The following is a 230686-nucleotide window of genomic DNA, read 5'->3' on the forward strand; positions in this document are numbered from 1 at the left end:
TACATCGTCTGCGTCGCCCGCAGCGCGAAGGGCACGTCGCCGCCGACGAACTTCACGATCGCCGGCGCCGCCGCCATCGCGAAACCGCCGATGCCGGCCGTCTCGGTGATCGCCGAGTCGCCGATGTCGGGGTTGGCGTCGTCGGGGCCGTAGGACCCGAGGAAGAGCCCTTCGGGGGTGTTGGCAGGGCCCGTGAACCACGCGTCACCCGTGCCCGAGACGCGGATGCCGAAGTCGGTTCCGTTGCGCGCCATTGTCGTCACGACGCTGGATCCCGGAATGCCATGGGCTGCAAGCGTGCTCAGCTTGCAGGCCGGCATACCGAGGTTGAGGAAGAAGTGCTCGTTGGCACCCGAGAAGCGCACAGCCTCAGCGATGTCTGTCGAGCTCGCGTCAGCGGTGATCATCGTCGGCAGCAGCTCGCGCAGGAGCATGAGCGAGCCGGCCCGGTTGCGGTTGTGGCCCTCGTCGCCCATCTGGAGCATCTGCGCGATGATCGCCTTGACGTCGACCGGTCCGGACGCGTCGACGCGGGCTCGCACCGCCTGCTGGAGGATCGGGCCGAGCACGGCGTTCATCCAGCGCAGCCGCTCGATGACCTCCGGCCCGTAGGCGCCGTAGCGCAGCACCTTGCCCAGCCCCTCGTTGAGCGAGCACCACGACGTGTTGTCGTGCACCTCGTCGCGCAGCTCGTAAACCCACATCGACGGCGAGATGACGCCGGCCATCGGGCCAACCGCGTCACGGTGGTGGCACGGCTCGAGGGTGATGCCGTCGCCCTTCTCGAGCTTCGCCTCCGCCTCCTCGGCCGTGTCGGCGAGCCCCTCGAGCAGCATGGCGCCCATGAGGGCACCCTTGAGCGGCCCTGAGGCGCGGGCGAATTCGATCGGCGGGCCGGCGTGCAGGAAGGTCCCGACCTCGAGGCCGAGCGCGTCGCGAGCGGGCCGCACGTCGACGAGGTCGGCTCCGGCAGCGGTCATGCGGCGCAGCGCCTCCGCGTTGGCGGCGGCACGCCGATCGTCGGCGAGGACGACGGCGAGGTCGCGCTCGGTGCCGGGCATCGGCGGCTGCCAGTCGACCTCGCTCACTGAGACCGCTTGGGCGCGAAGCGAATCCGCGAAGAGTCCCGCGCCCGCCGTTGCGACGACGATCTCGCTCGACAGCAACGTCTGGACGCCGACGAACTGCTCTCTCGATTGGGGTGGAGGTTGAGGATGCGATCGGGGTGCGGCGTCCGTGCCGACCGCGGTCCGCGCGTCACCGCTGCCGTATGCCGTCCCGCCCGTCCCCGACTCCAGTGGCCACGTGCGCCTGCCGAGGAGGTGGATCGCGTGGCGGGTGGCGTCGGCGTTGGAGAGCAGCACGGTGGCGCCGGCGTCGGCGAGCGTCTCAGCGCTGCGCTCGAGCCCCGGCGGGTCACCGGACGTGCCGGTGAGCGACACGACGACGGGGAGGTCACGGCCCGCCGCCGCGGCCGTCTCGCGCGCCGCCGTGATGGCGGCGGCGAGCTCCGGGGCGGGGTCGGGGTGGGCACCGTGACCGAGCACGAGGTCGAGCAGGAGAACCCCGCAGGTCGGGTCGGCCGCCTCGACGGCGATGCGTTCGAGCCGCAGTGACGGGTCGATCATCGGGTGCGCACGGCCCTGGGTCATGGAGTCGTCGCCGAAGTCGATGACGACGTGCCCGCTGTCGCGCAAACCCGGTCCGAGCGCGAGGTTAGGTCGCAGCGGGATGTTGGAGCGGACGTCGCCGAGGTACTCCGCCGCGATGAGCATGGCCTCGTCGGCCAGGGTGCCGCCGCAGAAGAGCCCGCGCAGCGACCCCTCGCCGATCTCGTCGCTGGAGGCTCCCGCCCACTCCGGCCACACGCGCTGCGCGCCCGGCCCGTCGCCCGCACCGTCGTCGGCGCCGACACCCGTTCCCGCCGCTGCGAGCAGCGCCTCGACTGCGGCGGTGAGGTCGGGGCGACCCGCCCCGAGCGTCGCCCACTGGACCGGCTTGCCGAGCCCCGCGGCATACGACTCGAGCTCGGCGAGCACCTCGGGGGCCGGAGGCTTGGAGACGACGACGATGCGCTCGGTGACCGGGTCGGCGGCCAGCGCGCCCAGCGCCTGGCGCGTCGAGCGGCCACCCACCGCGGAAGAGAGGTCGCGGCCGCCGACGCCGAGACAGTGGCTGACGCCGACGCCTGCGGCGTCGAGCAGGGCCATGACCTGCTGCGCGCCGGTGCCCGACGCCGCGACGATGCCGACGGAGCCGGGCTGCACGACGTTCGCGAAGCCGAGCGCGACACCGCCGACGACCGCCGTGCCGCAGTCCGGGCCCATGACGAGCACGCCGGCGCGCGCGGCGGCGTCCTTGAGGGCCACCTCGTCCTCGACCGGGACGTTGTCGGAGAAGACCATGACGCTGACCCCGGCCGTGATGGCGTCGAGCGCCTCGGCGACGGCGTGCGCGCCGGGCACCGAGACGAGGGCGAGGTCGGCCCCGACGGCCGTGATGGCCGCCGCCGTCGTGCGCGGGGCGGGCGCGGCGCCGAGGCCTGCCCCGAGCCCCCCGGTCGCCCCTCTGCGTCGGGTCAGCTCCTCGGCGACGACGGCGAGGGCCGCCGCGATGCCCTCGTCGCTGCCGCGGACGGCGACGAGCAGGTCGTTGGGCGATCCCTCGGGCACGTCGAAGCCCATGCCCCGGATGACGTCGAGATTGAGCTCGGTCGCCATGGCCACCTGTGCCGCATCGACTCCGGGCGCACCCGCCGCGGCACGCGAGACCTGCATGAGGCTCACGGAGTCGACGTAGCTGCCGGTGCGGCGCTCGACGTGGTCAGGCACGGTGGGCTCCCTCGGGTGGGGTGGTCGGGTGGGGTTCGAGCACGGCAAGGGCGCGCAGCGCGCCGGAGACGCCCGCGAGCAGGTCTCGCCCGGAGGAGTGTCCGATGGCGAGCACCCGCTCCAACACCGGGCCGTATGCCGTCCGGTCGGCTCTTGCCGTCAGGTCGGCTCTTGCCGTCTGGTGGGCTCCCGGGTGGACGGTGAGGGTGACGAGGCGCACGACGTCGGGGACGGCATACCCCGATGCAGCCGCGAGGACGAGCGCGGCCGAGAGGCTCGTCGTGCGACCGAGCGCCGGCAGCACCTGGGCACGCAGCGCGGCGAGCGCCCTTGCGGCGTCAGGGTGCCCGACCGAGGCGAGAGCGAGGAGCACTCCGCAGAGCGCGTCGTCACCGCTCGGGGTGAGACCGCGGCCGGCGCCGACGAGACCGAGCACGGCGTCGGCGAGCGGCCGCCCGGCTAGCGCTGTCACGGTGAGGTGGAAGGTGAGCTCGCCGAGCACTCCGGGGTCCGGGAGGAGCTCGGCATCGGCCACGGTGGGCACGCGCGGCGCGGCGTGCACGCGCGACGGTCGGGCGAGGCGTGACGCGACGACCTCGAGCGACGGCAGCACGAGGCGGCCGGCTCCGACGACGATGTCATCGCCCGGCTCGACCCCCCAGCGGAGCGCCGACGACGGTCGTGCGAGCCGCAGGCCGATGGGCAGGTGCAGCGCGTCGGCGGCGAGAAGGGCCAGCACCCGGTCGTGGGCGCCGAGCTCGACATAGACACACGTGTCGAAGACTCCGAGCACGCGGCGGGCCGTGGGGGCGCCGGCGACGGCACCCGCGACGAGCGGCGACACCGCAGCGCCGACCAGCTCGCTCCCGTGCACCCCACCCATCGTGCGCCGCCCTTCTACCGTCCTCTGCCGACGTGTCAACCGTCGCGGCCGTGCGCCGGCATGCGACCAGCCTCCACCCGGTCGGGTGGCGTGTCGTGACGCTATCCACGCTGGGTAGGGTGCGCTCATGGTGAAAGTTGCCAACGATGGGCGCCTCCGCGATGGTGACTTGCCAGCCGCGCCGTCGACGCGTCGCGAGTGGCGGTCCGAGGTCGACGTCTCGGGGATCTCGCTGCGCCTCATCGCGGGGCTCGCCGCCACGGCACAGGGCTCCGTGCAGGCCTCCGCCCAGCGGCTCGACGCCACGGTGGACAGCACGCTGCCCCTGCGTCAGGCGCTCACGCGGAGCCAGGCTGCTGACCGGGCCACGGACTCGGTGCGCAGCCACGGCTCCGTCGGCGTGCTCGCGCACTGCCTCGTGCTGACCGATGCGGCCGAGCTCACCGCCATCTCGGGCGGCGACGGCGACGCCATCGAGGCCCCGGGTGTCGTCGAGGCGCTGCACCGGGCCGGCGCGGCGGGGCTCGTGGCGTCAGGACTCGGCCGGACGGCATACCGCGTGGTCGCGGCAGCAGCGGAGCGCAGCGGACTCCCCCTCATCGAGGTGCCCGAGGGTCACATCGGCGCGTTCACGACCGAGGTGCTGAGCGCCATCCTCGAGCACCAGACGGCGATGCTGCGCCGCCTCGAGGACGCCGACCGCGCGCTCGTGCAGATCGTGCTCGCCGGCGGGTCGCTCGACGAGCTGTGCGAGCAGGTCGTCGGCTTCCTCGACGGGGCCGCGATGGTGACGACCACGGACGGGCGGGTCATCGCGCGGGCGGGGTCGGCGCGGGAGCTCAGCCACGCCGAGGGCCTCGACTGCTTCGACCGGACCGGGCGGCTGCTCACGGAGAGCGAGCCGATGGGCCTCGCCCGCGACGAACGCACGGGCGCGACGCGAGGGTCGGGGCGGGCGGCCGTGCGGATCGTCGCAGGTCACCTCGACCACGGCGTGCTCATGGCGTTCTGCAGCCACCGCGACCTCACCGCCGACGACGTGCGCCTGCTCGAGCGGGCCGCCACGGTCGCGGCCCTCGCGATCACCAAGGACCAGGCCGTCGCGGCTGTCGAGAGCAAGTACCGGGCGGAGTTCCTCCGCGACGCCCTCGCCGGGCGGGCCGGGTCAGCCGCCGACGCAGCGGCGCACGCGGCGTCCCTCGGGTGGGACATCGACCGACCGATGGTCGTCGTCGTCGCCGAGACCGACGAGGACGACGACCGGACGAACCGCGACCCCGAGGAGGTGCGCTTCCTCCAGCAGCGCTTCGCCAGGGCGTGGACCCACGCGATGGCGGTGCGCGACCCGCGCGGGCCCGTCATGGGCTTCAGCCGCGAGGTCGTCGCGCTCGTCGGGGTGCCCGCTGACGCCGACACCGAGCGGCTCATGCGCTCGGTGACCGAGCTCGTGCGCGTCGTGCGCGGTGACGGTGGGGGCGGTCGGCGGAGCTTCTCCGCCGGCGTGTCGCGGCCGATCACGTCGGTCGAGGCCCTCCCCCAGGCCTACGACGAGGCACTGTCGGCGGTCACGGTGGGGCGCCAGATGCACGGCGACGGGGCGCTGACCCACGTCGATGGCCTCGGCATCTACCGCCTGCTCGCGCTCATCCCGGAGGGCGCCGACCTGCGCCGCTTCGTCCAGGACTCGCTGCGTGAGCTCGCCACCGACGACTCGCCGGAGTATGCCGGGCTGCGCGAGACGCTCGCCATCCTGCTCGACACGAACATGAACGTCGCCGAGACGGCACGACGGCTCTTCTTCCACTACAACACGCTGCGCTATCGCATCGGCAGGCTCGAGAAGATGCTCGGCCCCTTCTCGACCGACCCCGAGCTGCGGCTGACCCTCGCGCTCGCGCTCAAGATCCACGCCATGCGCGGCCTCTGATCGACAGAGCACTCCGTCGGCAATCGAAAGAGCAGTTCGTCGCCTCAGTGGATCCGCGCGGTCACGCAGCCCACGATCGAGAGAGCAAACCGTCAAGCACAGCGCGGAGCCGACGGAGTGCTCTTTCGATTGGCGGGGGGCCGACGGAGTGCTCTTTCGATGGGGTGGTCTGTCGGGTCAGGGGCGTGTCGAGCGACCCAGGAAGAGGGTGTCGCCGACGGCATGAAGCTCGGTGAAGCCGAGGTGGCGGTAGAAGCCCACCGCCCTCGGGTTGCCCACCCCCACGCCGAGGTGGACGCCCGGCGAGCCGGCTGCGGCGAGGCGCTCGAGCAGGGCCTCGATGAGCCGCCGACCCCAGCCGCCGCCCTGCCACCGCGGCAGGAGGTCGATGTGCAGATGTGACGGGTGGTCGGCGACCACGACGTCGGGGGCACGTGCCGGCCGGTGGATGAGCGCCACGACACCGGCGTCTGCCGAGCCCGGCGTGTGCCTGGCGAGTGGGTGGCGCTCACGCAGCGGCGGCCACCACTCACGCTCGCAGCGGTCCTCGAACGCCCGGGTGTCGAGGGCGCCGAGCGTGTAGCCCCCCGCCCCCATGCCGTCGTCGAGCACCAGCGCGAGCCCCGGCTCGAACGCGAGGTAGGGGCCGACGTAGACCTCGCCGAGCAGGGCCGGCTCGGCATAGCTCCCGGTAGCGTCGGCGCCGGAGTCCCCGGTGCGCAGGCAGATGTCATAGAGCGCCCCTCGGTCGCGAGGCTCGTAGGGCCGCAGGGGAGAAGACACGGATACATCATGACCTGCCAGCAGACTCGCCCCGGCGTGTATCAACCTTTGACGAACGCGATCCCGGGTTGCGGGAGTAGTTTTCGCCCATCCCGCAGTGGGAGCAGGGGACCGGATCCGCGTGACGCGCGGCGACCATAGGAGTCGGAATGGCTTTGGGCTGGAAACTTCACGGCGACGGCAGGACCTTGGGGCCCGACGACGTCGTGGCCCCCGACGAGCGGCTCACGTGGGGCAGGACCGCCGGGCTCGGCGCCCAGCACGTCGTGGCGATGTTCGGGGCGACCTTCGTCTTCCCGCTCGTCATGGGGCTCAACCCGCAGCTCGCGATCATGATGAGCGGTGTCGCGACGATCTGCTTCCTGCTCATCGTCAAGGGCAAGGTCCCGAGCTACCTCGGCACGTCGGCGAGCTTCGTCGGCGCCGTCGTCGCGATCCGGGCCCAGGGCGGCACCTCCCAGGACGTCACGGGCGCCATCCTCGTGGCCGGTCTCGTGCTGGCCCTCGTCGGTGTCGGCATCCACTTCGCCGGCTCCGCCGTGCTGCACAAGGTGCTGCCGCCGGTCGTCACCGGCGCCGTCGTCATGCTCATCGGCTTCAACCTCGCCCCCGTCGTCGCCAACATCTACTGGCCGCAGGACCAGTGGGTGGCGCTGCTCGTCATGCTCTTCACCATCGTCTGCGCCGTCGCCTTCAAGGGATTCGTCTCGCGCATCGCGGTCTTCCTCGCGCTGATCTTCGGCTACGTCATCTCGTGGCTCTTCGACCAGATCTTCGGCCAGATCACCTCCTACGACGCGGGCGCCGGCAAGGTGACGACGCACTTCCGCACGAACTTCGACAACATCGCCTCGCAGCCGTGGTTCGGCCTGCCGCCGTCGACGACGATGGGAGCCGACGGCAAGGAGATCGTCGGCATCCACGCCCCGTCGTTCTCGGTCGCCGCGATCCTCCTCGTCCTGCCCGCCGTGGTCGCGCTCATCGCCGAGAACACCGGCCACGTCAAGGCCGTCGCCGAGATGACGAAGACCAACCTCGACCCCTCCATGGGCCGCGCCATCGCCGCAGACGGCGTCGGCACGATGATCGCCTCCTCTGTCGGCGGCTCTCCGACGACGACGTATGCGGAGAACATCGGTGTCATGGCCGCGACGCGCGTCTACTCCACCGCGGCCTACTACGTCGCGGCCGCGGTCGCGATCATCTTCGGGCTCTCGCCGAAGTTCGGAGCGCTCGTGGCCTCGGTGCCCGGCGGGGTGCTCGGCGGCATCACGGTCGTGCTCTACGGCATGATCGGCCTGCTCGGCGCGAAGATCTGGAAGGAGAACGGCGTCGACTTCGGCAACCCGATCAACCTCGTGCCGGTGGCCGCCGGCATCGTCATCGGCATCGGCAACGTGACGCTCGTCTTCTCCGACAGCTTCTCGCTCGGCGGCATCGCCCTCGGCACCATCGTGGCCGTCGGCGCCTACCACCTCGCCCGGGCCATCGCCCCGTCCGAGCTGCGTGACCGGGCCGACGCCGCCGGAGGCACGATGATCTCCCTCGGCGAGAGGGAGGGAGACTACGGCGACGCCGACGGCATCGACGACCTCTACCAGGACGCACCCGGCGGACCGGACCGGCGGCGCTGACCCCGGCTGAGCCGGACGGCATACCGCACCCGTGGGCCCCCGATGCGTCATCGGGGGCCCACGGTGTTGACGGCACAACCTGACAAGAGCGCGGGCCCAGGGATGCGACCAGCCCCCTAGTGCCCGCGCCGATCGGAAGGCAGGATCGATTCGGTGAAGCCAGCCCCCTTCGTGCACCACGCGCCGCGCACCGTCGGCGAGGCCGCCGCCGTGCTCGGGCAGGTCGGCCACGACGGCAAGGTGCTCGCCGGCGGGCAGAGCCTCGTGCCGATCCTCAACATGCGCCTCGCCGCGCCGGCCCACCTCGTCGACATCAACGGCGTCGAAGGGCTCGACGGCATCGTCGTGGGCGACGAGGCCGTCCGCGTCGGCGCGCTCGTGCGGCACGCGGCGCTCGCCCGCTCCGAGGAGGCGTATGCCGCCCTCCCCCTCCTGCGCCAGGCGACCCTCAACGTCGCCCACCCCGCCATCCGCAACCGCGGCACGACGGTGGGATCGATCGCGCACGCCGACCCCGCAGGCGAGATGCCTGCCGTGCTGGCGCTCTGCGACGGCGTCGTCGAGGCCGTGAGCACCCGAGGGACTCGAGAGATCGGCTGGCAGGACTTTTTCGCCGGGCCCCTCGAGACCACCCTCTCCATCGACGAGCTCGCTGTCGCAGTGCGATTCGGCCGCTTCCCCGCGGGCACGCACACCGCCTTCAGGGAGTCTGCTCGGCGCCACGGCGACTACGCGCTGGCTGGCGTGGGCGTCAGGGTGACGGTCGCCGACGGCGTCGTCACCGAGGCCCGCGCGTCGTTCGTCTCCGTCACCGACGTGCCCTCAGTGCTCGATCTCGGTCCCGTGCTCGCGGGCACCGAGCCCGGGTCCACGGCCTGGGGCGTGGCGGTGGACGCCGCCGCCCAGGCAGTTCGCGACCACGTGCAGCCGGAGAGCGACATCCACGCGACGAGCGACTACCGGCGGATGCTCGTCGGCGAGCTCACCCGGCGCGTGCTCGACGAGAGTGCCCTTGCGGCAGAAGGAGATCGGTGATGACGGACGTTGAGACGCTTCATGACGTGACGGTGACCGTCAACGGGGTGCGGCGGACGGCCGCCGTGCCGGCCCGGCGCCTGCTCTCGGACTTCCTCCGTCACGACCTGCGCCTCACCGGCACCCATGTCGGCTGCGAGCACGGGGTGTGCGGCGCGTGCACGGTGCTCGTCGACGGCGCGCCGATGCGCTCGTGCCTGATGTTCGCCGTGTCGGCGCAGCAGCACGAGATCACGACGGTCGAGGGGCTCGGCTCCTCGACCGACGCACGAGTGGCCCCCACGGGTGAGTCGTTGAGCCCGGTGCAGCAGGCCTTCGCCGAGTGCCACGGGCTCCAGTGCGGCTTCTGCACCCCGGGCTTCCTCACGACGGTCACCGCCTACCTCGAGGAGAACCCGACGCCGACGAACGAGGAGGCGCGCGAGGCGATCTCGGGCAACCTCTGCCGGTGCACCGGCTACCAGAACATCGTCAAGAGCGTCCTGCGCGCGGCTGAGATCACGGCCGAGCGGCGTGGCGAGGCGGCTGCCTCCGGCGGCGGGGAGCCCGCATGACGACGCAGATGTTCGGTGCACCGATTCGGCGCAAGGAGGATCCTCGACTCGTCAGCGGCGGCGGTCGCTACCTCGACGACCTCGGGCACGACGCCCTCGCTGCCGCCTTCGTGCGCAGCCCGCACGCGCACGCCCGCATCGTCGAGATCGATGCTGCCGACGCGGTCGACGTCGAGGGAGTCGTCGGCATCTACGTCCACGAGGACCTGCCCGGTCGCGTCGGCGAGCCGCTGCCGCTGCTCATCCCGCACCCGACGCTCACGCACGGGCGCACGGGCCATGCCCTCGCCCGCGACGAGGTCAACCACGTCGGCGAGGCGGTCGTCATGGTCGTCGCGACCGACCGCTACGTCGCCGAGGACGCCTGTCAGCGCATCCGCGTCACCTACGAGCAGCTGCCGCCGGTCGTCGGCATCGAGGCCGCCCGCGACGGCGTCCGGCTCGTGCACGACGACGTGCCGGGCAACGTCGCCGCCCACATGCTCCAGGAGGTCGGCGACGTCGACGCTGCCCTCGCCGCTTCACCGCACACCCTCACCCTCGAACTCGACATCGAGCGCAGCGCCTGCACCCCGATGGAGGGGCGCGGGGTCTACGCCCGCTGGGACGACGAGCGCGGCGAGCTGCGCCTCTGGTCCTCGACGCAGACCTCGACGGGCGTGCGCGCCGCCGTCGCCGCCAAGCTCGACCTGCCGCTCGCCAAGGTCGAGTGCATCGCCCCCGACGTCGGTGGCGGCTTCGGCGTCAAGATCGTGCACCCCTGGCCCGAGGAGGTGCTCGTGCCCTGGGCGGCCCGGCTGCTCGGCCAACCGGTCAAGTTCACCGAGGACCGCCGCGAGCACTTCGTCTCCGCCGCCCACGAGCGCGGTCAGCTGCAGACGGTGACCATTGGATTCGACGACGACGGAAGGCTGCTCGCGCTCGACGTCAAGCTCTGGCACGACAACGGCGCCTACACGCCCTACGGGATCATCGTGCCGATCATCACCTCCACCCAGCTGCTCGGCCCCTACAAGCCGGGCGCGTACCGCTGCGAGTTCTGGTCGCTCTACACGAACACCGTTCTCGTCACGCCCTATCGCGGCGCCGGCCGCCCCCAGGGCTGTTTCGCGATGGAGCGGGCGATGGACGCCATCGCCGACGAGCTCGCCCTCGACCGCACCGAGGTGCGTTCGCGCAACTTCATCCTCCCGAGCGAGATGCCCTACGACCACGGGCTGCTCTTCCAGGACGGCCGGCCGCTCAAGTACGACTCCGGGGACTTCCCGGCGAGCCTCGCCAAGATCAAGGCGCTCGTGGGCTGGGACGACTTCGCGGCATACCGTGCGACGGCGGAGGCCGAAGGGCGCCGCGTCGGGCTCGGGATCGGGTGCTACGTCGAGGGCACCGGCGTCGGACCCTACGAGGGCGGCCACATCCAGATCGAGACGAGCGGCCGCGTCAACGTCTCGACGGGACTGACGTCGCAGGGCCAGGGCCACGAGACCGTCTTCGCGCAGATCGTCGCCGACGAGCTCGGCGTGCGCCTCGAGGACGTCCACGTGACGACGGGCGACAGCCGCAAGATGGCGTACGCCGTGGGCACCTTCGCGTCGCGCGCCGCGGTCATGAGCGGCAGCGCGATCGCCCTCGCGGCCCGCAAGGTGCGGACCAAGGCGCTGCGCATCGCTGCCGACGCGCTCGAGGTGTCACCGCAGGACCTCGAGATCGTCGAGGGCACCGTGCGCGTCAAGGGCGCACCCGCGACGTCGATGTCGCTCGGCACGGTGTCGGTGCTGTCGAACCCGCTGAGATATGCGTTCGACGAGGCCGCCCAGGCCGCAACGCAGTTCGCGGGCACCTTCGACCCCGACAAGCCTCCGGTCGCCGATGACGACGAGCCCGGCCTCGAGGGGCGCGACTTCTACTCCCCCACCCAGGCGACCTTCGCCAACGGCATGCACGCGGCGATCGTCGAGACCGACCCCGTCACCGCCGAGATCCGCATCCTGCGCTACTGCGTCGTGCACGACTGCGGCACGATGATCAACCCGATGATCGTCGAGGGCCAGGTGCACGGCGGGGTCGCCCAGGGCGTCGGCGGCGCCCTCTACGAGCGGATGGCCTACGACGAGTCGGGCCAGCTGCTCAACGCCTCGTTCATGGACTTCCTCGTGCCCTACGCGTCCGAGGTGCCGACGATCGAGACCGACCACCTCGAGACGCCGTCGCCACTGAATCCCCTGGGCATCAAGGGCGCCGGCGAGGCGGGCTGCATCCCCGTGTCGGCCGTCATCGCCTCCGCGATCGAGGACGCCGAGGGATTCCCGATCACCCGGATGCCGATCTCACCCAACGACCTCTGGGAGCTGCGCCGCCGTCACGCCGCCGGCGAGATCCCGTCCCTGCACCGCGCGACCCGCACCGCACCCAAGGAGACGACGGCATGAAGATCACCGGCACCTCGAGGCTCGCGGCGCCGCCCCACCAGGTGTGGGACGCCGTCCACGACCCGGCGGTCCTCGCCCGCTGCCTGCCCGGGTGCGAGCGCCTCACGGAGCTCGCCGACCACCACTACGCGATGACCGTCACTGCGGGGGTGGCCGCCATCAAGGGCACCTACGACGGTGAGGTGGCCCTGCTCGAGCCCCAGCCGCCGACCTCCTTCGCGATGCGCGCCTCGGGAGTCGGCGCACCCGGCACGGTCGACGCGCTCGTCGTCGTTCGACTCGCCGAGACCCCGCTCGGAGGCACCGAGCTCACCTACGACGCCGACGCCTCCGTGGGTGGTGCCATCGGTGGCGTCGGGCAGCGGATGCTGTCGGGCGTCACGCGCAAGATGGCAGGTGAGTTCTTCGCCGCCCTCGACGCCGACATCGCCGGCCTCAACGGCGCGGGCACGGGGGTGGCCACCCCGCCGCTCGCGGGTGGCCCCGAGGCCGTCGGCGCTGCGCCGGCCCCCATGGCGGGCGCAGGGAGCGCACCGCGGTCCTACCCCGGGCGAGCCTCGCAGCCGTCCGGGTCGGCACTCGAGGGGCCGCGAGGCTTCGCCCTCGGGGTCGTCGCCGGCGGCGTCATCGCCCTGCTCGGGGTCGCGCTCGGCGCACGGCTCGGACGGAGGCGCTGACGTGCGCGCGTTCACCGCGGCCGCTGTCCAGATCGCCCCAGTGGCAGCCCCGCTCACCGCCGAGACCATCACGACCAACGTCGAGCACTGCGTGGAGAGGACGCGGCGCTGTGTCGCCGCGACCGGGGCCGAGCTCGTCGTGCTCCCCGAGACGGCCACCACCGGCTTCACCCCCGGCTGCTCGAAGGAGGAGCTCTGGGACCTCGTCACCGAGCTGCCCGGCCCGATGACCGAGCCCCTGCAGGAGGTGGCCCGTGAGCTCGGCGTGCACCTGTGCGTCGGCACCTACGAGCGCGGCCCCGAGCGCGGGGTCGTCTACAACTCGTCGGTGCTCATCGCGCCCTCGGGCGAGGTGCTCGGCGTCTATCGCAAGACGCATCCCTTCTGCTCCGAGATCGTCACGGGCGGCGGGTGGGTGACGCCCGGCGACACCGTCACCGTGTGCGACACCGACCTCGGCCGCATCGGCATGATCATCTGCTTCGACGGCGACTACCCCGAGCTGTCACGCATCCAGGCCGTCCAGGGCGCCGAGGTCATCTGCCGCCCGTCGGCCCTGCTGCGCTCGGCCGACATCTGGGACCTCACGTCCCGCGCCCGCGCCTACGACAACCACGTCTACGTCATCGGCGCGAACGCCGTCGGGACTGACCCCGCCGGAGTGCTCTACTTCGGCAACTCGCACATCGTCACTCCCATCGGCCACGTCGTCGCCCGCGCCGCCACCCACGAGGGGTGGGTCACCGCCCGCCTCGACCCTGCCGAGGCCCTTGCCTCCCTGACACCCGGCTCCAACATCGGGCAGTCCTTCGACCACCTGCGCGACCGCAACCTCGATCTCATCCGCAACCACCGCGACGACCTCGAGCGGCCCGCCGAGACACCGTTCGCGCACGCCCCCATCCACCGCGGCGAGGCCGGCTGATCGAGAGAGCAGCTCGTCGCCTCGACGACTCAGGCACCAGCCCGTATGCCGGCCGCTGATGTCACGAGGCCGCAGCCACCCTGGGGGCGGGCGACCTAGGAGGACGCCCAGTCGTAGATCACGGAGGTGCGCAGGAGCATGTCTGCGGCAGAACGGTTCTCGCGGCTGATGACGACCCAGAAGAGAACGATGGGGACGAAGACGCAGAGCAGGGCGCGCCACAGGGCGATGAGCGGCCGCACCCGGTCACCGCGCGAGTTGACGACGCGCAGCCCCAGCAGGCGCGCGCCGTAGGTGCGACCCGTCGTCGCCCAGGCGAGGGTGAAGTAACAGACGAGGAAGCCGAGGAAGCAGGCGAAGAGGAGGCCGAAGCCGGGGTCCGGGAAGCTGAACCCTCGGGGACTCAGCACGAAGTAGGCAGCGACGACACCGGCATACCCCAGCGCGACAGCGGCCACGCCGACGGCGGCGTCGACGCACGCTGCGAGCGTCCTCGTGACGATGCCGGCGCGGTGGCCCTGCACGGACCGGGCCGCGGTCGGCACCGTGACGCGCGCAGCGCCGTTCTGGGGGAGGTCCTCAGGCAGCTCCATCGTGCCCGCCTCAGTGGTCGGATCCGTTGGGTGCTGCCGGCACGGGGGCGCCGCCACGGTCTCGGGGCGTCGGCTGGCCCGGTGAACGCTCCTGCCTGCGCAGGATCCGATCGACGACGTGCGACACCCGCTCGTCGGCGCCGATGCCCTGGCGGCGGACCTCGCGCAGACCCTCGGAGGCCATCGAGCCGGTCGAGCTGCGGATGATGCCCGGAAGGTCGATGCCCTCGACGACGAACTCCGCCAGCTCGATGAGGTCGAGCTTGGCGATGACCTTGTCGAAGTCGGCACGGGCGACGACGGCGTCGACGTCGATGCGGTCGATGATCCGCTCGAGGTCCACCCCGGCGACCACCTCGTCGATGTCGACCCGGTCGATCGCCTTCTGCAGGTCGGCCTTGGCCACCACCGAGTCGACGTCCACGCGGTCGATGACCGCCTGGATGTCGGCGCGGGCGACGATCGCGTCGACGTCGATGCGGTCGATGATGCGCTGGAGGTCCACCCCGGCGACGATGCCGTCGATGTCGACCCGGTCGATCGCCTTCTCGAGGTCAGCCCGAGCCACGACCGCGTCGACGTCGAGCTCGGCTGCGAGCGCGTCGAGGTCGACGTGCTTGCGCACGAGCTCGTTGACGTCGACGTAGCCGAGCACGGAGTCGACGAGCCCCGGAGCGACTCGTCGGGCCAGCGCGTCTGCCCGCTCGAGCGCCTCGCGACGCTCGCGATCGCCCAACCTCAGCAGCTCGCGGACCCAGGATTGCCGACGCGCCACCCGTGCGGCCTCGACGGGGAGCTTGACGGCAGCCCGCAGCGGAGCGCCGACGAGGGGGAGGGCGCCGGCACGCCGCGCCGCCTCGAGCGCGACGACGGCGAGGCCGAGCACCGCGTCGGCGGCATCGGCGCCCGTCCAACCGGCACCTCCCTCGGGGATGCGCGGCGCAGAGGGCGACGCAGACACGGGGGCATCCGGCGGTCCGAGGTGCACGGCAGCCTCCTGACGACGATGTGGTGGGCCAACACCACCATCATCCGCTTCGCAGCGACGTCGCGCGTCATCTCCATCGGGTGACCCGAGAGGCGCAGGGGCACTGCTCCCCGGAGGACGAACCACCCCTTTCCCCCACCTCCACCCCAATCGAAAGAGCAGTTCGTCGGGAGGCCGCCCGCGGCCGAGCCGACGAACTGCTCTTTCGATCGGGTGGCCGGCTGCGCGTTCGACGGTGTGGTCAGGGGGTGCCCGTATGCCGGAGGCGGGCCACCTGGGCCAGCAGGTGTCGCTGCTCGGCGACGTTCACCGCCACGGAGGCCGCGCGCTCGAGGTGGTCCGCCGCCGCGTCGGTGTCACCCACCATCTCGAGGAGGTGCCCACGCACGCCGAGCCACCGTTGCGTGTCTCCCAGACGGTCCGCGACGGAGTCGACGAGTCGCAGCCCCTGCTCCGGCCCGTCAGCCATCGCGACCGCGACGGCACGGTTGAGCGTGACGACGGGGTTGCCCGTGACCGACTCGAGCAGCCCGTAGAGCTCAGAGATCTCGCTCCAGTCCGTCGCCTCGGCCGAACGCGCCCGGTCGTGGGCAGCCGCGATGGCGGCCTGGAGCTGGTACTCCCCCACATCGCGGTGCGCCATCGCTCGTCCGAGCAGGTCGACTCCCTCCGCCGCCAGCCCGCGATCCCACAGCGAGCGATCCTGCTCGGGCAGCGGCACGAGCCGACCGCTGACGTCGGTGCGCGCCGGCCGGCGGGCGTCGAGCAGCAGCATGAGGGCGAGCAGGCCCAGGGCCTCGGGATCGCTGGGTGAGCCCGCCACGAGGAGCCGGGTCATCCGGATCGCCTCACCGCAGAGGTCGACCCGTTGCAGCTGCTCCCCGCGCGTGCTCGTGTAGCCCTCGTTGAAGACGAGGTAGAGGACGTGGAGCACCGACCGGAGCCGTTGGTCGCGATCGGCACCGGACGGCATACGGAAGCGCTCGCCCGACTGGCGGATCTGCGTCTTGGCGCGGCTGATCCGCTGCGCCATCGTCGCCTCCGGCACGAGGAAGGCTCGCGCGATCTCAGCCGTGGTGAGGCCACCCACGGCGCGCAGCGTGAGCGCGATGGCCGACGCCGGCGTCAGCGCGGGGTGGCAGCAGAGGAAGAGCACCGTGAGGCTGTCGTCCCGGTCGGGTGCGTCCGTCGCGGGCACGTCCCACGCGACGACCCGGGCCTCGCGCTCGCGGCGCGCGGAGTCGCTGCGCCAGGTGTCGACGAGGCGCCGCGACGCCACGCGGACGAGCCATGCGCGAGGCTGGTCCGGCACGCCCTCCCCCGGCCACCGTCGCGCCGCGGCGATGAGGGCCTCCTGGGTGGCGTCCTCGGCACCGTTGAAGTCGCCGAACCTCCGGCTGACGATGCCGACGACCTGCGGCGCCAAGGTGCGCAGCAGGTCGTCGACCGCGTGGGTTGGGCTCAGCGGACGCCCTCGGCAGTGCGCAGGAAGTCATCCATGGAGTCGGCGTCGGACGGCACGTCGTCGTCGTCCATCACCTGCCGCACGTGGATCGGCTGGGCGAGGGGCACGCCGCCGGGTCCGGGGACCGCCGACAGGCGCGCGGCGATCTCGATCGCGCGCTCCTCGGAGTCGACCTCGACGATCTGGAAGCCGGCAAGCCACTCCTTGAACTCCTGGAACGGGCCGTCCGTGACGACGGGCGCGCCGCCGGAGGAGCGGACGATCTTGGCGAGGTCTGGCCCCGTCAGGATGGTCGACCCGACGAGCTCGCCGCGTGCGACGAGCTCGTCCATGAGGGCGCCGTAGTAGTCGAGGTGCGCCTGCACCTCTTCGGGCGCCCACTCGGACATCGGGGTGTCGGCGTTCCCGGGCTGGAAGTCGACACCGATGAGGTACTTCGCCATGACTGCTCTCCTTCGTGACGGCGTGCCCAGCGTGGCACGCTCATCCCTCAGACGGAGCCGAGGTGCGGTTCTCGACATTGGCAGGTTGTGCCAACGCCACCGCCCTGAGGGCTGGGTTGGATTCTTCCCATGACGCGACGAATCCGCATCGGCATCGACACCGGGGGCACGTTCACCGACGTCGTCGCGCTCGACGAGGACTCCGGCGACGTCGTGACGACGAAGACCCCGTCGACCCCCGGCAACCCCGCCGACGGCTTCCTCACCGGCGTCCGCAAGGTCCTCGACCGCATGGGCGCGAGCGGCGACGACATCACGTCGGTCTCTCACGGCACGACCGTCGCGACGAACAAGCTGCTCGAGGGCAAGGTCGAGGCCCTGGGCTTCATCACGACCGAAGGCTACGAGTTCGTCCTCGAGATCGCGCGCCAGGCCGTGCCCGACGGCTACGGCAACTCCTACTTCTGGGTCAAGCCCCCGCGCATCGTCCCGGCCGACCACGTCAAGACGGTGGGTGGGCGAGTCGACTTCGAGGGCAAAGAGATCCGCCCCTTCGACGAAGAACGCGCTGGGGCGGTCGCCCGGTGGTTCAAGGATCGCGGCATCACGACGATCGGCGTCTGCTTCCTGCACTCCTACGCCGACGACAGCCACGAGCTCGCCATGCGCGACGTCCTGCGCCGCGAGCATCCCGACGCCGTCGTCTCGATCAGCTCGGAGGTGCTGCGCGAGTACCGCGAGTACGAACGCTCGATGACGACCCTCGTCGACGCCGCGGTCAAGCCGAACGTGTCACGCTACGTCGCGAACATCCGCGCCCGGCTCGACGACTTCCTCGCACCGCCGGTCGATGTATCGACGCCTGCCCTGGCCCGCGCGGATACATCGGCCCGGCTGCCGTTCTGGGTGATGAAGAGCAACGGCGGCGTGCTGTCGGCCGACGAGGTCGTCAACCAGCCGATCACGACGGTGCTCTCGGGACCTGCTGCAGGCGCTCTCGGCGCCGGCCTCATCGCGAGCCGCGCCGGCTTCGACAAGGTGCTGACCTGCGACGGGGGCGGCACGTCGACCGACGTCTCCGTCGTGCTCTCCGGCGAGCCGACCCTGACGACCGAGGGGTCGGTCGGCGCCTACCCGAGCAAGATCCCGATGATCGACGTCGTCACCGTGGGCGCCGGCGGAGGCTCGATCGCGTGGATCTCACCCGAGGGCTCGCTCAAGGTCGGCCCCCAGTCGGCCGGCGCGGACCCCGGCCCACTCTGCTACGCCAGGGGCGGCACCGCGCCGACCATCACCGACGCTCACGTGATGCTCGGACGCATCCCCCCGCACCTGCTCGGCGGCGAGATCCCCCTCGCGGTCGAGGCCGCGCGTGCCGGCATCACCGAGCTGGCCGAACGCGTCGGTCTCGACATCGACCGTTGTGCCACAGGGATTCTCGAGATCTCCGCCTGGAACCAGGCCAACGCCCTGCGCCAGGTCAGCGTCAAGCGTGGTCTCGACGTGCGCGACTTCATGCTGACGACCTTCGGCGGCTCGGGCTCGCTGCTCGCCTGCCGCCTCGTCGACATCCTCGGCCTCGCCGGCGTCGTCGTGCCGCAGAACCCCGGCAACGTCTCTGCCTTCGGGCTGCTGACCGTCGACGTGAAGAACGACTACGTGCAGACGTCGGTGGCGCGGCACTCGACCCTCGACCATGCGGCGGTGCAGCGCACCTTCGACGAGCTCACCACCAATGCCGCCAACGCCCTTGATGCACAAGGGTTCTCGAGAGATGCCCACCGCTACACGCGGACCGTCGACCTGCGCTACTTCGGCCAGGCCTACGAGGTCCGTGTCCCCGCGCCCGACGGCGCCGTCGACGAGGGGTATGCCGCCGCCCTCGCCTCGCGCTTCCACGACGAGCACCGCGCGCTCTACGGCTACGACTTCCGCGACGACCCGCGCCAGCAGGTCGAGTGGGTCAACCTGCGCGTCACCGGAATCGGTCCGATCACCCGCCCGGTCCTGCGCGAGCTCGACCCGGCGGAGTCGTCCACGGAGAGCATGCGGGCGCGCGCCCATCGCGGCACCCGCCCGGTCTGCTTCGACCCCGACACCGGCTATGTCGACACCGACCTCTGGTGGCGCCTCGACCTGCTCGCCGGCGACGTCATCACCGGGCCCGCCGTCATCGAGGAGTTCGGCTCGACCGTCCCCGTGCACCCGGGATTCGGGGTGCGCGTCGACGCACTCGGCAACCTCGTCATCACCAAGGAGGCCTGACATGTGCTTCTCCTGCCAGACCGCCGCCGTGCGGCTCGCCCCCGCTGACCGCGCCGGGCACGGAGGAACCAGCCCCGCGAGCCGGCCGGACGGCATACCCGCGGGGAGGGACGACGCCCCCGTCAACCCGGCGGGCCTGCCGACCGCCTATGAGCACGGCAACCGCCTGACGCCAGAGGGCACCACGGTCGACCCCATCCTCGTCGAGATCGTCGAGGGCACGCTCGCGAGCGTCGAGATGGAGGTCGAGACCGCGATCGCCCGGACGTCACGCTCCCCCATGATCCGCGACGCGCACGACTTCCGCGCCGGCATCCACGACCGCCAGCTGCGCAAGCTCACCGGCCGCTCCTACAGCGCCCTCGTGCATCCCGTCGTGCGCGACTTCCCGCTGGCGGAGATGGAGGAGGGCGACGTCTACTTCCACAACGACGTCTACGAGTCCGAGGGCGGCATCGGCCACCTGCCCGACCTCTGCGTCACCGTGCCCGTCTTCGCGGACGGCGAGGTCGTCGCCTTCGTGCAGGCCTTCGGGCACCACGACGACATCGGCGGTGGCGTGCCGGGGTCGATGCCGAGCCACGCGCGTTCGGTGTTCGAGGAAGGGCTCTCCGTACCGCCGATCAAACTGTGGGACAAGGGAGTTCCCAACGAGGCAGCACTGCGCATCATGACGCGCAACAGCCGTATGCCTGACAGCCTCGCTGCCGACCTCGACGCCGAGTGCTCCGCCTGCCTCATGGGCGCGCGGCGCCTCGCCGAGCTGTTCGAACGCTACGGCCGCGACACGATCGAGGCGGCCTTCGACACCATCCTCGACCGGACCACCGAGACCTACCGCCGCGAGATCCTCAGCAAGATCCCCGACGGCACCTACGTCTGGGAGGACTACGCCGAGCACGACGGCGTCGACGAGCCGAGGCTGCACACCCAGCGGATCACGCTGACGAAGCAGTCGACCGGCGGGCCGGGGCGCTCCGACCAGTACCCCGAGGGCGGCCCGAAGCTCGTCATCGACTTCACCGGCACGGCGCCGCAGGCGAAGGGCCCGATCAACCACTGCGGCGACTACGTCGGCGGCAACTTCCTCAAGAAGTGGCTGGCGCCGATCCTGCGCAACCTCGCCGACACCCCCGAGCGGATGGCCGAGCTCGACGTCAACGAGGGCATCGTGCCGCTCATCGAGATGCGCTTCCCCGAGAAGGGCACCCTGCTCACCCCGATCTATCCCGCACCGACCAACGCCCGCACCTTCGTCATCCTGCGCCTGCTCGGTGTCCTCGCCGGCGTCGTCGCCAAGGCCGTCGACGGCAGGATGCCGGCCGACCAGGAGACGATCCGCTACACCGGGGTCTACGGCAAGGACCGCGACGGCAACGACTACCTCATGCGCGAGGTGCTCGGTGGCGGGTCGGGCGGGCGCTACTACGCCGACGGCGAGGACACCATCCACGTCGTCCCCGACAGCCGCAACCTGCCGACCGAGTTCACCGAGAGCCGCTTCCCGTTCATCGTCGAGCGCCTCGGCCTCGCCGTTGACTCAGGCGGTGCGGGGCTGCACCGCGGCGGTCTCGGCTACGAGAAGCACCTCCGCATGCTCCAGGACGCGCGCTTCATGTCGATCGCGGACCGGTCCATCCTCGCCTGCTGGGGAGTCAAGGGTGGCAAGGCCGGCGCTTCCTTCGAGGTGACGATCGACCTCGGCGGCCCCGACGAGCGGGTGGTCGACGCCCTCGCGGACGCCGAGCCCGTGCGCGCCGGCCAGGTCATCCGCATCCGCACGACCGGTGGCGGCGGCTGGGGCGACCCCCTCGACCGGCCGCTCGCCGACGTCGAGCGCGACCTGCGCTGGGGCAAGGTGTCGTTCGCGGGCGCGCGTCGCGACTACGGCGTCGTCGCCACCGGCACCATCGACGAGCCGGTCATCGACGCCGAGGCGTCGGAGCAGCTGCGGGCGCAGCTGCGCTCCGAGCGGTTCGGTGAGCAGCCCTTCTTCGACCGGGGGCCTGGGTATGCCGCCCTGGCCGAGGGTCGCACGACCGCCGAGGTCGACTGGCTCTGACCTCTCACCCCCGGTGGCCCTGCACGTCAGGGGCGCCGGAGTCAGGGGGCGCGGCCCGTCAGTCGATGTCGCGTTCCTCGATCGTCTGACGCACCGTGTGCGTCGGCGTCGCAGAGCCCGCCGGGCGCTCCTCCCGCGTGACGATGCGCTGGCGACGGCTGCCCTTGCGCGCGTGCCAGATCATGCCGCCTCCGGCGACCATGAGGATGATGCCGACGATGGTCAGGTTGATCACCGAGGTGTTGGCCCGCACCGCGAAGGTGAGGATCGCCCCCAGCACCGCGAGCACGACTCCGGGTCCCACAGTCCACCTCCGTGACGACGGCAGCACACGCCGCTTGCTCTCTCTCCGAAGAGATTACATCCGCTTCCCTACCCGTGGCGCCCCAGCACCCACCGTCGTCAGGGCCGGAAAGCGCTTCCCGGTGCGGGTCGCGCCCAGGCAGGCCCCGACGCAGGCCACGACGCAGGCCACGACGCAGCCCACTCTGCATCCGGGAGGCACCCACGCATCAGCCCTGCCGGGACAATGTGCCAACGGGAGCGCCCGGGTTGGGCAGGACGTGACAACGCGACCCCGGGGGTCCGCTGCCTAGGCTCACCGCATGACGAGCGCCTTCCCCCTGCGAGGCACGCCGTGAGGGCAGTCGTGGCGCTGGGCGGCAACGCGATGATCGCGCCCGACGGCACGGCCAGCCCGGAAGCGCAGCGCGCCGCCATCGCCGTGGCGATGGGGCCGGTCGCCGACCTCGTGGCAGCCGGACACGACATCGTCGTCACCCACGGCAACGGACCGCAGGTGGGCAACCTGCTCGTCAAGAACGCCCTGGCCGCGCAGGTCGTGCCGCCGGTGCCGCTCGACTGGTGCGGCGCCCAGACCCAGGGCACCATCGGCTTCACCATCCTCGACGAGCTCGAGGCCGCCCTCGCAGCGCGTGGAGCGACCCGCCCCGTCGCGGCTCTCGTGTCGCGCACTCGGGTCGACGCCGACGACCCGGGATTCGACCGACCGACGAAGCCCGTCGGCCGCTACCTCCCGCGAGACCAGGCCCAGGTGCTCGTCGAACACGGCGAACGATGGGAGGACCGGGGGTCCAAGGGGTGGCGTCGCGTCGTCGCCTCTCCCGAGCCGCTCGAGGTGCTCGAGACGCCGACGGTGCTGACGCTGCTCGCCGCCGGTCACGTCGTCATCGCGGCCGGCGGCGGCGGCATACCCGTGGTGCGGCAGGCCGACGGCACCCTGCGCGGGGTCGAGGCGGTCATCGACAAGGACCTCACGGCGGCGCTGCTCGCCACGGCTGTCAGAGCCGACGTCCTCGTCATCGCCACGGACGTCGAGCACGTCGCCGTGGGCTGGGGCACTCCGCACGAGCGAGCGCTCGGCGCCGTCTCCCCCGAGGAGCTCGAGCGGTATGCCGCCCAAGGCGAGTTCGCCTCTGGCTCAATGGGTCCCAAGGTCGAGGCCGCGCTGCGCTTCGTGCGCTCCGGTGGGGCTCGCTCGGTCATCACCGATCTGCACCGCATCGCCGACGCCCTGGCCGGAGACTCCGGCGCGGCCGGTCGGGTCGGCACCATCATCGAAAACCCTGAAAGAGAAAGGTGATCCACGTGCCCGATGCCATCGAGGTCCGCAAGGTCCCCATCCACTCCGTCGCGGACGCCTCCGAGCTCGCCCGGCTGATCGACGACGGCGTCATGGCGGCCGACCGAGTCATCGCCATCATCGGCAAGACGGAGGGCAACGGCGGCGTCAACGACTACACCCGCATCATCGCCGACAAGGCGTTCCGCGAGGTGCTCGTCGAGAAGGGTGCCCCGGCCGACCAGGTGCGCCAGGTGCCCATCGTCTGGTCCGGCGGCACCGACGGCGTCATCAGCCCTCACGCCACCATCTTCGCGACGGTGCCGCCCGAGCAGGTCGAGCCCTCCGACGAGCCGCGACTCACCGTGGGCTTCGCGATGAGCGAGCCCCTCCTGCCCGAGGAGATCGGGTATGTCGCGATGGTCACCAAGGTGGCCGACGCCGTCAAGGTCGCGATGGAGCGGGCCGGCATCACCGACCCGGCCGACGTGCACTACGTGCAGACGAAGACGCCGCTCCTGACGATCCACACGATCCGCGACGCCAAGTCGCGCGGCCACGAGGTCTGGACCGAGCACACCCACGAGTCGATGGACCTGTCCAACGGCACCACCGCACTCGGCATCGCCGTGGCCCTCGGCGAGATCGAGATGCCGACGGACGCCGACATCATGCGCGACCGCTCGCTCTTCTCCTCCGTCGCGTCCTGCAGCTCCGGCGTCGAGCTCGACCAGGCGCAGGTGGTCGTCGTCGGCAACGCCCGGGGCATCGGTGGCCGCTACCGCATCGGGCACTCGGTGATGCGCGACGCCCTCGACGCCGATGGCATCTGGGAGGCCATCAAGGACGCCGGGCTCGACCTGCCGGACCGCCCGCACTGGACCGATCTGCAGGGCCGCCTCGTCAACGTCTTCCTCAAGTGCGAGGTGAGCCAGGACGGTCAGGTGCACGGTCGGCGCAACGCGATGCTCGACGACTCCGACGTGCACTGGCACCGCCAGATCAAGTCGGCGGTCGGCGGCGTCACGGCGTCGGTGACGGGTGACCCCGCGGTCTTCGTCTCGGTGTCCGCTGCCCACCAGGGTCCCGACGGGGGTGGCCCGGTCGCGGCCATCATCGACGTGGGGCAGGGCGAGCCCACTGGTTACACCTGGTCGCGCTGACCGCACCCCGATCGAGATAGCAATCCGTCGCGCCCGGGGCCAATCGAAAGAGCACTTCGTCGGCCCAGCCCCGCGGTCGACGCGCTCTCTCGACCGGGGGGCGGCAGCTCTTCCGATCAGCGCTCGGTGACGACGAGGGCCTCCTCGGCGCGGTCGGGAACGGCGACCGAAGGCTGCTCCGAGCGGTGCTCGTGCACCGCGAGCCCGACGACCGAGGCGAGCACCACGACGAAGCCGAGCCACTGCGAGCCCGTCAGGGTGGCATCGAGTGCCACGACGCCGACGAGGGCCGCCGTCAGCGGGAACGCCAGCTCGGCGAGCGTCGCCCGTGATGCCGGCGTGCGACCGAGGGCGCGGTAGTAGAGCAGGAGCGCCAGCAGTCCCGGGAAGATCGCGAGCAGCAGGATGTTGGGCACGGCCTCCGTGCCGATGGCGAGCGAGGTCGAGGTGAGGCCGCTCAGCGCGAGCAGCGAGAGCAGGCCGACGCCGAAGCGCAGGGCGGTGAGGTGCGAGAAGCTCAGTTCGGCGCTGGCTGCGCGGCCGAGCACCGTGCCCGCCGCCCAGAGCGTCGCGGCCCCCACGGCGAGAGCGGCCGCCGTCGCGCTCGACACGCTGACACCCAGCGGGTCCGCGAAGGCGAGCAGCCACGCCCCCACGACAGCCGGGACCGCGAAGAACGCGAAGCTGCGCTTCAGCCGCTCCCCGAGCAGCAGAGCTGCGAGAGCCAGGGCGATGAGGGGCTGGAGCTTCTGGAGCACTTGCGGCGTGATCGGGTCACCCATGCGGAAGGCCGCCGTGAAGAGCGTCGTCGCGAGCGCCGAGGAACCGGCCCCGATGACGAGCACGCTCACCTTGGTCCGCGTGCTGGAGGCCAGCAGCTGACGCACGGCCGGGACCAGCCACGGGCTGACGAGCACGACGAGGACGAGGTGCTCCCAGAAGACGACTGCGAGCGCTGGGTACTCCTTGGCCAGCGGTCCGCGCCACAGCGCGGACAGGCCCCAGAACGAAGCGGCCAGGGCGACGAGCCAGGTGAGGTCACTGCGGCCGGCGCCGCGCCGGGCGAGGTCGGTGTCGGTCATGCAGGTCAGCCTGCCACCCGACGCCAGCCATCCGCACGCCCCACCCCGATCGAAAGAGCAGTCCGTCGGCCCCTCGGGGACCCCGCGCTCGCGCGCCCCGGCGACGAACTGCTCTTTCGATGAGGGGGTCAGTGGGCGAAGTGACGGGTGCCGGTGAAGTACATCGTGACGCCGGCCGCCTGAGCCGCTGCGATGACCTCCTCGTCGCGGATCGAGCCGCCGGGCGCGACGACGGCACGCACCCCCGCGTCGAGCAGGATCTGGAGTCCGTCGGCGAAGGGGAAGAACGCGTCGGAGGCCGCCACCGAGCCGCGCGCCCGCTCCTCGGCTCGTCGCACCGCGAGGTAGCAGGAGTCGACCCGGTTGACCTGACCCATGCCGACACCGACCGCCGCACCGTCGTGGGCGAGCAGGATCGCGTTGGACTTCACGGCGCGGATCGCACGCCAGGCGAACTGCAGGTCGGCGAACGTCGCGTCGTCAGCAGCCTCGCCGGCCACGAGACGCCAGGCCGACGCGTCGTCGCCGCCCGTCACCGCTCCGTCCTCGCCGCGCACGACGGCGTCGACCCGATCGACCGTCTGCACGAGCAGGCCCCCGCTGATCGGCCGGGTCTCGACGCGGTCCGCGTTCTCGGCCAGGCCGGCAGGCAGGCGCAGGATCCGGAGGTTCTTCTTCGCGGTGAGGATCTCGAGCGCCTCGGGCTCGTAGTCGGGCGCGATGATGACCTCGGTGAAGACCGGCTTCGCGGCGGCCGCCATCGCCACCGTCACCGTGCGGTTCGCGGCGATGATGCCGCCGTAGGCACTGACCGGGTCGGTCGCGTGCGCCCGCTCGTAGGCCTCCTCGATCGTGCCTCCGACCGCGATGCCGCACGGGTTGGCGTGCTTGATGATGGCGACCGTCGGCTGGTCGCCGTGGTCGTGGGCAGCCCGCACGGCGGCGTCGGTGTCGACGTAGTTGTTGTAGGACATCTCCTTGCCGTGCAGCTGCTCGGCAGAGGCGACACCAGGACGCCAGTGGCGGTAGAGGGCAGCCTGCTGGTGCGGGTTCTCGCCGTAGCGCAGGGCCGCCGTGCGGTCGAAGCTCGCGCCCGTCCACGCCGGGAAGCCGGTGCCATCGGTCGTGTCGGCGTACGCGTTGCCCATCCAGCTGGCCACCGCGACGTCGTAGGACGCCGTGTGCACGAACGCCTCGGCCGCGAGTCGCTGGCGCTGGGTCAGGGTGAAGCCACCGGCTCCGAGGGCCTCGACGACCTCGCCGTATGCCGTCGGGCTCGTCACGATCGCGACGCTCGGGTGGTTCTTGGCCGCGGCACGCACCATCGACGGGCCGCCGATGTCGATCTGCTCGATGCACTCGTCGGGCGTCGCGCCCGAGGCGACGGTCTCGCGGAACGGGTAGAGGTTGACGACGACGAGCTCGAACGGCTCGACCCCGAGATCGGCGAGCTGCTGGACGTGGTCGTCCTTGCGGGTGTCGGCGAGGATGCCTGCGTGCACCTTGGGGTGCAGGGTCTTGACGCGGCCCTCGAGGCACTCCGGGAAGCCGGTCAGCTGCTCGACGGGAGTGACCTCGATGCCGAGGGCGGCGATCGTCCTCGCGGTCGAGCCGGTCGACACGATGCCGACGCCTGCGGCATCGAGCGCGCGGGCGAGGTCCTCGAGACCGGTCTTGTCGTAGACGGAGACGAGCGCGCGCCTGATCGGACGGCGGCCGTCGGTGGCACCTGTTGCGGTGGTCATGACTGCACTCCTGGGTCGTGTGACGTCGGTCGGTCCGTGGCCCCCAGAGGGGTTCGCACGGTATCGATCTCGCGAGGCACCCAGGCGTTCGATGCTCCCGACGTCACTCCCCGGTGGTCACCCACCTGCGCCAGTCGTGTGCGACCAGCCTACCGTCGATCGAGAGCAGCTCGTCACGGCCGACGGACTGCTCTCTCGATCGACGTGGTGCCGACGGACTGCTCTCTCGATCAGCCGATGCGAACTCGTCGACCCTCGACGGCGAAGCCCTCCCGGGCGAGCCGGGCCACCATCTCGACGAGCAGGTCGCGCTCCTGCACCTTGATCCGCTCGTGGAGGCTCTCCTCGGTGTCGTCGTCGTCGACGGTGACGACGCGCTGCTCGATGATCGGCCCGGTGTCGACGCCGGCATCGACGACGTGGCACGTCGTGCCGGTCACCTTGACCCCGTAGGCGAGGGCGTCGCGCACGCCGTGCGCGCCGGGGAAGCTCGGCAGCAGGGCCGGATGCGTGTTGATGACCGGCTGCGCGCCCAGCGTGGCCGGCCCGAGGATCCGCATGAAGCCCGCGGTCACGACGAAACGGGGGCCCGCAGCCGAGACGTGCTCGGCGAGGGCGACGTCCCATGCGCCGCGGTCCGCGAAGTCTCCCGGAGGGCACACGAACGTCGGTATGCCGGCCCGCGCGGCACGCTCGATGCCCTCGCACGGGCGGTCGGCCCCCACTGCGGCGATGCGCACGGGGTAGTCGGAGCCCGACGCGGCGTCGATGAGCGCCTGCAGCAGGGTGCCCGAGCCCGACACGAGCACGACGACCGGCACGTCGCCGCCGCGGCCCTGATCGACGACGGTGGTCGGATCGCTGGCGGCGGCGTTCGTCACGGCCCGAGTCTAGCCACGCGGACCAGCTCCGCTAGGCCGTCGACGGACGGGGCCCTGCCGACCGACCGCCCGCGCCCGTGGGCGAGGATGGGGCCATGACCGAGCCGAGCCGCGAGCAGGAGATCGTCCTCGCCCGAGAGCGCGCGAAGCGGTCCCTGCCGCTCATCGGCTTCGTGCTGCTCGGACTCCTCGCGATCTCGCTGCCGCTCCCGAAGCGCTTCGTGGCCGCCCTGCCACTGCTCGTCGCCGCCTACCTCAGCGTGCAGCTCCTCCGCTTCCTCAAGGACCGTCCGACGAGCGAGAAGCTCTGGACGGCCCTCAGCCTCGGCATCATCGTCGCGATGCTGCTGACGCTCGTCGTGCAGGTCGTCTTCTACGGACCGGTCAGCGACTACGAGCAGTGCTACGACCAGGCGCAGACCGCCACGGCGCGCGCCTCGTGCGAGCAGCTCCAGCGCTCCGGACTGCTCGGCACCCTGCTCAACTGACGAGCCGGCTCACCTGACCCGTGCTGCTCAGCTGACGACCGGCGCGTTGCTGTCCTTCGGGGTCTGTGGGGTCGACTCCGTCGAGCCCGCCGCGTCCGCCGCGTCGACCGCGCCCGCCGCGTCCGCCGCGTCCGCCGCGTCCGCCGCGTCGACGGCCTCCACCGCCGCGACCGTCGCTACAGCAGCGCCGGCTCCCTCGGTCTTGTCGGTCTCGCCGGTCTGCGCCCTCACGCCGACCGGCTCATCCTGCTCCGGGTCCCCGGTCGCCACGGCCGCGCTCTGCCTGCCCGCGAGCCGCTCCCGCACGATCGCGACGCCCACGAAGGCCAGCGCGCCGAGCAGGACCTCGGCCGCCAAAGCGCCGAGGAGCGGCAGCAGCGGCACCCCGACGGATCGGAGACGGTCGACCCCGACCGCGCCGTTGCCAAGCGCCGTCACCGCGACGACGGCGACGACCGCGATGAGGCCGGCCACCACGGTGGCGCTGACGCGGGCGCGGAGGTTGCCGAAGAACTCGAGCTCGCGGTCGACACCCCACCCGATGAGCACCCCGGCGGCGACGGGAAGGAGGAGCACGGCATACAGCAGCGTCGGGTAGTCGGCCGCCTCGGGGACGGCGCCGAGCACGGGCACGAACGGCAGCAGTCCGGGGGCCGCGGCGGCGGGCGAGACCGTCGAACCGAGGGCGAGCGAGAAGCCGGGGCCCGCGACGAAGCCGAGGGCCCACGTCACGGCGTTGCCGAGGAGCGCGAGCTGCGCGAGCCCGACGATGACCGCTCCGCCGACGTTGACGCCGTAGTCGGACTGGATCGAGGCGACCGCCGGGAAGGTCAGGACGAGACGGAGCACGACGGCGCCGGCGCCGATCGCGAGCAGCAGGCCGGCGCCGAGCCAGCCCACCCGCCAGACGGCCGGCAACCACGTCGGCCCGCGGCGGAAGAGCGTGCGCACGAAGGCGGGCGACTCCTCGTCGTCGGGGCGCAGCAGCACGAAGCCCAGGGCGACCGCCGGCACGAGCAGCGCGCCCGGGACGGCGGCGAAGCCCGGCGCGGCCACCCCACCGAGGGTGAGCAGCGCGAAGACCCCCGCCATCAGCAGGTAGCCGCCGAGAAAACCGGGCACGACCCCCCGCAGCGCGGTGTCGCTCCAGGCCGCGGCGCCGACCGCCGCCCGCTGGGTCACGGCGAGGCGGCGGGCCCAGCGGTAGGCGATGTAGACGTTGACGGCGAAGAGCAGCAGCGGCGTCAACGACACGGCGACGCCGCCCGCACCGATCGACTGACCGTGGCCGAGGAACCAGATGCCGCTGCCGACGGAGACGGCCGAGAACCAGCCGACCGAGCTCTCGGGGGCAGCCACCCAGCCGACGAGCGCCGGGAGGACGACGACCACCCAGGTGCCGATCGCCGCCAGGGCGCCAGCGCGCAGGGACGCCGGGATCGCGGACGGCGGACGGGCGGGCGTGGCCAGTGGTCTCACTCCTGAGGTCGTGCGGTGACGGGTGCAGGGCTTCGGTCCATGGTCACAACTGACGGCGTTCGGAGCGAGCACCCACGCCGAGCGGGGGCGTCCCGAACTGTGAGGCACGGAACGCCTCCGTTTCGAGATCCTTTGTCGCTTTGCGGGCACACACTGGAGGTGAAGGGGATGGAACGCCATGCACATCAAGCACCTCGGACGACTGGCCGCACTCGTCACGGCCCTTGCACTCACCAGCACTCTCACCTCACCGGCGCCGCCGCCCACGGCCGCCGCACCCCCGGCGACCGTCACGACGGTGGCCGCCGCCCCGGTCGCCTACGCCGGCACCGTCTACTTCACCTTCGACGACGGGCCGCACGCGACGTGGACGCCGAAGATGCTCGCGGTCCTGCGGAAGTACGGCGCGAAGGCCGTCTTCTTCGAGGTCGGTCAGAACGTCTCGTGGTACCCGTCGATCACCCGCTCGCTGCGCTACTACGGGATGAAGATCGGCAACCACACGTGGAGCCACCCCAACCTGACGCTCTTGTCGACCGCCTCCGTGACGTGGCAGCTCAACAAGATGGAGTCGGCGCTCGGGTACCGGCCGCGCTGCGTGCGCCCGCCCTACGGCGCGACGAACAGCCGCATCGCGACGATCATCGCCAACCGGGGTCAGCGGCAGATCCTCTGGACCGTCGACCCGCGTGACTGGGCGCGCCCCGGCACGTGGACCATCGTCAACCGGGTTCTTGCCAACGTGCGCCCCGGCTCCCGGATCCTCATGCACGACGGCGGTGGTGACCGCTCGCAGAGCGTTGCCGCCCTCGACATCCTCATCCCGAAGCTGCGCGCACGCGGCTACGTCATCGGCCTGATGGCCTGCTGACGACTCCCGCGCCGGGCGGCCACCCGTGAGGGAGGCCGCCCGTCGACAGCGTGGGAGCGGGGTGCTCAGCCGGCGAGGCCCTGCATGATCTCGCGCATGAGCTGGGCCGTCTCGGACGGCGTCTTGCCGACCTTGACGCCCGCGGCCTCGAGGGCCTCCTTCTTGGCCTGGGCGGTGCCCGAGCTGCCCGACACGATGGCGCCGGCGTGGCCCATCGTCTTGCCCTCGGGGGCGGTGAAGCCCGCGACGTAGCCGACGACCGGCTTCGTCACGTGCTCCTTGATGTAGGCCGCGGCGCGCTCCTCGGCGTCGCCGCCGATCTCGCCGATCATGACGATCGCGTCGGTGTCGGGGTCGTTCTGGAACGCCTCGAGGCAGTCGATGTGCGTCGTGCCGATGATCGGGTCGCCGCCGATGCCGACGGCCGAGCTGAAGCCGAAGTCACGCAGCTCGTACATCATCTGGTAGGTCAGCGTGCCCGACTTCGACACGAGGCCGATGCGGCCGCCGCCCGAGATGTCAGCGGGGATGATGCCGGCGTTGGAGACGCCGGGAGTGATGAGGCCGGGGCAGTTGGGGCCGACGATGCGCGTCGTGCCCTTGTCCTTGGCGTAGTTGTAGAACTCGGCGGTGTCCTTGACGGCGACGCCCTCGGTGATGACGACGGCGAGCGGGATGCCCGCGTCGATCGCCTCGAGCGCGGCGGCCTTGGTGAAGGCGGCCGGCACGAAGATGACGGACACGTTGGCCCCGGTCGCGTCGATGGCGTCCTGCACGGTGCCGAAGACGGGGACGGTGACGCCGCCCTCGAAGTCGACGGTCGTGCCCGCCTTGCGCGGGTTGACGCCTCCGACGATGGTCGTGCCCGACTTGAGCATGCGCTGCGTGTGCTTCATGCCCTCGGAGCCGGTCATGCCCTGGACGATGACCTTCGAGTCAGCATTCAAAAAGATCGACATGGCAGATGTGCCTCAGTTCCTTCTCTAACGACTCGGGGTCAGTTCGCGGCCAGCTCGGCGGCCTTGCGGGCCGCGCCGTCCATGGTCTCTTCGATGATGACGCGGGGGTGGTTGCGCTCCGCGAGGATGCGCCGGCCCTCCTCGACGTTGTTGCCGTCGAGGCGCACGACGAGCGGGCGGTCCTCCTCGTCACCGAGCGCGTCGAGCGCGCCGACGATGCCGTTGGCCACGGCGTCGCACGAGGTGATGCCGCCGAAGACGTTGACGAAGACGCTCTTGACCTGCGGGTCCGAGAGGATGATGTGCAGCCCGTTGGCCATCACCTCGGCGCTCGCGCCGCCGCCGATGTCGAGGAAGTTCGCGGGCTTCTGGCCGCCGAACTCCTCACCGGCGTAGGCGACGACGTCGAGGGTGCTCATGACGAGCCCGGCCCCGTTGCCGATGATGCCGACGGAGCCGTCGAGCTTGACGTAGTTGAGGTCCTTCTCCTTGGCCGCGGCCTCGAGCGGGTCCGTGTGGGCCGTGTCCTCGAGCGCCTCGTGGTCGGCGTGGCGGAAGCCGGCGTTCTCGTCGAGGGTCACCTTGCCGTCGAGCGCGACGATGTCGCCGTCCTCGGTCTTGACGAGCGGGTTGACCTCGACGAGGGTCGCGTCCTCCTCGCGGTAGACGGTCCACAGCTTCTGGATGACGTCGGCGATCGCGGCCTTGTCGGCCTCGTCGAAGCCGGCCGCGTCGACGATCTCCTGCGCCTTGGCGGCGTCGATGCCGGTGTTGGGGTCGACGGCGATGCGGGCCAGGGCCTCGGGCCGCTCGACGGCGAGCTGCTCGATCTCCATGCCGCCCTCCTTGGAGCACATGGCGAGGTAGCTGCGGTTGGCCCGGTCGAGCAGCACGGAGAAGTAGTACTCCTCGGCGATGCGTGCGCCCTGGGCGATCATCACCGTGCCGACGGTGTGGCCCTTGATGTCCATGCCGAGGATCGCCTCGGCAGCGGCCTGCGCCTCGTCGGGGCTCTTCGTCACCTTGACGCCGCCGGCCTTGCCGCGGCCGCCGGTCTTCACCTGCGCCTTGACGACGGTCACGCCGCCGGACTTCGGGCCGATCCGCTCCGCCGCCGCTCGTGCTTCCTCCGGGGTGGTGGCGATGGCGCCGGCCAGCACGGGCACCCCGTGCTTCTCGAACATGTCTCGGGCTTGGTACTCGAAGAGATCCACGGGTGGGGTCCGTCCTCGTCGTCGATTCGTATCGTCGTCGACTGAACCGCTCTGGCGTCCCGGGGCCCCCGCGCTGGTGCTCGGTCGGTCCCTGCGCGCGCGGCGCAACCGAATCAGGCTGTCTCCCGGACTCTAGTGCCCGCGAGCAGGGACGACCGAACCGGGCCGCTCAGGATCGGACGAAGATCACACCCGCGTCTCAGATCGGGCACCCGCAGGTGTATGCCGTGTGGGCGGCGCCCAGCGACGCCACCACTCGTGGCACCCCACCCCGAGGAGGCCGACGGCGACGATCACGAGTGCCAGGCCCAGCGAGCCCGTCGGGGACGCCTCCCCGCCCTCTCCATCGAGGCCCACCGCCGGGACGACCACGGCGACGAGGGCGGCGAGGAGAAGGAGCACCCTGGCAGCCCTCGAGCGGACCGCCAGCGCCAGGGCGACGAGGGCCGCACCCGGCACCAGGGTCATGCCGGGGCCCATGAAGAGGACGAGCCCGGGGACCGGTGCGAGGCGCCACCACCGCGAGCGGCCGCCCAGACGAGCACCGACGACGAGGCCCAGCCCCGTGCCGAGCAGCGTGCTGAGGCCGAGGATCGCCAGGGTGCCGCCCCAGGTGAACTCGGGCGTCGTCGCGATGAGGCGCATGAAGAGCCGGGCCAGCAGCCCCCACGCGAGGCCGGCGAGGGCGCCGCGGCCGGCCGCGCGCAGCATCACCACTCCACCGGGACGCAGGCGAGGCGAGCGCCGGCGAGCCCGGTGGCGGGGTCGGTGGGGGCGGCGTGCACGACGACGGACCTCGTGCCCGGCAGCACGGGGAAGTCCACGGCGGCGCTCGAGTCGCCCGCACCGCTCGCGTCGACCGTGAAGTCGAGCCAGACCTCCGTCGCGCTCGACACGACGACGGGCGTGTGGCCTGCGTGCGCGTCGGCGTTGTAGTGCCCGCCTGCAGCAGCGGGGCCGTCCGTGTCGCAGGGGCCGTTGTGCAGGTGGGCGCCGAAGGTGCGGCCGGCGACGGACGGGTCGATCCCGCGGACGTGCAGGACGGCGGTCGTCCCGGACGGCCGGTCCACCAGCTGCAGCCGGGCCGCGGCCTCGTCGAACGGCCCCGCGCTGGCTGTGTTGAAGTCCCTCAGCTCGTCCGCGAAGCGCCAGACGGCTGCCCCTGCAACCGCGGTGGCCGCGACGGCTACCGATGCCGACAGCCCGACCAGCACTGCTGCTCCTCCACGAAATCCCTTGCGTTCCATGGCTTTCGCCCCCTCCAGAAATGAATGAACCTACAATTGGGAGACGCTCGCGGCGGGGGCTCGGGCGACACGTCCAGCAAGAAAAGACTCGTTGAATCCTCCTGTCACCCAAACGCATTCATCGCTCGTCTGTCGAAGTGATGGACGGGCTGACGGTAGGGGTCGCGACGACGCGCGAGCAGATCCCCGACGACTTCGAGAGACAGGCCGCCGCACTCTTCAATGCGGAGGCTCCCTCGCTGCTGCACCTCGCCAGGTTCTACGTCGACGACAAGACGGCGGCCGAGGACCTCGTGCAGGAGGCGTTCATCCGGCTGAGCCGCACCATGGCCCGGGTGCGCGACCCGGGCCGGGGGGCGGCTTACCTGCGGTCGATCGTCATCAACCTCGCGCGCGACCACAACCGCCGGGGCCTCGTCTCGCTGCACCACCGCCCACCCCCAGCGGACGACGAGCCCTCGGCCGAGGAGGCCGCCCTCGGTCGCAGTGCCCGCCAGGAGGTCATCGAGGCATTGCGGGCCCTCCCGGGCCGTCAACGGGACTGCCTCACCCTGCGCTACTACTACGACATGTCGCCGGCGGACATCGCTGACGGACTGGGGATGTCGGTCAACTCCGTCAAGACTCACCTGCAGCGCGGACTGCGCGCCCTGTCCGTGGCCCTCCGGGAGGAACCATGAGCGACCTCGAGCACCTCATCGAGGAGGCCCTGCGACCCACGGGGCCGGCACCACCCCCTCCGACGCGCGACCTCTTCGCACGCGTCCTGGACTCGGTCGCCGACGACCGCGCCCGGCGCCGTCACCGCCGTCGCGTCGCGGCCCTCTGGGTCGCCGCCATGGCAGCCGCCACCATCCTCGTGCTCACCCTGACGCCCCAGTCGAACGGAGACCTGCTCATGCCCTGGTGGATCCTCGAGCTCGCGACGACCATCGGCCTCGTCGCCATCGCCGTCTGGCTCGGCCCCTTCATCAAGCGGTTCGGCCGTGCCTACGCCGCCGACGTCTTCCACGACAACCCGTCGACCGGCAAGAGCTACATCGTGCTGACCGACATCGTCTACTACCTGATCTTCACGGCCTACATCTGCTTCACGGTGAAGTTCGCCCCCGACGAGGGCTGGCAGAACCTCTTCACCGGGGTCGTGACGCCGCAGCAGCTGCAGGCCGAGGTCGTCCGGCTCGGGGGGATCCTGCTCATCATCGGCGTGCTGCACGGACTCAACATCGTCCTGATGCCCGTCCTCGGCCGCCTCTTCTCCCTCAACCGGCGGGTCGACCACCACTGACGGCGCGCGCGACGGACTGCTCTCTCGATGGGTGAGGGGACCGGGCGGCATACGGAGTCGGGGGCCGGACGGCATACCGAGTCGAGGTGATCGCGCCACCCACGTGGGGTGCGGCACCACCTCGAGCCGGGGGCTGCGGGTCAGTCGGTGTGGACGTTGGTGCGCACCCAGTCGACGATCTCGTTCGTCGTCGCCCCGGGGGTGAAGATCTTGGCCACGCCGAGCGCCTCGAGCTCAGGGATGTCGTCGGCGGGGATGATGCCGCCGCCGAAGACGATGATGTCGGCGGCGTCGCGCTCGCGCAGCAGCTCGACGACCCGGGCGAAGAGCGTCAGGTGGGCGCCGGAGAGCACCGAGAGCCCGACGACGTCGGCGTCCTCCTGGATGGCGGCCTCGACGATCTGTTCCGGCGTCTGGTGCAGGCCGGTGTAGACGACCTCCATGCCGGCGTCGCGCAGCGCCCGCGCCACGACCTTCGCGCCGCGGTCGTGACCGTCGAGACCGGGCTTGGCGACGACGACTCGGATCACGCTCGCGGTGGTCTCACTCATGCGGCGCACTCTAGCCAGCCTCGTGAGACGCGTCGCGCAATAGTGACGCATCCGGCACCGACGGGGGTACGGTCGGCTCGTGGCAGTGGCAGCACGAGCGGCAGAGACGCCGCGCGCGGTCGGTGCCGCGGGTGAGGAGTCCCGCGGCCATCGCGGGGTGCTCGACGCCGCCCGTGACGTCGTCGGAGCGCTGCTCACCCCCACGGGTCTCGCGGGCGCGGCCCTCGAGGCCACCTGGATGGGCCTGCACCTCGGCCTCTACCCCCTCGGCCTGCTCGGCTCCCGGGCGAGCGACCGCCGGCAGGGCTACCGGCTCGAGCACCTGCCGCCGAGCCAGCGGGGCCTCGCCATCCACGACGTCGAGGCCGCCGAGACGCCGATCCTGCTCGTGCACGGCATGGTCGACAACCGCTCGATCTTCACCGTGCTGCGTCGCGGCCTCGTGCGCCGGGGCTTCGGGCAGATCGAGACGATGAACTACTCCATCCTCACCGGCGACATCCGCGCCGCGGCTGCGCGCCTCGGCGCCGAGGTCGAGCGGATCGTCGAGGAGACCGGCTACGAGCGCATCCACGTCATCGGCCACTCGATGGGCGGGCTCATCGCGCGCTACTACGTCACCCGCCTCGGCGGCGACGCCCACGTGCACACCCTCGTCACTCTCGGCACCCCCCACGCCGGCAGCATCTGGGCCTACGGCTGGAACAACGGGCTCACCCGCCAGCTGCGCCCCGGCAGCGCGCTCATGGAGGAGCTGGCCGGCCCGGTGAGCGACTGCCAGACCCGCTTCATCGTCTACTGGTCGGACCTCGACCAGGTCGTCGTGCCGCAGCGCAACGCCGCCCTGCACCACGAGGACCTCAACGTGCACAACATCGCGCTGCACGGAGTCGGGCACATGAGCCTGCCGATCACCGCCACGGTCGTCCACGGCATCTCGGCAGCCCTGGCCCACCTCGACTCCTCGGGTGCCACGGTCACCCCGGGGGTCAGCGCCCTGCGCACCCGGCGCCACTGAGCACCCGCCTGTCGGGGCCCTTCCGAGGCGACCTCGGCGACCCCACACTCCTGGCTGGGAGGGCTGTGAAAATTCGGTTGAAACTTCGTGGGGACAAAGGCTGTCGGCGCCCGCATGGATGCCCTAGTGTCATGCCCAGTCGCGGTCCCCCTCCAGCGCGACGGCAGCCCCTCCGCGTTTCTACCCGATTTTGCGTAACGAATCGGTCACGTTACCGTTGAGGCTCGCAGTCGGTAACGTTAGGTAATTTCTTGGTGTCCTCAAGCTATGTCGGCCGGCATCGGCCAGCTCTGAAGCCTTCACGGGGTCGACAGTTCGTCGTCCCCGTTGCGTTGCTCGGAACGACCGTGGCCGGCGGGCTCGTCATCCGCGACGCCGGTGCGAGCGAGCTGAGCCCCGAGGCAGCAGCGATGAAGAACGTCTCCAACACGGTCGCCGGCCTCGGCCTCGCGGCAGACCCGTCCGCGGTCGCCGCTGCCACCGCCAACCGCTCGGGAGCCCGCTCCTCGCGTGACCTGGCTCGCGACGCCAAGACCCTCATCGTCAGCGCCTCCATCGCCGGCAACGACACGGCTGCCGAGGCGAAGGCCAAGGCCGACCAGGCCGCCGCCGAGAAGGCCGCGCAGGCCAAGGCGAAGGCGGAGGCCGCGGCCAAGGCGAAGGCTGAGGCCAAGCGGCGCGCCATCGCCCTTGCCCACCGCTGGGTGATGCCCCTCTCGGGCTACACGCTCACCTCCGGCTTCGGCTTCCGCTGGGGCAAGATGCACCCGGCCCAGGACCTCGCGTGCCCCGTCGGCACCCCGGTCCACGCCCTGTCGAGCGGCAAGGTGATCTTCGCCGGCTGGTCCAACGAGGGCTACGGCTACATGGTCAAGATCCAGTACTGGGACGGCACCGTCTCGTGGATGGCCCACAACAGCCGCCTGCTCGTCTCGCTCGGTGACAGGGTCGTTCCCGGCCAGACCGTCTCCTACAGCGGCAGCACCGGCAACTCGACCGGCCCCCACGTTCACCTCGAGATCCACCCCGGCGACGGCAGCGCGGTCGCCCCGCGCACGTGGCTCGCCAAGCGCGGCGTCCAGCTCTGAGCCGACACGCACCACACGGCATACCGACGCACAGGCCCGCTCCCGACCAGGGAGCGGGCCTGCGTTCGTCCCAGCCCCCGGCGGTGTGCCGCCCGGTGACCTCTGCGGTATGCCGCCCGGTGACCTCTGCGGTATGCCCGCCCGGTGACTTCGGCAGGGTACGTCAGAGCTTGACGAGGGGTGCGTAGCGCAGCAGGAGGCGCTTGGTGCCGGTCTCCTCGCCGAAGTCGACGTGCGCCATCGACTTGTCGCCCTCGCCCTCGACGCGCACGACGGTGCCGAGGCCGAACGAGTCGTGGCTGACCCGGTCGCCGGAGTGCAGCGAGATGACGGGGCGCTTGCCGGCGCTGCGCACCCCGGGCCGGGCGGCCAGGGTGGCGACGGCGGGCCGGTCAGAGCCCCTCGCGCCGCTGAACGACGGGCCGAGCCGCTGCCAGTCGAGCAGGTCGCCCGGGATCTCGTCGAGGAAGCGCGACGGGGGGTTGTACTGCGGGGCGCCCCACGCGGACCGCACCGCGGCGCGGCTGAGGTAGAGGCGCTCGCGGGCCCGGGTGATGCCGACGTAGGCGAGGCGACGCTCCTCCTCGAGCTCCTTGGGGTCGGCGAGGGCGCGCATGTGCGGGAACGTGCCGTCCTCCATGCCGGTGAGGAAGACGACGGGGAACTCGAGGCCCTTGGCCGTGTGCAGCGTCATCAGGGTGACGACTCCGAGGTCTGCCGCGGTGCTCCCCTCGGGTGAGTCGGGGATCTCGTCGGCGTCGGCGACGAGCGAGACCTGCTCGAGGAACTCCTCGAGCGCGCCGGCCGGCCCGACGTCCTCGGGCTCGACGCCGGGTGGGAGCTCGCCACCGGACTCCTCGAGCTCGGTGGCCCGGCGCTCGTCGTACTCCTGTGCGACGGCGACGAGCTCGGCGAGGTTCTCGATGCGGGTCTCGTCTTGAGGGTCGTGGCTCGCGCGGAGCTCGGCGAGGTAGCCGCTCTCCTCGAGGACCATCTCGAGCAGGCCGGCCACGCTGTCGTCGGAGTCGTAGGCAGTGCGCAGCCGCTCGAGCAGCGCCGTGAAGCCCTTGATGGCGGCGACGGAGCGGGTGGCGATGCCGGGGGCGTCCTCGGCGCGTCCGAGGGCGGCCACGAAGGGGATGCGCTCGCGCTCGGCGAGGGCGGCGACGCAGGCCTCGGCCCGGTCGCCGATGCCGCGCTTGGGGGTGTTGAGGATGCGGCGGAGGTTGACGGTGTCGGTGGGGTTGGAGATGACGCGCAGGTAGGCCAGCGCGTCCTTCACCTCGCGCCGCTCGTAGAAGCGCGTGCCGCCGACCACCTTGTAGGGCAGGCCAACCCGCACGAGCACCTCCTCGACGGCACGGCTCTGCGCGTTGGTGCGGTAGAAGACGGCGACGTCACCGGGCTTGACGCCGTGAGCCGCGAGGTCGTCGATCTCCTTCGCGACGAAGGCCGCCTCGTCGTGCTCGTTGTCGCCGACGTAGCCGGTGATCATGGCGCCGTCGCCGGAGTCGGTCCAGAGGTTCTTGGCGCGGCGCCCCTCGTTGCGGGCGATGACGGAGTTGGCCGCCCGCAGGATCCGCTGCGTCGAGCGGTAGTTCTGCTCGAGCAGGATCGTACGGGCGTCGGGGTAGTCCTGCTCGAACTCGAGGATGTTGCGGATGCTCGCGCCGCGGAAGGCGTAGATCGACTGGTCGGAGTCACCGACGACGCACAGCTCGGCAGGCGGCACGGCATAGGCGCCCTCGGGGCCCTTGACCTCCCCGACGAGCTCCTTGATGAGCTGGTACTGCGCCTGGTTGGTGTCCTGGTACTCGTCGACGAGGACGTGCCGGAAGCGGCGACGGTAGTACTCCGCGACATCGGGGAAGGCCTGCAGGATGTTGACGGTCATCATGATGATGTCGTCGAAGTCGAGGGCGTTGGCCTGGCGCAGGCGGCGTTGGTACTGCGTGTAGGCCGAGGCGACCGTGCGGTCGTAGTGGTTGCCCTCGGCGACCTGCGCGGCGTAGGTCTCCTCGTCGATGAGCTCGTTCTTGAGGTTGCTCACCTGGTGCGAGAAGCCCCGCGCCGGGTAGCGCTTGGGGTCGAGGTCGAGGTCGCGCAGCACGAGGCTCATGAGGCGCTGGCTGTCGGCGGCGTCGTAGATCGAGAAGGTCGACTTCATGCCGACCTTCGCCGCCTCGCGTCGCAGGATGCGCACGCACGCGGAGTGGAAGGTCATCACCCACATCGCCCGGGCGCGGGGGCCCACGAGCGACTCGACCCGCTCGCGCATCTCGGCAGCGGCCTTGTTGGTGAAGGTGATCGCGAGGATCTGCCCCGGCTGGGCCCCCCGCTCGCCGAGCAGCCACGCGATGCGGTGGGTCAGCACGCGCGTCTTGCCCGAGCCCGCGCCGGCGACGATGAGCAGCGGGGTTCCCTCGTGCACGACGGCCTCGCGCTGGTGCGGGTTGAGGCCCGCGAGCAGCGCCTCCGGGTCGAGGTCCGTATGCCGTGTGGCCGGGGCGGCGACGCCGCCGCGGGCCGCCGCCTCCGCCCACGTGGGCACACCCTGCTCGGTCACCCCCGTGACGGGCCCCACCCCTCCGGGACTCGTCGACCCACCGGTGGCGGCTGCCCCCTGCTCTCGGTCGAAGCCGGGGAAGGAGAGGTCGTCGAAGAGCGTGCTCATGATGGGCACCAGCCTACGTCGCAGCGCCCACAGCGACGCCCCGCCACCCACACCGGCGAGAATGGGGCGGTGACCGACTTCGAGATCCGCGAGGCCACGCCCGCCGACGTGCCCGACCTCATCCGCCTCGTGCGCGAGCTGGCCGCCTACGAGCGCGAGCCCGAGGCGGCGACAGCGACCCCGGCCCAGTTCGCGACGGCACTCTTCCCCGACGACGGCGACCCGACGGCATACGCCCTCGTGGCCGTGCGGGAGGGCGCTGTCGTCGGCATGGCGCTGTGGTTCCGCAGCTTCTCCACCTGGACGGGGGAGGCCGGGATCTGGCTCGAGGACCTCTTCGTCGAGCCGGAGCAACGTGGGAGCGGCATCGGGGCGGCCCTGCTCTCGCGCCTCGCCGCGATCTGCGTCGAGCGCGGCTGGACCCGGCTCGAGTGGACCGTGCTCGACTGGAACACGCCCTCGATCGAGTTCTATCGCTCCCGGGGCGCGACGGCGCTCGAGGAGTGGACGACCCACCGCGTCGACGGCGCCGCCCTGCGCCGTCTCGCGCGGGCGTGACCCGCCATGACCCACCGGGACCATCGTCCCTAGCGAGCCCACCGCCCACCGCGCGATGCTGTGCGTAGCCCCCGAGACCGGAGTCACCATGCCCCCATCCCTCCGACGACGCATCGGCCCCGTCGACACGATCTGGCTCAACATGGACCGCCCCAACAACCTCATGGTCATCGAGTCGCTGATGTTTCTCGGGGGCGTGCCGGACTGGGACGAGGTCACCGAGCTGATCCGTCGCCGGGTCGTCGAGCCGTTCCCCGTGTTCCACCAGCGACCCGAGACCGCGGGGGTCTCCGGGGTCCTCGGGCAGCCGTACTGGGTGGACGACGAGGACTTCCGTCTCGAGCGCCACATCCGGCGCTTCACGCTGCCCTCGCCGGGAGACGACCGGACGCTCCAGCGCCACATCGAGGGCTACCTCGACCGGCCGCTCGACCACGGCCACCCGCTCTGGGAGCTCCACCTCATCGACGGCCACGGGCCGGGCTCCGCGATGTTCCTGCGCATCCACCACTCGCTCGCCGACGGCATCGCCCTGACGAGGGTGCTGATGTCGCTGACCGAGGGCGATCCGGCCGACGCGGCGGGGCCGATCCCGACGACCCGGGTGGCGCCCGAGGCCACACTGGCGGGGGCGATGGACAGCCCCGAGGTCGTCGCGGCCGTCGAGGCGGCCGTCGGGACGTTCGAGGCCGTCGGGCAGCTCGAGCACCTCGAGCTGCCGGCGGGCGCGGAGTGCGGGCCGGGCGACGAGCTGCCGCCTGCCGACGAGCGCGGGATCGTCGACGACGAGCGCGGGCAGGTCGACGAGCGCGGGAGCGCCCTGCGACTGCCCACCCCGCCCCTCGTGGGCGCGGGCCTGCGGCTCGCGCGTGACGGCATCGGGCAGCTGCTCCGGCTGAGCACGCCGGGCGGCCTGCGGGACACCGCGGACCTCGCCGTGCGCACGACCCGCGTCGTCGCGCAGCTGCTCCTCACCCACAACCCGCCGAACCCCCTCGACGGCGCCCCGGGCGGCACGAAGCGCGTCGTGTGGAGCGAGCCGCTCCCCCTCGTCGGGCCCAAGCAGCTCGGCCGCCTGGCCGGGGCCACGCTCAACGACGTGCTGATGAGCGCCGTGGCTGCGGCCCTGCACCGCTACCAGCTCGACAAGGGGGCCGACCCCGTCGACCTCGTGACGATGGTGCCGGTCAACGTGCGCCCCCTCGACGAGCCGCTCCCGCCGGAGCTCGGCAACCGCTTCGCACTCGTCTTCTTCCGCTACCCGAGCGCCCTCTCTGCGCCGCTGGCGCGACTGGCGGAGACCAAGCGCCGGATGGACTGGCTCAAGCACTCCCCCGAGGCCGTTCTCACCTTCGCGCTCATCACCGCGATCGGCCGGACGACGGCGGGCATCGAGCGCTACATCGTCGACTTCTTCGCCAACAAGGCGATCGGGGTGACGACCAACGTCGCCGGGCCCCGGTCGACGCGCAGGCTCGCCGGCGTGCCGGTCACGGGAGTCATGGGCTGGGTACCGGGGTCGGGCAGGCAGGTCGTCGGCGTCTGCATCTTCACGTATGCCGGCACCGTGCGGGTCGGGTTCATGGCCGACGCGGCCGTCGTGCCCGACCCCGAGCTCCTCCTCGCCGCCTTCGAGGACGAGCTCGACCACCTCGTCCACATCGGCCGGCCACGTCCGGGCAGGGGAAAGGCCGCGAAGGCGGCGAAGGCCGGCGGCAAGAAACAGCGGAAGGGCCCGAAGGCGGGCGCCGGAAAGGGGCACGATGCCGACCGACCACGCACGGCGTGACGTCGAGGTCCACGCCCCGCTCGACGCGGTGCTCGCCACGATCCGCGACCTCGCGAGCCAGCCGGAGTGGATCCCGACGATCCAGGAGGCCGAGGTCCTCGAGACCGATGACGCGGGCCTGCCCCTGACGGCTCGCTTCGCCGCGTCGACCGCGGTCGGCACGGATCGCTACACCCTCGCCTACGAGCACGCCCCCGACGGCATGAGCTGGTCGATGGTCGAGGGCCGTCTCCAGACCGGCCAGGAGGGCGTCTACACGGTGGAGCCGCTGGGCGCAGACCGTGCGCGTGTCACCTACGACCTCACGATCCACCACAACCTGCCACTGCCCGGCTTCATCCGCTCGCGGATCATCAAGGGGCTCGTCGACGAGACGCTCACCGGCCTGCGGACCCGGCTCGACCCGGTGTCGTGAGCGGGGCGGGTGAGGCGGTCGTAGGGTGGCTGGCATGACCACTGCGACCAGCGTCTTCGTGTCAGAGCCCGGCGAGCGCGACGTTCTCGAGGTGCGAGAGCACGATGTGCCGGCGCCCGGCAGGGGCGAGGTGCAGGTCGAGCTCGCCGCCGCCGGCGTCAACTTCATCGACGTCTACAAGCGGCAGGGCATCTACCCCGTGCCCACCCCCTTCGTCCTCGGGGAGGAGGGCGCCGGCACGGTGGTCGCGGTCGGTGCCGACGTCTCCGGTCTCGCCGTCGGTGACCGGGTGGCGTGGTGCCAGGCACCGGCCAGCATGTCGACCATCACCAACAAGCCGGCCGACAAGGTCGTGCCGGTGCCCGACGGGGTCGACCTCGAGGTCGCCGCAGCCGCCATGCTCCAGGGCCTCACCGCCCACTACCTCGTGACGAGCACGTATGCCGTCCGCGAGGGCGAGGTGGCCCTCGTGCACGCCGCGGCCGGTGGGGTCGGACAGCTCCTCGTGCAGCTCATCACGCAGCGTGGCGCGAGCGTGGTGGCGACCGCCGGCACCGACGAGAAGCTCGACATCGCAAGGGCGCTCGGTGCACATCACCTCATCAACTACTCGACGTTCTCGTCGTCCGACGACCTGGCGGCCGCGGTGCGCTCGGCCGCCGGCCGGGGCGTCGACGTCGCCTACGACGGTGTGGGCAAGGCGACGTTCGACGCGTCCCTCGCCTCCCTGCGCCCGAGGGGAATGATGGTCCTCTTCGGTGGCGCCAGCGGCCAGGTGCCGCCCTTCGACATCCAGCGTCTCAACGCCGGAGGGTCGCTCTTCCTGACGCGACCGTCCCTCGGCCACTACGTCGCCGATCGCGACGAGCTCGAGTGGCGCGCGCGCGAGGTGCTCGGTGCGATCGCGGACGGTTCACTCGCCATCGACATCGGGGGCCGCTACCCCCTCACCGAGGCCGCAGCGGCCTATGCCGCCCTCGAGGGCAGGCAGACGACGGGCAAGCTCATCCTGGTGCCCAGCGCATGAGCCGCACGCTGCTGCGCCACGACCGCATCTGGACCGGCGACGTCGAGCACCCTTGGACCACAGCGCTGCTCGTCGAGGACGGCCACATCACCTCGGTCGGCTCGCCCGCCCTCGAGGCGGAGGCCGATGTCGTCGTCGACCTGCCCGGCGCCCTCGTGATGCCCGGCCTGCACGACGCCCACATCCACACCGAGTGGGTGGCCCGGAGCCTCTCCTCGGTGGACCTGCACGAGGCACGCTCTCTCGAGGAGACCCTCGAGCTCGTCCGGGCCCACGCCGAGGGCCTCGCGCCCGGCGAGTGGCTGCACAGCGGCCGGTGGAACCACAACGTCTGGGAGGTCCCGGTCCAGCCTGACCGCCACTCTCTCGACACCGTCTCCGGCGACCGCGTCGCGGCCCTGTCGAGCGTCGACGGCCACACGATCTGGGCGAACTCCGTTGCGCTTCAACGCGCCGGCATCACCCGCGACACGCCCGACCCGGTCGGTGGAGAGATCGTGCGCGACGCCGACGGCGAGCCGACGGGCATCCTGCGCGAGTCGGCACAGGAGCTGCTCGACGTCATCGAGCAGGACCAGGCGCCGCTGCGGCCCTGGCTCGAGAAGGCGCAGGACCTGCTCCTCTCGGTCGGCCTGACGAGCGTCACCGACATCGACGGGGAGGAGACCCGCGCGGCATACGCCGAGATGCACGCGGAGGGAGCCCTCCGGCTCCGGGTCACGAAGTGCACCCGCGACCCCGACCTCGAGCTCGCGATCGCGCAGGGGCGCCGGTCGGGCCAGGGCGACGACCGCTTCCGGGTCGGGCCCGTCAAGTTCTTCAGCGACGGCGCCCTCGGCTCGCACACGGCCCACATGACCGAGCCGTTCATCGGCCACGAGGGCTGCGGCATCGCGGCGATGCCCTACGAGGTGCTCCTCGAGCGCACCCTGCTCGCGGTGCAGTCGGGGCTCGACGTCTGCACGCACGCCATCGGCGACGAGGCCAACCGGCTCGTGCTCGACACGTTCGAGGCGGTGCGCGCTGCCGGGCACGATGCGGTGCTGCGAGTCGAGCACGCCCAGCACGTACGGCCGATCGACCTGCCTCGCTTCCGCACGCTCGACGTCATCGCCTCGATGCAGCCGAGCCACTGCACGGCCGACCTCGAGCTGGCAGACCAGATCATCGGTCCGCGCCGGCTGGCGTCGTACGCGTGGCGCAGCTTCCTCGACGCCGGGGTGCGCCTCGCTTTCGGGTCGGACGCGCCGGTCGAGGACCCCAACCCCTTCTACGGGCTGCATGCCGCCGTCACCCGGCAGCGTGCCGACGGCTCGCCCATGGGCGGCTGGCGGCCCGAGGAGCGGATCACCCTCGACGAGGCCGTGCGCGCCCACACCGTGGGGGCGCACGAGGCGGTCGGACGCACCGACGTCGGGCGTCTCGCGCCGGGCCAGCTCGCCGACCTCATCGCGGTCGACCGCGACCTGTGGACGCTCGAGCAGTCGGCCCCGGCCGGCATCCGCGACACCGTCGTGCTCCAGGCCTGGATCGGCGGCGAGCTCGCCCACGAGCGCGCCTGAGCCACCCGGCATACCCCCGCGGGTAGCCCACCACCTCGCCCACCCCAGCCTGCCTGCCGGACCCAGCCGGGCGGCATGCCCCGCGCCGACGGACGACCATTGGTCGCCTGAAGCGGGGCGACGTGGGGTGGGTGAGCCTACGGCCGAGGGCCGGTGCGACCAATGGTGGTCGGTCGGCGCCCACACCCCCGGATCCTGACGTAGTCGGTGCCGTGGAGGCCGTCCTGCCTGAGGGCTGCCCGCGCCAAGACGGACTGCACCCAAGCCGACTTGAACATCGCCTGAGGCCAGGACACCCGGATGACAAGCCAGCCATCGAGCACGAGCTCGTCGTAGCGCCAGCAGTCTCCGTCGATCACTGACGGTGACGTGTGGAACTCGTGGCTGTCACCCTCGACGACGATCCGCAGCTCGGGGTCCACGAGGTCGGGGCGAATGCGCCGGCCCGCCACCCGGATACGGCGCTGCGGGTCCAGGCGGAGGCCGGGCACCTCGGTCGAGATCGCTCTGATGACGGATTCGAAGGCATTGGCAGGCCGTTCGCTCGCGAACCACGCGACGTCGAAGGCGGCATCACGCCCGCGGCCGGGGAGCGCGTTCGCGGCGCGCATGAGCTCGGCAGACGTCACGAGCCCCGACCTCAAGGCCGAGTCGGCGACCGCGAGTGCCTCGTCGAACGGCAACGTCGTGGCACAGTCCAGCACGGTGCGGAGCGGGGTCGTGCGCCAACCGTCGACGTCACCCGGAGCGAGCCGTTGCCAACGGATGCGGGCGGATGACCGAGCGTCCTCCGGCACCTTGCGTCCCCGTGGCACGATCAGCTCTGGCACGGTTGGCTGCCACTTGAGCGACCACTCGTACGACGCCGCTGCGCTCCGCAGTCCGGCAACAGCCGTGAGCCGGTGCGCCGCCACCCGGGCCGCCTCAGCCGTGGGGAGGACATACCTGCCACGCGCCACCCTGTGGATGCGAGCCGCCTGGAGCGCGTCATCGAGGCGACGACGACCCACGGCGGCCTTGAGCTGACCGTGGGTGGCAACCCCACCCATGCGCTGCATGACCTCGGCGATGTCCACCTCGCCAGCGTCGCGGAGACGTCGTCACGGCCTCTCCGGTTATCCACAGCCGACGGACGACCCTTGGTACACGGAGCTGCAGCGACACGCCACTGTGGGCGCAGGACGTAGGTGCACCGCTGACCAACGGTCGTCGGTCGGCCTCGTTGGGTCTGAGCAGCGCTGCCGCGGTGGGCGGACGGTCAGGACTCGCCGGGAACGACGGCGAGCAGGAGGGTGGCGAACCACGTCAGCGCGCCGACGACCGTGAGGAAGACTCCGATGATCCCGACCCCACCGGCGCCCCCAGCCGTCGACGAGCGCCTGCGGCTGCGACCGACGAGCACGAGCACGACGCCCGCCACGAGCCAGACCAGACCGATGAGCAGACCGGCGAGCACCCCTGCGTTCCACCGCACCTCAGCCACACATCCCAGACCTCGGTGACCGACGCAGGGTCACCAGAGGGCGGCGACGAGAACGTTGGCCACGGCCCCGCCACCGGCGACGTCGAGCAGCGTGCCGGCGTCCTGGCCACGCTTGGTGCGGGCCCGGCCGATCTCGGCCGCCGCGACGACGACGAGGGCGATGACGAGCTTGACCGCGATCTTCGTGTTGTCGACCTCGTGGGAGTCGTCCTTGATCGCCGACGCGATGCCGACGAGGGCGAGGCCGGTCACGAGCTGGGCGCGTGCCCCCCAGACGATGGGCGCGATGAGCGTGCGCCCGCTCCGGACGGCGATCCACCCGCCGACGACAGCGGCCATGCCGAGCAGGTGGAGGGCGACGAGCACGTTGTAGACGAAGTCCATGGCCGTCATCCTACGGAGCGTCGTATCCCCGGTGCCGCCGCCCCTGCCACGTCAGGAGCCGTGGCCCCGCGTGAGGTCGTGGAGCGCCGCGAGCCGACGCCACGACGACGTCAGCGGGTAGTCGGCGATCCGGTCGAGGGGCACCCAGCGCGCATCGGAGGTCGTGCCACCGATGTCGTGGATGACGACCTCGGTCGGCTCGGGACACGTTGCGGCATAGACGATCCGGACGGCGTGGAAGTCCTCGAGCGCCCCCGACGGGGCCCTCCCCAACCAGTGCTGCGACTGGACGGTGAGCAGGCAGCCGAGCTCGATCCGCTGGCCCGTCTCCTCCCACACCTCGCGGTGCACGCCGGCCACCGGTGACTCACCGTCGTCGAGCCCACCCCCGGGCAGCCCCCAGTCACCGGCGACATTCGTCTGCGAGTTGAACTGCGTCAGCAGCACTCCCCGCTCGCTCGTCACGACGGCGTAGGCCGCGACGCGCTGGTAGGGCTCCCCCACCTCGTCGGGTGCCACGTCGAGGTCGCGCGGCACCTCAGGCGTCCCTGGCGGTATGCCGTCCAGCGGGCTCACGACGTAGGTGAGCTCGAGCGCCCCGTCCTCGCGCACCGTGGCGGAGTGTGCGGACCGGGCGCCCCACCCCGACAGGGCGAGCACGTGCACCGGGTCGGCGCCGTGGTCGAGACGCGCGCGGGCCACGGCGCCGCCGGTGTCGACCACCCCGACGACGTGCACGCCGCCGGGCACGTTAGTGCGCACCGGACGGGTCATGCCGACACCGCCCGCACGAGCGAGATCGCGCGGTGGTACTCACCCACGGCCAGACGGGCCACCTGCGACCACTCCTGCTCCGGAGGGTGGGCGACGTTCCACGCACGCATCTCTGCGACACGGTCGAGATCGGTTGCCAGAGAAGCGATTGCAGAAGCCATCTCCGAGTCGCTCGAGACGACAAGGCCGTTCACTCCGTCATGCACGAACTCCCCCACCCCAGAGCCGGTTCGGCCGATCACCGGCAGGCCGACGGTGCGCGCCTCGAGGGCGGCGATCCCGAACGACTCGAGGCGTGCAGGTGACAGGTAGACGTCGGAGGCGGCATACCTCTCTCTCAGCTCCTCGCGCGAGACGCGTCCGGGCAGGCGGACCCAGCCGAGGTCGTGCTCACGCACGTGGCGCTCGACCCGCGACCGCTCGGGCCCCTCTCCGAGGATGGTCAGCGTGATGGCGCCCGCTCCGGCGAGAGCCTCGGCCTGTGCCACGACGCCGACGAGTGCGGCAGGTCGCTTGCGCTTCGCGAGGCGCATCGCCGTGACGAGGCGCAGCGGACCCGGCGGCCGGGCGACCGGTCCGGCTGCCCACCGGCTGACGTCGATGCCGTTCGGCAGCACCGAAACGGTGCTCCCCGGCTCGACGAGGCGGCGCAGCGGCTCGGCCGCCACGTCGGAGACGGCCGACATCGCGACCCCCCGGGCGGCCCAGCGGCGCACGAAACGGCCGGCGTCGAAGACCGGGGCGAGGTCGGCGAGCATGCAGTGCCATGTCATGGCCGTGGGCAGTCCGAGCCGCAGCGTCACCCGGGTCGCGTCCCACGCGAAGGGCGACACGACGCCCGTCTGCACGTGCGCGACGTCGAAGCCACCGCCGACGAGGCGCCGGCGCAGCTCCGGCGGAGCCCACGGGTTGATCGGGAGCTGCCATGGAAGGCGAGCCGCCAGCCGGTGGACCGGGATCCCGTCGACGACCGTGATCTCACCGCGCCGCTCGCCGTCGGCACCCTGGGTCGCGGTGAAGACCTCGACCTCGTGGCCGAGCGCGACGAGCGCCCGCGCGAGGTCGTGCGTCTGCACCTCGATGCCGCCGAGCCGCGGCAGATAGCAGTCGGACAGGAGGGCCACCTTCACAGGCTTCACTCTGTCATGCGAAAAGATGGGTCGATGCCACGCACCCTGCTCGCCTTCCACGCCCACCCCGACGACGAGGCCCTCCTCACCTCGGGCACGATGGCGCGCGCCGCGGCGGAGGGCCACCGGGTCGTGCTCGTGGTCGCGACCGACGGGGAGCTGGGTCTCGCGTCGCAGGAGTTCGCGGCCGACGGTGCCCTCGCCGGGCGTCGGATGGCCGAGCTGCGGCGCAGCGCCGCCGCGCTCGGGGTGAGCCGCGTGGAGCACCTCGGCTACGCCGACAGCGGGCTCGGCCCGGAGGTCGCGCCCGACCCGCCGGGGGCGACGCGGTTCGTCCGCGCCGACGTGGAGGAGGCGGCCGCCCGGCTCGCGGCGATCCTCACCGAGGAGGACGTCGACGTCCTGCTCTCCTACGAGCCCAACGGCGGCTACGGCCACCCCGACCACAAGCAGGTGCACGTCGTCGGCCGGCGGGCCGCCGCGCTCGCCGGCACGCCGCGGGTCCTCGAGGCCACGGTGCCGCGCGACACGATCTGCCGGGCCATCGACGTCGCGGCCAAGGTCTACCGCTTCCCTCCGGAGTTCGACCGCTCGAGCTTCGACCGCGCCTTCTCGGCTCGCAGCGAGATCACGCACCGGATCGACGTCCGGCGCCACATCGCGGCCAAGCGCGCCTCGATGCGGGCGCACGCGTCGCAGGCAAGCGCCGACGGGGGCGCCGACCGCACCCTCGCCGCCTTCCTGCGCATCCCCCGGCCGCTCTACGACCTCGTCTTCGGGCGCGAGTGGTTCGTCGACCCCGCCGCCCGGCCGGGCGACCCGCTGCGCCGCGACGTCTTCGAAGGGCTCCCCTGACCCGAGGGCCGTATGCCGTCCGCCCCGTCGTGTGACTCCGCGTGTGACTCCGCGTGTGACTCCGCGTGTGACTCCGCTCCCCATCGTCGTCCGCCGTGTCGCGGGAGGCGGATGATCGAAGGGTGAGCTGGTGGCGGGACCGTTGGCCGACGGTGTTCTTCCTCGGCTCCGCCGGCCTGCTCGGCGGCGGGGCGGTCGCCACGCTGCTCGGCGCCGACGAGACCGCGCGGTGGCTCTGGATCGCGGCGACGGCGTTCGGCCTCGTGGTCTCCCTCGTCTCGACGGCCCGGGCCGTGCAGCGCCGGTCGCCGACGGTCGACATCATCGCCGTGCTGGCCCTCGCAGGAGCGCTGTGGGTCGACGAGCCCTTCGCCGGAGCGATGATCGCCGTCATGCTCTCGACCGGTCAGCTGCTCGAGTCCAGGGCCGCGGCGCGCGCCAGCCGTGAGCTGCGCCTCCTCGTCGAACGCACGCCGCGGACCGCTCGGCGGGTCACCTCCGAGGGCGTCACCGAGGTGCCGGTCGAGGACGTCGTGCCGGGCGACCACCTCGTCGTCGGCAGCGGTGAGGTGGTGCCGGTCGACGGGCGGCTCGAGGCCGCCGGCACCCTCGACGAGTCGGCTCTCACCGGTGAGGCCCGCCCGGTCGAGCGAACCGCCGGAGACGACGTGCGCAGCGGAGTCGTCAACGCCGGCCCCCCGATGGACCTCCTCGCCACCGCCCCCGCCGCGGAGTCGACGTATGCCGGTCTCGTCCGTCTCGTCGAGCAGGCACAGGCCTCCTCGGCTCCCTTCGTGCGCACGGCCGACCGCTTCGCCATGCTCTTCGTGCCGCTGACGCTCGTGCTCGCGGGTGCGGCCTGGGCCGTTGCGGGCTCGCCGTTGCGCGCGGTGGCGGTCCTCGTCGTCGCGACCCCGTGCCCGCTGCTGCTCGCCGCCCCGGTGGCGATCATGTCGGGGCTCTCCCGGGCCGCGCGGATCGGCGTCGTCGTCAAGGGCGGCGCGGCCCTCGAGGCCCTGGCCGCGGGCCAGGTCATGCTCTTCGACAAGACGGGAACGCTGACGCGCGGGCGCCCCGAGCTCGCGTCGGTCGTGACAGCCGGCGGCGAGGGCGACGGCACCGACGCGCTGCGGCTCGCAGCCTCGCTCGACCAGGTCTCGCCGCACCCCCTCGCGAGTGCGCTCGTCAGCGCAGCTCTGGGCAGGGGTCTCGAGCTCTCGATGCCGACCGACGTCCACGAGGTGCACGGTTACGGGCTCGAAGGTGTCGTCGACGGGCACGTCGTGCGGCTCGGCAAGGCCTCCTGGATCGTCGGCAACGCCCGACCGCCCTGGCTCCAGCGCGTGCGACGGCGGGCTGCCCTCGACGGCTCGCTCACGGTCTTCGTCGCCGTCGACGGGGTTGCCGCCGGGGCCTTCCTCCTCGAGGACCCGATCCGCTCCGACGCACCGCGGATGCTCGCGATGCTGCGCTCCTCGGGCATCACCCGCACGGTGTTGCTCACCGGGGACCGGGCCGACGTCGCCGAGGCAGTGGGCCGGATCGTCGGTGTCGACGCCGTGCTCGCCGACTGCGACCCCGCCGACAAGCTGGCCGTCATCCGGGCCGAGTCCGGCACGGCACGCACCATCATGGTCGGCGACGGGGTCAACGACGCCCCCGCCCTGGCGGCGGCGGGAGTGGGCGTCGCGCTCGCCGCTCGCGGGGCGACTGCGTCGTCGGAGGCCGCCGACGTCGTGCTCACCGTCGACCGGGTCGACGCGCTCGCAGACGCCATCCTCATCGCCCGCAGGTCACGGCGCATCGCCCTCGAGGCGGTCGTCACCGGCATGGGTCTCTCGTTCGTGGCGATGGTGGCAGCCGCCGTCGGGCTGCTCCCCCCGGCCGCCGGAGCCGTGCTCCAGGAGGGCATCGACGTGCTCGCCATCGCGATCGCGCTGCGGGCCCTGCTGCCCGGGCGCCTGCACACCATCGCGATGTCGGAGGCGGACGTCGCGACCGCGCACCGGCTGCGCGCCGAGCACGACCTCACGCTCGGGACCGTCGAGCAGATCCGCAGCGTCGCCGACGACCTCACGGGTGACGACCTCGACCTGGCCCCCGTCGCGTCGCTGCTCGACCGCCTCGAGCACCAGCTCATCCCGCACGAGCGCGCCGACGAGGACCTCCTCATGCCGCTCGTCGACCGAGCCCTCGGCACGGACGCCACCGCGACGATGCGACGCACCCACGCCGAGATCGAGCACCAGGTCGGCCGGCTCAGGAGACTCGTCGCCGAGCTCGACGGCACGGCTGGCGGGTCCGCTCCCCCACCCATCTCGCCGGAGGACGTCGTGGAGCTGAGACGCATCCTCTACGGCCTCTATGCGGTGTGTCGCCTGCACAACAGCCAGGAGGAGGAGGGCGCCTTCGCCCTCGTGCCGGCGACCGCGACACCGCAGCACCCGAGCCACCTGCCGGCCCACCTCCCGGCGATGCGGCGCCGCACCCGTTCGTGACGAGGGATCGCCCGGGTCTGCCGGCGGGCCGACCCGGCCGGACGGCATACTGGCGCGTGCTGCTCCTCAGCAGGAACCTCGACGACGATGAAGGCGGCGCGCTCGTGACCGACGGCATGGAACGCACCTGGCTCGCCCACTACGCCGAGGGCGTGCCGGCCGATGTCGAGGTGGGCGACGCGTCCCTCGTCGACCTGCTCGACACGTCGGTGAAGCGCTTCGGCCCACTGGTGGCTCTCGAGTTCTTCGGAGCCGAGACGACCTTCGCGGAGCTCGGCCAGCAGGTCCGTGCTGCTGCGGAGGGGTTGCGCCAGCTCGGCGTCGGCGCGGGCGACCGGGTGGCGATCGTCCTGCCCAACTGCCCACAGCACATCGTCGTCTTCCACGCCATCCTGCGACTGGGCGCCGTTGTCGTGGAACACAATCCGCTCTACACGCCGAGCGAGATGGAGCACCAGCTGAGTGACCACGGCGCCACCGTGGCTGTCGTGTGGGACAAGGCTGCCGGACTGGTCATCGGCGCCGGGAGCGTCACGAAGGTCGTTGCCGTCGATCTCACGACGGCCATGCCGCTGCGGACGCGTCTCGCCCTGCGGCTGCCGGTCGCCAAGGCTCGTGCCTCGCGGGCCGCCCTCACGGCGCCTGCCGAAGGGACGATCCCCTGGCGGCTCCTGCTGTCCCACGGAGACCTGGCGGCCGACTACCCCCGGCCGCGCGCCACCGACCTCGCGGCGATCCAGTACACCAGCGGCACGACCGGCGTGCCCAAGGGCGCGATGCTGACCCACCGCAACCTGCGCACCAATGCCGCTCAGGGCCGGGCCTGGGTGCCCGGGCTCGTCGACGGCAAGGAGGTCATCTATGCCGTGCTGCCGATGTTCCATGCCTACGGCCTGACTCTGTGCCTCACCTTCGCGCTCAGCATCGGCGCACGCCTCGTGCTCTTCCCGCGGTTCGACGTCGACCTCGTGCTCGCCGCCGCGGCCAAGCACCCGCCGACCTTCCTGCCAGCCGTGCCGCCGATCTACGAGCGCCTCGCGAAGGCCGCCGAGGAGCGCGGGGTCGACCTGACGTCGGTCCGCTTCGCCATCTCGGGGGCCATGTCGCTCCCGGCCTCGACGCTCGAGCTGTGGGAACGCGTCACCGGTGGGCTGCTCATCGAGGGCTACGGCCTCACCGAGACCTCACCCGTGGCGGTGGGCAACCCTCTCGGGCGTGAGCGGCGGCCGGGCGCCATCGGAGTTCCCTTCCCCAACACGGAGATTCGTGTCGTCGACCCCGAGAGCCCATGGACCGACAGGGCGCCCGGTGAGCGCGGGGAGCTGCTCATCCGAGGTCCGCAGGTCTTCGGTGGCTACTGGCAGAAGCCCGACGAGACGCGCGAAGCCCTCATCGACGACGGCTGGTTCCGCACGGGCGACATCGTCGAGGTCGACCCCGACGGCTTCGTCTCGATCGTCGACCGCATCAAGGAGATCATCATCACCGGCGGCTTCAACGTCATGCCCTCGGAGGTGGAGGCAGCACTGCGCGAGCACCCTGACGTCGCCGACGCTGCCGTCGTCGGGATCCCGCGGGCCGACGGGAGCGAGGACGTCGTCGCCGCGGTGCAGCTGGTGCCCGGAGCCACCCTCGACGAGGCGGGCCTACGCCACCACTGCCGCTCGTGCCTCGCCGCCTACAAGGTGCCCCGCCGCGTCGTCGCCGTCGACGACCTCCCGCGGTCACAGATCGGCAAGGTGCTCTGCAAGCAGGTGCGGGCCTCCCTCATCAACCCCTGAACATCGAGCGAGCACTTCGTCGGCTCCCCAGGGCAATCGAAAGAGCAGTTTGTCGATTCCCGAATGCGCTTAGGGTGCCGATTGGCTGAGCGCGCCCGCGCCCTCTGCGCACCCGACGAAGTGCTCTTTCGATTGGGGTGGAGGGGAATGGCTCAGACAGAGGGCTTTTCGAAGACGATGGCCATGGGGGTCTGCTCGGAGCCCTGGCCGAGGGGGTTGTCGGCGAACATCGCCCCGTAGCGCTCCTTGGGACCGGGGGCATCCTTGCCGAGCACGTTGCGGCCGATGTCGTTGGCGTCCATGACGACGGTGCCGCCGAAGGTCTCGCGATAGGCCTCGGGCACGCGCTCACGGATCGCCGCGCTGAGCCGGGCCGCCACGTCGTCGGGGTCCTTGGGACCGAGCTTGGCCGAGACGTTGGCGGGGTAGACGGAGTACTCGGTCGGACCGTCGATGGCGCGGATGTCACCACCGACGAGGTCGTAGAAGAGCCCGCGCTTGCCGACCAGCTTGCCGACGAAGCCGCCGGCAGAGGCGTAGAGCACGCGGGGCAGCCCCGCCTCCTCTATCGCCAGCTGCATCGTGAAGGGTGACCCGAGCCCGATGCCTGCCGGTGTGCGCGTCACGTAGCGGCTCAGCACGCGCGCCGGCCGGCCGACCTTGATGTCCCAGATGAAGAAGGACCGGCCCTGGGTGATGGCGACGATCTTCTCGGAGATGAAGAAGAACCACTGCCCAGTGGTCGCGGCGGCATGATCCGCCCCGGCCTCCGGCAGCCCCGCGAAGAACCGCTCGATGTAGCCGAGCGTCTTGGCCTCGAGGTCGTCCTCGCGGGCGTAGAGGTCCGTGCGCAGTGGGTAGCGACGAACGACCGTCCCACTGTCGAGGGTGAGGTCGAGCTGCTTGCGGGCGTTGGGCTCGTAGTCCGTCTTGACTCGCTCGGGCTCGTCGGCAGCCGGGTCGTGCTCGTCGAAGAACTCCTGCAGCCACAGCTCCAGGTTGAGCATGCGCCAGACCGTCATCGAGTCGATCGAGTTGGTGCCCTTGATCCACCCCTCGAAGGCGTGGAGCACGGCGCTCTGGTCGACGTACGGCCGCTCGGCGAAGGACTCGGAGAGGAACACGCCGTAGATGTGGTTCTTGAGCCGCATGAACCACTCACCCTGCGGCGTCGTCGCGCCGACCTTGTCGCGGCGGCGGCGCACCGACTCGGGCACCCGGCCCTGCATCGCGTCGCGCAGCACCCGCTTGCTCCACCCCTCGTGGATCAGCGCCTCGTCGGGCAGCGCGAAGACGAACCGCACGAGGTCGCGGTCGAGGAAGGGCAGGCGCACCCGCAGCCCGAAGTGGCGGGCGTTCTTGTCGGCATAGCGCAGCCGAGCCGGCAGCGACCCGGCGACGACGTCGTCGACGAGGCGCCGGTGCAGCGACCCCCGCTCCACGGCATACGACTCGTCGGCGAACCGGGCGGCGAACTGCGCCCCGAGCAGGCTGCGCACCGGCACGTCACGCCGGCCGCGCACCCGGTCGGCGACGACCGGTCCACCGCGCCGGGCGAGCACGTCGAGGGAGCGGCCGAGCTCGGCAGCGGCCTTGGCCGCCCCGGCCGCTCCACCCGAGCGGGTGAGCGCGCGCAGGTGCACGAGGTGGTGCGGTCCGAAGCCGCCGAGGGTCTCGTCGCCCCCGTGCCCGTCGAGCAGGGCGGTGGGCGGCCCCTCGCTCGCGGCGGCCTCGCGCATGACGCGGAACTGCGTGTAGGCGCCCGTCGAGACGAGCGGCTCCTCCTGGAGGCGCACGAAGTCGCGCAGGTCGAGCTTGAAGTCGGTCGGCGTGGGCTCGACCCGGTGGGCCTCGACACGGTCGCCGAGGGCCGCGACGACGTCGTCGACGTAACGCACCTCATCGGCTCGCGTGTCGGGGAAGAGCACCGACCAGGTCTGCTGCACGGTGTGGGACGCGGGGGCGTCCGCGCGCGCGAGGCTGTCGACGACCGAGGCGATGGCCGCCGCGTCGATGCCGCCCGAGAGCGACGTCGCGACCCGCCCCGCCGTACGCCGTCGCACGGCCGCGGTGAGCAGGTGCCGGAAGTCCTCGATGACCCGTGCGCCGTAGGGGTGCGGCTCGGGCGCCGCCTCGAGCTCGTCGCGCAGGCTGCTCCAGACGTGCCGCTCGGCCCGCGCCGCCGACAGCGTCAGCGTCTCGCCCGCCCCCACCCGCTCGATGCCGTCGAAGAAGGTCTCGGGACCGTCGTCGTGCACGCGGAAGCAGAGGTAGCGGTAGATCGTGCGGTCGTTGGGTCGGCGCTCGTGGTGCCCGCTCTCGAGGATCGGGCGGATCGTGCTCGAGAAGAGCCACCCGCCGGCGTCCGGCACCTGCGCGACGTAGAGCTGCCGCGTGCCGAAGGGGTCTCGCGAGAGGGTCACCGCGTCGGTCTCTCGGTCGTGCACGGCGAGCGCGAAGGAGCCCTCGAGCCGGTCCAGCCCTTCGGCTCCCCACTCGCCGTAGGCGGCCAGCGCGACGGAGGCGTCGCCGCCCGTGATGTCGTGGCCCAGCGTCGTCAGCTCCTCGCGGAGCACGTCAGCCTCGTAGAGCTCGCCGTCGAGCACGAGGGTATGCCGTCCGGAGACGCTCGTGACCAACGCGCGGCCCGCCGCATCCCCCCTCGCCGTCGCCGCCAGGACGGCCGACCCGACGCGTGCGACAGCCGGTGCGGACGCCTCGTCGTGGTCGCACCGCGAGAGCCGTTCGATCAGCCCCGGGTCGGTCGTGACGCCCAGGTGGCCGCTGATTCCGCACATGGCTCAACCCTAGTGACGTGGGCTGGGTGGTTCGGCCGAGGGCCGGGGACCGGAGGCCGGGGCGGCCCGGGGCGGCCCGTGGCGGCCCCGGCAGCCCGTGGCGGACCGGAGTGGCCAGACCGGAGGAGCGGTTCTGAACCCTGCGGCGCATCAGGTCGTCCTTGGACTGTGGGAGATTCCCGCATCCACGAGAAAGAAGAAGACATGCCCGTCATCTCCAGGCCCGCCGCGTTCGTCGCGGGCGCGCTCCTCGCGGCCAGCGCCCTCGTCGCCACCTCGGCCTCGGCCTCAGACGCCCCGAACGGCTCCGGCAACGGCTCGGGCAACGGCTCGGGCAACGGACCGCGCAGCGACATCCTCCGCGCACCCCTGCAGGGCAGCATCCTCTCGGACCCGCCCCTCTTCGGCCTGACACGGGGTGGAGCGCCGTGGGTGATCTCCGACGGCACCGCGCGGCTGCGCGCCAACGGCGACCTCAGCGTGGAGGTTCAGGGGCTCATCATCCCGACCCGGGGCGACAACCCCCTGGCCACGCTCTCAGCCACTGTCGTCTGCAACGGCAAGGACCTCGTCATGACGGCGCCCGTGCCGTTCAGCGCGGCTGGCGACGCCGAGATCGACGCGCACGTGAGCCTGCCCGATCGCTGCCTGGCCCCGGTGGTCCTCCTCAACCCCCTGAGCAACGCGGGCACGTACATCGCGGCGACCGGACGCTGAGCCCTCCTCGGCGTATGCCGTGAGGCCAGCCACACGGCATACGCCCCTGCGCTGACGGCGGACGAAAGGCCACCTGTGCTCGCCTCTCGACCGACGCGAGCACGAGTGGCCTCTCGACGGGTCAGGTCACTCCCACTCGATGGTGCCGGGCGGCTTGCTCGTGACGTCGAGGACGACGCGGTTGACCTCTTCGACCTCGTTGGTGATGCGAGTCGAGATCGTCGCGAGCACCTCGTAGGGCACGCGCGCCCAGTCGGCGGTCATGGCGTCCTCGGACGCGACCGGGCGAAGCACGACGGGGTGGCCGTAGGTGCGTCCGTCACCCTGCACCCCGACGGAGCGCACGTCGGCGAGGAGCACGACGGGGCACTGCCAGATGTCGCGGTCGAGCCCGGCCCTGGTCAGCTCCTCGCGGGCGATCGCGTCGGCGCGGCGCAGGATCGCGAGCCGCTCGGCGTCGACCGCGCCGATGATGCGGATGCCGAGCCCGGGGCCCGGGAAGGGCTGGCGCCAGACGATGACCTCCGGCACGCCGAGCTCGAGGCCCACCTGGCGCACCTCGTCCTTGAAGAGGGTGCGCAGCGGCTCGACGAGCTGGAACTGCAGGTCGTCGGGCAGCCCACCGACGTTGTGGTGGCTCTTGATGTTGGCCGCTCCCTCGCCGCCGCCGGACTCGACGACGTCGGGGTAGAGGGTGCCCTGGACGAGCCACTTGACGGGGTGGTGCTCGTCGCCCCGGTCGTGGACGATGTCGCGGGCTGCCTGCTCGAAGACCCGGATGAACTGCTCGCCGATGATCTTGCGCTTGGTCTCGGGGTCGGTGACGCCGGCCAGGGCGTCGAGGAAGCGCTCGCGTGCGTCGACGACGACGAGGTCGACGCCCGTCGCGTCGACGAAGTCCTGCTCGACCTGCTCGGCCTCGCCCTCGCGCAGCAGCCCGTGGTCGACGAAGACACAGGTCAGCTGGTCACCCACGGCCTTCTGCACGAGCGCAGCGGCCACGGAGGAGTCGACACCACCGGAGAGCGCGCAGAGCACGCGGTCCTCGCCCACCTGCTCGCGGATCGAGGTGACGAGGTCGTCGACGACGTTGGAGGGCGTCCAGTCGGGGGCGATGCCGGCGCCCTTCCAGAGGAAGTTCTCGAGGACGCGCTGGCCCTGCTCGCTGTGCAGCACCTCGGGGTGCCACTGGACGCCGTAGAGCCGACGCTCGTCGTCCTCGATCGCGGCGACGGGCGTGCCCGCGGTCGTCGCCGTGACCCTCGCGCCGGCCGGCGCCTCGGTGACCGAGTCACCGTGCGACATCCAGACCACCTGGCTCATCGGCTGCCCGGCGAAGAGCGTGGAGTCGGCGGTGTCGACCGACGCCGTCGTCTTGCCGTACTCGCGGGCGCCGGTGCGCGCGACGGTGCCGCCGAGCGCTCGCGACATGGCCTGGAAGCCGTAGCACATGCCGAAGACCGGCACCCCGGCCTCGAGCAGCGCCGGGTCGAGGGCCGGGGCGCCGTCGGCGTAGACCGAACTCGGCCCACCGGAGAGGATGATCGCGGCGGGCCGCTTGGCGAGCAGGTCGGCGACCGGCATCGAGTGCGGCACGACCTCGCTGTAGACCTGCGCCTCGCGCACGCGGCGGGCGATGAGCTGGGCGTACTGCGCGCCGTAGTCGACGACGAGCACCGGGTGGCTCTGCAGGTGGGCGCCGTGGTCGGGCGTGGGCTCCGTCGTGGGCTCCGTCGTGGACGCCGAGGTGGGCTCTGACGTGGGCGCGCTCGTGGGCTCGTCGGTCACCCGCCCAGCCTATCGGGGGCGCGAGACCCCGCCGCGCCGCCGTGTGCCGTGTGCCGTATGCCGGGTGGCGCGGGTCAGCGCGGGCCGTCGCCTCCGCGCTCGCTGGCCACGCTGCTCGGACCGCCGGCGACGTAGGCCCGCTGGCGCATCGCCTCGACCTCGGCGTGGTTGCGACGCTCGGCGATCCAGGGCACGACCGGCACGAAGCCGGCGAGCAGGTTGAGCACGATGCGCTTCGCGCCCCAGGCGCACTTGATGCCGAGGTTGGCGACGGACGCGGCATACCCCATGTAGATGAGGCCGTGGATGGGGCTCCAGTACTCCGTCAGCACGTTGGTCTGCTTGAGGAGGTACTTCATCACCATCTCGATGATGAGGATGACGAGCGCGATGCCGGCCGTGATCGCCATGACGCGGTAGAACGACAGGGCACTGCGGATCTGCTTCGGCTTGGCGAGGGACTGGGGGTAGGTCGTCACGCGGGGATCTCTTCTCTCTCTGCGGCCGGCACGGCATCCGCCTGCTGCTCGGCTCGGAACATCTTCCACCACATCCAGATCGCGAAGAGCCCGAAGACCCACCACTGCACGGCGTAGGCGGCGTTGCGCAGGTTGAGCGGGGTGTCGATGTCGGGCGGCGGCACGCGGGTCAACCCGCCGGCCCGCGAGGCGGTCGCGGTGTCCGTCGCGGCGGCGCCGCCGCTGCCGGACGACGCCGGCGCGGCGGAGGTCTCGCTCGACGCGAGGACGAGGACGTTGTAGAGGTCGCCGGGCCACTCGTTGACGAGAGCGGCGAGGTCGACGGAGCGTCGCTGGGGCGCGGGCAGCGGCGCCCCCGGCCGCGGCGACTCGGTCGGGCCGAGCGAGCCCTCGACGGTGACGACCCCTGTGGGGGTCGCGGGCGCAGTGGCGGGCACGCCGTCGACGAAGCCGCGCAGCACGGCGACCGTGCCGCCCTCGGTGACGAGGGGGGTGACGACCCAGGACCCGGCGCGGTCACCCAGACGCCGGTCGACGACGAGGATCGTGCGCGTGTCGTCGTAGGTGCCGGTCACGCTGACGGGACGGTTGGAGAACTCGGCCTCGAAGGCGGAGTGCGCGCGCGTCACCTGCTGGAGCGGTGCCCGCTGGAGCTGCGAGGCCGCGGCGACGGCCTGCTTGTGGCCTTCGTCGCGCGCGACGCCGAGCTGCCAGAGGCCGAGGAGCGTGCACGCGGCCACGATGACGAGGACGAGGGCGAACAGCCCCACCCACTTGGGGCTGAGCAGTCCACGGAGCACCCATCCAGAGTAGGTCACGCCCCGGACACTTCCCGGCCCGGTCACCCCGCCCGGGCCGTGATCGGAGGCGGGTCGTGATCCGACGCTCGATCCGTGCCAGACTTCAGCGCCATGCTGGAGGTCACCCGTCCGAGCCTCGCCGGTGAGCCGACTCGACCCGGCGAGGGGCTGCGTGCCCGGCGCGGCCGGACCACACGTCGCGCTCTCGGGGCCGTATGCGTCGGGTCAGCAGTCGTGCTCGCCCTGGCGGCGTGCGGGATGACCGACATGCCGACGCCGCGGCGCACCGTGACGGTGACCGTCGACGCGCCGGTCGCCACGGCGGGTACCTCACCCACGTCGGTGCCGACGGTGTCGGCGACCCCCACGACGCCCGCCACGACCACCGCCGTGCCCACCTCGCTCGCCGTGGGCAAGCAGCGAGGCGCCCCGCACTCCTACGACGAGGCGAAGCAGCGCATCGACCGCGCCACGTCGGCCGACGTCGGCTCCGTCTTCCAGAGCCCCTCCGGCAACATCACCTGCAGCACCGCCGGCGGCCAGGGTGTGGTCGTGACCTGCGACGTCTCGAAGGGCCGCAGCGACGCCCCGGCATCCGCCCCCTGCCCGCCGGGAGGGCCCTCAGACATCGGCCGGATCGAGCTGACTGCGGCTGGCGCACGACCGGTCTGCAACTCCGACACGATCCGCCAGGGCGCCGCGGCCACCCTCGCCTACGGCGTGCGGACCGGCCCGTCGCTCGGGTCGGTGGCCTGCCTCAGCGAGGAGTTCGGCATGACCTGCGTCGACGACGCGAGCCGACACGGGTTCTTCCTCGCGCGCGACACCTTCGTCACCTTCTGACGGCGCTCCGCCGCACGCACGGGGGCCTGTGGCGGCCCTGAACCCAAGATCTCGATTCCATAACAGTTGCATGACAGATCGTGTCTTTCGAGCGGTATGCCCTTGAGTGGCCGAGTCGCCTCGGGGAGGACGGGCAACCGACTTCGTCGTGCGACCCCATCACAACTCACACAACAGGGATGGAACTCGTGAGGCAATCACTGCACTCCCGGCGACGTGGGCTCATCGGCCTGCTCGCCACGGGGGCCCTGCTGGCCGGCGCCGTCGCAGCGTCGCCCGCCCAGGCTGCCCCGGCCGCGCCCGCCGCTCCCGTCGCCAAGAACGACACGGGCCAGGCCGGGGGCCGTACCCACAACGACAACCTGCGATCGCCGCTCGCCGTCAAGCAGGACGCCAAGCGCGCGAAGGCGCTCGAGAAGCGGCTCAAGGGCGACCAGAGCGCCCAGGGCAAGGTCGCCAAGCTCGGCAAGGGACAGTACGTCGAGCTCGAACGCGAGGGCACCGACCGCATCTTCGCCGTCATCGTCGAGTTCGGCGACAAGCAGTACACCGGTGGCGCAGGCGCCACCGCCCCTCCCGGCACCTTCACGGGTCCGCCGAAGGACAACAGCACGACCGACGTCACCGGTCCGCTCCACAACCAGATCCCGGCCCCCGACCGCTCGGTCGACAACTCGACCCTGTGGCAGGCGGACTACAACCGCGAGCACTACGAGGACATGTACTTCAACCGCATGGCGAAGTACTACGAGGCCCAGTCCTCGGGGCGCTACTCCGTCGACGGCGACGTCACCGAGTGGGTCAAGGTGCCCTTCAACGAGGCGCTCTACGGTCGCAACTACTGCGGCGGCATCGTGTGCGCGACGAGCAAGGCGCTCGTGCGCGACGCGCTCGCCGTCTGGGTGGACGCCCAGCTCAAGTCGGGCAAGACGATGGCCGAGGTGACGGCATACCTCAAGACGTTCGACATCCAGGACCGCTACGACATCGACGGCGACGGCAACTTCAACGAGCCCGACGGCGTCATCGACCACTTCCAGATCGTGCACGCCGGCGGCGACGAGGCCGCGGGCGACCCGAACCAGGGCACGGATGCCATCTGGAGCCACCGCTGGTCGGCCAACCTCCAGCCCAACAGCCCCTACGGCGCCAACGTGGGCGCCGTCAACATCGGCAGCAACGCCGGCCTCGTGTCGAGCCCCGACGTTCCCAACAACCCGACGGGCGTGTGGGTCTACGACTACACCGTCCAGCCGGAGAACGGCGGACTCGGGGTCTTCGCCCACGAGTTCGGCCACGACCTCGGCCTGCCCGACCTCTACGACACCTCCGGCAACACCGGCGGCGCGGAGAACAACACGGCCTTCTGGACGCTCATGTCCTCGGGCGCCAACATCGGTGACGGCGGTCCCGACGGCATCGGCGACTCGCCCACCGACCTCGGCGCCTACGAGCTCTTCCAGCTCGGCTGGCTGCAGCCGCAGGGCAAGCAGGGCCCGTTCTACGACGTCGCGTATGCCGGCAAGCGCTCGTCCCACACGATCGGCTCCAACGTGCCGGCGACGAAGAAGGCCCAGGCGCTCTTCACCGTCCTGCCGGACAAGCAGGTGCCGCTCGACCTCGGCGCGCCGTTCGCCGGTTCGAAGATGTACTGGAGCACGCAGGGCGATGAGATCAACACGACGATGACCCACGCAGCGGCGCCGGGGGCGCTGACGGCCAAGGTCAACTACCAGATCGAGACCGGCTGGGACTACGCCTACCTCGAGGCCAACGTCGGTGGCACGTGGACGCCCGTCGCGACCAACCGGTCGACGACGAGCAACCCCAACGGCCAGAACGAGGGCCAGGGCATCACCGGCTCTACGGCTGGCCAGTGGGTCGACCTCACCGCCACGCTGCCCGCCGGCACGACGCAGGTCCGCTTCCGCTACTGGACCGACGTCGCCGAGACGCAGCCCGGCATCCGGATCGACAACATCGCCCTGAACGGCACGCTCATCGGAACGGCCGAGTCCGACGAGGGCTGGACCTTCAACGGCTTCGTCACGACCACGGGCCAGGAGGTGCAGGAGTTCTTCAACGCCTACATCGCCGAGAACCGCCAGTACGACGGCTACGACGCGTCGCTCAAGACGGCCTACAACTTCGGGTTCCCGACGAAGCCGGACTGGGTCGAGAGCTACCCGTACCAGAACGGCCTGCTCATCAGCTACTGGGACGGCTCGCAGACCGACAACAACGTCGGCGACCACCCGGGCAAGGGCCTCGTCCTTCCCGTCGACGCCCACCCGGAGTTCACCCACTGGTCCGACGGCACGCTGATGCGCAACCGGATCCTGTCCTACGACTCGACCTTCGGGCTCGAGCGCACCGACGCGATCACGCTGCACAACCCGGCCGACGGCACCACGGGCACCGTGGCCTCGAAGCCGGCGCAGCCGGTCTTCGACGACACGAAGACGTGGTGGTTCGGCTCCGACCAGCACGGCGCGACCGGCTCGCACAAGGGCCGCTACCAGCCGGGCTGGTACAGCGTCGACGTGCCCAAGACGGGCACGACGATCCGCGTCGTCAGCAGCTCCATGCAGGGCAACTCGCTGAACGTGCTCGTCGCTCCGAAGTGACCCCCAGGGTGACTCAGGAGTGATGCAGGACCGCACACCGCAGGGCACGGCCGGCTGACCCCCGACCGCCCCGCTGGGAGGAGGGCCCCGTCGACCAGTGGTCGGCGGGGCCCTTCGCAGCACATAGGATCGGGCACACGACCTGACGGGTCCCGCGCCGGTGGGGCCAGACCATCACCCGACGACCGAGGGGCCGCCGTGGCGCAACTGTTGCTTCTGCACCTGCTTGCCGCCGCCCTTGCGCCGTGGTTGGCAAAGTCGTTGCGCACCAAGGCTTTTCCTCTACTCGCACTCGTACCCGCCACGGCCTTCGTCTGGCTCCTCGTCGTTGCGACCGAGGTGCGCGACGGCAACCTCCCGACCCAGCAGATCCCGTGGGTGCCCGGCCTCGAGCTCGACCTCGACTTCCGCCTCACGACCCTCTCGTGGGTGGTCGCGCTGCTCGTCACGGGCGTCGGGGCACTCGTCCTGCTCTACTGCACGTGGTACTTCCACGACGACGACCCGACGCTGTGGCGCTTCACGAGCGTCTTCACGGCCTTCGCCGGAGCGATGCTCGGCCTCGTCCTCACCGACAACTTCCTCATGCTCTACGTCTTCTGGGAGCTGACGACGGTCCTGTCCTACCTGCTCATCGGGCACAACCCGGGCAGCTCGACGAACCGACGTGCCGCGATGCAGGCGCTGCTCGTCACGACCTTCGGCGGTCTCGCGATGCTCGTCGGCATCATCGCGATCGGCGTCCACCACACGTACTCCATCAGCGGCCTGCTCGCCGATCCCCCGCCGCTCGACGCCGTCACCGTGGCCGCCGTCGTGCTGCTGCTCGTCGGTGCGCTGTCGAAGTCGGCGCTCGTCCCGTTCCACTTCTGGCTGCCGGGCGCGATGGCCGCGCCGACCCCGGTCAGCGCCTACCTGCACGCCGCAGCCATGGTCAAGGCGGGCATCTACCTCGTCGCCCTCCTCGCGCCGATCTTCTCCGGCGCTCCTGCCTGGCACGCGCTCACCCTCGGCCTCGGCCTGCTGACGATGGTCGTCGGCGGCTGGCGGGCGCTGCGGCAGCACGACATCAAGCTGCTCCTCGCCTACGGCACCGTGAGCCAGCTCGGCTTCATCGTCGCCATCGCCGGCCTCGGCACGAAGACCGCCGCCCTCGCTGCGCTCGCCCTCGTGCTCGCCCACGGCCTCTTCAAGTCGACGCTCTTCCTCGTCGTCGGCGTCGTCGACCACGCGACGGGCACGCGCGACCTGCGCCGCCTCTCCGGCCTCGGGCGCCGGATGCTCCCGGTGAGCGTGCCGGCCGCCTTCGCCGGCCTCTCCATGGCGGGCGTCATCCCCATGGCGGGCTTCGTGTCGAAGGAGAGCGCCCTCGAGTCGCTCTGGGAGGAAGCCCAGGAGGCGGCCCCCTTCCCGTCCGTCTACGGCTATGTGGCCCTCGCGGCCGTCGTCGTCGGCTCGGCCCTGACGGTCGCGTACACGTGCCGCTTCCTCTGGGGTGCGTTCGCGACGAAGCCGGGCGTGCCGCCGACCCCGATCACCGTGCCGCACCCCGGCTTCGTCCTCTCGTCCCTGCTGCTCGGGGTCGGCTGCCTCGCGCTCGGGCTGCTCGCGCCGCTCGAGTCGCCGTGGCTCATGCCGTATGCCGTCACCCTCCCCACCGGGTCCACCCCCGAGCCGCTCGCGCTGTGGCACGGGGTGACCGTGCCGCTGCTGCTCTCCGTCGTCTCGCTCGGCGTCGGCGTCGCCCTCTTCGTGCAGCGGGAGGCCTTCGCGCGCGCCCAGTCCCGGGTGCCCGCGCTCGTCGACGGCGAGCGCGGCTTCGCCCGCACCCTGCGAGCGGTCGACCGCGGCGCGGTGGAGACGACGGCAGTCACGCAGCGGGGCTCGCTGCCGATCTACCTCGCCTCCATCCTGCTCGTCTTCGTCGCGCTGCCGGGCATGGCGGCGGTGACCCAGGGCCGACTGCCCGAGGTGCGGCTCTGGGACAACCCGGCACAGGCGGTCGTCGGCGCCCTGATGATCGCCGCCGCGGTGCTCGTCCTCGTCACCCGCCGGCGGCTCACCGCGGTCATGCTCGTCGGGGCCACGGGGTACGGCGTGGCGATGCTCTTCGTCCTGCACGGAGCTCCCGACCTCGCCATCACCCAGATGCTCGTCGAGACGGTCTCGCTCGTCGTCTTCGTCCTCGCCCTGCGCCGGATGCCGACGAAGTTCACCCGACACCCCCACTCCCCCTCGCGCACCTGGCGCCTCGGTCTCGGTGCGGCGGTCGGCGCAGCCGTCGGCGTCATCGCCCTCGTGGCCTCCGGAGGGCGCACGACGACGCCGGTCTCGGTCGACTTCCCGACCGAGGCCTACACCTTCGGGCACGGCAAGAACATCGTCAACGTGACCCTCGTCGACATCCGCGCCTGGGACACCCTCGGCGAGGTGTCGGTGCTCGTCGCGGCCGCGACCGGCATCGCCAGCCTCATCTTCGTGCGCACCCGCAACACACGGCTCTCGCGCGCGACGGCCAAGGCCCTGCCCTCGAGCAACGCCGCTCGAGGCACCTGGCTCCTCGGGGGCCGCACGATGCGCAAGGAGAAGCGCTCGGTCATCTTCGAGGTGGTGACCCGGCTCGTCTTCCACATCATGCTCGCGACCTCGCTCTACCTGCTCTTCGCAGGCCACAACCAGCCGGGCGGCGGCTTCGCCGGCGGCCTCGTGGCCGGCCTCGCCCTCGTCGTGCGGTACCTCGCCGGCGGTCGCTACGAGCTCGACGAGGCGGCGCCCTTCGATGCCGGCCTGCTCGTCGGGCTCGGCCTGCTCGTCGCCGTCGGCTCCGCCCTCGCGCCGCTCGCCTTCGGCGGGACGATCCTCGAGACGACCGCCGTCGACGTCACCCTGTGGCCGTGGGGCGAGGTGCACCTCGTGACGTCGATCTTCTTCGACATCGGGGTCTACCTCATCGTCGTCGGCATGATGCTCGACATCGTGCGCAGCCTCGGCACCGGCATCGACCGCCAGATCGCGGAGGAGCAGCAGAGCGAGCAGGAGAGCGAGCGCGAGGACGAGCCCGACGAGCTGCAGCGAGAGGTGGCCCGCCCGTGACCGCGCTCGCCCGCGCCGGCTTCGAGTCGACCCTGACCCCCAACCTCACGCTCGTGCTCGTCGTCGTCGGCCTCGTCGCCGTCGGCACGGCCCTGGCCCTCGACCGCAGCCTCGTGCGCGTCCTGCTCGGCATGGTGCTCATCGGCAACGGCGTCGCCGTGCTCTACCTCGTCGTGTCGGGCCGGGCCGGCCGGGCCCCCTTCGTCGGCGAGGACCCTGCCACCATGAGCGACCCCCTGCCGCAGGCGATGGTGCTCACCGCCATCGTCATCTCCCTCGCGACGATCGGCTTCCTGCTCGCGCTGTCCTACCGGCTGTGGCAGATCTCGGGCACCGACGACGTGCCCGACGACGCCGAGGACGCCCGCATCCAGCGCCTCGCCCGCGACGACGAGACGTCCGAGACCTACGACCGCTCCGAGGAGTCGACGACGACCTCCGACGAGCGCGCCGAGGCGGGTGAGAGCCGTGGGTGACGTCCCGGTGCCCAACCTGCTGCCGCTGCCAGTGCTGCTCCCGCTCCTCGGCGCCGCGCTGGCCCTCGCCTTCCGCCGCTCCGACCGCCTCCAACGCATCGTCAGCATCGCCGCCCTCGCCGGGGTCGTCGTCGTCGCTGCCGTGCTCGTGTGGCAGACCGACGTGAGCGGACCCCAGGTGCTGTGGCTCGGAGCGTGGCAGGAGCCCCTCGGCATCTCGCTCGTCGCCGACCGCCTGAGCGCGCTCATGCTCCTCGTCTCGAGCGTCGTGACGTTGCTCGTGCTCCTCTTCGCCATCGGGCAGGGCCATGCCGACAGCGACGACGAGGTGGCCCGCGAGACGCCCCTGTCGATCTTCCACCCGACCTACCTCGTCCTCACGGCGGGCGTGGCCAACGCCTTCCTCGCCGGCGACCTCTTCAACCTCTTCGTCGGCTTCGAGATCCTGCTGTTCAGCTCCTACGTGCTCATCACCCTCGGCGGGTCGGCCTCTCGCATCCACGCGGGCACCACCTACGTCGTCGTCAGCCTGCTGAGCTCGGCGCTCTTCCTCATCGGCATCGCCGCGACGTATGCCGCCACGGGCACCGTCAACCTCGCGCAGCTCGCCATCCGCATCGGCGGGCTCGACCCCGGCGTCGCGCTCGTGCTCCAGCTCTGCCTGCTCACCGCCTTCGCCATCAAGGCGGCGGTCTTCCCGATGTCGGCCTGGCTGCCCGACAGCTACCCGACCGCGCCGGCACCCGTCACCGCGGTCTTCGCCGGCCTGCTCACCAAGGTCGGCGTCTACGCGATCATCCGCACCCAGACGCTGCTCTTCCCCGCGTCACCGCTCACCGACCTGCTGCTCTGGGCCGCCCTGCTGACGATGGTCATCGGCATCCTCGGCGCCGTCTCGCAGTCGGGGCTGAAGAGGATCCTGTCCTTCACTCTCGTCAGCCACATCGGCTACATGATCTTCGGCATCGCCCTGTCCACCCAGGCCGGCACGGCCGGAGCGATCTTCTACGTCGTGCACCACATCATCATCCAGACCTCGCTCTTCCTCATCACGGGCCTCGTCGAGCGCATCGGGGGCTCGACGTCGCTGCACCGTCTCGGTGGGCTGGCGCTCGCCTCGCCGCTGCTCGCCACCCTCTTCTTCGTCTCGGCGATGAACCTGTCCGGCGTGCCACCGCTCTCCGGCTTCCTCGCCAAGATCGGGCTCGTCGACGCCGGCATCGCCGTGGGCACCCCGCTCGCGTGGGTCGTCGTCGCCGGTGGCATCGTGACGAGCCTGCTCACGCTCTACGCGCTCTCGAAGGTGTGGAGCCAGGCGTTCTGGCGCCCGCTCTCGGAGGCGCGCGAGGTCGCCGAGCTGGCCGCGGAGGAGGCGGCCGACGAGGCCGAGCAGTTCGAGCAGGCTGAGCTCGACGCCGGCCGCCGTCCCGGCGGCGCGGCCACGATCACGGCCGCCCCGACCGGGGTCGCCCTCGCGGTCGACACGTCGCCGCGAGCGCTGCCCCGCATGATGCTGGGGGCGACCGCCGCGATGACCGCCGTCGGGCTGCTCATCACGCTCGTCGCCGGCCCGCTGCAGGCCTTCACCGAGCGCGCCGCGGCCGACCTCCGCCAGCGCGACCCCTACATCACCTCGGTGCTCCCCGAGGAGGTGCGGCGATGAGCGCGGCCTCCCGCCGGAGCCGGGCCCGGCTCACTGCCACGGCAGACGAGACGACGACGACCGACGAGTCACGGGCCTTTGCGGGCCCCGACGCTCCGAGGCGTCGCCGTCGCACGCTCCAGCCCCGTGCCATCGCGACGATCGCGCTGGCCTGGATGCTGCTCTGGGACCGCGTGAGCTGGGGCAACCTCGTCAACGGGGTGCTCGTCGGGCTCTTCGTGACGCTGGCCTTCCCGCTGCCCTCGATCGAGTTCCAGGGTCGGTTGCGGCCGCACCGCGTCGTCTGGCTCATCGTCCTCTTCCTCGCCGACCTCGTCGCTGCGTCCTGGCAGGTCCTGCGCCTGGCGCTCGGCCGGCGTCGCCCACGCAACGCCGTCATCGAGGTGCAGCTGCGCTCGCGGTCCGACTTCTACCTCACCCTGACGGCCGAGCTCGTCGCCCTCGTGCCCGGCTCGGTGGTCGTCGACGCCCGACGCTCGACGTCGGTGCTCTACCTCCACCTGCTCGACATCGAGCGTCAAGGGGCCATCGAGCACCAGCGCCGACATGTCCTCGCCGTCGAGGAACGCGTCGTGCGCGCCTTCGGCTCGCGCGAGGAGATCGCCCACCTCGAGCAGGCCAAGGGGGCCACGCCATGACCATCGTCGCCCTCATCGCACTGGCCCTGCTCGGAGCGGCCGCCCTGATCGTGCTCCTGCGACTCTTCCGCGGGCCGACCAACCTCGACCGGATCGTCGCCTCCGAGATCCTCATGGTCATCGTCATCGCCGGCGTCGCGACCGAGTCGGCGTGGCAGCGCACCGCGACGAACCTGCCGCTGCTGCTCATCCTCGGGCTCGTCGGCTTCGTCGGCGGGGTGGCGGTCACCCGCTTCATGTCCCGCGACGCCGACGACCTCGACGTCGAGCAGACCCCGGCCCGACCGGTCCATCCGACGGCGCCGGTCGACGAGTCGACGGACCCGACCCGGCAGTCCGACGACCCCACCGACGACCCCACCGACGAGCCGACCGAGCGGAAGTCCCACCGATGAGCTGGACGACCGTGCTCGACGTCATCGGCGGCATCTGCCTGCTCCTCGGCGCGTTCCTCTGCCTCGCCGGGGCGATCGGTCTCGTGCGCTTCCCCGACACCCTCTCGCGCCTGCACGCTGCGACGAAGCCGCAGACCCTCGGCCTCATCCTCATCCTCTCCGGCCTCGCCGCGACCCTGCGCACGTGGTCGGCCGTCACGACGCTCGTCCTGCTCGCCGCGACGCAGTTCTTCACCTCTCCGGTCACGGCCCACCTCGTCGGGCGCGCGGCCTACCGCAACGGCAACGTCGACGAGAGCACGCTCGAGGTCGACGAGCTCTCCGACGCACTCGAGCGCTCCGGGTGGGACCCGACGAAATGAGCTGGGCCGCATACGTGCTCGTGGGTTGACCTCAAGCGGGCTTGAATTCTTACGGTCTGGGCATGACCCCAGCGGAAAATGGTGTGAGGCACGCCGCGCGGCGGCCTAAAATGAGGCAAGTGATCTCACTGCCCCACGCCGATCCCGGCACTCCCGACCTCGCCGGACCCACGGCATACCTGCGGTGGGTGGGCAAGGGGCAGTGGCGCACCCTCGTCGTCGCGATCACCTTCGGCATCGTGTGGCTCGTCAGCCAGGCACTCTTCCCCGCAGCGATGGGCAAGGCCATCGACGACGGCATCATCGGCGCCGACCCCGGCTCGCTACTCCTCTGGTGCGGCGTCCTCGTCGGTCTCGTCGTCGTCAGCGCCGTCTCTGGAGCGTTCCGCCACAAGTACGCCGTCGCCAACTGGCTGCAGGGCGCCTTCCGCTCGGCCCAGCTCATCGGCCACCACGCCGCCGACACCGGCGAGGCGCTGCCGCGAACGGTGCCGACCGGTGACGTCGTCGCCACCGTGAGCTCGGACGCGATGCGCATCGGCGGCCTCTACGACGTCACGGCGCGCTTCGTCGGCTCGATCGTCTCCTACGTCGTCGTCGCCCTCATCCTCCTGCACGCCTCGACGACGCTCGGGCTCGTCGTGCTCATCGGTGTGCCGGTGCTCGTCGCCTGCCTCAGCCTCATCGTGCGACCCCTCCAGCGGCGTCAGCTCGCGCAGCGCGAGGAGGCCGGTCGCCTCATCGGGCTGGGCGCCGACACCGTCGCCGGGCTGCGCGTGCTGCGCGGCATCGGCGGCGAGCACACCTTCCTTCAGCGGTATGCCGTGCAGTCCCAGTCCGTGCGCACCGTCGGCAACCGAGTCGCCGGCTACCAGGCGGCGCTCGACGCGGCGCAGGTGCTGCTGCCCGGCGTCTTCGTGCTCATCGTCGTCTGGCTCGGGGCCCGCTTCGCGATCGAAGGCGAGATCACGGCCGGCCAGCTCGTCGCCTTCTACGGCTACACCGCCTTCCTCGTCATCCCGCTACGCACGGCGACCGAGATGGTCGACCGGGCGACGCGAGCGCACATCGGGGCCGGGAAGCTCCTGCGCGTCCTGCGGGTGCAGCCCGACCAGGTCGAGTCGGCGCAGACGCGCCCCCTGCCGACGGTGCCGTCGCGCCTCGTGGAGCCGCACAGCGGCGTCAGCATCGAGCCCGGCCGCTTCACCGTCGTCGTGTCGGCACGCCCGGAGGACTCGGCGGCGCTGGCCGACCGGCTCGGGCGCTTCGGCTCGGAGGAGGACGGGGCGACCGAGGCTCGCCTGGGCGGCACCCGCCTGGCCGACGCGCCCCTGGCGGAGCTGCGGCGCCGGGTCGTCGTCTCGGAGACCGACCCGCGCCTCTTCACCGGCACCCTGCGCGACGAGCTCGACCCGTGGGGCGTGCACGACGACGCGACGATCCTCGCCGCACTGTCCGTCGCGAGCGGCGACGATGTGCTCGAAGCGCTGCCCGGCGGGCTCGACAACGAGGTCGAGGAGCGCGGCCGGGCGTTCTCCGGAGGCCAGCGCCAGCGCCTCGCCCTCACCCGCGCCCTGCTGACCGACGCCGAGACGCTCGTGCTCGTCGAGCCGACGAGCGCCGTCGACGCCCACACCGAGGCGCGCATCGCGGCCAGGCTGACGCAGGCCCGGGCCGGGCGCACGACCGTCGTCATGTCGGCGAGCCCGCTCATCCTCGACCGCGCCGACGACGTCGTCTTCCTCCGTGACGGCCGAGCGGTCGCCACGGGCACCCACCAGCAGCTCATGACCGAGCGTCCCGACTACCGACGCACCGTCGTCCGAGGGGAGGAGGACTGATGACGACCACGGCGACACCAGCCACCCGCGCCCTGCCCGTCGCCGACACCGCGTCGGTCCGGGCACACACCCGCGGGCTGCTCCGCCGGCACCGGGGCAGCCTCCTGCGGGTCATCGGCCTGCACTCGATCGCGGCGGTCGCGGCTCTCGTCGCGCCACGCGTCATCGGCCTGCTCGTCGACGAGATCAGCAGCGGGCGCTCGCTCGAGGTCGTCAACACGCTGGCCCTGTGGATCGCCGGTGCGGTGGTCGTGCAGACGGTCGTCACGTGGTTCGCGCGGCGGGCCTCCTTCGTCATGGGCGAGACCGTCTTCGCCGAGCTGCGCGAGCAGTTCATGGGCCGCGTCGTGGAGCTGCCGCTGTCGACGGTCGAGCGCGCGGGCACGGGCGACCTCGTCTCGCGCACGACGAACGACGTCGAGGCGCTCTCGCACGTCATCCGCTTCGGGGTGCCCTCGATCTTCGTCGGTGCCGTGACGACGGCGATCACCGTCATCGCCGCCTTCGTCACCGGCTGGCAGGTCGCCCTCGCCGTCATCGTCGGCGTGCCGATCCTCGTGCTGTCGACGCGTCGCTACCTGCGCCACGCGCCGGAGGGGTACCTGCGCGAGCGGGCGACCTATGCCGTCCTCAACGGGGTCGTCACCGAGTCGGCCGACGGGGCGCGCACCGTCGACGCCCTCCGCCTCTCGGCGCGGCGCCGACGGCGCATGGACGAGGCGCTCGGCGACTGCTACGACGCCGAGATCTACACCCTCCGTCTGCGCATGCGGTGGTTCCCGTCCGTGGAGTTCGCCTTCTTCATGCCGGTCGCCGTCACCCTGCTCTGGGGTGGGTGGCTCATCTCCCGGGACGTCGCGACGATCGGCACGGTGACCGCGGTCGCGCTCTACGTGCAGCAGATGGCCGGCCCGCTCGACGAGCTCATCTCGTGGCTCGACGAGATCCAGGTCGGTGCGACCTCGCTGGCGCGTGTCATCGGCATCGCCGACGTCCCGCCCGACCGCGCCGCCACCGGGGAGGAGCCGGCCGACGACCACCTCGAGGTCGACGACGTGCACTACTCCTACCGTGCCGGCCGCGACGTCCTGCGCGGCGTGTCGCTCGACCTGCGACCCGGCGAACGGCTCGCGATCGTCGGGCCCTCCGGAGCGGGGAAGTCGACGCTCGGCCGACTCATGGCAGGCATCGACGGGCCGCGGACCGGGCGCGTCGACGTCGGCGGGGTGCGACTCGTCGACCTCGAGCTCGCGCAGCTGCGCGGCCAGGTCGCGCTCGTCACGCAGGAGCACCACGTCTTCGTCGGCACCCTCGAGGACAACCTGCGTCTGGCCAGGCCCGAGGCGAGCAGGGAGCAGCTGCTCGACGCCCTCGCTGCGGTCGATGCGCAGGAATGGGCAGAGGGGCTGCCGCAGGGGCTCGACACCCTCGTCGGGTCCGGCGGCGTGCGACTGACCGAGCCACAGGCCCAGCAGCTGGCCCTAGCCCGGCTCGTCCTCGCCGACCCGCACACCCTCGTGCTCGACGAGGCGACGTCGCTGCTCGACCCGCGTGCCGCGCGGCACCTCGAGCGGTCGCTCGCGGCCGTCGTCGAGGGCCGCACCGTCGTCGCCATCGCGCACCGGCTCATGACGGCTCACGACGCCGACCGGGTCTGCGTCGTCGAGGACGGGCTCATCAGCGAGATCGGCTCACACGAAGAGCTGCTCGCCGCCGACGGACCGTATGCCGCTCTCTGGCGCTCCTGGCGCGACGAGCCCCAACCCGTCCGCTGACCCCCACTCCCCGATTCGAGGTGATCCTGGGCCCCACGTGGGCGTCGGCATCACCTCGAATCAGGGAGAGAACAGGAGCGAATCGGGCGTAACCCTCGCCGCGGTGGCTCGTTGTCAGGGTGGCGCGGTCGGCCCGGACCCCTTGTGGTCGGCCTGCGCCCGGGTGGGGTCGTCTCTGAGGGGTGACGGCCCCGCCCACCCTGGTTCGTGGCCGACGCAGGCCGCGGCTCAGGCGACGGGTCGCTCCTCCTCGAAGGGACGCCCCGCTTCGACGCCGCGATCCCCCTCGAGGCGGACATACGGCTCACCCTGCCCCGGCCGCAGGTCCTGCTCGCCCCGCGCCGGCCACAGCGACATCGCCCGCTCGGCCTGTGCCGTGATCGTGAGGCTGGGGTTGACGCCGAGGTTGGCCGACACGGCAGCTCCGTCGACGACGTGCAGGCCCGGGTAGCCCCACACGCGGTGGTACGGGTCGATGACCCCCTGCTCGGGCGAGTCCGAGATGACCGCGCCCCCGAGGAAGTGCGCCGTCATCGGGATGTCGAGCACCTCACCGACCGACGACCCGGGGAAGGCCCGCTCCCCCGTCGTCCGCTCGAGGCCCGCAGCGAGCTCGCGCACCGCCTCGTTGCCCTGGGGGATGTAGGTCGGGTTCGGCGCCCCGTGACCCTGCCTCGACGTGAGGTGCCAGCCGAACAGCCCGCGCGCCCGCGACACCGTGATCGAGTTGTCCGACGTCTGCATGACGAGGGCGATGACCGATCGCTCGCTCCAGCGCCGGTTCGACAGCGACCGCGCGAGCAGAACGGGGTGGCGGGCCGCCTTGCCCGCGAAGCGTGCCCACCGGGGTATGCCGCCCCCGCCGTCGACCTGCATCACCGCGAGAGCGCCCATGAGGTTCGACCCCTTGCCGTAGCGGACGTTCTCGAGATGGGTCGTCTCGTCGACGTGGAAGCTCGACGTGATCGCCACGCCACGGGTGAGGTCGACCTCCCGGGGCACCCGCTTGGTCATCGCCCCACCCAGCGCCTCGGAGTTCGTCCGGGTCAGCTCGCCGAGCCGGTCCGAGACACGCGGGAGCCCCCGCCCCTCCGGCTGCGCCTTCATCGCCTGGAGCAGCTGCGCGGTTCCCCACGCCCCCGCGGCGACGACGACCTGGCCCGCGGTCACGGTGCGCTCCCCCGCCCGGCGGCGACCCCACGCTCCGCTGCGGACGGTCGTCACGGCATACCCCTGCTCGGGCGACGCCGGGTCGAGCGGACGCACCCGCGTCACCGTGCGCAACGGTTCGATGGTCACGCCGCGACGCTCGGCGAGGGCGAGGTAGTTCTTGACGAGGGTGTTCTTGGCGCCGACGCGGCAGCCGACCATGCAGTTGCCGCACTCCGTGCACCCCGTGCGTGCCGGGCCCTCGCCGCCGAAGTAGGGGTCGGGCACGCGGCGCCCGGGCTCGCCGAAGAAGACGCCGACGGGGGTCTTGCGGAAGGTGTCGCCGACGCCGAGTGCTGTCGCCGTGTCGCGCATGAGCTGCTCGACCGGCCCGTCGCACGGGTTCTGCACGACACCGAGCATGCGCTGGGCCGTCGCGTAGTGCGGCGCGAGCTCGGCCTGCCAGTCGGTGATGTGCCCCCACTGCCGGTCGCGGAAGAACGGCGCGGGCGGCACGTAGAGGGTGTTGGCGTAGTTGAGCGAGCCGCCACCCACGCCGGCCCCCGCGAGGACGACGACGTCGGGGAGGCGGTGGATCCGCTGCACGCCGAAGAGCCCGAGCCGCGGTGCCCAGACGTAGCGGCGGACGTCCCAGCTCGTGCGGGCGAAGTCCTCGTCCTCGAAGCGGCGACCCGCCTCGTAGACGTGGACGCCGTAGCCCTTCTCGGCGAGACGGAGTGCCGCGACCGAGCCACCGAAGCCCGAGCCGATGACGACGACGTCGTGGTCAAAGCTCATGCCCGCAGCCTACGGACGGCAGGCCACCTGTGGCTACCGATCGGTAATAACGGTTGGCTCAGGCGCCGAGATAGGGCGACACGACAACCTCGACGCGCTGGAACTCCTTGACGTCGGAGTAGCCCGTCGTCGCCATCGCGCGGCGCAGGGCCCCGATGATGTTCGTCGTGCCGTCGGCCTGCCGGCCCGGCCCGAAGAGGATCTCCTCGAGCGAGGCGTGCGCGCCCAGCTCGATGCGCTCGCCGCGGGGCAGCTCCGGGTGGTGCGCCTCGGGGCCCCAGTGGTAGCCGGCGCCGGGGGCATCGCTCGCCCGGGCGAGGGCGGCTCCGAGCATCACCGCGTCGGCGCCGCAGGCGACCGCCTTGACGATGTCACCCGACGTGCCGACACCGCCGTCGGCGATGACGTGGACGTAGCGGCCGCCTGACTCGTCGAGGTAGTCGCGACGGGCCGCGGCGACGTCGGCGACCGCCGACGCCATGGGCGCGTGGATCCCGAGGGTCGTGCGCGTCGTGTGCGCGGCCCCGCCGCCGAAGCCGACGAGGACGCCGGCCGCGCCCGTGCGCATGAGGTGCAGGGCCGCCGTGTAGGAGGCCGCGCCGCCGACGATGACCGGGACGTCGAGCTCGTAGATGAAGCGCTTGAGGTTGAGCGGCTCGGCCCGGCCCGACACGTGCTCCGCCGAGACCGTCGTGCCACGGATGACGAAGAGGTCGACCCCGGCGTCGACGACGGTCTTCCAGTGCTGCTGGGTGCGCTGCGGCGACAGGGCGCCGGCGACGGTGACCCCCGCCTCACGCAGCTCGCGCAACCGCTCGGTGATGAGCTCGGGCTTGATCGGCTCGGCGTAGATCTGCTGCATGCGCGACGTCGCGGCCCCGGGCTCGAGCGCGGCGATCTCGGCGAGCTGCGTCGCCGGGTCCTCGTAGCGCGTCCACAGACCCTCGAGGTCGAGCACCGGCAGCACGCCGAGCTGGCCGAGTGCGATGGCGGTCTCGGGCGAGACGACCGAGTCCATCGGGGCCGCCATGACCGGGATGTCGAAGTGGTAGGCGTCGATCTGCCACGACACCGAGACCTCCTCGGGGTCGCGGGTGCGCCGGGAGGGCACGACAGCGATGTCGTCGAAGGAGTAGGCGCGCCGTCCGCGCTTGCCTCGGCCAATCTCGATCTCGGTCACCGGGCCAGCCTATCGACCCACCCCGACGACGGCGTATGCCGTCCGGCGGGCTCAGCCGGACGGCATACGCCGCCCGTCGGCTGCGCCCCGTGCCGTCGAGTGCCCACTTTCCGACGTCGAGAACTGAGCACTCGACCTCAACCCCGGGATCCCGGATGGTCGAGTGCCCACTCTCCGACGTCGAGAACTGAGCACTCGACCGGGTGGTCAGCCGATCGAGTAGTTGGGCGCCTCGACGATGCCCTGGATGTCGTGCGGGTGGCTCTCCTTGAGCGAGGCCGACGTGATGCGCACGAACTGCCCCTTCTCCTGGAGCTCGCCGATGGTGCGGGCGCCGACGTAGAACATCGACTGGCGCAGCCCGCCGAGCATCTGGTGGGCGACCTGCGAGAGCGGCCCGCGGTAGGCGACGCGGCCCTCGATGCCCTCGGGCACGATCTTGTCGTCGGAGTCGACCTCGGCCTGGAAGTAGCGGTCCTTCGAGTAGGACTTCTTGCCGCGGCTGCTCATCGCACCGAGGGAGCCCATGCCGCGGTAGGCCTTGAACTGCTTGCCGTTGACGAAGATGAGCTCGCCCGGGCTCTCCTCGCAGCCCGCGAGGAGCGAACCGATCATGACCGAGTCGGCGCCCGCGACGATCGCCTTGGCGATGTCGCCGGAGTACTGCAGGCCGCCGTCGGCGATGACGGGCACGCCTGCCGGCTTGCAGGCCTGGGCGGCTGCGTGCACGGCGGTGATCTGCGGCGCGCCGACACCGGTGACGATGCGGGTCGTGCAGATCGAACCCGGGCCGACCCCGACCTTGACGGCGTCGGCGCCGGCGTCGACGAAGGCCTGGGCGCCCTCGCGGGTCGCGACGTTGCCGCCGATGACCTGCACGTGGCGGGTGGCGGGGTCGCTCTTGAGGCGGTCGACCATCTCGATGAGCAGGCGGACGTGGCCGTGGGCGGTGTCGGCGACGAGCACGTCGACGCCGGCCTCGATGAGGGTCGTCGCCCGCTCCCACGCGTCACCGAAGTAGCCGATCGCCGCGCCGACCATGAGGCGGCCGTCGGCGTCGTTGCTCGCGTCGGGGAACTGCTCGCCCTTGACGAAGTCCTTGACGGTGATGAGCCCGGCGAGGTGGCCCTCGGAGTCGACGATGGGCAGGCGCTCGCGCTTGTGCTGGCGCAGCAGTGCCGTCGCCTCGTCGCGGTCGATGCCGACGGGCCCGGTGATGAGCGGCATCGGGGTCATGACGTCGCGCACGAGCGTTGTCGCCCACTCGGCAACCGGCGTGAAGCGCAGGTCGCGGTTGGTCACCATGCCGATGAGCTTCTTGTCCTCGCCGATGACCGGCAGGCCCGAGACGCGGTACTCGCCGCAGATCGCGTCGAGCTCCTCGAGCGTGCGGTCGGGCCCGATGGTGATCGGGTTCGAGATCATGCCCGTCTGGGTCCGCTTGACGAGGTCGACCTGGTAGGCCTGGTCCTGGATCGAGAGGTTGCGGTGCAGCACGCCGAGGCCACCCTGGCGGGCCATCGCGATGGCCATCCTGGCCTCGGTGACGGTGTCCATCGCCGCGGAGACGAGCGGCACCCGGAGCGTCAGCTCACGGGTGAGCCGCGTCGAGGTGTCGATGTCGGTGGGGGCGAGGTCGCTGTAGCCCGGCAGGAGGAGCACGTCGTCGTACGTCAGCCCCATCGAGGCGAAAGCAGCGGGGACGTCAGACGATCCGAGGCTCATTGCTCGATTCTACGTGCCTCGTGCCGAGGCCCTGACCACGGCCGGCGGGGGTGGATCAGGGCCGTGCGGCCGGCGGCGTTTGCGCGTCGGGCGCCGACCCGCGGGGTGACGCGGAGCCGTTCGATGCCGCGGAGGCGTTCGATGACGTCGGCGCATTCGATGCAGCGGGCGCGTTCGCTGCCGCGGAATCCTCGTACGACGACGACGCCGACGACCCCGTGCCGTCGGGCTTGGACGGGGAGGCGCCCTGGCCCGCCTGGTCCTCTTGACCCGGCTGTCCCGCCTGACCCGGCTGTCCCGCCTGACCCGGCTGGCCCGACGTAGCCGCCTGACCCGACGTAGCCGCCTGACCCGACTCGTCGGTCGAGGACGACGCGCCGGCGACCACGCTGGACGATGCCTCCGAGGTGGCGCTCGTCGCCGCGCGGGACGCCTTCCTGGACGACGATCCGCTGGCGCCCGAGCCGCTCTTGCTCGAGTCGGACGTCGTGAGCGCCTGCGTCGTCGTGGGGGTCTCCGACGGAGTGGCCGCCGGGGTCGGGGCGAGCGCCAGGCTCTCGGTGGGCGTAGGCGCGGGCGTCACTGCGGTGGGCTTGGGCTTGTTCTGTCCCTTGCCCGCCTTGCCGGTGTTGCCCGAGTCCGGCTTCTTGCCGCCGTTGGCGCCGGCCGCCGCGCCACCGTCGCCGGCGCTGTCGCCGGAGCCGTCACCGGTGCTGACGGCCGCCGGGAGCTGCGTCGCGTCCGCCTTGCTGCCCGTGCCGCTGGTGGCGGAGCCGCTGCCCTTGGTGCCGTTGCCGCTCGCCTGAGGGGTGCCCGTCAGAGCGCCGGCCCCTCGGCTGGAGGCTCCGTCGGCGAGCGCTCCGGCGACCGCACCCGGCAGGGAAGCGGACGCGGGCGCGAGCACGATCTGCCCGTCGGCGCGGCGCACGAGCACGAGTCCGCGCTCGGCGCCGAGGTCGGCGTCCGCGGGGATGCCCAGTCGCGAGAGCAGGGCACTTGGCCGGTTGCTCGAGGCGTTGGCGTCCATGGCCTGCTCGATGCGGGCGCGGTCGGCCGCGCCGGGCACGAAGTTCGGCAGCGTGACCGCCGCCGCGACCCCCGCGCCCGAGGCACCGACGGCAAGGACGGCGAAGGCCGCGAAGACCCGACGGCTGTGGGCCCGGCGCCGGCGAATCCGCCCGGTCAGCGGACGGTCGGCATGGGCGGCGACAGCGCAGAGCAGCGCGGCGACGGGCTCGTCACCTGCGGGCAGTCGGCCAGCCAGCCGGTCGAGGAGCAGGTCGTCGGCGATGAGGTCGTCGATGGGAGTTGGGTCGCTCATGCCACACCTCCCCGGCTCGACTCGGCCATCAAGGTACGGAGCTTGCCGAGCGCCCGGTGCTGGGCCACGCGGACCGCGCCGGGCGACATACCGAGGGCTGCGGCGGTCTCGTCGGTCGAGAGGCCGACGGCGACGCGGAGCGTGAGGATCTCGCGCTGCTGCACCGGCAGCTGCTGCATGAGCGAGAGGGCGGTGGCGGCCTCGTCGCGCATCACTGCCGTCGACTCGGGGCCGGGCGACTCGTCGACCTCGTCGGGGATGTCGCAGACGGGAGAAGGCCCGCGCATCGCGGCGCGCTGGGCGTCGGCGAGCTTGCGGGCGGTGATCGTGTAGACGAAGGCCTCGAAGGGCAGGCCGCGCTCCTCGTAGGTCGGCAGGGCCGTCATCACAGCCATGCACACCTCCTGCGCGACGTCTTGAGCCGTGTCCTCGGCTCCGAAACGGCCGAGGCGGACACGTGCGTACTTCAGGGCCATGTCCCTGACGCGGGCCAGCAGCTCGTCGCGCGCATGGGTGTCGCGCGCGGCGGCAGCCGCCAGTTCACGAAGCGATGCGGGTGCGTCCACCCGTTCCATCGCCCCGAGGGCACCGGGCGTTACGCCGGCACGCGAAGTCCAAGCCAGACCCATCTGAGTTCTTCCCCCGAACTCCTCGAGCCACCGGCGATGCTCCGCATCAACGATGACGCCTGTCAAAGCGAGCCCAATCGTAGGGCCTCGCCGGCACACCCTGGGGGTTCCGCACTCCGAGACTCCCCAGTCCGAGCATGCCATCACCATGGCGAATCTTGAACAAGTCTTGAAGATTCCGGCCTTTAACCGTGATCCGGTGCCCGGTTAGCGTCGATTCGCGGCATCACCCCAGACAAGCGGTGGGCCAATGGACGACAGGCGGCACCCACACCGCCCGAGCGAAAGTCGAGTTTGATGGCTGAGATCACCCGCCTCCCCGGACCCGTTGCCGACCTGTGGGACTGGCAGCTCGAAGGCGCCTGCCGCGGCGTCAGTCCCGAGGTCTTCTTCCACCCCGAGGGCGAGCGCGGCCCGCGCCGCCGCAACCGCGACGCGCAGGCCAAGGCCGTGTGCTCCGCCTGCCCCGTCATGGTCGAGTGCCGCTCGCACGCCCTCGAGGTCCGCGAGCCCTACGGCGTCTGGGGCGGCCTCACCGAGGCCGAGCGCGAGTCCCTCTACGAAGGCCCCATCTCGGGCTCCATCCAGGCCGCCTCCTGACGGGCGTCCACGGGCGTCCGAAGCCTCTGAGGAGCCCTGGATCGCCTGCCTCCCCCAGCTCTCGGCCGCGCGGACGACGGGGTCCGCGCCGGTCGAGATGCAGCGAGGGCCGCTCCCATCGGGAGCGGCCCTCGCCGTGATTCAGGGTGATTCTCGGTGACTCACGGACAGTGGCTGCTCACGCAGCCGGCTGCCGTATGCCGGGTGGCTCGGTACGAGCGCCGGGCTCAGCGAGCGCCGGGCTCAGTGACCGTGCCCGTGCCCGTGGCCACCGGCCGCGGGCTCCTCGTCCTCGGGCTTGTCGACGACGAGGGTGTCGGTCGTCAGGATCATCGAGGCGATCGACTCCGCGTTGCGCAGGGCCGAACGGGTCACCTTGACCGGGTCGATGACGCCGGCAGCCATGAGGTCGCCGTATTCGCCCGTGGCGGCGTTGAGGCCCTGCCCGAGGGGCAGCTCGGCCACCTTGGAGGTGACGACGTAGCCCTGGAGGCCGGCGTTCTCGGCGATCCAGCGCAGCGGCTCGGCAACGGCCTTGCGGACGATCGCCGCACCCGTCGCCTCGTCGCCCTCGAGGCCGAGGCCGTCGATGACGGTCGCCGCGTGGATGAGGGCGGTGCCGCCACCGGCGACGATGCCCTCCTCGATCGCGGCGCGGGTCGCCGAGATGGCGTCCTCGATGCGGTGCTTCTTCTCCTTGAGCTCCACCTCGGTGTGCGCGCCGACCTTGATGACGCAGACGCCACCGGCGAGCTTGGCGAGGCGCTCCTGGAGCTTCTCGCGGTCCCAGTCGGAGTCGGTGCGCTCGATCTCGGCCTTGATCTGGTGGACGCGGCCGGCGACCTCGCCCTCCTCGCCGTTGCCGTCGATGATCGTCGTGTCGTCCTTGGTGAGCACGACGCGGCGGGCCTGGCCGAGGACGGTCAGGTCGGCCTGGTCGAGGCTGAGCCCGACCTCGGGCGCGATGACCTGGCCACCGGTGAGGATGGCGATGTCCTGGAGCATGGCCTTGCGGCGGTCGCCGAAACCGGGCGCCTTGACGGCCGCGACGTTGAACGTGCCGCGGATCTTGTTGACGACGAGCGTCGAGAGGGCCTCGCCGTCGACGTCCTCGGCGATGATGAGCAGCGGCTTGCCCGACTGCACGACCTTCTCGAGGACCGGGAGCACCTCGGCGACCGAGGAGATCTTGCCCTGGTTGATGAGCACGTAGGCGTCCTCGAGGACGGTCTCCATGCGCTCGGTGTCGGTGACGAAGTAGGCCGAGAGGTAGCCCTTGTCGAACTGCATGCCCTCGGTGAACTCGAGCTCGGTGGCGGTCGTCGAGGACTCCTCGACGGTGATGACGCCGTCCTTGCCGACCTTGTCGAAGGCCTCGCCGATGAGCGTGCCGAGGGTCGAGTCCTGCGCCGACAGCGTCGCGACCGAGGCGATCTCGTCCTTGCCCTCGAGCTCACGGGCGTTGCGGAGCAGCTCGTCGTTGACGGCCGTCACGGCCTTGTCCATGCCGCGCTTGAGGGCGGCGGGAGCGGCGCCGGCGGCGACGTTGCGCAGGCCCTCCTTGACCATGGCCTGGGCGAGCACGGTCGCGGTCGTCGTGCCGTCACCGGCGACGTCGTTCGTCTTGGTCGCGACCTCCTTGGCGAGCTGGGCGCCGAGGTTCTCGTAGGCGTCCTCGAGCTCGATCTCACGGGCGATGGTCACGCCGTCGTTCGTGATCGTGGGGGCGCCCCACTTCTTGTCGATGACGACGTTGCGGCCCTTCGGGCCGAGCGTCACCTTGACGGCGTTGGCGAGCGCGTCGACACCGCGCTCGAGGGACTTGCGGGCGGAGTCGTCGAACTCCAGCATTTTGGCCATGGTGTTCCTTCAGGCTCGGATTGCGTTGCGGCTGAGTAGATCTGGGTGAAACGGAACGCACCCCGGGGAGACCCCGACGGGGCTCACCGGGGTGCGTTCACGGCATACAGCTGATGAGTGGTGCTCAGCCGACGATGGCGAGCACGTCACGTGCGGAGAGGATCAGGAACTCCTCGCCGCCGTACTTGACCTCGGTGCCGCCGTACTTGCTGTAGATGACCTTGTCGCCGACCTGGATGTCGAGCGGGACGCGCTCGTCGCCGTCCTCGTTCCAGCGGCCGGGACCGACGGCCAGGACCTCGCCCTCCTGGGGCTTCTCCTTGGCGGTGTCCGGGATGACGAGGCCGGACGCGGTGGTCTGCTCGGCCTCGAGGGACTTGACGACGATGCGGTCTTCGAGCGGCTTGATGGAAACCGACACGGTGGTGACCTACCCTTCGGGACTTCTCGATAAAGGACTACGAACTGTGGCTCTTCAAGGCTGGCCGCCGTCGCGGGGGTCGACCGCCCTCGGAGAGGGAGCTGGCACTTTCGGGGTGAGAGTGCCAACAAGACAGAATCTAGGCAGGCGTTAGCACTCGGTCAAGTCGAGTGCCAAAAGTCGGCCCGATCGAGGCTGCCTCCGGCACCTGCGAGGATGGCGGTCATGGACGCCGCCCTCGTCGATCGCCTCTCGCGCGGTGAGGGCTGGGCACTGCTGTCGGCCCTGCCGCCCTACGACGAGGCCACCTCGCTCTCGCTCCAGGAGAGCCTGCGCGGCGCCGGCTTCGACGCCGAGCTCGTCGCCGCGGCGATGACCCAGTCGCGCCTGCGCGCGCGGGCCGTCGAGAAGTTCGGCGACTTCGCCGCGGGCATGCTCTTCACCCCCGACGGTCTCGAGCAGGCCACCCGGCTGCCCATCGCCGCCCGCCACGCGCAGCGGTATGCCGCAGCCGGGGTCTCGCTCGTCCACGACCTCGGGTGCGGGCTGGGCTCCGACGCGATGGCCCTCAGCTCGCTCGAGATCCCGGTGGACGCCGTCGACGCCGATCTCGCGACGTCCCGGGTGGCAGCCGTCAACCTGCGTCACTGGCCCTCGGCCAGGGTCTCGTGCGAGCGAGCCGAGGACGTCGACCTCACCGGTGCCCGTGGCAGCGGCGCCGGTGCCTGGCTCGACCCTGCTCGCCGGGTCAGCGGGGTCGCCGACGCGCGTGGCCGCACGAAGCGGGTCTTCTCGCTCGACGCCATCTCGCCGTCGTGGGACCACGTGCAGCACGTCGCCCAGCAGGTGCCGGCGACGGGTGCGAAGCTCTCCCCCTCGATGCCCCACGGCGCCGTGCCCGCCGGCACCGAGGCGCAGTGGACGTCGTGGCACGGCGAGGTGCTCGAGTGCGCCGTGTGGTGGGGGCCGCTCGTCACGACGGTGGGGCGCACCGCGGCGGTGTGCACGGCGACGTCGACGTCGGTCGTCACCCAGGCCGACGCCCGCCCCGCGCTCGACCACCCGGGGCTCGCCTCGGTGCACGACCTCGGCGAGTGGCTCTACGAGCCCGACCGCGCCGTCATCCGGGCCGGCCTGACCGGCGCGCTCGTCGCGGCCGTCGACGGCGCCGAGCTCGCGACGGGGGTCGGCTACGTCACCGCGTCCGGCGCCCACGAGCTGCCGTGGGCGAGGCGCTACCGGATCGTCGAGGCGATGCCGCTGTCGACGAAGCGCCTGGCCCGGTGGCTGCGCGACCAGGGCCATGACCGCGTGACGATCAAGAAACGGGGCGTCACCCTCGACGCCGACGTGCTGCGGCGCCAGCTCAAGATGACCGGTCGCGGCAAGGGTGGCTCCGAGGCGACCCTCGTGCTGACCCGCATCGGCGGCGGCCAGGTCGCCCTCGTCGTCTCCGCCGCCTAGAGCCCCCGCCATCTCCGGATCGCCAACTCGCGGGTCGGTGTATCTGCGCGGGCCAGGGCCCTCGCGGATACATCGACGCGAGCCGGCGATCAGGAGGTGGCGGAGTACTTCGCGTGCAACGCGCTCCAGGTCGCGTCCCAGTCGGGCGCAGTGCTGCCGTCGAGGTGGGCACCGAGCGAGCGGACGTAGGTGTCCCACCCGGCGGCATACCCCGGGGCCTGTGGGGCCGGGAGCCCCTCGTGGCGGAGCGTCAGACGGGAGCCGGCCCCGTCGGGGTGCACCTCCACGGTGACGAGGGTCGGCGCGTCGCGGACCGGCCACTCCCAGACGAGCACCGTGGGCGCCGCGCACGAGACCACACGGCAGACCGGCGTGTCGGCGTCGTCGAAGTGGATGGTGAAGTGGCCACCCGGCCGCAGGTCGCCGGTCACGGGGGCGAACCACCGGGCCAGCCGCACGGGGTCGGTGCACGCCTGCCAGAGGTCGTCGGGCGACGTCGCGTAGTGCCGCTCGAAGACCGCCGCCACCGCCTCGCCGTCGCGCTCGATCCGGCCCAGCACCTCGGTCAGCTCGCTCATCACCGCTCCTTCGAGTCGTCCGCCCGCGGTCGCGTGCGGACGCCTCGAAGGTAACATCACGGTTACGTAGCGGACAAGGTACTCAAGGGAGGGTCAGAGCGCGGCGTCGGGCTGGGCGCCGACCCAGCGCACGGCCGCCGCCCCGGCGGCGTTCGCTGCCTCCAGCGCCGTCTGCCGGTCGGCCCCGCTCGCGAGGGCAGCGGCCAGAGCGCCGCAGAAGGCGTCACCGGCACCGACCGTGTCACCGAGGTCGCGCGACGCCACGGGTATGCCGTCGACGCCGTGGGTGCCCCACCGCGCCCCCGCTGCGCCGAAGGTCACGAGCAGCGACTCCGGCAGCAGGTCGGAGTCGGCGAGCAGGGCCATCTCGGTCTCGTTGACGACGACGGGGTCGGCGAGCGCGATGACGTCGGGCGGCAGGGCGGCATACGGGGCGAGGTTGATGACGACGCGGGCACCGGCCGCGTGGGCAGCTCGCGCGGCGTCGGCGACCGTTGCGAGGTCGACCTCGAGCGAGCAGAGCAGCACGTCACCGGACCCGAGCCGGCCGGCCTCCTCGACGAGAGACCGGTCACGCTCCCCGTTGGCGCCGGCGATGACGATGATCGAGTTCTCGCCCTCGTCGTCGACCGTGATGAGGGCCGTGCCCGTCGGGGCGGTGGGGCTGCTCGACACGGACGAGGCGTCGACGCCGAGCGACCGGAGGCGTTCGACGTATGCGGCCCCTGCCTCGTCGGCGCCGACGCGGGCGAGCATCTGCACCTCACCCGTCGCGGCCCGGGCCGCGGCCGCCGCCTGGTTGCCGCCCTTGCCTCCGGCGAAGCGGCCGCCGGCTCGCCCGAGGACGGTCTCGCCGGGGTGCGGGTGCCGCTCGACGAGGGTGACGACGTCGACGTTGAGGGAGCCGAGCACGACGACGCGACCCATCAGGACTCCCCCAGCCGGCCGAGGAGGGTGTCTCGCCAGAGCTGGGCATAGGCAGCACTGTCGACCTTGAGCGCGACGTGCACGCGCAGGGGGGCCTCGCCGTGCGGGTCGTGCTTCATGTCACCGCTCCAGTCGCGGCGGTCGACGATGGTGCGGCCGCGCGACCACGTGCCGGCGAGCTCGACGCGCAACGGCAACAGCTCGGTCGTCATGGAGGCCCGGTCGAGGACGGCGCACACCGCCCCGGCGTCGCCGATCGTGGAGGCGTCCCGGGCGAAGCGCTGGTGCTGGAACTGCATGAGCCGCCCGCCGAGCTCGGCCGCCCCACGGCCGCCGACCGCGACGAGCTCGACGGCCTCCTCGCGGGTGATGACCGGCTCGTAGAAGACGTCGAGGCCGTACATCGTCACCGGGATGCCGAGGTCTGCCGCGGCGTCGAGCGCGATCGCGGCGGCCTCGGGGTCGTGGAAGACGTTGAACTCCGCCGAGGCCGTCGCGTTGCCGACGTCGGCCGCGCCGCCCATGAAGACGATCTCGGAGATGCCCTCTGCCGCTTCGGGATACGTGCGGAGCAGGAGCGCGATGTTCGTCAGTGGCGCGAGGGGCACGAGCGTGACGGCACGGCCCTCGGCAGCCGCCGCCCGGCATACGTCACGGAGGAGCTCGACGGCGTGGCGGGGGTCGGGACGCAGGTCGGCAGCGGGCCAACCGAGGTCGCCCATGCCGTCGTCACCGTGGACGTGTCGCGCGTCGACGGGGTGCTCGAGCAGTGGCCGGGCGGCACCTCGGGCGACCGGCACGTCGGTGCGGCCAGCTGCCCGGAGCGCGACGAGCGTGTTGCGCACGACATCGTCGACGGGGGCGTTGCCACCGACGCACGACACGGCGCGCAGGTCGAGGTCGGGGTGCAGCGCCGCGAGGAGGATCGCGCACGCGTCGTCGACGCCGGTGTCGACGTCGAGCACGATCGGGATCGGCCGGGAGGTGTGGGCGGTGGGCGCGGTGCTCGTCACCTCGGCAAACTACCCTCCCGCACCGACCGCAGCAGCCTGCGGCGGTTCCATCGCGTCGGGCGCCGCGGGTTAGGGTCGGGCGATGCCCAGCCGTATGCCGTCCCGCGCCGTCCTACCCGTGGCGCTCCTCCTCACCTCGCTCGTCGCGGCGTGCTCGTCGGGCAGCGCGACCGATGCAGGCACGACCGGTGCGGCGCCGGCCACGACGAGTGCCGCGAGCGCGACGACGAGCACAGCGGCTCCCACGAGTGCCGCGGCGACGACGGCCACCCCGACGCCCAGCGCCACGACGACGACGCCGGCCACACCGGCGTCGTGCGCCGCCCGCATCGTGGAGGGTCTCGATCCTGCCGAGCAGGCGGGGCAGCTGCTCATGGTCGGCCTCGACGACGGCGCCTCGCGCACGAGCCTCGACCGCCTCGTGGCGCGTCGGCACCTCGGCGGGGTCATCCTGCTCGGCGGGTGGGCAGAGGGCACGACCGGCGTGCGCAGCACCACGCGCCACCTCGAGGGTCTCGCCTCGCCGAAGGCCACCGCCGGGCTCGGCCTGCTCATCGCCGCCGACCAGGAGGGCGGGGCCGTGCAGCAGCTCAAGGGCACCGGCTTCAGCACCATCCCGTCTGCCCGGGTGCAGGGCAGGGGCAGCGCGGCCGACCTCGAGGACGACGCGACGCGGTGGGGCCGGCAGCTCAAGACGGCCGGTATCAACGTCAACCTCGCCCCGGTCGCCGACACCGTCCCCGCGTCCCTGGGCACGGCGAACGGGCCGATCGGCAGGTACGGACGGCAGTTCTCGAGCGATCCGGAGCGCGTCGCCACGATGGTGCCCGCCTTCGTCGCCGGTATGCGTGCCGGCGGGGTCGCGTCCACGGTGAAGCACTTCCCCGGCATCGGACGCATCGTCGGCAACACCGACGTCACCGCCCGCGGCATCACCGACTCCCGCACGACCGCTGACGACCCCTACCTCGAGCCCTTCGCGGCCGGCATCGCGTCGGGCGTCGATCTCGTCATGGTCGGGTCGGCGATCTACAGCAAGCTCGACCCCGGCACCAACGCCGCCTTCTCGAAGGCCATCGTCACCGACCTGCTCCGCGGCCGCCTCGGCTACTCAGGCGTCGTCATCACCGACGACGTCGGCGCCGCGAAGGCTGTCTCCGCGATCCCGGTCGGCGCGCGCGCGACCCGCTTCGTCGATGCCGGCGGCGACATCGTCCTCAGCGCCCCACCGTCGACGATCCCGACGATGCACGACGCCCTCACGACCACGATGAAGGCTGACCCAGCCTTCGCGGCGAAGGTCAGGGCCGCCGCCACCCGCGTCGTCGACCTCAAGCTCCGCATGAAGCTGGCCACCTGCCCCTGACCCGGCGCCGTCCCAGTCGAGCGCCGGGTGGTCGGGAGCGGCATCGGCGGCGCCCACGGCATACGGCAGCCAGCGAAGGCGGCTCTTCGTACTTGAGCGGGGCGCCCGGTAGTTGACGGGGCTCGTGGCCCCGACATGCTGTTGGTCTCTCACAACGCGACAACAGCGAGGCCACGAGCATGAACGAGGGTACGTCAGTGCTGCTCGGGCTGGAGGACGAGTTCGCCGTCCTGCAGCTGAGCCGAGTCGACCCGGACACGGTGAAGATCGTCATCGAGGTCATCGACCCGGAGGGCGCCTGCCCCGGCTGCGGAGTGCCCACCTCGAGGGTCAAGGAACGGCCGCTGGTCCGGGTCAAGGACCTGCCCGCCTCGGGCCAGCGGACCGAGCTGTGGTGGCTCAAGCGGCGCCTGGTGTGCCCCGAAGTCCATTGTGCAACAGTGACGTTCACGCAGCAGTCCACCGCGGTACCGGCGCGGGCGAGGCTCACCACCCGCTTGCGGGAGAAGATCGGCTCGGCGATCGCGTCGGGCAACCGTGCGGTCAGCGAGGTCGCCGGCGAGTACGGAGTGGCGTGGTCGACCGCGCACCGGGCGCTCATCACGATGGCGAACCGGTGGCTCCCGGAGCCGGAACCGACCCGGGTCCTCGGGATCGACGAGACCCGCGCCCGCTCGGTGCGCTGGGTGCTGCAGGAGGCCGGCTGGAAACGGTCGGACCCGTGGATGACCAGCTTCGTGAACGCCGACCCCACCGCCCCCGGGCGGCTGCTCGGCCTGACCCCGGGTCGCTCCGGCGCGTGCGTGACCGAGTGGCTCGCGCTACAGACGCCGGCGTTCCGGTCCGGGGTCGAGCTGGTCGTGATCGACCCCTCGGCGCCGTACGCGGCCGGGATCCGCACCGCGCTCCCAGACGCGCGGATCGCGGTCGACAAGTGGCACCTCGTCGCCCTCGCGAACCTGATGGTCACCCAGGTGAGGCAGCGGATCACCCGGCAGCTGCACGGCCGTCGAGGGGTGGCCACCGACAAGGTGTGGGCCAGCCGGCAGCTGCTGCTGACCGGCTACGAACACCTCTCACCCAAGCAGCGGGCCCGGTTCCAGGCAGCCCTCGCCGCCGAGGACCCGACCAACGAGATCGCCGCCGCGCACGCCGTCAAGGAACGCCTCCGCATGCTGCTGGCCGAACACGAACCGCATCTCATCCGGCGCCGCCTGTACGACTTCTACGACGCCGCAGCCCGCGCCGACATGGAGGAGACCACCCGGCTCGCGACCACGATCGACACGTGGTGGCCGGCCGTGCTCGTCGCGCTCACCGAGGACGTCACCAACGCCCGCACCGAGGGCTTCAACCGGATCATCAAGCAGACCAAGCGTGTCGGATGCGGGTTCACCAACATGGACAACTACAGAAGGCGCATCATGGTCCACATCGCCCTCACCCGAGGGCAGAGACCAGCAGCATGAAATCAGCACCCGCCCCGCTCAAATGCGGAGAGCTGCGAAGGCTGGGACGGGCGCCGACGCTCCACGCCGCGAGCGCCCAGCGGGCACCCGACGGGACTGACCGATCAGGACTGGACGAGCGTGACTGGCATCGACGAGTCCGTCGGCAGACCGAGGTCGCTCGGCTCGCGCCCCTTGGCGACCATCTGCGCGCCGAGCGCCGCCACCATGGCGCCGTTGTCGGTGCACAGCCCCGGGCGCGGCACGCGCAGCGTCACCCCCGCCATGTCGCACCGCTCCTGGGCCAACGCACGCAGTCGTGAGTTCGCCGCCACGCCGCCGCCGATGAGCAGGTGCTCGACCTCGTGCTCCTTGCAGGCGAGCAGGGCCTTGCGGGTCAGCACGTCGACGACCGCCTCCTGGAACGACGCAGCGACGTCGGCCACCGGAACGCTCTCCCCCGCCCGGTGCCTCGTCTCGACCCAGCGGGCGACCGCCGTCTTGAGCCCGGAGAACGAGAAGTCGAAGCGGTGCCGCTCGAGGTCACGCCCCATCGTCAGGCCGCGAGGAAAGTCGATGGCGATCCGATTCCCTTCTCTCGCAGCGCGATCGATGTGCGGACCTCCGGGGAACGGCAGGCCCAGCACGCGGGCGACCTTGTCGAAGGCCTCGCCGGCCGCGTCGTCCATGGTCGCGCCGAGGGAGCGCACGTCGTTGGTGATGTCAGGCACGAGAAGGAGTGACGAGTGACCACCGGAGACGAGCATCGCCATGGTCGGCTCGGGCAGCGGGCCGTGCTCGACGATGTCGACGGCGACGTGCGAGGCGAGGTGGTTGACGCCGTAGATCGGCTTGTCGAGGGCCACGGCCAGTGCCTTCGCCGACGCGACCCCGACGAGGAGGGCACCCGCGAGACCCGGCCCCGACGTCACAGCGATCGCATCGAGGTCGCGCAGCGCGACGCCGGCGTCGCGACAGGCCCGCTCGATCGTCGGCACCATCGCCTCGAGGTGCGCTCGGCTCGCGACCTCGGGCACGACACCGCCGAAGCGGGCGTGCTCCTCGACGCTGCTCGCGACCGTGTCGACGAGGAGCGTCTCGCCGCGGACGATCCCGACGCCGGTCTCGTCGCACGACGTCTCGATGCCGAGCACCAGTGGCTCGTCGCTCATCGGTCTCCCTCCGTCAGCAGCCGGCGCATGACGAGCGCGTCGACGTCACCGGGCTGGTAGTAGCGGCGGCGCACCGAGATGACCTCGAAACCGTTGCGCTCATAGAGATTTCGCGCCGCGTCGTTGTCGGCTCGCACCTCGAGGATCAGCGCCTCGCACCCCCGCGAGGCGGCGCGGTGCACGAGGTCGTCGAGCAGCAACCGTCCGATTCCCTTGCGCTGGTGGGTCGGCGACGTCGCCACGGTCATGACGTCGGCCACGTCACCCGAGACGTCGAGACCGGCATACCCCACGACGGCGTCGTCGGCGACGGCGACGACGTAGTCGCGGCGCGGGCGTCCGGCGAGCTCGGCCCACCAGGTCTGCTCCGACCACGCGTCGTCGGCGAAGAGCTCTCTCTCCATCGCGGCGAGGCTCGCGAGGTCGGTCCACTCGAGCTCGCGCAGGGTCACGTCACTCACCCCAGCGTCGACTTCGTGCTCGGCGGCGCGGGCGCCGCGTCGGGCCGGCGGAGGTAGAGCGGCTCGAGTCCGTCGAAGCCGCCACCGGGCTCCACCTGCTGCCGTATGCCGTCCGGATGAGCGGGTGCCACGGCGAGCCGGCGCGCGGCCAGGTCGGCAAGCGCTCCCCCGCTGACGTCGAGGGGGCCGACCGCGAGGGGCAGGCTGTCGGCATAGAGAAGGGCACCCCGGCCGGCCGCGGGCAAACGCTGGATCTCCGGCTCGAGGTCGGCCGCCCGCGAGACGAGCGGCCCGGCCACGCGCGTGGCGGCGGAGTCTTCTAGGACGTAGGTGGCGGCATACACCTCCTTGCGGCGGGCGTCGGTAGCGACGAGGAGGTCGCCCCGGCGCCCACTGAGCCAGGCCTCGTGGGCCAGCGCGTCGAGGCTCGTGAGGCCACGCACCGGCAGGCCGAGCGCGAAGGCGAAGGTGCGGCCGGTGACGATTCCGACGCGCAGCCCGGTGAAGGGGCCCGGGCCGATGCCGACGACGACGTCGGTGACGTCCGTCGCGGATGCGCCGGCCTGCGCCAGCGCGGCCCGGACGCCCGGCGCCAGGTGCTCGGCATGCGCCCGCGCGTCGAGGGTCGTCACCTCCGCGACGACCGAGGACCCGTCGTGCAGGGCCGTGGTGATCGCCGTCGTCGAGGTGTCGATCGCGAGCAGGAGCACGTCGGTCAGGCTACCGAAGGCGGGAGGTCGGCCAGCACGTGCTCGAAGCGGGAGCCGACGGCGACCGCGTGCGCCGTGCGCTCGACGTCGCCGGAGATCGTCAGCTCGAGGCGGGTGTCGCTCAGCTGCTCCGCGAGACCCGCTCCCCACTCGACGACGATGACGCTCGCGTCGAGATCAGCGTCGAGGTCGAGGTCGTCGAGCTCGATGGCACTGCCGAGGCGGTAGGCGTCGACGTGCACGAGTGCCGGGCCGCCGACGAGCGATGGGTGCACCCGGGCGATGACGAAGGTCGGCGACGTGATCGGCCCGCGCACGCCGAGCCCCTCGGCGATCGACTGCGTCAGGGTCGTCTTGCCCGCCCCGAGGTCACCGGTGAGGACGAGCAGGTCACCGCCGTGCAGCAGCGCCCCGAGGGCGCGGCCGAACTGCTCGGTGTCCTCGAGGGTCTGCCAGCGGAAGTCACGCTCCACGAGAGGCGTCTCCGCGTCGCTTGCGCAGCAGCTCCTCGGCCTCGCGCTCGAGGCGGCGCTGCCGGCGACCCTTCGCGACGTCGGTGACGACGCGGCGCACGCGCGGCTGGCGCGAGAGGTCGATGCGCGCGGCGCGCGCACGGGCGGCCTGGTCGATGAGCTGCACGAGGTGGGCGTTGAGCAGGTCGGGGTGCTCGAGCATGATGACGTGCCCCGCGTTGTTGACGACGACGTGCTCGGCGCCGGGGATGCCCTCGACGATGAGCTCGCTGTGCGACGGCGGCGTGAGGATGTCCTCGCGGCCGTTGAAGACCAGCGTCAGCGCATGGCGGAACTCGAGCAGCGCCGGCCGCTTGTCGAAGCCGTCGAAGGAGTGCAGGTAGTCGTTGATGACGTCGAGCGGGGTGCCGAGCAGGATGTCGGCCGTGTAGCGCACGACCGACCGCGGCACGGGTGAGGCGAAGGAGTTCTGCTCGACGAGGAAGTCCTCGACGTCGCGACCCACCCGGCGCAGGCGGCCGAAGAGCTCGGGGCGCGTGCTCAGAGGGCCGAGCACCGGTGGCCCCAGCCGGTCGAGGGCGTGGCGCCCCAGCGTGGCGACCCGGCCGCCGTTGGCGAGGCTGAGGCCACCTGCGCTCGTCGCGACGAAGGCTGCACCGGCCACCCGCTCGAGGACGAGGTCGGGGTGCCGCTCGCCGAGGGCGAGCATCGTCATGCCACCCATCGAGTGGCCGACGAGCACGAGGTCGCCGGTCGGCACGAGCTGGTCGATGACCGTGCGGAGGTCCTCGCCGAGCCGGTCGATCGTGTAGGTGTCGCGGCCTCCGCGGCCCGACTGCCCGTGGCCACGCTGGTCCCAGCTGACGACCCGGTAGCCGGCGGCCTTGAGCGCCCGGCGCTGGTAGACCCAGCAGCGGAGGCTGAGGCAGTAGCCGTGCGTGAGGACGACCGTCGGCAGCTCCTCGGGCCGCCCTCGGCGCGTTGCACCCTCGGCGGCAGCGGCCGCCGCCTGAGCGTCGGGCACGTCGACCTCGCAGTGCAGGGCCACTCCGTCGGCCGTCAGCACGACGTGCTCCTCGTCGGGCACGATGTCGAGCAGCTCGGGCGTCTCGAGCGCGGCCATCGCGGCGCGGTGCCGGCCGGCCCGGTCGGCCGCGATGCCCGCGGCGACACCCGCGGCGACGCCGAGCGTGGCCGCGGCGATGCCGAGGACGGGGTTGCGACGCGGGCTCATGCGCCCTCAGCGCCCTCGGCGCCGTCAGCGCCCTCAGCGCGCAGGTGCAGGCGCGGCACGCGCGGGCCGAGCCGGGTGACGATCTCGTAGCTGATGGTGTCGGTCGCGTCAGCCCAGTCCTGCGCCGTCGGCTCGCCCGGAGCGCCACCGAAGAGGGTGACGACATCGCCTGCGCCGGCGGTCGACGTCGGGCCGAGGTCGACCACGACCTGGTCCATGCAGACCCGCCCGGCGATCGCCGTGCGACGGCCGTCGGCGAGGAGCGGCCCGACGTTCGTCGCGTTGCGCGGGATGCCGTCGGCATACCCGGCCGGGATGAGCCCGACGACGGTGTCGGCGTCGGTGACGTAGGCGTGTCCGTAGCTGATGCCCTGACCGGCGGGCAGCCGCTTGACGAGCGCCAGGCGGGCGCGCACCGTCATCGCCGGTCGCAGCCCGAAGTCGTCGTCGACCTGCGGCACCGGGGTGAGGCCGTACATCGCGATGCCGGGCCGCACGAGGTCGGCGTGCGCCGAGGGGTGCACGAGCGTCGCGGCGCTGTTGGCGAGGTGACGCACCTCGGGGCGGCAGCCGGCCCGCTCCGCGATCGCGACGGCCTCGAAGAAGCGCTCCTGCTGCGCGAGGACGGTCGGGTGCTCGGGGGCGTCGGCATGGGCGAAGTGCTGCCAGATGCCGACGACGCGCACGGCGCCCTCGGCCTCGAGCGGGCGCACGTGGCGCACGAGGTCGTCCCACGCCGCGCCGAAGGCCCCTCCGCGGCCGAGACCGGTGTCGACCTTGAGGTGGACCCGGGCCGTGCGGCCCTCGGCTCGGGCCGCAGCGGCGATCTCGTCGAGCACCCAGGGAGCCGACGCCGAGAGGTCGATGTCCCGGCGCACGACCCCGGCGAAGTCGGCGCCCGGCACCGACAGCCAGGTGAGCAGCGGCGTCGTCAGCCCCGCGTCGCGCAGGGCGAACGCCTCCCCGAACTGTGCCACCCCGAGCCAGCTCGCCCCGGCAGCGACGGCCGTGCGCGCGACGGGCAGCAGCCCGTGCCCGTAGGCGTCGGCCTTGACGACGGCCATGACGTCCGACTGCGGCGCCCGCTCGCGCAGCACCCGCACGTTGTGCGCGATCGCGGCGTGGTCGATCTCGGCCCACACGGTCAGCCCCTCCGTGGGGTCGGCAGCAGGGGCAGCGACGGCAGCGTCACGGAGTCGGGAGGGGGCAGGGTCGTTCACGGCTCAATTCTCTCAGTTGCGCAGGGGTGCTCGGGCCGCGGACCGGCTCACACGGGCGCCGTGCGCCCTCGGGCGAGGAGGTCGCGCACCGTCGGCCGTATGCCGTGTGCCACCGCCAGCGCCCGCAGCGGGCCCCCGCCGGAGACCCGGTCTGCCGCGACACCGTGCACGAGGGCACCGAGCGAGGCGGCGTCGTGCGGCTCGAGGCCGGCCGCGAGCAGGGCCCCGATGACGCCGGTGAGCACGTCGCCGGCCCCCGCCGTGGCGAGCCAGGGCGGCGCGTCGGCCTGCGAGCGCACGGGGTGCCCGGGCGTGACGACGAGCGTGGTGGCGCCCTTGAGCAGCACGGTCGCGCCGGTGAGGTCGGCGAGGCGCCGTGCGTGGGCGAGGGGGTCGGCCCCGACGTCGTCGGTCGTGACCTCGGGTGCCGACCCGGCGGAACCCTGCCCGAGCCGGGTCAGGAGCCGCGCGAGCTCGCCCGCGTGCGGCGTGAGCACCGTCGGCGCCGGGCGCGGGCCGTCGACGAGCTCGAGGCCACCGGCGTCGACGACGACCGGCAGGTCGCTGGCGAGCGCCACCCGAGCGGCAGCGAGCTGCGAGTGACCAGACGGCTCGGGCTCCTCAGCGGGCAGGCCCGGACCGACGGCCCAGGCCTGCACCTGTCCGGTGCCGATGACGGCCTCCGGCACGGCGGCGTGGACCAGCCCGACGGGGGTGGGCGACCCGACGTAGCGGAGCATGCCGACGCCGGCCTCGGCGGCGGCCGTCGTCGTCAGCACGGCGGCCCCGGGGTAGGCCTCGCTGCCGGCCACGACCCCGAGGACACCGCGGGAGTACTTGTCGTCGCCGGCGCCCGGCACCGGCCAGAGCAGGGCGACGTCGTCGTAGTCGAGCCGCTCGACCGCCGCGACCGCCTCGGAGAGGTCGAGGCCGATGTCGACGACGGTCAGCCGCCCGGTCGCGGCCTCGCCCGCGGGAAGCAGGTGAGCCGGCTTCGCGGTCGAGAAGGTCACGGTCTCGTCGGCCCACACGGCGTCGTCCTCGCCGGTCTCGCCGGAGGGGTCGAGCCCGCTCGCGACATCGACGGCGATGACCCAGGCGTCGTCGTCGATGGCATCGACGAGCCGGGCTGCGCGTGGCTGCAGCCCGGGCCGTCCGCCGATGCCGACGATGCCGTCGAGCACGAGGTCGGCCTCGGCGACGACCTGCGTGGCCGCCTCCTCGTCGTCGGCGGCGACGTGCACGATGGTGCCGGCGTCTTCCGCCGTCTCGAGCGCCTCCTGCCGGAGGGCGTCGCGACCGCCGTCTGCGAGCACCACCACCGCGCAGGCGTAGCCCGCGTCGGCGAGCTCGGCGACGGCATACAGCGTGTCACCGCCGTTGTCGCCCGAGCCGACGAGCCCGACGACGGTGCTGCCCTCGGAGTCCTCGAGGCGCGCTGCGGCGACCTCGGCCAGCCCCCCTGCGGCACGCTGCATGAGCTCACCCTCGGGCAGGCCCGCCATGGCCTGCGCCTCGGCGGCGCGCACCGTCTCGACCGAATGTGCCCGGATCATCAGCCCTCCGCGATGACGACTGCCGACGCGACACCCGCGTCGTGCGACAAGGAGACGTGCAGCGAGTCCACCCCGAGGTCGTTGGCCCGCGCGAGCACGGTGCCGCCGATCTCCAGCGAGGGCTTGCCGTCGCCGTTGGTGACGACCCGCGCGTCCGTCCAGTGCATGCCGGCCGGCGCGCCGAGAGACTTCGCGAGCGCCTCCTTGGCGGCGAAGCGGGCCGCGAGGGAGGCGATGCCGAGACCGCGCTCCTCCACGGTGAAGAGCCGCTCGCGCAGGGCAGGCGTGCGCTCGAGCGTCTGCTCGAAGCGCTCGATGTCGACGACGTCGATCCCGACCCCGATGATCACTCGACCGTGACCGACTTCGCGAGGTTGCGCGGCTGGTCGACGTCGAGACCCTTGGCCGTCGAGAGCCAGAGCGCGAAGACCTGCAGGGGCACGACCGTCAGCAGCGGGGCGAGCAGCTGCGACGTCGCGGGCACCGAGATCACCTCGTCGGCGAAGGGGACCACCGACTCGTCGCCCTCCTCCGCGATGACGAGGGTCCGGGCGCCTCGGGCCCGGATCTCCTGGATGTTGGAGACGACCTTGCCGTGCAGGCCGTGCTCGGCGGTCGGGGACGGCACGATGACGAAGACGGGCTGTCCGGGCTCGATGAGCGCGATCGGGCCGTGCTTCAGCTCACCGGCCGCGAAGCCCTCCGCGTGGATGTAGGCGAGCTCCTTGAGCTTGAGGGCACCCTCGAGCGCGATCGGGTAGCCGACGTGACGGCCGAGGAAGAGCACCGCGCGCGTGTCGGCCATGAAGCGGGCGATCTCCTTGACCCGGTCCATCCGGCCGAGCAGGGTCTCGATCTTGGCCGGCACCTCGCCGAGCTCCTTCATGACCGACTGCGCGTCGTCGGCGAAGGACCCGCCGCGCAGCTGCGCGAGGTAGAGCCCGAGGACGTAGCACGCGGTGATCTGGGCGAGGAAGGCCTTGGTCGAGGCGACCGCGATCTCCGGCCCGGCATGCGTGTAGAGCACGGCATCGGACTCGCGCGGGATCGTCGAGCCGTGGGTGTTGCACACCGAGATCGTCAGGGCGCCGAGCGACCTCGCGTGCTTGACCGCCATGAGCGTGTCCATCGTCTCGCCGGACTGGCTGATCGACACGACGAGCGTGCGCTCGCTGACGATGGGGTCGCAATAGCGGAACTCGTGGGCGAGGGCGACCTCGACGGGGATGCGCGTCCAGTGCTCGATGGCGTACTTCGCGACCATGCCGGCATACGCCGCCGTGCCGCAGGCGACGATCGTGATGCGGTCGACGGCCTCCAGCTGCTCCTCCGAGATGCGCAGCTCGTCGAGGACGAGGCGCCCGCTCGCGTCGGTGCGGCCGAGCAGCGTGTCGGCGACCGCGTGCGGCTGGTCGTGGATCTCCTTCTCCATGAAGGTCGCGTAGCCGCCCTTCTCGGCGGCCGCGGCGTCCCACGTCACCTCGTAGGCCGTGCCCTCGGCGGGCGTGCCGTCGAAGTTGATGACGGTCGCCCCGTCGGGAGTGATGGTGACGATCTGGTCCTGGGCGAGCTCGAGCGCGTGCCGGGTGTAGCCGATGAACGCCGCGACGTCGGAGCCGAGGTAGTTGGCGTCGTCGCCGAGCCCGACGACGAGCGGGCTGTTGCGCCGGGCGCCGACGACGACACCGGGCTGGTCGGCGTGGATCGCGAGGAGGGTGAAGGCGCCCTCCAGGTCGGCCACGACCGCTCGCATCGCCTCGGTGAGGTCGCCCCGCTCGTCGTATGCCGCGGCGACGAGGTGCGCGACGACCTCGGTGTCGGTCTCGCTGGAGAACTCGACGCCGTCGGCGAGCAGCCCCTGCCGCAACGCGTGGAAGTTCTCGATGATGCCGTTGTGGATGAGCGCGAGCTTGCCGTCGCGGCCACCGCGGTGCGGGTGGGCGTTGGCGTCGGTGGGGCCGCCGTGCGTCGCCCACCGGGTGTGCCCGATCGCCGTCGTCGAGCCCGCGAGCGGGTGGGCCTCGAGCTCGGCCGTGAGGTTGGCGAGCTTGCCCGACTTCTTGCGGGTCTCGACGTGGTCGCCGTCGACGAGCGCGACGCCGGCCGAGTCGTAGCCGCGGTACTCGAGACGGGCGAGGCCCTCCATGACGACCTCGAGCGCCGTGCTGTCGTTCGAGCGGCCGACGTAGCCCACAATTCCGCACATGGCGACCAGACTAGGGGACCGGTCGACCGTCCACGGGCCCCGCCCAACTCCCCCGCCGCCCCGAGCGTCCGACACAATGGCGCACGTGGCGCAGCCTGTGAGCGGGATGAACCGGACCTCCCCCGGCCTACCGTCCCCCTACGTCGAGTTCGACCGGGCGGCGTGGTCGCGGCTGCGCGAGAACCACCCGCTCAACCTCGACGACGCCGACCTCGCCCGGCTGCGCGGCCTCGGCGACCGCATCGACCTGCGCGAGGTCGAGGAGGTCTACCTGCCGCTCTCGCGCCTGCTCAACTTCTACGTCGGGGCCACCCGGCAGCTGCATGCCGTGACGAGCGACTTCCTCGGCGAGCGCCCGGCCCCGACCCCCTTCGTCATCGGCGTGGCCGGCTCGGTCGCCGTCGGCAAGTCGACGACGGCGCGCATCCTGCGCGAGATGCTCGCCCGCTGGCCCGACACGCCACGGGTGGCCCTCGTGACGACCGACGGCTTCCTCTTCCCCAACTCCGAGCTCGAGAGCCGGGGACTGTTGCAGCGCAAGGGATTCCCCGAGTCCTATGACCGCCGTGCGCTGTTGCGCTTCGTCGCCGAGATCAAGTCGGGCCGCGAAGAGGTGAGCGCGCCGGTCTACTCCCACCTCACCTACGACATCGTCCCCGGCGAGCGCATCGTCGTGCGCCGCCCCGACGTGCTCATCGTCGAGGGGCTCAACGTCCTCCAGGCCCCGCAGGTGCACCCGGTGCGCGGGTCAGGCCTGGCCGTGAGCGACTTCTTCGACTTCTCCGTCTACGTCGACGCGTGGGTCGACGACGTGCGCACGTGGTACGTCGAACGCTTCCTGCGCCTGCGGCAGACGGCCTTCTCGGACCCCAACTCCTACTTCCACCGGTATGCCGTGCTGTCCGACGACGAGGCCGTCGCCACCGCCAACCGCATCTGGCGCGAGATCAACGGCCCCAACCTCGTCGAGAACATCCTGCCGACCCGGTCGCGGGCGACCCTCGTGCTCTCCAAGGGCGAGAACCACGAGGTCACCCGGGTGCGGCTGCGCAAGATCTAGACGAACGGAGTCTCACGCCCGCGGTCGGCCCGGAGCTCCGCGGCTCAGTACCAGTGCGGTGAGCGAGCCTGCCACGTGGACCAGGCGTTGCAGGGGTTGCCGTAGGACATCTTGATGTACCAGAGGCCCCACTTGATCTGCGTCAGCGGGTTGGTGCGGTAGTCGGCACCCATCGTGGCCATCTTCCGTGCCGGCAGCGACTGCGGGATGCCGTAGGCACCCGAGCTGGGGTTCTCGGCCCACCAGCGCCAGTCGCTCTCTCCGGTCCAGAGGTTGACGAGGCAGTTGTACTGCGCGTCGCTCGTCCAGCCCTGGTCGACCATGAGGACGCGGGCGGCGGCCTTCGGGTTGCTCTTCGCGTTCGCGATGGCCGTCTTGCGGGCCTTCTCGCGCTCGGCGCGCTCGGCGGCAGCCCGGGCCTCCTTGGCCTTGCGGGCGGCCTCGACCTTCTGCTTCGCCTCGAGCTCCTTGGCGTCGCGGGCGCCGGACGCTGCGATCGCCGTGCGACGCTCGTTGCGCGACACCGATGCCGCCGCGCGGTAGGTGAGGTCGACGGTGCTCGCCCGGGCCAACTCGTCGGTCTGGGCGACGACGCCGGAGCCGACGACGAAGGCAGCCGGGTCGGCGCCGATGAGGTTGTTGGCCTTGGCGTAGGCGATGCCCGAGCCGACGAGGCCCAGGGTGAGGGCGCTCGCGAGCACCGGGCGACCGAGGCGGCGGCGGGGCTTGGCCTCGGGGCGGGCGTGCCGTGCTCGACGGCTCTCCGTGGCGGCGCGGGCGTGCGAGGCGGCGCTCAGCGTGTCGTTGAGGGCAGACGCTCGAGCGGCGACGCGGGCGGTCGGCACCGGCACGGTGGCCTGGCTCGGCTCCCGGGCGGCGGTGCGGGACGACCGGGCGGCCGGCAGGGTCTCCTGCGCAGTGGCGGCCGATCGCCGCGAGGGGCGCGTGTCACTGCGGTGGGACGCCGAGGGTGACAGCGATGTGGCGGGAGGGGTCGCGGACGGGGTGCTGGCCGGTGGGGCCGAGCGGTGTCGTCCTTGGTATCGAGCCACGAAGCGGAGTCACACCTTCCTGCGGGCGTCGGGCGGACGGCATACCGCCCGCTGCTCACGATCGGCAGCGGGTGGCGGCGTCCGGCGGGGTGGAGGGGACCGGGCACGCATGGGCGAGCCCGGCTCGACGTCGGCGTCAGGGCCCCACGGTGCCAGCCCACCCCACACGGTCGCAAATCGTGTCCAACCTTTTATCACGGTTGGCGTGGGGCGGGGCCGGCGACGGAGACGCGGTTCAGGTCATGGTTCGATGCCCTCGAGCAGGTCGGTCACGAGGGCAGCGATGGGGCTGCGCTCGCTCCGGGTGAGCGTCACGTGGGCGAAGAGCGGATGCCCCTTGAGCTTCTCGATGACCGCCGCGACGCCGTCGTGCCGGCCCACCCGCAGGTTGTCGCGCTGAGCGACATCGTGGGTGAGCACGACCTTGGAGTTCTGGCCGATGCGGCTCAGCACGGTGAGCAGCACGTTGCGCTCGAGCGACTGCGCCTCGTCGACGATCACGAAGGCGTCGTGCAGCGACCGGCCACGGATGTGCGTCAGCGGGAGCACCTCGAGCAGGCCCCGGTCCATCACCTCGTCGACGACCTCGCTCGACACGAGGGCGCTCAGCGTGTCGAAGACCGCCTGGCCCCAGGGGTTCATCTTCTCGGCCTCGGTGCCGGGCAGGTATCCGAGCTCCTGACCTCCCACGGCGAAGAGCGGCCGGAAGACGAGCACCTTGCGCTGGGCCCGACGCTCCATGACCGACTCGAGCCCGGCGCACAAGGCGAGGGCCGACTTCCCGGTGCCCGCGCGTCCGCCGAGGCTGACGATGCCGACGTCGGGGTCGAGGAGCAGGTCGAGCGCGATGCGCTGCTCGGCGCTGCGGCCGTGCAGTCCGAACGCGTCACGGTCGCCGCGCACCAGCCGGATCTGCTTGTCGGCGCCGACCCGCCCCAGACCGCTTCCCCGCGGCGAGAGCAGGACCAGACCGGTGTGACAGGGCAGCTCGGCGGCGCCCTCGTGCTCGACGCGGCCCCGCTCATAGAGCTGGTCGAGCTCGTCGGTCGTGACCTCCAGCTCCTGGATGCCGGTCCAGCCGGAGTCGACGCCCTGCTCGTGGCGGTACTCCTCGGCCTCGAGGCCGCACGCCGACGCCTTGACCCGCATCGGCAGGTCCTTGGACACGATCGTCACGTCGCAGCCCTCGTTGGCGAGGTTCCTCGCGACGGAGAGGATGCGCGTGTCGTTGTCGCCGAGCCGGAATCCGGCGGGGAGCGACGAGGGGTCGGTGTGGTTGAGCTCGACGCGCAGGCTACCGCCGGCGTCACCGACGGCGACGGGCCGGTCGAGGCGCCCCTCGCTGACGCGCAGGTCGTCGAGCAGGCGCAGGGCCTGCCGGGCGAAGTAGCCGAGCTCGGGGTGGTGTCGCTTGCCCTCCAGCTCCGTCACGACGACGACGGGCAGCACGACCTCGTGCTCCGCGAAGCGGGTCATCGCCTTGGGGTCCGACAGGAGCACCGACGTGTCGAGCACGTAGGTCTTGCGTGCCGGACCGGGGTCCGGGCTGGCGCCGCTGCGCGTGCGGGTCGTCGTGCTCGAGGTGGCGGTCGACGTGGCGGTGTCGGCCGGGGCCGAGCTCTTCGTAGCCATTCCCACTCCTAGCGGCGCGCACGCTCAGCACGCGCCTAGTCGCTCCCGAGGTGCCGGGCGGCCACCGGAGGGTGGCGTCGTGCCCGGCCCTCCGTGCGAAGCGATTGCTCCATCGGTGGGCCTCCTGGCAGTGCCGGACGGGTGTCCGTCACTGCCTCGACGGTACGACTCCGGCGCGCCGTCGGGATGCATCTCGCGCTCGTGTCGCGCGAGTGTTCACAAGCCTTTAACACGACGGCCACCGTGTCAGCGTGCCGCCGGCCCGGGGCGACGCACCACCCCGCGGCCGTATGCCGCACGGCCGGCCCGGATCAGACCATCACTTCGCGCGACGCAGGGTGAGCACGCCCACCGTGCCGGCGAGGGCGCCGAGAAGCACGACGAGGACGATGGCGCCGACGCCGCCCTCGGACTGGCCCGAGCCGATCCTCGTCAGCGCGAGCACGCAGACGAGCACGACGGCCGCGCACACCCCGGCGAGGATCCAGCGGCCGATGCGCCCGGTGGCGGAGTCGTCGCCGAGCGCCGAGCCGACGTTGGCGCCCGAGGTCACGGCCGCCTCCAGCGGGTCGATGCCGGGGTTGCGGGCGCGCCAGGCCTGCCGAGCGAGGCCCATCCGGAGGATGACCGCGCCGAGCACGACGAAGGCCACCCCGACGACGAGCCGTGCGACGCGGGCGTCGGCACCGCCGAAGATGCCGTAGCCGACCCCGAGCAGGCCGAGGCCCGTGACGAAGGAGCCCATCGTGAGCGTCGTGCCGACGCCGACGGGACCGAAGGGCTGGGCGGGGTCGTCGAGCCACGCATACGGCGGCGGGTCGGTGGGGCGGCCGACGGGCGCCGGCCCGGGGGTCGTCATGCGGAGCCCTCCGGCAGGAGGGCGGCGAGCTCACCGGCGAGCCCCCCGTCGCCCAGCGCACGAGCCGGACCGTCGGCGGTGTCCGACACCGACCAGCCGTCACCGGCGGGGGTGAAGAACCGCGTGCCGACGGCGCCCTCGAGCGTGCGCGTCTCGACGCCGAAGCGCCCCGCGCCGCCGCGCACCTCGTGCATGGCCTCGATCGCTCGCGCGAGCACCGCCGCCGGCTGGTCGACCTCGTCGGTGAGGCCGACGAACCACGTGCCGAGGCTGCGCGGCTGGAGCATCGCGATGATCCCGCCGTCCTCGAGCACGACCATGAGGTCGCCCTCGGTGCCGTCGCGGAAGCTGATGCCGGTCCACCGCTTCGCTCCGGCGAAGACGGTCTCGAGCACGGCGGCCTCCCCACGGCTGACGGCCCGGTCACCCTCCGCGGCGGCGAGGCCGCGAGCGAGGAGCGAGGCCACGGCCGCTGCGACGAGGACCTCGTCGTCGGGCGCGGCGTCGAAGCCGAGCGAGGTGCGCGTCATCACCGAGCTGTCGGTCGAGTGGCGCCCCAGCAGGTAGCGGATCTCGGCCCAGCCGAAGCCGTAGACGTTGTCGGGCAGGGGGACACGCGCCAGCTCCGATCCGGCGAGCGGGTCAGTGGCCATGGGTGGGTGCTCCTTCGTGGGGTCGCTGTGCTCCGGTCCATCCTGCCCGGGCGCCGGACCGGCACCGCGGCGCCGGGGGCCCGGAAGGTCAGAAGATGCTGTTCCAGGCGTCGGCCGCCGCGTCGCCGATGCCCTCGGCGACGTCGGCGATGCCCTCGCCGACCGCGTCGACGGCGTCGTGCACGGCGGGGATGTTCTGGTAGGCGGCGAGCCCCAGGCCGGCGATGCCGCAGGCGACGTTGATGGGCGGCGGGGCGAAGACCGCGCCCACGGCGAGGCCGGTGCCGAGACCGTTCTCGATGATGCCGCGGGTGTCGCCCTCGACGATCGAGGTCGCGAGCTGGGCACCGCTGATCCCGATGCCGATGGGGCCGAGCACGCCGTACTTGCCCACGAGCGTCCCGGCACGGCTGCCCTCCGCGAAGATCCCCGAGAGGCCCTTCATGTCCCACACGTCGGCGACGAGGTTGGCCGTGCCCCCGAACTTCGAGGCCGTGGGCAGCAGGTCGAACATCGGGTCGCCGACCCGGGCGAGGTCGGTGACGGCGGAGAGGTAGCGACCGCTGCGCAGCCAGCCGTCGGCGCGGCTGTAGGTGGCGAGGACACCTGCCGTGGCGCCGAGCAGGCTGGGCAGCCCGACCACCGTCATCCCGTCGGCCAGACCGTCGAGAATCGCGTGGTCGGCCGCGTTGGCGCTTCCCGCACCGGCGCCGGGCCCCACCGGGGAGGGCCCGACGGGTGCGACCGGTCCCATGGGCACTCCAACGGCGCCGCTGCCGCTCGTCGCGTCCTGGGCGCCGGCGTTGCGGCGCAGCGCCTGCGCCAGGCTCTCGAGGTCGCTGCCGAAGGCCGTGAGCTGGGCCTCGACGGGCGGCCAGCGACTCATGAGGTGGTCGAGGTCGCGACCGCCCCAGCTGCCCCTGAGCGCGCCGATGGCGCGAGCCGCCTCACCGCGCACGGTGTCGCAGTCGCGGGCGTGTGCCGTGAGGCGGTCGGCTGCCGAGCGCAGCGCGACCGGGTCGGCGCCCTTCTTGTAGATGGCCATCGCTCTCCCCTGGTGTGGTCGTCCCGAGCAACCTACGGGGACCCGGGGACGGGCGCGATGGGGAGCACTCCCCACCCGGCGCGGAGGTCAGGTGCGGTGGGGCGCCGCGGTCGGTCAGGCGTAGTGGTCCGGCGTGGTGGTCAGGCGCCGCGGTCAGGCGTGGTGGTCAGGTGCCGAAGCGACGGTGCCGGCCGGCATACGCCCGCAGGGCACGGAGGAAGTCGACGTGACGGAAGTCGGGCCAGTAGGCCTCGCAGAAGTAGAACTCCGACGTCGCGCTCTGCCAGAGCAGGAAGCCACCGAGGCGCTGCTCCCCCGACGTGCGGATGACGAGGTCGGGGTCGGGCTGTCCCTTGGTGTAGAGGTGCTCGGCGATGTCGTCGGCCGTGAGGGCCTCCGCGATCTGCTCGGTGCTCTCCCCGGCGGCGGCCCGCTCGAGGAGCAGGTCGCGCACGGCGTCGGCGATCTCACGTCGGCCGCCGTAGCCCACGGCGACGTTGACCGTGAGGCCGTCGACACCCTGGGTGCGGGCGGCGGAGGCGCGCAGGCTCTCGGCGGTGGCGGGCGGCAGGAGGTCGAGGGCACCGACGATCTGCAGGCGCCAGCGACCACTGTCGGCGAGATCGGCGACGGCGGTCTCGATGATGCCCAGCAGCGGGTCGAGCTCCTCAGCCGGGCGGTGCAGGTTGTCGGTCGAGAGCAGCCACAGCGTGACGTACTCGACTCCCGCTTCGCTGCACCAGCCGAGCAGCTCCTCGATCTTGTCGGCGCCGGCCTGGTGACCGCTCGCCGTGCCGTGGCCCCTCGCGCGGGCCCAGCGCCGGTTGCCGTCGAGCATCACGGCCACGTGCCGTGGGAGCGACTCCCGGGGAAGGTCCTTGAGGACTCGGCGTTCGTATGCGCCGTAGACCACGTCGCGCCACCCCACAGGGGGCCTCCTTCTCGTCGCGCACGACCCTCGCTGCCGCACGGGCCGCGAGCGCGACCCGTGCGGGTCGCCGGACCCACCGTACCCCCCACGCCCCGGCCCGCCAGCGGGGTGACGAATCACGTGCCGGGAGTGCGCAGGACGCGTGGCGAAAGAGTGCTGAGGACCTGGAGAGAGCGTGCTGGAGACCCGGCGAGGGCCAACCTACGTTTCCGTAACTTACGGTGTCGTAGGTTATGCTGGCCCCCATGAGCCAGGAGAGCACCGAACCCCAGAGCCCCGAATCGGGCAGGTCCTCGGCCGGCGCAGGCGCAGCGGGCGGAGCCGTCGCCGAGCTCGTCGCGGTCGTCAAGCCGCGACTGCGCGGGTGGCTGCACCTCGTGATGTTTCCCGTCGCGGTCATCGGCGGGCTCGTCCTCATCCTGCTGTCCGAGCCCGGCGCGGTGCGCACGGCCTCGATCGTCTTCACGATCAGTGCCGCCCTCCTCTTCGGCGTCTCCGCGATCTACCACCGGGGCACGTGGGGCCCGCGAGCGAGCACGCTGCTCAAGCGGATGGACCACTCGAACATCTACCTCATCATCGCGGGCACCTACACGCCGTTCGCCGTGACGCTGCTCCCGGCCGACCAGGCCCGGCTCCTGCTGTCGGTCATCTGGGGCGGCGCCATCGCGGGCGTCCTCTTCCGCGTCTTCTGGGTGGGCGCTCCGCGCTGGCTCTACACCGCGCTCTACCTCGCCCTCGGCTGGGCCGCGATCTTCTACGTCGTGCCGTTCTGGCGCACCGGCGGCGCGCTCATCGGCTCGCTCATCGCGATCGGCGGCCTGATGTACACCGCCGGCGGCATCATCTACGGCGTCAAGCGGCCTAACCCGTGGCCGAAGTGGTTCGGCTTCCACGAGATCTTCCACGCCTTCACGCTCGGCGGGTTCCTCACCCACTTCGCGGCCGTCACGCTCGCGATCCTCGGCTACCAAGCCGTCAGCTGAACCGACCCGCCTGAGCGTTCCTGAGCGGTGGGTGCCCGACGCCCTTGGCGTCCGGTTCCCACGGCGCTGTCCGGCCCTTACGGCCGGGTCGCCGAGCCGCCCTCGCCGGGCTGGTCCCGCGGCGCCGCCTGGGGCGCTGAGGTCTCCGACGCTGAGCTCTCGGGCTCTGAGGTTTCGGACGCCTCGCGGGCGTCCGCTGCCTCTGAGGTCGAGCCCGAGGTCGAGCCCTCGGGCTCGCCCCGACGGGCTGCCGCCTCGGCGGCAGCGGCCTCGGCCCGCTCGCGGTCGGTGTAGGCCATCCGCCGCAGCCGCGAGTTCATGTTGCGCACGAGCAGCCACAGTGCGATGGCGAGCACTAAGAAGGCGATGAAGCCCCAGATGCCCGGCCCGACCGGCAGGTTTCCTCCGCCATTCATCAGACGTCCGCCTTCACTGTCGTCTCGTCCTCGTCCTCGTCCACGTGCGTGTCGGAGCTGTCGCCGCCCCCGAGACGGGGCGCACCCTGCGCTCCCGGCGCCTGGGGCTCCGGCTCGGCGGAGACGCGGCCGTCGTAGGCGATCTCGAGATCACCGCGGGTCGCGAGCGCGTCGGCCTCGGCGGGCGAGCCGAGCCCGGCGAAGAGGTCGTCCTCGCCCTCGGCCACGGGCACGTAGGACACCGCCGCCTCGTACTCCTCGACTCCCCAGACGCGCTGCTGGATCTCGAGCGGCACCTGGAACCAGAAGCCGTCGGGGTCGACCTGCGTCGCGTGCGCCATGAGCGCCCGGTCACGGGTCTCGAAGTGGTCGGCGCAGGCGATCGTCGTCGTCACCCGGCCGGAACGCCGCGGCTTCCAGTTGGCCAGCCACTCGGCATACGGGCTGTCGAGGCCCTCGGCGAGCATGGCGTCGTGGATCGCCTCGAGACGCGGCTTGGACCACCCGCCGTTGTAGTAGATCTTGAGCGGCTGCCACGGCGCACCCGCGTGCGGGTAGCGGGTGGGGTCGCCGGCCGCCTCGAAGGCCGCCATCGAGACGGTGTGGCACATGATGTGGTCGGGGTGGGGGTAGCCACCCTTCTCGTCGTAGGTCGTCATGACGTGCGGGCGCCAGCTGCGGATGACGCGCACGAGCGCCTCGGTCGTGACGTCGATGTCCTCGAGCGCGAAGCAGCCGTCGGGCAGCGGGGGCAGCGGGTCGCCCTCGGGCAGCCCGGAGTCGACGAAGCCCAGCCAGGTGTGCTCGACGCCGAGCACCTCCTGGGCGGCCTTCATCTCGTCGCGACGCACCTGGGCGATGTCACGCAGGATGTGCGCGTCGTGCTTCAGCTTCTCGTTGAGGATGTCGCCGCGCTCGCCGCCCGTGCACGAGACGACCATCACCTCGGCGCCCTCGGCGACGTACTTCGCCGTCGTCGCGGCGCCCTTGCTCGACTCGTCGTCGGGGTGCGCATGCACCGCCATCAACCGCATGCCCTGGGCCACGTGGCTCCCTGTCCGTCTGGTCTCGTGTGGTCTCGTGCCGGATGCGCGGGGACCGGCGCCGCGGGCTCGTGGCCTCCCGGCGCAGGGGCCGCGCTCCCCATGGGGGAGACTGGGCCCGTCAGACATCCTCTCACTCCCGGCGGCGACGTCCGCCCGGGGCTCCCGACCGCCAGGACTCCGTATGCCGTCCCGCACCACCCTGCCCCGCCCCGCTCCCGGCACGGCGAAGTGGTGGGTCATCGGCACCCTCGGCGTCGCGGCCGGCGTCGCGATCGCGGTGTGGTTCGGCATCTCCTCGACCGTGGGGCTCGCGAGCTTCACGACGACGGGCTACAAGGTGCTGGACGACCAGTCGGTGCGGGTCACCTTCGAGCTCAACCGTCCGGCCGGCAAGCCGACGACGTGCACGATCCAGGCCCTGGCCCGCGACTTCGCGACCGTGGGCAGCATCGACGTGACCTACCCCCCGCCCCCGGCCGGCACCGGTTCCCTGACCACGACGGAGACGGTGACCCTGCGCACGACGTCGCGCGCGGTGACGGGCGAGGTCAAGACCTGCTCCTGAGCCTTCCCCCCCATCGGAAGAGCACTCCGTCGGCGCTCGGCCACCCCTCCCCATCGACAGAGCACTCCGTCGGGTGCTGGGTGCCCCTGACGGCGGTCTGCGCACGCAAACTGCGCGTCCGAGCGGGGTTTTGTTATGCTGGGTCATTCATCAGGGTCCGGAACCGTCGCCAGCCGGCAACACGAGTCGGCGACACACCGCCGGGCCCTGCGCTTATGTGGACGCCCATGCGCAGCGTGTGGGCGTCGACTCATTACAAGGAGTAGTGACACCACCGTGACCGACACTGCCGCTGGCTTCCTCACGCAGGAGGCCCATGACCGCCTCAAGGCGGAGCTCGACCAGCTGACGGGCGAAGGTCGCATCGAGATCGCTCGCAAGATCGAGGAGGCCCGCGAGGAGGGTGACCTCAAGGAGAACGGCGGCTACCACGCCGCCCGCGAGGAGCAGGGCAAGATGGAGGCCCGCATCCGCCAGCTCACGCAGATTCTCCAGACCGCGACGATCGGCGAGACGCCCGCTGACGACGGCGTCGTCGAGCCGGGCATGCTCGTGACGGTCGAGATGTTCGGCGACGAGGAGACCTTCCTGCTGGGCAACCGCGAGATCGCCGACGGGTCCGACCTTCAGGTCTTCTCCGAGAAGTCTCCCATGGGAGCCGCCGTCAACGGCAAGGCCGTGGGCGACGCCACCTCCTACGTGGCCCCCACCGGCAAGACCATCGACGTCAAGATCATCGCCGCCAAGCCCTACACCGGCTGAGCGAGCCCCAGGACGGGCCGGTTCCCTTCGGGAGCCGGCCCGTTCGCCGTCCCCCCACCCCGTCGAGTGCACAGTTCCCGACGCCACCCCTCCGTCGGGAAGTGGGCACTCGACCCAGCGCGCCCGTCCGATCCCGTCGAGTGCCCAGATCCCGACGCCACCCTTCCGTCGGAAAGTGAGAACTCGACTCTGGCGGGGTCAGGAGGTGTGGCGGATCCGGGCCGCGAGGGCGCGGGCGAGCTCGGGCGCGCGGTCTGCGAGCAGCCCGACGGCAAAGAGGAGGTATGCCGTGTCGACCGTCGCGCTCGCCGCACGCGGAACCTTCCAGCCACCAGCATGGTCGGCCAGCACGGCCCCGAGCACGTGCGCCCGACCTGCCGTGTCGGTGTGGCGCAGCACCCCGCCCGACCCGATGAGCGTCGTGACGTTGGCGAGGGGTCGGGGCGACTCCGTCGGCTGGGCCGGGCGGGCGTGACGACGCACGGCGACGAGTGCGGCGAGCCGGGCCAGCTCGAGGTCGAGGTGCCGCTCGTCGTCGTCGACGGGGAGGGAGGCGGGCCGCTCGTGGACGCGGGCGGCATACGCCCGCAGGGACTCGTCCGCGGGGCCCGGACCGAGGAGGTGCTCCGTCTCGGCGGCCTCGATGACGTGCTCGGCGTTCCAGCGCATACCGAGGTCTCCCTCGACGGTGCGGGCGTGCCACAGGGGGGCCACGACGTCCTTGCGCAGGGTGGCGTCCTCGCCCTCCGGCGTCAGACACGAGTAGACGTCGGTCGTCGCACCACCGATGTCGACGACGAGGACGTCTCCACCGCCCTCCACCGTGGCGAGCACCTCGACGCCGCGCAGCACGACGTCCGGGGTCGCCGCCTCGACCATCGAGCCGAAGGCGGGGTCGCGCGACAGGCCCTTGCCACCGATCACGTGACGCAGGAAGGCTGCTCGGATGGCGGCTCGCGCCGAGTCGGGCGCGATGACGCCGATCTGTGGCAGCACGTTGTCGGCGAGGACGACCGGTCGGCCGGCCTCCTTCAGGGCCGCCGCGGCCTGGTCGCGGGCGTCGACGTTCCCCGCGACGACGATCGGCACGGCATGGTCGCCGTGTCCGCCGATCGCCGCCCGCGCGAGCCGTGCAGCGTTGTGCAGCAGCACATCCGAGTTGCCACCGTCGGTGCCGCCGACGAGCAGCACCATGTCGGGGCGGGCGGCGCGCAGGTCCGCCACCCCGGCCGAGGTGAGCTCGCCCGCGGCCACGTGGACGACCTTTGCCCCCGCAGAGAGGCCGACCCGGTGCCCGGCCTGGGCGGTGACGGTGCGTTCGTAGCCGACGACGGCGAGCCGCAGCCCTCCCCCGGCGCTCGAACACGCATGCACGACAGCCTCGTCCGGCACCTCGAGCACGCTCCGCAGGGTGCGGTAGCCGTCGAGGATGTCACCCCGACGCCTGCCTTGCACGGCAAGCGTCCCCGTCGTGACGGTCGCGGCCGTGCCGAGCACCGAGCCGTCGTCGGCGAGCAGCACGCCCTTGGTGAAGGTCGAGCCGAAGTCGACAGCGAGGATGGTCATCGGCAGCGCGGTCGCCGTGGCACTCAGCCGTGGATGTCGAGCGCCTCGCGCAGGTCGGCGATGAGGTCGTCGACGTCCTCGATGCCGACCGACAGGCGGATGAGGTCCGACGGAACCTCGAGCTCCGTGCCCGCGACCGAGCTGTGCGTCATGCGCCCCGGGTGCTCGATGAGCGACTCGACACCGCCGAGCGACTCGCCGAGGGTCCACAGCTGCACGGCGGCGCACGCCTTGACCGCAGCGTCCTCGCCACGCCGCATCCGGAAGCTCACCATGCCGCCGAAGCGCTTCATCTGGCGCGCGGCGACGTCGTGGTTCTTGTGCGTCGGCAGCCCCGGGTAGAGCACGTGCGACACGCCGTCGTGGCCGGTGAGGAAGTCGACGACCTTCTCGGCGTTGTCGCAGTGCCGCTCCATGCGGACCGCGAGCGTCTTGAGGCCACGCAGGGTGAGCCACGAGTCGAACGGGCCGGCGACTCCGCCGATCGAGTTCTGGTGGAAGGCGATCCGCTCCTCGGCGTCCTCGAGACCAGGCACGCGGATGTCGGTCGCCGTCACGACCGCACCGCCGACCACGTCACTGTGCCCCCCGGCATACTTCGTCGTCGAGTGCGTGACGATGTCGGCGCCGAGCGCGAGCGGGCTCTGGAGGTAGGCCGTCGCGAAGGTGTTGTCGACGACGAGCACGGCCCCGGCCGCGTGGGCGATCGCTGCGATGGCCTCGATGTCGGCGATGCCGAGCAGGGGGTTGGTCGGCGTCTCGACCCAGACGAGCTTCGTCTGACCGGGGCGGATCGCGGCACGCACGGCGTCGAGGTCGCCCATGTCGGCGATGGAGTGCTCGATGCCCTGCGGCCGGGCGACCTTGTTGAAGTAGCGGTAGGTGCCGCCGTAGGCGTCGTTGGGCACGACGACGTGGTCGCCCGGGACGAGCAGCGAGCGGGCCACGGTGTCCTGACCGGCGAGCCCGGACGCGAACGCGAAGCCGCGGCTCCCACCCTCGAGCGCCGCGATGCACTCCTCGAGCGCGGTGCGGGTCGGGTTGGCGGAGCGGCTGTACTCGTAGCCGCTCCGGAAGCCGCCGATGCCGTCCTGCTTGTAGGTCGACACCTGGTAGATCGGGGGCACGACGGCCCCCGTCAGCGGGTCGGCCTCCTGGCCGGCGTGGATGGCGCGCGTGGAGAAACCGTGCTCGTCAGACATGAGGACGAGCCTATGCCCACCCGGGTGAGGGCTCGCCACCGTCTGCGATGCTGCGGCTGCGGCCACGCCTGCGACTACTCCAACCTCATCGACCGGCCGCGTGGGCCGGTCCTGTCGGCGTTGTCGGCGCTCGTGCCCGGCGTCCGTGCCGTCCAGGAGCAGGTGCAGCCGTATGCCGCCGCGTGGGCCGAGAACAACCGTGCCGTCCTCGAGGGTGGCGGCCCCGTCTGGCTGGCGATCGGCGACTCGATGACCCAGGGCATCGGTGCGAGCGCCCCCGACCGGGGCTGGGTGGGACAGCTCAGCACCCGGTTCCGCCGGCGCGGGTGGGAACGCCGCGCTTCCACCCCAACGACCGCGGCTACGCCGAGATGGCGACGGTCCTCGAGCACGCCGTCGAGCGGTGCGACCTCATCTGACAGCCGAGACCGGTTGCGCGGCAACGAGACTCACGCACGTCAGGTGATGCCGTGGTCGCGCGCCCACAGCGCCGCGCTCGTGCGGTCGGAGACGCCGATCCGGCGGAACGAATCCGCGGTTCCGCCATGGCCAGGGGCCGAAGGGAGGACACTCGAATCCATGGCGACGCGCAACTTCGTGTGTCTCGTCCTGGGTCACAAGTGGACGCGGGAGCGGATGCCCAACCGCACCCTCCGGCTCACCTGCAAGCGCTGCGGCGACGTCGACGTCGTCGAGAAGGACTTCGACGTCGGCAGGTTCGGCCCGAGCGGCGGAGGCGGATTCGGCGGGGGTGGCGGAGGCGGCGGGGGCGTCGGCTTCTGATCTGACCCCTGGCGCCGCTACAGGTCCTTGGCCCATTCCCGCGACCAGCCCACCGGCCGGAAGCCGAGCCGCTCGTTGATGGCGATCATGTGCACGTTGCTGTCGGCGTTCCACGTGCGCACGGCCGTCACCTCGGGCTTCTCCTGCTGCAGCGCACGGAGGTTGGCGACCTTGAGGGCCTGCCCGAGCGCGTGCCCGCGATGCTCGTGGAGGACCAGGGTGTCGGTCTGGACCGCGAGCTGAGGAGTGCCCGGGCGCACGACGATGTCGGTGAAGCCGACGAGGTGCCCCGACGGCACGTGCCGCACGACCGACTCGACCGCCCAGATCGGGCTGGGCGTGTTCCACTGCCTCCGCACGCGCTCGGCGTCCCACTCCTGCTCGTCGAGGGCGATGTCACCCATCGGGGCGTCGGTGCTCATCCGCCTCGCGAGCAGCGCCCGGTCCTCGAGCCACTCCTCGGGCAGCGCGTTGACCGCCGTCTCCACGCCGTATGCCGTGGGGTCGAGGCCCGGGTCGAGTGCGGTCAGCGTGTCGGCAGGCAACGGCAAAGCCAGATCCTGGCTGATGTGCGTCTGAGTCAACCGATAGCCGTGCGCGAGTGCGAATTCCGTTGCTGAACCGCCGGATTCGTCAGGCGAGTCGGCGTGGTCATGCAGTCGCGTGCACCTTCTGCCACTCCCGGCTGTAGCCGTCGACGGTGTAACCGAGGCGCCGGTTGACGGCGAGCATGTGCGCGTTCGAGGCGGCGTTCCACGTGCGCACCGAGGTCACCCCGGGCAGCTCCTCCATGAGCCGCAGGGCGTTGGCGGCCTTGAGGCGCAGGCCGAGCCCGTGGCCACGGTGCTCGCGCAGCACGAGCGTGTCCTGCTGGAAGGCGAGCGCCGGCTCGTTCGCCGACACCGAGACCTGGGTGAAGCCGACGATCCGCCCGCTCGGCACGTGCCGGGCGACCGTCTCGACGATGCGCCGCCCGGCGGACAGCAGCCCCTGCTGCTGCTCCCGGAGCCGGTCGGCGTCCCAGGCCTCCTCCTCGAGGGCGAGGTCGTCGCTCGGTGCATCCGTGCTCATCCGCTGCTGCAGGTGGGCCCGGTCGTCCAGCCACGCCTCGGGCAGGTGGTCGACATAGCCGTCGAGCACGTAGTCCTCGGCGCCGCCGGCCGACACGACCGCTTCGAGCGCCTCGCGGTCGGCGGGCAGGGCCATCTCGCTGCGCAGGACCGTCTGGCCGACGACGTATCCACGGTGCGTCGCGAACGTCTCCGAGACGTCCGCCCCCGGTTCGGCCCACTCCGTCTCGGCGAAGAAGAGGGTGCGGCCGTGGTCGGTTCCGATGCGCTCGGCCCGGGCGAGCAGCTCCGAGCCGATGCCGAGCCCCCGCGCCTCGGGTCGCACCGACAGCCAGATCATCGCGGCGTCGAGGTTGTCGAGCTGGGGCAGCTGCACCTCGAGGGCCCCGACCAACCGGTCACCGAGCCACCCGGCGAGGTCGACGCGCTTCTTCGTGCCCGTGCGGTGCAGCGCCTGCACCTCCTCGAGGGGCCACTCGCTGCCCCGCTGCCCGAAGAGCTCGCGCTGCACGGCTGCGTGGACCTCGATCCACTCCCGTGCCGGGGCGTCCTGCGCAGGGTCGAGCAGGTCGATGGCCAGGATCTCGACGTCGTCACTCACGGCCCAGAGTCTGGCGACCCGGCCCGAGCGATGCGACCCCTTTTGTCGCCGACGCGGCCGGGCGGCATACGCCCGTTGGCTGGCGAATTGCCGGCCAGGCGACCAATGGCGTTGCCGCGCAATCGCTCCCGGGCCTACCCTCGAACCATGCGCCACTGCCAGCAGACGACGACGCCGGACCACTCCGGCGCGCTGCTGCTGCTCTAGCACTGCTACACCCACGCCCCGGAGTCGACTCCGGGGCGTTCGCCGTCTCCCGGGTCGAGTCCCCCAGCCACCGATCCGCAGGAGACCACCATGACCGACCACAGGGACCTCAACCACGACCTCGACGTCTTTGCGACCGACCCGCTTGCCGGCGCTGGGCTGCCGCTGTGGCTACCCGCCGGCTCTGTCATCCGGGACGAGCTCGAACGCCTCGCCCGCGACCTCGCACACGCCGACGGCTGCGTCGAAGTGCACACCCCGGTGCTCGGCAAGCGCGCCCTCTTCGAGCAGTCCGGGCACTGGGCCAAGTTCGAGGACGACATGTTCCCCTCGATGCGGCTCGGCGAGGAGGAGGTCGTGCTGCGCCCGGCGAACTGCCCGCACCACGCCCTGGTCTACGCGGCGCGCAACCACTCCTACCGCGAGCTGCCGATCCGGCTCCACGAGCTGGCGCCGATGTTCCGCGCCGAGCGATCCGGGGTCCTCTCAGGGCTCACCCGGGTGCGCCAGATCAGCCTCGACGACACCCACGTCTTCTGCCGCCCCGACCAGGCCGGCGACGAGGCCGAGCGGGGCCTGCGGGCCGCGCTCGAGGCGCAACGGATCCTCGGCCTGCCCGTCCACCACGTCCGGCTCTCGCTGCGCGACGACTCCGACGCGTGGCTCGGCAGCCCCGAGCAGTGGGAGGCGACCCAGGAAGCCCTGCGTGCGGCGGCGGGCAACGTCCTCGCCGCCCGGGACCTGCAGCTCGTCGAGGCCGCCGGCGAGGCCGCCTTCTACGGGCCGAAGCTCGACCTGCAGGTTCTCGACGCCCGTGGGCACGAGGAGACCATCGCCACCGTGCAGGTCGACTTCAACCAGCCGGAGCGCTTCGACCTCACCTACCACGGTGAGGACGGTGGACGGCATCGCGTCGTCATGATCCACCGCGGCACCGTCGGCTCGCTCGAGCGCGTCACTGCCGCGGTGCTCGAGCGCTACGACGGACGGGTGCCACTGTGGCTGGCCCCCGAGCAGGTGGCGGTGCTGCCCGTCTCGGCTGAGCAGGACGACTCCGCCCGTGGCCTCGTCGACGCGCTACGTGCCGAGGGCGTACGCGTCGAGCTCGCCTGTGACGAGTCGCTCTCGTCGCGCATCCGGGAGTGCCGCAGGCGACGTGTCAGCATCCTTGCCGTCGTCGGCGCGCGTGAGGCGGCTGACGAAGCTGCCCAGGTCACCGACGTCGCGGCCGGCTTCCGCGACGTCGTCCCGGTGCGACAGCTCGTCGAGCGCGTCGTCGAGGCGCGGGACCACCGCCGGCAGCTCGTCGACTGGGCCTGACGGCTGGGCCACGCGCGACACGGCACACCCCCGGGGGCGGCCCCACGGCATACGGCAGGGTGCTCGGACGTTACAGGGACGTAAGTCGCCGACGAGACGAAGGATGTGACCCGGCATGGTGTTCGGATTCGGCAAGAAGACCCAGATGCCCGCTCGCGAGGACGCGCTGCGCGGCCGCGACACCCGCCCGTATGCCGTGAACCCCACCCACGTCGTGCTCGGCACGCCGCTCGAGGGGCCGTGGCCCGACGGGTCCGAGGTGCTCTACGTGGCGATGGGCTGCTTCTGGGGCGTGGAGCGCATCTTCTGGAAGCAGGACGGGGTCGTCTCGACCGCGGCCGGCTACATGGGCGGCTACACCCCCAACCCCACCTACGAGGAGACGTGCACGGGCCTCACCGGCCACGCCGAGACGGTGCGCGTCGTCTACGACCCCACCCGCACGAGCCCCGAGCTGCTGCTCAAGGCGTTCTGGGAGAACCACGACCCGACGACCGCCAACCGCCAGGGCAACGACATCGGCACGGCCTACCGCTCGGCGATCTACTGGACGACCGAGGGGCAGCGGCTCGCCGCCGAGGCCACCCGGGAGGCGTTCCAGAAGGTGCTCGACGACAACGGCCTCGGGCAGATCTCGACCGAGATCCGCTCCGCAGACGACGCCGGACCGTTCTACCTCGCCGAGGACTACCACCAGGGCTACCTGCACAAGAACCCCGGCGGCTACTGCAACCACGGGCCGAACGGGCTCACCTGCCCGGTCGGCATCGTGCGCCAGGACCAGCTGCCGTCTCAGCAGGAGATCGCTCCCCCGGCCTGAGCCCCTGAGCCAGCACTGAGCCAGCACTGAGCCAGCACTGAGCCACGGTGACGGCGCCGAGCCACCCGTACGCGGGTGGCTCGGCGCTTCCTCAGTGGCTCACTTTCAGTTCTGGCAGGCCACCTCCTCGAAGTGCCCCGGGGTCGTCGGGTAGGCCGCTCCCGACCCGTGGTCGTTGATGTCCTCGCTGTAGACCAGGGCGAGCTCACGGAACGCGGAGGTGCCGGGCGTCGTGACGTCCGACGCCGATCGTCCGGCTCCGGTGCCCCACGCCACCTGCTGGAGGAAGGTCTGCATCTGGGGCGAGATCTGGCGCACGTCGTTGAAGCCTCCGTAGGCCGCGTTGCAGTGCGTGTAGAGGTTGTAGACCCCGACCCAGTCGATGAGCCGGTCACCCGGGTTGGGCCCGTTGGCTGCGACGTCGCCCTGCATGACGTCGCGGTCCCAGCCGCCGTAGAGCCAGTCGGTGCCCTGGTGGTGGTTGTTGTCCACCGGATCGGCGTCGGCGGTGTCGGTCATGGTGAACCACAGACAGGGATCCACCGTCGTGGCGTTCTTCTTGCTGCCCGACGTGAGCGGCCAGTCACCGTTGGTGCACCCGCTGCCGGGCACGTAGCTGCCCCGGGGCCGCACGTCGAGAAGGTCCGAGCCGACGATGTCCTGCTTGTTGACGTCCGGCTCACCGGCACCTCCGAAGAGGTGGTCGACAAAGCGATCGTCGGTCCCCCTCGAGGTCTGGTCGAACGTCCCACCGGTCAGGCAGTCGGGCGTCGCCGAATCGAGCACGGGGTCGCACCCCCGGCCGCCCCACAGCACGTCCTCGCCGTCATCGCCGTAGACCTCGTCGCCGCCACTGTCACCGTTGGCGACGTCGTCGCCGTAGCCGCCGTGAATGTCGTCCGCGTCGGGTCCGCCGCGCAGGCGGTCACGCCCGCCATTGGCAAAGCCGTCGTGCGGCATGGGCGCGTCGGTCGAGGCGCCGATCCACTGGTCTCCATCGACGTCGTGGAGCAGGTCGACCCGACGGTCGTAGGCCGTCCGACGGAAGGCCGTGAAGGTCTCCGCGGGCGGGCTGTTGAGCGACGTCGTTACCTCGGCCGGGCTGTCGCCGGCGCTGAGGAGCTGGTTGACGACACCACCACGGTCACCGACGATCGCGTCGCCGCCGGCGTCGCCGCCGATCGTGTCGTTGCCGAGCTCGCCGTAGAGGTCGTCGTCTCCGCCGCCACCCGAGATGGCGTCGTCGCCGTCCTGGCCCCAGATGCCGTCATTGCCCCCGTCGCCCCAGATCACGTCACCGCCGAAGGCGCCTGTCACCTCGCAGGTGCCCTGGGCGGTGGTGCAGAAGCGCGTGCTCGGGCCGGGCAGTGCCGGATCGTGCGTGCGCGACCGCGTGGCATCGGAGGGCACCGCCCCGTCGGGGTAGCGATCGGCATACACGGTCTCCGACTGCCCGCCGGCGGCACCGGTGAGCGTTCGCAGCAGTGAGCCGTTGTCGCCGAGCACGACGTCGTCGGCTCCGTTCCCCTCGATGGTGTCGGGCCCGTCGCGGTAGGCGGGCGTCGACGTGCCACCGATGAGGTCGTCCTGGCCGGGAGCCGTCTCGGATCCCACGAGCAACGACGCCGGGCTCGCGGAGCCGGGCCACGGGGCCGTCACCGGGAGCACGGTGGTGCCGTGCGCCGACGCCGCCCCGAGGGCGAGGTCGCCGAAGAGCGCGTCGGAGCCGCCGTTGCCCTCGAGGTAGTCGGCCCCGGAGTCGCCAGTCATCGCGTCGTTGCCGTCCTGGCCGGCCAGCACGTCGACACCGTCGCCGCCCGAGATGCGGTCGAAGCCCCATCGCTCGGCGGTCGGGATCTCGAGGTGTCCCGTCGTGACGCTGCGGTCCCAGGGCTGCACGACCCGGGGGATCATCGCGGTGCCCGTCGTGCTGCCGAGTCTGACGGTCACCGACGTCGGCGCCTGGCCCGCGACCGGACGCAGGATCTGCCCGTTGTCGCCGAGCGAGACGTCGTCACCGCGTCCGCCGAAGAGGGCGTCGTCGGAGTCGGGCTGACCGGAGGTCGTGTCACCCGAGCCGCCGGAGGGCGTGGAGCTGCCGCCGACGATGTCGTCGTCGCCGTCGTCGCCTTCGACCCAGTCGATGCCCGGGCCGCCTTCCGCGTAGTCATCGGCGGCGTCGCCCTTGACCCGATCGGGACCGGACTGCCCGAAGGCCACGTCCTGGGCGTCGCCGCCCATCATGAGGTCGCCCCCGGACGTGCCGGCGACCGGCGACGACCCGAGGTCGAGCAGCACGACGCGGTGCGTCGACGCGAAGCCGCGCATGCGCGTCACCGGGGTCGTGTCACCGGCCGCGACCCCGCGCGTCACGACCGCGTTGTCACCGGTGAGCAGGTCGGGCCCGCCGTCGCCGTAGAGCACGTCACCGCTGTCCGGACGGCCGACGCCGGCCGAGGCCTGCTGGAAGGATCCACCGACGACCTGGTCCTCGCCCGCGTCGCCGTGGACGGTGTCGGAGCCGTTGTTGCCCTCGAGGTGGTCGGCGTCGTCGCCACCGTTGACCCGGTCGTCGCCGAGGCCGCCGTATGCGGTGTCGTCGCCGCCTCCTCCGAAGATGAGGTCCCCACGGCCGGCGTTCGGGACCGAGCCGTCGAGGTCGAAGGGGATCGCCGGGGCGTCCGCCGACGACGACGGGTCGTCCACAGTGCCGTTGTCGCCGATGAGAAGGTCCACCCCGATGTCACCCGCGAGCACGTCACCGGCATCGGCTGCGTCCGTGTCGGTGCGGCCCGAGGCCCGGGTGCCACCGTAGAGAACGTCGTCGCCGTCGCCGCCGGTCGCCCAGTCGGCGCCGTTGTTGCCCTCGATCACGTCGGCGTCGGCCAGCCCGTAGAGCACGTCGTCGTCGCCGTTGCCGAAGACGAGGTCGGCTCCCGAGCCGCCGTAGCCGCGGTCGGCTCCCGAGCCGCCCCAGACCCCGTCGGCGCCGTCGTCGCCGAGGAGCATGTCATCGCCCTCCTGGCCACAGACGAGGTCGCCGGAACCCGCCGCGAGGACGCGGTCGCGAGCGCCACCGGCCGAGACGGTGTCGATGCCGGCCCCGCCGAGGACGAGGTCGTTGCCGTCACCGCTCGCGGCGGTGGTGCCCTCGGGCACGGGGTCGGACGCGACGGGCGTGCCGGCCCGGCAGGTCTCGTCGGCGTTCCCGCCGGCCGTCGCTGCGTCGCGCAGGGTGTCACCGAAGACGGTCGCCGGACCGTCGCCGCCGAGCACGTGGTCGTTGCCCCGGCCGCCGACGAGGGTCTTGCTCGACGACGCCTCGCCGGAGGGGATGGGCAGGTGCCGCACGAAGCGGTACGCACCGAAGTCGACTCCCTCGATGACGTCTGGGCCGCGCGGGGCCCCGGCCTCGTCGAGGCCGCGGGCGCCGACCTCGCTGGGCTCGGCGATGACGTAGTCGTCGCCGGGGCCGCCGAAGACCGCGTCGGTGCCGTAGCCGCCGACAAGGGCGTCGGGCCCTGCCCCGCCGATGATCCTGGCGTGCTCCGAGCCCTTCGAGTGGCTCGTGACGACGTCCTCGACCGTGCTCCCCCAGACCTCGTCGTTGCCCGACCCGGTCTCGATGATGTTGGGGATCGACGGCTTGCCCGCCGGGGTGGTGAGGGTGTCGGCCGTGCCGTCCTCGTCGACGCCGAAGCCGCCCTCGGTCGAGGCGTAGAGCTTGTCGGGGCCGCTGCCGCCGGTGACGGCGTCGCTGCCCAGGCCGCCGATCAGCACGTTGCCCTCGGAGGGGATCGTCGTGCCGGCCGTGGCCCCCGGCCGGTCGGAGGCGACACCGATCTTGTCGTCGCCAGGGCCGCCGTTGACCCGGTTGTGCCCGAGGCCGACGCTGATCACGTCGACGCCGCCGCTGCCCTGGTCGCCCTGGGTGGGGTCGACGTCGAGCTTCGTCCAGTCGATGACGTCATCGAGGGCGACCGTGGTGATCTTCGACTTCGAGTTCTCGACGTCGAGCGGGTTGAGGACCGCGGTGAAGGCCCTGGTCAGGACCGGCAGCGCGCCGTCACCCGACACGAAGTCGTCTCCCGAGCCGGTCGTGATGGCGTCGTCGCCCGGACCACCCGCCACGCGGGCGACCTTGTCGGCCAGGTCTGCCGTGACGACGCGGTCGGCGTCCCCGCCTGCGTCGACCCAGGAGTTGCCCGTGCCGGTCTGGATCTGGTCCTTCCCCGGCGTGCCGAAGACGACGGCGTCCTTGTCGAAGAGCGACAGGTCGGCCTGCGTCGTCGTCGACGTCGGGCTCGAGTCCTTCTTGCCGTCGCCGACGAAGCTCACGACGAGCGGGGTCGAGGACCCTCGGCCGTCGACGACGACCCTCTTGAGGCCCGCGTCGAGGTAGTCCCGGGTCTCGCCGAGCATCTGGACCCTGAAACCGTCGAAGTCGGGGTTGGTGCCGGCCTCGTCGACGCCCTTCTTCTGGGCGAAGCGCAGTGCCGTCACCTTGACGACGTCGGCCTCGGTGTCGGCCGTGTTGCCCCAGGGGGCGCCGCGGGACTGGTCGTTGCCGAAGTGCCCGGCGAAGACGACGAGCGTGTCGCCCTCGGTGCCACCCAACCGGGGTGGTGGCGGCGCACAGTCGGGTTGGGCCGTGAAGTCGAGCAGCGTGATGTCGGCCAGCGTGATCGAGAAGGACACGCTGAAGGGCGAGAAGCCCAGGGTGATGTAGAGCCGGAGGAAGAGACTGAGTCGCCCGGTCGTCGTGAAGAGGCACAGGGGGTTGTTGACCGCGGCCTGCACGAACTCGCTGACCCGGAACTTCCCGTCGTTGTTGGGATCGTTCCAGTGGAAGCCGATGGTGAGGTGCAGACCTCCCTCGATGCCGACGGTGATGATGAGAGCCGTCACCGCTGCCCCGGCGGCGATCTCACCGTCCAGCCGCACCACGGGCACGGGCGTGCCGGTCTTGTCCGTCGTCTTGAAGTAGAGGCCGTCGAGCAGCTTGAGCCCGTCGACGGGCGCGCCCGCCTGGGCGGCCTCCACGGCATACCGGATGCCGGCGGTGTCGAGACCCGCCATGAAGCGCAACGTCACCGAGGCGGAGCCCGAGAGCGTCACCATGACCGGCGGGGGGGCGTAGACCGGGCCGAACGCCTGGCGCCACGTGAAGCCGAGCGTGAGCGGCCCACTGTCGAACTCGACGAGCGAGACGTCGCTGCCCATGAGCAGGCTGAAGACCGAGGCCGGGTCGTCGAGGATGGGGAAGCTGAAGCCGGACTGGTTGGCCTTGCCCGTGGTGTCGGCGCCGACGCCGAAGACCTTGCCCTGGCCACCCTTGGCGTTGAGCAGGTCCTTGACCTCCTGCTCGCTCTTGGGCAGGGCTGTGGTGATGAGCGAGTTGGCTCCCCCGGGGTCGAGGCTGCTCGTCGGCGACACGTCGGTGTCGAGGGCCCTGGAGCCACTCACCGTGAAGCTGCCGATCGGGATGAGGCACGACGGGTCACCGGCACCACCACCGCAGTCGGGGAGGTTGTTGACGAGCGTCGTCAGCGCGGCGATCTTGTCGACGAAGTCGAGCTTGGGCCCGCCGGCCATCGTGTTGAACGTCTTCGCCAGCGTGATGAGGCTGACGTCGCCGCCCCCGGCGAGCCTGCTGAGGTCGGACAGCACCGGGATCGGCGCGTAGAGCGTGTCGATGACGGGCTGGAGCGGTCCGGTGACGGACTTGACCTTCTTGAGGACCGGCCCGAGCAGGCTCGACAGGAAGCCACCGGCGTCGATGGCCACCTGCTTGAACTCGATGGTCGGGAAGCCGACGTCCTTGATGTTCTTGTCGGTGATCGTCCAGCCGAGGACGAAGTTGGCCTGCACACCGGGCAGTACGGAGTCGACGGATGCCTTGACCAGCCAGTCGGCCTTGATCTTCGCGCTGAGCGAGATGCCGAAGAGCGAGGTGACGTCGCCACCTGAGATGTCGGCGATCGTCAGCGTGGAGGTGGCAGTCTCCGTCGGGTCGGTGGAGGTGAGGTCGACGAAGAACGCACCGGCGAAGAGTGGCTCCGTCCCCTGCTTCTGCACGTCGATGTCGAGGAAGGCGAGCTGCGCCGTCATCGTCGCGGGCATGTCGAAGCGCGCACCGAGGCCGAACTCCGGTGCGGGCTGACCGCCCTGCCAGTTGTCGTGGGTGTAGATGACGAAGCCGTCGTCGGTGTTGATGCCGGCCTTGACGTGCAGCTGCAGGCCGAGACCGTAGGTGATGGCGTCGTCCTCCCCCGCCTTGATCGCGAGGCCAGGGATGCCGATGTCGAGCGGCAGCGACGCGCCGTCACCGAGGCAGCCCGAGCCCGCGACGCAGCCCTCGACGGCGTCGACCTGCCCGGCGAGCACCTCGAAGGTGATGTTCACCCCGTTGACGTTGTCGGTCGGGCAGGCGAGCAGCATCGGCTTGGAGGTCTTCTCGTCGTACGTGCTGGGTGCCGAGTTGTCGCTGTCGGTGTAGGTCAGCGTGCTGCCGTCCACCGTCGCGACCAGCCCGAAGTCCGCGTCGTCCTTGCTGCGCAGGATCTTGTATGCCGTGGCGCCAGCTGAGGCGGTCCACGTGAGTGCGATGGAGTTGCCGCCACCGAGGTCGGTGAAGGCGGTGGACACGGTCGCGGGGTCGGAGGGCACGGTGTCGTCGTCGGTGCCCTGGCTTGCCACGATCTTGTACTGCCACTTCGTCGTTCCGGCAGTTGCCGGGTCTGCGACGAGGGTCGGGGCGCCGGTCGGCTCGAGCTTGGCCTTGCACTCGTAGTTGACGACGAGGTTCGCGTCCTTGAGGCCAGCTGCGGCGATGGCCTCCTTGAGCTTGTCGTTGACGTAGTCACGGGCCTCGTCGGCGCTGGCCGGGACGTTGCCCAGCTTGGCCTTGATCTCGGCTCGCAGGCGGTTGATCGAGTCAGCACCCTGCTGGAGGTCCTTGCCGACGAACGGCAGCTTGCCGTCGAGCGTGGCGAGGCGCATCGCCTGCTCGATCTTCTCGAGGTAGCCGTCGAGGCCCGGGCCGATCTGCGTGAAGTCGGCGATGGCGTTGGCGAAAGCCGCCGAGAGGTCGGGCAGCTCGAGCCGGGCCGTGGTGTCGTCGGGCGCCGGAAGGTTGCCCGAGACCGTGATGAGGTCGGCAGGGTCGTCGGTGTCGGGCAGGCGGAGGGCCACCTTGCCGAGCGAGGTCGGGCTGCCGCCCGCGACGGTCGCGTAGAGCGGGATGACGCCGCAGACCATGAGCTCGACAGTGAGTGCCTCACCGCAGTCGACCGGGGTGTTCCTCGCGTTGAGGTCGACGGCGACATCGGAGAGGAAGTCGGAGAAACTGACAGGAGTGTCGGGGCTGGCCCCGCTCTTGGCGAGGTCGAGGCTGAGGTCGGCCTGGAGGTCGACCTGGGTGCCGGCGCCGCCACCCGGCAGGCCTGCCGAGATCGACAGCGGTCCGAGGGTGCCTGCAGCCGAGCCGGTGAACCGCGCGTCGGCGGCGATGCCGATGGAGGAGTCCTCCAGCACCTTGAGGGCCGCCGCCGTGGTCGGTCCCGTACCCGGCGCGAGCGGCACGACGAGGCCGACCTTCACCCCGCCCTCGACCGCGACGGAACCCTCCCCGGACGCTTCGGCCGAGAAGATGGTCTTGTCGCCACCGATGTCGAGGCGCAGCGGTGCGGTCGTCGTGTAGGAGCGCTTCCAGTCGACGTCGAGGACGACGCTCGGGGTGCCCCCGTCGTCGAGGTAGCGGAAGTCGAGGGCGTCCGTTCCCAACCGTCGGTCGAGGAAGGCGACGAGGTCCTGCATGTTCTGCGGCGGGTGGGCCGACATCGCGTCGACGGCGTCGTCGAGCGGTGAACGGAAGGTGTACGCGGTGTCGTCGGCCGGCTTGGTCGTCCACTTCTCGGTCAGCGTCACGGTGTCACCGGAGGCTGACGCGACGACGGCGACCTGAGTCCCGACGACGAGGCTGCGGCCGACGAACGAGGCGTCGAACACCCGGCCCACGTGCTGGAGGGTGTTGTCGCCGTAGTTGACGTCGGCACCCTGTCCGGAGGCGTCACGACGCATGAGGTCGCGCAGCGACACCCCAAGGCCCGGGATCTCCTTGCTGTAGACGCCACCTGCCCCACCGGGCTGGGCCTCGGCGAGCTGTGTCGCGAGCGTCTGGAGTGTTCGCAGGACGATCGCGAAGAGCTCCGCCTGCGAGCCCGGCTTGATGTCGAGGGCGAAGATCCGTTCGAGCTTGCTGAGGTCGAGCTGGGGCCCCGACGGGCCCGAGAGCTGCGTGAGGTCGGCCCAGGTCGCACTGACCCCGACGTCGGTCCCGGCGGGCAGGAAGCCGTCCGCCTCGGGGATGCTGACGGCCATGTCGGCTGCTGCACGCACGTTGACGTGGACGTCGAGCAGGCCACCGGCTTGGCTGGCACCAGTGGGGGTCGACGTGACGAGCTGGGCGAAGAGGTCGCGCAGCCTCAGGTCGTGCTGGGCGTCCCCGGCCTGCTTCAGACCGATCGTCAGCATGTTGCCGGTGACCGCACCGGAGCAGTCCACGGCGGCGGTGCTGTTGCACACCGAGAGCTCGCCCTCGAGGCGCACCTGGAAGAAGCCGGCGTTGGCGCTGAGGTCGACCTTCGTCTCGATCGGGAAGTCGGCGGTCAACAGGGGGCTGCCCGTGCGAACCATGATGCGGTCGGGTCCGAGCGGCAGCGAGGTGATGTTCGTCGTGAAGGTGCCGGTGGTCTGGGTGAAGGGGCACGGCTCGGTGTTGCCCTCGAAGCCGACGCACGCCTGGCCCGTCCGCGGGTCCTGCAGGTCGAGCACCAGGGTGAGGTCGGCAGAGAATGAGGGCTTGACCGTGGCGAACGTCTGGGGAGCATTGGCCCGCAGGATGCCGCGTCGGGGACCGTTCGGCACCGGTTGGTCGGTGAGCCGGTCGGCGAAGGTGACGGCACCGAGCTGGGCCTCGGGACCGACGATGACGAAGGGCGTCGTGTCGGTGGGCTTCCCTCCGATCCACGGACCCGAGAGCGTCAGCGAGTCGTCGTCGTTCGTGGCGATCTCGCCGGCCGACGTGCCGGCCACGATGCGCATCCCGGCCCACTGGTCGGGTGCCCACGGCTTGGTGCCGTCGTCCAGCGCGAGCCCGTCGGCCGCATACATCGCAGAGGCCCTCGACGTGCGTGCGCTTCCGGCGTCCATGGGAACGGGTGACGAGGGCGCGGCCTTCGTCATCTGCATCCGGAAGACGAGCTTGCTCGTCGTCGGGTCCCAACTGACGTTGTCGAGGCCGATGCCGGCCGCCTTGAGCTTGGTGATGAGGTCCTGCAGGGAGGTGAAGGTCGGATTGCCGACGGTCGACGCGTCGAAGCTCGGCGGGCTCGGCTGGGCAGGGTCCGGCTGCTGTATGACGTTGGCCTTGAGGAAGTCGACGAGCACCTGGTTGGCCTTGACGGCGTCGGCGACCGTGCCCCGGAGGAAGGGCAGGTCGAGGTTGCCGGTCGTGGGCAGGGGTCCGGCCCCATCCGGGTCGAACTTCGCCTGCTGGATGCCGGTCAGCGCGGTGGCCACCTGCGCGAGACCGTCCGCGAGGTCGCGCAGGCTCATGTTCTGGAACTTGCCGACCAGCGACGCGAGGTCTGGGGCGGTGACCGTCGGCGACCCGACGGCGATGTTCGGCCACGAGATCGTCACGCTGGAGGCCACATTGGTCGGGAAGCCCACTCCCGTCAGGCCGTTCGTGTCCGCAGCGATGTCGAGGGTGCCCTTCACCGAGCCGGCGACGCCGACGTCGGACGGCGCGCCGTTGGGGTCGAGGGCCGCGGTGACGAGGCCTGTGAGCGATCCCTCGGCCGCGAGCTCGCCGGCACCCGCACCGCCGTTGTCGAAGGCGAGGATGCCGTCGTTGTTCGGGTCGTCGACCCGGGCAAAGGTGTGCACCTTGACCGTGAAGTCGCTGCTGCTGAGGGTGACTCCGAGGATGCCCACGGCGGCCTTGGCCGAGGCGGACAGCTGCGCGGTGATGTCGACGTCGATCCGCGGTGCGTGTGCGTCGTCGCTCGCGAGGTACACCCGGTTGGTCGTTGGTCCAGTCCACACCACCCAGAGCGACAGGGTCGCCTCCACGGTGGCCGTCACGCCCTGCGGGGACGACAGCTCGACCTTCGGACTGGCAGAGCTCACCGCAAGCGCCTGCTGCGTGGCGGTGCGCGACACGACGAGGTTGACGTGGGCACGCTTGCCCTCACCGAGGTCGTCGACGGTGATGTCGAGGACGCCGTTGCGTCCGCCGGGAAGCGGCACGGCCTCGCCGCTGGTGGCGACGTCAGCCCACGTCAAGGCACCCGCGAGCGTGCTGGCGACGCCCTCCTCCACGAGGTCGTCCAGTCCAGCGAGGCCGCCCGGGCTGGCCGCCACGAAGGGGAGCTGCTTGCCGAAGGAGCCGAGGGTGGACAGACCCTTGGTCCACGTCGCGAGGTTCGAAGAGCCACCGCTCCCGCCGAGGAGCGCCACGACCTTGTCGACGCCCGGATCCGGATCAGCCGCGAACGCCGGAGAGTGACCCCCGAGGGCCCCGACGACGACGAGGAGCGAGGTCAGACCGGCTCCGAGGGCACGACGAATCGCCTTGCGCACCATGACATCTCCGAATCAGGGGCACCACTCCCGTGCGCACTCCCTGGTCGCGCATCATCGAGCGGCCTACTCGTCACAAGGTAGTGACGATCTCGCGACACGTCCTCAGAATCACCGAAATGGTCGACATGCGGTGATAAAGCCGCGCCGGTCAGAGGGCGAAGACCTCGCGGAGGGTGCGCAGCACGCCGTCGTCGGTGTTCGCCGGGGCGACGTGCCGCGCCGCCTCGACCACGGCCGGGTGGGCATTGGCCATCGCGTAGGAGTGCTCCGCGGCCCCGAGCATCTCGAGGTCGTTGAGATAGTCACCGAAGGCCATCGTCTGGGCGGCCGTGATGCCGAGCGCGCGCTGCAGCTCGCGGACGGCGAGGCCCTTGTGCACCCCGACACCCATGACGTCGACCCAGTGATGACCGGAGACGACGACCTGCTGCGGCGCGCAGAACGACGCGAGGTCGGGGCCGGTCACGGCAGTGGGGTCCCCGAAGTCGTGGACGGCCAGCTTGAGAACCTCGTCGTCGACCCGGGTCAGGTCGTCGGTCATCGTCAGACGCGCGTAGTAGCGCTCGACCTCGCCGAGGAAGGCGTCGTCGGTGCGCTCGATCCACGCCGACGTCTTGCCGCAGAGCACCACTCCGAGGTCGACGCCTCGGCCCCCGAGCTGCCGTGCGTGCTCGACGACGCCACGCGACCAGGCGAGGTCGAGGGTGTGCGAGCTGACCTCGGCACCGTCGCGCGTGACATAGGCGCCGTTCTCGGCGATCACGACGAGGTCGTCGGCCACCTCGCTGAAGAGCCGGGCGATCGTCGCGTGCTGCCGACCGCTCGCGGGAGCGACGTCGACGCCGCGCTCACGCAGGGTGCGGATCGTCGCGATGGTGTCGACGGGCAGCTCGCCGGCGCCGTCGAGCAGCGTGCCGTCGAGGTCGACGACAACGAGCCTGATGCCGGCGGGGTCGAGACCTGCCTCCTCGGCCGGCGCGTTGTGGCGGTCCCGGAGGTCGGCGGCGGAGCAGGGGTCGGTGGCAGGTGCTGACGTCATCGGCGCCAGCGTATGCCGCGACGGGTGCGGTCTCGCTCACCGTCCCGGCGCGCGGACGTCGTGCAGTGGCAGGATGCCGCCATGGCCGACAAGAGCTTCCACCTCAGCCGCGAGACGACGATCGCCGCACCCGCGGAGCGGATCCACGCCCTCATCAACGACTTCCACGAGTGGCGGGCATGGTCGCCCTGGGAGGGACTCGACCCGGCCATGGACCGCGCCTACGACGGCCCGACCGCGGGCGTCGGTGCCGTCTATGCGTGGCAGGGCAACAGCAAGGCGGGCGAGGGTCGCATGGAGATCGTCGAGTCGCAGCCGCGGAACGTCGGCGTCGACCTGCTCTTCGCCGCGCCGATGAAGGCGCACAACCGGGTCGACTTCACGCTGACCCCGGTCGGCGACGACGGCGCGAGCACCCACGTCGAGTGGGCGATGACCGGCCCGCAGAACTTCGTCATGCGCGTCATGAGCAAGGTCTGGTCGATGGAGAAGCTCGTCGGTCCCGACCTCGAGAAGGGCCTTGCGAAGCTCAAGCAGGTCGCCGAGTCCGCGTGACCCGGGCGATGACCGCGGGCGGCTGGGTCATCCGCACGGCGACCCGCGACGACGTGCCCGCCGTGGTCGCGCTGCTCGCTGACGACCCGCTCGGCGCAGCGCGGGAGGACCCCGCCGACCTGCAGACGTATGCAGCGGCATACGACCGCGTGGCCGCGGACCCCGGACAGCACCTCGTCGTGGCCGAGCGCGACGGGCGGGTCGTCGGCACCCTCCAGCTCAGCGTCATCCCCGGGCTGAGCCGCCGCGGCGCTACCCGCTCCGTCATCGAGGGCGTCCGTGTCGCGAACGGCGAGCGTGGCAGCGGGCTCGGCACGGAGCTCATCATGTGGGCGATCGAGGAGTCCCGTCGAGCGGGCTGCTCGCTCGTACAGCTGACGAGCGACGCCAGCCGCACCGATGCCCGCCGCTTCTACGAGCGGCTCGGCTTCGAGGCGTCCCACGTCGGCTTCAAGCTCCCGCTCCACCCCTGACCGGCACCCCCTCCGCCGGGTCAGAAGATGCGGACCCGCTCCTCCTCCGGCAGCCACATGGCGTCGCCGGGCTTGACGGCGAAGGCCTCGTGGAACTCGGTGACGTTGCGCACTGCGTTGCCGCGCACGTCCTGCGGCGAGTGCGGGTCGATGGCGAGCAGGCGGATGGCCTCGGCCTCCCGGGCCTTGCCGCGCCACACCTGGGCCCAGCCGACGAAGAAGCGCTGCGGCCCCGTGAAGCCGTCGATCTCGGGCATGCCGTCCTGCTCGGTCGCGATGCGGTAGGCCGCGTAGCCGATCTGCAGGCCACCGAGGTCGCCGATGTTCTCACCGACCGTGAGGGCACCGTTGACCGTGTGGGACGCGTCGAGCCCGGCGGGGACGTACGCGTTGAACTGCTCGATGAGCCGTTGGGCCAGCGCGTCGAAACGCTCCCGGTCGGCCTCGGTCCACCAGTCGCGCAGGGCGCCCGTGCCGTCGTAGCGAGAGCCCTGGTCGTCGAAGCCGTGACCCAGCTCGTGCCCGATCACCGCGCCGATGCCGCCGTAGTTGACGGCGTCGTCGGCCTCGAGGTCGAAGAACGGGGGCTGGAGGATGGCGGCCGGGAAGACGATCTCGTTCATCGAGGGCATGTAGTAGGCGTTGACCGTCTGCGGCAGCATGTGCCACTCGGTGCGGTCGATCGGCTGGCCGATCTTCGCGAGGTTGCGGTCGATCTCGAATGCCGTGCTGCGCCGCACGTTGCCGGCGAGGTCGTCGGGCACGATCTCGATGGAGGAGTAGTCGCGCCACACGTCGGGGTAGCCGATCTTGGGCGTGAACGCATCGAGCTTGGCGATCGCCTCGGCGCGCGTCTCGGGGCTCATCCACTCGAGCGAGGAGAACGACCGGCGGAAGGCCTCGACGAGGTTGGCGACGAGGTGCTGCATGCGGTCCTTGGCGGCCGGCGGGAACCAGCGCTCCGCATACAGCTGACCGACGGCCTCGCCGATGCAGCTCTCGACGAGGCTGACACCGCGCTTCCACCGCTCGCGGTTGTCGGGCTGACCCGAGAGGGTGCGCCCGTAGAAGTCGAAGTTCTCGTCGACGAGCGACTGCGGCAGCAGCGGCGCGAACTCCGACAGCACACGCCACGTCAGCCACGACCGCCAGTCGTCGAGGTCGACGGACTCCATCGCCGAGCCGAGCGCGCTGACGAAGCTCGGCTCGCGCACGACGACCTTGGCGAACGCCCCTTCGGGTGCCTGCAGGCCGAGCAGCCATGCGTCCCAAGGGAACTGGGGCGCCAGGGCCTTGGCCTCATCGAGCGTGTGAGCGTTGTACGTCTTGATCGCATCGCGCGTCGTCACGTTGTCCCAGTGCGCCGAGGCGAGCAGCGTCTCGAGCGCCATGATGCGTTCGGCCTTCGCCTCCGCCTCGGGGATGCCGGCGAGGCCGAGGAGCCGGCCGATGTGCGCGACGTAGGCGGTGCGGATCTCGGCGTACTTCTCCTCGCGGTAGTAGGACTCGTCGGGCAGCCCGAGTCCGTGCTGCTCGAGGTAGACGACGTAGTCCTCGGGCGAGCGCTGGTCGGGCCCCACCCAGTGGGCGAGCGGGCCGTCCACGCCGTCGCGCTCGAGGCGGCCCAGTGCCGAGCCGAGGGCCTCGAGGTCGGTCACCGACGCGACGTCGGCGAGCAGCGCCTGCAGCGGCGCGAGCCCGAGCTCCTCGATGCGCTCCGTGCCCATGAAGCTCGCGTAGAGGTCACCGACCTGCTGCTGCGGCGTGCCCGGAGCTCCGTCGTGGCCCGCAGCCGCCTCCTCGATGAGGTCGCGCACCCGCGCGGTCGACTCCTCGCGCAGCACGTCGAACGTGCCGAAGCGCGCACGGTCGCCGGGGATCTCGGTCGTGTCGATCCACGTGCCGTTGACGAAGCGGAAGAGGTCGTCCTGCGGCCGCGTCGAACGGTCGAAGGCATCGAGGTCGATCCCGGACTTCATGGCCACCTGGCTGCTCCCTTCGGGTCGCCGAGCCACCCGGCCCGACCGTGCCGAGCCTAACCACGCGAGGGCGCCCGCGGGCCGCTGCCCCGCTGAGTCGCAGCCGAGGTGTCGTCCGGGGTGTCGTCCGGCGCCGTCCGGCGTCGTCCGGGGTGTCGTTGACGCAGGCGTATGCCGTCCGGCGCGGGCCCGTCTCCCGCACCGGACGGCATACGTCCTCCTCAGCGACGCAGCCGGCCGATGAGCACGCCGGCCAGCCCGACGAGGAGGAGGAGACCGCCGAGGGCGCCGATGAGGGCCGGCCCGACGAGGCGGAAGTCGAGGCTGGCGTCGCTGACGTTGACGACGATGACGTAGGCGGCGACGAGCATCGCGAGCAGGCCGAGCACAACCGCTCCCGGGCGCGGGCCCTTGCGCACGGTGACCTGGGCGTAGGTGCGGTGCGGGGCGGTCCCGTGACCCCAGGGGTGGGGCGTGGGCGGCGGCAGGTGCGACAGGTGGCCGGCGGTGTCGTCGGCGTGACCGGCCGGCTCGCTCGTGACGTCGTCGGGCACCGGCGTGGCCGGCTCGACCCGGAAGGGGGTCGGGGCGGGCACGGCCTGCGTCAGCCGGGTGTCGATCGTCGTCGTCGGGTCACCGATCGGGTCCACGGTGAGGGCGGGCCCCTGGTCCGCGGACGGTGCTGCGGTCGGGTCCGACGTGGGGTCTGGCGTGGGGTCTGTCGTGGGGTCTGTCGTGGGGTCTGTCGTGGGGTCTGTCGTGAGGTCTGAAGTGGACCGCGCCGTGGGGTCGGCCGTGGGGTCCGAGGTCGGGTCGGGGTGCTGGGTCATCGAGGGCTCCGTGTCGAGAACGTCGGCGGGTTCGCCGGGGGTGGTGGGCTGCTCGCGCTCGGTCATGACGCGCTCCGGACGAGGATCTGGCCCATGCCGACCTCGGCGTCGACGACGATCTCGGGCGCGGCACCCTTCGGGCCGAGGGTCAGGGTCTCGGCGACGTCAGGTCCACCGGTGGCCACCCGTGACGGGTCGTCCATGGTCCGCATCGACGAGCCCTGGGCCTCCGACCCGGCGGGGGCGTCGACCTCGCCGAGGCGGGCCCGGGTGTTGACGGTGACGGGGACGCCCTGCGGAACGACGATGGTGAGCTGTCCGACGCCCATCGTGGCGGTGACGACGTCGGGCTTGAGGGCCGTAGCCTGGTACTCCGCCTTGCTGAGGTCGACCGTCATCTCACCGAGGCCGAGCTGGAAGTTCGGGTCACCGGCGAGCGAGGTGACGACGTGCTGGGGGTCGCCCACCTGGAAGGGCCTCGTCAGCCCGGCCGGTGCGGCGGTGGTCGCGACGGCGGCGATCATGCCGACGACGGTGAAGAAGGCGAGGCCCCCGGCGCGACGTCCAGCGAGGCCGCCGATGACGATGGCGAGGCCGAGCACGCCGACGCCGGCTGCGATCCCGATGGCGGTGGGGTTGCCGGCCCAGCCGGCCGTGGTCGCCACCTGGTGGGCGATGACTCCGCTGACGAGGGCGAGCCCGAGGACGAGCAGACCACCCGCGAAGCCGATCGAGCGCACCCGCTCCCGCGGCGGCGCCGCGAAGGGCGCCTGTGCGGTCCACGGCTGGTTCGGCGACGAGGCGAAACCCGCACCGCCCGTGGCGCCCGAGGTCGGGGCGGTCCCGGGATCGCCGACGGACGCGGTCGTGCCGGGCGTGCCGGGCGTGCCGGGCGTGCTGCCGGCACCGAACGCCGCCCCGGCGTTGGCGGCGGCGTTACCCGTCGAGGCACCGCTGCCACCCACGCCCGCGCCCCCGCCGCGCCACGGCTTGTTCACCATGAGGTCGCGGCCGGTGTCGGTGCGGGTGAGGAACCACCACGCGCCGAGCACGAGAAGCGCGAAGCCGACGATCCGCGCGCCGTGGTAGTCGCCGCCCCACCACGGGGCGCCCCCGAGCACGGCGAGCCCGGTGATGACGAGCAGGAAGATCGAGCCGCCGTCGCCGTCCTTGAGCGCGCGCTCGACGGGCAGCCGGCCGCGGTCGTCGGGCATGAGCAGCCACAGCACGAGATAGAGCGTGACGCCGATGCCGAAGAAGATGGAGAAGAGGATGAAGCCGGCGCGCACCACGAGGGGGTCGACGCCGAGCCATCGGGCGATGCCGCCGGCCACACCGGCGAACCACCGGTCGTTGGTCCCCCGCACGATGCCGGGCCGACGCAGCGCTGCGTAGAAGCCGTCGAGGCCGTGGCCCTGACTCGGGGCCTGGTTGCTGTTCGTCATGTCTCCAGAGTGGCCCCGGCCCGGGGCCGCAGCCATGAGGGTCGACCCTGAGCAGACCCTGACGCGACCCCCAAACCCGGCCGAGAGGGTCGCCGCCACCCCTCGGGGTGGGCGAGGATGGTCAGGTGAAGACAGCGACGAGCAGTGAGGAGGGCCCCGTGCAGCAATCGCAGCAACCGCGGCCCCACCCGCAGCCGCCTGCGCAGACTCCCCCGCAGCCTCCGCTGCAGCCGGCGAGCGGTCCGCTGCCCGCGTGGCGCGCCAAGCCACGTCCGCCGCTCGTGCGCCACCGCAGCGACAAGGTGCTCGCGGGGGTCGCGGCCGGCCTCGCCGCCCACCTCGGCCTGCCGGTCGGCTGGGTCAGGGTGGCCTTCGTCGCCTCGAGCATCCCCTTCGGCGCGGGCATCGTCGTCTACATCTTCCTGTGGGCCACGATGCGCGAAGAGGGCTCTGCCGCAACGCTTTCCGGTATGCCGCCCGCCCCCTCGGCCGTCACCGCCACCGTGGTCCCGCCCACCGTCGCGACTGCTGCCGCCACGGCTGCTGCCGGCACGACCGCACCTGGCACGACTGCAGGCGCGGTCCCCGGAGCCCCCGGCGAGGCGGCCCAGTCTCGGGCAGCCGCAGGGGCGACCGGGTCGTCGTCGCTCTCCGCGCACCTGCACCACGGCATCGACCTGACCGGTCTGCGGTCGTGGCTGCGCAACAGCAACCAGGCGGTCGTCATCACGCTGCTCGGGGTCGCCGCACTGGTGGCCGCTTCGGCGCTCTGGCTCGGCAGCGTCGGCTTCGACGTTCACGCCGAGGTCGTCGTGCCGGTCGTCGCCATCGTCATCGGGGCGATCTTCTTCTGGTCGCAGCTCGACGACTCGAGCCCGCTCGGTGGCCGCCGCCCGGTGCGCTGGATCTGGCTCGTCGTGGGCCTCGGCTTCACCCTGCTCGGCCTGGTCGCCCTCCTCGTGCGGGGCACGAACATCACCGAGCTGTGGCAGGTCCTGGGCGCCGTGCTCGCTGCGCTCGTCGGCATCTCGGTGCTCTGCGCGCCGTGGATCCTGCGCCTCTGGACCAACCTGCGCGAGGAGCAGACAGCGCGCATCCGGGCGACCGAGCGCGCCGACATCGCCGCACACCTGCACGACTCGGTGCTCCAGACCCTTGCCCTCATCCAGCGGCAGTCGACCGACTCCGCGACGGTGGCCCGGCTCGCGCGCGCCCAGGAGCGCCAGCTGCGCAGCTACCTCTACGACGAGGACTCCCGTGCAGGCACCCTCGGCGCGGCGCTGACGGCGGCCATGGGCGAGGTCGAGGACCTGCAGGGCGTTCCCGTGCAGCTCGTCGTCACGGGCGACCGGCCGATGGACTCGCACCTCGACGCCCTCGTCAAGGCCGTGCGCGAGGCCGCGTGGAACGCCGTGCGGCACGCCAGCCCGCCGGTGAGCGCCTACGTCGAGGTCGGGCCGGACGCCGTCGAGGCCTTCGTGCGCGACCACGGCTCAGGCTTCGACCTCGACGCCGTGCCCGACGACCGGGCGGGCGTGCGCGAGTCGATCATCGGCCGGATGGAGCGCCACGGCGGCACGGCCCGCATCCGGCGCCGCGCCGACGGCACCGAGGTCGAGCTGCGCCTGCCCGTCGGTGGCCCCGACACGGCGCAGGACCCCACCCCCACCACGAGCAGCCCCACCCCCACGCCCGCCCCCACCCCCGCGAACGAGCCGCAGGAGCAGCCTTCATGACCGACCCGCGGACCATCCGCATCGTCATCGTCGACGACCACCACATGTTCCGCACCGGCGTCCGGTCGGAGCTGACGGCGCTCGCCGGCTCCTCCAGCCTCGCCGGCCCCGCGAGCTTCCGCCTCGAGATCGTCGGCGAGGCCGGCGCCGTCGAGTCGGCCACGCAGGTGATCACGCAGGAGCAGCCCGACGTGGTGCTCCTCGACGTCCACCTCCCCGGAGGCAACGGGCACGGTGGTGCCGACGTCATCCGGGCCTGCGCCGGGCTCGAGTCGCGGGCAGGCGTGCCCGTGCGCTTCCTCGCCCTCTCCGTGTCCGACGCCGCCGAGGACGTCATCGCCGTCATCCGTGCCGGCGCCCGGGGATACGTGACGAAGACGATCAGCGCCGAGGAGCTGCTCACGGCGATCGGCCGGGTCGCCGACGGCGATGCCGTCTTCAGCCCCCGTCTCGCGGGTTTCGTCCTCGACGCCTTCGGGGCGGCCGCCGGCGAGGTGGCCGAGATCGACGAGGAGCTCGACCGCCTGTCGGCCCGCGAGCGCGAGGTCATGCGCCTCATCGCTCGGGGCTACCAGTACAAGGAGGTCGCCAAGGAGCTCTTCATCTCCGTCAAGACCGTCGAGACCCACGTCAGCTCGGTGCTGCGCAAGCTGCAGCTCAGCTCTCGCCACGAGCTCACCGCCTGGGCCCTCGGCCGCCGCCTCCTCTGACCGACCCCAACCCTGATCGTCGGGGAGGCTTGCTCCGGCGCTCGGCTAGGACGCGAGGAAGCGGCGCAGGGCGGTCACGATGATGTCGGGCGCGTCGGTGTGCACCCAGTGACCGGCGCCCTTGATCGTGAAGAGCCGGGTGCGCGGGAAGTGCGCCCGCATCCGCTCGCCGTCCTCCCGCTTGATGTAGCGCGAGTCGCCGCCGGCCACCCACAGCACCGGCCCGTCGTAGGGCGGCAGCGCGTCGGCCTCCTCCGGCCAGCCCGCGATGCGTGACTCCGCCCCGCGCGCCGCGTCGGCCGCGATGAGGTCGAGGTTGACCTGCCAGCGCCAGGTGTGTCCTTCGCGGCGCAGGTTCTGCAGGAGGAACGCCTTGACGCCGGCGTCGGGCTCCTCGAAGCGGGCCTCGGCGTCACCACGGCTCGTCAGCTCGCCGAGCGGCAGCCGCTGCATCTCGCCGATGTAGCCCTCGAAGCGCTCGAGCGAGACGTAGTCCCTGGGGGCGATGTCGACGACGACGAGACGCTCCACGAGCTCGGGGTGCAGCAGCGCGACGACCATCGCGACCTTGCCGCCGAGCGAGTGCCCCACGACCGTCCACGCCTCCCCCGGCCCGTGGGCCCGCAGGGTCGCCGCCACCGCGTCGGCGTATGCCGCGAAGGAGAATTCCGTCGACCACGGCGAGCGCCCGTGGTCGGGCAGGTCGACGAGCAGGCACCGCGCGTCGGCGCCGTGCGGGCCACTCACCGCCTTGGCGATCTGGGTCCAGTTGCGACCCTGACCGAAGAGTCCGTGCAGGAAGGCGATCCGCGGACCCCCCGTGCCCACCGAGAGCGTGTTGAGCGCGGCGGGGCTGGCGGTCTCGGGAGCAGCGGACGGCATGCTGCGAGCCTACGCGGGCCGGACGGCATACCTCACCGGGGTGCGGGGGCTCCGTGAGGGGCTGCGCGAGCACGGATGCGCAGGACCTCACAGCCCCGAGGCAGGACCGTGAGACCGATGTAACGGAGGCTTCACGGCGGCCCGATCGAGGGGCAACACGGGGTTCCTAGCGTGTGTCACACGCTCTCGCAGCGGCCCCAGGCCCCCTCAGGAGGAACCCCCGTGAGCACGACGACCAGCCAGAGCAACACCCCGACCGACGACAGCACGAGCACCATCACGAGCGCCATCACGAGCGCACCGGCCGGCCCCACGACCATCGAGCGCCCCAGTCGCTTCCGGGCCCTCACCGCGCCGAAGAAGCGCGTCATCCGCGACTGGGACCCCGAGGACACGCAGGCATGGGAGGCCGGCAACCAGGCCATCGCCAAGCGCAACCTCGTCTGGTCGGTCGCGACCGAGCACGTCGGCTTCTCGATCTGGTCGATCTGGTCGGTCATGGTGCTCTTCATGCCGCAGGCCGTCTACGGCTTCACGCCCGCAGACAAGTTCGTCCTCGTGGCGGTGCCGACGCTCGTCGGCGCGGTGCTGCGGGTGCCCTACACGATGGCGACCGCCTTCTTCGGCGGACGCAACTGGGCGATCGTCAGTGGGGTCGCACTGCTCGTGCCGACCATCCTCACGTGGTGGCTCATGGTCAACCCCGGCCACTCGTTCACGACCTTCCTGCTCGTCGCGGGGCTCGCGGGCCTCGGCGGCGGCAACTTCGCCTCGTCGATGACGAACATCAACGCCTTCTATCCGCAGCGGATGAAGGGCTGGGCCCTGGGGCTCAACGCCGGCGGCGGCAACATCGGCGTGCCGGTCATCCAGCTCGTCGGGCTGCTCGTCATCGCGACGCTCGGCAACCGCAGGCCCGAGGTCGTCTGTGCCGTCTACCTCGTGCTGCTTGCCGTCGCGAGCCTCGGCGCCGCGATCTTCATGGACAACCTCGACCACCAGACCGCCAACCCCCGGGCCATGCTCGAGGTGCTGCGCCACCGGGACTCGTGGTTCATCTCGCTGCTCTACATCGGCACCTTCGGCTCCTTCATCGGCTTTGGCTTCGCCTTCGGCCAGGTGCTCAACCAGACCTTCCTCGCCGGGCTCACCGGCGGCGCGGCGCCCACGGCCGCCCAGAGCGCCGCCGCGAGCCTGCACGCCGCCCAGATCGCCTTCATCGGCCCGCTGCTCGGCTCGGTGAGCCGGGTCTGGGGCGGCAAGCTCGCCGACCGCCGCGGTGGCGCGGCCGTGACCCTCTGGACCTTCGTCGGGCTCGCCCTGGCCGGTGTCATCGTGACGATCGCCGCGCGAGCCGACGACACGACCGTGGGCGCCGCGACGGCCCTCCAGCTGACCGGCCTCATCGGCGGCTTCGTGCTCCTCTTCGTCCTCTCCGGCATCGGCAACGGGTCGGTCTACAAGATGATCCCGGCGCTCTTCGAGGCCAAGTCGGCCTCTCTCGTCGGCCCCGCCGTCGAGCGCACCGCGTGGTCCCGGTCGATGTCCGGCGCGCTCATCGGCATCGCCGGCGCGATCGGCGCCCTCGGCGGCGTGCTCATCAACCTCGGTCTGCGGGCCTCCTACCAGGGCGCCAGCCACTCGGCCACCGCGGCGTTCGTCGTCTTCACGGTCTTCTACGTCGCCGCCGCCGTGCTGACGAAGGTCCGATACCGCCGATGACGACCGCCGCCACGACCCAGAGCGCGACGCCGTCAGCGGCGTCGACCGCGGACGCGCCGTCAGCGAACGCACCGGCCGCGCCGGCCGGCGTCGCGACGCACTGCGCCTACTGCGGCCTGCAGTGCGCGATGACCCTCACCGGGTCGTCGGCGGCCGACCTCACGGTCACCCCCCGCCGGTTCCCGACCAACCGGGGAGGCCTGTGCCAGAAGGGATGGACGAGCGCCGAGCTGCTCCGCACGGCGGGGCGACTCACCACGCCCCTCGTGCGCCGCGACGGCGAGCTCGTGCCGGCGTCGTGGGACGAGGCGCTCGACGTCGTGGCCGGCGCCATCGTGAAGACGCAGGCGGCATACGGCCGTGATGCGGTGGCCGTCTTCGGCGGAGGTGGCCTGACGAACGAAAAGGCCTATCAGCTGGGCAAGTTCGCGCGGGTGGCTCTGCGCACCAGCCAGATCGACTACAACGGCCGCTGGTGCATGAGCTCGGCAGCCGCGGCCGGGATCCGTTGCTTCGGGCTCGACCGCGGGCTCCCCTTCCCCGTCACCGACATCGGGTCGGCGCACGCCGTGCTGCTCCTCGGCGCCAACCCCGCAGAGACGATGCCACCCTTCCTCACCCACCTCGTGCGCGCCGCCGACGCCGGCGGCCTCATGGTCGCCGACCCCCGGCTCACCCCGACCGCGGCCAAGGCGCTCGACGGCGGCGGCCTCCACCTGCAGCTGCGCCCGGGCACCGACGCGGCGCTCGCGCTCGGCATGGTGCACCTCGCCGTGACGGAGGGGTATGCCGACCGCCGCTTCATCGAGGAGCGCACCTCGGGCTTCGAGGACCTCTGGCCGATCGCGGCCCAGTGGCTGCCGGAGCGGGTCGAGCGCGTCACCGGCGTGGCCGTGACGACGATGCGCGCGGCCGTCGCGTCACTGGCCCGGGCCCGCGACACCGAGCGCGGTGCCTACGTCCTCAGCGCTCGCGGCACCGAGCAGCACGCGAGCGGCACCGACACGGTCACAGCCTTCATCGCTCTCGCCCTCACGCTCGGCCTCCCCGGCAACCCGGGCACCGGCTTCGGCACGATCACCGGCCAGGGCAACGGACAGGGCGGCCGCGAGCACGGCCAGAAGGCCGACCAGCTGCCCGGCTACCGCAAGATCGACGACCCCGCCGCGCGGGCGCACGTCGCCGCGGTGTGGGGCGTCGACCCGGCCGACCTGCCCGGCCCGGGGCGCAGCGCCTTCGAGCTGCTCGCCGCCCTCGGCACCGAGGGCGGGCCGCGCGTGCTCCTCGTGCACGGCTCCAACCCCGTCGTCTCGGCCCCCGACGCCCGGGTCGTCTCCGAGCGGCTCGGCGCCCTCGACCTGCTCGTCGTGTCGGACTTCGTCCTGTCGGAGACCGCGGCCATCGCCGACGTCGTGCTGCCCGTGCTGCAGTGGGCCGAGGAGGAGGGCACGCTGACCAACCTCGAGGGTCGTGTGCTGCGCCGCCGCCGGGCGCTCGCGGCGCCGTCAGGCTGCCGCAGCGAGCTCGACGTCTGGAGTGAGCTTGCGCGCCGGATCGGCTGCAGCACAGACTTCCCCACTGACCCACGCGTCGTCTTCGACGAGCTGCGGCGCGCCTCCGCCGGCGGGCCGGCCGACTACTCCGCCGTCACGTGGGAGCGGCTCGACGCCGGAGAGAGCCTCCACTGGCCGTGCAGCACGGAGCGCCCCCAGGGCACGCCTCGGCTCTTCCTCGACGGCTTCTCGACCCCGGACGGGCGCGCCCGTTTCGTGGCCGTCGACCACGCCGGCCCCGCCGAGGCCGACGACGCGGCATACCCCCTCGTCGCCACCACGGGTCGCGTGCTGCAGCACTACCAGTCGGGAGCCCAGACCCGCCTCGTCGCGGAGCTGACCGCAGCGGCGGGTGACATGTTCGTGCAGGTGCACCCCGAGACGGCGGCACGATCCGGACTCGACGAGGGCGACCTCGCCGACGTCGTCAGCCGGCGCGGGCGCACCCGCGCCACAGTGCGCCTCGACGAGGACATGCGTCCCGACGTCGTCTTCCTGCCCTTCCACTGGGGCGGTGCCGGGCGGGCCAACTCGCTGACGCACGCCGCCCTCGACCCCACCAGCCGCATGCCGGAGTTCAAGGCGTGCGCCGTCCGCCTGGAGGCGACCTCATGACCGGCCCGACGACCCGCCCGACCCGCCACGTGCTCATCGTCGGCAACGGCATGGCCGGCGCCCGGCTCGCCGAGGAGATCCGTCACCGCGACCCCGACGCGTCGCGCTTCGCGGTGACCATCGTCGGTGAGGAGCCGCACGCCGCCTACAACCGGGTGCTGCTCTCGACCGTCGTCTCCGGCGCGATCACTCCGCGAGACACGCGTCTCAAGCCCGACGGCTGGTGGGAGGCCCGGCACATCGACGTCGTCACCGGCGCGCGCGTCACGGCCGTCGACACCGCGACCCGCACCGCCACGCTGGGCGCAGCGGGCGGCGCCCGCGAGGTCGCGTGGGATGAGCTCGTCCTCGCCACGGGCAGCACGTCCTTCGTCCCGCCGAGCGAGGGGCTGTATGCCGGCACGCCGGGGCCCGAGGCCGAGCTCGCTGACGGCGTCGTGGCCTTCCGCACCGTCGACGACTGCGACCGCATCGTCGACGCCGCCCGATCCGCCTCGAGCGCAGTGGTGCTCGGCGGTGGCCTCCTGGGCCTCGAAGCGGCCAGAGGGCTCCTCGCCCGGGGTGTCGACGTCACGGTCGTGCACCCGCAGGACTTCCCGATGGACCGCCAGCTCGACGCCGACGGAGGCGCCGTGCTGTCACGCGTCGTGCGAGGCATCGGGGCCCGGCTCGTCCTCGGCCGCTTCGTCGTCGGCCGCCACGCCGCAGTCGCCGGTGAGCCGGCACACGTCGTGCTCGACGACGGGAGCGCCCTGTCTGCAGACCTCGTCGTCGTCGCCGCCGGGGTCCGTCCTCGCACGGAGCTCGCGCTCACGATGGGTCTCGACGTCGACCGGGCCGTCGTTGTCGACGACCGGCTGTCCACCTCGGCGCCCCACGTGCACGCCATCGGCGAGTGCGCCCAGCACCGCGGTGAGGTGCCTGGGCTCGTGCAGCCCGGCTGGGACCAGGCCCGCGTCCTCGCCGACGTCCTCACCGGCGCCGACCCCGACGCCGTCTACGAGGGCACGAGCGTGCTGACCCGGCTCAAGGCCCACGACATCGACCTCGCGAGCATGGGCACCGTCGACGTCGACGTGCACGACCCCGGCCACGAGGTGCTGTCGTTCACCGACCCGAGCCGCGGTCGCTACGCCAAGCTCGTTCTTCGTCAGGACCGCCTCGTCGGCGCCATCCTGCTCGGGGTCGGCGACGCGGCAGGGGCCCTCACCCAGCTCTACGACACCGGTGCGGCCGTCCCGCGAGATCGCCTGTCGCTCATGCTCGGTCGCGCGATCACGCGCTCCGGGGGAGTTGAGAACGTCAACCTCGCCGAGATGCCCGGGGCCGCCGTCGTCTGCCGCTGCAACACCGTGACCAAAGCCGCCATCGTCGGTGCCTTCAGGGAGGGCGCCGACACGGTCGGCGCCCTCGCCGAGGCGACCCGGGCCACGACCGGTTGCGGCTCGTGCAAGGGGGCGGTCGACGGGCTCTGCTCCTGGCTGCGCTCGTCCGAGCCGACCCCTGCACCGTCCGCCACACCCAGCCCCGAACCGATCCACGCACCGACCCCCGCACCCACCCCCGCACCAGTGCCGGCCGTCGCCGTCCTGACCGAAGGAGCCGCCTGATGTCCACCACCACCGAGCGCGCAACCGGCACGACGGGCACGGCCAGCCGCACCGTCGTCGTCATCGGCCACGGCATGGTCGGCCACCGCTTCGTCGAGGCCCTGCGGTCGCGTGACACCGACAGCACGTGGAAGGTCATCGTCCTCTCGGAGGAGGCGGACGCGGCATACGACCGCGTCGGGCTCTCCTCCTACGTGGGGGCATGGGACCGCAGCGCCCTTGCGTTGTCGGGCAACTCGTATGCCGGTGACGACCTCGTGGAGCTGCGCCTCGGCACCCGGGCCGAGCAGGTCGACCGCAGGACCCGCACGGTCACGACGAGCACCGGCGAGGTCGTCGCCTACGACGCGCTCGTCCTGGCCACCGGCTCCTACCCCTTCGTGCCACCGGTGCCCGGCCACGACTCCGAGGGCTGCTACGTCTACCGCACGCTCGACGACCTCGACGGCATCCGTGCCCGAGCGGAGGCCGCGATCGCGCGGGCGGCTGCCGAGGGCCGTGAGGCCAACGGCCTCGTCGTCGGCGGTGGGCTGCTCGGCCTCGAGGCCGCGAACGCCCTGCGCCTGCTGGGGCTCACCCCGCACGTCGTCGAGTTCGCACCGCGGCTCATGCCCCTGCAGGTCGACGAGGGCGGTGGCGCCGTGCTCAAGGGCCTCATCAGCAACCTCGGCGTCCAGGTGCACACGGGGGCCGGCACGAGCTCCATCGCCGCCCAGGACGACGGCCGGCTCGCCGTCGAGCTCTCCGACGGCACGGCGTTGCTCACCGACCTCGTCGTCTTCTCGGCGGGGGTCCGGCCGTCGGACGCCGTGGCGCGCGCGGCGGGTCTCGCCGTCGGCGAGCGCGGTGGCGTCACGACCGACACGGCGTGTCGCACGAGCGACGAGAACGTCTGGGCCGTGGGCGAGGTCGCGGCTGTCGAGGGTCGCTGCTACGGCCTCGTCGCACCGGGCTACACGATGGCCGAGGTCGTCGCCGACCGTCTGCTCGGTGGCGAGGCGACCTTCCCCGGAGCCGACCTGTCGACCAAGCTGAAGCTGCTCGGCGTCGACGTCGCGTCCTTCGGGGATGCGATGGCGGCCACCCCCGGCGCCCTCGAGATCGTGCACACCGATGCGACGAAGGGGACCTACGCCAAGGTCGTCGTCAGCGACGACGCGCGGACGCTCCTCGGGGGCATCCTCGTCGGCGACGCCTCTGCCTACACGACGCTCAAGGCCTACGTCGGTCGGGAGGTGCCGGGCGACCCCGGTGCGCTCATCTCCCCCGCCGGGGCCGAGCTCGGCGCGGACGCCCTGCCGGACGACGCCGTCATCTGCTCCTGCAACAACGTCACGAAGGGCTCGATCTGCGGCGCGATCGCCGAGGGCGCCTGCGACATCGCCGCACTCAAGGGCTGCACGAACGCCGGAACGACATGCGGTGGTTGCCTCCCCACCGTCAAGAAGCTTCTCGTCGACTCGGGTGTCGAGCTGTCCAAGGCCCTCTGCGAGCACTTCGAGCAGAGTCGCGCCGAGCTGTTCGAGATCGTCGCCTCCACCGGCATCCGCACGTTCTCCGGGCTCCTCGCCCGCTACGGAACGGGGACCGGCTGCGAGATCTGCAAGCCGACGGTCGCCTCGATCCTCGCCTCGACGAGCAGCGACCACATCCTCGACGGCGAGCAGGCCGCGCTGCAGGACAGCAACGACCACTTCCTCGCCAACATCCAGAAGAACGGCACCTACTCCGTGGTGCCGCGGATGCCGGGCGGCGAGGTGACCGCCGAGCAGCTCATCACGATCGGCCAGGTCGCCCAGGACTTCGGGCTCTACGTCAAGGTCACCGGCGGCCAGCGCATCGACCTCTTCGGCGCCAGGGTGGAGCAGCTGCCCGCGATCTGGCAGCGCCTCGTCGACGTCGGCATGGAGTCGGGCCAGGCCTACGGCAAGTCGCTGCGCACCGTGAAGTCGTGCGTCGGCTCCACCTGGTGCCGCTTCGGCGTGCAGGACTCGGTCGGCATGGCCGTCGACCTCGAGCACCGCTACCGGGGTCTGCGGTCACCGCACAAGATCAAGTTCGGGGTCTCTGGTTGTGCGCGCGAGTGCGCGGAGGCCCGCGGCAAGGACGTCGGCGTCATCGCGACCGACAAGGGCTGGAACCTCTACGTCTGCGGCAACGGTGGCCAGACGCCCGCGCACGCGAGGCTGCTCGCGAGCGACCTCGACGACGAGACGCTCGTGCGCTACATCGACCGGTTCCTCATGTTCTACGTCCGCACCGCCGACCGGCTCCAGCGCACCGCGCCCTGGCTCGACTCCCTCGAGGGCGGGCTCGAGCACCTCAAGGCCGTCGTGTGCGACGACTCCCTCGGCATCGCCGACGACCTCGAGGCGGCGATGAGCCGTCACGTCGAGGGCTACCAGGACGAGTGGAAGGCGGTGCTCGACGACCCCGAGAAGCTCTCGCGCTTCGTGTCCTTCGTCAACGCTCCCGAGGAGGCCGACCCGACGATCGCCTTCGACGAGTCAGGGCCGCGCAAGGTGCCAGTCCTGCTCGGCCTCCCCACCGTCCGCGAAAACGTCTGAGCTGCAGAGGAACCCATCATGACGACCCTCATCACCGCTCCCCCGATCGACGAGGTGGCACCGACGGCTCGCACGGTCATCCGTCCCGGAGTGCTGCCCGCACCGGGCGCCAAGCAGTGGGTGCCGGCGTGCCCCGTCAGCCGGCTCGTGCCTGGGCGGGGCGTCGCCGTGCTCCTGCCCGGCGGCGGCCAGGCGGCCCTCTTCCTGCTGCCCAACGGCATGATCTACGCAGTGGGCAACATCGACCCGTACGCCCGGGCCGGCGTCATCTCCCGGGGGCTCACCGGCGACCGCGCCGGAGAGCCGACCGTCGCATCACCGCTGCTCAAGCAGGTCTTCTCGCTACGCACCGGGGCCGCCCTCGACGACCCGGAGGTCGCGTTGCCGACGTATGCCGTCCGCGTCCAGCACGGTCTCGTCCGCCTCGGCGTCCCCCACCCCTGAGCCCCGGGCCAAGGGAAGCGTCAGGAACTGGGCACTCGAGTGAAGGTCTAGTCGAGTGCCCAGTTCCCGACACCTGACCCCCGAACGGAACCGTCGACAAATGGGCATTCGAGTGAAGGTCTAGTCGAGTGCCCAAGTCCCGACACGCCACCCCCGAACGGAACCGTCGACAACTGGGCACTCGACGGATCGGGCCCGCCGGGAACTGGGCACTCGACTTGTCAGGACCCGTCGGGAACTGGGCACTCGAGTGAAGACTCAGTCGAGTGCCCAGTTCCTGGCTGCGGCTCAGGCGGGGACGACGGCGAGCGCGGCGCGCAGCGCGGCCTCGACGCCGGTCGTCGGGCGGCCGATGAGGCGCGAGAGGTCACCACTGTCCGTGAAGAGCGCCCCCTGCGAGAGGCCACGGTCACCGTCGGCGAGGACGGCGGCATACCCCTCGGGAAGGCCCGCCGCGACCAGGGCCGCCGTGTAGTCCTCGACGGACAGGTCGCGATAGGCGACGTCGCGCCCGGAGACACGGCTCAGCGCAGCGGCATACTCGCCGAGCGTGAAGGCGTCGTCGCCACCGAGCTCGTAGACGCGCCCCTCGTGCCCCTCGCCCGCGAGCACGACTGCAGCCGCGTCGGCGAAGTCGGCGCGGCTGGCGGCGCTGACGCGGCCCTCTCCGGCAGCGCCGAGCACGACGCCGTGCTCGAGCGCCGTGCTGACCTGGCCGGCGTAGTTCTCGAGGTACCACGAGTTGCGAAGCAGGGCGTGCGGCAGCCCGGACGCCGCGAGCAGCTCCTCGGTCGCGCGGTGCTCGGCGGCGAGCACGAGGTCCGAGGTGTCGGCGCGGGTGATGCTCGTGTAGGCGACGAAACCTGTTCCGGCGGCCTTGGCCGCCTCGATCACGTTGGTGTGCTGCGCGATCCGCTCGCCGACGGCGCTGCCGGAGACGAACAGGATGCGATCGATGCCGGCGAACGCGGCGTCGAGAGACGCACGGTCGTCGTAGTCGGCACGGCGCACCTCGATGCCGCGCTCGGCCAGGTCGGCGATCGACTCAGGCGTGCGGGCGGTGGCGACGATGTCGCCGGCCGGCACGCCGCGCTCGAGCAGGGACTCGACGACGAGGTGGCCGAGGTGGCCGCTGGCACCGGTGACGAGAAGCTTCATGACGGTCCTTTCACGGACGTTGCTGGGGTGGTCACTCGCGACAACCACCTCGTCCACGTCATACTTCCCTGAAGTTAGTACCCACTTTGAAGTAAGGTACTGACATGACGGTGAGTTCCACCCTGCGCGACTACTTCCCCGACGGCATCTTCTCCGCCGGCTGCCCGAGCCGCACCGTGCTCGACCACGTGACGAGCAAGTGGGGCACCCTCGTCATCCTCGCCCTCGCAGAGGGGGAACCGTTGCGGTGGAGCGAGCTGCGCCGCCGCGCCGAGGGGGTCAGTGAGAAGATGCTCGCCCAGACGCTCCGTCAGCTCGAGGCAGATGGCCTCGTGCATCGCGACGCCCGGCCGGTCGTGCCGCCGCACGTCGAGTACTCCCTCACCGACCGCGGCGCTGGGCTCGCCGAGCACATGGTCCCCCTCATGGCCTGGATCGCCGCCCACGCGCCGGCCATCGTCTCCGACGCGGCAACAGCCACCTCGGCGGCCAGCGTCACACGTTGAGGCGGTAGCCCCGTCGCACGACCGTCTGGACGAGCTGCCGGTCGGGCAGGGCGGCCCTCAGCCGGCTCACCGCCATGTCGAGCGCGTGCTCGTTCTCGGCTTCGGGCAGCTCGTCGAGCAGGCGCTCCCGCGTGCACACCGCCCCCGGCTCCGCCATGAGCGCCGCGAGCATCGCCCGTGGCCCCCGGGCGAGCGTCACCGTCTCGCCGGCGAAGGTCACCACCCTGCCGTGCACGACGAGAGGACCGAGCGCGGTGTCGACCTGGGCGACGCCGTTGAGGGTGAGGTGCTCGACGACCGAGCGGATGAGCGCGCCCATCCGGAAGCGGTCGGGCACGATCGGCTCGATCCCGGCGTCGAGGAGCGGCGCGGCCGTGACCGGGCCGACCGCGGCGGCCGTGACCCCGCAGCGCATCGCATCGAGGAGCACGCCGTCCATGCCGAGCTGCGCTGCCGCAGAGACGAGTCCGTCGACCGCTGGTGCGGACGTGAAGGTCACGACGTCGACCTCGCGCGACGCGACGGCCATGACGAGCCGTCCGAGACGCCCCTCGTCGGTCGGCCGCACCCAGCGGTAGGGCGCAACCGTCAGCACCGAGGCCCCCGCCGACCGGAGCCGCTCGAGCTGCTCGATGTCCTCGTGACCGTGCAGCTGCACGGCCACGCGCTTGCCGAGCACCCCCGCCTCGATCGCCAGCGTCACGGTCGAGGCGGTGCGCTCGTCATCGGCGATGCCGTCGTCGTCGTGGCCCGCGGCACGCACGGCGCCCCGCGCCTTGGGCCCGCGCACGATGATGCGGGCGCGGTCGAGAGCGCGGGCGAGATCCTCCCCCAGTCCCGCGGCGTCAGCACACTCGATCCAGCGACGGAAGCCGTATGCCGTCGTCACGATGACGATGTCAGGCTTGCTCTCGATGACGGCCCGGGTGTCGCCGATGAGGATCTCGTCCTCGTCGACCGGCGCGATGCGCACCGCTGGGGCGTGGATCACCTCGGCGCCTCGTCGGACGAAGGCGTCGACGAGGTCGGCCGAGCGGCGGTCGGAGGTCACGGCAATCCGGAAGCCGGCGAGCACCGATCCGCTCGCCTCGGTCCGCGCAGCGTCCGGGTCCGGGCCGGTCAGCTGGTCCGACCAGGCGGTGGTCGGGTGGCGTCGGGCACTGCTCATCCGACGACCTCGAGCTCGCGAGCGCCCGCGCGCCGGGCCCAGACCTCCGACTGACGCACGACCTCGCCGATGACGATGACGGCGGGCGAGGCCGCGCCGCGGCGCTCGACGAGCCCCGGCAGCGTGCCCAGGGTGCCGACGAGGCTGCGTTGGTCCGGCGTGAAGCCACGCTCGACGACGGCGGCCGGGGTGTCGGCATCGAGGCCGCACCGCTCGAGCGCCGCCGCGATGGGCACGAGGTTGTTCATGCCCATGAGGACGACGACGGTGCCCCCGAGCTGCGCGAGGGCCGTCGCCCGATGGTCCTCGAGGGGCACGTGGCCGGAGATGACGGTGACGACATGGCTCACGCCGCGATGGGTGACGGGGATGCCGGCGGCACCGGGCACGCCGACGGCCGACGACACCCCTGGGAGGACGGTCACGGGCACGCCGGCACCGACCGCAGCGGCCACCTCCTCGCCCCCGCGCCCGAAGACGTACGGGTCCCCGCCCTTGAGCCGGACGACGGTGAGACCGGCCAACGCGCGCTCGACCATGATCCGCTCGATCTCGGTCTGCGGCACGGCGTGGTGGCCGGGCAGCTTCCCGACGTCGATGACCTCGGCCCCCGGCGCGAGCGCCGCGACGTCGCCCACCTCCGCGAGCCGGTCCGTGAGCACGACGTCGGCGTCCGCGAGCGCCCGCAGTCCGTCGAGGGTCAGCAGGCCGGCGCTGCCGGGACCGGCGCCGACGAGGACCACTCGCCCGCGCGCCGCGTGGGGCGCCTCCTCCTCGACGAGCATGACCGAACCGGCGAGCGCCGCCCGAGCCGGCCCCCAGTCGCGGGCCGCGTCGACGAGGACGGCGAGGCCGGCCCACTCGACGAGCACGGGCGTGACAGCATCCGGCGACTGCACGCTGATGACCTGGGCACCGGCCCGCCGGTAGCGGCGCTCGGCGGCGTCGGTCAGGCCGATCGGGCCGATGACGAGCACCGGCAGCCCGGCGATGTCGGTCTCGATGAGCATGTGCGCCTCCCCACGTGCGACGTCGGTATGCCGCACGGGCGGGCGCATCGGTCGCGCGACGCTCGTGTGGCGGGTGCAGTGACTCCCACGGTAGGGACGGCGTGTTTCGCCGGCGTTTCCGGACGACGATGCCCCGGTAACGCCCCACTCACCCCGCCCCGTGAACGCCGTGCGGTGTCGGGGCGCCCGGGGTGCGAGAGTGGGCGCATGGGATCCGACGCCCCTGCCCTCATCGCCTGCTCGCACGGCACCGCCTCGCCCGCCGGGCAGGCGGCCGTCGCGGCTCTCGTCGCAGCCGTCGCCACCGCCCGGCCCGATCTCGAGGTGCACGAGGCCTTCGTGGACGTGCAGCAGCCCGACCCCGCGACGGTGCTGGCGACCCTGCCGCCCGACCGCAGGGCCCGCCTCGTGCCCCTGCTGCTGTCGGCGGGCTACCACGTCTTCGTCGACCTCTCCGACATCGCGGCCGACCGCGCAGGCACCGACGTCACGCGGGCGCTCGGCCCCGACCCTCGGCTCGTCGCCCTGCTGCACCGGCGGCTCGACGCCGCGGGCCTCCGCGACGGCGACCGTGTCGTGCTCGCGGCGGCCGGGTCGTCCGACGCTCGCGCCGTGACCGACTGCGCCGCCACGGCGGAGGCACTCGCGGGACGTGTCGGCGCCCCCGTCACGGCCGCATACCTCTCCGCTGCCGAGCCGCGTGTCGCGGACGCTGTTGCCGCACAACGTGATCCAGCGTATGCCGTGAATGCCGGGAAGGCGACCGCTCCTCCCCGCGTCGTGGTTGCGACCTACCTCCTCGCTCCCGGCTACTTCGCCGACGTGGCCGCCGCGAGCGGCGCAGACGTCGTCACCCCGCCGCTGCTCCTGCCCGACGAGACCCCACCACCGGAGCTCGTCGACATCGTCATCGAGCGACACCTCGGCTGACCGGAGCGTCGTCCGTGCCCGGTCCGCATCAGTACCTGACGCTCGCCGCACCGGCCCGCTCGGAGGTGGAGGTGCGGCGGTCGCGCTTCGTGTGCGACGTGAGGCCCGTGTCGTCCGAGGCCGACGCCCGTGAGGTCGTCGAGCAGGTGCGCGCGTCGAGCCGGGACGCGCGCCACCACTGCACGGCCTTCGTGCTCGGCCCCGACGGGGCGACGACGCGCAGCAACGACGACGGCGAGCCCTCCGGCACGGCCGGCGCTCCGATGCTCGAGGTGCTGCGCGGCCGCGGCCTCACCGACGTGCTGGCCGTGGTGACCCGGTGGTTCGGCGGCACCCTGCTCGGCACCGGCGGTCTCATCCGGGCCTACGGCGACGCCGTGTCGCTCGCCCTCGACGACGCGAGCCTCGTCCGGATGGAGCTGCGCGAGGGCCTCGTCCTCGAGGTGGACCACACGGCGGGACCACGTCTTGAGCACGACCTGCGCGGCAGGCCGGGCATCGAGGTCACGGCCGTCGACTACCTTCCGCAGGGCGTGCGCCTGCTCGTCGCCGCTGCTCCGGACGCCGTCGGAGAGGTGGAGCGCGCAGTGGCCATCCTGACGTCGGGCACCGGTTCAGTGTCGGCCGGTGTGCCGTCGTGGGTTCCGGGTCAGGTCGGTGGCCCCGACTCGGCGATGTGAGCGCCTCGGCGCTGGCCCAGCACCCTCACCCGCCGCGCACGATGGCCTGCAACGAGCCGGCCTTGAAGCGGCGCACCTCCTGAGGCCAGCCGCACCCCTCGGCCACCCTCCCCGCCCACCTGCGAGCGGACTCGTCGTCGGGCACGTCCACGATGGTCAGCCCGCCGAGCCACTCCTTCGTCTCCACGTAGGGTCCGTCGGTGACGACGAGCTCGCCGCTCGTGGCGTCGGCGCTCGCGGCCTCCTCGAGCTCCTCGACCAGTCCGCCTGCGTAGACCAGGACGCCCTGGTCCCGCATCTCTCGAACGACGGCCTTGGACGGTTCGACGCGGCTGTCGAACCACGCCTCGTCGTGGTCGCCGACCCACTGCTGGTTGAAGTAGATGAGGTAGTGAGGCATCCGCGTTCCCCTTCGTCCGGCGGACCTGGTGTCCGCCACCATTCAGGCTACGAACAGCAGCCGGCCGATACGACACCCACTGTGTCGAATCCGGTTGGAGCTCTCAACCGCTGGACGCCGCAGGCCCTCTGCTGGTGATCGTGAGCGACCCCGGCCCTGCTCACCGGCAAACGCAGCGCGTCGGACTGCGGCACGGGCTCGGCTAAGGTCCGCGGATGCAGAGAGCGTGAGGACGTGCGGGATGCAGCTGAGAGAGAGCTGCGTGAGGAGACCGGCTACGTCGCCGAACAGCTGACTCTCGTGGGCCGCACCTGGCTCGCCGGCTACGCCACCCACCTTCGCCACGCGGTCTTGGCAACGGGATGCCGTCTCGCCCTCGACCAACGACTGGACGAGGACGAGTTCTGTGAGGTCGTGACGATGCCCATGGCCGGCTTCCTCGTCCACCTGCGTGACGGAGACCTCACGGACGCCGACGTGGCCTGGATGTGTCTCGACCGGCTCCACCCCTGGACGCCACATCCCGTAGGTCAAGATGGGTGCATGGCCCTGCACCTTGCGACCACTGACGACGGCAACACCCTCCTCGAGCGCGACCCGCTCGCCCTGCTGCTCGGCATGCAGCTCGACCAGCAGATCCCAATGGAGAAGGCGTTCACCTCTCCGAGCGTGCTCGCGCAACGGCTGGGCGTGCCTCCCGGGGGCCGTCTCGATGCCGCCGCCATCGCGGCGCTGCCGCCCGAGACGCTGCTCGAGCACTTCCGCACCCCGCCGGCGCTCCACCGCTTCCCCGGGTCCATGGCCACCCGCACGCAGCAGCTGTGCCAGGCCCTCGTCGACGACTGGGGCGGCGACGCGGCCAACGTGTGGAGTGGTGTCGACAGCGGCGCCGAGCTGGTGCGGCGCATCGGCAGCCTGCCCGGCTTCGGCGACCAGAAGGCGAAGATCTTCGCCGCACTGCTCGCCAAGCAGTTCGGGGTGACCCCTGACGGGTGGGAGGCGGCCACCGGCGACTACGGCAAGCCCGGCCACCGCTCGATCGCCGACGTCGTCGACGACGCCTCACGGGTCAAGGTGCGCGAGTTCAAGAAGGCGAAGAAGGCCGAGGCCAAGGCCACCGCCCAGGCCTGACCGCCCGTTGCACGACGCGTCACGGTGGGGCACCTCATCCAGCGGCGCCTGAACAGGGCGTCCGGCCGCCAGCTCGAGCCCCAGCGACCTGCGGGCCGCGGCGCGCGGCGCGCCGCGAAGGCTCGTCAGTCGGCGAGGAAGGAGAGCAGGTCAGCGCGCGTCAGCACGCCCACCGGCTTGCCGTCGTCGACGACGAGGATCGCATCGCTGGCCTGCAGCTCCTTGCGGGCGGCCGACACGGGCGACCCCGCGCCGACGAGCGGCAGGCCGGGCTCGATGTGCTTCTCGACGGCGTCGGCGAGGTGTGCGCGCCCCGTGAAGAGGGCGTCGAGAAGGGCACGCTCACTGACGGAGCCGGCGACCTCGCCGGACATGACCGGAGGCTCGGCCTTGACGACGGGCATCTGGGAGACGCCGTACTCCTTGAGGATCTGCACCGCGTCACGGATCGTCTCGCCGGGGTGCGTGTGCACGAGAGCCGGCATGTCACCGGACTTCGAGCGCAGCACGTCGCCGACGGTCTGCTCGGTGTGGTCGGTGAGGAACCCGTAGGAGTGCATCCACTCGTCGTTGAAGATCTTCGACATGTACCCACGGCCCGAGTCGGGCAGGAGCACGACGACGACGGCGTCCTCGGGCAGGTCCTTGGCGGCGCGCAGGGCGGCCACGACCGCCATCCCGCACGAGCCGCCGACGAGCAGGCCCTCCTCACGGGCGAGACGACGGGTCATCTCGAAGGAGTCGGCGTCGGACACGGCGATGACCTCGTCGACGACGGAGGGGTCGTAGGCGCCGGGCCAGAAGTCCTCACCGACACCCTCGACGAGATACGGCCGGCCGGTGCCGCCGGAGTAGACCGAGCCCTCGGGGTCAGCGGCGATGATGCGGACCGCGCCGTCACTGACCTCCTTGAGGTACTTGCCGGTGCCGCTGATCGTGCCACCGGTGCCGGCGCCGGCGACGAAGTGGGTGATGCGGCCGTCGGTGTCGCGCCAGATCTCCGGACCAGTGGTCAGGTAGTGGCTGTTCGGGCCCTCGGGGTTGTAGTACTGGTTGGGCTTCCACGCGCCGTCGATCTCACGGACGAGGCGGTCGGACACCGAGTAGTACGAGTCCGGGTGGTCCGGCTCGACGGCGGTCGGGCACACGACGACCTCGGCGCCGTAGGCCTTGAGGACGTCGCGCTTGTCCTGGCTCACCTTGTCGGGGCAGACGAAGACGCAGGAGTAGCCACGGCGCTGGGCGACGAGCGCGAGGCCGACACCCGTGTTGCCGCTCGTCGGCTCGACGATGGTGCCGCCCGGCTTGAGCAGCCCGTCACGCTCGGCCGCCTCGACCATGCGCAGCGCGATCCGGTCCTTGACCGATCCGCCGGGGTTGAAATACTCGACCTTCGCGAGGACCGTGCACGACACCCCCGCGTCCTTGACGACGCTGCCGAGCTTGACGAGGGGGGTGTTGCCGACGAGGTCCGCGACGTTCTCTGCATACTTCACCGCCCCATCCTAATGGGGGTGTTGTTCTCCCTCTTTCGACGTGTGATCGGGGGTGGGAGGCTGTTTGGCCGAGCCGTTGGTCGGTGAACACCACCTCAGCCTGAGGCGCTGATCTCTACGCCTAGATCGTGTCCCGACCGGCGGGGAGGTCGCCCGACGAGTGCTGATGGGATGTCGTGCCCCCAGCGGTGGTGAGCACTGATCCATTAGGTCGCTACCGGGGCGATCCCGGCTCAGTGTCCGCAGTGTGTCGATCGAGGTGAAGGAGGTGGTCGCGTTGATCTTCGTCGGCAACGACTGGGCCGAGGATCACCACGACGTCCATGTCATGAACGAGGCGGGCAGCAAGCTTGCCGCCCGGCGACTACCCGAGGGCGTGGCTGGGGTCAGCGCCTTTCACGCGCTGCTCGCCGAGCACGCCGGTGACCCGCACGAGGTGGCCGTCGGAATCGAGACCGACCACGGGCTGTGGGTCGCGTCGCTGGTCGCGGCCGGGTACCGGGTGTACGCGGTCAACCCCAAGGCGGTGGCCCGCTACCGCGACCGGCACCACGTCGGCGGCGGCAAGTCCGACCCCGGGGACGCGAAGGTCCTGGCCGACCTGGTCCGCACCGACGCGCACAACCATCGCGTCGTGGCCGGCGACAGCGACCAGGTGCAGGCCATCAAGGTCCTGGCCCGTGCCCAGCAGTCGATGGTGTGGCTGCGCAGCCGGGAGACCAACCGGCTGCGGAACGCGCTGCGGGAGTTCTACCCCGCGGCGATGACAGCGTTTCAGGACCTGCACGACCACGACGCCCTCGCGGTCCTGACCCGGGCCCCAGATCCTGACAGGGCGGCCCGGCTGACCCGCTCCCAGCTCACAGCGGCCCTGCGCGCTGGCGGCCGACGACGCAACCTGCACACCACCACCGAGCGGATCCACGCGGTGCTGCACACCCAGCAGCTGCACGCACCCGAGGCGACAGCAGCCGCGTACGCGAGCGTGGTCACCGCCCAGGTCGGGGTCATCACCGCGATCAACACCCAGCTCGCCCAGCTCGAGGCGCAGCTGGAAGCCACTTTTGAGCAGCACCCGGACGCCGACATCCTTCTCTCGCTGCCAGGCCTGAGTGACGTCCTCGGCGCCCGGGTGCTCGGCGAGTTCGGAGACGACCCCGAACGCTTCACCGACACCAAGTCTCGCAGGAACTACGCCGGGACCTCCCCGATCACGATCGCCTCAGGCAAGAAACGCGCGGTCCTGGCCCGACACGCCCGCAACACTCGCCTGTACGACGCACTCGACCAGTGGGCCTTCTGCTCCCTCAAGCCCAGCCCAGGAGCCCGCGCCTACTACGACCAACGCCGCGCCGCAGGCGACACCCACCACCAAGCCCTACGCGCCCTGGCCAACCGATGGGTCGGCATCCTGCACGGCTGCCTCAAACACCGAACCCCCTACGACGAACACACCGCATGGGCACACCGCCAACCCGTCGCCGCTTGACACGCCACGACGCTGGGATATCTAGGCGTGCCTGCGCCGCCCTCCCACTTGGCGGAGGCCCGGCACGGTTCGTCGGTGCCGCGGGTTACCGTGGTCATCCACGAACCGCCGAGCAGGAGGGGGTCACGCTCATGGGACGCGCACGTCGCGCACGAAGGATCGCCCAGACCGCTGCCTTCGGTGGCGGTGTCGGGGTGGCGGGCCTGGGAGCCATCGGCGCCCTGTCCTACGGCGTGCTCCGGGTCGAGGCGGCGCTGACGAGGCGCATCGTCGGCCAGCGCTTCGAGGCACCCCCCGTCGACGCGGGGCGCTACGGCTCGGGGTCGGGCGAGCCGATCCGCATCGTCGTGCTCGGCGACTCGACGGCCGCGGGCCTGGGCGCCGAGCACCCGCACGAGACGATCGGTGCCACCATCGCCAACGGCGTGGCGGCCTTCAGCGGCCGGCCCGTCGAGGTGACCAATGCCGCCGTCGTCGGCGCCGAGTCCCCCGGGCTCGAGAGCCAGCTGGACCGGGCCCTCGCCGAGACTCCCGCTCCTGACGTCGCGCTGCTGCTCATCGGCGCCAACGACGTCACGCACCGCATCGACCGCTCGGTCGCCGTGCGCCACCTCGAGATGACGGTGCGCCGCCTCCGCGAGAGCGGCGCCGAGGTGGTCGTCGGCACGTGCCCCGACCTCGGTGCCGTCGAGCCGGTGCCCCAGCCGCTGCGCTGGCTCGCGCGCCGGTGGTCACGCGACCTCGCCGCCGCGCAGACCGTCGCGGTCGTCGAGGCCGGTGGCCGAGCCGTCTCGATCGGCGACATGCTCGGCCCCGTCTTCTCCGCCGACCCCAAGACGATGTTCAGCGAGGACCGCTTCCACCCGAGCGCCGCCGGTTACGCCCGCGTCGCGGCCGCCCTGCTGCCGTCGGTCAGTGCCGCCCTCGACCTCTTCGGCGAGCGCACGACCCCGACCCGTCCGAGCCCCCAGCGCGGCGAGGGCATCGGTCCCGTGGCACAGGCGGCCACGCGGGCTGTCGCACACCCCGGCACGGAGGTGGCTCCCGCCGAGATCGCCGGTCAGTCGCGCGGACGCCAGGGCCGGTGGGCCGTGCTGCTCCACCGCATGCGCCCGGCCGTTCCGGTCTCCACGGCCGACCCGCAGCCCGTCTCGCACGGGCCGATCGCCGGCACCGAAACCCCCGCCACTCCCGCCACCACCGCCGACACTGTCGACACTGTCGACACTGCTCGAGATCCCGGGTCCATCGAGGGGCGTATGCCGTCCCGCGAGGACGCACCGACACGTTGAGTCCATCGGCGGCTGCGCGGCATACAGCGGCCAAGCGGCATGCAGCAGGGGCCGTCCGCCACGACGGCGGACGACCCCTCGAGGGTGTGGTGCGTGGCGCGGCTCAGGGAAGCGTGATCACCTCGCTGGCGTCGGGCGCCTTGATGCCGAGGTCGGCGTTCCACTGCGAGAAGTCGAGCTGGCCGGGGCTGCCCGTCGACCCGGTGAAGCGGACGACCTCGGACTTGTCCTTCGAGACGTAGAGCGCGCCCTCGGCCTTGCCCTTCGTGTCGGTGATGACCCAGCAGTCGACGCCGTTGACGGTTTCCTCTCCCAGGGTCGGGGCGACCTGGGTGGGCGTCACGGCTCCGAAGGCCTTCTCGAGGAACGCCTTGAGGCTGAGGCTCTCGGTCATCGAGGCGGCCGAGGCCGGTGCCTTGATGAACTTGTCCTTGGCCGCGAGCACCTTGGCCGGGGCGTTCTGCTTCTTCCAGAAGGTCTCGTCGCCCTGGATGTAGATGCCTTCGGGCACCGAAATGACCCGGGCCTTGCCGTCCCCGGCCATCTCGATCGTGATGTCCGCCGTCTTGCCGTCGCTCGTGCCCTTGAAGTCGATCGTCGTCTTCTTGCCGTTGTCCTCGACCGTCCCGTTGAAGGCGCCGGAGGTTGCGGCCAGGGCGTTGGTCTTGGCCTTCTCGAGCACCTCGCTGGCCGTGGGCGCGTCAGCAGCGGCGGTCGTCGTGCTCGTGGCCGACGTGGCCCCGCCGGCCGACCCGGTCGCGCCGGTCGTCGGCGTCTCGGACTTGGAGCAGGCGGCCGCTCCCAAACTGATGGTGAGCGCGCCGGCGAGCGCGACCACACGCGTGGTCATGGTCTTCATGGGATCCCCTGATGGTCTGGGCGGGCCGCGATGGGCGGCGGAGTGCTCACCGGAGCGGTCGGTGCCGCTCGGCTGAGCCGAGACTGGCCCCCGCGCAACGGGTCAGATCCACCTTAGCGGGCGCCGACGAGACGAAGCCCACGGCGACCGCCCTGTCGCACAGCCGCTCGGACGTCCTACCATCGTCAGAACTGAGCAAGCGCTTAGTCGCCCGTCGCACCGCTGCGCGGGCTGCCGACGCAGTGCAGGAGAACCCCGTGACCGAAGCCGTCATCGTCTCGACCGCCCGCTCGCCGTTCGGCCGGGCCTTCAAGGGCTCGCTCAAGGACGTGAGGCCCGACGACCTCGCCGCGACCGTGATCCAGGCCGCCCTCGACAAGGTGCCCGCCCTCGACAAGCGTCTCGTCGAGGACATCTACCTCGGGTGCGCGGAGCCGTCCGGTCGGCACGGCTCCAACATGGCCAAGGTCGTCGCGACCCTCCTCGACATGGACTCCACCCCGGCGGCGACGATCAACCGCTTCTGCGCGTCCTCCGCCCAGACGACGCGGATGGCCTACCACGCCATCAAGGCCGGTGAGGGCGACATCTTCGTCTCGGCCGGTGTCGAGTGCGTGTCGCAGTACACCGACTGGGCCGGCGCCGGCGGCGCGAAGGAGGACCAGCAGAACGGCCGCTTCGCCGAGGCCCAGGCCCGCACGAAGCGCATCGCCGAGACCAACGAGACGTGGACCGACCCGCGCGAGGAGGGCCTGCTGCCCGACATCTACATCGCGATGGGCCAGACGGCCGAGAACGTCGCGACGGCATACGGCATCTCGCGTGAGCGCCAGGACGAGTGGGGGGTCACCTCGCAGAACCGCGCGGAGGCCGCCATCGGCCGCGGCTTCTTCGACTGGGAGATCAGCCCCGTCACTGCCCCTGACGGCACTGTCGTCAGCAAGGACGACGGACCGCGCGCCGGCGTGACCCTCGAGGCCGTGCAGGCCCTGAACCCGGTCTTCCGCCAGCAGGGCACGGTCACGGCCGGCAACTGCTGCCCGCTCAACGACGGCGCCGCGGCGCTCGTCATCATGAGCGACACCAAGGCGAAGGAGCTCGGCCTCGAGCCGCTCGCCCGCGTCGTGTCGACGGCCGCCACCGGCCTCTCCCCCGAGATCATGGGGCTCGGCCCCGTCGAGGCGACGAACCTCGCGCTCAAGCGCGCCGGCCTGTCGATCGGTGACATCGACCTCTACGAGATCAACGAGGCCTTCGCCGCCCAGGTCATCGGCTCGGCCGACCAGATCGGCATGGACTACGACAAGCTCAACGTCAACGGTGGCGCGATCGCGATCGGCCACCCCTTCGGCGCGACGGGCGCCCGCATCACGGGGACGCTCATCAACGCCCTTCGCGAGCGCGACGAGCAGTTCGGCCTCGAGACGATGTGCGTCGGCGGCGGTCAGGGCATGGCCGTCATCTTCGAGCGTCTCAGCTGACCCCCAGCACCGATCGAAAGAGCGATCCGTCGGCATGATGCCGACGGATCGCTCTTTCGATTCTCGGGCGACGAAGTGCGCTTTCGATCGGACCAAGGGGGCGCGTCCCACGCGGCCAGTCGGGGGCGCATCGCACGCGGCCGATCGACAGAGCAGTTCGTCGGGGTCAGCGGTCACAGGGCCCGGCGTATGCCGGCCAGCTCCTCCGCGACCGGGGCCGGGTCGGCGCCGGGCTGGGCCCGGAAGAGGTCGTGGACCATGACGGTCAGCTGGTCCATGACCGCAGCAGGTCCGAGGTCGGGCACCTGCCGGGCCGCCGCCCCATGGGACGCGGTCACGCGGTCGGCGAGCGACTGGACGAGGACCCGGACGGACGGCATACGCGAGAGCGCGCGGTCGAGCGGCAGCTGGTGCCACCGCTCGACCACGCGCTTCAGCTCGTCGGACACCTCGTGCGGGATCGGCGAACCCACGCTCGACGGCGTCACGAGGGTGTCAGTCGCGCAGTCGCGCGAAGAGACGGACGAACTCGATGTAGAGCCAGACGATCGAGACGATGAGGCCGTGGGCGAGCAGCCACGAGTACTTCTTCGGCGCGCCCACCTGCACGGCGTGGTCGATCGAGTCGAAGTCGATGGCGAGCGAGTAGGACGCGAGACCGACGCCGAGGATCGACAGGCCGATGCCGAGCGCACCGCTCTCGCCGAAGCCCCAGCCGCTGATGACGCCCGTCCAGAGCAGGACGACCTGCAGCAGCGAGAAGAGGGCGTAGCCGACGATCGCGAAGAAGAACATCCGGCGGGTCTTGGCGTTGACCTTGACGAAGCCGGTGGCGTAGCCGATGTACATCGCGACGAAGACACAGAGCGTCGCGAGGACGGCCATCTGCACGACGCCTTCGTACTGCGGGATGGAGTTGATGTACTGGCTGAAGGCGCCGAGGAAGGCGCCCTGCAGCACGGCGTAGACCATGATGAGCGGGACGGAGACCTTCTTCATGAAGGCGATGCCGAGCCCGATGACGAGCGTGCCGATCATGCCGCCCATCCAGAAGAGCAGCGTCATGCTCGGGTTGGCCGCAGTCCACGCCCACGAGGCGCCGGCGACAACGACCGTGACGACGAACAGCGCCGCGCTCTTGATGATGATGTCGTCGACGGTGACGCGACCGGTGTCGGCCGGGCCGGCCGCCTGCCGCGCGTACATGTCATTGAGCTGCTGCGCCGTCATCGCGTCCTGGGTCGCGTAGCCCGTCGTCGCAGCCTGCGTGCCCTGCTGCGCCGGCTGCTGCGGACTCCCCTGGGGCGCGCCGAAGCCGGCGTAGCGCTCCTTCTCGATCTGCTTGTTGAGCCGGTCGAAGACCGGGTTTCCACCTGCCATGTGAGTGCGCTCCTAAAAGCACTGGGTGCCACGACCCGCTCCTGGGCGCGGCGACTGTCCCCAAGCGTAAGCGAACGCACCCCCACGAAAGGTTCCCCGCCCGGGCGGGCGGGGCGGGTGAGACGAGATCGTGACGCACCGGTCGTATGCCGCTCGCACCCCGCGCGTCGGCGCACCGGGCAGCGGCGCGGGGGACGGCGGCATACTGGGGCGGCGCCCCCGTGGCCCAACTGGCAGAGGCAGGCGACTTAAAATCGCCAACGGTGAGGGTTCGAGTCCCTCCGGGGGTACATAGTGGTCGGATGCGGGCGTCGCGCCGTGTGATCTGCAGCACGATCCGGTCACAGACCGCCCACGCCACGAGCCAGATGCACATCCTCGCGCGTGCGGGGGCATAGACTAGAACAGCATTCAGGGTCCAGGGGCGGTTTCATCGCGGTCACTTTTCGGACCACCAGCCACGCGCACAACGGCGAGCCACGGCGAGAAGAAGAAGAGCAGCGACGATACGCAACGAGGAGTCGAGAGTGCTGGAACAACGTGTCGTGGGCACGCCCCCGACGGTTCCGGCGCGTCCCGAGGCGGTCAGGCTGGCCGTGCTCCACTGGTTCGCGCGACTCGTCGCCGCCCTGCACCGTGCGTGGGCCGACCCGATGGTCCGCCGCGGCACGCTCGGCATGGGTCTCGTCAGCGCCGGCTCGCTGACGCCGGCCTTCCTGCCGCCCAAGGCCCCCATCATCTCGCAGCTCCACCTCGAGTGGCTGGGCGAGGGCGTCGGCCGCTTCGCGGCGACCGTGCTCATCATCGCCGGTCTCGCCCTGCTCGTCGACGCCTGGCTGCGGATGCGCCCGCGCGACGGCCGCCGCGTCCCGAGCCTCACGTGGGTCTTCTGGAGCCTTCCGGTCCTGCTCGCTCCCCCGCTCTTCAGCCGCGACGCCTACAGCTACGCCGCGCAGGGGCTCATCGTCCAGCGCGGGCTCGACCCCTACGCCTACGGCCCCTACTGGGTCCCCGGTCAGTACGCCGACCAGGTCGACCCGATGTGGTTGCTGACGCCCGCCCCCTACGGTCCGCTCGCGCTCCAGGTGCAGCACTTCATCGTCGCGATCACGGGAGACAACGCCTACCTCGCGGCCGTGCTGATGCGCCTGCCGGCCGTGGCTGCCGTCGCCCTCCTCGCGTGGACGCTGCCGCGCCTCGCCAAGCGCTTCGGCGTCAGCCCGTCGCACGCCCTGTGGCTCGCGGTGCTCAACCCGCTCGTCATCATGCACTTCGTCGGTGGCGCGCACGGCGACGCCGTCATGGTCGCGCTCGTCACTCTCGCGCTCTACGTCGCCAGCCTCGGCCGGTTCTGGGTCGGCGCCGCGCTCATCGCTGCCGCCGCGAGCTACAAGCAGACCGGTGCGCTGGCCCTGGTCGGCGTCATCGGGATGGCGATGCAGGCCGACGGCACCGCCGGCCTGGGCGCGTCGGCCCGGCTCCGCTCCCTCATCCGTCACGGCGTCACCCTGACCCTCGTCACCGTCGCCTCCTTCACCGCGATCACCGTGCTCACCGGGCTCGGCTGGGGCTGGACCTCCAACCTCTCGGTCCCCGCGAGCCTCCGCTCGTTGATCGCCCCGCCGACCTTCGTCGGTGCGTCGATCGAGTGGTTCATGAACCTCGCCGGTATGCCGCTCGCGACCGCCGCGGCCGCCGTGCCGATCGCGCAGAGCATCGGCCTGCTCGTGGGCCTCGTGTCGATCAGCGTCATCGTCTGGCGGGTCGCCCCCCGCAAGCCGGTGGTGGCCGCTGCCGGCGCGCTGCTCGTGCTCGTCGCCTCTGGGCCTGTCATCCACCCGTGGTACCTCCTGTGGGGCGGCGTCCTTCTCGGGGCCGTGCGCCTCTCGGAGCGAGCCATCCGGGCCGTCATCTTCGTGACACTCTTCTTCGTCACCTACGGTGCGGTCGATGCCACCGTCTCCAACGGCACGTGGGCGCTGGGCCTCTCCGCCGCCGTGTGGATGATCGGCCGGTTCGTCGTCTCGCGCCGACGCACGGGCGATGCCCTGCCGGAGCGGGCCCTGCAGCCCGTCGGCGTCCCCGCAGCCTGACCGCGGCCCTCGGCGTTCCCCACGCTGACGAGGACCGTCGCCAGGTGCTGGAATCTCACCCGACGAGGGTGATGATGCGGACACGCCGCGCTTCCTAGCCTTGGAGCAAGAGGCTCCGACCGGGAGTCCTCACCCCCATAAAGAGGTGCTTCGTGAATTTCTGGCAGTTCTTCTGGCTCCTCGTGTGGAGCTTCTTCTTCGTCGCCTTCCTGATGGCGCTCTTCCAGATCGTCGTCGACCTCTTCCGCGACCACGAGCTCAGCGGCTGGTGGAAGGCTCTCTGGCTCATCTTCCTGCTCTTCCTGCCCGTGATCGGGGCACTCGTCTACCTCATCGCGCGCGGCAGCGGCATGGCCAAGCGCCAGATGCGTGACGCCACCGAGGCCAAGCAGGCAACCGACGCGTACATCCAGTCCGTCGCCGGTCAGAGCAGCCCGGCCGAGCAGATCGCCAAGGCAAAGGGGCTGCTCGACAGCGGTGCCATCTCGCAGGCTGAGTTCGACGCCCTCAAGGCCAAGGCTCTCGCCTGACCGACCCCCGCAGCTGGCCGAGCGGCCGGAGCGACACCTGACCAGGCCGGAGGCGGCCGGGTCGAGGTGGCCGCCTCCGGCCGCTCGTCCGTGCTGGGGTCAGTGAAGGTCCGGGCGGACGTCCGGCGGAGGCCCGTCGATGGGTGCGCCTGCGCCCGAGCCCAGCTCAGCGGGAGATCTGGCTGAGGGCGATGCCGTCGAGGATGTCGTGCTCGGAGGTGACGATCTCGGTGATGCCACTGCGCAGGACCACGCGCTCGACGACCCGACGCCACACAAGCCCCCCGGCGCCGATGACGTCGACGCGCCCCGGGTGCAGGTACGGCAGGGCGGCACGGTCGGCCCGTGACATCGACAACAGGTCGCTCGATGCCGCGATCATCGCCTCGGGGCTCGACCGCGTGAGGTGGACGCGCTCGGCCGAGTAGGCCGGCAGACGAAGCAGGTGCGCGGTGATCGTCGTGACGCTGCCCGCCAACCCGACGAGGGTCGCGACGCCGTCGAACGGCACCGCCTGCTCGGCCAGGTCGATGGCTGCATCGACGTCTGCCGTGGCGGCCTCGATCTCGCTCGCCGTCGGCGGGTCGCTCGCGAGGTGTCGCTCCGTCAGGCGCACACAGCCGATGTCGACCGACCGCGATGCCTCGACGTGGTCGGTGCCTCGCACGAACTCCGTCGACCCCCCACCGAGGTCGACGACGAGGTAGGGCCCGGGCACGCCGAGGGCCGCGAGACCCCCGGTCGCGCCGGAGAACGAGAGGGACGCCTCCTCCTGGCCGCTCACGACCTCGGGCGCGACATCGGCACCGAAGTCCTCGTGGAAGGCCGTGCGCACGCCCGAGATGAACTCCCCGGCGTTGCGCGCGTCGCGGGAGGCGGAGGTGGCCACGAAGCGGACCCGATCCGCGCCGAGCTCACGGCACGTCACGGCATACTCCCGCGCGACGCGCAGGGTGCGCTCCATGGACTCGGGCGCGATCGAGCCGGTGCGGTCGACGCCGTGCCCCAGCCGCACGATCTCCATCCGCCGGTGGAGGTCGACGAGCGAGCCGGTGACGGGGTCGATGTCGGCGACGAGGAGGCGGATCGAGTTGGTGCCGCAGTCGATCGCGCCGACGCGGACGGACTCGTCAGCCATGGGCGTCCTCGGTGTCGGGGTGGGCGAGCTCGGCGTCCTCTGCGGCGTGGATCGCGGCGCACGACGTCGGCGTCCACCAGTCGTCGAGCATGGCGAGCGCCTCGTCGCCGAGGGGGTTGACGCCCGACCCGGCCGCGAGCGAGTGCGCGACGAGCACGTGGAGGCACTTGACCCGGGTCGGCATGCCGCCGGCCGACACCCCGTCGATCTCGGGGACGTCGCCGAGCTCGGCGCGGCTCGACAGGTAGTGCTCGTGGGCCGCGCGGTAGGCAGCGGCGAGGTCGGCGTCCTGCCCGAGGCGCGCGGTCATCTCGCGCATGACTCCGGCGGTCTCGAGGGTGCTGACCGCCCCGGTCAGGCGCGGGCAGGTCGCGTAGTAGGTCGTCGGGAAGGGTGTGCCGTCGGGCAGCCGGGGCTCGGTGCGCAGCACGTCGGGCTCGCCGCACGGGCAGCGGTGCGCCACCTCGGCGACGCCGCGCGGTGGCCGTCCGAGCTGGCGGCGCACGGCCTCGAGGTCGTGCTCCTCGACCGGCGGACGGCTCTGGGTCTCGTCGGTGCTCATCGGGTCGCGGTGACGCCCGCGGTGGGCCGGTCGGCGATCTGGACCGACTGCCACACCTTGCCGTACCACGGGGCCGAGTCGTTCGCGAGCGGTGCGGCGACGGCCGGACGCTCGGCTGCTGCAGCGCTCGCCTCGCTGGGCGAGGCGTCGACGACGGTGTAGGCGCGGTCACCGACGCGCACGAACTTCAGCCGCTCGCGGGCCTGGAGCTCGATGTAGGCGGGGTCCTTCCAGAGGGCGGCCTGCCGGGTGAGGTCGGCCACGGACTGCTGCTGCTGGGCCACGCGGTCCTGCAGGGCCGCGGTGTCACCTCGCTGCTGGATGAGTGAGCGCAGCGTCGGCACGAGGGTCACTGCGAGCATGACGATGATGGTGAGCAGGATCGCGCCCCTCACCCACCCCGTGGACGCCGACGGCGGCTCGGGGGCAGGCGTGCGGGGCCGTGCAGCGAGGCCCGGACGCTCCTTGCCGGGGCCGGAACGGGCCGGACGCGAGGCGCCGCCCGTGCGGTTCGGCGTGCGAGCTGCTCCGGCCGGTCGTGCGGCCGTCGAACGGGTGCCGGCCGCACGCGCGGTCGACGAGCGGGTGCCCGATGACCGGGCACCGCTCGTCGGCCGGCCGGTCGTCGCCGGCCGCGCGCCATCGCCCCGGCCGCTCGAGGAGCGGCCGGGGCGAGGCGGCGTGCGGTCGGCCACCGATCAGGCCTGGGTGCCGTAGCGGCTCGAGTCGAACCGCGGGAAGGCGCCGACGCCGGCATACACGGCGGCGTCGTCGAGCTCCTCCTCGATGCGCAGCAGCTGGTTGTACTTCGCGACGCGCTCGGAGCGAGCTGGCGCTCCGGTCTTGATCTGACCGCAGTTCGTCGCGACGGCGAGGTCGGCGATCGTGACGTCCTCCGTCTCACCGGAGCGGTGGCTCATCATGCAGCGGTAGCCGTTGGTCTGCGCCATGGTGACGGCGTCGAGGGTCTCGGTCAGCGTGCCGATCTGGTTGACCTTGACGAGCAGGGCGTTGGCCGTGCCCGACGCGATGCCGCGCCCGAGCCGCTCGGGGTTGGTGACGAAGAGGTCGTCGCCGACGAGCTGCACCTTGTCGCCGAGCAGGTCGGTCATCGCCTTCCAGCCGTCCCAGTCGTCCTCGTCGAGCGGGTCCTCGATCGAGACGAGGGGGTATGCCGCGACGAGCTCGCCGTAGTAGGCCACCATCTCGTCGGCGGTCTTCGAGCCCCCCTCGAACGTGTAGGAGCCGTTGTCGTGGAACTCCGACGCGGCGACGTCGAGGGCGAGCGCGATGTCGCGGCCGGCGACGTAGCCCGCAGCCTCGATGGCCTCGACGATGAGGTCGAGCGCCGCACGGTTGGACTCGAGGTCGGGCGCGAAGCCGCCCTCGTCACCGAGGCCGGTCGCGAGGCCGCGCTCGTGGAGGACCTTCTTGAGGGCGTGGTAGACCTCGGCGCCCCAGCGCACCGCCTCACGGAAGGTCGGAGCCCCGATGGGGGCGATCATGAACTCCTGGATGTCGACGTTCGAGTCGGCGTGCGACCCACCGTTGAGGATGTTCATCATGGGCACGGGCAGCACGTGCGCGTTGGGTCCGCCGACGTAGCGGAAGAGCGGCAGACCCGCGGACTCGGCAGCCGCGTGGGCGACGGCCAGCGACACGCCGAGGATGGCGTTCGCGCCGAGGTTCTCCTTGTTGGCCGAGCCGTCGAGGGCGAGCATCTCGGCGTCGATGAGACGCTGCTCGCTCGCCTCGAAACCGACGAGGCGCGGGTTGATCTCCTCGATGACGGCGTCGACGGCCTGGAGAACGCCCTTGCCGAGGTAGCGGCCCTTGTCGCCGTCGCGGCGCTCGGATGCCTCGAAGGCACCGGTGGACGCGCCCGACGGCACGGCCGCCCGGGCGAAGGTGCCGTCGTCGAGCCGCAGCTCGACCTCGACGGTGGGGTTGCCGCGCGAGTCCAGGATCTCGCGCGCGCCGATCTCCTCAATGGTGGCCACTGACACTCCTCGACAGATCGCGCCCGGGACGAGCGCGGTAGGGGTTGGTACGGGATTCGATCCGAGCGTAGTGCCCGGGGCACCGCCCCCGCCGGAGCGACCCGGCATCCGGTCCAGCGGGCTTCCCATGGCCCGGATCGCGACCGCGTGACGACCACGTGCGCACCACGTCCGCACCGCGTTAGATCCCCCCGTGCGGATTGTGATGCTTTTGCGGTCCTAGCACGAGTTGTCCGAAGAGTCGCCATCTTTTAGGTCAAGAGACTCCCCGAAAAGTTCCCGGATCCGGCATACTCACACGTAGCCTGAGCCGGGGGGCCGGAAGCAGGGCGGGGTCTCCAGGGGTGGGGACCGAACGGAATCGGCACGATCGCGCCGGGTTTGGGGAGAGGTTGCATGGGTCAGCCCATGGGGGAGTCAGGGATCGCGCTGATGGACGTCAGCTCGCGGCCCACCACACAACCACTGACCGACCGCACTCGCAGCCAACGGCTGCTGCAGATGGCGATCGCCGGTGGTGACCTCATCGTCATCGTGCTGGCCACAGCCCTCGCTGCCGTGGGCCGCACGCGTCTCGGGATGTTCGACCCGACGGCCGACATCAACGACGTCGCCCAGTCGGTCGGCCTCTGGATCGTCGCGGCCTGGATGCTCGCCAACGTCGCCATGGGCACCTACGCCCGTGCTCACGTCGGCGCCGGCACCATCGAGTACGCCCGCATCTGCAGCGCGGCCGGCATCACGGCCGGCACCATCGGCATCATCAGCTACCTGACGAAGTTCAACCTCTCCCGCGGCTTCTTCGTGCTGCTCTTCGCGATCGGGGTGCCGCTGCTGTTGCTGTGGCGCTGGCTCGCCCGCCGCCTCGTGCACCGCGCGCACGCTCACGGACACCTGCTGACCCGCGTGCTCATCACGGGCTCCGCCTCGCACGTCGACGACGTCGCAGCCGTGCTCGAGCGGGAGTCGTGGCTCGGCTACCGCATCGTCGGCGCGCTCGTCCCCTCCTCCTCGACGACCCTGACAGCGACCCCGCGAGGCGTGCCCGTCGTCGGTCTGAGCGCTCGCACCGCCGACGCCGTCAGGCGCGAGAAGGCCGACCTCGTCGTCTTCACCGAGGGCGCGTTCCCGTCCGCGGTCGACTTCCGCCGCATCGCCTGGGACCTCGAGGGGCACCACGTGCAGATGGCCGTCGTGCCCAGCCTCAGCGACATCTCCTCGGGCCGTATGACGATGCGCCCGGTGGGCGGTCTCCCCCTGGTCCACGTCGAGCAGCCGCAGAGTCTCGGAGCCTCTCGGGGGCTGAAGCGCGTCTTCGACCTCGTCGGCGCCAGCCTGCTCCTCGTCCTCGCCCTGCCTCTCATGATCGTGTGCGCCGTGCTCGTCAAGCTCGGCGACGGCGGCCCGGTGCTCTTCCGCCAGACCCGGGTCGGACGTGACGGCTTCCTCTTCGAGTGCCTCAAGCTGCGCAGCATGGTCGTCGACGCCGAGGCCCAGCTCTCCCGCGTCACCCACCTGACGAGCGACCCCGACAACCTCCTCTTCAAGGCGACCCGCGATCCCCGTGTGACGCGCATCGGGGCCTTCATGCGCCGCTTCTCCATCGACGAGCTCCCGCAGCTCATCAACGTCATCGCGGGCGAGATGAGCCTCGTCGGCCCCCGGCCGGCCCTGCCCGCCGAGGTGCGGCGCTACCACCCCGACGTGCAGCGCCGCCTCCACGTGCGCCCCGGCATGACCGGCCTCTGGCAGGTCTCCGGACGCAGCGACCTCTCGTGGGACGACACGGTGCGGCTCGACCTCTACTACGTCGACAACTGGTCGATCGTGCAGGACCTCACCATCATGGCCAAGACGATCCACGCCGTGCTGCGCAGCCGCGGCGCCTACTGACCTTCCGCCCCCGTTCCCAGCCCGTATGCCGTGAGGCCGGGTCAGGAGTCGGCGCTGGCCGCCGCCAGCGCCCGGAGGGTCTCGCGGAGGGCAGCCTCCGCGTCGAGCCCCTCCTTCCGTGCCTCACGCACGAGCTGGAGGAGGCGGGCGCCCAGATCACCCTCCGCCACGGCTGCGTCGACGAGGTCGGAGCGGCCTGCCTTGTCGAGGCGGCCGACGTACTTCTCGGCCCGAGCGAGCGCCGGCAGCGACACGGGCACACCCTCGACCGGGTGGGTTCGGTGCTGCTTCTCCTGCGACTTGATGGCGTCCCAGTTGGCGGCGACCGCATCGGGGGTGTCTGCCTCGACGTCGGCGAAGACGTGCGGGTGGCGGCGCACGAGCTTGTCGACGAGCTCGCCCGCGACGTCGTCGATGTCGAAGGGGTCGGTCGGGTGCTCCTGCGCGACGCGCGCCTGGAAGGCGATCTGGAGCAGCAGGTCTCCGAGCTCCTCCTGCATGTGGGCCGGGTCGCCGCTCTCGATGGCCTCGATCGCCTCGTGAGCCTCCTCGAGGAGGTAGGGCACGAGCGAGGCATGGGTCTGCTCGGCGTCCCACGGGCAGCCGCCCGGCGAGCGCAGTCGGTCCATGACGGCGACGACGTCGAGGAGACGCGCGCCCGGCACGTCGAAGGAACCGATGAGCAGCTCCACGTCGGGGGGCTCGGGCAGGCGGGTCACCTCGACCGCGACGGCCTCGCTGAGGCCCGGGTCGCCGTCTGCGGACCCCACCCACACGACGGGACGCTCCCCCGCCGCCTCGGCGAGGTCGACGAGGGTGCGGGCGAGCACAGCCGGGTCACTCTCCCCCGCAGCGTCGTCAGGTGGCTCGACGGCGATGCCGGCCTCGACCACGGCGGCGGTCTGCGGCTCGTCGGGAAGGCCCCGGACGGCATACGCCTGCTCGAGGGTCGTCCACGCCTCGCGCGTGAGCAGCCCCGGGGCGATGCGAGGGGTGGAGACGAGCAGGACGAGACGGCCGCTCACGAGGTGGTGGCTACGTCGCGGTCTAGGAAGCCGGCGTCGTGGCCGGCGTGGACGACGGCTTGATCCAGTTGGGCGTCGACTGCCCGACGCTGAAGTAGATCGGGGCCTGCTCGTTGTGGACGACCTCGCCGAAGCGGGGGTTGACCGAGATGTCGGCCTTCTTCAGCTCGGCGCGGTAGGCCTCCACCTCGGCCGGCGTCATGGTCTGCGCCTGGATGAGCGCCACGGCGGCGACGAAGTCCTTGGTCGACTCGGTGGCGTCCGGGATCGTCGTCATCACCTGGGCATACGTCGCGTCGGGCTTCCAGCCACCCGAGGGTGCGACGGCGGTCTCGAGGAGGGGTGCCGCGATGAGGGCGGTCAGCACGACGTTCTCCGTGAAGTCGTACTTCGCGGCCTGCAGCTGGTTGTAGGTCGTCTCCACGTCGTCCTGCGTGATGACCTGCCCGTTGACGACGGCCGCAGCCTGCTGCCGGGTCCCGAACCCGCATCCACCGAGGAGCGCGACAGCGATGGCTCCGGCCACGAGGGCAGCGGCGAGCCGCCTGGGCGACCGTGCGGACCGGACCGGGTGTGCCGGTCGTGCGGACTGAGCCTTCACTGTGTTCCTCCTCTGGCGGATGCGTCAGTCATCTTACGGGGCGCGGGTGCCCGCGCTCACCACGGCATGCCCGGCGGCGATGTCGTCGAGCAGCACGGCCGTGATGAGCTGGCGCGCCCACGCGAGCACCTCCACGTCGCGCAGCGGCTTGCCGCCGACGCGGGCCGTCATCGGGGCCGGCACGAGGATGGTGCCGAGCGCCTCCTTGACGAGAGTGCCGGGGTAGAGGCGCATGAGACGCAGCTGCTGGCTCTCGCGCAGGTTCGTGACCGGACCGAAGCGCACGACCTTGCCCTGCAGGCCGATGTCGCCGATGTGCGCCCGGCGCGCGACGACCCGCAGGCGCGCGACCTCGAGGAGGTTGCGCACCGGCTCCGGCGGCGCACCGTAGCGGTCGCGCAGCTCGGCCTCGATCTCGTCGACGCCCTCGTCGGTCTCGACGGACGCGAGCTTCTTGTAGGCCTCGAGGCGCAGGCGCTCACCCGGCACGTAGTCGTGCGGGAGGTGAGCGTCGACCGGCAGCTCGATCTTGATCTCGGCCGGCACGTCGGAGGTCTCGCCCCGGAAGTCGGCGACCGCCTCACCGATGAGGCGCACGTAGAGGTCGAAGCCGACGCCCTGGATGTGGCCCGACTGCTCGCCACCGAGCAGGTTGCCGGCGCCGCGGATCTCGAGGTCCTTCATCGCGACCGCCATGCCGGAGCCGAGGTCGGTGTTGCTCGCGATCGTGCGCAGGCGGTCGTGCGCCGTCTCGGTCATCGGCTTCTCGGGCGGGTAGAGGAAGTAGGCGTAGGCGCGCTCACGCCCTCGACCCACCCGGCCACGCAGCTGGTGGAGCTGGCTGAGGCCGAGCATGTCGGACCGCTCGACGATGAGGGTGTTGGCGTTGCTGATGTCGAGGCCGGTCTCGACGATCGTCGTGCAGACGAGCACGTCGAACCGCTTCTCCCAGAAGTCCTCGACGACCTGCTCGAGCTTGTGCTCACCCATCTGGCCGTGGGCGGTGGCGATGCGCGCCTCGGGCACGAGCTCGCGCAGCCGCGCGGCCGCCTTCTCGATGCTGCTCACCTTGTTGTGCACGAAGAAGACCTGCCCCTCGCGCAGCAGCTCGCGACGGATCGCGGCCGTGATCTGCTTCTCGTCGTAGGCACCGACGAAGGTGAGCACCGGGTGTCGCTCCTCGGGCGGCGTCGCGAGAGTGGACATCTCGCGGATGCCGGTCACCGCCATCTCGAGCGTGCGCGGGATGGGCGTCGCCGACATCGACAGGACGTCGACGGCGGTGCGCATCGTCTTGAGCAGCTCCTTGTGCTCGACGCCGAAGCGCTGCTCCTCGTCGATGACGACGAGCCCGAGGTCCTTGAACGTCACGTCCTTGGCGAGCAGCCGGTGCGTGCCGATGACGAGGTCGATGGTGCCGTCGGCCATACCGGCCATGACCTCCTTCGCCTCCTTGTCGCTCTGGAATCGCGACAGCGAGGCGACCCGCACGGGGAACTGCGCGTAGCGCTCGGCGAAGGTCTGCTGGTGCTGGCTGACGAGCAGGGTCGTCGGCACGAGGACCGCGACCTGCTTGCCGTCCTGGATCGCCTTGAAGGCCGCGCGCACCGCGATCTCGGTCTTGCCGTAGCCGACGTCGCCGCAGATGAGCCGGTCCATCGGGACCTGCTTCTCCATGTCGGCCTTGACCTCGTCGATGCTGATCAGCTGGTCAGGGGTCTCGACGTAGCCGAAGGCCTCCTCGAGCTCGCGCTGCCACGGGGTGTCGGGTGCGAAGGCGTGGCCCCTCGTCGCCTGGCGTGCGCTGTAGAGGCGGATGAGGTCGGCCGCGATCTGCTTGACGTAGCGCTTGGCCCGCGACTTCGTCTTGCTCCAGTCGGAGCCGCCCATCTTGTTGAGCGAGGGCTCCTCGCCGCCGACGTACTTCGTCACCTGGTCGAGCTGGTCGGTGGGCACGTAGAGGCGGTCGCCCGGCTGGCCGCGCTTCGACGGGGCGTACTCGATGACGAGGTACTCGCGCGTCGCGCCGCCGACGGTGCGCTGCATCATCTCGACGAAGCGGCCGACACCGTGCTGCTCGTGCACGACGAAGTCGCCGGGCCGCAGCTGCAACGGGTCGACCTGGTTGCGCCGACGGGACGGCATGCGCCGCATGTCCTTGGTCGAGGTGCCCGATCCCGGCTGGCCCGTGAGGTCGGTCTCGGTGACGACCTCGAGGCGCTCACCCTCGTGGGCGAAGCCCCGGCCCAGCGGCGCGGTCGTGACGCTGACGTGGCCCGGCTCGACGGTCTCAGCGGCTGCCGAGAGCGACTGCACGGACACCTCGTGCTCGCGGAGCACCTCCTCGACGCGCTTGGCGAGGCCGGGGCCCTCGGTGACGACGGTGACGCGCCACCCGTCGGCGACCCGCGAGCGCAGGTGGGCGACGGCGCGCTCGGTGTCGCCGCGGAAGGCCTCGGTGTCGACGGTGCGCACGGCGAGCCGCTCGTCGACGTCGTCGTCCTCGATGACGAGCTCGTGGTCGGCGGCAAAGGGCGTGAGGGTCCACCACGACCGGCCGTGCGCCGTCGCGTGGGCGCGCACCTGGGCGAGGGTCCAGTAGGACGCGCTGCCGAGGAGCGACTGCAGGTCGACGGGCACCTGGTTGCCGGCGGCGGCGTTGGCCCAGCTCGCCTCGAGGAACTCGTCGCTCGTCGCGACGAGGTCGTGGGCCCGGCGACGGATGCGCTCGGGGTCGGCGAGCAGCACGATGGTGCTGGCAGGCAGCACGTCGAGGAGCGACTCCATGCCGTCGACGAGGGCGGGAGCGAGCGACTCCATGCCCTCGACGGCGATGCCCTCGGCGACCTTCGTCAACATCTCGGAGACGCCGGGCAGCTGGTCGGCCAAGGCCTTGGCGCGGGCGCGCACGTCCTCGGTGAGCAGCAGCTCACGGCAGGGCGGTGCCCAGAGGCCGTGCTCGGCGACCTCGAGCGAGCGCTGGTCGGCGACCTTGAACCACCGCACCTCCTCGACCGTGTCGCCCCAGAACTCGATGCGGACCGGGTGCTCCTCCGTCGGCGGGAAGACGTCGAGGATGCCGCCGCGAACGGCGAACTCGCCGCGCCGCTCGACGAGGTCCGTGCGGGTGTAGGCGGCCGCCACGAGGGCGTCGACGACATCGGGCAGCGGGCGCTCGTCACCGGGTCGCAGCGCGACGGGCACGAGCTCGCCGAGCCCCTTGGTCAGGGGCTGCAGCACCGCTCGCACGGGTGCGACGACGACCGACAGGGGGCCGTATGCCGCGTCGCCCGGGTCGGGGTGCGCGATCCGCCGCAGCACGGCGAGGCGTCGACCCACGGTGTCGCTGCGGGGCGAGAGCCGCTCGTGGGGCAGCGTCTCCCAGGAGGGGAAGACGGCGACCGTCTCCGGCGGCAGGAAGGCGCCGAGCGAGGAGGCGAGGTCCTCGGCCTCACGGGTCGTCGCCGTCACGACGACGACGGGCGCGGCCTCGGGACCGACCTGGGCCTGCTGTGCGAGCGCAGCGACGAGGAAGGGCCGGGTGCCGTCGCTCGCCGAGACATCGACGAGGCGTGCGCGACCGACCTGCTGGAGGACGTGGTGGACATCGGGGAGCGCCCTGAAGGCGGACAGCAGAGGATGCGACATCAGGCCTCCCAGTCTAGGGCTCCCCCGCGAACGACTCGTCCGCGCAGGGCGGAGCCGGGGGTGTGCCTCCTGGCCTGCTTCCGGTGCCCCGCGCTGTCAGCGGGGGGCGTGGAAGCGCTGCTGCGCGTCGAGCAGGCCCACCTCGATGAGGGCCTCGACCGCGTCGGCAGCGTCGTCGAGCAGGAAGGGGAGCAGGTCGGTGCGCTCGGCCTTGGAGAAGTCCTTGAGGACGAAGTCGGCCGGGTCCTGCCGGCCGGGCGGCCGGCCGATGCCGAGCCGCACCCTCAGGTAGTCCTTGGAGCCGACCGACTGCGAGATCGAGCGCAGGCCGTTGTGGCCGCCCTCTCCCCCACCCTGCTTGAGGCGCACGAGCCCGGGTTCGATGTCGAGCTCGTCGTGCAGGACGATGAGCCGCTCGATCGGCACGTCGTAGTACTTCAGGAGTCCGGCGACCGGGCCGCCCGACACGTTCATGTAGGTCGACGGCACGGCGAGCACGACCTTGGGGCCGGGAACGCGAAGGCGCACCTCGGCGACGCGCGCGCGTGCCTTGTGCGCCTTGAACGAGGCGCGACCGCCCGATCCGCCGGTGGCGTCGCGGGCAGCGAGCTCCTCGATGGCCATGGCGCCGACGTTGTGTCGGTTACCGGCGTACTCCGGACCGGGGTTGCCGAGTCCGACGACGAGCCAGGTGTCCATGACCTTCCTCGATGGGTAGTGCGGGTGGTGCGGTCACGCGCCGGGCGGCATAGGGCTGCCGCCCGGCGCGTGGACGCGAATCAGCTGGTGGCTCAGGCCTCGTCGGCCGGAGCCTCGTCGGCCGGAGCGGCCTCGCCCTCGGCGGACTCGGCGGCCTCCTCGTCGGACTCCTCGCGCTCGATGCCGGCCTCGGCCTCGGCCTCGGCGAGCTCGGCCTCGAGGGCCTCCTCGGAGATGGCCTGCGTGATGTTGACGACGAGGGCGTCCTCGTCGGTGACGAGCGTCGCGCCCTCGGGCAGCTCGACGGCCCCGGCGTGGATCTGCGTGCCGGCCTCGAGGCCCTCGACGGAGACGACGACGTTCTCGGGGATCGCGGTGGCGAGCACCTCGAGCTGGAGGGTGTTGTTGTCGAGCGTGACGACGGTCTCGGGAGCGGCCTCGCCCTCGAGGTGGACGGCGACGTCGACGGTGACCTTCTCGCCCTTGCGGACGACGACGAGGTCGACGTGGTCGATGACCGGCTTGATCGGGTCGCGCTGCACGTCCTTGGCCAGGGCGAGCTGCTCGTCACCGTCGATGACGATGGTGAGCAGGGCGTTGGCCTGCTTGAGGGCCATCATCGTGTCGTGGCCCGGCAGCGAGATGTGCACGGGGTCGGTGCCGTGGCCGTACATGACGGCGGGGATGTTGCCGGCGCGGCGGATCTTGCGGGCGGCGCCCTTGCCGAAGTCGGAGCGCTTCTCGGCGGTGAGCTTGGTGGTGTCGGACACGGGAGTCTCCTGGAGATCGGGGGCTGAGGCGATGGCTGTCCTCGACGCGGGACACCGCGCGGTGAACGATCGGGATGAGGTGGTCCGCACGCAGAGGCGGACCCGACCGGAGCACTCCCTGGTCAGGTCGCCCGCGTCGATCACGGACTGCGTGGTGACCGGCCGAAGCCAGCCGTGCGCCGTCCCTCGCCGAGGCAACTGGTCGATCTTACGGGACGGTGCGCCCCGCCACGAAATCTGCCGGGCGCGCTCGCCTCAGGGTGCGGCGGCCCGCGTGAGCGCGAACGAGTCGCTGAACGTGCCACCCTCGGCGCGCACGAAGGAGACCCGCAGCTCGGTCGGGGTGACTCGTGCGTCGATGAAGCCGTGAGTCGGGTTGGCGTTAGCGCCCGAGGACGCAACGAAGTAGGGCGCTTCGCTGTCTGAGGCGGAGACCGACCGCAGGGCGGTGCCCCCTGTGCCGACGGTGAGGAAGACGGTGCCGGCCCGCGCGGCGAGGGCATCGCCCGCGGTGACGCCCTCACCGACGACGCAGGCCGCGTTGAACGAGTCGATAGCGACACGGGGGCACCCGGGGCCCTCGGCGAGCTGCCGGGTGCGCTCGTAGCTGTGCTCGTGCCCCGAGAGCACGAGGTCGACCTTCTGGGAGACGAGCAGGTGCACGAGGTCGGGCCCGACGTCGCAGCCGTGCACGCCGATGGAAAGGCACGGCTTGTGCATGCCGACGACGACCCACGGCACGCCAGCGGCGCGGGCGCCCGTGATGGCCCGCTCCGCCCATGCGAGGTGGGTCGAGCCCGCGGTGTAGCTCCACGTGCCGTCGGGGAAGGTCAGTGCCGGAGAGATCATGACGAAACGCACGAGGGGCGCCTCGCGGGGCAGGTCGACGTAGTACTCCCGCGGGTACTCGCCGACGACGCCTGGCAGGCGGTTCGGCAGGCAGGCGGCGAAGTCGGCGATGTTGCCGTTGCTGCCGTCGCTCTCGTGGTTGCCCGGCAGCAGCTGGAACGGCAGGTCGGTGCCGACCCGGTCGGTGACGAAGCGGCACCACTGGCCCTCCTCGCCCGCCCGACCGTAGGACAGGTCTCCGAGGGCGAAGTGGACGTCCGGGTCGCTCGCGCCCACCGCCTCGAGGACGCTGCCCGCCGCCGGGCTGGAGTTGTAGTCGCCGGCGGCCGTGAAGTGGAGGCCCTCCGCCGGCTGGGCGCGCGTCGCCGGGGCCACGGGGTCGTCGGTCTGTGGCACAGCGGTACATGCCGCCACTCCCGACAGGAGCAGCGCCCCCGCGAGGGCTGGGACCAGACGCCACCGCATACCTCAGCCTAGGACGTGGGCGCACGCCGTGCGTCGCCGCCCGGTGCTGCCGTATGCGGTGAGGCCGCCTCCCGCACGCCCGCCTCGTCAGCGCCGGGCGAGCGACGCGACTCGTCGGCCCGGACGGCGACCACGCCGCCGACGATGAGCAGTCCCCCGACGAGCTGGATCGGTGCCGGGAGCTCGGCGAGGACGATCCAGGCGAAGAGCACCGCGAAGAGCACCTCGGTCAGCGCGACGAAGGAGGCCACCTTCGGCCCGAGCAGCCGCACCGCGACGATGCCCGTGACGTAGGCGAACGCGGCGGCGACGAGGGCGATGACGAGGATGGGCACCCACCAGGGCACGACGATGCCGCTCAGCACGACCTCGGCTGCGCCCCTGGTCGTGTCGAGCAGCCCGCTCAGCCCGGCGGCCCACAGGGCGATCGCGCCGACCGCGAGGCCGCCACCCGCGAGTCCGAGCGCCGGGACATCGTCGTCGACGTGCGCGGCGAGGAGGAAGTAGAGCACGAGGCAGACCGCGGCGCCGAGACCCCAGAGCACACCGACGAGGCTCACGGTCGCCCCGGCACCGACGACGTCGAGCACGAGCAGCAGCCCGATGACGGCGAGCCCGACGCCGAGCACGGTGAGCCGGCGAGGCACCTGGCGGTGGCGGCCCCACAGCCAGAGCACGATCAGCACGGGCGCGAGGTACTCGAGGAGCAGGGCCACTCCGACCGACAGGTGGGTCACGGCGTAGAAGTAGGCGAGCTGGCAGCCGGCCACGCCCGTCAGGCCGTAGCCGACGACGACCCAGGCGTTGCGCCGCATCGCCGCCCACCGGCCGCGCAGGGCGAGGAGGGTCGGCACGAGCAGCACGAGCGCGGCCAGGGTGATCCGCAGCGTGACGACCGACCCGGGCGCCCAACCGGCGACGAGCAGCGACTTCGCGAAGGCTCCGGAGGTCGCGAAGGCCGCGGCCGACACGAGCGCGACCGAGAGCCCGACGACGGGGTGGCGCGGGGGCGCCTGGTGCAGCGTGGTCGGTGGAACGGCTGAGGCCGTCGCCACCACGACCGCGCGGTCGGCTCCCGTCACGCCTCCAGGTCCGGCCACGACTCCACCTCGTTCTTGTCCTGCGACCCGCCTCCCCGACGAAATGTCAGGAGCAAAGTAACTTAGACTCATGACGCTACTCGCCGTCGACGTCAGGAGTCAAGATGATCTTCACCCATGACACCGAGGTGGCCCTCGAGGCCGCGGCCGCGCTCGTCAACACGATGCCGGGCTCCGTTCCCGGTGACACCAGCGCCGACACCCTGACGACCGTGGGGCAGCTCGAGGCCCTCTTCGCGGCCCAGCACTGGACCGGCCGGTTCGACCGCGACGGGCGAGAGCTCGCTGAGGTGCGTGCCATGCGCCCCCGGCTCCGCGGGCTGTGGGAGGAGGGGGAGGCTGGGGTCGTCGAGCTCGTCAACACGTTGCTCGCCGAGTCGCGCGCCGTGCCGCAGCTCGTCGACCACGACGACGTCGGCTGGCACATCCACGCGACGGCCCCCGACGCGCCGCTGGCCCAGCGGATGGCCGTCGAGGCAGCCATCGCTGCGATCGACGTCGTGCGCGCGGGCGAGCTCGGCCGCCTGCGCATCTGCGAGGCGCACGACTGCGACGACGTCGTCATCGACCTCTCGCGCAACCGGTCGCGCCGGTTCTGTGAGGGCGGCTGCGCCGCCAGAGCGCACACAGCGGCCTACCGCGCGCGAGCCCGGAGAGCCGCAACAGAGGCGTAACGCCGACGAAACTCCTTGTGCCACAACGTCTGCGAGGTTCACAGCGGCGCCCTCACCGAGGACGCCCCGGCCACCAGCCCACGTCGCCCTCGTCCGGGCTGCCCGGTCTCGTCATGCAGGCACAGGAGCAACCACGTGACCCGTCTCGAACACCTCACACCACGGCGGATCGTCGCCGTCCTCGTCGTCCTCGCCCTCTGCGCCGCCACCGCGGCGGCGTCGTGGGCGCTCGGGCGGAGCACGTCCGGCTCGGTCGGGCCGGTCGGTTCGGCACCCGCCGGCCGTGTCCTCAGCCCCGCTCTCACCCCCGACCTCACGACCAACGTCGCCTACCAGCAGGCCCTCGTCGCCGCGCCGAGCGGCAAGCCGAAGGTGACCGTCATCGGCACCGGCGGCACGATCGCCGGCGTCGCCACCAACCGCGGCAGCTTCACGAACTACCGCGCCGGGCAGATCCCCATCGCCGACCTCGTCGACGACCTGCGACCGGAGATCGACGCGGTCGCGGACGTCGAGACCATCCAGTTCGGCAACAAGGGGTCGGGCGGCTACACGATCGCGGAGTTCCACGCCCTGACGCTCGCGGTCGACAACGCGCTCAAGACGTCCGACGGCGTCGTGGTGACGAGCGGCACCGACACGATGGAGGAGTTCGCCTACTGGCTCGACCTCACGGTCCGCAGCCCCAAGCCGGTCGTCATGACCGGCGCGATGCGTCCGACCGCAGCCGGCACCGTCGACGGCCCCGGCGTCATCGGCGCCGATGGCCCGGCCAACCTCTACAACGCGATCACCCTGGCCGGCAGCCGCGTCACGACGTGCTTCGGCACCGTGCTCATGCTCGGCGACGAGTTCCACGCGGCCCGCGACGTCACGAAGACGAGCTCCTACCGCATGGACACCTTCCAAACCCGCGAGCTGGGCGTGCTCGGCTGGGTCGACGGCTCGAACATCAAGGTCGGACGGGCGCCGGCGCGCGTCGCCACGTGCGACAACCCGCAGCGCTGGGCGACGCCGTTCGACCTGTCGAAGATCGCGCCGACGGCCATCCCCCGCACCGAGATCGTCTACGGCTACCAGCAGGCCGGCGGCGAGGCGATCACCGGCTTCGCCGACGCGGGCGTCAAGGGCATCGTCACGGCGGGCACCGGCGCCGGCGGCCTCTCGGGCGCCCAGGGCACGGCGCGCACGGCAGCCGTCGCCAAGGGCGTCGTCTTCGTGAGCACGACCCGCACGGGGTCGGGCAGCGTCTACGGCGGCGCCACGGGCAGCGTCATCGCCGGTGACGACCTGCTGCCGCAGAAGGCCCGCCTGCTCCTCATGCTGAGCCTCGCCTACGCGCAGGGTGACGTCGACCAGGTGCGCACGTGGGTCACGACGATCGGCAACCCCGAGTGGGACACCCTGGCCGGCTCGGCCGGCACGCCCCCGGGGCAGCTCAAGCCCGCCGCGTGACGGGCTGACCCGCCGCACCCCGAGGCGGTATGCCGCTGGGCCCGGCCCAGCGGCATACCGCCTGTGGTGGGGGGTCGCACACGTCGAGGCGGCCGTCGGGTATGACTGTCGCGTGACACGACGGTGGCTCTTCGCCGACCAGCTCGGACCGCACTTCACGACGGGGCGCGGCGGGGTGCTGCTCGTCGAGAGTCGCGCCGCGCTGGGGCGCCGGCGCTACCACCGCCAGAAGCTGCACCTCGTGCTGTCAGCCCTGCGTCATCGCGCTGCCGAGCTCGGCGACTCCGCCGTGCTGCTGCGCACCGACACCTACGGCGAAGCCCTCGCCCAGCTCGGTGAGCCGGTTCGCGTGCACGAGCCGACGTCGTATGCCGCCGACGCCTTCGTGCGCGAACGGCTGGAGACCGGTGAGGTCGAGGGCGTCGACCCGACACCGGGGTTCAGCCTGCCCAAGGCGGACTTCGCCCGCTGGGCGGCCGGTAGGCGACAGCTGCGGATGGACGACTTCTACCGCTTCCAGCGCCAGCGGCTCGACCTCCTCGTCGAGGGTGACCGGCCCGTCGGCGGCCGGTGGTCCTTCGACGAGGACAACCGCAAGCCACCGCCGAAGGGGGCGGACACGCTCGGGGTGCCGGCGGCATACCGCCCTCGGGAGAGCGACATCGACGCCGAGGTGCGCGACGACCTCGACCGCTGGACCCGCGACGAGGGCCTCGAGACGGTGGGCGAGGACGGACCGAGGCTCTTCGCCGTGACCCGGCGGGAGGCCCTGGCCGCGCTGGAGCGTTTCGTCACACAGCGGCTGGGGGCCTTCGGCCCGCACGAGGACGCGATGCTGCGCGGCGACTGGGCCATGGCCCACAGCCTGCTGTCGGTGCCGCTCAACCTCGGGCTGCTGAGTCCCGTCGAGGTGGCCGAGCGGGCGGTGCAGGCGCTGCACGACGGGGACGCGGCGCTGCCCTCCGTCGAGGGCTTCGTGCGCCAGGTCATCGGGTGGCGTGAGTACGTCTGGCACACCTACTGGCACTTCGGACCCGCCTACCGGCGCCGCAACGGGCTCGGCGCCACGGCCGGCATACCGGCGTGGTTCGACGACCTCGAGGCAGACCGGGTCGACGCGGCCTGCCTGTCCGACGTGCTCGACGGGGTGCGCGACCGCGGCTGGGTGCACCACATCCCGCGCCTCATGGTGCTCGGCAACTGGGCCGCGCAGCGGGGCTACGACCCCGACGCGCTCACGGAGTGGTTCCAGACGCGCTTCGTCGACGGCTACGACTGGGTCATGCCGCCCAACGTCGTCGGCATGAGCCAGCACGCCGACGGTGGCGCCATGGCGACCAAGCCCTATGTCTCGGGCGGGGCGTACATCGACCGGATGAGCGACTACTGCGGGAGCTGCCGCTACAACCCGAAGAAGCGGGTGGGCGACGACGCCTGCCCGTTCACGGCTGGCTACTGGGCCTACCTCGACCGTAACGCCGACCGCCTCGCCGGCAACCACCGCATGGCGCGCCCGCTGCAGGGCCGCCACCGCCTGACGGACCTCGCCGCCCTCGTCGAGCAGGAGCGGGTCCGCGGAGACGACCCGCCCTGAGCCCTCGGGTCAGGCCTTGCCGTCGAAGAGGCTCGTGACGGAGCCGTCCTCGAAGACCTCCTTGATCGCCATCGACACGAGCGGCGCGATGGACAGCACGGTGAGCTTGTCGAAGCGGCGGTCGTCGGGGATCGGCAGCGTGTTGGTGACGACGACCTCGTCGACCTTGCAGGCCTTGAGTCGGTCGACCGCGGGGCCGGAGAGGATCGCGTGGGTCGCGGCGATGACGACGGCCTCGGCGCCCTGCTCCATGAGGGCGTCCGCCGCCTTGGTGATGGTGCCCGCCGTGTCGATCATGTCGTCGACGAGGATGCAGACGCGGCCCTTGATCTCACCGACGACGCGGTTGGCGACGACCTCGTTGGGGCGGTTGATGTCGCGGGTCTTGTGGATGAAGGCGAGCGGGGCGCCGCCGAGGCGCGAGCTCCAGTCCTCGGCGACCTTGATGCGACCCGCGTCGGGCGAGACGACGGCGAGGTCGAGGTGGCCGTACTTCTTCCCGACGTAGTCGGCGAGGATCGGCATCGCCATGAGGTGGTCGACCGGGCCGTCGAAGAAGCCCTGAATCTGCGCGGTGTGCAGGTCGATCGCCATGAGGCGGTTGGCGCCGGCCGTCTTGAAGAGGTCGGCCATGAGACGGGCGGAGATCGGCTCGCGCCCACGGTGCTTCTTGTCCTGGCGGGCGTAGCCGTAGAAGGGCAGGACGACGGTGATCCGCTTCGCCGAGGCGCGCTTCAGCGCGTCGATCATGATGAGCTGCTCCATGATCCACTCGTTGATCGGCGACGTGTGGCTCTGGATGACGAAGGCATCGGAGCCGCGCACCGACTCCTCGTAGCGCACGTAGATCTCGCCGTTGGCGAAGTCGTAGGCGCTCGTCGGCACGAGCTCGGTGCCGAGCGCCGCGGCCACCTCCTGCGACAGCTGCGGGTGCGCCCGGCCGGAGAAGACCATGAGGTGCTTCTCGGTCGTCTTGTTGATGCCGCTCATCCGTTCGCGTCCTTCGGTTGGGTGGGCTCGTCGCTGGGCTGCTCGGTCGCGGGCTCGGTGGCGGGCTCGGTCGCGGGCTCGGTGGCGGGCTCGGTGCGCGCCGCGGAGGCAGCCGCCTGGGCGGCGCGGGCGGCCTCGTCGGTCTTCGTCCCCGCCCGCCGCCGCGCGACCCAGCCGTCGATGTTGCGCTGCTGCGCGCGGGTGACCGCGAGCTGGCCCGGGTCGACGTCGCTGACGACGGCGGAGCCGGCCGCGACGTAGGCGCCGTCGCCGATGGTGCGCGGCGCGACGATGACCGAGTTGCTGCCGATGAAGCTGTGCGCGCCGACCGTCGTGTGTCCCTTGGTCACGCCGTCGTAGTTGGCGAAGATCGTGCCGGCGCCGATGTTGGCGCCGGGTCCGACGGTCGCGTCTCCGCAGTAGCTGAGGTGCGGCACCTTCGCCCCTTCGGCGATCTGGGCGTTCTTCGTCTCGACGAAGCCGCCGATCTTGCCGCCCGCCCCGAGACGCGTGCCGGGCCGGAGGAAGGAGAACGGTCCGACGCTCGCGCCGGGACCGATCTCCGCGAGCTCGGCCTGGGTGCGCACGACGCTCGCGCCGTCGTCCACCTCGACGTCGCGCAGGGTCGTGTCCGGGCCGATGACGCAGTCGCGGCCGATCGAGGTCGCACCGAGGATCTGCGTGCCCGGGTGCACGACCGTGTCGGGACCGATCGTCACGTCGGCGTCGATCCACGTCGTCGCCGGGTCGATGACGATGGCGCCCTCGCGCATCGCGGCCTCGACCGTGCGGCGGTTGAGCTCGGCGCCGAGCCGGGCGAGCTGCACCTTGTCGTTGACGCCCTCGGTCTGCCAGAGGTCGTCGACGGGGTACGCGCGAACGCCGAGCCCGCGCGAGCGGGCGACGGCGATGACGTCGGTGAGGTACTTCTCGCCCTGCACGTTGTCCGTGCCGACCTCGGTGAGGGCGCTGCGCAGGACCACGGCGTCGAAGGCATAGAGCCCGCTGTTGACCTCCGCGATCTCGCGCTGCTCGTCGGTCGCGTCCTTCTGCTCGACGATGGCGGCGACGGTGCCGTCGCCGTCTCGCAGCACCCGGCCGTAGCCGGTCGGGTCGGGCAGCGTGGCCGTGATGAGGGTGACGGCGTCGTGGCTCGCCTCGTGGACGGCGACGAGGCCGTGCAGGGTCTCCGATGTGAGCAACGGCACGTCGCCGTAGGTGACGACGACGGTTCCCTCGAGGCCTTGGGGCAGCGCCTCGAGGGCGCACTCCACGGCGCGGCCGGTGCCCCTGACCTCGTCCTGGTCGGCGATGAGGACGTCGGGATCGTGCTCGAGCACGTGCTCGGCGACGCGGTCGCGCTCGTGGCGCACGACGACGGCGAGGTGCTCGGGCCCGATGCCCCGCGCAGCGCGCAGTGCGTGACCCACGAGCGAACGCCCGCCGATCGTGTGCAGCACCTTGGGGATCGTGGACTTCATGCGTGTGCCCTCACCAGCAGCGAGGACGATCACGGCGGTCGGCCGCGATTCGCTCACGGGCGCAGCTCCTTCGGCTCGGATGCAGTCGGGCGCCGACGCCCTTCCGAGACCGTGCTCCGAGGGGCGCCGCAGCCACTCTACTCGGCGGGGACGGCGCCTCCAGCCGGGTCGGGCCTGCCGCCGGTATGCCGCGGGGCGGGCTCCCCGGGTAGGAGTCGAACCTACGTCGCTAGTCCTGATTCAAAGTCAGGCGGGCCCTGCCGACAGACCAACCGGGGAACGTCACGCGCCGTGACGACGGCCGCGGCTGCGACCCGCTCGCGGGACCACCACAGGGTAGTGCAGACCGGGCCGCTGTCCTGACGTGTCCGCCTCGGGTCGGGAGGTGTCCTCGGGCGGCCCGACGGCGACGCGCCCGAGGGCGGGCGGGCGTCCGGACGCCGCGCTCGTGGACGGCACAATGGCGGGTGTGACTGCCGACCGAGCCGAGCGACCCGACCGAGGGCGCCCCCGTGCCCGGATGACCGGACCGGAGCGCCGCGAGCAGCTCATCCTCGTCGGCCGCAAGCTCTTCGCCGACAAGGGGTTCGAGGCGACGACCGTCGAGGAGATCGCCTCCAAGGGCAACGTCTCCAAGCCGGTGGTCTACGAGCACTTCGGTGGCAAGGAGGGCCTCTACGCGGTCATCGTCGACCGCGAGATCCAGGCCCTGCTCGGCGGCATCAACGCGGCGCTCGACGAGGGCGAGGGCGCGCGGGTCCTGCTCGAGCACGCCACCCTGGCCCTGCTCGACTACATCGAGTCCGACCCCGACGGCTTCCGGATCCTCGTGCGCGACTCGCCACCCGGGCAGTCGACGGGCTCCTTCGCGAGCGTGCTCGGCGACGTCGCGAGCCAGGTGGAGCACCTGCTCGCCTCCGCCTTCAAGCAGCGCGGCCTCGACCCCAAGTCCGCGCCGATCCACGCCCAGATGCTCGTCGGCATGGTCGCGCTCACCGGTCAGTGGTGGCTCGAGCAGCGCAAGTTCAAGAAGGACCAGGTCGCAGCACACCTCGTCAACCTCGCCTGGAACGGACTCTCCGGTCTCGACCGCTCGCCCCGCCTCATCAGCCGTCCGCGCCGCTGACCAGGCATCACCGGCATCACCGCATCACCGCATCACCTCGAATCAGGAGGGGCGTCAGCTCGGGACGACGACGGACTGCGTCACGGCGCCCGCGGCGTCGCGCACCCGGACGACGAGCGGCGCCGGCCCGCCGGTGCCGGACTGCATGAGCTGGATCTGGCCGCCGTCACCGACACAGGACAGGCTCGAACGCGAGCTCTGCGTGCACGTGAAGGTGCGGTTGCCGGCGGTGAGAGACCCGGCACCGCTCGCGGTCGAGACGGTGACCGTCAAGGCTCCCCCGCCCGCCGCGCCCGGCACCCGGAGCGAGATGCGGCTCGGGTCGCCACCTCCGAGCAGGCGCGCCGCCACGCCGGTTGCCGGCGGGGGCGCAGGTGCGGCCGATGTGGGCTGCGGCGCGGGGGCCGGGGCCCGCCGGACCGTCGTCGCCCCCGGGCGGGCCGTCGCAGCGCCCGTCACCCCCGACCCGGCGGCAGCGTTCTGCCCGGAGGGCACGCCCGCCGCGGACGTAGCGCTCGCAGTGGGGCTCGAGGTCGTGGTTCCGGTCGGCGTGATGGCGGTGGACGTGCTCGGTGTCGCTGTCGCAGCTGCTGATCCGGATGGCGACGATGATCCCGGACGCGCCGTCGCGGCCGGTGGCGTGTCGGACTGGCCGGAGGTCACCGCTGCCGCAACCAGACCGAGCGCGACGACACCGGCAGCGAGCAGCACTGCGACTCGCGACGCGGCCTGGCTCGACTCCGACACCGCACCGGCGCCCGGCCCCGTCCCTTCCCCGACAGAGCCGTCCGCAAGTGCTCCCGCTGCCGCCGGGTCCGGCGCCACTCCGGGCACCTCTCCCATCGCGGTGAGCGCCGCCGCTCCAGCACCCACGCCGGCCGCCCCTACTCCGGCGAAGCCCAGGGCCGCGGCGAGGCCCGACGAGCCGAATCCGACCGTCAGCACGAGCGGCACGACCAGAGCCGGGAACCCGCGCTGGATCTCGCGAAGGTCCGCGGCGACCGCAGCAGCATGGGGGCACGACGCGAGGTGCGCCTCCGCACGCTCGGTCTGACGGCGCGGGAGCCGTCCACGCACGAGGCGTCCGAGGCGCTCGATCGTCCAGCTGCACTCACGCGACTCGGCGTGCTCGAGGCACCGCTCGGCATACGCGTCGAGGTAGCCCGAGCGTAGCGACTCGCGCGCTCGCATCGCCCGCGAGCTCACGGCACCGGCCGTCATGCCGAGCATCGGCGCGACGACGCGCGGCGGCTCGCCCTCGACGGTCGTGTGCCACAGGACGCGCTGGTCCCGCTCGGGCAGCCCGGCGAAGGCGGCGCGCACGAGCTCGGTGTCGTAGAGCTCAGAGCCGCCGGCATCGCCCGTCTCGAGGGCGGTGTCGTCGGCGCCCTCGGCCGGCTCGGCGAGGCGCTCGAGGTCGTCGTCGGAGACCGGGAGGAGTCTCAGCTCGCGTCGGGTGTGGTCAGCCGCGACCGTGCGCACCGTCGTGAGGAAGTACGCCCGGAAGTGCTCGTCGGGCCCACGCCCCGACTGCAGCAGGGTGAAGATCTTCGTCGCGGCCTCGGCGACGATGTCCTCGGCAGGGGTGCGGCCTCCGTGCTTGCCGGCCACGCCGTAGGCAGCGGGCAGGTGGCGTCGCCACAGCTCGCCGTAGGCCTCGGCCGACCCCGCACGGGCCTCGCGCAGGAGCACCTCGTCCGGTGCCGACTCCCACGCGTCCCTCGACCACAGAGCCGTCTCGGCCGACACCAGCGTCCCCTCGGTTCACCTTGCGCGTCCCGCTGGCGCCTCGATCCGGACGCGTCACCGGGGCTCCGGGTGGGTGCCGGAGCGGCCCCAGTGTGCCAACACCACGGCGGCAGGTCGAGCCGGAGCCTGCCGCGGTTGCGTCCTTCCGCATGACCCCCTCCACGAGACCATGCGGAAGGACGCGCCGACCGACACCGTGCGGACCACTGCCGTCCCCGTCAGCGTCCTCGTGCGGCCCCTCCCCTGACGATGCAGGGCCACCACGGTGTCGACCTCCATGAGACGTCACCGACCCCGTTCCATGACGCACTTTTCGCAGAATCCGCGGGTCAGCCCGGCAGCTGGGCCACCGCGAACGTCCGCGTGAACGGGAAGAGCACGACTCCGTCGCGCCGGGGGTACGCCGCCTCGAGCTCGCGCTCGTAGGTGGCGAGGAAGGCCTCGCGCTCGGTCTCGTCCGTCAGCACGCCGAGCACGGGGCGCAGACCCGTGCCCCGCACCCACTCGAGCACCGGGTGGGGTCCGTCGGGTGCTGCACCCAGCACGTGGAAGTAGGTCGTCTGCCACACGTCAACGTCGTGGGTGTGGGCGAGGAGGAGGGCGGCATACGTCTCCGGTCGAGCGACGGCGTCGGCGCGGTCGAGCCCGTCCTGCAGCTCGTCGGCCCGCGGGTGCCGGGCCGCGACCTCACGCATGATCCGGTGCGAGGGCGCGTCGAAGTTCGCGGGCACCTGCATCGCGAGCACCCCTGCGGGGGCGAGCGCCTCGAGCCAGCGGGGCAGCAGGCGCAGGTGGGTCGGCACCCACTGCAGGACGGCGTTCGTGACGAGCACGTCGATGGGGCCGGACTCGCTCGGGTCCCAGCTCTCGGCGGCCGCCTCGACCCAGTCGACGCGGCCGGTGGCGTCGAGCTCGCGGGCCCGGGCGAGCATCTCGGGTGAGCTGTCGATGCCGACGACGTGAGCCGAGGGCCACCGGTCGGCGAGAGACAGGGTGAGCTCGCCCGGACCGCAGCCGAGATCGACGACGCGCTCGGGGCTGTCACTCGGCACGCGGGCCAGCAGGTCGTGGAAGGGCCGGCCGCGGTGGTCGCCGAACACGGCGTACTGCGCCGGGTCCCAGCGGCCGTCGCCGGACGCGGGGCGCTCCTGCTCGTGGACGGTCGGCGGCGTGGCGTCGAAGGTGCTCATGCGGGTGCCCGTTCTTTTGATGTCAAGAGTCTTGATGGTGACTAGAGTTGATGGCATGGCGAAGGATCCGGGCCGTCGCGACGACGTCGACGCGATCGTCGCTGCGTGGCGGCGTGAGCGACCCGACCTCGACGTCAGCCCGCTCGAGGTCCTCTCTCGGGTCTCGCGCCTGGCCCGGCGGCTCGACCTCGCCCGTGGCTCGGCCTTCTCCGAGCACCAGCTCGAGGGCTGGGCCTTCGACGTGCTGTCGGCGCTGCGGCGCGCCGGTAAGCCCTACGAGCTCTCGCCGGGCCAGCTCGTGCAGCAGACGCTCGTCACCTCGGGCACCATGACCAACCGGGTCGACCGGCTCGAGCGCAGCGGCTACGTCGAGCGTCGCCCCGACCCGGGCGACCGCCGCGGTGTGCTCGTGCGCCTGACGACGGCGGGGCGCGACGTCGTCGACTCCGCCATGGCCGACCTCATCGAGCAGGAGAAGTCGCTGCTCTCCGAGCTGTCCGAGGCCGACCGCCGCGAGCTCGCGCGCCTGCTGCGGCGCATGCTGGCACCGCTCGAGGCGCGTCCGGGCGAAGCCCGCTGACCGCGACCGCTCCGCCCGTCGGACCGGACTCACGGCTGCGCCTGCTGGAACTCGAGGCGGTTGCCGACCGGGTCGCTCGTGTGGAAGCGGCGCAGGCCCGGGATGGCGTCGTCCCACCGCACCGGCACCCCCGCCGCCTCGACCGCCGCTGCGAGCCGGTCGACGTCAGCGACGGCGATTCCGGGGTGCGCCTTGAGGGCCGGCGCGAAGGGGTCCTCGATGCCGACGTGCAGCTCGGCGGATCCCGCGCGGAACCACGCTCCCCCGCGGGCCTGCAGCGCCTCCGGCTTCGTGACCTCGGTCATGCCGAGCACGCCGACGTAGAAGGCACGCATGGCGTCCTCGCAGCCCGCCGGACCCGACACCTGGACGTGGTGCAGTCGCATCTCCATGCATCCAAAGTATCTTGACATCAAGATACTTTCAAGACATGTGTGCCCCTTCACGGGCGAGGCAGAGTCAGCCGGCGGTCTCGGCAGCCTCGAGCCACTCGAGCTCGAGGAGCTCACGCTCCTCGACGACCTCGCGCAGGCGTGCCGTGAGGTCGTCGAGCGCGGAAGGGTCGGTCGCCTTCTCGACCATGTCCGCGTGCAGCCGCGCCTCGCGCTCCCCCAGTCGGGCCAGCTGCTTCTCGACCCGTGCCATGACCTTGCGCGCCTCACGCACCTGTGCCGGATTGGACGCCGGCGCAGCGGCTTCCGACGGCCCCGCAGGCGATGTGCCGCCGGCAGCCGCGGTCGCCCCCCGAGCCGGTATGCCGTCCGGCCGGGTCGCGCGCGCCTGCGCGGCCGCGCGCAGCCGGAGGTACTCCTCGACGCCTCCCGGCAGGTCACGCAGCGTGCCGTCGCCGAGCAGGGCGAGCTGGTGGTCGCACACGCGCTCGAGCAGGTAGCGGTCGTGGGAGACGACGATGAGCGTGCCGGCCCAGCCGTCGAGCACGTCCTCGAGCGAGGTGAGGGTCTCGATGTCGAGGTCGTTGGTCGGCTCGTCGAGGATCAGCACGTTGGGCTCGGTGAGGAGCAGCCTCGTCAGCTGGAGACGGCGACGCTCACCACCGCTGAGGTCGCTGACGCGCGACTGCTGCCGCCCGCCCGGGAAGCCCAGGCGCGTGGCGAGCTGGCTCGCGCTGATCTCCTTGCCGCCCAAGGTGGTCCACTGCTTGACGTCCTCGATCGCCTCGATGACGCGCCACTGCTCGAAGCGCTCGAGCTCGCGCACCTCCTGGGTGAGGAAGGCGATGGCGACGGTCTTGCCGATCTTGCGGCGGCCGGCGGCCAGGGGCACCTCGCCCGTGAGCGCGCGCAGCAGGGTCGACTTGCCGGCGCCGTTGACTCCGACGATCCCGACCCGCTCTCCCGGCGCGAGGCGCCAGGTGACGTGGTCGAGCAGACGACGTTCGTTCGGCGGTTCGCCGAGCACGACGGTGGCGTCCTCGAGGTCGAGCACGTCCTTGCCCAGCCGGCGGCTGGCGAAGGAGGCGAGCTCGACGCTGTTGCGGGGGGCCGGCTCGTCGGCGATGAGGGCGTTGGCCGCGTCGATGCGGAACTTGGGCTTGCTCGTGCGGGCCGGCGGACCCCGGCGCAGCCACGCGAGCTCCTTGCGCATGAGGTTGGCCCGCCGGTCGGCTGCGAGCCCGGCGAGGCGGTCGCGCTCGGCCTTCGCGAGGACGTAGGCGGCATACCCACCCTCGAAGGCGGTGACGCCACCGGACTCGACCTCCCACGTCATCGTGGCGTAGGCGTCGAGGAACCAGCGGTCGTGGGTGATCGCCACGGTCGCGTTGCCCGGGCGGGGGCGCTGGGTCGCGAGGTGGTGCGCCAGCCAGGCAACCCCCTCGACATCGAGGTGGTTGGTCGGCTCGTCGAGGAGGAGCAGCTCGGGGTCGGCGACGAGCAGGCGCGCGAGGGCGAGGCGTCGGCGCTCGCCGCCCGACTTGGGGCCGACGAGGCTGTCGAGCCCGCCCATGCCCTCGGCCCCGGTGCCGCCGAGCAGGCCCGTCAGCACGTCTCTCATGCGCGGGTCGCCCGCCCACACGTGCTCGGGCAGGTCGCCGAGCACGGCCTCGTGGACGGTCCACCCGGGGTCGAGCGCGTCGACCTGGGAGAGCATGCCGATGCGGATGCCCTCGGCGCCGCCCTGCTTCGTGATGCGACCGGAGTCGGGCTCCTGCAGTCCCGCCATGACGCGCAGCAGGGTCGACTTGCCGCCGCCGTTGACGCCGACGACGCCGATGCGGTCACCGGTCTGCACACCGAGACTGACCTCGTCGAGCACGTGCGCCGTGCCGAAGACGAGCGAGACGCGTTCGAGGGAGACGAGATTGGCCATGGCGCAGCCGACTCTATGCCCAACCCCGATCGAGAGAGCAATCCGTCGCCCCCCACCCCATCGACAGAGCAGTTCGTCGGCCCGCGTGGGCCCTCAGGCCAATCGAAAGAGCAGTTCGTCGCCGTCGAGCGCGCCCGCGCGGCCCGGGGAAGGGCGACGAACTGCTCTTTCGATTCAGGTGCGGGGGGCGCCGACGACGTGGGCGCCGTGGACGGGACCCTTGGCCCGCCGGAGGTCGCGACACAGGTCGGCGGCCGCGAGCGACACCGACAGGTCGAGCGAGGCCTCGTGGCTCTCGGTGAGGAAGGCCACCGTCGGCCCCGAGCCCGACACGATGCCGCCGAGCGCACCGAACTCGACGCCGGCGTCTCGCAGCTCCTTGAGGTCGGGGCGCAGCGAGAACGCCGCGGGCTCGAGGTCGTTGTGCAGTGCCGCGCCGAGGGCAACCGGGTCGCCGCTGCGCAGTGCCCCCATCAGCTCCGGGCTGACCTGCGGCTCGGGCATGTCGGTCGCGCTGCCGGTGAGGTCGCGCAGCCGGTCGCACTCGGCGTAGACCGCGGGCGTCGACAGGCCCACGTCGCTGATCGCGAAGACCCAGTGGAACGTGCCACGGGCCAGCACCGGCGCGAGCTGGTCGCCGCGGCCGGACCCCATCGCGTTGCCGCCCGTGAGAGGGAACGGGACGTCGCTGCCGAGCGTGGCGGCGAGCTCGGCGAGCTCGTCGCGCATGAGGCCGAGGCCCCACAGCTGGTCGCAGGCGAGCAGGGCGGCCGCGGCGTCGGCCGAGCCGCCCGCCATGCCGCCGGCCACCGGGATGTCCTTGTCGATGCGGATGGAGAGCTTCTCGTCGACGTCCCACTGCTCGGCGACGAGCTTGGCGGCGCGGACGGCGAGGTTGTCGCCGTCGGTGGGGATGAGGGCGGCATACGTGCCGGTGGGGACGACCTGCCACTCGTCCCACCGGGTCACGGAGATCTCGTCGTGCAGTGACACGGCCTGGAAGACCGTGGCGAGGTCGTGGTAGCCGTCGGGGCGACGGGGCCCGACGCGCAGCTCGAGGTTGACCTTCGCCGGCGCGCGGACGGTGACCGCTCCGGGCAGGGTCGGGGCGACGGTCATGCGGTCACCCTACGGGGCCGGGGCATCGAGCGCCGCTGCCGCCTCGGCGATGCGCGCGAACGCCGTGATGTCGAGCTGCTCACCGCGGGTGCGCGGATCGATGCCGGCAGCGACGAGCGCCGTCTCGGCGCGCGCCGCCGAGCCTGCCCACCCCGCCAGCGCGGCCCGCAGCGACTTGCGGCGCTGTGCGAAGGCGGCGTCGATGCACCGGAAGACGTCCTCACGGCTGGCCGTCGTCTGCGGCGGGTCGCGGCGCACGATCGAGACGAGCCCCGAGTCGACGTTCGGTGCGGGCCAGAAGACGGTGCGACCCACCTTGCCGGCGAGCTCGACGTCGCCGTACCAGGCCGCCTTGAGGCTCGGCACGCCGTAGGTCTTGCTCCCCGGCGCGGCAGCCAGCCGCTCGGCGACCTCGAGCTGCACCATGACGAGGACCCGCTGCAGCGACGGGAAGTGCTGGAGGAAGGACAGCACCACCGGCACGGAGATGTTGTAGGGCAGGTTGGCGACGAGCGCCGTCGGGTCGGGCCCGGGCAGCTTGGTCACGGTGAGCGCGTCGGCCGCGACGAGGCGCAGCCGGTGCACGTTGCCCGGTTGCAGGTCACGCACCGTCTCCTCGAGCGCCGCGGCGAGGCGCGGGTCGACCTCGACGGCCGTGACGTGCCGCACGACGGGCAGCAGCGCGAGCGTCAGCGACCCGAGACCGGGGCCGACCTCGACGACGACGTCGTCGGGGCCCACGCCCGCGACGCGCACGATCTTGCGAACGGTGTTGGGGTCGACGACGAAGTTCTGCCCCCACTGCTTGGTCGGGCGCACCTCGAGCCGCTCAGCGAGGGCGCGGACCTGCGCCGGCCCGAGCAGCACGGCGTCTGACGCCGCTGGTGCGCTGTCGGCGCCGCCCTTCTTCGTCATGCCCTCACCCTAGGGCCACGACCGAAAGAGCAATCCGTCCGACGCCAGGTGAACCGGGCGGACCCCCGGAGGGGCGGACGGATTGCTCTTTCGATCAGGCTGTCGCGCGGTCAGGCGCGGCGATGCCGGTCACGCAGGTCAGGGCGCGATCAGGCGCAACCCCACGGGCTGGTGCCCGCCTTGGCGTAGAGCCGGTTGGCGACGGTGATCTGCTCCGCACGCGATGCGAGGTCGGCACGTGGGGCGAAGTCGCCACCGCCGTTGGAGAGCCACGTCGAGGTGAGGAACTGCAGGCCGCCGTAGTAGCCGTTGCCGGTGTTGATCGACCAGTTGCCGCCCGACTCGCACTGGGCGATGGAGTCCCACATGGCGGCGCGGGCGAGGTTGATGCCGGCGCCGGAGGTCGAGCCGCCCGAGCTGCTCGGCGCAGGTGCCGCGGCGGGGCGCTTCTTCGTGCCGACGAGCACGACGGCGTCGACGGGCTTCTTCGTCACGACGGAGGAGACCTCGGTCGTCGAGATGACCTTGCCGTCCTTGAGGGTGCGACGCTCGGTGACGGTGCGCACGCCGGCGACACCCTTCGTCACGACCTTCGTCTGGTCGGTGTAGAGGTCAGCCGACTTCTTCTTCGTCGTCGAGTAGCCGATGGCCACCGTGCGCTTGACGTCCTTGGTCGTGAGGCGCTCGACGGCGATCTTGGCGCCGGAGGTGAGCTGCGTCGTCACGGGCGGGTTGACCTTGTCGGCCTTGCCGAGGGTCACGCCGAGCTGGCGGAGGGCCTCGCCGACGGTCGCCGCGGTGATCGTCTTGGTGGTCGTCTTGCCGTCGACGGTCACGGTGACCGACTTCGGCGTGACGACGGTCAGGGTCAGTCCCTGGCGACCGATCGTCTGCGAACGCGACACCGACAGGCGGGCACCCTCACCACGGAGGCCGAGGGCCAGCAGGGCGCCGTCGACCGTGGTCTCGGTCGTCGTGACCGTGCGGGTCTTGCCGTCGACCGTGAGGGTGAGCGTGCGGGCGTACTTCACGACGACGTTGTCGCCGTCGTTGAGGGGGGCGTCGACGGCCGGGACGACGACGTCGCCCGGCTTGACGGTGATGCCCTGGCTGTCGAGCAGGTCGCCCACGGTCGTGCCGAAGACGTGGGCGGCGGTTGCGGTGCCGTCGACCGAGAGGTTGACGGCCTTGTCGAGCTGGGTGGCGCCCACGGCTCCGCCGGTCAGGATGACTGCGGCGCCGGTGGCGGCGATGATCTTGATGTTGCGTGAAAGCACGGTGCTCCGAACGTCGAACGATCCGGGTGCAGCGCGCTCTCGATCGCTCCTCCTCACGGCGTCGGAAGGAGGTCGATGCGGGGCAGCATCCGGCCAACAGTCCACCAATGTGGCGGATCGCCGACGGTAAGGTCAAATTTCGGTAACGGGGGCCCTCCCCGCTGGACGCCCGATCCGGGGTGCGCTAAGCGGATTGTCCGATTCGCTCGGCGTCCCACGGACCGTAGACGCGCTCGCTGTTGTCGGACACCGCCCGGCACAGCGTCGGCACGTCGACGGTGAGGACCGCGGCCATCGCCCGCAGGGTCACCGGCACGAGGAACGACGCGTTCGTCGCCCCGCGATACGGGGAGGGCGCGAGGTAGGGCGCGTCGGTCTCGACGAGCACCCGGTCGAGCGGGATCGCGGTCAGGGCGTCGCGCAGCGAGCGGGCGTTCTTGAAGGTCACGGTGCCGGCGAAGCTGAGGTAGTAACCACGCTCCGCGCACTCGCGCGCCATGGCGAGGTCGCCGGAGAAGCAGTGCAGCACCGTGTGCTCGGGCGCGCCCTCCTCGTCGAGGATGCGCAGCACGTCGGCGTGGGCGTCCCGGTCGTGGATCTGCAGGGCCTTGCCGACGCGCTTGGCGAGGTCGATGTGCCAGCGGAAGCCGTCCTGCTGCACCGGCACCCCCTCGGGGCCCGTGCGGAAGTAGTCGAGCCCCGTCTCCCCGATGGCGCGGATGCGGTCGTGGGCGGCGCACGCCTCCACCTCGGCATAGGCGGCCTCCAGCCGACCCGCTGCCGCAAGTCGCGGAACTTCGTTGGGGTGCAAGGCGATTGCGCCGACGACTGCCGTATGACGTTCGATGGCGTCCATCGTGAAGCGGATGCCTTCGAGGTCGCACCCCACCTGGACGAGCCGCGTCACGCCGACCGCCTGGGCCCGCCGCACCGCCTCGGCCACGTCGAACGGCTCGTCACCCTCGCGGGTGATGTCGAGGTGCACGTGGTTGTCGACGACGTCGATCGGCAGGCGGTCGGGCAACGTCTCCGGCAGGCCCCGCTGGCCCGACTGCTGCGGGCTCATGCTGAGGGCGTCTCGCCGTCGGCTGGCGACTCGCCGGCACCCTTGGACCCCGCCATCTTCGGGGCCGCCATCTTCGGCGCCGCGAGGGGGTCGGTGTGGTGGCGCGTGCCCCCGGGAGCCGCGTCGCCCAGCCGGGAGCGCTCGTCCTCGATGACCTGCTCGGGGTCGAGCTTGACGAAGACTCCGGTCGGCTTGGCGATGGGCGTGCCGACGACGACGGGACGCGACTCCCACCGCGGCGTCGAGGAGTACTCACCGGTGATCACCGGGTAGCTACGGGTGTCGTCGTCGAGGTCGCGGACGACCTCGAGACGAGGCATGGGCATGAACTCTCCCTCGCCCCCGAGGACCGCATGTACCCGGTTCGCGGCGTGCGGCAGGAAGGGTGAGATGAGCGTATTGATATCTGAGACGGCTTGGGCCAGCGTGTGGAGCACGGTCGAGAGCCGCTCGCGCTCGTCGTCGCCCTTGAGCTTGAACGGCTCGGTCTTCGACACGTACGCGTTGGCCTCGCCGACGACGCGCATCACCTCGGCGAGCGCGGCCTTCTGCCGGTGCCTCTCCAGCGAGGCGCCCACCGTCGCGAACGCACCCCGCACGGTCGCGAGCAGCTCCTCGTCGACGGGCTCCGCGGCATACGGGCTCGGGACCTCGCCGAAGCTCTTGGCGATCATCGCGGCGGTGCGGTTGACGAGGTTGCCCCAGCCCGCGACGAGCTCGCTGTTGTTGCGCTGGACGAACTCGGCCCAGCTGAAGTCGGCGTCCTGGTTCTCGGGGCCGGCCGCGCAGATGAAGTACCGGATCGGGTCGGGTCCGTAGCGCGCGACGATGTCCTGGACGTAGATGACGTGCTTGCGGCTCGTCGAGAACTGCTTGCCCTCGAGCGTCATGAACTCGCTCGCCACGACCTCGGTCGGCAGGTTGAGGACGCCGTACTCCCCCGGCTCGCCGCCCTTGTCGCCGCGGCCGGCGTAGCCGAGCAGCTCGGCCGGCCAGATCTGGCTGTGGAAGGTGATGTTGTCCTTGCCCTGGAAGTAGTAGGACACCGCCGACGGGTCGTTCCACCACTCGCGCCAGCGCTCCGCGTCGCCCGTGCGGCGGGCCCACTCGATGGAGGCCGAGAGGTAGCCGATGACGGCGTCGAACCACACGTAGAGGCGCTTGGTCGGGTTGTCCTCCCAGCCCTCGAGCGGGATCGGGATGCCCCAGTCGATGTCGCGCGTCATCGCGCGCGGGCGGACGTCCTTGAGGAGGTTCTTGCTGAACTTGATGACGTTGGGGCGCCACGTGCCCGACGCCTCGCGGCCGTCGAGCCACTCCCCGAGCGCGCCGGCGAGCGCCGGGAGGTCGAGGAAGAAGTGCTGGGTCTCGACGAACTCCGGCGTCTCTCCGTTGATCTTGCTGCGCGGGTTGATCAGCTCGTCGGCGTCGAGCTGGTTGCCGCAGTTGTCGCACTGGTCACCGCGCGCCTCGGGGAAGCCGCAGATCGGGCAGGTGCCCTCGATGTAGCGGTCGGGCAGCGTGCGACCGGTCGACGGGCTGATCGCGCCGCGCGTCGTCTGCTCGATCATGTAGCCGTTGGCGTGGACCTGACGGAACAGCTCCTGCACGACGGCGTAGTGGTTGCGCGTCGTCGTGCGGGTGAAGAGGTCGTAGGAGAGGCCGAGGTCGGTGAGGTCCTGGGCGATGACGGCGTTGTACTTGTCGACGAGCTCCTGCGGCGTGAGGCCCTCCTCCTCGGCGAGGACGAGGATCGGCGTGCCGTGCTCGTCGGTGCCGCTCACCATGAGGACGTCGTGCCCCGCCATCCGCATGTACCTGCTGAAGACGTCGGAGGGCACACCGAAACCGGCGACGTGGCCGATGTGGCGCGGGCCGTTGGTGTACGGCCAGGCGACGGCAGACAGGACATGACTCATGCGCTGAATCCTAGGCGGGCGCGAGACGCGGTCGCGCAGCACCGGTGCCGTGCAACGAGATCTGGCGCGGGCGGCGGCGAAGGAGTAGGACGGATGGATGACTGGACACGTGGCACGAGCAGAGGTCATCGTCGCGAGGCACCCGAGCGCCGTCTGGACGGTCCTCACCGACCCCGAGCAGGTGCGCCGGTGGATGGTGGGCACCACCCTGACGACGGACTGGCAGGTCGGCAGCCCCATCACCTGGCAGGGCGAGATGGACGGCAGACCCTACGAGGACAAGGGCGAGGTGCTCGAGGTCGAGGCCCCGAGCCGCCTGCGCGTCACGCACTACAGCCCCCTCATGGGCCAGGAGGACCGGCCGGAGAGCTACCACACCATCACCTACACGCTGACCCCGACGCGGGACGGCCGCACGACGGTCGCGCTCGAGCAGGACGGCAACGACTCGGCCGAGCAGGCTGAGCAGTTCTCGCAGAACTGGCAGCAGATGCTCGAGAGCCTGAAGCAGACAGCCGAGTCCTGACGCACGCTCGGTCTCGTCCCAGCCCCGGCTGGCACGAGATGACACGACACGACGACGGCGCCGCCCCAGCAGGGACGGCGCCGTGGTCGTGTCGCGTCAGCTCAGTCGGTGAAGTTGACCTCGAGCGTGATCGGCACCTTGAGGGCCTGGCTGACAGGGCAGCCCTCCTTGGCGGCCTGGGCGGCCTGCTCGAACTGCTCCTTCGTCAGACCGGGCACCTTGCCCGTCACCGTCAGCGCGACGCCCGTGATGCCGGTGCCGGGCACGAAGCTGACTGCCGCCTTGGTGTCGATCGTCTCCGGCGGGGTGCCCGCCTGGGCGAGACCGTGCGACAACGCCATCGAGTAGCACGTCGAGTGGGCGGCCGCGATGAGCTCCTCGGGGCTGGTCAGCCCGTTCGACTCGTTTGCACGCGCGGCCCACGTGACGTCGTGGCTGCCGAGCTCGGACGACTCGAACGTGACCTTGCCGGCGCCCTCCATGAGGGAGCCCTCCCAGTGGGCCGAGGCGTTGCGGATGACTGCCATGTGCTGATCCTCCAGTGAAGTCGGTCGTGTCACGGTCAGGGACGGATGGCCCCTACCTCCACCCAAGCCGCAACCACCGACGGTGACAAGGGCCGCCGTCAGCCCTTGGCGACCGCCGCGTCGTAGAGCGCCTTCTTGGACAGCCCGGTGCGGCCCGCCACGTCGGCGGCGACGTCCTTGAGGCGCTCGCCTGCAGCCACCCGCTCCCGTATGCCGTCCAGCGCGTCCTCGACCGACGTGACCACACGCTCGGCCCCCGCCACGACGACCGTGATCTCGCCGCGCACGCCCTCGGCGGCCCACTCGGCCAGCTCGGCCAGGGTGCCGCGCCGCACCTCCTCGTAGGTCTTCGTCAGCTCGCGGCAGACCGCAGCGCGTCGCGTCGGGCCGAACGCCTCTGCCATCGCCGTGAGGGTCTCGGCCAGCCGGTGCGGCGCCTCGAAGTAGACGAGGGTGCGCCGCTCCTGAGCCGCCTCGGCGAGCACCCGGGCCCGCTCCCCCGCCTTGCGGGGCAGGAAGCCGTCGAACGCGAAGCGGTCGACAGGCAAACCGGACACGGCGAGCGACATGAGGACCGCGCTCGGCCCGGGAACGCACGTGACGCGGATGCCCGCCTCCACCGCAGCGGCGACGAGGCGGTACCCGGGGTCCGAGACGGACGGCATACCGGCGTCGGTGACGACGACGACGCGCTCACCCGCGACGAGGCGCTCGACGAGCTCGGGCGTGCGGGACGCCTCGTTGTGCTCGTGGTAGCTGAGCACGCGCCCGGTCGGCGTGACCTCCAGCGCGGCAAGGAGCCGCTTCAGGCGGCGGGTGTCCTCGGCGGCGATGACGTCAGCGGTCGCGAGCTCCTCGCCGAGCCGCGGGGCCGCGTCGCGCGGGTCGCCGATCGGGGTGGCGGCGAGGACGAGGGTGCCGGTGCTCATGGCGTCATCCTCGCAGCCGCCGGGAGACGGACCACCACGCCGGCTGGGCCAGCGCGCCGGGTGGGCGCTGCATTCGGGCGTGTCAGGGGCGTCGCCCCGTTGAGGGTGTCACGGCCGGCGCGGAGGGGTAGATGTAGGTCAAGCACCAGGTTCGTGTCGCCGGCAGGCCCGACCGCAGGAGGAACCCCATGCCCCAGGATGCTGACGCCCCCGCCACGGCGGACGCGAGCGCTGACGAGACGGTCGAGAAGCCCGTCGTCGTCTCCAGGATCGACGACAAGGACGAGCACGACATCCGCGTGCAACAGATCATCGACGAGCTGGCGCGCACCTCCGAGGGTCGCCCGCACGCCGACGTCGTGGCGGAGCTCGTCGACCGGATCGCGGGCGCCGGACTCCAGGCGATGCCGAGGCCCTGGCTCGACGCGGTCGCGGCCTCGGCGATCTGCGGCAACGCCTACGTCGTGTCGCGCACCTCTGCCGCACTCTCCGACGTGCCGCAGCCCGAGACCCGGGCCCGGCAGGAGGAGATCACCTGAGGTTCGCCACCGTCGCCGTCTCACGGCGGCGTCCCGATGGTGGGACAGGAAACCCGCTCGAAACGTCCACGCGGTACCACTGGTTCATGAGCACCCAGGGCCGCACCACGACCGAGCAGCTGATCGAGGCCGACCGCCGTGAGCCGAACGTCGCGACGTTCGCCGCCGGCGTCTCCTCGGCGCAGCAGCACGCCGCCCTCCGCGCGTCGGTGCGCCAGCTCGGCGCGCTGCTCGGCGAGGCGCTGACCCGGCACGAGGGCCCAGAGCTGCTCGACCTCGTCGAGCGCGTCCGCCGGCTCGCCCGCCAGCCCGAGGACGACCAGCTGCGCGCGACCCTCGCCGGGGTCGACGCGAAGACGGCGGTCGTGCTCGCCCGAGCCTTCACCGCCTACTTCCAGCTCGTCAACGTCACCGAGCAGCTCCACCGGTGGCAGGAGGTGACGGCGGTCGACGAGGGTCCGCTCGCGTCGGCTGTCGGCCGCATCGGCCACGCCCTGGAGGACGGCAGCCTCGACCGCGACCTGCTCGTGCGCGTGCTCCAGCGGCTGGAGTACCGCCCCGTCTTCACCGCGCACCCGACCGAGGCGACCCGGCGGTCGGTCACCGACCTGCTGCGGCGGATCGCCGACACCGTGCAGGCCATCGAGGACCCTCGCCGCCCGGCGGCCGACCTGCCGCGGCTCCAGCGACGCCTCGCCGAGCTCGTCGACCTGCTGTGGCAGACCGACGAGCTGCGCATCGTGCGCCCCGAGCCCACCGACGAGGCACGCACCGCCATCTACTACCTCCACACGATCGCCGCCAGCGTCGTGCCCGACCTGCTCGCCGAGCTCGACCGCACGCTCGCGACCATCGGCATCGAGCTGCCGCCGCAGGCCCGCCCACTGCGCTTCGGCGCCTGGGCCGGCGGCGACCGCGACGGCAACCCCAACGTCACGCCCGCCGTGACGCTCGAGGTCATCGGCCTGCAGCACGACGCCGGCCTGCGCGAGATCATCGCCGGCGTCGAGGAGCTGCTCTCGGAGCTCTCGTCGTCGACCCGAGTCGTCTCGGTGACGGACGAGCTGCGGGCGAGCCTCGAGCGCGACGCCGAGGCCCTGCCCATCACCTACAACGCTGTGAGGCGGCTCAACGCCGAGGAGCCCTACCGCCTCAAGCTGAGCTTCGTGCGGGTGCGTCTCATGCGCACCCGCGACCGCCTCGCCCACGGCACACCGCACGAGCCGGGGCGTGACTACGCCGGCTTCGACGAGCTGCTCGCCGACCTCGTGCTCATCCGCGACTCGATGCGTGCCGGTGGCGCCGAGCTGACGGCCGACGGCTCGATCCTGCGGCTGACGCGCACCGCCACCGCGATCGGTCTCGGCCTCGCGACGCTCGACATCCGCGAGCACAGCGACAAGCACCACGCCGCACTCGCCGACCTCTACGACCGCATCGGCGAGCTCGAGCCGCCGTATGCCGCCCTAGACCGGCCCGCACGCATCGCCCTCCTCTCGCGCGAGCTCGGCTCCAGGCGCCCCCTGACAGGCACGGGCGTCACGGACCTCGGCGTCGCCGCCGCGGCCTCGCTCGACCTCATGACGACCATCCGCACGGCGCTCGACACCTACGGCCCGGAGGTCATCGAGACCTACATCGTGTCGATGACGCACGACATCGACGACCTCTTCGCCGTCGTCGTCCTCGCACGCGAGGCGGGTCTCGTCGACACCGGGTCCGAGACCGCACCTGCGTCGGCCCGCATCGGCTTCGCGCCGCTCTTCGAGACCGTGGCAGAGCTGGAGGCAGCAGGGCCGCTCCTCGACGCACTCCTCAGCGACCCGGCATACCGCCGCGTCGTCGCGGCCCGGGGTGACGTGCAGGAGATCATGCTCGGCTACTCCGACAGCTCGAAGGACGCGGGAATCGCCGCGTCGCAGTGGCAGATCCACCGCGCGCAGCGCGCGCTGCGCGACATCGGGCGCCGTCACGGCGTCGTGCTGCGCCTCTTCCACGGTCGCGGCGGCTCGGTCGGACGCGGCGGCGGCCCGACCGGCGAGGCGGTCATGTCGCAGCCCTACGGCAGCCTCGACGGGCCGATCAAGATCACCGAGCAGGGAGAGGTGCTGAGCGACAAGTACACCCTGCCCGGTCTGGGGCGCTTCAACCTCGAGGTCGCCCTCGCAGCGGTGCTCGAGGCCTCGGTGCTGCACCGCACCTCACTGCTGCCCAAGGACGTCATCGAAGGCTGGAACGGCACGATGGACCTCGTCGCCGGCAGCGGGCAGCGCGCCTATCGCGGCCTCGTGCGCGACCCCGGGCTGGTGCCCTTCTTCGTGTCGGCCACCCCGGTCGACGAGCTCGGCAAGATGAACATCGGGTCGCGCCCGGCCAAGCGACCCGGCGGGGCGGGCGGGCTCGAGGACCTGCGCGCCATCCCGTGGGTCTTCGGATGGACCCAGTCGCGGATCATCCTGCCGGGCTGGTTCGGTGTCGGGTCGGGGCTCGCGGCGGCTCGTGAGGACGGCCGCGGCGACACGCTCCGCGAGATGTACGGCTCGTGGGCCTTCTTCCGCACGTTCCTGTCCAACGTGCAGATGACCCTCGCCAAGACCGACCTCGACATCGCGGCGGGCTACGTGCACGAGCTCGTGCCGGCCGAGGTGGCAGGCCTCTTCGAGACGATCCGCGAGGAGCACGCCCGCACGCTCGAGGAGGTGCTGCGCGTGACCGGCCAGACGGCGCTGCTCGAGTCGGCGCCGACGCTGCGCCGCACGCTCGAGCTGCGCGACAGCTACCTCGCGCCGCTCCACGCGCTGCAGACCTCCCTGCTCGCGCGGTCACGGTCGGTGCCGGACGAGGCCGATCCCGACCCTGACGTGCAGCGCGCCCTGCTGCTGACGATCAACGGCATCGCAGCGGGCCTGCGCAACACCGGCTGACCTCTCGAACCCCTCGAGTCGCCGCGCTCTCCCACCCGGGTCGGTGACGACGCGGGCACTCAGCTCTCGGGGGCCGCCGCGGCGGCGAGGAGGCGCTGGGCCTGGCGGGTCATCGCCTCGCGCAGCTCGGGTGGCCCGAGCACCGTCATCGGCCAGGGCAGGAGGGCGAGGTGCAGGGCCATCGAGTCGAGGTTCTGACCCCCGGACTCGAGGATGCAGTGCGAGCGGCCGTCGGCCGTCACGGTGCCGACCGACGACGGAATCCGTTGATCGACAATGGATTTCGAAGCCTCGATGCGCACCCGCGCGACGTGGTCGTAGGCGCCGACCGTGATCGCCCGGCGCACGAAGTCTGCGGCGTCGGGTGCCTCGCGTGGCCGGAAGCGCCACCCGCTCGTCACCGGCTCGGTCATGCGGTCGAGCCGGAAGGTGCGCCAGTCGTCTCGGTCGAGGTCGTAGGCGAGCAGGTACCAGCGGCGCCCGGTCGCGACGAGGCGGTAGGGCTCGATGCGGCGTTCCCCCTCACCCCGCGGGCCGGCATACCGGAAGGTGACGCGCTCGCTCTCGCGGCACGCGCGGGCGAGCAGGAGGAGGGTGCGCGCGTCGACCGCGGGCGTCGTCGCGTCCAGGGTCACGGTCGCCTCGTGGATGGCCTCGACCTGCGCACGGAGCCTCCCGGGCAGCACCTGGTCGAGCTTCGCGAGGGTGCGCACGGCGGCCTCACCGAGACCCTCGACCGTGCCGCCGGCGGCGAGACGCAGGCAGACCGCGACCGCCACGGCCTCGTCGTCGTCGAGCAACAGCGGCGGCAGCCGTCGGCCGGCGCCGAGCTGGTAGCCACCGCCCGCGCCGTGGGTGGCGCGCACGGGGTAGCCGAGCTCACGGAGCCGGTCGACGTCACGCCGCACGCTGCGGGTCGTCACGCCGAGCCGCGCGGCGAGCTCGGTGCCGCTCCAGACGGGCCGGCTCTGGAGCAGGTCGAGCAGGCGCAGCGTGCGCGCGGTCGGACCGCCTTCGGTCGTTTCGGACATGGGTCCAGCATCGCATCCACTGCGGACAGATACTGTCCTATATGGCTGTCACGATGAGTCCATGACAGAGACCCAGAGCACGACCGAGACCCCGAGCACGACCGCGGACGCGACCCCCGAGACGAGTGCCCACGTGGACTGGCAGCGGGTCCTCATCGACCAGCTCGACTGGCACTGGACCAACCAGCTGCGGCCGCGGCTCGACGGGCTCACCGACGAGGAGTACCTCTGGGAGCCGACCCCGGGGGCGTGGAACGTGCACCCGCGCGGCCAGGGCTCGACCGAGCTCCAGGGCGGCAGCGGCGAGCTGACGATCGACTTCGCCTACCCCGAGCCGGTGCCTGCGCCCGTGACGACGATCGCGTGGCGCCTCGCGCACGTCATCGTCGGCGTGCTCGGCGCCCGCGTGCACAGCCACTTCGGCGGCCCTGAGGCCGACTACCAGACCTTCGACTACGCCGGCACCGCCGACGACGCGCTCGCCCAGCTCGACTCGGCGTATGCCGGGTGGATCGCAGGCGTCCGTCGCTGGGGAGCCGTCGAGCTCGCCGAGCCATGTGGTCCCGCCGAGGGTCCGTTTGCGGACTACTCCCGCGCCGAGCTCGTCGCCCACATCAACCGCGAGGTCATCCACCACGGCGCCGAGATCGCCCTGCTGCGTGACCTCTTCGCCCACCGCAACGACTCACGAACGACTGACGAACGACTGACGAACGACTGACAGGAGCACCGACATGCCCGCACACGTTTCCCCGGTCGCCGACGAGCGCGAGAGCCTCATCGCCTACCTCGACCAGCAGCGAGACGCCTTCGCGACCGTGGCCTTCGGCCTCACCGAGGAGCAGATCCGCGTTGCGCCCACGGCAGGCACCTTGACCATCGGGGGCCTCATCAAGCACGTCACCACCTGTGAGCGCGGCTGGACCGCGCGCATGGCGGCAGCGCCGGAGGCCCCGCCGCCACCGCCGCAGTCCTTCGAGGAGCGGACCGCCGCCTGGGGCGACGACTTCCGCGTCACCGAAGAGGACACCCTGGACGCGCTCCTCGCGGCGCTGGCCGCCCAGGGCGAGGTCACGCGCTCGGTGCTTCGTGATGCCGACCTCGGCGCCGCCGTGCCCGTGCCTCGCGATGCGCCGTGGTTCCCGAAGGACGTCGAGGCGTGGTCGGTCCGTTGGGTGGCGATGCACATCGTCGAGGAGCTCGCGCGCCACGCAGGGCACGCCGACATCGTCCGGGAGTCGATCGACGGGGCGACGATGTACGAGCTCGTGGCCGCGCGGGAGGGTTGGCCCGAGACCCCGTGGCTCAAGCCGTGGCGGCCGTCGGCGCAAGCCGTCAGCTGACCAGCCGGCCGCGAGACGCCTTGCACGACAGGGCAGCTCACGGCTGGAGTCATGAGGTCTGAAGACCCGCAGACAGGCGAAGGGCCCTTGGGAGTATGAGTCTCAAGGGCCCTTCTGGGGTGATCGGTCGATGTGACGCTCCCGATCGACTGCTCTTCTGCTCCGGTCCCGGTCGCCGCGTCACCCGGCTTCCGCAGCGGGTTGCCCCGCTGTGTGGACCCTCGTCTCCGAGCCGTCCCGCTCTCCCCGAGAGGAGGGCGTGAGAGATTTCTATCCCCCCTTTGCCCTGCCCCGCAAGGGAATCCGCGAGGTATTTCACCCGTCCACAGGCTGTCGGCGCGTCGTCCACAGGAGCTGCTCGATTCTCCACACGACGGGAGCGCCAGTGCACAGGTTGTGCACCGAGCCTGTGGATGACGGGGCTCGGAGTGCACCCGCTCCGTGGTCGTCGAGGGTGGCACCGAGGACAGCATGACGAAGCGGGCAGGGTCTGCCCTGCCCGCTCCGTCACACCTCAGGGTGCGCTGGGTCCTACTTGTTGACCGTCACCTGCATGAAGTCACCCTGCGCCGACGTTCCGACGACACGGATCTTCGTCCCGGTGTTGGGCACCTGGACGCTCGACCAGCCGAAGTTGCCCGTGGCAGGGTTCGGTGCCACCCAGTAGCTCTTCGAGTCGTCGAAGACCGGGGTCGCCGGCAAGCTGGCGTAGCACTGCTTCACGCTGTTGGCGTGCAGGCAGATCGGGTCCGTCTTCTCGAGCCCGAAGGTCGAGTCGTAGGACTGGATCCGCGGCCGCCACACCTTGCCGTTGTCGGGCCGGACCAAGAGCGCTGGGTGCGCATCGACCGGCAGGTAGAGCCCGCCGCAGCGACCGGCCAGGCAGTTGTCACCGATGTTGTTGTCGGCGAACGAGGTGTCGTAGTACCAGACGAGCAGACCGTCCTGGTAGGGGAAGTGCTCCACCCAGTTCTGCTGGTTCGGGTCGTCGAGGAAACCGAAGTTGTACGGACCCGTCTTGAGACCGGCGTCGTAGCCGCGGTAGTTGCGGTACTCGGCGAAGTAGGCGTTGAAGAAGGACTGCGTCACCGTTCCCGTCGTGCTGCTGAAGCCGTCGAAGGTCCACCCGGGGTCGGACTCGGCGCCGTCGAGAGGCTGCCCCGTGATGTCGATGTCGTCGACTCCGAAGCCGGTGTCGGCGACAGCCCCGTCGGTCCAGTAGCGGAAGCCGAGCGTCACCGTCTGGCCGGCGTACGCGGAGAGATCGGCCGCCAGGTCGACCCAGGTGTTGCTGGAGCTGCCTGTGATGCCGTTGCCGAAGTTCTGGCCGTTGGGGTTGGTGGCCGTCGAGAGATTCGTCGCGACCGGGGAGCCGTTGACGGTGAGGTAGGCGTAGTCCCAGTCGGTTTCGATGGAGTAGCGCACCTTGGCCGCGAGCGCGACCGTGCCGGCGGGCAGCGTCACCTGACGGGTCATGGTGTTGTCGAGGTCGTTCCCGGAGCCGGAGTGGTAGAAGTTCGACCCCGCGTACGGATCACCGATGGTCGCCGTCAGCTTCTTGTCGGGCAGCACCACCACCAGCTGCTGCGCCTGCTTCGTCGTCGCTGAGGCCGGGCCCAGCTTGACCGCGGCCGACTGCCCGTGGCCCATGAACAGGTAGTTCGACCAGCCGAGGAAGATCTTCTCGTAGGCCGACATGGGGATCGGCTTGGTCCCGATGCCATCAGCGGGCTTGCCCGAGCTGCCGTAGGAGCCGGACGAGTAGAGCGTCCAGAAGCCCGTGGAGTTCTCGGCGCCGCCGGTGTTGCCCGAGGTGTCGTAGAGGTCGGGCAGTCCGAGGTCGTGACCGAACTCGTGGGCGAAGACGCCGACGCCGCCGTTCTCCGGCTCGACGGTGTAGTCGCCGATCCAGAGGTTGGAGTTGCCGACCCTGATGCCGCCGAGCTTGTTCTGGGCGGGGCCGGTGAAGCCGATGTTGTTGTAGAAGGCGTACCAGCGGTGCGACCAGATCGCGTCGGTCCCCTGCGCGCCTCCGCCGGTCTCCTCACCCTCGCCCGCATGCACCGACTGGAAGTGGTCGATGTAGCCATCAGGCTCGTTGAAGTTGCCGTTGCCGTTGTAGTCGTAGCGGTCCCAGACGTCGTACTTCGTGAGGGCCGCGTTGATCTCGTCCTCGCTCTTGCCCGCCGCGAGCTGGGCGTTGTACCAGGCGTTGACGGAGTCGCGCACGAAGAGCCAGGTGCGGGAGCAGACGATGCTGCCGCAGTAGTTCGAACCGTAGTTCGCTTCGTTGAAGGGCACGCTCACCCAATCGGTGACGTCGCCGTTGACCGTGTAGCGGTTCGAGCTCTGCTCCTTGTAGAAGTTGCGCATCGAGACGGCGCCCGGAGCGTCGGAGAACAGCAGGTTGCTGAAGTAGGTCGGGCTGAAGTCCGCGGTCCAGATCGTCGAGTTGTCGACGGCCCGGTCCGGCTCGGGGATCTGGTTGTGGACGGGCCCCGCCGTCCCTCCGTAGGTGGGACTGACCGTCGTGCCGAACTCGCCGAGCACCGTCCAGATCGTGTCCTCGCCCTCCCGGGCGAGCTCGACGTACTGCCCCTTGGCGATCTTCGCGACCTTGGTGTCGGGAGCGAGCTTGCCCGACAGCTTGAGCTGCACGCCCTTGGCCCGCAGCGCCGCCTGCTTCGTGCCGAGCGGGTGCTCGAGGCTGTCCCGTCCCTGCTGAACCTGCGGATCACCGCCGCCGGGCGGCGCCGCGCCGCTGACGGCAGAGGCCGCCGTGGTGTTCAACCCGAGGGTGAGGGCGATCGCTAGTGCCCCCGCCGGGATCGCCAGAACGCTCTTTCTCATGACAAGCCCTTCGACGCTGGACTCCCCCGAGGCGCAGGCACACTCCCACGCAGGGCGAGCGTAGGGCTCGGAGCCGCAGCGCGAGAGGCGTTTCCCAGACTTTGCTCAGGCTCACCTCAGGCTCGGCTCAGGCTCGGTTCAGGCTCGGCGCCGACGGGTGGCTGGGGCGAAGCTCACGCGATGCCCGGCCCGCGCAGTCGCTCCTCGAGGAAGCCGACGACCCGCTCGACGGCGTCGGGGTGGCGATGGTCGGTCAGCGTCGCGTGCCCGTGGCCCGCGAGCTCGACCCGGATGAAGGCGTCGCCGAGGAGCTCGGTGAGGGTGTCGAAGCGGGTGCCGGTCACCCAGTCGTGCTCGTAGCGCACGCCGAGCACCGGGCAGCCGTCTGCAGCGCGGCGGGCGACGGCTTCGAGGTCCGCGTCGGAGAGGTTGACGTCGCCGGCGCGGCGCCTGCCGAGCGGCAGCGGCGTCGCCGGCTGGGCGACGACCGGTGCGACGACGACGGGGTCGACCATCATCGCCAGGGCGAAGCCACCCGTGACGCACATTCCGACCGCACCGACGCCGGGGCCGCCAACGTCGTCGTGGAGCGCTCGAGCGAGGCTGCGCAGCCACGACGCGAGCGGCGCGGTCACCCCGGTGGCGAACATCGTGAACTCCCGGGTCACGCAGAGCCGCGGGATGACGAGCGCGCCCTCGTGCCGGCGGGGGCGCGAGTGCGAGCTGCCGAAGAGGTGCGGCATGACGACGGTGAAGCCGTGCCCGACGAGCTCGTCGCCGAAGGCGATGACCTCGGGAGTCAGCCCCGGGCTCTCGTGCATGACGACGACGCCGGGCCCCTCGCCGCGGCGGTAGGTCGGGTAGTCGTTGCCCTCCGCGGCGTGGCGACCCGCCTCCCACTGGGCGAGCAGGCTCACCGCGCCACCACCTTCCCGTCGTCGCCTGGCCGCGAGCGGCCCCTCTGACGTGCCGAAGTCCTCTCGGCCCTCCTTGGCCCAAAAGTACAGTGACGCCATGACGCCACGCCGGTATGCCGGGATGTTCGCTCCCACGGACCGTGACCCTGCACCGGTGGTCGAGCCCACGGCACGACGCGCCGTCGGCGTCGAGACGGCGCTCGTGCTCGGCGTCAGCCTCGGCGCGTCGGCGGTCTGGGCGATCCTGTCGATCATCGAGAAGCTGACCCGTCCGGTTCCGCTGTCGCAGCAGACGACGGCGATGAACCAGTCGGCGACACCAGGGCGGCCGTGGCTCGACCTCGCCTACCAGCTCGTCGGGATCGCCTTGCCGCTCGTCGCGGTGGTGCTCGCGATCTACCTCCTCAACACGGTGGCGCGACCGTCGGTCGACGTGCGGGCCGGGCGCTTCATCGGGCTCGACCGCACGCAGCCCGGCCGTGACCTGCTGCGTGGGGTGGGGCTCGCCGCCCTCATCGGCCTGCCCGGGCTGGCGTTCTACTTCTTCGCAAAGGCGATCGGCATCAACACCCAGGTGTCGGCGGCGAACCTCCAGGCCGTCTGGTGGTCGGGGCCGGTCCTCGTGCTGTCGGCCATCGAGAACGCCGTGCTCGAGGAGGTCATCATGGTCGGCTACCTCTTCACCCGCTGGCGCCAGATCGGGTGGTCGTGGCCTCTCGTCATCGGCCTGTCTGCCGTCATCCGCGGGACGTACCACCTCTACCAGGGCTTCGGCGGCTTCGCGGGCAACATCGTCATGGGCCTCGTCCTCGGACTCGTCTTCATGCGCACGCGCCGCGTCATGCCGCTCGTCGTCACGCACTCGATCCTCGACATCGTCGCCTTCGTCGGCTACTCGGTGCTGCGGTCGCGGGGCATCTCCATCTGAGGGGGAGATCGGCGAATCCCGCTGTCTCCGAGCGCAATCGCGTGTGGACAACCTCTTGCATCTAGGTCGAACAACTGTTCTACTAAGGGGGTCAGGGAGGAGAAACCATGCCGTTCACGTGCGACTCGCGGTCGAGTCTCGAGAGCAGTCTCGAGCGTGGATTCGTCCTGACGATGGACGCGCGGATAGATCGTCACGTGGCCCGCTCGGTGCACCGCATCGTCGGCCGTCTGATCGCCGAGACCTCCTCCATCGCGCAGCCGGGTCGAGCCGACGAGGAGGCCGTCGCCGGTCGCGCCACGGCACGCCGGCCCGTCGAGGCGAGCGGAGCGCAGGACAGCGCCACCGAGGCGACAGCCGACGATGTCGTGGATGTCGAGACTGTCGAGGACGCGGCGAGTGCAGCCTCGTTCGAGGCGCTGATGGCCACCGATCTCGCCTGCTTCGAGGGCGGGCAACGCGTCAAGGGCATGGCGGACGACCACCGGCTCGAGGCCCTGGCCCGCCTGCACGCCACCGCACTCGCCGAGCTCGAGGCGCGCCACGCCCAGTCCTGGGTCGACCGCACTCCCCTCTCGGCCCGCGAGGCCGTCGTCATGGAGGTCTCCGCCGCGACAGGGCTGTCCCAGAGCGACCTGTCACTGCGCCTCGAGCTCGCCATCGGCGCACCTGCCCGCACTGCCTTCCTCCGTGAGCAGGTCCGCACCGGAGCCACGACCCTGCACCGAGCGTCCGAGCTCGTCCGCGAGACCCGTGAGCTCGACGACGAGCATGCCGACCACGTCGCCCGCGCCGCCCTCGCCCCGACCCGCGACGGGTCCGGCCTGTCAGCAGCGCTGTTCCGCCAGCGGCTCCGCCGCGCCCTGCTTGCCGCCGACGCCGACCAGGCGGCCCGACGCCGCGCCGCCCGGCAACGCATCGGCGCCCACGCCGAGGTCTTCGACGACGGCACCGGCCGGCTCACGGTCACCAACGACGCCGAGAAGATCGTGGCCGCCATGGACCGAGCCGACGCCGCGGCCCGTTGCGCACGGGCGGCCGGCGACCCCCGCTCGCTCGACGAGCTGAGGGCCGACTTCCTCACCGGGGCGGCCATCACCGGCTGGGCCGACAGCGACGCCGGATTCGCCCAGCAGCCGCCGTCGCCGGCCGGCCAGGCCGTCGTCGTCGTGCCGTTCGAGACAGCCCTCGGACTGTCCGACCTCCCGTGCGAGCTTCCCGGCCACGGCTTCGTCGGCGCGCAGCACGCTCGCGAGATCATCACCGCACCCGGCTCGATCTGGCAGACGCTCCTGGCCGACCTGACCACGGGCCGCGCCCTCGCACTCTCCCGCCGCGCCTACCGCCCCACCCGCGAGATGGTCGAGTACGTCCGAGCCGTCGACGGCACCTGCCGTGGCCCCGGCTGCACCGTCCCGGCCCGACGCTGCGACCTCGACCACGACGTGCCGTGGCCGCACGGCCCGACCGACCCCACGAACCTCACCGCGAAGCACCGCCAGCACCACCGGGTCAAGACCGCCGGTTGGTGGGACTCGTCCCGCGACGACGACGCCGTCATCACCTGGCACACCGCGGCCGGCCGGAGCTACTCCACCTACCCCAAGGACTGGCTCGACGGCCATCGCCCCGGCGATGGACCACCCACGACGCGCGGCCCGTCGACCGTGCCCGCGCCAGAGCTGGAACCCCCGCCCGAGCTGGAACCCCCGCCCGAGCTGGAACCCCCGCCCTTCTGAGGAGCGCCTTCCGCAGACGCGACGCGCGGCCCGCTGGCCGGCCACGCGAGCGTGCCCCGACCCGGCTGACCGCCGAGCCTGGACGTCGGACCGAGCCACACTGCATACACTCTCGCCCATGAACTCGGCCCGGCAGGTGCGCGCTCGCCTGCTCGGGGACCCCGCCGACGACTACCGTCTCAACCGGCGCACGGCGGGCCGGATCGCGTGGCTCGGGTGGCTGGGGCCGCTCTTCTTCGCCACCGTCGGCGGCATCATGCGCTTCTGGCACGTCGGCGCACCCCACAAGCTGATCTTCGACGAGACGTACTACGTCAAGCAGGGCTGGTCGATGGTCCTGTTCTGGTTCGAGATGAAGAACGACGACCTTCTCCAGGAGGCGCAGCAGGTCGACCAGCACTTCACCGCCAACGACCCGTTCATCTACGGCACCCAGGGCGACTTCGTCGTGCACCCGCCGGTCGCGAAGTGGCTCATCGGTTGGGGCGAGATGCCGTTCGGCATCCTCAACTCCTTCGGATGGCGCTTCTCCGTCGCCCTCGCCGGCACGCTCTCGATCCTCATGCTCGGGCTCATCGCCCGACGCCTCTTCCGCTCCGACCTGCTCGGCACGGTGGCCGCGGCGCTGCTCGCGTTCGAAGGCCATCACTTCGTCCACTCACGCACCGGCCTGCTCGACATCTTCGTCATGTTCTTCGGTCTCGCCGGGTTCGGCGCGCTGCTCATCGACCGCGACCGCGCCCGGGAGGTCCTGGCCCGCAAGGTCGGTGACCGTCCCCGCGCAGCGACGTCCTACCTCGGTCCGTGGCTCGGGTGGCGCCCCTGGCGGTGGGTGGCCGGCGTGATGCTCGGGCTCTCCACCGGCGTCAAGTGGTCGGGCCTCTACTTCGTCATCGCCTTCGGCCTGCTCACCGTGCTCTGGGACCTCGGGGCCCGCCGCGCCGCAGGCGTGCGCGGCTGGACCGCCGGCACCGCGGTCAAGGACGCCCCCTACGCGTTCGTGCAGATCGTCGGCGCCGCCCTCGTCACCTACGTCGCGAGCTGGACCGGCTGGATCCTCAGCAAGGGCGGCTCCTTCCGCAACTGGGCGGACACCAACCCCACGCCCTACACCTGGCTCCCGGACTGGTGGCGCTCGCTCTGGGCCTACCACCAGCAGATGTTCGCCTCGACCCAGGCGATCAACGCGCCCCACCCGTATCAGACGAGCCCGTGGTCGTGGCTCATCCAGGGCCGGCCCACCTCGTTCTTCTGGGAAGGGCCGAAGCTGGGCACGGAGGGCTGCACGGTGGACTCGTGCGCCAAGGCGATCACCTCGATCGGCACCGTCTCCATCTGGTGGGGCGCGACGATCGCGATCTTCGTGCTCCTGTTCATGTGGGCACTGCGTCGCGACTGGCGCGCGGGGGCGATCCTCTGCGGCGTCGCCGCGGGCTACCTCCCGTGGTTCGCCCTCTCCGGCCGCACGATCTACTCGTTCTACGAGGTCGCGTTCGTGCCGTGGATCGTGCTCGCCTGCGTCTACGTGCTGGGCCTCCTCATCGGCGGACGCGGGGCCTCGCTGACGCGCCGCCGGGTCGGCTACGGCGTCCTCGGCGCCTTCGTCGTGCTGACGATGGTCCTCTTCGCGTTCTTCCACCCCATCTACGTCGCCGACGTCATCCCGCTCACCGAGTGGCAGCGCCGCATGTGGTTCCCGAGCTGGGTCTGAGCCCCCTTCCGATAGCGCCCGCCGATTGGGTATGCCGTCCGGCGTGGTGTTAGCATTCACGCGCACCAGGGGCTGTGGCGCAGTTGGTAGCGCGTCTCGTTCGCAATGAGAAGGTCAGGGGTTCGAATCCCCTCAGCTCCACCGAAGACAAACCCCGTCCCATCTGCTCATCACGCAGAGGGGCGGGGTTTCTCTGTGTCATGTTCTCGCGCACGCACCAGAACTGAAGGCGGCCCGGCGGGCGACGGGCGACACGCCGCGCAACATGTGGGGTGCGCAGCGTCATCAATCACTAGGGATAGTGTCTGCTCTGCAGCTGGTTCGGCATCTCAGCCAGAGATGCCGTCGCAAGAGGGAACCCGGTGTGAGTCCGGGACTGCCCCGCAGCGGTGAGTGGGAACGACCGTCGTCAACAGCACTGGGCCGATCAGGCCTGGGAAGCGGCGACCAGTAGGAGACGGACCGTCCGAGGAGCTCGGGCGGTGTGCATGCCCGCGAGTCCGAAGACCTGCCAGCGCGCCGCGTGAGCCTCACGCGGTGGTCCGACAGCCCCGAGGGAGGGCTCGTGGACATCGGCCGACCGCGTGTGGGCGACCCTGTCGACCTCGCACGCGTGGCACCTGACTCCACGCACCTCCTCTGGCCTGGCGGGCCGTTCGCCCACGCTGCGAGGAGACAGCCGTGAACACCCCACTGCAGGACCCCGTCGACCGGACCGCACCGGCGCTCGGGACCCGAACGCATACAGACGACGAGCACCGAGACGGGTCCGCCCATGGGCCCGGACATGCGAAGCAGGCCACCCCGTCACGAGTCTCGGTGACCAAGCGTGACGGGTCGCGTGAGCCGTTCGATGCCGATCGGATCAACCGTGCCGTCGAGCGTGCCACCGCGGGGCTGGACAATGCCGTCGGGCTGACGGTCCAGATCGCGTCCGAGCTCGCCATCACCCTGTTCGACGGCATCACGACCGAGCAGCTGGACCAAGCCGCGATCCATGTCGCCGTGCAGAACGTCAAGGACGATCCGGCGTTCGACCGGGTCGCGGGGCGCCTGTTGCTCAAGACGATCTACAAGCGCGTCCTCGGCGGCTACGAGTCGTCGCGTGAGCTGACCTTGCTGCACCGGGCCCGCTTCCCGGGCTATGTCCGTGAGGCCGTCGAGGACGGTCTGCTGGACTCGCGTCTGGTCACGCACTTCGACCTCGAGCGCCTCGCCGATGCGCTCGACCCGGAGCACGACGAGCTGCTCACCTACATCGGGGTCACCACGATGCGCAACCGCTACCTGCTGGCCGGGCCGGGCGGCTCGGACGTCGAGGTGCCGCAGTACTTCTGGATGCGGGTGGCGATGGGCCTGTCAGTCAACGAGGACGACCACACGCAAGCGGCGCTGCGCTTCTACCGTGCGATGGCTCGGTTGGAGTACCTGCCGGCCGGATCGACGCTCGTCAACGCCGGCACCCCGCAGCCGCAGCTGTCCAACTGCTTCGTGATGCAGATGGAGGACGACATCGAGCACATCGCCAAGAGCGTGCGCGACGTCATGTGGATCACCAAGGGCACGGGCGGCATCGGGCTGTCGGTCACCAAGCTGCGGTCGGAGGGCTCGCCGATCCGCAGCAACAACACCACGTCGACGGGCCCGATCCCCTTCATGCACACCATCGACTCGACCCTCCGGGCGATCTCCCGGGGCGGCAAGAAGTTCGGGGCCCTGTGCTTCTACATGGAGAACTGGCACCTCGACTTCCCGCAGTTCCTCGACCTGCGCCAGCAGTCCGGCGATCCGTACCGCCGCACCCGGACGGCGAACACGGCGGTCTGGATCTCCGACGAGTTCATGCGTCGGGTCGAGCGCGATGACACGTGGTACCTGTTCGACCCGCTCGAGACCCCGGACCTCGTCGAGCTCACCGGGGCCGCCTTCAGCCGCCGATATGCCGAGTACGTCGAGCTGGCCGAGCAGGGACGCCTGCGCGCCTACCGGACCGTCCGTGCCCGCGAGCAGTTCACCGCGATCCTGGTCGCCCTGCAGACGGCTTCGCACCCGTGGTTGACGTGGAAGGACACCATCAACCTGCGCGCGCTCAACGACAACACGGGCACGATCCACCTGTCGAACCTGTGCACCGAGATCACCCTGCCCCAGGATCGCGAGAACACCGCGGTCTGCAACCTCGCATCGGTCAACCTGTCGCGGCACCTGACCACCGGCGCGGGTCGGTCTCCGGGCGAGCTCCTCGACATCGGCAGGGCCGTCGACTGGGTCCGCCTGGAGGCGACGGTGCGCACGGCGGTGCGCCAGCTCGACAACCTCATCGACATCACGCTCTCGTCCGTGCCGGAGTCCGAGCACTCCAACGACGCCAACCGAGCCATCGGCCTGGGGCTGATGGGCTTCACCGACGTCGTCGAGCGGCTCGGCATCACCTACGGCGGCGAGGAGTCGCTCGAGCTCATCGACCGGGTCACCGAGTTCATCAGCCACACCGCCATCGACGAGAGCGCCGACCTGGCCCGCACCCGCGGCTCCTACCCCAACTTCGCCGGCTCCGGCTGGTCGCGCGGAGAGGTCCCGTTCGACACCATCGCCCGCCTGGAGGCAGACCGCGGCGTCGCTGTGGAGGTCGACCGAACGTCGCGCCTGGACTGGGAGAGCCTCCGACAGAAGGTCGCCGGCGGTATGCGCAACGCCACCCTCATGGCCGTCGCCCCCACCGCGTCCATCGGGCTCGTGGCCGGCACCACGCCGGGACTGGACCCGCAGTTCTCCCAGCTGTTCAGTCGCACCACGAGCTCGGGCAAGTTCCTCGAGGTCAACCGCAACCTCGTCACGGCACTCAAGGACCTCGGCGTGTGGGAGCAGGTGCGCGAGGAGCTGCTGCGCTCACAGGGAGACGTCCAAGGCATCGACGCCATCCCCACCGAGGTGCGAGAGGCCTACCGCACCTCGTTCCAGCTCTCGCCGTATGCGTTCCTGCACGTCGCAGCCCGCGCGCAGAAGTGGGTCGACCAGGCCATCAGTCGCAACATGTACCTGGAGACCCGTGACCTGGCGCAGATGGCCGACATCTACACGGCCGCGTGGCGCATGGGCGTCAAGACCACCTACTACCTGCACGTCAAGCCCCGTCACACCGCAGAGCAGTCCACCGTTCGGGTCAACAAGGCGGCTACCACCGGACGCTCCGCCGGCGGTTTCGGCTTTGCGCGAGCCACACCGAGTGTCGAGCCGTCGGAGCCGTCAGAGCCGGCAGAGCTGCTGGTGACGGAGGAGGCGGTCGCCTGCCCCACGGACCCCCAGGAGCGACTGGACTGCGAGGCCTGCCAGTGAACACCGACACCGCCCAGCCCATCCTCGGCGCCGGAATCAGCGAGGGCCGGCTGCTCAAGCCGATCCGCTATCCCTGGGCCTACGAGCTGTACGAGCAGGCGGTCGCCAACACCTGGTTCCCGCACGAGGTCCAGCTCGGAGAGGACCTGGCCGACTTCGCACGGATGACCGACGAGGAGAAGCACGCCGTCACCTTCCTCATGAGCTACTTCAACCCCAACGAGCTGCTCGTCAACAAGGCCCTGGCCTTCGGCGTCTACCCCTACGTCAACGCCCCCGAGGCCCACCTCTACCTCGCCAAGCAGATGTGGGAGGAGGCCAACCACTGCGTCGCCTTCGAGTACGTCCTGGAGACGTTTCCCATCGACCGAGGCGCCGCCTACGCCGCCCATGTCGAGACCCCGTCGATGGCTGCCAAGGAAGCCTTCGAGGTGCGATACCTGACCCGGATGACCGAACGCACCCTTGACATCACCACGCTCGAAGGCAAGCGCGACTTCGTCCGCAACTTGGTGGCGTACAACGTCATCCTCGAAGGCATCTGGTTCTACAGCGGTTTCATGGTCGCGCTCAGCTTCCGGCAGCGGAACCTGCTGCGGAACTTCGGGTCACTCATCGACTGGGTCGTCCGCGACGAGAGCCTGCACCTGAAGTTCGGCATCAACCTCGTGCTCACCGTTCTCGAGGAGAACCCCGAGCTGCAGACCGGGGACTTCGCCGATGAGATCCGGCAGATGATCCTCGACGCTGTCGGGCTCGAGGAGCGCTACAACCACGACCTGCTCCCGCACGGCATCCTCGGCCTCAACGCCGACTACATCAACACCTACGTGCGCTACCTCGCCGACCGCCGTCTCGAGGAGCTCGGCTTTCCCGCACACTATGGCGTCAGCAACCCGGCCAAGTGGATGGCCGCGGCCAACGACACCCTCGAGCTCGTCAACTTCTTCGAAGCCACCAACACCAGCTACGAGGTGAACGCCCGCACCTCCTGAGCTGATGCGGGCGCCTCCGTCACCGGAGCGAACCCGCGAGCACGGTCGTCCCTCGCCGATCACTGCCGGCGTCCGCGCCTGTCGCGGACGCCGGCAGCTCGACGTTCATGACGTTGTCACCGGCGAGGCGTGACCGCCGGGGTCTGCGAAGCCGTGTCCGAGATCAGCGCCGCGAGCGCCGCCATGGACTCGGGGCTCGAGCGGTAGTACACCCACACGCCGCGCTTCTCGCGCTCGAGCAGGCCCGCCTCGTGCAGCACCTTGAGGTGATGGCTGATCGTCGGCTGCGACAGCTCGAAGGCGTCGTTGAGGTCGCACACGCAGGCTTCACCCCCCTCGTGCGAGGCCACGAGCGAGAGCAGCCGCAGGCGGACCGGGTCGGCGAGCGCCTTGAGCACCGGCACGATCCCCTCGGCTGCCTCCGGGCTCAGCGGCTCCCGGCTGAGCGGGGAGCAGCAGGCCACGGCCTCGACGGGACTGAGCGTCAGGAAAGGGGAGTTCGACACCCATCGATATTGACAGATGTCGATGCATACGGCAATGTCGACTCCAGCAAGACATCAACATCCATCGATATCCCTTTCAGAGGAGACCTCATGAGCCGCGTCCAGCTCGCCCTCAACGTCGATGACCTCGACGCCTCGATCGCCTTCTACTCCGCCCTGTTCGGCGCCGAGCCGGCGAAGATCCGCCCCGGCTACGCCAACTTCGCCGTCACCGAGCCGCCGCTCAAGCTCGTGCTCATCGAGAACCCCGGTCAGGGCGGCAGCCTCAACCACCTCGGTGTCGAGGTCGCCGACGTCGACACCGTCGACTCGGAGCAGACCCGACTCGCAGGACACGGCATGGCCACCGTCGACGAGCGCGGCACCACCTGCTGCTATGCCACGCAGGACAAGTTCTGGGTCCACGGCGCTCCCGACGGCGAGCGGTGGGAGGTCTACACCGTCCTCGCCGACAGCCCCACCTTCCGCGCGGAGCCCACCGACGAGGGGGACTCCTGCTGCGGCACGCAGTCGAGCGGGCCGCAGCCCCTGACGATCGGCAGCCCCGCCCGCTCCTGACCTGACCGGAGGCGACGAGCCCGGACACGAGCCTGGTAACCAGCCCGGACACGAGCACGGCAACCAGCCCGGGCACGAGAGTCCGGACCTTCGACCCTGACGGGCGCGGGCGTCGGGCCGGTAGACCGAGAGCAGACAGGACACCGGGACCACCGCCCAGCCCCGAGGCGCACCGCATGAGTCGAAGCCCGACGCAGGAGCACCGCAGTCCGGCCGGCCGCTCGGGCGCGGCCGGCCGGAGAGCGGCGCCTGCCACCGCCGCGCTGCTGGCCGCGACCGCGGTGTGGGGCTCCACCTTTGTCGTGACGAAGGAGTCGGTCGACGAGCTGGCTCCGGCGTCGTTCCTCACCTGGCGCTTCGGCATCGCTGCGGCGGCGCTCCTGCTCCTTCGCCCGACCGCTCCACGCGGGCTGGCCCGCGCCGACGTCGGGCGCGCCACGGCCCTGGGAGTCTTCCTCGCAGCAGGCTTCCTGCTCCAGACCACCGGGCTGCTGCACACCCTGGCCGGCGTCTCCGGCTTCCTCACCGGCGCAGCAGTGGTCCTCACGCCGCTCGTGGCCGCTCTCCTCTTCGCCGAGAGAGTCGGTCGCAGCGGCTGGACCGCCGTCGGCCTCTCCGCGGTCGGCCTCGCTGCGTTGACCGGCGGGGTCAGCCTGCCCTCCCCCGTCGGCATCGTGCTGACCCTGGGAGGAGCAGCCTTCTTCGCCCTGCACATCACGGGCCTCAGCCAGTGGGCCACCCGCCAGAACGCCTACGCCCTGACCAGCGTCAGTGTCACCACCGCGGCCCTCCTCTGCGCCCTCGTGGCCGGCCTCACCGGGGGCGTCGCCGTCCCCCGGACGTCGTCCGGCTGGGGCGCCGTCGCCTATCTCGGCGTGGTCGCCACCTGCATCGGCTTCGGCGTGCAGGCCTGGGCGCAGAGCGCGCTGAGCGCCACCACCGCGGCGGTCGTCATGACCATGGAGCCGGTCTTCGCCGCCGTGCTGGCCCTCGCCCTGGGTGAGCGCGGAATCGGCCTGTGGGGGTGGATCGGTGGCCTCCTCGTCGTCATCGGCATGGCCCTCAGCGAGCTCGGACCTCGCGACTGCTGCGACGCGCAGTCGCCCCGGATCGACTGCTGCTGACCTCAGGGCGTGACGAGCAGGTCGGACGACCGAGGAAGGGCTGACGGGGTCAGCGGCTGAGTGCCCGGTAGACGGCTTCGTACCCGTCGGCCATGACGTCGACACTGAACAGGCGCTCAACCCTCTCGCGGCAGGCACGGCGCGAGAGGCGGCTGACCGCGCCGGCGACCTCGGCCAGCTCCTCCTCCGAGTCCCGGACGAAGCCGGTGACGCCGTCCTCGACCACCTCGGGCACCGATCCCCTGCGCAGTGCCAGGACGGGCGTGCCGCAGGCCATCGCCTCCGTCATCGCCAGGCCGAAGGGCTCCGGCCAGTCGACCGGGAAGAGAAGGGCGTGGGCCGAGCCGAGTAGTTCGTTCTTCTCCTCGTCGCCGAGCTCGCCGAGGTACTCGACGTCCCGGCCGTCGATGAGCGGCCTGATCACCGACTCGTGGTAGTCGACGTCAGCGGGGTCCACCTTTGCGCCGATCCGGAGGGGCACACCGGTGAGACGGGCGATGCGAATCGCACCCTCGATGTTCTTCTCGGGGCAGATCCTGCCGACGAAGGCGAAGTACTCCCCACCGGTCTCGTTGAAGGTGAAGCGCGCCAAGTCGGTCCCGTTGTAGACGGTGGCGGCCCAGTTCGACCCCGGGAGGGGTTGTCGCTGGCTGTCGCTGATCGAGACGACCTCGGCCTCGCTGTACCGTCCGAAGATGGCCGCGAGCCCGGGGAGGTCCAGCCGGCCGTGGAGCGTCGTCACCACCGGCGTCCTGACGAGGCGAGCGAAGGGGAAGGCGAAGTAGTCGACGTGGCTGTGGATGACATCGAATGCCTCGGCCTCGTCGAAGACCATGCCCAGCTCCAGCATGAGATAGAGGTGGGGATCCACCTCCTCCGATCCCAGCCGCAACGCCTCGGCGATCACCGGCACGAGGCGCGCTCCGGTCCGCGAGTCTCCGCTGGCGAAGAGCGTCACCTCGTGGCCGCGAGACACCAGGACCTCGGTCAGCAGCGAGACCACGCGCTCCGTCCCGCCGTACATCTCCGGTGGCACTGGCTCCGTCAGGGGGGCGATCTGGGCGATCCTCATGGGTTCACTGACTCCATCCAGGCGGCTGCCTTGAGTCTGGTCCCCGAGACGTGCGCGATACAGGTTCAGTACTCGATCATCACCTGGAGGTCTCGTGCCTTGGAGGTGACGACAGCGAGACTCAGGTCCCCCGAGCGCTCGAACCGCAGGTCGGCCTGGCTCGCACCGACCTTCAGCTTCTTGATCTCTACCCAGTCGAGCCATCCGGGCAACCGCGGTCGGATGACGTGCAGCGTGCCCGCGAAGGCGTCGGGGACGATCCCGAGGACGGCTGTGAGGAGATAGGGCAGGCTGCCGGACGCCCACGCCTGGGGATTGCAGGCGACGGGATACCGCACGGGTCGGCCGTAGCTCGCTCGGTCAAAGCCGGCAAACAGCTCGGGCAGGCGGTAGAGATCGAACCTGGTGGCCGCTTCGTAGAGGCCGGTGAGGATCTCGAGCGCATCGTCGTCGAAGCCGTAGGAACGCAGACCCACAGCGACCATCGCGCTGTCGTGGGGCCAGACCGCCCCCGTCTGGTAGTCGAACGGGTTGTACGCCGCAGCCTCCTGCGACAGCGTTCGCACTCCCCAGCCGGCGTTCAGCCGTCTCGGGTCCATGACGCTGTCGCGCACTGCGGCCCCATGCGACGCGGCGACGATACCGCCCCACAGGGCCTGCCCCTGGTTGGACGCGTCGACCTCGGCGACGCGCCTCGCCCCGGGAGGGCCGTGGACGGCCAGGGCATAGTTGCCCAGGTCCGGCCTCCAGAACGACTCTTCGAACGTCTCCCTCAGCTGCTCGGCTCGCCCTTCCAGACGCGTCGCCCTGTCCTCGTCCCCCGCCACGCGACAGACGTTGGCCATCGCTCGGAACGCCCGGAAGGCATACCCCTGCATCTCGGCCAGCGCGATCGGTGATCTGGCCAGTGAGCCGTCAGCGTCGACGATGGCGTTGTAGGAGTCCTTCCACCCCTGGTTCACCAGACCGTCACTGGCTCGGCACGCGTACTCGAAGAGGCCGCCCGCATCCGGGTCGGCCTGCCGTTCCAGCCAGTCCAGGGCGGCGTCCACGTGCGGCCGCAGCGCCGTGAAGCACTCGAGGTCGCCGGTCCACTGGAGGTACTCCCCCAACAGCACGAGGAACAGCGGCGTCGCGTCGACCGAGCCGTAGTACGGCGTGAAGGGCACCTCACCGAGCCGAGCTCGCTCCCCCACTCTCAGCTCGTGCAGGATCTTGCCGGGCTCCTCGTCCCGGGCCGGGTTTCGCTCCCGGCCCTGGTAGCGGGCCAGCAGGTCGAGCGTCGCCCGACCGACCTCTGGCGCAAAGGCGAGCGTCTCCAATGCGGTGATGATCGAGTCGCGCCCGAAGAGTGCGACGTACCACGGGACTCCGGCCGCATAGAAGCGGTCGTCACCGTGCCGTGTCTCGAGCATCGCCAGATCGACGAAGGACCGTCTCATGACTCGGTTGAACAGCTCGTTGCTCGTCCTCATCCGCACCTCGCTCCGCGGCAGCCCGAGATGCTCCGAGTCCTCGACCGAGACGTTCTCGCCTGCGTTCGGCGAGACCTCGAGGCCGTCCTGTCCGTCACCCATGGGTTGGTCGGTCAGCCGGTAGACCGTGTCGACCGTCCGGGGCGCAGCGCCCGGAGGAAGGTCGAGGTGGAACGTTGCGCAGTTTCCACTGAGATGAGTGGGAGGCGGGTCGAAGGTGATCTCGGTGGTCCGACGATGATGATCTGCCCCGCTGTAGCTGAGACGGACGCTTCCCCCCTCGACGTGCGGTTCTTCCACGCGACCGCGGGCTCCCGGCGCCATGCCCCTCACGGTGAAGATGTCATCGAAGTCGGAGCCGTAACCCAACGTCACCGTGATCTGGAGTGGCCTTCGGGAGAAGTTGCGAAAGGTCAGCACCTCGCGAACCTGCCCGTCGAGCGAGGTGTCCACGTGCAGTCCGATGGTCTCCTTGTGGACGATCCCGCGGCCGCCATCGACCGGAAGCTCCGGATTGGTCAGCTCGCGGGTGCACCGGTCGCCGAGGTCGGCAGACTCGAAGAGGAGCGTCATCGGTCGACCGTTGACGTGCATCCGCTTCTCGTCGAGGTAGCGCGTGTCGTGGAAGTAGATCCCGAGCCCGTGGTGACCGGTGCGCGCCGACTGTGCGGGCACGTCACCTGTCGTCTGAGTGACCATGAAGAGCGCCCCCGACTTCAGGGTCGTCGTGGCGCCCAGATCTGGGGTGTGCGTGCCCAACGGGTCCGGATCAGACGTCGACCCAACCGGTGCGGGCTGGCCAGCAGAGACATCTCGTTCGGCGGGGCTTTCGGTGGACATGTTTCCAGCCTGCGCCTGTTCGTCGACTCCCACCACCCAACCAGAGCCGTCGGCCAGGGGCATGCGTCAGGTGAACACCGAGCTGCACGAGGCGATGGACCACCCCCAGCCAGCGCGTCTACACTCCCCGAGGCGACGGCATACGGGCTCGTCGTGCGACGGATGGACGAGCAGCGGCAGGAGGTGGGCCCCATGTGCGGCGAGCCTCCTAGTCATACGCCCGACGAGAGCTGACCGCTCGAGACTCCCCGTGGGGGCTCGCGGCGATTCTCGTCGTGATGACCGCGTGCCCCTTCGTCCCTCCAGGGAGTCGTCATGTCCGAGCGTCCCCGCAACCCGATCCGCACCCTCGCCGGCCGCGTGCGACGACCGGTGCCCACCAGCCCGACTCACCCGCCTGTCACCGCCGTCGTGCCTCGGCGCGGCCGCGACGGCGCCAGCATGGTCGACAGCGCGATCTATGTCGCCGGGCGACGGTCCGCCTCGCCGGCCACCCTCTCCGAGACCTTCCGGGGGCTGCGCGAGGAGACCGGCGCCGTCGGCTGGATCGGCCTCTACCGTCCGACGCAGGACGAGCTCGCCGCTCTCGCAGCGGAATTCGACCTCCACGAGCTCGCCGTCGAGGACGCCATCGTCGCTCACCAGCGACCCAAGCTCGAGCGCTACGGCGACACCCTCTTCGTCGTCCTGCGGGCCGCGCGCTACCTCGACGAGTCCGAGGAGGTCGAGTTCGGCGAGGTCCACCTCTTCGTCGGCAGCGACTTCGTCATCACCGTGCGCCACAGCGAGGCGCCCGACCTCTCCGCCGTGCGCCGCCGCCTCGAGAGCGACCCGGAGCTGCTCGCCCTCGGTCCCGAGGCGGTGCTCTACGCCATCCTCGACCGTGTCGTCGACGGCTACGTGCCCGTCGTCCGCGGCCTGCACAACGACATCGACGAGATCGAGACCGAGGTCTTCCGCGGCGACCCCGCCGTGTCGCGCCGCATCTACGAGCTGAGCCGCGAGGTCATCGAGTTCGAGCGCGCCGTGCGTCCGCTCGCGACCGTCATCCAGTCGCTGTCGGCGGGCTTCGAGAAGTACGGCACCGACGAGGAGCTGCGCCGCTACCTGCGCGACGTCGAGGACCACCTCACCCAGGTGCGCGAGCAGGTCGAGGGCTTCCGCCACCTGCTCCGCGACATCCTCACCGTCAACGCCACGCTCGTCGCCCAGAAGCAGAACGAGGAGATGAAGACCCTCACCGAGGCGAGCATGGACCAGAACGAGGAGGTCAAGAAGATCTCGGCGTGGGCCGCCATCCTCTTCGCCCCGACCCTCATCGGCACCGTCTACGGGATGAACTTCGACGCGATGCCCGAGCTGCACTGGCAGTTCGGCTATCCCTTCGCGATCGGGCTCATGGGTCTCGTCAGCGTCACGCTCTACGGCATCTTCAAGAAGCGCCGCTGGATCTGAGCCCTACGGTGGGGTGATGGCACGAGCACTCGTCGGCGTCTCGGGCTGGCGCTACCCGCGCTGGCGGGGCGACTTCTACCCCAAGGGCCTCCCCCAGCGGCTCGAGCTGACGTATGCCGCCGAGCGCATGACCTCGATCGAGGTCAACGGCTCCTTCTACTCCCTCCAGCGCCCGAGCTCGTATGCCGCGTGGCGCGCTGCCGTGCCATCCGACGTCGTCCTCGCCGTCAAGGGCGGTCGCTTCATCACCCACATGAAGTCGCTGCGCGACGTGGACACGCCGCTCGCGAACTTCTTCGCGAGCGGGGTGCTGGCCCTCGGGCCCCAGCTCGGTCCGGTGCTGTGGCAGCTGCCCGAGCGGCTCGGCTTCGACGCCGACCGGCTCGCCGCGTTCTTCGACCTGCTCCCCCGCTCGACCGGCGCCGCTGCCGAGCTCGCCGCCCGCCACGACGACAAGCTCGCCGAGGACCGCACCCTCACGACGTGCGAGGTCGACGCGCCCCTGCGCCACGCGCTCGAGCCGCGGCACCCGAGCTTCGACACCGACGAGGCCCGCGCTCTCTGCGCCGAGCACGACATCGCGATCGTCGTCGCCGACAGCGCCGGTCGCTGGCCCACGATGCACGACGCGACGAGCGACTTCCGCTACGTGCGACTGCACGGCGAGACCGAGCTCTACGCCAGCGGCTACACCGACGAGTCGCTCGACCGCTGGGCCTCGACCTGCCGCGAGTGGCTCGCCGAGGGGCACGACGTCCACGTCTACTTCGACAACGACGCCCGCGGGCACGCCCCCTGGGACGCCGTGCGGCTCCTCGACCGGCTCGGGGCCAGTCCGCCGCGCGACCCCGGCCCCGGCTGACGACACCGCACACCGGACGCCTCCTGACGCGCGGCGACACCGACCGCTAGGTTCGTCGTGTGAGCCGCAGTGTCTACGTCGCGTCACCCGAGGGACTCACCGGCAAGTCGGCCGTGGCCCTCGGCCTGCTCGATGCTCTCATCCGCGAGGTCGGGTCGGTCGGGGTCTTCCGGCCGCTGACGACGCTCGGCGGCACCGGACCCGACGACGAGGTCGACCACATCGTCGAGATGCTCGTCGCCCAGCCCGGCACCGACCAGACCTACGAGGAGGCGCTCGGCGTCACGTACGCGCAGGCGCACGTCGACCCCGACGAGGCGCTCCACCTCATCGTCGAGCGCTACAGCCGGCTCGCGAGCCGTTTCGAGGTCATGGTGGTGCTCGGGTCGGACTACACCGACGTCTCGACCGGCACCGAGCTGTCCTTCAACGCCCGCGTCGCCGGCAACCTCGGCTCGCCCGTCGTGCTCGTCGTGCACGGCCGCGACCGCACGCCCGAGCAGGTGCGCGTCGCCGCCGACAGCGCCCTGACCGAGCTCAGGGCCAACCACGCCCTCACCGTCGCCGTCATCGCCAACCGCGTCGAAGCCGACCAGCTCGAGGCGACGAGCGACGCGCTGGCCGGCCTCTCGCTGCCCGTGACCGCGGCGATCCCCGAGAACGCCCTGCTCGCCGCCCCGAGCTTCCGCTCGCTCACCGAGGCCGTCGGCGCGCGCCTCGTGCTCGGCTCGGAGTCGTGGATGGACCGCGACAGCCTCGGCCTCGTCGTCGCCGCGATGAGCCTGCCCAACGTCCTCTCGCGCCTCAGCACCGACGTCACGGTGATCGCCCCGAGCGACCGCAGCGACCTCATGCCGGGCCTCATGCTCGCCCACCAGTCGGGGACCTTCCCGACCCTTGCCGGCGTCATCCTCACGGGCGGCTACGAGATGCCCGAGACGATCGCACGGCTCACGTCCGGCGTGCAGCAGGACCTGCCGATCGCCCTCACCGACATGGACACGATGCACACGGCGCAGGCCGCGATGCAGGTGCGCGGCCCGATGATGGCGAGCTCGCGCAACAAGATTGAGACCGCCCGGCGGCTCTTCTCGGAGCGCATCGACCAGTCCGCCCTTCTGCGCGCCATCGACGTCTCGTCGTCCGAGGTGCGCACCCCGCTGATGTTCGAGTTCCAGCTCATGGAGCGCGCCCGCTCCGACCGCCGCCACATCGTGCTGCCCGAGAGCCAGGACGACCGCATCCTCGAGGCCGCCGACATCCTGCTGCGGCGCGGCGTCGCCGACCTCACCCTGCTCGGCGACGAGAACGCCGTGCGCCGTCGCGGGTCGGCCCTCGGCCTCGACCTCGACGACGCGCGCATCGTCTCCCCCACGGACCCCGAGCTCGTCGAGCGCTTCGCGCAGGTGTATGCCGAGTGCCGGGCTCACAAGGGCATGACCCTCGAGCGCGCCCGTGAGGTCATCACCGACATCTCCTACTTCGGCACGATGATGGTGCACCTCGGTCTCGCCGACGGGATGGTGAGCGGCGCCGTCAACACGACCGCCCACACGATCCGCCCGGCGCTCGAGTTCATCAAGACCGCCGACGGCGTGCGGACCGTCTCGAGCGTCTTCCTCATGTGCCTCGCCGACCGGGTGCTCGTCTACGGCGACTGTGCCGTCATCCCCGACCCGACGACCGAGCAGCTCGCCGACATCGCCATCTCCTCGGCCCAGACCGCGGCCCAGTTCGGCATCGACCCGCGCGTCGCCATGCTCTCCTACTCGACGGGGTCGAGCGGGTCGGGCGCCGACGTCGAGAAGGTCCGCGCCGCGACGCAGCTCGTGACCGAGCGCGCTCCGGACCTGCGGCTCGTGGGTCCGATCCAGTACGACGCCGCCATCGACCCCGTCGTCGGTCGCGCCAAGATGCCGGACTCCGACGTCGCCGGCCGGGCCACCGTCTTCGTCTTCCCCGACCTCAACACGGGCAACAACACCTACAAGGCCGTGCAGCGCAGCGCCCACGCCGTCGCCATCGGACCGGTGCTCCAGGGTCTGCGCAAGCCGGTCAACGACCTCTCGCGCGGGGCCCTCGTCGACGACATCGTCAACACCGTGGCGATCACCGCTGTGCAGGCACAGAGCCTCTCCTCCTCCGGCAAGCAGGGAGCAACCGGGTGAACGACCGCCTCGACCAGACCGCTCGACCCGTGCTCGTGCTCAATGCCGGGTCGTCGTCGCTGAAGTACCAGCTGCTCGTGCCCGAGTCGGGTGAGGTGAGCGCGAGTGGCGTCATCGAGCGCATCGGCGAGCCCGGCAGCGATGTCGCCGACCACGCAGCAGCGCTACGCACCATGAGAGCCACGCTCGCCGCCGACGGGGTCGACCTCGACGCGGTGCCGCTGCGGGCGGTCGGGCACCGGG

The 230686-nt window shown here is 71.6% G+C and carries 190 protein-coding genes, 3 tRNA genes and 2 riboswitches (2 of these 195 only partly in view); of the genes, 90 read left to right on the top strand and 103 right to left on the bottom strand.

From position 1 onward, the window contains the following. Together FBY41_RS01945 and FBY41_RS01950 are read right to left on the bottom strand one after the other, a co-directional pair. Positions 1-2831 carry the 5' portion of a DUF1116 domain-containing protein gene (locus tag FBY41_RS01945; RefSeq protein ID WP_141841740.1) on the bottom strand. 235 nt of this gene lie to the left of the window's left edge, so 2831 of the gene's 3066 nt are visible here — the first part of the coding sequence; the start codon lies at positions 2829-2831; its stop codon lies beyond the left edge, outside the window. After that, entirely contained in the window at positions 2824-3705 is an 882-nt protein-coding gene (locus FBY41_RS01950) for an oxamate carbamoyltransferase subunit AllH family protein (RefSeq protein WP_141841741.1), read from the bottom strand. Before FBY41_RS01950 ends, FBY41_RS01945 begins: the two co-directional genes overlap by 8 nt. A gap of 178 nt (positions 3706-3883) precedes the next feature. Between FBY41_RS01950 and FBY41_RS01955 the strand changes: the two genes are divergently transcribed. Further along, a complete protein-coding gene (locus FBY41_RS01955; protein ID WP_260439505.1) occupies positions 3884-5641 on the top strand; it encodes a helix-turn-helix domain-containing protein in 1758 nt (585 codons plus the stop codon). A 177-nt stretch (positions 5642-5818) separates the two neighbouring features. On the opposite strand, the gene FBY41_RS01960 is transcribed toward FBY41_RS01955, so the two are convergent. Continuing rightward, positions 5819-6424 carry a GNAT family N-acetyltransferase gene (locus FBY41_RS01960; RefSeq protein WP_141841743.1) on the bottom strand — a complete coding sequence of 202 codons (606 nt, stop codon included), beginning with the start codon at positions 6422-6424 and terminating at the stop codon, positions 5819-5821. Positions 6425-6573: 149 nt separating this feature from the next. Between FBY41_RS01960 and FBY41_RS01965 the strand changes: the two genes are divergently transcribed. The 6 genes from FBY41_RS01965 to FBY41_RS01990 all read left to right on the top strand — a co-directional run bounded on the left by FBY41_RS01965 (position 6574) and on the right by FBY41_RS01990 (position 13678). Beyond that, positions 6574-8058, top strand: coding sequence for a uracil-xanthine permease family protein (locus tag FBY41_RS01965; RefSeq protein ID WP_141841744.1), 1485 nt, complete (start codon positions 6574-6576; stop codon positions 8056-8058). Positions 8059-8211: 153 nt separating this feature from the next. Next, positions 8212-9093, top strand: a complete 882-nt coding sequence (locus FBY41_RS01970; protein ID WP_141841745.1) for an FAD binding domain-containing protein — start codon at positions 8212-8214, stop codon at positions 9091-9093. Further along, the gene (locus tag FBY41_RS01975; RefSeq protein ID WP_141841746.1) at positions 9093-9647 is read left to right on the top strand and encodes a (2Fe-2S)-binding protein; all 555 of its coding nucleotides are present in this window, start codon (positions 9093-9095) and stop codon (positions 9645-9647) included. The genes FBY41_RS01970 and FBY41_RS01975 overlap by 1 nt, the downstream gene beginning before the upstream one ends. Beyond that, the gene (gene cutA / locus FBY41_RS01980; protein WP_141841747.1) at positions 9644-12076 is read left to right on the top strand and encodes an aerobic carbon-monoxide dehydrogenase large subunit; all 2433 of its coding nucleotides are present in this window, start codon (positions 9644-9646) and stop codon (positions 12074-12076) included. The genes FBY41_RS01975 and cutA overlap by 4 nt, the downstream gene beginning before the upstream one ends. Further along, complete coding sequence (locus tag FBY41_RS01985) at positions 12073-12753, top strand: SRPBCC family protein (RefSeq protein ID WP_141841748.1); 681 nt, start codon at positions 12073-12075, stop codon at positions 12751-12753. Before cutA ends, FBY41_RS01985 begins: the two co-directional genes overlap by 4 nt. Position 12754: 1 nt before the next feature. Further along, positions 12755-13678, top strand: a complete 924-nt coding sequence (locus FBY41_RS01990) for a carbon-nitrogen hydrolase family protein (RefSeq protein ID WP_141841749.1) — start codon at positions 12755-12757, stop codon at positions 13676-13678. Between the two features lie 95 nt (positions 13679-13773). Here the strand turns inward: FBY41_RS01990 and FBY41_RS01995 are convergent, their stop codons facing one another. The 4 genes from FBY41_RS01995 to FBY41_RS02010 form a co-directional block, all read right to left on the bottom strand. Next, positions 13774-14271, bottom strand: a complete 498-nt coding sequence (locus FBY41_RS01995) for an RDD family protein (RefSeq protein ID WP_141841750.1) — start codon at positions 14269-14271, stop codon at positions 13774-13776. A 10-nt stretch (positions 14272-14281) separates the two neighbouring features. After that, positions 14282-15232 (bottom strand): hypothetical protein, encoded by a 951-nt coding sequence (locus FBY41_RS02000; protein WP_141841751.1) that lies wholly within the window; start codon positions 15230-15232, stop codon positions 14282-14284. Between the two features lie 268 nt (positions 15233-15500). Then, a complete protein-coding gene (locus tag FBY41_RS02005; protein ID WP_141841752.1) occupies positions 15501-16724 on the bottom strand; it encodes an RNA polymerase sigma factor in 1224 nt (407 codons plus the stop codon). After that, a complete protein-coding gene (locus FBY41_RS02010; protein ID WP_141841753.1) occupies positions 16721-17167 on the bottom strand; it encodes a YciI family protein in 447 nt (148 codons plus the stop codon). The genes FBY41_RS02005 and FBY41_RS02010 overlap by 4 nt, the downstream gene beginning before the upstream one ends. Before the next feature lie 129 nt (positions 17168-17296). Between FBY41_RS02010 and FBY41_RS02015 the strand changes: the two genes are divergently transcribed. Together FBY41_RS02015 and FBY41_RS02020 are read left to right on the top strand one after the other, a co-directional pair. Then, complete coding sequence (locus FBY41_RS02015) at positions 17297-19432, top strand: hydantoinase/oxoprolinase family protein (RefSeq protein ID WP_141841754.1); 2136 nt, start codon at positions 17297-17299, stop codon at positions 19430-19432. 1 nt (position 19433) lies between these two features. Continuing rightward, positions 19434-21494: a hydantoinase B/oxoprolinase family protein gene (locus FBY41_RS02020; protein ID WP_141841755.1), complete on the top strand. Its 2061-nt coding sequence runs from the start codon at positions 19434-19436 to the stop codon at positions 21492-21494. Positions 21495-21552: 58 nt separating this feature from the next. Here FBY41_RS02020 and FBY41_RS02025 read toward each other — a convergent pair whose 3' ends face one another. Further along, positions 21553-21798: a hypothetical protein gene (locus tag FBY41_RS02025; protein WP_141821753.1), complete on the bottom strand. Its 246-nt coding sequence runs from the start codon at positions 21796-21798 to the stop codon at positions 21553-21555. Between the two features lie 333 nt (positions 21799-22131). Here FBY41_RS02025 and FBY41_RS02030 point away from each other — a divergent pair, with 333 nt between their 5' ends. Both FBY41_RS02030 and atzD read left to right on the top strand, forming a co-directional pair. Beyond that, the gene (locus FBY41_RS02030; protein ID WP_141841756.1) at positions 22132-23097 is read left to right on the top strand and encodes a carbamate kinase; all 966 of its coding nucleotides are present in this window, start codon (positions 22132-22134) and stop codon (positions 23095-23097) included. A 5-nt stretch (positions 23098-23102) separates the two neighbouring features. Next, entirely contained in the window at positions 23103-24239 is a 1137-nt protein-coding gene (gene atzD / locus FBY41_RS02035) for a cyanuric acid amidohydrolase (protein WP_141841757.1), read from the top strand. 116 nt (positions 24240-24355) lie between these two features. Here atzD and FBY41_RS02040 read toward each other — a convergent pair whose 3' ends face one another. The 3 genes from FBY41_RS02040 to purN form a co-directional block, all read right to left on the bottom strand. Beyond that, positions 24356-25321 (bottom strand): DMT family transporter, encoded by a 966-nt coding sequence (locus FBY41_RS02040; RefSeq protein ID WP_141841758.1) that lies wholly within the window; start codon positions 25319-25321, stop codon positions 24356-24358. Positions 25322-25449: 128 nt separating this feature from the next. Further along, the gene (gene purH / locus FBY41_RS02045) at positions 25450-27066 is read right to left on the bottom strand and encodes a bifunctional phosphoribosylaminoimidazolecarboxamide formyltransferase/IMP cyclohydrolase (protein WP_141841759.1); all 1617 of its coding nucleotides are present in this window, start codon (positions 27064-27066) and stop codon (positions 25450-25452) included. A 71-nt stretch (positions 27067-27137) separates the two neighbouring features. Then, positions 27138-27214, bottom strand: a riboswitch (ZMP/ZTP riboswitch). A gap of 82 nt (positions 27215-27296) precedes the next feature. Beyond that, positions 27297-27887 (bottom strand): phosphoribosylglycinamide formyltransferase, encoded by a 591-nt coding sequence (gene purN, locus FBY41_RS02050; RefSeq protein WP_141843000.1) that lies wholly within the window; start codon positions 27885-27887, stop codon positions 27297-27299. A 155-nt stretch (positions 27888-28042) separates the two neighbouring features. On the opposite strand from purN, the gene FBY41_RS02055 reads away from it, so the two are divergent. Then, a complete protein-coding gene (locus FBY41_RS02055) occupies positions 28043-28435 on the top strand; it encodes a hypothetical protein (protein WP_141841760.1) in 393 nt (130 codons plus the stop codon). Positions 28436-28462: 27 nt separating this feature from the next. Here FBY41_RS02055 and FBY41_RS02060 read toward each other — a convergent pair whose 3' ends face one another. Beyond that, positions 28463-29914: a cell division protein PerM gene (locus FBY41_RS02060; protein ID WP_141841761.1), complete on the bottom strand. Its 1452-nt coding sequence runs from the start codon at positions 29912-29914 to the stop codon at positions 28463-28465. 178 nt (positions 29915-30092) lie between these two features. Here FBY41_RS02060 and FBY41_RS02065 point away from each other — a divergent pair, with 178 nt between their 5' ends. Then, complete coding sequence (locus FBY41_RS02065; RefSeq protein ID WP_141841762.1) at positions 30093-30785, top strand: polysaccharide deacetylase family protein; 693 nt, start codon at positions 30093-30095, stop codon at positions 30783-30785. A 65-nt stretch (positions 30786-30850) separates the two neighbouring features. On the opposite strand, the gene sucD is transcribed toward FBY41_RS02065, so the two are convergent. The 4 genes from sucD to FBY41_RS02085 all read right to left on the bottom strand — a co-directional run bounded on the left by sucD (position 30851) and on the right by FBY41_RS02085 (position 34205). Beyond that, entirely contained in the window at positions 30851-31744 is an 894-nt protein-coding gene (sucD, locus tag FBY41_RS02070; RefSeq protein WP_141841763.1) for a succinate--CoA ligase subunit alpha, read from the bottom strand. Between the two features lie 38 nt (positions 31745-31782). Further along, the gene (gene sucC / locus FBY41_RS02075; RefSeq protein ID WP_141841764.1) at positions 31783-32958 is read right to left on the bottom strand and encodes an ADP-forming succinate--CoA ligase subunit beta; all 1176 of its coding nucleotides are present in this window, start codon (positions 32956-32958) and stop codon (positions 31783-31785) included. Between the two features lie 186 nt (positions 32959-33144). Further along, the gene (locus FBY41_RS02080; protein WP_141841765.1) at positions 33145-33669 is read right to left on the bottom strand and encodes a hypothetical protein; all 525 of its coding nucleotides are present in this window, start codon (positions 33667-33669) and stop codon (positions 33145-33147) included. Beyond that, positions 33669-34205: a superoxide dismutase family protein gene (locus tag FBY41_RS02085; RefSeq protein ID WP_141841766.1), complete on the bottom strand. Its 537-nt coding sequence runs from the start codon at positions 34203-34205 to the stop codon at positions 33669-33671. Before FBY41_RS02085 ends, FBY41_RS02080 begins: the two co-directional genes overlap by 1 nt. Positions 34206-34345: 140 nt before the next feature. Between FBY41_RS02085 and FBY41_RS02090 the strand changes: the two genes are divergently transcribed. Both FBY41_RS02090 and FBY41_RS02095 read left to right on the top strand, forming a co-directional pair. Next, positions 34346-34885 (top strand): RNA polymerase sigma factor, encoded by a 540-nt coding sequence (locus FBY41_RS02090; RefSeq protein ID WP_141841767.1) that lies wholly within the window; start codon positions 34346-34348, stop codon positions 34883-34885. Then, positions 34882-35493, top strand: a complete 612-nt coding sequence (locus FBY41_RS02095) for a hypothetical protein (protein WP_141841768.1) — start codon at positions 34882-34884, stop codon at positions 35491-35493. The genes FBY41_RS02090 and FBY41_RS02095 overlap by 4 nt, the downstream gene beginning before the upstream one ends. A 140-nt stretch (positions 35494-35633) precedes the next feature. On the opposite strand, the gene FBY41_RS02100 is transcribed toward FBY41_RS02095, so the two are convergent. Continuing rightward, positions 35634-36044: a cobalamin B12-binding domain-containing protein gene (locus FBY41_RS02100; RefSeq protein WP_141841769.1), complete on the bottom strand. Its 411-nt coding sequence runs from the start codon at positions 36042-36044 to the stop codon at positions 35634-35636. A 79-nt stretch (positions 36045-36123) separates the two neighbouring features. On the opposite strand from FBY41_RS02100, the gene FBY41_RS02105 reads away from it, so the two are divergent. After that, the gene (locus FBY41_RS02105; protein ID WP_260439506.1) at positions 36124-37062 is read left to right on the top strand and encodes an esterase/lipase family protein; all 939 of its coding nucleotides are present in this window, start codon (positions 36124-36126) and stop codon (positions 37060-37062) included. A gap of 347 nt (positions 37063-37409) precedes the next feature. Then, positions 37410-38150, top strand: coding sequence for a M23 family metallopeptidase (locus FBY41_RS02110; protein ID WP_260439507.1), 741 nt, complete (start codon positions 37410-37412; stop codon positions 38148-38150). A gap of 163 nt (positions 38151-38313) precedes the next feature. On the opposite strand, the gene pcrA is transcribed toward FBY41_RS02110, so the two are convergent. Next, positions 38314-40824, bottom strand: a complete 2511-nt coding sequence (gene pcrA / locus FBY41_RS02115; RefSeq protein WP_141841771.1) for a DNA helicase PcrA — start codon at positions 40822-40824, stop codon at positions 38314-38316. 69 nt (positions 40825-40893) lie between these two features. Here pcrA and FBY41_RS02120 point away from each other — a divergent pair, with 69 nt between their 5' ends. From FBY41_RS02120 to FBY41_RS02140, 5 genes are all read left to right on the top strand, one after another. After that, positions 40894-41382: a GNAT family N-acetyltransferase gene (locus FBY41_RS02120; RefSeq protein ID WP_141841772.1), complete on the top strand. Its 489-nt coding sequence runs from the start codon at positions 40894-40896 to the stop codon at positions 41380-41382. Positions 41383-41470: 88 nt separating this feature from the next. Continuing rightward, complete coding sequence (locus tag FBY41_RS02125) at positions 41471-43171, top strand: wax ester/triacylglycerol synthase domain-containing protein (RefSeq protein WP_185748850.1); 1701 nt, start codon at positions 41471-41473, stop codon at positions 43169-43171. Then, a complete protein-coding gene (locus FBY41_RS02130) occupies positions 43146-43586 on the top strand; it encodes an SRPBCC family protein (RefSeq protein ID WP_141841774.1) in 441 nt (146 codons plus the stop codon). The genes FBY41_RS02125 and FBY41_RS02130 overlap by 26 nt, the downstream gene beginning before the upstream one ends. 34 nt (positions 43587-43620) lie before the next feature. Then, positions 43621-44613, top strand: coding sequence for a quinone oxidoreductase family protein (locus FBY41_RS02135; RefSeq protein WP_141841775.1), 993 nt, complete (start codon positions 43621-43623; stop codon positions 44611-44613). Continuing rightward, on the top strand, positions 44610-46175 hold the full coding sequence (locus tag FBY41_RS02140; protein ID WP_141841776.1) for an amidohydrolase: 1566 nt from the start codon (positions 44610-44612) through the stop codon (positions 46173-46175). Before FBY41_RS02135 ends, FBY41_RS02140 begins: the two co-directional genes overlap by 4 nt. A 137-nt stretch (positions 46176-46312) precedes the next feature. Here the strand turns inward: FBY41_RS02140 and FBY41_RS02145 are convergent, their stop codons facing one another. The 5 genes from FBY41_RS02145 to FBY41_RS02165 all read right to left on the bottom strand — a co-directional run bounded on the left by FBY41_RS02145 (position 46313) and on the right by FBY41_RS02165 (position 49955). Then, positions 46313-47251: a hypothetical protein gene (locus tag FBY41_RS02145; RefSeq protein ID WP_185748851.1), complete on the bottom strand. Its 939-nt coding sequence runs from the start codon at positions 47249-47251 to the stop codon at positions 46313-46315. Between the two features lie 182 nt (positions 47252-47433). Further along, on the bottom strand, positions 47434-47658 hold the full coding sequence (locus FBY41_RS02150; protein ID WP_260439508.1) for a hypothetical protein: 225 nt from the start codon (positions 47656-47658) through the stop codon (positions 47434-47436). Between the two features lie 30 nt (positions 47659-47688). Continuing rightward, entirely contained in the window at positions 47689-48051 is a 363-nt protein-coding gene (locus FBY41_RS02155; protein WP_221629191.1) for a hypothetical protein, read from the bottom strand. Between the two features lie 42 nt (positions 48052-48093). Further along, positions 48094-48816, bottom strand: a complete 723-nt coding sequence (locus FBY41_RS02160) for an NUDIX hydrolase (protein WP_260439509.1) — start codon at positions 48814-48816, stop codon at positions 48094-48096. After that, a complete protein-coding gene (locus tag FBY41_RS02165; protein ID WP_311769349.1) occupies positions 48813-49955 on the bottom strand; it encodes a glycosyltransferase in 1143 nt (380 codons plus the stop codon). Before FBY41_RS02165 ends, FBY41_RS02160 begins: the two co-directional genes overlap by 4 nt. 24 nt (positions 49956-49979) lie before the next feature. Between FBY41_RS02165 and FBY41_RS02170 the strand changes: the two genes are divergently transcribed. From FBY41_RS02170 to FBY41_RS02180, 3 genes are all read left to right on the top strand, one after another. Then, positions 49980-50801: a PIG-L deacetylase family protein gene (locus FBY41_RS02170; RefSeq protein WP_141841778.1), complete on the top strand. Its 822-nt coding sequence runs from the start codon at positions 49980-49982 to the stop codon at positions 50799-50801. A gap of 122 nt (positions 50802-50923) precedes the next feature. Then, positions 50924-53299: a heavy metal translocating P-type ATPase gene (locus tag FBY41_RS02175; RefSeq protein WP_141841779.1), complete on the top strand. Its 2376-nt coding sequence runs from the start codon at positions 50924-50926 to the stop codon at positions 53297-53299. A gap of 116 nt (positions 53300-53415) precedes the next feature. After that, positions 53416-55080 carry a long-chain-fatty-acid--CoA ligase gene (locus tag FBY41_RS02180; protein WP_185748951.1) on the top strand — a complete coding sequence of 555 codons (1665 nt, stop codon included), beginning with the start codon at positions 53416-53418 and terminating at the stop codon, positions 55078-55080. Between the two features lie 152 nt (positions 55081-55232). Here FBY41_RS02180 and FBY41_RS02185 read toward each other — a convergent pair whose 3' ends face one another. Beyond that, a complete protein-coding gene (locus FBY41_RS02185) occupies positions 55233-57878 on the bottom strand; it encodes an asparagine synthase-related protein (protein ID WP_141841780.1) in 2646 nt (881 codons plus the stop codon). 204 nt (positions 57879-58082) lie between these two features. Between FBY41_RS02185 and FBY41_RS02190 the strand changes: the two genes are divergently transcribed. Next, positions 58083-58595: a hypothetical protein gene (locus FBY41_RS02190; RefSeq protein ID WP_141841781.1), complete on the top strand. Its 513-nt coding sequence runs from the start codon at positions 58083-58085 to the stop codon at positions 58593-58595. A gap of 126 nt (positions 58596-58721) precedes the next feature. Here the strand turns inward: FBY41_RS02190 and guaA are convergent, their stop codons facing one another. The 3 genes from guaA to FBY41_RS02205 form a co-directional block, all read right to left on the bottom strand. After that, positions 58722-60287: a glutamine-hydrolyzing GMP synthase gene (gene guaA, locus FBY41_RS02195; protein ID WP_141843013.1), complete on the bottom strand. Its 1566-nt coding sequence runs from the start codon at positions 60285-60287 to the stop codon at positions 58722-58724. Positions 60288-60457: 170 nt separating this feature from the next. Next, positions 60458-60862 carry a DUF3817 domain-containing protein gene (locus FBY41_RS02200; protein ID WP_141841782.1) on the bottom strand — a complete coding sequence of 135 codons (405 nt, stop codon included), beginning with the start codon at positions 60860-60862 and terminating at the stop codon, positions 60458-60460. Further along, complete coding sequence (locus tag FBY41_RS02205; protein WP_260439510.1) at positions 60859-61662, bottom strand: SURF1 family protein; 804 nt, start codon at positions 61660-61662, stop codon at positions 60859-60861. Before FBY41_RS02205 ends, FBY41_RS02200 begins: the two co-directional genes overlap by 4 nt. 93 nt (positions 61663-61755) lie before the next feature. On the opposite strand from FBY41_RS02205, the gene FBY41_RS02210 reads away from it, so the two are divergent. The 10 genes from FBY41_RS02210 (at position 61756) to FBY41_RS02255 (ending at position 75375) form a co-directional block, all read left to right on the top strand. Then, positions 61756-62505, top strand: coding sequence for a DUF6636 domain-containing protein (locus tag FBY41_RS02210; protein WP_141841784.1), 750 nt, complete (start codon positions 61756-61758; stop codon positions 62503-62505). Positions 62506-62684: 179 nt separating this feature from the next. Further along, positions 62685-65132 (top strand): immune inhibitor A, encoded by a 2448-nt coding sequence (locus FBY41_RS02215; protein WP_260439511.1) that lies wholly within the window; start codon positions 62685-62687, stop codon positions 65130-65132. 198 nt (positions 65133-65330) lie between these two features. Continuing rightward, positions 65331-68225 carry a Na+/H+ antiporter subunit A gene (locus FBY41_RS02220; RefSeq protein ID WP_141841786.1) on the top strand — a complete coding sequence of 965 codons (2895 nt, stop codon included), beginning with the start codon at positions 65331-65333 and terminating at the stop codon, positions 68223-68225. Further along, positions 68222-68701, top strand: coding sequence for a Na(+)/H(+) antiporter subunit C (locus FBY41_RS02225; RefSeq protein ID WP_221629192.1), 480 nt, complete (start codon positions 68222-68224; stop codon positions 68699-68701). The genes FBY41_RS02220 and FBY41_RS02225 overlap by 4 nt, the downstream gene beginning before the upstream one ends. Beyond that, positions 68694-70364, top strand: coding sequence for a Na+/H+ antiporter subunit D (locus tag FBY41_RS02230; RefSeq protein ID WP_221629193.1), 1671 nt, complete (start codon positions 68694-68696; stop codon positions 70362-70364). Before FBY41_RS02225 ends, FBY41_RS02230 begins: the two co-directional genes overlap by 8 nt. Beyond that, positions 70361-71002 (top strand): Na+/H+ antiporter subunit E, encoded by a 642-nt coding sequence (locus FBY41_RS02235; RefSeq protein WP_141841787.1) that lies wholly within the window; start codon positions 70361-70363, stop codon positions 71000-71002. Before FBY41_RS02230 ends, FBY41_RS02235 begins: the two co-directional genes overlap by 4 nt. Next, on the top strand, positions 70999-71397 hold the full coding sequence (locus FBY41_RS02240; RefSeq protein WP_141841788.1) for a monovalent cation/H+ antiporter complex subunit F: 399 nt from the start codon (positions 70999-71001) through the stop codon (positions 71395-71397). The genes FBY41_RS02235 and FBY41_RS02240 overlap by 4 nt, the downstream gene beginning before the upstream one ends. Beyond that, entirely contained in the window at positions 71394-71759 is a 366-nt protein-coding gene (gene mnhG, locus FBY41_RS02245) for a monovalent cation/H(+) antiporter subunit G (protein WP_141821786.1), read from the top strand. The genes FBY41_RS02240 and mnhG overlap by 4 nt, the downstream gene beginning before the upstream one ends. 110 nt (positions 71760-71869) lie before the next feature. Next, on the top strand, positions 71870-73600 hold the full coding sequence (locus FBY41_RS02250; protein WP_260439512.1) for an ABC transporter ATP-binding protein: 1731 nt from the start codon (positions 71870-71872) through the stop codon (positions 73598-73600). Beyond that, positions 73600-75375: an ABC transporter ATP-binding protein gene (locus tag FBY41_RS02255; RefSeq protein ID WP_141841790.1), complete on the top strand. Its 1776-nt coding sequence runs from the start codon at positions 73600-73602 to the stop codon at positions 75373-75375. The genes FBY41_RS02250 and FBY41_RS02255 overlap by 1 nt, the downstream gene beginning before the upstream one ends. 228 nt (positions 75376-75603) lie before the next feature. On the opposite strand, the gene FBY41_RS02260 is transcribed toward FBY41_RS02255, so the two are convergent. The 5 genes from FBY41_RS02260 to shbA all read right to left on the bottom strand — a co-directional run bounded on the left by FBY41_RS02260 (position 75604) and on the right by shbA (position 82123). Next, complete coding sequence (locus FBY41_RS02260; RefSeq protein WP_141841791.1) at positions 75604-77322, bottom strand: GMC oxidoreductase; 1719 nt, start codon at positions 77320-77322, stop codon at positions 75604-75606. Positions 77323-77380: 58 nt separating this feature from the next. Then, entirely contained in the window at positions 77381-78502 is a 1122-nt protein-coding gene (locus tag FBY41_RS02265; protein ID WP_141841792.1) for a GuaB3 family IMP dehydrogenase-related protein, read from the bottom strand. 207 nt (positions 78503-78709) lie between these two features. Further along, the gene (gene guaB, locus FBY41_RS02270; RefSeq protein WP_141841793.1) at positions 78710-80227 is read right to left on the bottom strand and encodes an IMP dehydrogenase; all 1518 of its coding nucleotides are present in this window, start codon (positions 80225-80227) and stop codon (positions 78710-78712) included. A 55-nt stretch (positions 80228-80282) separates the two neighbouring features. Continuing rightward, on the bottom strand, positions 80283-81548 hold the full coding sequence (locus FBY41_RS02275; RefSeq protein ID WP_141841794.1) for a hypothetical protein: 1266 nt from the start codon (positions 81546-81548) through the stop codon (positions 80283-80285). After that, positions 81545-82123: an RNA polymerase sigma factor ShbA gene (gene shbA, locus FBY41_RS02280; protein ID WP_141841795.1), complete on the bottom strand. Its 579-nt coding sequence runs from the start codon at positions 82121-82123 to the stop codon at positions 81545-81547. The genes FBY41_RS02275 and shbA overlap by 4 nt, the downstream gene beginning before the upstream one ends. A gap of 351 nt (positions 82124-82474) precedes the next feature. Here shbA and FBY41_RS02285 point away from each other — a divergent pair, with 351 nt between their 5' ends. Then, positions 82475-82777, top strand: coding sequence for a WhiB family transcriptional regulator (locus FBY41_RS02285; RefSeq protein WP_141841796.1), 303 nt, complete (start codon positions 82475-82477; stop codon positions 82775-82777). Between the two features lie 243 nt (positions 82778-83020). Here FBY41_RS02285 and groL read toward each other — a convergent pair whose 3' ends face one another. Both groL and groES read right to left on the bottom strand, forming a co-directional pair. After that, positions 83021-84637, bottom strand: coding sequence for a chaperonin GroEL (gene groL, locus FBY41_RS02290; RefSeq protein WP_141841797.1), 1617 nt, complete (start codon positions 84635-84637; stop codon positions 83021-83023). Between the two features lie 124 nt (positions 84638-84761). Then, a complete protein-coding gene (groES, locus tag FBY41_RS02295; protein WP_141821797.1) occupies positions 84762-85058 on the bottom strand; it encodes a co-chaperone GroES in 297 nt (98 codons plus the stop codon). Between the two features lie 225 nt (positions 85059-85283). Here groES and FBY41_RS02300 point away from each other — a divergent pair, with 225 nt between their 5' ends. Further along, on the top strand, positions 85284-86522 hold the full coding sequence (locus FBY41_RS02300) for a THUMP-like domain-containing protein (protein ID WP_141841798.1): 1239 nt from the start codon (positions 85284-85286) through the stop codon (positions 86520-86522). Between the two features lie 89 nt (positions 86523-86611). Here the strand turns inward: FBY41_RS02300 and FBY41_RS02305 are convergent, their stop codons facing one another. From FBY41_RS02305 to FBY41_RS02315, 3 genes are all read right to left on the bottom strand, one after another. Continuing rightward, a complete protein-coding gene (locus tag FBY41_RS02305) occupies positions 86612-87100 on the bottom strand; it encodes an SRPBCC family protein (RefSeq protein WP_185748852.1) in 489 nt (162 codons plus the stop codon). A gap of 93 nt (positions 87101-87193) precedes the next feature. Next, positions 87194-88027 carry a PfkB family carbohydrate kinase gene (locus FBY41_RS02310; RefSeq protein WP_141841800.1) on the bottom strand — a complete coding sequence of 278 codons (834 nt, stop codon included), beginning with the start codon at positions 88025-88027 and terminating at the stop codon, positions 87194-87196. Next, a complete protein-coding gene (locus FBY41_RS02315; protein ID WP_141841801.1) occupies positions 88027-89040 on the bottom strand; it encodes a nucleoside hydrolase in 1014 nt (337 codons plus the stop codon). The genes FBY41_RS02310 and FBY41_RS02315 overlap by 1 nt, the downstream gene beginning before the upstream one ends. A gap of 82 nt (positions 89041-89122) precedes the next feature. Between FBY41_RS02315 and FBY41_RS02320 the strand changes: the two genes are divergently transcribed. Next, the gene (locus FBY41_RS02320; RefSeq protein WP_141841802.1) at positions 89123-90406 is read left to right on the top strand and encodes a glycoside hydrolase family 3 N-terminal domain-containing protein; all 1284 of its coding nucleotides are present in this window, start codon (positions 89123-89125) and stop codon (positions 90404-90406) included. A gap of 179 nt (positions 90407-90585) precedes the next feature. Further along, positions 90586-91875, top strand: coding sequence for an ISL3 family transposase (locus tag FBY41_RS02325; protein WP_141841803.1), 1290 nt, complete (start codon positions 90586-90588; stop codon positions 91873-91875). Between the two features lie 104 nt (positions 91876-91979). On the opposite strand, the gene tsaD is transcribed toward FBY41_RS02325, so the two are convergent. From tsaD to glmS, 9 genes are read right to left on the bottom strand one after another with little or no spacing between them, the layout of a single operon-like run. Next, complete coding sequence (gene tsaD, locus FBY41_RS02330; RefSeq protein ID WP_141841804.1) at positions 91980-93026, bottom strand: tRNA (adenosine(37)-N6)-threonylcarbamoyltransferase complex transferase subunit TsaD; 1047 nt, start codon at positions 93024-93026, stop codon at positions 91980-91982. After that, positions 93023-93487, bottom strand: a complete 465-nt coding sequence (gene rimI, locus FBY41_RS02335) for a ribosomal protein S18-alanine N-acetyltransferase (protein WP_141841805.1) — start codon at positions 93485-93487, stop codon at positions 93023-93025. Before rimI ends, tsaD begins: the two co-directional genes overlap by 4 nt. After that, positions 93484-94197, bottom strand: a complete 714-nt coding sequence (gene tsaB, locus FBY41_RS02340; RefSeq protein WP_141841806.1) for a tRNA (adenosine(37)-N6)-threonylcarbamoyltransferase complex dimerization subunit type 1 TsaB — start codon at positions 94195-94197, stop codon at positions 93484-93486. The genes rimI and tsaB overlap by 4 nt, the downstream gene beginning before the upstream one ends. Positions 94198-94202: 5 nt before the next feature. Further along, positions 94203-94670: a tRNA (adenosine(37)-N6)-threonylcarbamoyltransferase complex ATPase subunit type 1 TsaE gene (gene tsaE, locus FBY41_RS02345; protein WP_141841807.1), complete on the bottom strand. Its 468-nt coding sequence runs from the start codon at positions 94668-94670 to the stop codon at positions 94203-94205. Then, a complete protein-coding gene (locus tag FBY41_RS02350; RefSeq protein ID WP_141841808.1) occupies positions 94660-95904 on the bottom strand; it encodes an alpha/beta fold hydrolase in 1245 nt (414 codons plus the stop codon). The genes tsaE and FBY41_RS02350 overlap by 11 nt, the downstream gene beginning before the upstream one ends. Next, positions 95901-97124 carry an alanine racemase gene (alr, locus tag FBY41_RS02355; protein WP_141841809.1) on the bottom strand — a complete coding sequence of 408 codons (1224 nt, stop codon included), beginning with the start codon at positions 97122-97124 and terminating at the stop codon, positions 95901-95903. The genes FBY41_RS02350 and alr overlap by 4 nt, the downstream gene beginning before the upstream one ends. 47 nt (positions 97125-97171) lie before the next feature. Further along, a complete protein-coding gene (locus FBY41_RS02360; RefSeq protein WP_141841810.1) occupies positions 97172-98680 on the bottom strand; it encodes a bifunctional ADP-dependent NAD(P)H-hydrate dehydratase/NAD(P)H-hydrate epimerase in 1509 nt (502 codons plus the stop codon). Further along, on the bottom strand, positions 98680-99030 hold the full coding sequence (locus FBY41_RS02365; RefSeq protein ID WP_141841811.1) for a holo-ACP synthase: 351 nt from the start codon (positions 99028-99030) through the stop codon (positions 98680-98682). Before FBY41_RS02365 ends, FBY41_RS02360 begins: the two co-directional genes overlap by 1 nt. Continuing rightward, complete coding sequence (gene glmS / locus FBY41_RS02370) at positions 99027-100886, bottom strand: glutamine--fructose-6-phosphate transaminase (isomerizing) (protein ID WP_141841812.1); 1860 nt, start codon at positions 100884-100886, stop codon at positions 99027-99029. The genes FBY41_RS02365 and glmS overlap by 4 nt, the downstream gene beginning before the upstream one ends. 76 nt (positions 100887-100962) lie before the next feature. Between glmS and coaA the strand changes: the two genes are divergently transcribed. Then, positions 100963-101946, top strand: a complete 984-nt coding sequence (gene coaA, locus FBY41_RS02375; RefSeq protein ID WP_375869852.1) for a type I pantothenate kinase — start codon at positions 100963-100965, stop codon at positions 101944-101946. Positions 101947-101990: 44 nt separating this feature from the next. Here the strand turns inward: coaA and FBY41_RS02380 are convergent, their stop codons facing one another. From FBY41_RS02380 to FBY41_RS02400, 6 genes are all read right to left on the bottom strand, one after another. Next, positions 101991-102791, bottom strand: a complete 801-nt coding sequence (locus FBY41_RS02380) for an aggregation-promoting factor C-terminal-like domain-containing protein (protein WP_260439513.1) — start codon at positions 102789-102791, stop codon at positions 101991-101993. Between the two features lie 447 nt (positions 102792-103238). Continuing rightward, entirely contained in the window at positions 103239-104630 is a 1392-nt protein-coding gene (locus FBY41_RS02385) for a PhoH family protein (protein WP_260439514.1), read from the bottom strand. A gap of 319 nt (positions 104631-104949) precedes the next feature. Continuing rightward, a complete protein-coding gene (locus FBY41_RS23250) occupies positions 104950-105489 on the bottom strand; it encodes a hypothetical protein (RefSeq protein ID WP_185748853.1) in 540 nt (179 codons plus the stop codon). Then, the gene (locus FBY41_RS02390) at positions 105486-106142 is read right to left on the bottom strand and encodes a hypothetical protein (RefSeq protein WP_141841815.1); all 657 of its coding nucleotides are present in this window, start codon (positions 106140-106142) and stop codon (positions 105486-105488) included. The genes FBY41_RS23250 and FBY41_RS02390 overlap by 4 nt, the downstream gene beginning before the upstream one ends. A gap of 88 nt (positions 106143-106230) precedes the next feature. Then, the gene (locus tag FBY41_RS02395; RefSeq protein WP_141841816.1) at positions 106231-107187 is read right to left on the bottom strand and encodes a WXG100 family type VII secretion target; all 957 of its coding nucleotides are present in this window, start codon (positions 107185-107187) and stop codon (positions 106231-106233) included. Positions 107188-107353: 166 nt separating this feature from the next. Next, positions 107354-108115, bottom strand: coding sequence for an isoprenyl transferase (locus FBY41_RS02400; RefSeq protein ID WP_141841817.1), 762 nt, complete (start codon positions 108113-108115; stop codon positions 107354-107356). A gap of 248 nt (positions 108116-108363) precedes the next feature. On the opposite strand from FBY41_RS02400, the gene trhA reads away from it, so the two are divergent. Continuing rightward, complete coding sequence (gene trhA, locus FBY41_RS02405) at positions 108364-109104, top strand: PAQR family membrane homeostasis protein TrhA (protein ID WP_141841818.1); 741 nt, start codon at positions 108364-108366, stop codon at positions 109102-109104. 77 nt (positions 109105-109181) lie between these two features. Here the strand turns inward: trhA and FBY41_RS02410 are convergent, their stop codons facing one another. Together FBY41_RS02410 and mca are read right to left on the bottom strand one after the other, a co-directional pair. After that, positions 109182-109520 (bottom strand): hypothetical protein, encoded by a 339-nt coding sequence (locus FBY41_RS02410; protein WP_141841819.1) that lies wholly within the window; start codon positions 109518-109520, stop codon positions 109182-109184. Beyond that, positions 109520-110566, bottom strand: coding sequence for a mycothiol conjugate amidase Mca (gene mca / locus FBY41_RS02415; RefSeq protein ID WP_185748854.1), 1047 nt, complete (start codon positions 110564-110566; stop codon positions 109520-109522). Before mca ends, FBY41_RS02410 begins: the two co-directional genes overlap by 1 nt. Before the next feature lie 181 nt (positions 110567-110747). On the opposite strand from mca, the gene FBY41_RS02420 reads away from it, so the two are divergent. Together FBY41_RS02420 and greA are read left to right on the top strand one after the other, a co-directional pair. After that, on the top strand, positions 110748-111131 hold the full coding sequence (locus tag FBY41_RS02420) for a DUF4307 domain-containing protein (RefSeq protein ID WP_141841820.1): 384 nt from the start codon (positions 110748-110750) through the stop codon (positions 111129-111131). Between the two features lie 276 nt (positions 111132-111407). Further along, entirely contained in the window at positions 111408-111893 is a 486-nt protein-coding gene (gene greA / locus FBY41_RS02425) for a transcription elongation factor GreA (RefSeq protein ID WP_141841821.1), read from the top strand. A gap of 198 nt (positions 111894-112091) precedes the next feature. Here the strand turns inward: greA and FBY41_RS02430 are convergent, their stop codons facing one another. Both FBY41_RS02430 and FBY41_RS02435 read right to left on the bottom strand, forming a co-directional pair. Further along, complete coding sequence (locus FBY41_RS02430; protein ID WP_141841822.1) at positions 112092-113459, bottom strand: glutamate mutase L; 1368 nt, start codon at positions 113457-113459, stop codon at positions 112092-112094. Positions 113460-113482: 23 nt separating this feature from the next. Beyond that, entirely contained in the window at positions 113483-114661 is a 1179-nt protein-coding gene (locus FBY41_RS02435; protein WP_141841823.1) for a cystathionine gamma-synthase, read from the bottom strand. 579 nt (positions 114662-115240) lie between these two features. On the opposite strand from FBY41_RS02435, the gene FBY41_RS23255 reads away from it, so the two are divergent. Further along, positions 115241-115444, top strand: a complete 204-nt coding sequence (locus FBY41_RS23255; RefSeq protein WP_185748855.1) for a hypothetical protein — start codon at positions 115241-115243, stop codon at positions 115442-115444. A 17-nt stretch (positions 115445-115461) separates the two neighbouring features. Here FBY41_RS23255 and FBY41_RS02445 read toward each other — a convergent pair whose 3' ends face one another. Both FBY41_RS02445 and FBY41_RS02450 read right to left on the bottom strand, forming a co-directional pair. Then, complete coding sequence (locus tag FBY41_RS02445; protein ID WP_141841824.1) at positions 115462-115995, bottom strand: hypothetical protein; 534 nt, start codon at positions 115993-115995, stop codon at positions 115462-115464. Positions 115996-116095: 100 nt separating this feature from the next. Beyond that, entirely contained in the window at positions 116096-117115 is a 1020-nt protein-coding gene (locus FBY41_RS02450; protein WP_141841825.1) for a GNAT family N-acetyltransferase, read from the bottom strand. 297 nt (positions 117116-117412) lie between these two features. On the opposite strand from FBY41_RS02450, the gene thrS reads away from it, so the two are divergent. Both thrS and msrA read left to right on the top strand, forming a co-directional pair. After that, positions 117413-118642, top strand: coding sequence for a threonine--tRNA ligase (thrS, locus tag FBY41_RS02455; protein WP_141841826.1), 1230 nt, complete (start codon positions 117413-117415; stop codon positions 118640-118642). Positions 118643-118757: 115 nt separating this feature from the next. After that, positions 118758-119462 carry a peptide-methionine (S)-S-oxide reductase MsrA gene (gene msrA, locus FBY41_RS02460; RefSeq protein WP_141841827.1) on the top strand — a complete coding sequence of 235 codons (705 nt, stop codon included), beginning with the start codon at positions 118758-118760 and terminating at the stop codon, positions 119460-119462. Between the two features lie 105 nt (positions 119463-119567). Here msrA and FBY41_RS02465 read toward each other — a convergent pair whose 3' ends face one another. Continuing rightward, the gene (locus FBY41_RS02465; RefSeq protein WP_141841828.1) at positions 119568-130112 is read right to left on the bottom strand and encodes a calcium-binding protein; all 10545 of its coding nucleotides are present in this window, start codon (positions 130110-130112) and stop codon (positions 119568-119570) included. A gap of 148 nt (positions 130113-130260) precedes the next feature. Next, positions 130261-131151, bottom strand: a complete 891-nt coding sequence (locus tag FBY41_RS02470; RefSeq protein ID WP_141841829.1) for an HAD family hydrolase — start codon at positions 131149-131151, stop codon at positions 130261-130263. Positions 131152-131232: 81 nt separating this feature from the next. Between FBY41_RS02470 and FBY41_RS02475 the strand changes: the two genes are divergently transcribed. Both FBY41_RS02475 and FBY41_RS02480 read left to right on the top strand, forming a co-directional pair. Beyond that, a complete protein-coding gene (locus FBY41_RS02475) occupies positions 131233-131706 on the top strand; it encodes an SRPBCC family protein (RefSeq protein WP_141841830.1) in 474 nt (157 codons plus the stop codon). A gap of 8 nt (positions 131707-131714) precedes the next feature. Further along, complete coding sequence (locus FBY41_RS02480; protein WP_141843022.1) at positions 131715-132179, top strand: GNAT family N-acetyltransferase; 465 nt, start codon at positions 131715-131717, stop codon at positions 132177-132179. A gap of 20 nt (positions 132180-132199) precedes the next feature. On the opposite strand, the gene FBY41_RS02485 is transcribed toward FBY41_RS02480, so the two are convergent. The 3 genes from FBY41_RS02485 to FBY41_RS02495 all read right to left on the bottom strand — a co-directional run bounded on the left by FBY41_RS02485 (position 132200) and on the right by FBY41_RS02495 (position 136433). Then, positions 132200-134158: a M13 family metallopeptidase gene (locus tag FBY41_RS02485; protein WP_141841831.1), complete on the bottom strand. Its 1959-nt coding sequence runs from the start codon at positions 134156-134158 to the stop codon at positions 132200-132202. Between the two features lie 221 nt (positions 134159-134379). Next, on the bottom strand, positions 134380-135054 hold the full coding sequence (locus FBY41_RS02490) for a hypothetical protein (protein ID WP_141841832.1): 675 nt from the start codon (positions 135052-135054) through the stop codon (positions 134380-134382). Continuing rightward, complete coding sequence (locus FBY41_RS02495; protein WP_185748856.1) at positions 135051-136433, bottom strand: PspC domain-containing protein; 1383 nt, start codon at positions 136431-136433, stop codon at positions 135051-135053. Before FBY41_RS02495 ends, FBY41_RS02490 begins: the two co-directional genes overlap by 4 nt. A gap of 158 nt (positions 136434-136591) precedes the next feature. Between FBY41_RS02495 and FBY41_RS02500 the strand changes: the two genes are divergently transcribed. Next, positions 136592-138169 (top strand): ATP-binding protein, encoded by a 1578-nt coding sequence (locus tag FBY41_RS02500; protein WP_260439515.1) that lies wholly within the window; start codon positions 136592-136594, stop codon positions 138167-138169. Then, positions 138166-138879 (top strand): LuxR C-terminal-related transcriptional regulator, encoded by a 714-nt coding sequence (locus FBY41_RS02505; RefSeq protein ID WP_141841835.1) that lies wholly within the window; start codon positions 138166-138168, stop codon positions 138877-138879. Before FBY41_RS02500 ends, FBY41_RS02505 begins: the two co-directional genes overlap by 4 nt. A 45-nt stretch (positions 138880-138924) precedes the next feature. On the opposite strand, the gene FBY41_RS02510 is transcribed toward FBY41_RS02505, so the two are convergent. After that, a complete protein-coding gene (locus tag FBY41_RS02510; protein WP_141841836.1) occupies positions 138925-139761 on the bottom strand; it encodes an alpha/beta fold hydrolase in 837 nt (278 codons plus the stop codon). A gap of 222 nt (positions 139762-139983) precedes the next feature. Here FBY41_RS02510 and FBY41_RS02515 point away from each other — a divergent pair, with 222 nt between their 5' ends. From FBY41_RS02515 to nirD, 5 genes are read left to right on the top strand one after another with little or no spacing between them, the layout of a single operon-like run. Then, positions 139984-141483 (top strand): nitrate/nitrite transporter, encoded by a 1500-nt coding sequence (locus FBY41_RS02515; protein WP_260439516.1) that lies wholly within the window; start codon positions 139984-139986, stop codon positions 141481-141483. Then, a complete protein-coding gene (locus tag FBY41_RS02520) occupies positions 141480-143651 on the top strand; it encodes a molybdopterin oxidoreductase family protein (RefSeq protein WP_141841837.1) in 2172 nt (723 codons plus the stop codon). The genes FBY41_RS02515 and FBY41_RS02520 overlap by 4 nt, the downstream gene beginning before the upstream one ends. Beyond that, on the top strand, positions 143648-145261 hold the full coding sequence (locus FBY41_RS02525; protein WP_141841838.1) for an FAD-dependent oxidoreductase: 1614 nt from the start codon (positions 143648-143650) through the stop codon (positions 145259-145261). Before FBY41_RS02520 ends, FBY41_RS02525 begins: the two co-directional genes overlap by 4 nt. Beyond that, the gene (nirB, locus tag FBY41_RS02530) at positions 145261-147828 is read left to right on the top strand and encodes a nitrite reductase large subunit NirB (protein ID WP_141841839.1); all 2568 of its coding nucleotides are present in this window, start codon (positions 145261-145263) and stop codon (positions 147826-147828) included. The genes FBY41_RS02525 and nirB overlap by 1 nt, the downstream gene beginning before the upstream one ends. Before the next feature lie 18 nt (positions 147829-147846). Beyond that, the gene (gene nirD / locus FBY41_RS02535; RefSeq protein WP_141841840.1) at positions 147847-148272 is read left to right on the top strand and encodes a nitrite reductase small subunit NirD; all 426 of its coding nucleotides are present in this window, start codon (positions 147847-147849) and stop codon (positions 148270-148272) included. A gap of 288 nt (positions 148273-148560) precedes the next feature. Here nirD and FBY41_RS02540 read toward each other — a convergent pair whose 3' ends face one another. Further along, positions 148561-149430, bottom strand: coding sequence for an SDR family oxidoreductase (locus FBY41_RS02540; protein WP_141841841.1), 870 nt, complete (start codon positions 149428-149430; stop codon positions 148561-148563). A gap of 104 nt (positions 149431-149534) precedes the next feature. Here FBY41_RS02540 and FBY41_RS02545 point away from each other — a divergent pair, with 104 nt between their 5' ends. After that, positions 149535-149936 carry a winged helix-turn-helix transcriptional regulator gene (locus tag FBY41_RS02545; protein WP_141841842.1) on the top strand — a complete coding sequence of 134 codons (402 nt, stop codon included), beginning with the start codon at positions 149535-149537 and terminating at the stop codon, positions 149934-149936. Here the strand turns inward: FBY41_RS02545 and FBY41_RS02550 are convergent. Together FBY41_RS02550 and cobA are read right to left on the bottom strand one after the other, a co-directional pair. Then, positions 149926-151104, bottom strand: coding sequence for a uroporphyrinogen-III synthase (locus tag FBY41_RS02550; protein ID WP_141841843.1), 1179 nt, complete (start codon positions 151102-151104; stop codon positions 149926-149928). The two genes, FBY41_RS02545 and FBY41_RS02550, sit on opposite strands and share 11 nt — an antisense overlap. Next, on the bottom strand, positions 151101-152114 hold the full coding sequence (gene cobA / locus FBY41_RS02555; RefSeq protein ID WP_141841844.1) for a uroporphyrinogen-III C-methyltransferase: 1014 nt from the start codon (positions 152112-152114) through the stop codon (positions 151101-151103). The genes FBY41_RS02550 and cobA overlap by 4 nt, the downstream gene beginning before the upstream one ends. A 207-nt stretch (positions 152115-152321) precedes the next feature. On the opposite strand from cobA, the gene FBY41_RS02560 reads away from it, so the two are divergent. Together FBY41_RS02560 and FBY41_RS02565 are read left to right on the top strand one after the other, a co-directional pair. Beyond that, positions 152322-153044 (top strand): sirohydrochlorin chelatase, encoded by a 723-nt coding sequence (locus tag FBY41_RS02560; protein WP_141841845.1) that lies wholly within the window; start codon positions 152322-152324, stop codon positions 153042-153044. Between the two features lie 14 nt (positions 153045-153058). Then, entirely contained in the window at positions 153059-153724 is a 666-nt protein-coding gene (locus tag FBY41_RS02565) for an IMPACT family protein (protein WP_141841846.1), read from the top strand. A gap of 25 nt (positions 153725-153749) precedes the next feature. Here FBY41_RS02565 and FBY41_RS02570 read toward each other — a convergent pair whose 3' ends face one another. Then, positions 153750-154124, bottom strand: coding sequence for a YciI family protein (locus tag FBY41_RS02570; RefSeq protein WP_141841847.1), 375 nt, complete (start codon positions 154122-154124; stop codon positions 153750-153752). Positions 154125-154280: 156 nt separating this feature from the next. On the opposite strand from FBY41_RS02570, the gene FBY41_RS24130 reads away from it, so the two are divergent. Next, entirely contained in the window at positions 154281-155255 is a 975-nt protein-coding gene (locus FBY41_RS24130) for an HhH-GPD-type base excision DNA repair protein (RefSeq protein WP_311769378.1), read from the top strand. Between the two features lie 125 nt (positions 155256-155380). On the opposite strand, the gene FBY41_RS02580 is transcribed toward FBY41_RS24130, so the two are convergent. Next, positions 155381-156751 carry a cystathionine beta-synthase gene (locus FBY41_RS02580; protein ID WP_141841849.1) on the bottom strand — a complete coding sequence of 457 codons (1371 nt, stop codon included), beginning with the start codon at positions 156749-156751 and terminating at the stop codon, positions 155381-155383. Between the two features lie 277 nt (positions 156752-157028). Between FBY41_RS02580 and FBY41_RS02585 the strand changes: the two genes are divergently transcribed. Together FBY41_RS02585 and FBY41_RS02590 are read left to right on the top strand one after the other, a co-directional pair. Continuing rightward, positions 157029-158240 (top strand): IS110 family transposase, encoded by a 1212-nt coding sequence (locus tag FBY41_RS02585; RefSeq protein ID WP_141843027.1) that lies wholly within the window; start codon positions 157029-157031, stop codon positions 158238-158240. 131 nt (positions 158241-158371) lie between these two features. Then, positions 158372-159532: an SGNH/GDSL hydrolase family protein gene (locus FBY41_RS02590; protein WP_141841850.1), complete on the top strand. Its 1161-nt coding sequence runs from the start codon at positions 158372-158374 to the stop codon at positions 159530-159532. Positions 159533-159635: 103 nt separating this feature from the next. On the opposite strand, the gene FBY41_RS02595 is transcribed toward FBY41_RS02590, so the two are convergent. Continuing rightward, positions 159636-160382, bottom strand: coding sequence for a hypothetical protein (locus FBY41_RS02595; RefSeq protein WP_260439517.1), 747 nt, complete (start codon positions 160380-160382; stop codon positions 159636-159638). Between the two features lie 266 nt (positions 160383-160648). Here FBY41_RS02595 and FBY41_RS02600 point away from each other — a divergent pair, with 266 nt between their 5' ends. After that, entirely contained in the window at positions 160649-161872 is a 1224-nt protein-coding gene (locus tag FBY41_RS02600) for an acetyl-CoA C-acetyltransferase (protein ID WP_141841852.1), read from the top strand. 173 nt (positions 161873-162045) lie between these two features. Here FBY41_RS02600 and FBY41_RS02605 read toward each other — a convergent pair whose 3' ends face one another. Next, complete coding sequence (locus FBY41_RS02605) at positions 162046-162345, bottom strand: hypothetical protein (RefSeq protein WP_141843029.1); 300 nt, start codon at positions 162343-162345, stop codon at positions 162046-162048. Positions 162346-162367: 22 nt separating this feature from the next. After that, entirely contained in the window at positions 162368-163252 is an 885-nt protein-coding gene (locus tag FBY41_RS02610) for a Bax inhibitor-1/YccA family protein (protein ID WP_141841853.1), read from the bottom strand. 215 nt (positions 163253-163467) lie between these two features. Between FBY41_RS02610 and FBY41_RS02615 the strand changes: the two genes are divergently transcribed. The 3 genes from FBY41_RS02615 (at position 163468) to FBY41_RS02625 (ending at position 165875) form a co-directional block, all read left to right on the top strand. Continuing rightward, positions 163468-163542, top strand: a tRNA-Leu gene (locus FBY41_RS02615). Between the two features lie 237 nt (positions 163543-163779). Continuing rightward, positions 163780-165345, top strand: coding sequence for a polyprenol phosphomannose-dependent alpha 1,6 mannosyltransferase MptB (gene mptB / locus FBY41_RS02620; RefSeq protein WP_141841854.1), 1566 nt, complete (start codon positions 163780-163782; stop codon positions 165343-165345). 152 nt (positions 165346-165497) lie between these two features. Then, a complete protein-coding gene (locus tag FBY41_RS02625) occupies positions 165498-165875 on the top strand; it encodes an SHOCT domain-containing protein (protein ID WP_141841855.1) in 378 nt (125 codons plus the stop codon). A gap of 166 nt (positions 165876-166041) precedes the next feature. Here FBY41_RS02625 and FBY41_RS02630 read toward each other — a convergent pair whose 3' ends face one another. From FBY41_RS02630 to FBY41_RS23745, 3 genes are read right to left on the bottom strand one after another with little or no spacing between them, the layout of a single operon-like run. Next, positions 166042-167013 carry a Ppx/GppA phosphatase family protein gene (locus FBY41_RS02630; protein ID WP_141841856.1) on the bottom strand — a complete coding sequence of 324 codons (972 nt, stop codon included), beginning with the start codon at positions 167011-167013 and terminating at the stop codon, positions 166042-166044. Next, a complete protein-coding gene (locus tag FBY41_RS02635) occupies positions 167006-167575 on the bottom strand; it encodes a DUF501 domain-containing protein (protein ID WP_141841857.1) in 570 nt (189 codons plus the stop codon). Before FBY41_RS02635 ends, FBY41_RS02630 begins: the two co-directional genes overlap by 8 nt. Next, a complete protein-coding gene (locus tag FBY41_RS23745) occupies positions 167572-167937 on the bottom strand; it encodes an FtsB family cell division protein (protein ID WP_260439518.1) in 366 nt (121 codons plus the stop codon). Before FBY41_RS23745 ends, FBY41_RS02635 begins: the two co-directional genes overlap by 4 nt. On the opposite strand from FBY41_RS23745, the gene FBY41_RS23750 reads away from it, so the two are divergent. Next, positions 167936-168292 carry a hypothetical protein gene (locus tag FBY41_RS23750; RefSeq protein ID WP_260439519.1) on the top strand — a complete coding sequence of 119 codons (357 nt, stop codon included), beginning with the start codon at positions 167936-167938 and terminating at the stop codon, positions 168290-168292. The two genes, FBY41_RS23745 and FBY41_RS23750, sit on opposite strands and share 2 nt — an antisense overlap. On the opposite strand, the gene eno is transcribed toward FBY41_RS23750, so the two are convergent. Continuing rightward, positions 168274-169575, bottom strand: coding sequence for a phosphopyruvate hydratase (gene eno, locus FBY41_RS02645; protein ID WP_141841859.1), 1302 nt, complete (start codon positions 169573-169575; stop codon positions 168274-168276). The genes FBY41_RS23750 and eno overlap by 19 nt on opposite strands. A gap of 396 nt (positions 169576-169971) precedes the next feature. Here eno and FBY41_RS02650 point away from each other — a divergent pair, with 396 nt between their 5' ends. Beyond that, positions 169972-171468, top strand: coding sequence for a sugar transferase (locus FBY41_RS02650; protein ID WP_141841860.1), 1497 nt, complete (start codon positions 169972-169974; stop codon positions 171466-171468). Positions 171469-171509: 41 nt separating this feature from the next. Here FBY41_RS02650 and FBY41_RS02655 read toward each other — a convergent pair whose 3' ends face one another. The 7 genes from FBY41_RS02655 to FBY41_RS02685 all read right to left on the bottom strand — a co-directional run bounded on the left by FBY41_RS02655 (position 171510) and on the right by FBY41_RS02685 (position 180625). Beyond that, positions 171510-172493 carry a MazG family protein gene (locus FBY41_RS02655; RefSeq protein WP_141841861.1) on the bottom strand — a complete coding sequence of 328 codons (984 nt, stop codon included), beginning with the start codon at positions 172491-172493 and terminating at the stop codon, positions 171510-171512. Positions 172494-172515: 22 nt separating this feature from the next. Next, positions 172516-173094 (bottom strand): hypothetical protein, encoded by a 579-nt coding sequence (locus tag FBY41_RS02660; RefSeq protein ID WP_260439520.1) that lies wholly within the window; start codon positions 173092-173094, stop codon positions 172516-172518. Positions 173095-173127: 33 nt separating this feature from the next. Next, entirely contained in the window at positions 173128-176742 is a 3615-nt protein-coding gene (mfd, locus tag FBY41_RS02665) for a transcription-repair coupling factor (RefSeq protein WP_141841863.1), read from the bottom strand. A 96-nt stretch (positions 176743-176838) separates the two neighbouring features. Further along, positions 176839-177441: an aminoacyl-tRNA hydrolase gene (pth, locus tag FBY41_RS02670; protein ID WP_141841864.1), complete on the bottom strand. Its 603-nt coding sequence runs from the start codon at positions 177439-177441 to the stop codon at positions 176839-176841. 92 nt (positions 177442-177533) lie between these two features. After that, positions 177534-178211, bottom strand: coding sequence for a 50S ribosomal protein L25/general stress protein Ctc (locus FBY41_RS02675; protein ID WP_141841865.1), 678 nt, complete (start codon positions 178209-178211; stop codon positions 177534-177536). Positions 178212-178466: 255 nt separating this feature from the next. Then, on the bottom strand, positions 178467-179525 hold the full coding sequence (locus FBY41_RS02680) for a metallophosphoesterase (protein WP_141841866.1): 1059 nt from the start codon (positions 179523-179525) through the stop codon (positions 178467-178469). An 8-nt stretch (positions 179526-179533) separates the two neighbouring features. Further along, positions 179534-180625, bottom strand: a complete 1092-nt coding sequence (locus FBY41_RS02685; RefSeq protein ID WP_260439521.1) for an EamA family transporter — start codon at positions 180623-180625, stop codon at positions 179534-179536. A gap of 104 nt (positions 180626-180729) precedes the next feature. Here FBY41_RS02685 and FBY41_RS02690 point away from each other — a divergent pair, with 104 nt between their 5' ends. From FBY41_RS02690 to FBY41_RS02700, 3 genes are all read left to right on the top strand, one after another. Beyond that, positions 180730-181299: a CGNR zinc finger domain-containing protein gene (locus FBY41_RS02690; RefSeq protein WP_141841868.1), complete on the top strand. Its 570-nt coding sequence runs from the start codon at positions 180730-180732 to the stop codon at positions 181297-181299. Between the two features lie 135 nt (positions 181300-181434). Then, entirely contained in the window at positions 181435-182754 is a 1320-nt protein-coding gene (locus FBY41_RS02695; RefSeq protein WP_260439522.1) for an asparaginase, read from the top strand. A 112-nt stretch (positions 182755-182866) separates the two neighbouring features. Continuing rightward, a complete protein-coding gene (locus FBY41_RS02700; RefSeq protein WP_141841869.1) occupies positions 182867-184348 on the top strand; it encodes a cryptochrome/photolyase family protein in 1482 nt (493 codons plus the stop codon). 9 nt (positions 184349-184357) lie between these two features. On the opposite strand, the gene FBY41_RS02705 is transcribed toward FBY41_RS02700, so the two are convergent. The 3 genes from FBY41_RS02705 to FBY41_RS02715 all read right to left on the bottom strand — a co-directional run bounded on the left by FBY41_RS02705 (position 184358) and on the right by FBY41_RS02715 (position 187098). Continuing rightward, positions 184358-185338, bottom strand: a complete 981-nt coding sequence (locus tag FBY41_RS02705) for a ribose-phosphate diphosphokinase (protein ID WP_141841870.1) — start codon at positions 185336-185338, stop codon at positions 184358-184360. Beyond that, a complete protein-coding gene (glmU, locus tag FBY41_RS02710; protein ID WP_141841871.1) occupies positions 185335-186876 on the bottom strand; it encodes a bifunctional UDP-N-acetylglucosamine diphosphorylase/glucosamine-1-phosphate N-acetyltransferase GlmU in 1542 nt (513 codons plus the stop codon). The genes FBY41_RS02705 and glmU overlap by 4 nt, the downstream gene beginning before the upstream one ends. Before the next feature lie 143 nt (positions 186877-187019). Further along, positions 187020-187098 (bottom strand) — tRNA-Gln (locus FBY41_RS02715). Positions 187099-187339: 241 nt separating this feature from the next. Between FBY41_RS02715 and FBY41_RS02720 the strand changes: the two genes are divergently transcribed. Continuing rightward, entirely contained in the window at positions 187340-187945 is a 606-nt protein-coding gene (locus tag FBY41_RS02720) for a TetR/AcrR family transcriptional regulator (RefSeq protein ID WP_141843034.1), read from the top strand. Positions 187946-187999: 54 nt separating this feature from the next. Here the strand turns inward: FBY41_RS02720 and FBY41_RS02725 are convergent, their stop codons facing one another. Both FBY41_RS02725 and FBY41_RS02730 read right to left on the bottom strand, forming a co-directional pair. Further along, complete coding sequence (locus FBY41_RS02725; RefSeq protein ID WP_141841872.1) at positions 188000-189694, bottom strand: sigma-70 family RNA polymerase sigma factor; 1695 nt, start codon at positions 189692-189694, stop codon at positions 188000-188002. Positions 189695-190023: 329 nt separating this feature from the next. After that, a complete protein-coding gene (locus FBY41_RS02730; protein ID WP_141841873.1) occupies positions 190024-190884 on the bottom strand; it encodes a methyltransferase domain-containing protein in 861 nt (286 codons plus the stop codon). Positions 190885-190939: 55 nt separating this feature from the next. Here FBY41_RS02730 and FBY41_RS02735 point away from each other — a divergent pair, with 55 nt between their 5' ends. Next, positions 190940-191464, top strand: a complete 525-nt coding sequence (locus tag FBY41_RS02735) for a MarR family winged helix-turn-helix transcriptional regulator (RefSeq protein WP_141841874.1) — start codon at positions 190940-190942, stop codon at positions 191462-191464. Between the two features lie 29 nt (positions 191465-191493). On the opposite strand, the gene FBY41_RS02740 is transcribed toward FBY41_RS02735, so the two are convergent. The 7 genes from FBY41_RS02740 to metG form a co-directional block, all read right to left on the bottom strand. Further along, positions 191494-191856 carry a VOC family protein gene (locus FBY41_RS02740; protein WP_141841875.1) on the bottom strand — a complete coding sequence of 121 codons (363 nt, stop codon included), beginning with the start codon at positions 191854-191856 and terminating at the stop codon, positions 191494-191496. A 67-nt stretch (positions 191857-191923) separates the two neighbouring features. Further along, positions 191924-193792, bottom strand: coding sequence for an ABC-F family ATP-binding cassette domain-containing protein (locus FBY41_RS02745; protein ID WP_141841876.1), 1869 nt, complete (start codon positions 193790-193792; stop codon positions 191924-191926). 174 nt (positions 193793-193966) lie between these two features. Further along, a complete protein-coding gene (locus tag FBY41_RS02750; protein ID WP_141841877.1) occupies positions 193967-194911 on the bottom strand; it encodes a 4-(cytidine 5'-diphospho)-2-C-methyl-D-erythritol kinase in 945 nt (314 codons plus the stop codon). 9 nt (positions 194912-194920) lie between these two features. Then, the gene (gene rsmA, locus FBY41_RS02755) at positions 194921-195826 is read right to left on the bottom strand and encodes a 16S rRNA (adenine(1518)-N(6)/adenine(1519)-N(6))-dimethyltransferase RsmA (RefSeq protein WP_141841878.1); all 906 of its coding nucleotides are present in this window, start codon (positions 195824-195826) and stop codon (positions 194921-194923) included. Between the two features lie 149 nt (positions 195827-195975). Further along, positions 195976-197103 carry a resuscitation-promoting factor gene (locus tag FBY41_RS02760; protein ID WP_141841879.1) on the bottom strand — a complete coding sequence of 376 codons (1128 nt, stop codon included), beginning with the start codon at positions 197101-197103 and terminating at the stop codon, positions 195976-195978. Between the two features lie 184 nt (positions 197104-197287). Then, complete coding sequence (locus FBY41_RS02765) at positions 197288-198169, bottom strand: TatD family hydrolase (RefSeq protein ID WP_141841880.1); 882 nt, start codon at positions 198167-198169, stop codon at positions 197288-197290. Further along, positions 198166-200088 carry a methionine--tRNA ligase gene (gene metG, locus FBY41_RS02770; RefSeq protein ID WP_141841881.1) on the bottom strand — a complete coding sequence of 641 codons (1923 nt, stop codon included), beginning with the start codon at positions 200086-200088 and terminating at the stop codon, positions 198166-198168. Before metG ends, FBY41_RS02765 begins: the two co-directional genes overlap by 4 nt. 97 nt (positions 200089-200185) lie before the next feature. Between metG and FBY41_RS02775 the strand changes: the two genes are divergently transcribed. Then, positions 200186-200614, top strand: coding sequence for an SRPBCC domain-containing protein (locus FBY41_RS02775; protein WP_141841882.1), 429 nt, complete (start codon positions 200186-200188; stop codon positions 200612-200614). A gap of 101 nt (positions 200615-200715) precedes the next feature. Here FBY41_RS02775 and FBY41_RS02780 read toward each other — a convergent pair whose 3' ends face one another. Further along, positions 200716-201141: an OsmC family peroxiredoxin gene (locus tag FBY41_RS02780; RefSeq protein ID WP_141841883.1), complete on the bottom strand. Its 426-nt coding sequence runs from the start codon at positions 201139-201141 to the stop codon at positions 200716-200718. Positions 201142-201239: 98 nt separating this feature from the next. Further along, positions 201240-202070: a 16S rRNA (cytidine(1402)-2'-O)-methyltransferase gene (rsmI, locus tag FBY41_RS02785; protein ID WP_141841884.1), complete on the bottom strand. Its 831-nt coding sequence runs from the start codon at positions 202068-202070 to the stop codon at positions 201240-201242. 188 nt (positions 202071-202258) lie between these two features. On the opposite strand from rsmI, the gene FBY41_RS02790 reads away from it, so the two are divergent. Together FBY41_RS02790 and ppc are read left to right on the top strand one after the other, a co-directional pair. Further along, entirely contained in the window at positions 202259-202609 is a 351-nt protein-coding gene (locus tag FBY41_RS02790; protein ID WP_141841885.1) for a hypothetical protein, read from the top strand. Between the two features lie 86 nt (positions 202610-202695). Beyond that, positions 202696-205533, top strand: coding sequence for a phosphoenolpyruvate carboxylase (ppc, locus tag FBY41_RS02795; protein WP_141841886.1), 2838 nt, complete (start codon positions 202696-202698; stop codon positions 205531-205533). Positions 205534-205592: 59 nt separating this feature from the next. Here the strand turns inward: ppc and FBY41_RS02800 are convergent, their stop codons facing one another. Further along, complete coding sequence (locus FBY41_RS02800) at positions 205593-206564, bottom strand: helix-turn-helix transcriptional regulator (protein ID WP_141841887.1); 972 nt, start codon at positions 206562-206564, stop codon at positions 205593-205595. A 61-nt stretch (positions 206565-206625) separates the two neighbouring features. On the opposite strand from FBY41_RS02800, the gene FBY41_RS02805 reads away from it, so the two are divergent. Together FBY41_RS02805 and FBY41_RS02810 are read left to right on the top strand one after the other, a co-directional pair. Beyond that, on the top strand, positions 206626-207285 hold the full coding sequence (locus FBY41_RS02805; protein WP_221629194.1) for a DinB family protein: 660 nt from the start codon (positions 206626-206628) through the stop codon (positions 207283-207285). A gap of 13 nt (positions 207286-207298) precedes the next feature. Beyond that, the gene (locus FBY41_RS02810) at positions 207299-207907 is read left to right on the top strand and encodes a DinB family protein (RefSeq protein WP_141841888.1); all 609 of its coding nucleotides are present in this window, start codon (positions 207299-207301) and stop codon (positions 207905-207907) included. Positions 207908-208438: 531 nt separating this feature from the next. Here FBY41_RS02810 and FBY41_RS02815 read toward each other — a convergent pair. Continuing rightward, the gene (locus tag FBY41_RS02815) at positions 208439-210757 is read right to left on the bottom strand and encodes an immune inhibitor A domain-containing protein (RefSeq protein ID WP_141841889.1); all 2319 of its coding nucleotides are present in this window, start codon (positions 210755-210757) and stop codon (positions 208439-208441) included. A 173-nt stretch (positions 210758-210930) separates the two neighbouring features. Next, the gene (locus FBY41_RS02820; protein WP_141841890.1) at positions 210931-211674 is read right to left on the bottom strand and encodes a dienelactone hydrolase family protein; all 744 of its coding nucleotides are present in this window, start codon (positions 211672-211674) and stop codon (positions 210931-210933) included. 97 nt (positions 211675-211771) lie between these two features. Between FBY41_RS02820 and FBY41_RS02825 the strand changes: the two genes are divergently transcribed. From FBY41_RS02825 to FBY41_RS02850, 6 genes are all read left to right on the top strand, one after another. After that, positions 211772-212602 carry a CPBP family intramembrane glutamic endopeptidase gene (locus tag FBY41_RS02825; protein WP_141841891.1) on the top strand — a complete coding sequence of 277 codons (831 nt, stop codon included), beginning with the start codon at positions 211772-211774 and terminating at the stop codon, positions 212600-212602. A gap of 107 nt (positions 212603-212709) precedes the next feature. Then, the gene (locus FBY41_RS23260) at positions 212710-214341 is read left to right on the top strand and encodes an HNH endonuclease signature motif containing protein (protein ID WP_185748857.1); all 1632 of its coding nucleotides are present in this window, start codon (positions 212710-212712) and stop codon (positions 214339-214341) included. Positions 214342-214459: 118 nt separating this feature from the next. Continuing rightward, positions 214460-216052: a dolichyl-phosphate-mannose--protein mannosyltransferase gene (locus FBY41_RS02835; protein WP_141841893.1), complete on the top strand. Its 1593-nt coding sequence runs from the start codon at positions 214460-214462 to the stop codon at positions 216050-216052. 68 nt (positions 216053-216120) lie between these two features. Next, a tRNA-Ala gene (locus FBY41_RS02840) sits at positions 216121-216193 on the top strand. Positions 216194-216351: 158 nt separating this feature from the next. Then, a riboswitch (cobalamin riboswitch) is annotated at positions 216352-216582 on the top strand. Positions 216583-216871: 289 nt separating this feature from the next. Then, the gene (locus tag FBY41_RS02845; RefSeq protein WP_141841894.1) at positions 216872-219388 is read left to right on the top strand and encodes a ribonucleoside-diphosphate reductase subunit alpha; all 2517 of its coding nucleotides are present in this window, start codon (positions 216872-216874) and stop codon (positions 219386-219388) included. Further along, a complete protein-coding gene (locus FBY41_RS02850) occupies positions 219385-220383 on the top strand; it encodes a ribonucleotide-diphosphate reductase subunit beta (protein WP_260439523.1) in 999 nt (332 codons plus the stop codon). The genes FBY41_RS02845 and FBY41_RS02850 overlap by 4 nt, the downstream gene beginning before the upstream one ends. Positions 220384-220499: 116 nt before the next feature. On the opposite strand, the gene FBY41_RS02855 is transcribed toward FBY41_RS02850, so the two are convergent. After that, positions 220500-220889: an ArsR/SmtB family transcription factor gene (locus FBY41_RS02855; protein ID WP_221629195.1), complete on the bottom strand. Its 390-nt coding sequence runs from the start codon at positions 220887-220889 to the stop codon at positions 220500-220502. Between the two features lie 90 nt (positions 220890-220979). Here FBY41_RS02855 and FBY41_RS02860 point away from each other — a divergent pair, with 90 nt between their 5' ends. Together FBY41_RS02860 and FBY41_RS02865 are read left to right on the top strand one after the other, a co-directional pair. Continuing rightward, positions 220980-221447 (top strand): ArsI/CadI family heavy metal resistance metalloenzyme, encoded by a 468-nt coding sequence (locus tag FBY41_RS02860; RefSeq protein ID WP_141841895.1) that lies wholly within the window; start codon positions 220980-220982, stop codon positions 221445-221447. Positions 221448-221623: 176 nt separating this feature from the next. Further along, entirely contained in the window at positions 221624-222571 is a 948-nt protein-coding gene (locus tag FBY41_RS02865) for a DMT family transporter (RefSeq protein ID WP_141841896.1), read from the top strand. A 49-nt stretch (positions 222572-222620) separates the two neighbouring features. On the opposite strand, the gene FBY41_RS02870 is transcribed toward FBY41_RS02865, so the two are convergent. Continuing rightward, positions 222621-223643 carry a glycosyltransferase family 4 protein gene (locus FBY41_RS02870; RefSeq protein ID WP_141841897.1) on the bottom strand — a complete coding sequence of 341 codons (1023 nt, stop codon included), beginning with the start codon at positions 223641-223643 and terminating at the stop codon, positions 222621-222623. 65 nt (positions 223644-223708) lie between these two features. Then, a complete protein-coding gene (locus tag FBY41_RS02875; protein WP_141841898.1) occupies positions 223709-226021 on the bottom strand; it encodes an amylo-alpha-1,6-glucosidase in 2313 nt (770 codons plus the stop codon). Between the two features lie 252 nt (positions 226022-226273). Here FBY41_RS02875 and corA point away from each other — a divergent pair, with 252 nt between their 5' ends. The 4 genes in view from corA to FBY41_RS02895 are tightly spaced (at most 59 nt apart) and all read left to right on the top strand, a layout consistent with a single transcriptional unit that may run on beyond the window. Beyond that, positions 226274-227413: a magnesium/cobalt transporter CorA gene (gene corA / locus FBY41_RS02880; RefSeq protein WP_141841899.1), complete on the top strand. Its 1140-nt coding sequence runs from the start codon at positions 226274-226276 to the stop codon at positions 227411-227413. Between the two features lie 16 nt (positions 227414-227429). Further along, the gene (locus tag FBY41_RS02885) at positions 227430-228275 is read left to right on the top strand and encodes a DUF72 domain-containing protein (RefSeq protein ID WP_141841900.1); all 846 of its coding nucleotides are present in this window, start codon (positions 227430-227432) and stop codon (positions 228273-228275) included. 59 nt (positions 228276-228334) lie between these two features. Further along, positions 228335-230443, top strand: coding sequence for a phosphate acetyltransferase (gene pta / locus FBY41_RS02890; RefSeq protein WP_141841901.1), 2109 nt, complete (start codon positions 228335-228337; stop codon positions 230441-230443). After that, positions 230440-230686: the 5' portion of an acetate kinase gene (locus tag FBY41_RS02895; protein ID WP_141841902.1), read on the top strand. Its footprint extends 926 nt past the window's final position; the window shows 247 of its 1173 coding nt (coding positions 1-247); the start codon lies at positions 230440-230442; its stop codon lies off the right edge, out of view. Before pta ends, FBY41_RS02895 begins: the two co-directional genes overlap by 4 nt.

The sequence above is a fragment of the Humibacillus xanthopallidus genome (assembly GCF_006716675.1).
Taxonomy (GTDB): Bacteria; Actinomycetota; Actinomycetes; order Actinomycetales; family Dermatophilaceae; genus Humibacillus; species Humibacillus xanthopallidus_B.

Excerpts from the sequence above, each read along its gene's own strand:
- FBY41_RS02475 (WP_141841830.1), top strand. The coding sequence starts at position 131,233 with ATGGCCGACAAGAGCTTCCACCTCAGCCGCGAGACGACGATCGCCGCA.
- FBY41_RS02775 (WP_141841882.1), top strand. The coding sequence starts at position 200,186 with ATGACTGGACACGTGGCACGAGCAGAGGTCATCGTCGCGAGGCACCCG.
- FBY41_RS01995 (WP_141841750.1), bottom strand. The coding sequence starts at position 14,271 with ATGGAGCTGCCTGAGGACCTCCCCCAGAACGGCGCTGCGCGCGTCACG.
- FBY41_RS02125 (WP_185748850.1), top strand. The coding sequence starts at position 41,471 with ATGCCCCCATCCCTCCGACGACGCATCGGCCCCGTCGACACGATCTGG.
- metG (WP_141841881.1), bottom strand. The coding sequence starts at position 200,088 with ATGAGTCATGTCCTGTCTGCCGTCGCCTGGCCGTACACCAACGGCCCG.
- FBY41_RS02140 (WP_141841776.1), top strand. The coding sequence starts at position 44,610 with ATGAGCCGCACGCTGCTGCGCCACGACCGCATCTGGACCGGCGACGTC.
- cutA (WP_141841747.1), top strand. The coding sequence starts at position 9,644 with ATGACGACGCAGATGTTCGGTGCACCGATTCGGCGCAAGGAGGATCCT.
- FBY41_RS02185 (WP_141841780.1), bottom strand. The coding sequence starts at position 57,878 with ATGTGCGGAATCAGCGGCCACCTGGGCGTCACGACCGACCCGGGGCTG.
- mnhG (WP_141821786.1), top strand. The coding sequence starts at position 71,394 with ATGAGCTGGACGACCGTGCTCGACGTCATCGGCGGCATCTGCCTGCTC.
- FBY41_RS02570 (WP_141841847.1), bottom strand. The coding sequence starts at position 154,124 with ATGCCTCACTACCTCATCTACTTCAACCAGCAGTGGGTCGGCGACCAC.
- FBY41_RS02190 (WP_141841781.1), top strand. The coding sequence starts at position 58,083 with ATGCCCGTCATCTCCAGGCCCGCCGCGTTCGTCGCGGGCGCGCTCCTC.
- FBY41_RS23745 (WP_260439518.1), bottom strand. The coding sequence starts at position 167,937 with ATGCTCGCAGTGACCCTCGTGCCGACGCTGCGCTCACTCATCCAGCAG.
- FBY41_RS02015 (WP_141841754.1), top strand. The coding sequence starts at position 17,297 with ATGACGCGACGAATCCGCATCGGCATCGACACCGGGGGCACGTTCACC.
- FBY41_RS02630 (WP_141841856.1), bottom strand. The coding sequence starts at position 167,013 with ATGGCTGACGAGTCCGTCCGCGTCGGCGCGATCGACTGCGGCACCAAC.
- FBY41_RS02155 (WP_221629191.1), bottom strand. The coding sequence starts at position 48,051 with ATGACGGCCATGGACTTCGTCTACAACGTGCTCGTCGCCCTCCACCTG.
- FBY41_RS02800 (WP_141841887.1), bottom strand. The coding sequence starts at position 206,564 with ATGTCCGAAACGACCGAAGGCGGTCCGACCGCGCGCACGCTGCGCCTG.
- FBY41_RS02810 (WP_141841888.1), top strand. The coding sequence starts at position 207,299 with ATGCCCGCACACGTTTCCCCGGTCGCCGACGAGCGCGAGAGCCTCATC.
- FBY41_RS02520 (WP_141841837.1), top strand. The coding sequence starts at position 141,480 with ATGACGACCGCCGCCACGACCCAGAGCGCGACGCCGTCAGCGGCGTCG.
- coaA (WP_375869852.1), top strand. The coding sequence starts at position 100,963 with ATGGCGCACGTGGCGCAGCCTGTGAGCGGGATGAACCGGACCTCCCCC.
- FBY41_RS02525 (WP_141841838.1), top strand. The coding sequence starts at position 143,648 with ATGACCGGCCCGACGACCCGCCCGACCCGCCACGTGCTCATCGTCGGC.
- FBY41_RS02885 (WP_141841900.1), top strand. The coding sequence starts at position 227,430 with ATGGCACGAGCACTCGTCGGCGTCTCGGGCTGGCGCTACCCGCGCTGG.
- FBY41_RS02260 (WP_141841791.1), bottom strand. The coding sequence starts at position 77,322 with ATGAGCTTTGACCACGACGTCGTCGTCATCGGCTCGGGCTTCGGTGGC.
- FBY41_RS02635 (WP_141841857.1), bottom strand. The coding sequence starts at position 167,575 with ATGAGCACCGACGAGACCCAGAGCCGTCCGCCGGTCGAGGAGCACGAC.
- FBY41_RS02610 (WP_141841853.1), bottom strand. The coding sequence starts at position 163,252 with ATGGCAGGTGGAAACCCGGTCTTCGACCGGCTCAACAAGCAGATCGAG.
- FBY41_RS02465 (WP_141841828.1), bottom strand. The coding sequence starts at position 130,112 with ATGGTGCGCAAGGCGATTCGTCGTGCCCTCGGAGCCGGTCTGACCTCG.
- FBY41_RS02430 (WP_141841822.1), bottom strand. The coding sequence starts at position 113,459 with ATGACCATCCTCGCTGTCGACTTCGGCTCGACCTTCACCAAGGGCGTG.
- FBY41_RS02080 (WP_141841765.1), bottom strand. The coding sequence starts at position 33,669 with ATGCTGCGCGCGGCCGGCCGCGGCGCCCTCGCCGGCCTCGCGTGGGGG.
- FBY41_RS02275 (WP_141841794.1), bottom strand. The coding sequence starts at position 81,548 with ATGAGCGACCCAACTCCCATCGACGACCTCATCGCCGACGACCTGCTC.
- FBY41_RS02870 (WP_141841897.1), bottom strand. The coding sequence starts at position 223,643 with ATGAGGATCGCCCAGATCGCCCCCCTGACGGAGCCAGTGCCACCGGAG.
- corA (WP_141841899.1), top strand. The coding sequence starts at position 226,274 with ATGTCCGAGCGTCCCCGCAACCCGATCCGCACCCTCGCCGGCCGCGTG.
- FBY41_RS01965 (WP_141841744.1), top strand. The coding sequence starts at position 6,574 with ATGGCTTTGGGCTGGAAACTTCACGGCGACGGCAGGACCTTGGGGCCC.
- guaB (WP_141841793.1), bottom strand. The coding sequence starts at position 80,227 with ATGAGCCTCGGATCGTCTGACGTCCCCGCTGCTTTCGCCTCGATGGGG.
- glmS (WP_141841812.1), bottom strand. The coding sequence starts at position 100,886 with ATGTGCGGAATTGTGGGCTACGTCGGCCGCTCGAACGACAGCACGGCG.
- FBY41_RS02320 (WP_141841802.1), top strand. The coding sequence starts at position 89,123 with ATGCCCAGCCGTATGCCGTCCCGCGCCGTCCTACCCGTGGCGCTCCTC.
- FBY41_RS02255 (WP_141841790.1), top strand. The coding sequence starts at position 73,600 with ATGACGACCACGGCGACACCAGCCACCCGCGCCCTGCCCGTCGCCGAC.
- FBY41_RS23260 (WP_185748857.1), top strand. The coding sequence starts at position 212,710 with ATGCCGTTCACGTGCGACTCGCGGTCGAGTCTCGAGAGCAGTCTCGAG.
- FBY41_RS02170 (WP_141841778.1), top strand. The coding sequence starts at position 49,980 with ATGCCACGCACCCTGCTCGCCTTCCACGCCCACCCCGACGACGAGGCC.
- FBY41_RS02495 (WP_185748856.1), bottom strand. The coding sequence starts at position 136,433 with ATGACGAACAGCAACCAGGCCCCGAGTCAGGGCCACGGCCTCGACGGC.
- FBY41_RS02790 (WP_141841885.1), top strand. The coding sequence starts at position 202,259 with ATGCCCCAGGATGCTGACGCCCCCGCCACGGCGGACGCGAGCGCTGAC.
- FBY41_RS02595 (WP_260439517.1), bottom strand. The coding sequence starts at position 160,382 with ATGACCACGCGTGTGGTCGCGCTCGCCGGCGCGCTCACCATCAGTTTG.
- purH (WP_141841759.1), bottom strand. The coding sequence starts at position 27,066 with ATGACCACCGCAACAGGTGCCACCGACGGCCGCCGTCCGATCAGGCGC.
- pth (WP_141841864.1), bottom strand. The coding sequence starts at position 177,441 with ATGGACACCTGGCTCGTCGTCGGACTCGGCAACCCCGGTCCGGAGTAC.
- FBY41_RS02020 (WP_141841755.1), top strand. The coding sequence starts at position 19,434 with ATGTGCTTCTCCTGCCAGACCGCCGCCGTGCGGCTCGCCCCCGCTGAC.
- FBY41_RS02815 (WP_141841889.1), bottom strand. The coding sequence starts at position 210,757 with ATGAGAAAGAGCGTTCTGGCGATCCCGGCGGGGGCACTAGCGATCGCC.
- FBY41_RS02325 (WP_141841803.1), top strand. The coding sequence starts at position 90,586 with ATGAACGAGGGTACGTCAGTGCTGCTCGGGCTGGAGGACGAGTTCGCC.
- FBY41_RS02240 (WP_141841788.1), top strand. The coding sequence starts at position 70,999 with ATGACCATCGTCGCCCTCATCGCACTGGCCCTGCTCGGAGCGGCCGCC.
- FBY41_RS02135 (WP_141841775.1), top strand. The coding sequence starts at position 43,621 with ATGACCACTGCGACCAGCGTCTTCGTGTCAGAGCCCGGCGAGCGCGAC.
- FBY41_RS02805 (WP_221629194.1), top strand. The coding sequence starts at position 206,626 with ATGACAGAGACCCAGAGCACGACCGAGACCCCGAGCACGACCGCGGAC.
- msrA (WP_141841827.1), top strand. The coding sequence starts at position 118,758 with ATGGTGTTCGGATTCGGCAAGAAGACCCAGATGCCCGCTCGCGAGGAC.
- FBY41_RS02085 (WP_141841766.1), bottom strand. The coding sequence starts at position 34,205 with ATGGAACGCAAGGGATTTCGTGGAGGAGCAGCAGTGCTGGTCGGGCTG.
- FBY41_RS01975 (WP_141841746.1), top strand. The coding sequence starts at position 9,093 with ATGACGGACGTTGAGACGCTTCATGACGTGACGGTGACCGTCAACGGG.
- FBY41_RS02540 (WP_141841841.1), bottom strand. The coding sequence starts at position 149,430 with ATGAAGCTTCTCGTCACCGGTGCCAGCGGCCACCTCGGCCACCTCGTC.
- FBY41_RS02390 (WP_141841815.1), bottom strand. The coding sequence starts at position 106,142 with ATGGCCACTGACCCGCTCGCCGGATCGGAGCTGGCGCGTGTCCCCCTG.
- FBY41_RS02410 (WP_141841819.1), bottom strand. The coding sequence starts at position 109,520 with ATGAATGGCGGAGGAAACCTGCCGGTCGGGCCGGGCATCTGGGGCTTC.
- FBY41_RS02300 (WP_141841798.1), top strand. The coding sequence starts at position 85,284 with ATGGACGCCGCCCTCGTCGATCGCCTCTCGCGCGGTGAGGGCTGGGCA.
- FBY41_RS02765 (WP_141841880.1), bottom strand. The coding sequence starts at position 198,169 with ATGAGCCCGCAGCAGTCGGGCCAGCGGGGCCTGCCGGAGACGTTGCCC.
- FBY41_RS02485 (WP_141841831.1), bottom strand. The coding sequence starts at position 134,158 with ATGAAGTCCGGGATCGACCTCGATGCCTTCGACCGTTCGACGCGGCCG.
- FBY41_RS02550 (WP_141841843.1), bottom strand. The coding sequence starts at position 151,104 with ATGAGCAGTGCCCGACGCCACCCGACCACCGCCTGGTCGGACCAGCTG.
- mfd (WP_141841863.1), bottom strand. The coding sequence starts at position 176,742 with ATGTCGCATCCTCTGCTGTCCGCCTTCAGGGCGCTCCCCGATGTCCAC.
- FBY41_RS02480 (WP_141843022.1), top strand. The coding sequence starts at position 131,715 with ATGACCGCGGGCGGCTGGGTCATCCGCACGGCGACCCGCGACGACGTG.
- tsaD (WP_141841804.1), bottom strand. The coding sequence starts at position 93,026 with ATGAGCGACGAGCCACTGGTGCTCGGCATCGAGACGTCGTGCGACGAG.
- FBY41_RS02305 (WP_185748852.1), bottom strand. The coding sequence starts at position 87,100 with ATGAGCGAGCTGACCGAGGTGCTGGGCCGGATCGAGCGCGACGGCGAG.
- FBY41_RS02560 (WP_141841845.1), top strand. The coding sequence starts at position 152,322 with ATGGGATCCGACGCCCCTGCCCTCATCGCCTGCTCGCACGGCACCGCC.
- rsmA (WP_141841878.1), bottom strand. The coding sequence starts at position 195,826 with ATGACGAAGAAGGGCGGCGCCGACAGCGCACCAGCGGCGTCAGACGCC.
- FBY41_RS02730 (WP_141841873.1), bottom strand. The coding sequence starts at position 190,884 with ATGAGCACCTTCGACGCCACGCCGCCGACCGTCCACGAGCAGGAGCGC.
- FBY41_RS02090 (WP_141841767.1), top strand. The coding sequence starts at position 34,346 with ATGGACGGGCTGACGGTAGGGGTCGCGACGACGCGCGAGCAGATCCCC.
- FBY41_RS02180 (WP_185748951.1), top strand. The coding sequence starts at position 53,416 with ATGGAACGCACCTGGCTCGCCCACTACGCCGAGGGCGTGCCGGCCGAT.
- FBY41_RS02350 (WP_141841808.1), bottom strand. The coding sequence starts at position 95,904 with ATGAGCCCGCGTCGCAACCCCGTCCTCGGCATCGCCGCGGCCACGCTC.
- FBY41_RS23750 (WP_260439519.1), top strand. The coding sequence starts at position 167,936 with ATGACGATGATGGTGAGCAGGATCGCGCCCCTCACCCACCCCGTGGAC.
- nirB (WP_141841839.1), top strand. The coding sequence starts at position 145,261 with ATGTCCACCACCACCGAGCGCGCAACCGGCACGACGGGCACGGCCAGC.
- FBY41_RS02055 (WP_141841760.1), top strand. The coding sequence starts at position 28,043 with ATGACCGAGCCGAGCCGCGAGCAGGAGATCGTCCTCGCCCGAGAGCGC.
- FBY41_RS02395 (WP_141841816.1), bottom strand. The coding sequence starts at position 107,187 with ATGGCCATCTACAAGAAGGGCGCCGACCCGGTCGCGCTGCGCTCGGCA.
- groL (WP_141841797.1), bottom strand. The coding sequence starts at position 84,637 with ATGGCCAAAATGCTGGAGTTCGACGACTCCGCCCGCAAGTCCCTCGAG.
- cobA (WP_141841844.1), bottom strand. The coding sequence starts at position 152,114 with ATGCTCATCGAGACCGACATCGCCGGGCTGCCGGTGCTCGTCATCGGC.
- FBY41_RS02250 (WP_260439512.1), top strand. The coding sequence starts at position 71,870 with ATGAGGCAAGTGATCTCACTGCCCCACGCCGATCCCGGCACTCCCGAC.
- FBY41_RS02385 (WP_260439514.1), bottom strand. The coding sequence starts at position 104,630 with ATGGCTACGAAGAGCTCGGCCCCGGCCGACACCGCCACGTCGACCGCC.
- FBY41_RS02285 (WP_141841796.1), top strand. The coding sequence starts at position 82,475 with ATGGCTGAGATCACCCGCCTCCCCGGACCCGTTGCCGACCTGTGGGAC.
- FBY41_RS01985 (WP_141841748.1), top strand. The coding sequence starts at position 12,073 with ATGAAGATCACCGGCACCTCGAGGCTCGCGGCGCCGCCCCACCAGGTG.
- FBY41_RS02470 (WP_141841829.1), bottom strand. The coding sequence starts at position 131,151 with ATGACGTCAGCACCTGCCACCGACCCCTGCTCCGCCGCCGACCTCCGG.
- FBY41_RS02310 (WP_141841800.1), bottom strand. The coding sequence starts at position 88,027 with ATGGGTCGCGTCGTCGTGCTCGGCTCCCTCAACGTCGACGTCGTCACC.
- pcrA (WP_141841771.1), bottom strand. The coding sequence starts at position 40,824 with ATGAGCACGCTCTTCGACGACCTCTCCTTCCCCGGCTTCGACCGAGAG.
- FBY41_RS02720 (WP_141843034.1), top strand. The coding sequence starts at position 187,340 with ATGACCGGACCGGAGCGCCGCGAGCAGCTCATCCTCGTCGGCCGCAAG.
- FBY41_RS02825 (WP_141841891.1), top strand. The coding sequence starts at position 211,772 with ATGACGCCACGCCGGTATGCCGGGATGTTCGCTCCCACGGACCGTGAC.
- sucD (WP_141841763.1), bottom strand. The coding sequence starts at position 31,744 with ATGTCGATCTTTTTGAATGCTGACTCGAAGGTCATCGTCCAGGGCATG.
- FBY41_RS02215 (WP_260439511.1), top strand. The coding sequence starts at position 62,685 with ATGGAACTCGTGAGGCAATCACTGCACTCCCGGCGACGTGGGCTCATC.
- FBY41_RS02705 (WP_141841870.1), bottom strand. The coding sequence starts at position 185,338 with ATGAGCGGCATCAACAAGACGACCGAGAAGCACCTCATGGTCTTCTCC.
- FBY41_RS02505 (WP_141841835.1), top strand. The coding sequence starts at position 138,166 with ATGACCGACCCGCGGACCATCCGCATCGTCATCGTCGACGACCACCAC.
- FBY41_RS02130 (WP_141841774.1), top strand. The coding sequence starts at position 43,146 with ATGCCGACCGACCACGCACGGCGTGACGTCGAGGTCCACGCCCCGCTC.
- FBY41_RS02435 (WP_141841823.1), bottom strand. The coding sequence starts at position 114,661 with ATGTCTGACGAGCACGGTTTCTCCACGCGCGCCATCCACGCCGGCCAG.
- FBY41_RS02860 (WP_141841895.1), top strand. The coding sequence starts at position 220,980 with ATGAGCCGCGTCCAGCTCGCCCTCAACGTCGATGACCTCGACGCCTCG.
- FBY41_RS02745 (WP_141841876.1), bottom strand. The coding sequence starts at position 193,792 with ATGGCCAATCTCGTCTCCCTCGAACGCGTCTCGCTCGTCTTCGGCACG.
- FBY41_RS02490 (WP_141841832.1), bottom strand. The coding sequence starts at position 135,054 with ATGACCGAGCGCGAGCAGCCCACCACCCCCGGCGAACCCGCCGACGTT.
- FBY41_RS02010 (WP_141841753.1), bottom strand. The coding sequence starts at position 17,167 with ATGGCGAAGTACCTCATCGGTGTCGACTTCCAGCCCGGGAACGCCGAC.
- FBY41_RS02040 (WP_141841758.1), bottom strand. The coding sequence starts at position 25,321 with ATGACCGACACCGACCTCGCCCGGCGCGGCGCCGGCCGCAGTGACCTC.
- FBY41_RS02865 (WP_141841896.1), top strand. The coding sequence starts at position 221,624 with ATGAGTCGAAGCCCGACGCAGGAGCACCGCAGTCCGGCCGGCCGCTCG.
- trhA (WP_141841818.1), top strand. The coding sequence starts at position 108,364 with ATGAGCCAGGAGAGCACCGAACCCCAGAGCCCCGAATCGGGCAGGTCC.
- thrS (WP_141841826.1), top strand. The coding sequence starts at position 117,413 with ATGACCGACCACAGGGACCTCAACCACGACCTCGACGTCTTTGCGACC.
- FBY41_RS02740 (WP_141841875.1), bottom strand. The coding sequence starts at position 191,856 with ATGGAGATGCGACTGCACCACGTCCAGGTGTCGGGTCCGGCGGGCTGC.
- FBY41_RS02160 (WP_260439509.1), bottom strand. The coding sequence starts at position 48,816 with ATGACCCGTCCGGTGCGCACTAACGTGCCCGGCGGCGTGCACGTCGTC.
- FBY41_RS02065 (WP_141841762.1), top strand. The coding sequence starts at position 30,093 with ATGCACATCAAGCACCTCGGACGACTGGCCGCACTCGTCACGGCCCTT.
- FBY41_RS23250 (WP_185748853.1), bottom strand. The coding sequence starts at position 105,489 with ATGACGACCCCCGGGCCGGCGCCCGTCGGCCGCCCCACCGACCCGCCG.
- FBY41_RS02690 (WP_141841868.1), top strand. The coding sequence starts at position 180,730 with ATGATCTTCACCCATGACACCGAGGTGGCCCTCGAGGCCGCGGCCGCG.
- FBY41_RS02510 (WP_141841836.1), bottom strand. The coding sequence starts at position 139,761 with ATGCCGTCCGCTGCTCCCGAGACCGCCAGCCCCGCCGCGCTCAACACG.
- FBY41_RS02875 (WP_141841898.1), bottom strand. The coding sequence starts at position 226,021 with ATGCCCCTGGCCGACGGCTCTGGTTGGGTGGTGGGAGTCGACGAACAG.
- FBY41_RS02835 (WP_141841893.1), top strand. The coding sequence starts at position 214,460 with ATGAACTCGGCCCGGCAGGTGCGCGCTCGCCTGCTCGGGGACCCCGCC.
- FBY41_RS02590 (WP_141841850.1), top strand. The coding sequence starts at position 158,372 with ATGGGACGCGCACGTCGCGCACGAAGGATCGCCCAGACCGCTGCCTTC.
- FBY41_RS02235 (WP_141841787.1), top strand. The coding sequence starts at position 70,361 with ATGAGCGCGGCCTCCCGCCGGAGCCGGGCCCGGCTCACTGCCACGGCA.
- FBY41_RS02750 (WP_141841877.1), bottom strand. The coding sequence starts at position 194,911 with ATGACCGTCGCCCCGACCCTGCCCGGAGCGGTCACCGTCCGCGCGCCG.
- shbA (WP_141841795.1), bottom strand. The coding sequence starts at position 82,123 with ATGGAACGGGTGGACGCACCCGCATCGCTTCGTGAACTGGCGGCTGCC.
- FBY41_RS02735 (WP_141841874.1), top strand. The coding sequence starts at position 190,940 with ATGGCGAAGGATCCGGGCCGTCGCGACGACGTCGACGCGATCGTCGCT.
- FBY41_RS02780 (WP_141841883.1), bottom strand. The coding sequence starts at position 201,141 with ATGGCAGTCATCCGCAACGCCTCGGCCCACTGGGAGGGCTCCCTCATG.
- rsmI (WP_141841884.1), bottom strand. The coding sequence starts at position 202,070 with ATGAGCACCGGCACCCTCGTCCTCGCCGCCACCCCGATCGGCGACCCG.
- FBY41_RS02100 (WP_141841769.1), bottom strand. The coding sequence starts at position 36,044 with ATGAGTGAGACCACCGCGAGCGTGATCCGAGTCGTCGTCGCCAAGCCC.
- nirD (WP_141841840.1), top strand. The coding sequence starts at position 147,847 with ATGACGACCCTCATCACCGCTCCCCCGATCGACGAGGTGGCACCGACG.
- FBY41_RS02680 (WP_141841866.1), bottom strand. The coding sequence starts at position 179,525 with ATGCGGTGGCGTCTGGTCCCAGCCCTCGCGGGGGCGCTGCTCCTGTCG.
- FBY41_RS23255 (WP_185748855.1), top strand. The coding sequence starts at position 115,241 with ATGGCGACGCGCAACTTCGTGTGTCTCGTCCTGGGTCACAAGTGGACG.
- FBY41_RS02360 (WP_141841810.1), bottom strand. The coding sequence starts at position 98,680 with ATGATCCGGGCACATTCGGTCGAGACGGTGCGCGCCGCCGAGGCGCAG.
- FBY41_RS02420 (WP_141841820.1), top strand. The coding sequence starts at position 110,748 with ATGCCGTCCCGCACCACCCTGCCCCGCCCCGCTCCCGGCACGGCGAAG.
- FBY41_RS02650 (WP_141841860.1), top strand. The coding sequence starts at position 169,972 with ATGGGTCAGCCCATGGGGGAGTCAGGGATCGCGCTGATGGACGTCAGC.
- FBY41_RS02095 (WP_141841768.1), top strand. The coding sequence starts at position 34,882 with ATGAGCGACCTCGAGCACCTCATCGAGGAGGCCCTGCGACCCACGGGG.
- ppc (WP_141841886.1), top strand. The coding sequence starts at position 202,696 with ATGAGCACCCAGGGCCGCACCACGACCGAGCAGCTGATCGAGGCCGAC.
- FBY41_RS02545 (WP_141841842.1), top strand. The coding sequence starts at position 149,535 with ATGACGGTGAGTTCCACCCTGCGCGACTACTTCCCCGACGGCATCTTC.